Origin of the sequence: Streptomyces sp. NPDC012935 (assembly GCF_042900345.1) — a bacterium.
Lineage (GTDB): Bacteria > Actinomycetota > Actinomycetes > Streptomycetales > Streptomycetaceae > Streptomyces.
Genome location: NZ_JBIBBC010000011.1, coordinates 56,787 through 281,077, shown reverse-complemented (window position 1 = coordinate 281,077; position 224,291 = coordinate 56,787). Strand labels below are relative to the sequence as shown.

The following is a 224,291-nucleotide window of genomic DNA, read 5'->3' as shown; positions in this document are numbered from 1 at the left end:
GGCGTTGATTTTTGGCACGCTGTTGAGTTCTCAAGGAACGGACGCTTCCTTTGTACTCACCCTCTCGGGCTTTCCTCCGGGCGCTTCCCTTCGGTGTTTCCAAACTCTATCAGGGTTTTTCCGGCCCTCTGACCACCATCCTGCGAGCACGCAGAAGGCGACCCCGAGATAGGATCTGACAAGTTTGTTGCTGCCCGGCGAGGTTGCGTAGTCGCTTCGCTCAGCCCCAAGCAGGAGTACGACAGTACACGCGGTCACGGAGCGGGTGCAAATCGATTTGGGGTATGGTCTAGACCACTCCGGTCTGCCCACGCGGAACCGGCACTTCATGTGACATACGCTGCTGAAACAGTGCGCCGTCCCGCACAGGCGGCGACGGCCATATCGATCTCCACCCCTGGGAGGCTTCCCATGACCACCGTGACGTCCCCATTGGCAGGACGCGCCGTCGGACTGGCGTCCGTGCCGGATCCGGTCTTCTCCGGGGCCATGGTCGGCCCGGGCACCGCGATCGACCCGGTGCGTGAACCGTCCGAAGCTGTGTCCCCCGTGGACGGAGTCATCGTCTCCCTCCATCCGCACGCCTTTGTCGTCGTCGACGAGCAGGGCCACGGTGTCCTCACCCACCTCGGCATCGACACGGTGCAGCTCAACGGCGAGGGCTTCGAGTTGCTCGTGAACAAGGGCGACACCGTGACGCGCGGCCAGAGCATCGTCCGATGGAACCCCACGGCGGTCGAGGCAGCCGGCAAGTCTCCGGTCTGCCCGGTCGTGGCCCTTGAGGCGACGGCAGAGGCCCTCTCCGAACTGCGTGACAACGGCGATGTGAAGGCCGGCGACAGTCTCTTCGTCTGGAAGTGACGTCGGTGCCGTCGCCGGGCGGCACGTAGGGAAGACAACCAACGCGGCGGCCGGGCTCGCCGCACTATCGGAGACGGGTGAGATGGAGACAACGCTGCGAGGCGTCGGCGTGAGCCACGGTGTGGCGATCGGCGAGGTTCGGCACATGGGAACGGCGGTCCTAGAGCCGCCTGCCAAGCAGATTCCGGCCGAGGACGCGGAGCGCGAACAGGGGCGCGCCCGCCAGGCCGTTGAAGCTGTGGCAGCCGACTTGATGGCGCGCGGCAATCTGGCGGGCGGCGAGGCTCAAGCTGTGCTCGAGGCCCAGGCCATGATGGCGCAGGATCCTGAGCTGATGGCGGATGTGGACCGGCGTATCGCCGTGGGCAGCACGGCCGAGCGTGCCGTGTACGACGCCTTCGCTGCCTACCGCGAGCTGCTGGCCGGTGCCGGTGAGTACCTTGCCGGCCGGGTGGCCGACCTCGATGACGTGCGGAATCGTATCGTCGCTCGTTTGCTCGGAGTCCCGATGCCGGGTGTCCCGGACAGCGACGAGCCTTATGTCCTTGTCGCCCGCGACCTCGCGCCGGCCGACACGGCGCTGCTGGACCCGGCCCTGGTCCTCGGCTTTGTCACCGAGGAGGGCGGGCCTACCAGCCACAGCGCGATTCTGGCGAGGGCGCTCGGTGTGCCGGCCGTGGTCGCGCTGCCGGGTGCCGGTGAGCTCGCCGAGGGTACGGTCGTAGCTGTGGACGGCAGCACGGGCGACGTCTTCGTGGACCCGAGCGACGAGAAGAAGGCGGAGCTGGAGAGCGCTGCCGCCGCACGCAAGGCCGCCCTCGCCGCGTCGACCGGGCCGGGTGCCACGGCCGATGGCCACAAGGTGCCGCTGCTGGCCAACGTGGGCGGACCGTCCGATGTTCCGGCCGCTGTCGAAGCGGGTGCCGAGGGTGTCGGTCTGTTCCGGACCGAGTTCCTCTTCCTCGACGACAGCAAGAAGGCCCCGTCGCAGGAGAAGCAGGTTGAGGCCTACCGGCAGGTACTCGAGGCCTTCCCCGAGGGTCGCGTCGTCGTGCGTGTTCTGGACGCCGGTGCGGACAAGCCGCTCGACTTCCTGACGCCGTCCGATGAGCCGAACCCGGCGCTGGGTGTGCGAGGTCTGCGGACATTGCTGGACCACCCCGAGGTGCTGCGCACCCAGCTGACGGCCCTTGCGAAGGCGTCGGAGGGACTGCCGGTGTACCTCGAGGTCATGGCCCCGATGGTGGCGGACCGTACTGACGCGAAGGCCTTCGCGGACGCTTGCCGTGCGGCTGGGCTGCAGGCGAAGTTCGGCGCGATGGTGGAGATTCCGTCGGCCGCGCTGCGGGCGCGCTCGATTCTGCAGGAGGTCGAGTTCCTGTCGCTGGGGACGAACGACCTCGCTCAGTACACCTTCGCCGCGGACCGTCAGGTGGGTGCGGTGTCCCGTCTGCAGGATCCGTGGCAGCCCGCGCTGCTCGACCTGGTCGCGCTGTCCGCGGAGGCGGCGAAGGCCGAGGGCAAGAGCTGTGGCGTCTGTGGTGAGGCCGCTTCCGACCCGCTGCTGGCGTGTGTGCTGACCGGTCTGGGTGTGACCTCCCTGTCCATGGGCTCGGCGTCGATTCCTTATGTCCGGGCGACGCTTGCCAAGTACACACTGGCGCAGTGTGAGCGTGCCGCTGCGGCCGCGCGGGCCGCGGACAGCGCCGAGGAGGCACGCAACGCCGCTCAGGCGGTGCTGTCCGGCGAGTAGTCGGAGCAGGACGTCTGCGCGATGGCTGCAGGCCCGCTGTGATGGGGCGCTCCACCTGTTGGTGGGGCGCCCCATCCGCCTTCAGTGGTGGTGTGCCGGTGGCGCTTCCTCATTGCCGAGGTCCGGTGGCACGCAGTAGTCGACGCCGGATTCCGGGGAGATGAGGTCTCCGGATTCGATGTCGGTGCAGTAGGCGTCGAAGACCTCGCCGGCCGTCAGGGGTTCCAGGCCCTCTGCGCGCAGGCGCCATCCGTAGATGCGGTCGGACGTGCCGGGGGCGCTGGTCCGCATGACGAGTCCGCCGGGGCTCCGGGTGGCGAGACCGACGGCGAGGACCGTGGTGAACTCCAGGGCTTCGGCCTCGTCGAGGTGTGTGGCGCCCTCGGTGTCTTCGTCGGCGTGCAGGACGGAGACGAGTGCTTCCGGGGTCCCGGTGACACTGCAGACGAGGTGCCGGCTGCCCGGCTGGGCCGTGTCGAGGATGCGGACGAGGAGGCTCGACGCGCGCACGAAGGCCGCACGGCCGATGTCCTCGCCGCAGGTGGCACAGGCGCCGAGGCGTGCCAGGAGTGTGGACGCGTACTCCCACGTGGCTTGTCGGACGGCCTCGTCGACGAGGGCCGGGACGAGGTCTGCCAGGGGCTGGCCCTGGTAGGGGACTGTGGGTCCCGTGGTCGCGAGTTCGGCTGTGAAGTGTGTGCGGCTCGCCGCGGTGTCGGGGTCGAGGCCCGTCTCCGCACAGAACTCGGCGTATTCCTGCGGATCGAAGAGGGCGATCGTCGTATGACTGCCCTGGGCGGCCCGAGCCCTGAGGAGCGCCTCCATCTGTTGGAGATAGATCTTGTGGTCGTCGAAGGTGAAGCTGCGGTAATGCCGCATGGCACGGAAGTCGTGCTCGTCGGTGAGCAGGCCGATCGTGCCGGCGATTTCACGGCGCAGGACGCGTCGCATCGTCTGGTGGTCGGTGTGTGCCATGTTTCCCCCTGTGTGTGCACAGTCGATCAATGCTCACTCACAGTAACCGGCAGCACTGACAACGGCCTCGGCTCGCCGTGGCTTCGACAAGTCCGAGGCCGGGCGTCGGTCAGGCGCGCTTGCGGGCCAGTTCCTCGTAGAAGTGCAGGAGGTCGAGGTTGTCGATGGAGCCGGGATTGACGGCGCGCTCCAGGGGTGTGCCCTGGAGAAGGCGCTTGACCGGGACCTCGATGCGCTTGCCGGTGAGGGTGTGGGGCACGCCGGGGACTTCGATGACCTCGTCGGGGACGTGCCGTGGTGAGAGCTGTTCGCGGATCGTCTGCTTGATGCGGCTCAGGAGGGCTTCGTCGAGCACGGCTCCGGGGGCCAGGTGCACGAACAAGGGCATCCAGTAGCCACCGTCGGGCTGTTCGATGCCGATGACGAGGGATTCCTTGATCTCGGGGAGCCGCTCGACCGCTTCGTAGATGTCGGCCGATCCCATGCGGACGCCCTGGCGGTTGAGTGTGGAGTCGGAGCGGCCGTGGATGACGACGGAGCCTCGTGAGGTGAGAGTGATCCAGTCGCCGTGGCGCCATGCACCGGGATAGGTGTCGAAGTAACTGTCGTGGTAGCGCCTGCCGTCGGGGTCGTTCCAGAAGTAGATCGGCATGGACGGCATGGGGTTGGTGACCACGAGCTCGCCCACCTCGTCGATGAGGGGTTCGCCGCTCGGGTCCCAGGACTGGAGGTCGGTGCCGAGGCCCGGGGCCTGCAGTTCGCCGACGTACACAGGCAGGGTGGGGACGGCTCCCGCGAAGCAGGAGCACACGTCCGTACCGCCGCTGACGGAGGCGATCCAGAGGTCGTCGCGGACCTCGTCGTGCAGCCAGCGGAACCCGTCGGGAGGCAGTGGCGATCCCGTGGTGGCGACGCACTGGACCTTGCTCAGGTCGAAGTCGCGCGCGGGGTGCACGCCGGCCTTGCGGCATGCCATGACGTACGCGGCGGAGGTGCCGTAAAGGGTCGCTCCCGTGCGTTCGGCGACCCTCCATTGAGCGCCCGTGTCGGGGTAGCCCGGACTGCCGTCGTACAGGACGATCGTGGTGCCGGTGAGGAGGCCGGAGACGAGGAAGTTCCACATCATCCAGCCTGTCGACGTGTACCAGAAGAAACGGTCCTCTGGGCCCAGGTCGCAGTGCAGCCCGAGTTGCTTGAGGTGTTCGACGAGGATGCCGCCCTGGGACTGGACGATGGCCTTGGGGAGGCCGGTCGTGCCGGAGGAGTAGAGCACCCAGAGAGGGTGGTCGAAGGGCACCTGCTCGAAGATAGGTTCCTCGTCGGCGGCCGTGAGGGCCGACCATTCGAGCGCACCTTCGGGAGCCGGTGTGCCGAGAAGTGGAATGTGCACCACGGCGTGCAGCGTGGGCAGTTCACGGCGGAGCTCGGAGACGATGTCGCGGCGATCGTGCTCCTTACCGCCGTAGCGGTAGCCGTCGACGGTGAACAGGACGACCGGTTCGATCTGCTGGAAGCGGTCGAGGACGCTGCGGGCGCCGAAGTCGGGGGCGCAGGACGTCCAGACTCCGCCTACGGCGGCGGTGGCGAGGAGGGCGACGACGGCCTGCGGGATGTTCGGGAGGTAGCCGCTGACGCGGTCGCCGGGGCGCACGCCGAGGGCGCGCAGCTCGGTGGCGAGCGACCCGACCTGGCGGCGCAGCTCGGACCAGGTCACGGGGAGGGGCTCGTGGGATTCGTCGACGTACAGGAGTGCGGGTTCGTCGGCGCGGGTCTCAGCGGCGCGCAGGGCGTGCTCGGCGTAGTTCAAGGTGGCGCCGGGGAACCATTGGGCGCCGGGCATCGAGCGGTCGCCCAGCACGCGCTCGTACGGGGTGGAGAAGCGTACGTCAAACCACTCCGTGACGGCCTTCCAGAAGGTGTCCAGTTCGTCGACCGACCAGCGGTGCAGTGCCGCGTAGCCGCCCTCGGAGGGGGCGCCGTGGTGCTCGGCGGCCCAGGCCTGGAACTTGGTGACCTGAGCCCGGGCGATGCGCTGGGGATCTGGCTGCCAGAGCGGCTGAGGGTTCACGATCGACATGGAGCGACTCCCGGACTGTGCGCGTCGTGTGCGTCTTCCGCGCCCGGCTGGGTTGTGCGCGTGACGCGGCTGACAGGGACGATGCCATGTGATCGACTTCTACACCAGGGTGCGCCCCACACAGTCCGTGTCGTGAAGATGTGGTCCCGGCACGGGTGAACGGAAGTTGAACGGCACACGCGTGTGGGGCGGTCAGTGGCAGGCTGAGCAGCATGAACGGTCGTGACCTGGTGCGTTCGATGAAGGTGGTCGGTTCTGTGGGGGCGGCCCAGGGGTTGCGTACCGTGCGAGCGGCGTGGCGCAGGAGACGTACCGACGCCGCGGGGCTGCCGCCGCGGGGTGCGGAGCGTGCCCGGGTGCCTGGGCCCGTGCAGGAGGTGCGGCCCGGTCCAGGCGGTGGGGTCATCCGGTTCAGCCGGTCCGAGCTCCGCGTCACCGTCGCCGTGAACGGCGCCGTCTTCTGGGGCTGGGACGGGGCCTCTCCCGAGCCTTCGTACGCGCTCGCGGGTCGCTGTCCGGAACCGGATCCCCGGGCGGTGCTGGAGCCCGACAAGGAAGGTGGCTGGCGGGTCGTGGCCGAGCGGGTCACGGTGGTCATCTCGCGGCACGGCGCCGTGGAGGTGAAGACGCCCGGTGGCGTGAGACTGCGCCGTGATCTGCCGCCGCGCTGGTGGGAACCCGTCGACGGTGGGGCGGCACGGTGGATGCAAAGGTCGGAGGTGGCCGCGGACGCGCGGTTCTTCGGGCTCGGGGGGAGGGCGTCCGGGCCCCGGCTGAAGGACGGAACGTACCGGCTGTGGAACACCGACCCTGGCCATGCGTTCGGTCCTGGTGACGACCCGCTCTACATCACCATGCCCGTCCAGGTGGTCGTGGCCGACGCGGCCACGCACCTCGTGTTCCACGACACCTCGTGGGACGGCACGGTGACGTTGCGGGAGGGCGAGGAGGGCGCGGGATCCGGGCACGACCGGGCGGGGACGTGCGAAGTGCGGATGGATGGCGGTCCGCTGCGCTGCTGGGTCATGGTGGGCACCCCCGCGCGCGTGCTGCGCGCCTGGGCCGCGCTCACCGGAGCACCCGCCCTGCCGCCCGCGTGGGCACTGGGTCACCATCACGCACGATGGGGTTTCGGCAGCGAGCAGGAGGTCAGGCGGATCGTTACGGGCTACCAGGAGCATGGTCTGCCTCTGGACGCGGTTCATCTGGACATCGACCATTACGACGAGCACCAGGTGTTCACGGTCGATCAGGATGCCTTCCCCAAACTGCCGCAGCTCGCCGAGGACCTGCGCCGGGACGGTGTGCGCCTGGTTTCCATCGTCGACCCGGCGGTCAAGGCCGCGCCCGGCAATGCCGTCTACGACAGCGGGACGGCCGAGGACGCGTTCGTACGGGACGCCTCGGGTCATCTCGTGCGGGGAGTCGTCTGGCCCGGGGAAGCGGTCTTCCCGGACTTCACGCACGCGCGCGTGCGCAAGTGGTGGGGCGGGCTCTACGAGGAGCGCTTGGGACAGGGTTTCTCGGGCTTCTGGCATGACATGAACGAGCCGACCTCGTTCGCGGCCTTCGGGGAGTCGACCCTGCCGCGTTCGGCCCGGCACTCCCTGGAAGGGCGTGGCGGGGACCACAGGGAGGCCCACAACGTCTACGGCCTGTGCATGGCCAGGGCCGGCTACGAGGGCTTGCTCGAACTGGCGCCCCGGGAGCGGCCTTTCGTCTTCTCCCGTTCGGGGTGGGCCGGCATGCAGCGCTACGGCGGGACCTGGTCCGGGGACGTGGCCACAGGCTGGCCCGGGCTGCGGGCATCGCTGTCGCTGGTCATGGGTCTCGGGCTGTGCGGGGTGCCCTACTCGGGGCCGGACGTTGGCGGATTCGACGGGAGTCCGTCGCCGGAGCTGTATCTGCGGTGGTTCCAGTTGGCCGCGTATCTGCCGCTGTTCCGTACGCACGCGAGTCTGCGGGCGGGGCGCAGAGAGCCGTGGGAGTTCGGTCCCGAGGTACTGGCGCACGCGCGCGTGGCGCTCGTCGAGCGTCGCAGGCTGCTGCCGTACTTCTTGACGCTGGCGCATCTCGCCCGGCGTACGGGGGCTCCATACGTACGTCCGCTGTGGTGGTCGGCGCCCGAGGACCGCTCGCTGCGTGACTGCGAGGATGCGTTTCTGCTGGGCGACTGTCTGCTGGTGGCGCCGGTGCTGGGCCCGGGAGCGGACCGGCGTGCGGTGCAGCTGCCGCGAGGGCGCTGGTACGACACGGCAACGGAGCGGGCGTACGAGGGGCCGGGGCAGGTTCTCCTCGACGCGCCCATGTCCCGTCTCCCGGTGCTGGCGCGCTCGGGTGCCGTCGTCCCCGTGCGCGGGGACGACGGCGGGCTGGAACTGGAGGTGTGGGCGCCCGCCCCGGGGCGCACCGGGGGCGGGCTGGTCGTGCCGGACACGGGTGACGGCAGGGACGAACCGGAGATCGAGCGGTATGTCACGCGTTGGGAAGGCCGGAAACTGGTCGTCGAGCTGGAGCGCGAGGACGGCATGATCGCCTCGCCCCGTCCGGTGCGCATACGAGGGCTCGATGAGGGTTCGTCTCAGATGTAGCGGCCCTCGAAGAATGCCCTGACGGCCAGCGTGTGCAAGGGAAAGGCGAGCTCGTCCGGCCTGTGCAGGAGGTGCCATCCCTCGGTCTCGTTCGTGGCGGCCGAGGTCGGCAGGCGGTCGGCCGGCCGCTCCGGGAGGAGGCCGAACAGCAGCAGGTGGCCGTCGGGAGAGCTCATCGCGTCGACGAGACGTACCTCGCGGCCGACCGCATCGATGCCGGTCTCTTCCTTGAGCTCGCGGACGACGGCCTGCCGCCAGTCCTCGCGGTCGTCGATGTAACCGCCGGGCAGGGCGATGCCTCCGCGCGCGGGGGCGACGGTTCGGGTGATGACGACCAGGGCAGTGCCCTGCTTGTCGTACACGGGCTGGAGCGCGATCGCTACCGGCAGCGGATTGCGGTAGGCCACGGCACCGCACGCGGGGCAGGTGCGGGGCCAGCCGGAGACGCCCTCTCCGTAGGGCGCGCCGCAGCTTGAACAGTGGGAGTCCGCTGCGGAGTTGGGGGCGGAGTGCTGAGTTTCGGACACGCGGCGGACTGTATCCGATCAGCGGAGGGGCGTCCTCCGGGGGTCGCCTCTAGTGCCTGCTCAGGGATTTCCAGGACACGGGGAAGTCGAAATAGGTGTCCGGGTAGGCCTCGGGCTTGAACGTGAAGTGCCACCACTCCTCGGTAAGGTTCGCGAATCCCAGCGCTTCGAGGGTGCTCTTGAGGAGCAGCCGGTTGGTCCGCTGTTCGCCCTGGATGCGCGGGTCGAGGGTGTGGGACAGAGTGTCGAAACAGTCGAAGCCGGTGCCCATGTCGACGGAGTTGTCGGGGAAGCGCTCAGCCTTGGGTGCGTAGCAGGGTACGAGCGGCTCTCCTGGTACGTACGGCCTGGTGGGCCTCGCCGGCAGCCTGACGATCGTGAGGTCCATGGTCGAGCCGCGGCTGTGCCCGGACTTCTCGGCGATGTAGCCGTCCGCGAACAGACGGGTCTTGTCGACGTTCGGGTAGAACTCGTCCTTCATGGCCTCGTCGTCGAGGTCCTCGGCCCAGCGCACGAAGTAATCGACGGCGCGTTGCGGGCGGTAGCAGTCGTACACCTTGAGCGTGTAGCCCTGGCGCAACAGCCGCTTCTGGGCCTTGTGGAGGGCCTCGGCCGCGGGTCGGGTGAGGATGCACACGGGCTGTCGGTAGCCGTCGATACGCTCACCCACGAAGTTGTGCGGGGTGAAGTACCGCATCTCCTGAACGATGGTGGGGTCCACGGTTCTCAGCGCAACGAAGTCCCTCGGCGCTTTGGGGTCTGGCTTCGCCTGGGCAACTGTTGGGGCGGCGGTCACGGCGATGAGGGTGGCGAGCGTGGTGACCAGTCCGCGTACCGCGGTCGAGAGTCGCGTCATGTCTCCTGCATCTATCAAAGTGTGTTCCGCCTCGGAAGCGATCGCATGCATTCCACCCGGAAAGCCGGACACGAAAGCCGGACGGGAAGGCCAGCGTCGCCGGTGAGGCCGGTCTGCCCTGCCGCTTTTCCCCTGCCCGTGGCACACTTCTGACGTTCCGTCAGATCAGATGATCGGGAGGGGCTATGCCACGCACGCGCACACCGGTGGTCGCCGGGTGGTTCGCCGGTGACGAGACCGACTTCCGTCTCCTCGGCACCCGCTGCTCGGCCTGCACCTCGGTCTTCTTTCCGCGCGAGGACGCTCACTGCCGCAACCCCGACTGCCCGGGCGGGGACCTGGAGGAGATCCCGCTCTCACGGCGGGGACGTGTGTGGTCGTACACGGACAGCCGGTACCGGCCTCCGTCACCCTATGTGACCAACCCGGAACTTCCCTGGGCTCCCTACGCGTTGATCGCTGTGGAGCTCGAGCCCGAGCGCCTCGTGGTGCTGGGACAGGCGGTTCCCGGGGTCACCGTCGCCGATCTGACGGTGGGCATGGAGGTGGAGGTCGTCCCCGGCGTGCTGCATGAGGACGCAGAGACGACCTGGACGACGTGGCAGTGGCGGCCGACGGGGGTGACGGCATGACGGACGAGGTGGCGGTGCTGGGCGCGGGCATGCACCCGTGGGGCAAGTGGGGGCGCAGCTTCGTCGAGTACGGCGCGGTGGCGGCTCGCGCGGCGCTCGCCGATGCGGGTCTTGAGTGGCGGGACATCGGGTCGATCGTCGGCGCGGACACCGTGCGGGGCGGCTATCCGGGATATGTGGCGGGGGCGACGTTCGCGAAGGCGCTCGGCTGGCAGGGGGCCCGGGTCACGAGCGTGTACGCGGCGTGCGCGTCCGGGGCGCAGGCCATCAACACCGCGCGGGCGCAGATCCTTTCGGGGCTCGCAGACGTGGTGTTGGTGGTGGGCGCCGACGCGGCACCCAAGGGCTTCTTCCGGCCTGCGGGCGGCGATCGGCCCGACGATCCGGACTGGCTTCGCTTCCGCGTCCTCGGTGCGACCAATCCGACGTACTTCGGGCTGTACGCACGCCGGCGGATGGCCATGCACGGGGACACGCCGGAGGACTTCGCGCAGGTCAAGGTGAAGAACGCCGCAGTGGGTGCGCTCAATCCCTACGCCCGCTACCGCAAGCCGGTCACCGCCGAGGAGGTCGCCGCCTCCGCCGTGGTCGCCGATCCCCTGCGGCTGCTCGACATCTGCGCGACCTCGGACGGGGGGGCTTCACTCGTCCTGGCCGGCATGGAGTTCGCGCGTCGGCACGGGGCCGGGGATCCTGTGCGGATCCGGGCGGTGTCCACGGTGACACCGCGTTTCCCCAACACCGTCCTGGATCTGCCCGACATCGCGACCGACTCGGCGGTGGCAGCACGACCGGCGGCCGAGACGTTCCGGGAGTCGATCGCGCGCGCGGCCTATCAGGAAGCCGGCATCGGCCCCGAGGATCTCTCTTTCGCGGAGGTCTACGACCTGTCCACCGCGCTGGAGTTGCAGTGGTACGAGGATCTGGGACTGTGCGGAGAGGGAGATGCCGCGAAGCTGCTGCTGGAGGGCTCTACGGCACTGGGTGGACGCATACCGGTGAACGCGAGCGGCGGTCTGGCCTCCTTCGGAGAGGCGGTTCCGGCTCAGGCGATCGCCCAAGTATGCGAGCTCACCTGGCAGTTGAGAGGTGTCGCAGGCGACCGGCAGGTCAGCGGTGCACGTGTGGGCATCGCCGCCAACCAGGGACTGTTCGGGCACGGGTCGGCCGTGATCGCGGTGCGGTGAGTCTTGCGGGCTGTTCGTGAGGGTTCGACGGCCCTCACACACGCGATCGTGAGCGTGGCGTCACCGCCGTATCACCGTGGACGACGTGGCGTTTCTACACTGCGTGAGCAAGCCGGAATCCTGCGTGAACGTCTCATGAACTGGGCTCGGGCGTGCTTCGACGACGCCATCATGCTGCCGTGGACTCCTGGACGGATACTCTCCGCTTCGCCTTCCAACCGGTGGTCAATCTGACGACCGGCGGAGTCGCGGGGCTGGAGATTCTCGCCCGCCCGGAGACCGGCGACGTCCTGGCCGAGGCGCGCCGCGATCCCGAACTCGACGGTCGGCTGGCCGTGTTGGCGTTCCGTGCGGCAGCCCGCAAGGAGACGTTGCTGCCCCTGTACGTCAACGTGTTCGCCGGCACCCTCGCCGATCTCGGTGGACTCACCCCACTGCACGACGCCGTGCGGGCGGCGGGGCGGCTGCCGTGGGAGGTGACGATCGACATCGGTCCGCCGTACACGCACGTGCCGCAGCACGCGCTGCTGGAGGCGATCGGCGCGCTGCGGAACCAGGGTTTCCGGATCAGTGCGGACGGCGTCGGAGACGGAGACCTCCCGCTGCGCCTGCTCACGGACATGGCGCCGGATCTCATCAAGCTCGACGCGTCGCTTCTGGCGCGGCCCGCCGCGGTACGGGCAATGCGGACGCTGTGCGAGCAGCAGGGCGCACTCCTGTGCGCCGAGGGTGTGGAGACGGAGCTCCAGTGCGCGTCCGCGCGGTCGGCCGGTGCGCAACTGGCTCAGGGGGAGCTGTTCGCCCCGCCGGCTCGGCTGCCCGCGGCAGAGGTATACGTTCCGCCACGCTCCCCCGGACTGACGGTGACGCCACGGTCGGGACCGTCAGTAAGGGAGTTCGTACGGCCGGCCGCATTGCTACCCGCCACCGCTTCGGCGGGGCAGGTGCGGGCGCTGCTGACCGGGTCGCCGGACGTGTCCGGGGTGCTGCTGGTGGACCGCAGCGGTGTCCCGGTGCGATCGGTGCACCGTTCCCGCTTCCTGCTGTCGATGTCGGGCCGCTACGGCCATGCCTTGTACGCGGACCGGCCCGCGGCCAAGCTCGGTGATCCTCCACGCACGGTGGGTGTCGACGCCACCGCGTGGGAGGTGCTGGACGTGGTGGCGGACGGCGGCCGCAACCGTACGTCGGACGATGTGGCGGTGGTCGACCGGTACGGCCGCTGCGTGGGGGTTGTACGGCTCGCGGACCTAGTGCGCGCTCTCGCCGAGAACCGCGTCGAGGAGGCTGCCGGGCTCAATCCGCTGACCCGGCTGCCTGGTTCGGACTCGATCACCGGTGAGGTGGACCGGCGAATCGCGGACGGCCGGACGTTCGCGCTGAGCTGGCTGGATGTGGACCACTTCAAGCAGGTCAATGACGGCGCCGGGTTCGCGGCGGGCGACGAGCTGATCCGGTCCGTCGGACGGGTACTGCAGCACGCGGCCACGGACAGTACCCGGGTGGGCCACATCGGTGGGGACGACTTCCTGGTGCTGGCGGATCCGGAGGGGCTGGATCCGCTGGCCACGTCGGTGCTGGACGCGCCCTGGTCCGCGGGTGGACTTGCCATCACGCTGTCCCTGGCCACGGTCCTGTGCGAGCCCGGAAGTGTGACCGACCACCGGCAGGCGGCCGCCTGTCTGGCGCCGCTGAAGAAGGCCGCGAAGTCGCTGAGCGGGGCGAGCTGGGTGCTGGGCCGGGCAGGGCTCCCCGGGCACGAGATCCTGCGCGGGGTGGACGAGACGACGGCCCGGGCCGAGTGGGCGGTGGCGGAGCCGGGCAGAGGGTGAGACGCTTCTCCTACCAGGTCGGCGGAGGCCGAGGCGGCGTCCGTACGGCCTCAGCGCAAACATCATCATCGGCCCCCGTCGGGTCCGGCAGGAACTGGCCTCCCTGCCGACCTCTGCGGGGCCCCGGTGCCCGTCCCGCCCACGCGTGGCGTGCCGCGAGCCCGGTCGACGACGGTCCGTGACCGTGGGCACGCCCTGAACCGTTGACGTCCGCGACCTTGACGCCCCCTGGACGCCGGTGAACACTTCCCGGTGTCAGTCGACATCGCCGTACATTCTCGGCGTATCCACGCACTGCGCCGCGCGGTTGCGCCTGGACCAGAGCCCTTTCCCCCACGGGCGGGTCGGCTGCGACGGCACGCTCGTCACGGACGCCGGGCGGGGCGCGGGACCCTTCCCTGCCTTCGGCTGAAGTAGCCAAGGGAAACGCACCCTGCACGGAGGTTCGGGGTCGATCACCCCGGGCCACGGCCAAGGAGCCGCCATGACCAACGGAGACATATTCGTCGGCGAGATGATCGGTACGGCGATCCTGATCCTGTTCGGCGCCGGCGTCTGCGCCGCCGTCACCCTGAGATTCTCCAAGGCACGCGCCGCAGGCTGGGTGGTGATCGCGTTCGGCTGGGGCTTCGGTGTGCTGGCGGGCGCCTACACCGCCGCTCCGCTCTCCGGCGGCGTACTCAACCCGGCCGTCACCTTCGGTCTCGCCGTCGACACCGGCGTGTGGGACAAGGTGTGGGTCTATCTGCTCGGCCAGATCACCGGCGCCATGATCGGCGCAGTGCTGTGCTACCTCACGTACTTCGCCCAGTTCCAAGCCAACGTGCGGAAGACGGGCACCACGGAGGGCACGGCGGACGAACCGGTTCCGACCCTCGGCATCTTCTCCACGATCCCGGAGATCCGGAACCCGATCGCCAACCTGATCACCGAGATCCTCGCCACCATCGCCCTGGTGCTGCCCCTCCTGGCGCTGGTCGGCAACAACAGGCACGTCGAGGGCATCGGCATCGGACAGATCGCGGGCCAGGCCGACGGCATCTACGGCTCCGGCATCGCGATCCTGCTCGTCTCACTGCTGGTCGTCGGCATCGGCCTCTCGCTGGGTGGCCCGACCGGGTACGCCATCAACCCGGCACGTGACCTCGGACCGCGCATCATCCACACCTTCCTGCCGATCCCGAACAAGGGCACGTCCGACTGGGGCTACTCGTGGATCCCGGTGGTCGGTCCACTGGTCGGCGGCCTGCTCGGTGGCCTCATCTACAACGCAGCCTTCTGAATCAGCCCAAGGGGTAGCCATGACGGACAACGCCGAAAAGTACGTCGCCGCAATCGACCAGGGCACCACCTCAAGCCGCTGCATCGTCTTCAACCAGAACGGCGCCATCGTCGCCGTCGACCAGCGCGAGCACCGCCAGATCTTCCCCAAGCCCGGCTGGGTGGAGCACGACGCCACCGAGATCTGGTCCAAGGTGCAGGCGGTGGTCGCCGGCGCGATAGCCAAGGCCGGACTGCGTGCCGACCAGGTCAGCGCGCTCGGGATCACCAACCAGCGCGAGACGACGGTTCTGTGGGACCGCGCGACGGGCAAGCCGGTGCACAACGCGATCGTGTGGCAGGACACCCGTACGGCGGCGCTGTGCAACCAGCTCGGGGGCTCCGACGGCCAGGATCGATTCCGTGAGCAGACCGGACTGCCGCTGGCCAGCTACTTCTCGGGCCCCAAGGCGGCCTGGCTGCTGGACAACGTGCCCGGCCTCAGGGACCGCGCCGAGCGCGGCGAGATCGCCTTCGGCACGATCGACTCCTGGCTGATCTGGAACCTCACCGGCGGCACGGACGGCGGGCAGCACGTCACCGACGTGACGAACGCCGGACGCACCATGCTGATGAACCTGGAGACCCTCCAGTGGGACTCCTCCATCCTGTCCGCCATGAACGTCCCCGAGGCGGTCCTCCCGGAGATCAAGTCCTCCTCGGAGGTGTACGGAACCGCCGTCGGACAGCTGGCCGGGGTGCCGGTCGCCTCTGCCCTGGGCGACCAGCAGGCAGCCGTGTTCGGGCAGGCCTGCTACGACGTCGGCACTGCGAAGAACACCTACGGCACGGGCAGCTTCCTGCTGCTCAACACCGGCAACCGGCCGGTGCCGTCGAAGAGCGGGCTCCTGACGACGATGGGCTACAAGATCGGCAGCGAGGCTCCCGTGTACTGCCTGGAGGGGGCAATAGCCATAACGGGTGCGCTGGTCCAGTGGTTCCGCGACCAGCTCGGCATCATCAGCACCGCCGACGAGATCGAGCCACTCGCGGCAAGCGTCGAGGACAACGGCGGCGCGTACATCGTGCCCGCCTTCTCCGGCCTGTTCGCGCCGTACTGGCGTTCCGACGCGCGCGGGGTGGTCACCGGACTGACGCGGTACGTCACCAAGGCGCACCTCGCCCGCGCGGTGCTGGAGGCGACGAGCTGGCAGACGCGCGAGGTCGTGGACGCCATGTACCAGGACTCCGGCGTGCACATCACGACCCTGAAGGTCGACGGCGGCATGACGAAGAACAACCTGCTCATGCAGCACCAGGCGGACGTGCTCGACGTGCCGGTGATCCGGCCCAAGATCTCCGAGACGACCTGCCTGGGCGCCGCGTACGCGGCGGGCCTGGCCACCGGCGTGTGGAACGACCTGGACGAGCTCAAGGCGCACTGGGCGAAGGACGTCGAGTGGACGCCGTCCATGACCGCCCAGGAGCGGGACCGCGAGTACCACAGCTGGCGCAAGGCGGTGGAGAAGAGCTTCGGCTGGCTGGAGGACGGCGAGAGCTGACCGCGCTCCGAGGCGGTCCACACGTGCGTGCGCTCTGCGTGAGCCACGCACGCGTGCCATGAGCCACGGCTCGTACCCCGGTCGGCGGGGGTACGGGCCGTGCCCGTCCACCGGACTTCAGGTGGTCACGGTCTGCCGGCGGTCCGCCTGGTAGGCCATCGCATGCTGGACGACGCCGATGAGGGTCTCCTTGACGGACTCCCGGTCGCGGGCGTCGCACAGCAGCAGCGGTACGCCGTCGTCGAGGTCGAGGGCCTGCCGGATGTCCTCCGCCGGGTAACGGGCCGATCCCTCGAAGCAGTTGACGCCGACGAGGAAGGGTATGGAGCGCCTCTCGAAGTAGTCCACGGCCGCGAAGCAGTCCTCCAGGCGCCGGGTGTCGGCGAGCACGACAGCGCCCAGCGCACCCTCGGACAGCTCGTCCCACATGAACCAGAACCGCTCCTGGCCGGGCGTACCGAAGAGGTACAGCACCAGGTCCTCGCGCAGGGTGATGCGCCCGAAGTCCATGGCCACGGTCGTGGTGCGCTTGCCCTCGACACCGCTCGTGTCGTCGACCGGGCGTCCGGCCTCCGTGAGCAGTTCCTCGGTGCGCAGTGGCCTGATCTCGCTGACCGCGCCGACGAGGGTGGTCTTGCCCACGCCGAAGCCACCGGCCACCAGGATCTTGAGCGTGACGGGCTCGACCGGAGGCTTCCCGCGCTCAGAACGCCCGAAGATCATCGATCTCTTCTCCTGCTTGATGGGGGTCGCGCGACGGTGGGCCGTAGCCTCCGCCGCCAGGGGTTTCGATGACGAGTACGTCGCCGGCTCCGACGTCCGCCGAGTCGCTGGCGCCGAGTGCGGTGACCGTGCCGTCCGCGTGCTCGACGCGGTTGGCTCCCAGCGCTCCGGGGTCGCCGCCCGCCATGCCGTACGGCGGGACCCTGCGGTGCTGGGACAGTGTCGAGACGGTCATCGGCTCGTGGAAGCGGATGCGGCGCACGGCGCCGTCCCCGCCGCGCCACTGCCCGGCCCCGCCGCTGCCGTGCCGAACGGCGAACTCGTCGAGTTGTACCGGCAGTCGCCACTCCAGTACTTCGGGGTCGGTGAGCCGCGAGTTGGTCATATGGGTCTGGACGACGGGCGCGCCCGGGAACCCGTCGCCCGCTCCGGACCCGGAGGCCACGGTCTCGTAGTACTGATGCCGTTCGTTGCCGAAGGTGACGTTGTTCATGGTGCCGGAGCCCTCGGCCTGGACGCCGAGCGCGGCGTAGAGGGCGCCGGTGATGGCCTGGGAGGTCTCCACGTTGCCCGCGACGACCGCTGCCGGGGGTTCGGGGGCGAGCATGGAGCCGGGCGGCACGACGATGTCGAGGGGGCGCAGGCAGCCGTCGTTGAGCGGGATGTCGTCGGCGACGAGGGTGCGGAAGACGTACAGGACTGCCGCGTTGACGACCGAGAAGGGGGCGTTGAAGTTCGTGGCCAGCTGCGGGGACGTGCCGGTGAAGTCGACGGAGGCGCACCGGTTCTCGCGGTCCACGCGCACGCGTACCCGGATGATCGCGCCCGAGTCGGTCTCGTAGGCGTACTCACCGTCGTCCAGGGCGTCGATGACCCTGCGTACCGCTTCCTCCGCATTGTCCTGGACATGCTTCATGTACGCCTGGACGACGTCGAGACCGAAGTTCTCGATCATCCGGGCGACTTCCTCGACGCCCTTGCGGTTGGCGGCGATCTGGGCGCGCAGATCGGCGAGGTTGGTCTTGGGGTTGCGCGACGGGTAGGGCGCCTCGGTGAGCAGGCGGAGGGTCTCCTCCTCACGGAAGCGGCCCTTCTCGGCGAGCAGCCAGTTGTCGAAGAGGATTCCCTCCTCCTCGATGGTGCGGCTGTTCGCGGGCATGGAGCCGGGGGCGATGCCGCCGATCTCGGCGTGGTGACCGCGTGAGGCGACGTAGAAGAGGATCTCCTGCTCACCCTCCGTGCCCGTCGTGCTTCCCGTGTCGAAGACCGGGGTGATCACGGTGACGTCGGGCAGGTGAGTGCCGCCGTGGTACGGGTCGTTGACGGCGTAGCTGTCGCCGGGGCGCATCCGGGAGCCGCGGCGCCGGATGACCTCCTGAACGCTCGTGCCCATCGAGCCCAGGTGGACGGGGATGTGCGGGGCGTTGGCCACCAGGTTTCCGTCCGGGTCGAAGAGCGCGCAGGAGAAGTCCAGGCGCTCCTTGATGTTGACGGACTGAGCAGTGGATTCGAGGCGGGCGCCCATCTGTTCGGCGATGGACATGAACAGGTTGTTGAAGACCTCGAGGAGAACCGGGTCGGCTTGCGTGTCGAGATCGGAACTCTGCGTAATCGCCGTGCGTTCCATGACCAGATGCCCGTCGTCGGTCGTCGCGGCTTGCCAGCCGTCGTCGACGACGGTCGTCGCACTGGCCTCGGTGATGATCGCCGGGCCGGTGACGGTTTCGCCGGGAGGCAGGTGCTCTCGGCGGTGGAGGGGTACGTCGCGCCAGGTGCCGCCCGTGTGGAGGGGGACGGTTCCCGGGGTGGCCGGGCTGCCTTCAGGGGCGGCTGTGTGAGGGGCCAGAGCGGAGAGATCGGGGGGTTCGGTGATGCCAGTGGCTTCGACGGAGAGGGCTTCGACGACGACCGGACGGTCGAGCGTGAAGGAGTACGTGGCGCGATGACGTTCTTCGAAGGCGCCCCTCATCGTGTCGGGCTCGGTGAGCTCGACGGTGAGGGTGGTGTCGGTGCCGTCGTAGCGGAGTTGCGCACGGCGGGTGATGCGGACGCGGTCCTCGGCGATGTCCTCGGCGAGGAGTTCGGCGCGGGCGGCCGCTTCCAGGTCGTCAGCGGTCTTCAGGATCCCGGGCATCGAGGCGGCCCGCAGGGGTGCTTCGACGGACTGCTCTCGCATGGCCGTCGTGTCGGCGAGGCCGATGCCGAGCGCGGACAGGACGCCGGCCATGGGGGGTACGAGGACGGTACGGATGCCGAGCGAGTCGGCGACCATGCACGCGTGCTGGCCGCCCGCACCGCCGAAGGTGGTGAGGGCGTAGCGGGTGACGTCGTGGCCCTTCTGGACGGAGATCCGCTTCACGGCGTTGGCGATGTTGGCGACCGCGATCTGCAGGTAGCCCTCGGCGACCTGCTCGGGCGTTCGGTCGTCGCCGGTCTGCTCGCGGATCTCGTTCGCGAGGGCGATGAAGCGCTCACGGACGAGGGCGTCATCGAGGGGCTGGTCCCCGGCGGGTCCGAACACCTGGGGGAAGTGGGCGGGTTGGATGCGGCCGAGCATGACGTTGGCGTCGGTGACCGCGAGCGGCCCACCGCCCCGGTAGCAGGCAGGGCCCGGATCCGCCCCCGCCGAGTCCGGCCCTACGCGGTAGCGGGAGCCGTCGAAGTGCAGGACCGAGCCACCGCCGGCGGCGACGGTGTGGATGTCCAGCATGGGAGCGCGCAGCCTGACACCGGCGATCTGTGTGGTGAAGACACGTTCGTACTCACCCGCGAAATGCGAGACGTCGGTCGACGTACCGCCCATGTCGAAGCCGATGACGCGGTCGAAGCCGGCGAGCTGCGACATGCGGGCCATGCCGACGATGCCGCCGGCGGGGCCGGAGAGGATGGCGTCCTTGCCGCGGAACTGCCCGGCTTCGGCGAGGCCTCCGTTGGACTGCATGAACATCAGCCGCACGCCTTCGAGTTCGTCGGCGACGTGCTGGACGTAGCGGCGCAGGACGGGCGAGAGGTAGGCGTCGACGACGGCGGTGTCCCCGCGCGGGACGAGCTTCATCAGGGGGCTGACCTCGCTGGACAGCGAGATCTGCGGGAAGCCGATGCGGGCGGCGAGCTCTCCGACGGCCTGTTCGTGGCCGGGGTGGAGGTGGCTGTGCATACAGACCACGGCGACGGCGCGGATCCCGTCGTCGTACGCGTCCTTCAGGGGGCCGGCGAGGGCATCCAGGTCGGGAGGGTTCAGGACCGTGCCGTCGGCGGCGATGCGCTCGTCGACCTCGACGACCCGTTCGTACAGCAGCTCGGGCAGTTCGATGCGGCGGGCGAAGATGCGGGGGCGGTTCTGGTAGGCGATGCGCAGGGCGTCGCGGAAGCCGCTGGTGATGACGAGGAGCGTCCGCTCGCCCTTGCGCTCGAGGAGGGCGTTGGTGGCGACCGTGGTGCCCATGCGGACGGCCTCGATGGGGTCCTCGGAGCCGTCCAGCAGTTGGCTCACGCCCGCGACTGCCGCGTCGGAGTATCGCGCCGGATTCTCCGACAGCAGTTTGTGCGTCAGCAGACGGCCGTCCGGGCGCCGCGCGACGATGTCCGTGAAGGTGCCGCCTCGGTCGACCCAGAACTGCCAGCCTGTCACGTCACTACCCCGCTTCCGCGCCGCTCACAGCGCCCGCAGGCCGTTGATCACGTCGCGCAGAATACTCTCGTCCACCATCTCGGCAGGCGGTACCGGCCGGTTCACATGGACGAATTCCGAGTCCACGAGGTCTCCGACGAGCACCCGTACGACGCCGATGGGCAGATCGAGCTCGGCGGAGAGTTCGGCCACGGACTGCGGGGCGTCACGGCACAGTCCGACGATGTCCACATGTTCCGGGGACAGCGTCGAGTCCGCTTCCGGATCGTCCGCCTGCGGTTCCGCGACGACCACCGCAATCAGGTCGAGGCGGTGCTGGGCCGCACTGGTGGTGCGGCCGCGCGTCATGGCGTACGGACGGACGACCGGTCCGGCCTCGTCGTCGAACCAGTGACTTCTTCCCTGACCGTCAGCGCTCATGCCATCCCACTACCCGCCTGCGGGCAGATCGGTGCGCGGAGCGGTACCCAGATGCACGCCGACACGCTTGACGAGAAGGGTCATCTCGTACGCGACCAGACCGACGTCGGAGTCGGCGTCCGAGAGCACCGCGAGGCAGCTGCCGTCACCGGCGGCCGTCACGAACAGGAAGGCGTCATCGAGCTCGACGACGGTCTGCCGGACGTTGCCCGCCTCGAAGTGGCGTCCCACGCCCTTGGCAAGGCTGTGGAAGCCGGATGCGACGGCAGCCAGGTGCTCGCTGTCCTCGCGGGTCAGGTCCTTGGAAACTCCCGTCGGCAGGCCGTCGCCGGAGAGTACGAGGGCCTTGCGAATGCTGGCGACACGGTCCACGAGGTCGTCGAGGAGCCAGTTGAGCTCTCCGGACTGGTTGGTCGCGGTGTGGCCGGTCGTCTTCGGTGCGGTCATCGACCGTCCCCCTTAGTCGTTCGTTGTGGTGCTGTGCCGCTTTGGGCGTCGTCGCCGGCGGCGTTCTCCCGGCGGCCGCGCTGCCAGCCGCGCTGGAGGGAGGCCATTCGGCTGCGGACCTCGTCCGCGTCCCGCTCGGCGAGTTCCGGCTTCTCCTCGGTGCGCGGTGCCGGGCCCTGTTTGAGCTGCGGCGCCAGGCTGGCCTGGCGTACGCGCCGAGGCAGCGCTCCGGCGCCGGGGCCGGCTTCCTGCGGCGGGGTGGTCGGGTTCGGGACGGAGTCGGAGCCGCTCGAGGCGATCGCGGGACGCCGTGTGCGCCTCGGGAGAGCCGGGGGCTCCGGCGGCTCACCGTGGTCGTACCCGGCGGAGGCCGCTGCGTCGGTACGGTCGCCGATCCGGGCGTCCGTACGGTCGCCGATCAGGTCCGGCGCGCCGGCTCCCGCACCATGGGCTCCCGTTCCGCGGCGGCGGGACGGCAGCGGAGCGAGACCGTTCGGCTGCGGACGGCTCGGACCTTTCGGCGACTCGGCGTCCGTCTTCTCCCACCGGGAGCGCTGCTCGGTGACCGGGCGTCCGTGCGAACTGACCAGCTTGGGCGTCCCGCGGCGGGGCAGCGGGACGGGCGCGCTCGCGTCGTGGTCCGGGTCGGCGTCGTCCGGTCCGCCGTGGATACCGGAGACCGGGTGCTGGGTGCCCTGCGGGCCCGTCGCTTCGTCCTCCATGGGGGCGAGGGTACGACGCGGGCGGAAGAGGCCGCCGCGTTCGCCGTCCTCGTCGCCGAGCGCGTCCGGGAAGTCACTGAGGGCGTCGAGATCGACCGGGGCCTCCAGCTCGACCGGGCCGTCGAGAAGCGCGGCGGGCAGACCGGGCACTCGGGCCGGCACCTGGGAGAGCGCGGCCCGGCGCGACTCCTCCAGCTCGGTCTCCTTGGAGGGCGTGGGCCGGTCGAGACGGAACCCGATGCCGTTGGTGTCCGGGACGTCGTCGGTGAGCAGCGCGTCGGGGATGAACACCACGGCGGTGGTGCCGCCGTACGGCGACGGTTGCAGCGAGACCCGGACGTTCTGCCGCTGGGCGAGCCGGCTGACGACGAACAGGCCGAGCCGGTCGGTGTCGGACAGCTCGAACTCGGGTGTCTCGGCGAGTCGGAGGTTGGCGTCCAGCAGGACGTCGGCCGCCATGCCCAGGCCACGGTCGTGGATCTCCAGGGTGAAGCCGTTGGCGACCCGCTCGCCCAGGACCTGGACGGCGGTGTGCGGCGGAGAGAACACCGTGGCGTTTTCCAGGAGCTCGGCCACGAGGTGGGTGATGTCCGCGACGGCCGGGCCCGTGACGGCGACGCGGGGCAGACGGCGGACCTCGATGCGCTCGTAGTCCTCGACCTCGGCGACCGCGGCGCGCACGACGTCCATGAGCTGCACGGGCTTGCGCCACTGCCGGGAAGGGGCGGCGCCGGAGAGGATCACCAGGCCCTCGGCGTGCCGGCGCATACGGGTGGTCAGGTGGTCCAGGCGGAACAGGTCGGCGAGTTCGTCGGTGTCCTCGGTCCGGCGTTCCATGGTGTCGAGGAGGGTGAGCTGCTTGTGGAGGAGGACCTGGCTGCGGCGCGCGAGGTTGACGAAGACCTCGGAGACCCCGGCGCGCAGTTCGGCTTGCTTGACGGCTGCCTCGACCGCGGCGCGCTGCAGGGTGTTGAGGGCCTGTCCGACCTCGCCGATCTCGTTCTTGTCGTACTCCAGGCGCGGGACCTCGGTCTCCACGTCGACCTGCTCTCCGGCGGAGAGGCGGCGCATCACGCTGGGCAGTCGCACGCCGGACGCCTCGTGGGCATCCAGGCGCAGCTGCCGCAGGTCGCGGACGAGACTGCGGCCGATGCGCACGGAGAGGAAGAGGGAGAACAGCAGGGCGACCAGGCCGAGGACACCGGCGACGGCCGCCTTGATGATGACACCCATCGCGACGGGGCTGACGCGGTCCTGATACCGGGCACCCGCCTCGTCGTTCAGTTTGCTGAGCTCGTCGAGGACGCCGCCGGCAACGGTGTCCCAGCGCTTGGCGTCGACTCTGCTGGGTTTGCCCGGCTGGGAGGCGATGACGTCCTGCTCGGCGACTCGCAGCGGAGCGGTGGAGGCGTTCTTCCAGAAGCGCTCGTAGCGAGCACGCTCGGACGCAGGCAGGTCCGTCAGGCTGACCTCGTACATGAGGGTGCGCTGGGCGACGAGATCGGAGACGTCGCGTATCTCGTCGCGGGAGAGCTCGCCCACCACGAGGGCGGAACTGAGCAACGCGTCCTCGCGGGAGAGCAGTTCACGGGCGCGGGTGACGTTGAGGAGGGCGCGGGCCTGCTTGTCCATCGCCACGTTGTCGACGCCGTCGAGGGAGGCCAGGAGGGTGTAGCAGGGGTCCACGAGAAGGTTGTACTGGTGGAGGGCGTCGGCGCGGCTCACCGTTCCGTCCTCGACACTGCGACGCAGCGGGCTGATGCCGTCGAAGGCGTCCAGGACGGCGGTGAGGCGCTCGCTGTCGCCCTGGTCCAGTCCGTCGCGGACGTCGGGATCCTTGGCGTTCTCGCGGATCTCGGCGACGGCGGCGTCGGTGGCGTTGCGGGTGACCCGCAGTGCGGACAGCGCGTCCGAGGCCCGGCGGTCTGCGAGGTAGACCAGCGCCTGCCGGCGTTCCTGCTGCAGGACGCGGACAGCGTCCTCGGTGGAGTAGCCGATCTTCTCTACGAGGGACGACACCGTGAACAGCTGGGTCGCGCCTCGCCCCGTGAGTACCGTGGCGAAACCCCAGATCGCGGTGAGGGACACCAGCGGCACGAGAAGCAGCGCCACCATCTTCCGGCGGATCGACGTCCCGCGAAAGCGCATGGCCTCCCCCAGCTCAAACCCCCTATCGGTCAGGGGGCACACATGTGCGTCAACAATCGGCGCGAGCCTACTACCGACGCACAAGTAACTCGAAGAGAGATCCGGAATCTGAACTTCCGCACCGGTGACGAGACATGGGGAGTTGTCCGGCCATTGCGGGAGATTGCCTCCCGCAAACCTGCGGCGCCCCGGAGGGCGGATCCGGCCGGTCTGTCCGGCCAGTTGGCCGGAAATCTATCTTCGTTGGGAATCTTCAGGACGCTTCGATCGTCCTTCTCTACAGGAAATGGGGGCGGATTGGGCAACAGGAGCCGCATCCAGCCCCCGGGCGGCGTAAAACAGCGCAAGCCGGGCAACCGCTGGGGAGCTGAGTCTTCGGATGCGGGCGAGCGGTCTGCCGGCGGTGGGGAGTGACACGGTGACGGGCACGGTGGAGCGGCGCGTGGCGCATGAGGACAGTGATGCGGCGCGCCGGACAGCGCGACAGGGTCCCGAGGCGCTGGATCGCGACATTCCGGCATCCGGCGGCGGCACCGCCGAGAGCCCTGCCGCTCAGGAGCAGCCGCATTACCGGCCGTTGTGGATCGAGGAGTCCGCGCGGCGGCGCCGGATGCCCGATCCGGTGCGTACGGCCGCGGTGCGAGCGGTCCTGATCATCGCCTTGACGCTGATCCAGGCGATGGTGGCGTTCCTGTGCACACTGGCAGGATCATGGCTGGCGTTCCCGATGGTCATCAGCAGCGTGACCAGCACCGTGGTGGCCACGTGGGCCGCGCTCGACGTCTGGGTGACGCGCCAGGTGTGGAACCAGCGCAACGGCGTGGTGTCGGCCCCCAGCAGCACCGCCCGGTCCCTGCGGCGCGAGCGACGCAGGGCACGACGGCAGGCGCGTGCTGCGGAGCGGGCTCAGGAGCGCATACGCCGGCAGGGCGGGACAGGGCAGTTGTCGCACTCTTGAGGTAGCACACCGGCTTCCCGGCCCTGGCCGTGCGGCTAGGGGGTCGCAGGCGCCGCAGGACGCTTGAACATCCGTGTTGCCGTGATCTCGCTGCGCACCGCCTCCCCCGCCTGGGGCTGCTGCGGCAATCCCGGCCGGAGGTGTTCCTCCACGCTGATGTACTTCAGGCCCGCCCTGAGGTCGGCGTCGTTGCGCAGACGGATGACCAGCGGGAACTCCGCCAGGGCGGTCGTGTCGAACAGGCCGGTCGTGTAGAGGAGTTGGACTCCGAGGGCGTCCGAGACGGCTCGCTGCAGCTCCAGGAGATAGGTGGCGTTGGCGCGTCCGATCGGGTTGTCCAGGAACAACGTGCCGGCGTGGCGGTGCTTGTCCCGGCCCCGGTCGTTCGACCGCAGGGCGGCCATCGTGCAGTACAGGGCGATGGCCGCCGTGAGCAGCTGTCCGCCGGAGAACACGTCGCCCATCTGCCCCACGGGCACGCGCTCGGCTCGCAGTACGGCGTCCGGCTTGAGGATCTCCACTGCGACGCCCTTGGGCTGAAGCGCCGCGGCAACGCCGCGAAGGAGCAGGGACATGCCGTCTCGCCGCAGGTCCGAGTTCTTCTTCACCGCCGCGCGCGTGGCCTCGTCAATGACCTCACCGAGGCGTTCCGTGAGGGTGGCCTGGTCGGGCTCCTCGAAGCGGATGCGCAGGAACTCCTGTCCGGACCACTCGCCGAGGCCCTCGGGCAGGCGGGACAGCCGCTGGGCGGACCGCAGGGTCGTCAGTGCCGACTCGACCAGGCCGCGGAGGCGGTCCACGATGGAGTCCCGGTTCCGCTCCAGCTGGGCCAACTCGTCGGTGAGCACGCGGAGTCGGGGCGCGAAGGCGTCCGCCCACTTCTGCGCGTGTTCGGGCAGTGCGGAGGCGGGCAGCTCGCGGATCTGCTGGCGGGCGGGGGTGCGGACCTGTTCGTAGCGCGTGGAGTTGGCGTGGCGTACGAGCACGTCGCTCGCCTCGCGGACGGCGGCCTCGGCGGCGGAGAGGTCTGCGGCGCAGCCGCGCAGCGATCGGCGGGCCTCGGCGGCGGAGTGCCGGGCCTCCTCAGGGCTGCCGGGGTATGGCTCCGGCGCATCCTGCTCCTCGTCCGAGGTGTGCTCCCTGAGCAGGTCGCGCAGCATCGCGGCGATCTCGTCGAAGCCGCCGGCCGCGTCCTCGGCGGCTCGGTGGGCTTCGAGGAGTTCCGCGTGCGCCTCGCGGGCCTGTGTCAACGCTTCGGTGCGGGAGGCGAGTTCAGCGGTCGCCGTGCGCAGCAGTGCCTGCGCGTGCTCGGCGTCCCGCGGCTGGAGTTCCTCGGACAGGTCGGTGTGGGTCTCGCCGTCCTCGGGCGCGTGCCGTTCGGCCTCGCCGCGAAGCCGCCCGAGCTGCTCGCTCGCGCTGGACATCCGGGTCTCCAGGAGCTGGACGAGTTCCTCCGCGCGTGAGACGGCCGCCTGCCGGGAGGGTCCGTCGGAGCCGTCGGGCGACTGAAGGAGCTGTTCGGCCCGGGTGCGGACCTTGTTGCTCAGCCGGTCCAGTTCCGCGCGTGCGGCGCTCTCGTCGCTCTCCGCGCGGGCCTGCTCGGCGCGCAGGTCGGCGCCGACGCCGACCTTCTCGTACAGCTGGGAGGCGGCCCGGTATGCCTCTCGCAGCGCGGGCAGGGAGGCCCTCGCGGCTTCCGTGTCGGTGTCCGGCACGTCGTCGGGGGCGCCCGCGATCTCCGAGCGCTCGGCCCGCAGGGCACGCGCGGTGCGACGAGCGTCGTCGGCGGCGCGCTGGGCGGCGCGGCGGTCCTCGTCGGCGGCGCGGGCGCGCTCCAGGCAGGTCTGGGCGCGGGCCTCGGACTCGGTGGCCTCGTCGGCGAGTTCGCGCAGCTTGACCTGCCAGCCGGCCCGCTCGCGCAGCCGGAACGCCAGCCCGGCCAGGGCGTCGGCGGCTCGCCGCGCCTTCTGGGCGGCCTCCTGCCGCTCGTCGCGGACCTGCGCGGCCTCGGCGGCGGATTCGTCGGCCTCGGCCCGCACGGTCCGCGCCTCGGTCAGCTCCGCCTCGGACTCCTCGGCGAACCCGCGCGCGTCCCGGGATGCCTGCGCCAGCTCGACCAGCCGGCCGGCCGGGCAGCCGGTCCGCCACGAGGCGAGGCGCGCCGCCAGTTCCCGGTCCTTGCCGAGCCGCGCGGCGAGGGCGCGGATCTCCTCGTCCCGCTCGGTGGCCCTCGCGCGCAGCGCCTGCCTTTCCTCGTCGGCGGCGTGCTCATCGTGCATGGCGGGGTTCGGAGGCACGAGGAAGACGTCGGGAGAGGCGCCGCTCGGGGAATCCGGCGCCGGCGTCGGAGCGAGCAGGGCAGCTGCCGTGCCGACCGCCACGGCGGACCGGGGCAGCAGCGCGGCGTCGCTCAGCGCCTCGCGGGCACGCGCGTGCGTGTCGGGGTCGGTGATGATCACGCCGTCGACCAGTTCAGGGCGGGCGGCCAGCACACGCGCGTGGTCGGCCGGGTCGACCGCCTGCGCGAGGTAGCGCCAGCCCGGCAGCGCCGGGATGCCCTGCTCGCCGAGGAACTCCACGGTGGCCAGCACGTCCGGGCCGGGCGGCAGCAGCCCGCCGTCACCGAGCGCGCCCAGGATCCGGGAGTCGTCGGCGGCTGCCGTGCGCAGCTCGAAGAGCTGCCGCTCGGCGGTGGAGACGTTGTCGTCGAGCAGCTCGCGCAACTCGTCGGCGAACCGGTCCAGCTCCTCCGGCGTGAGGGCGCCTTCGTCGACCGAGCCCTGGGCGACGCCGCCGGCGGCGTCCTGCGCGGCCGTACTCCCGTCGCTGTCGTCACCCGCGCGAGGGGCGGGTACGGCCCCGGGGGCAAGAACAGCCCGGCGCTTCGCGCCCGACTCTCCGGTCAAGCCGATCAGTTCCGCGAGGCGCTCCTCCGCCGCCAGCCCCTCGGCGAGACGGCGTTCGGCGTCGTAGGCACGCTCCGCGGCGGCTGCCGCGTCGGCCGCGCGGGCCGCCGTCAGCTCGGCGCGGGACTCGGCCGAGGCCGCCTCGCGTGCGTGCTCAGCGGCACGATGGGAGGCTTCACGGGCGGTGTCCCAGGCCGCGACGGCCGCCTTCTCGGCGTCGCTCGCCGCAAGGGCCGCGCGAGCCGGGTCGGCGTCGGGCGCGCTGTCGTCGAGCCAGCCGGCGCGCACGGCCTCGGCGGTCTCCTGCTCGACCTCGGACAGCCGCTGGCGCAGATGCCCGACCTCGCTGCGGGCGCGCTGGGCCTCGGTGGCCGCGGCCGTGGAGTCCTGGTACGCGGACTCGCTGACCTCCTGGAGGGCGGCGGACCGCTCCTCCCCTTCGTTGGCGAGTGTCTCGGCGCTCTCCGCGGCCGCGTGCAGGGCCCGTACGAGCTCGACGGCGGCCTTGGCGCGGGCTGCCAGTGCGGGGGCCGCGTCGCGCTCGGCCTCCTGGATGGCTGCGGCCACGCGCGCGACGCGGTCGGCGGCGGCGCGGTGCCGCAGGACGGCCTCGGCGGCCTGCCAGGCCGAGTGCAGCGTGCGGGCGTCGGCTAGCTCGCGCTTTTGCGCCGCCGCCGACTTCTCGGCAGCCGCGAGTGCCAGCGAGGCGTGCCGGTAGGCCAGTTCGGCCGCGATCAGCGCGCTGCGGTCCCGGCCCGCCTCGGCGTGGGTGACGGCGGACGCGGTGGCGGTGACCCGCTGGGCGAGGTCGGCGGACCGCACCCGCTCCTGGACGCCCCGCGCGGACAGCCGCCGGGCCAGGGTCCGGGTGCGCCGCTCGGCACCGGCGTGGATGTCACGCGCGCGTGAGCGGGCCTCGGCGGCCTCGACGATCCGCCCGAGCAGGTCGACGGAACCGGCGGTGAAGTCCCGCTCGGCGATCAGCTCGGCGCGCCGCCCCAGTTTGTTGCCGAAGCCGCCGACCAGGTCGGCGAGGCCGTCGGTGTCACGCGTGTCCGTCACGGCCCGCAGCAGCAGGTCGGTGAAGTCGGAGTCCTTCTTGACCGCGAAGAGGCCGGCGGCCTCACCCTCGTCGGCGTTCATCTCCCGCTGGTAGCGGAAGAGTTCGGGGTCGAGGCCGAGGTCGCCGAGGTGCTCGATCCAGCGGTCGTGGATCTCCTCCCAGTGCACCTCGAGATGCGGATACGCCTTGCCCGCCTCCGTGATGGCGTCCCGGAAGCCCTTCATGGTGCGCCGCCGGCCCCGCGCGCCCGACTGGCCCTCGGCGGGCGGTCGTACGGCGGTGGACTCGGCGACGGGCAGGTTGTCCAGGCTCAGCCCGGGTCCCGGGCGGAAGGAGTACCAGGCCTCGGCGAACTTCCTCGGGTCGTTGGAGACCTGGCGCCCGCGCCACTCGCTCGCCTTGCCGACCACGACGCACTCACCGGTGAGCGTGTGCTGCCACTCCAGCGCGACGTGCCCGCAGTCGTCGGCGAGCAGGAACTTCCGCAGCACGCCGGAGCTGGCGCCGCCGAGGGTGTTGCGGTGGCCCGGCAGCATCACGGAGAAGATCAGCTTCAGGAGGACCGACTTGCCGCCGCCGTTCTCCAGGAAGAGCACACCCGCGGGAGCCGGCCGGCGCGGTGGCCCGACGGGCTCCTCCTCGAAGAACTCCGCCTGCGTGGGCGCGGGATCGGGCACGGGCTCGCCGACGCCGCGCAGGTCAAGCACGGTATCGGCGTAGCGCGCACCGGCCGGCCCGATGGAGTAGAGGCGGACCCGGGACAGCTCGTACATGGCGGACTCTCGTAAGTCTTCGTCAGATCGGGGGAGTTCGGGACTTGGGACGGATTCGAGGATTCAGGCGGGCGGTCGAAGGTGCAGGCCGGTTCGGGGATTCGGGCGGATTCGAAAGTGCGGGCCGGTTCGAAGGTTCAGGCGTTGGAGTGGAACGGCAGCCCGGCCTCGGCCACCAGCTCCAGGTCTTCCGTGTCCTCGGCGGCCAGCAGCGTCGGTGTGCCGTCGGTGACCGGGACCACGCCCAGCTCCAGCAGTTCGGCCATGGCGGCGCTGCCCGCCATGTCACGGACCTGGAGCTGGTAGCGGGCGGTCGTCCGGTAGGTGCCGCCGCTGTCGTCGCCCGTCCGCTGGAGGAATCCGGAGTCGGTGAGAAAAGCGGCCGCCTTGCCGACGATGCCGGTGGTCGAACCGGCGAGCCGGCGCGCGTCCTTGGTGGCGCCGGTCGCGCTGCGTCTCACCCAGATCCGCCAGGCTGCCTCCAGGCCGGGTGCGTCCGTGGCGGGGTCGGTGTTCTCCCCCTGCTCGTCCGCGCGCTCCTCCAGCCGGCGGCAGGCCTGCCGGACGAAGGCGTCGACGCCGTTGACCGTCACGCGCCCGATGTAGCCGTCGTCGGCCAGGTCCTCGGGCCGCGGGAACGCCATGGCGGCGATGGCGAGATGGGCCAGCCCGTGCAGAAAACGGTCGCTGCCGTCGGCCGACGTACGACGCGCGTAGTCGCCCATACGGACGGCGAACACGGAGTCCTCGGCGGCAGTGACGGCCATCCCTGCGCGCGGGGAGACCTCCAGCACCACGAGCCCGAGTCCGGCGGCCACGGCATCCGCGAGCCGTGCGAACGGCGGGTCCGCCCGGTAGCGCCGCAGCAGCTCCGTGTACTCCTGATCGCGCGCGGGCTGCAATTTCGGCTGCAGCCCGAAGGCGACCAGCCGGGCCGCGTCGGCGGCGTCTGCGGGGGTCACGGCGGCGGTCGCCGACGGGGTGGGGACCTCCGTGTCACTCCACTCGGCGTGCTCGCTCACGGTCGGGGCTCCTTGCTGCGTTCCTGCTCACTCATGCTGCTTCCGTCCTGTCCGCCGCCATCCCGGCCGCGTCCAACAGAGCCGTCCCCACGATGAGGTCGGCGCCGCCGAACTCGGGATCGTCCAGCTCCGTCCCGTCGTCCACGGCGAAGAGCAGCTTCTCCTCGCCCTGGCGATAGGCCGTACCGACCGGCGGACTGGCCGCGTGGACCGCCAACAGCGCCACCAAGTAGGGCAGCTCGGGATCCTGCCGACGCGCCTGGGCCAGCAGCCCCGACAGCCTGCGCGGAGCGTCGGCCGGCAGGTCCAGCAGTTCCATCGCCGCGGCCAGCTGCTCCTCGCTGAACCGGCTGTCGTCCGGTGTCGCGATGAGGTCGGGCTCGGGCATCTCGGCGCCCAGGTGCTCCCGCTCCACGGGCGGCGTCAGCAGTATGTCGACGAGATCACCGACCCGAACCGACACCGGCGTACGCAGCCCTGTCCCGCGCGCGAAGAACGCGTCCGTGACCTTGACGGACTGCTCCAGGGGCAACGGCAGGACAGGGGAGACGAGATGGCCGTACAGGTCGATCCCCGATGTCGTCATCGGCGTGGCGAAGGCCTGCCGGTCCTGCTCGGCACGGAACAGCGGCCCCGCCTCCAACAGGCGGGACTGCAGCTGGGTGTGCCGTCGGATGCAGTCCTTGACGATGTCGACGAGCTCGGCCGCACGGCGCTTGTGCTCCGGGTCCTCGGTCTCGTCGCGTGCCTTGCGGATGTTGGTCAGGATCGCGTTCTCATGGCGGTACCGGTCGGCGACATGGTCGAGGGCCTCGGCGATCATGTCCGGAACGGCGTTCAGCCAGTCGACCGCCCGGACGTTGCGCCGGGTCGCGTCCAGAGCCCTGCGGAGCGTCTCCGAGTACTGCACGGTCCGGTACCGGGCCTGCTCGGCGGCGAGCTGGGCGTCGGCGAGCCGGCCACGGTTGATCAGCACCTCGAGCTTGACCTCGGCGGCGATCTGCGCGCTGGTGACGTCGGTGTCGAGGGCGCCGACAAGGACGTTGACCGCCTCGTCGGTCGTACGGAGATACACCGTGCCGCCCGGGCCCGGCACCTCCTCGATCAGCTTGAAGTCGTAGTCACGGCGAACATAGCTGCCGTCCGGAGCGAACGTGCCGTAAACGGCACGAAAGCCGCGGTCCACACTGCCGACGTTGATCAGGTTCTCGAGGACCCAGCGGGCCACCCGCTCGTGCTCGGCTACGGGGCGCCGCGGGGCCTGGGCGGCGATGCGCGGGATGAGCCGGGCGACGATCTGGTCGTGGTCGGCACCCGTGTCGAAGTCCATGTTCAGTGTGACCAGGTCGATGGCGGCGAGAGCCACCTCCGCCATGCCGTACACCGAGTACTCCCCGGCGAGGTTGGCCTTGCGCGCATCGAGGTCGTGCAGCGGCGCCGTGCAGGCGAGCGCGCGCAGCCGCCGCGCCAGCCCTTCGTCGGCGGCCGGGCCCGGAGCAGGGCGCGGCCCCGCGCTGAGCTGGGACGGAACACGGTCCGTCGATGCGGATGAAGTCACGGTGCACAGACTAGGTCCTAGGTCTGACAACGACCCAAACGACGCCGATCGCCCCCGACGGCGGCCGGGCGAGGCGCTGCCGTTCTCGTCTACGGGCCGACCGTTCTCGTCTACGGGCCGACCGTGCTCGTCTGCGGGCCGGCGGGGGCGGGTCGCCGTCGGGGCGGCGCCGTACGCCGACCCGGCCCGCACCTCAGCCCCATGTCGAGAGGTCCCACCCCCTAAGCGAGGGCTTCGCCCTCCCCCACCCGCCGGCGATACACCTCCACCACTCGTTCCAGCGAGTCGTCGAGATAGACCGCGAGGATCTCCTCGGCCCCGCTCAGGTCCCCAGCCTCCAGCGCGCGGAGGATCTGCTGGTTGCGAGCGAGGTACGGCTCGTGCAGCCGGTGTGGATCGTCGACGACGTGGAACGCCAGCCTCAGCTCGGCGAAGACGCTGCGCATCAGTTCGTCGGTGCGTTCGCTGCCCGCGAGCGCCACCAGTTCGCGGTGGAAGTGGATGTTGGCCGTCCCCAGCCCTTTCCAGTCACCTTCGCGCACCGCGCGCTGCCCTTCGGCGACGGCTTCGGAGGGCCCCTCCAGGGGGTACGGCGGTTCGCCGAGGCCGCGTACGACGGCGCACTCGACGAGGCGTCGGGTGCGGTAGATGTCCTCGACGTCCTCCACCGTCAGGACCCGCACGAACACGCCGCGGTTCAGCTCGTGGACGAGGAGCCGTTCATGGGTGAGCAGCCGGAACGCCTCGCGCAGTGTGTTGCGGGACACACCGAGTGCTCCTCCGATGCTGTCCTCCGACAGCCGGGTGCCGGGCGCGAAGTAGCCATCGGCGATGCGGCTTCTGAGGATGTCCGAGACCCGCTCCGCCGTACTCGTACGGCCCAATAGGGCGCGGTCGTCGGCCAGTCCGGCCAGCTGCTCTGCCATGCCCGGAATTCAACCGCAGACCAGAGAACGAAACAACAGGGGTATTGAAGGATCGTTCAACGATCCTCTACCTTGCTGCTCACCGTTCAGCTCAGTTCGGCTCAGTTCGGCTCAGTTCCGCACCCCCGTCCCCTCTCTGCGAGGTGCCCATGAGCACGACCCCTCCACCGCAGGCCCTGAAAGACAGCCACGCCACCACCGATGAACGCGCCGCCGACGACGGCGCGTTCGGCTGGCTGCGCGCCCTCGGCCCGCGCGGCCGCCGCGCCTTCGCGGGCGCTTTCGGCGGCTATGCCCTGGATTCGTACGACTACTTCACGCTGCCGCTGAGCATGGTCGCGCTGGCCGCGTACTTCGGCCTGGACAGCGGCCAGACCGGCCTCTTCACCACCGTCACGCTCGTGGTCTCCGCGATAGGCGGCGCGCTCGCCGGAGTGCTGGCCGACCGCATCGGCCGGGTCAAGGCACTGATGATCACGGTCATCACATACGCGGTCTTCACCGTCGCCTGCGGTTTCGCCCCCAACTACGAGTGGCTGCTGGTCTTCCGCGCCCTCCAGGGCCTCGGCTTCGGCGGCGAATGGGCGGTCGGCGCGATCCTGGTCGCCGAGTACGCGAGCGCCAAGCACCGTGGCCGCACGCTCGGCGCGATCCAGAGCTCTTGGGCCGTCGGGTGGGCCCTGGCCGCGATCATGTACACCGTCGTCTTCTCGCTCGTGGACGACGACCTGGCCTGGCGCGTGATGTTCTGGACCGGCGCGCTGCCCGCGCTGCTCGTCATCTGGATGCGGCGCCGGGTGCACGACGCCCCCGAAGCAGTCGCCGTACGTGAACAGAGCACCCAGAAGGGTTCGTTCGCGGCCATTTTCAAGCCCGGGCTGCTGCGTACGACGATCTTCGCCGGACTGCTCTCCACCGGCGTCCAGGGCGGCTACTACACCCTCGCCACCTGGGTGCCGACCTACCTGAAGACCGAGCGCGACCTGTCGGTCGTCGGCACCGGCGGCTATCTGACGTTCCTCATCTCGGGCGCCTTCATCGGCTACCTGACCGGCGGTTACCTCACCGACCGGCTGGGCCGCCGGCGCAACATCTGGCTGTTCGCGCTGCTGTCGGCCGTCTGCATCCTGGCGTACGCGAACATCCCCGACGGCTCCAACACCCTGCTCCTGGTACTCGGCTTCCCGCTCGGGTTCTGCATGTCGGCGATCTTCAGCGGCTTCGGGTCCTACCTGAGCGAGCTGTACCCGACGGCGGTGCGCGGCACGGGACAGGGCTTCACGTACAACACCGGTCGCGCGGTGGGCGCCGTCTTCCCCACCACGGTCGGCTTCCTGGCCGACAGCTGGGGCGTCGGCGGCGCCCTGGTCTTCGGCGCGATCGGCTACGGCATCGCCGCACTGGCCCTGCTCGGGCTGCCGGAGACGCGTGGGAAGGAGCTGGCGTGAACCGCACGGACGACCGTCCGCTCGCCCTGGAAGAAGACCGTACGGCCGCCCTCACGACGGACCGTCCGCCCACACTCGCATCGGACCGCCCGCTCACCCTCGTCGACGAGCACGCACACGCGTGGAGCCCGCGAACGGCACGCGCCCGCTTCCGGGAGGGCCTCACGGGGCCCACGGCCGGGGTCGCCGCCGGGCACACCCAGGTCAACCTGATCTCGGTGCCCGCCGACTGGGCGTACGACATGCTGCTGTTCTGCCAGCGCAATCCCAAGCCGTGCCCGGTGTTGGACGTCACGGACGCCGGTTCGTGGACGACCGTCCTCGCCGACGGTGCCGACCTGCGCACCGATCTGCCGCGCTACCGGGTGTGGCGGAACGGCGAGTTGGTGGACGAACCGACGGACGTACGCGCGCACTGGCGCGACGACCTGGTGTCGTTCCTCATCGGCTGCAGTTTCACCTTCGAGTGGGCGCTGGCCGAGGCCGGCGTCCCGATCCGCCACATCGAGCAGGGGCGCAACGTCCCGATGTACGTGACCGGCCGCCAGTGCCGCCCGGCGGGGCGGCTGCACGGCCCGATGGTGGTGTCCATGCGCCCGGTGCCGCCGGAGCACGTGGCGGCGGCGCTGCGGGAGACCGGTCTCCTTCCGGCGGTACACGGCAGTCCCGTCCACTGCGGTGATCCGTCGGCGCTGGGCATCGCCGACCTCGGCCGCCCCGACTTCGGCGATCCGGTCGATGCCGGGCCGGACGACATCCCGTTGTTCTGGGCCTGCGGAGTGACCCCGCAGGCCGCCGTGATGGCCTCGCGCCCGCCGTTCGCCATCACCCACGCTCCGGGCCAGATGTTCCTGACCGACGCCCGCGACGAGCAGTACCGCATCGCCTGAGAAGTCACCCGACAGGAGAAACGACGGACCGATGACCTCCATCGACCTCAACGCCGACCTGGGCGAGGGCTTCGGCCGCTGGCAGCTCACCGACGACGAACGGCTGCTGTCGGTCGTCACCAGCGCCAACGTGGCCTGCGGCTTCCACGCCGGGGACGCGGCCACCATGCGGCGGGTGTGCGAGCAGGCGGCCGAGCGCGGGGTACGGATCGGCGCCCACGTCTCCTACCGGGATCTTGCGGGGTTCGGGCGGCGCGCGATGGACGTGCCGCCCGCCGAGCTGGCGGCCGAAGTGGCGTACCAGATCGGCGCGCTGGCGGTCTTCGCGCGGGCGGCGGGCACGCGCGTGTCGTACGTCAAGCCGCACGGCGCGCTCTACAACCGCGTCGTGCACGACGAGGAGCAGGCCGGCGCGGTCGTCGACGGTGTGCTCCTGGCGGACGCCTCGCTGCCCGTGCTCGGGCTGCCGGGCTCACGACTGCTGGAGTCGGCCGCCAAGGCGGGGCTCCCGGCCGTCGAGGAGGCGTTCGCGGACCGCGCGTACACGGAGCAGGGCACGCTCGTGCCGCGCGGCCAGGAAGGTGCCGTGGTCACCGACCCGGAGGCCGTCGTGGAGCGCTCGGTGGGCCTGGCCCGCGCGGGCGTGGTCAGCTCTGTCTCCGGAGTTCCTGTGGAGGTACGCGCGCGTTCCCTGTGCCTGCACGGGGACACGCCCGGGGCTGTCGAGCTGGCCCGGCGGGTGCGGGCACGGCTGGAGGAGTCGGGTGTGCGGGTGGAGGCCTTCGTATGAGGGCGCTGCCCGTCGGCGACGACGCCCTGCTCGTCGAGGTGGCCTCGGGCGAGGCGGCCCGGGCGCTGCACGCCGAGCTGCTGCGCCGCCGCGCGGAGGGCTCCCTGTCCGTCCGCGAGATCGTCCCCGCGGCCCGCACGGTCCTGCTCGACGGGCTCGCCGACCCGGCCCGCCTGGCCGGCGAACTGACCACCTCCGAAGTGCCGCCCGCTCCCCCACGCGCGCGGGAGATCGTCGAACTCCCGGTGCGCTACGACGGCCCGGACCTGGCCGACGTGGCCGCGCACTGGGGCGTCTCCCCGCCCGAGGTGGCCCGCATCCACGCGGACACCGAGTTCAGCGTCGCCTTCTGCGGATTCGCGCCCGGGTTCGGCTATCTGACCGGCCTGCCGCCGCGCTACGACGTCCCGCGGCGGGCCACCCCGCGCACGGCCGTCCCCGCCGGTGCGGTGGCGCTGGCGGGGCCGTACACGGGCGTGTACCCGCGCTCGTCGCCGGGCGGCTGGCAGCTGATCGGCACCACGGACACCGTGCTGTGGGACCACACGCGTGTGCCGGCCGCGCTGCTGTCGCCCGGCACGCGCGTGCGCTTCGTCGCGGTGGGGAGCTCATGACCGACCGCGCGCTGTCCGTCGTACGCTCCGGGGCGCTCACCACCGTGCAGGACCTCGGCCGGCCCGGTCACGCCCATCTGGGCGTGCCCCGCTCGGGTGCGCTGGACGGGCCCGCGGCGGCGCTGGTGAACCGCCTGGTCGGCAACGCCCCCGAGGCCGCCGTACTGGAGAGCACGCTCAACGGCTGTGCGCTGCGGCCCCGTTCGGAGGTGACCGTGGCGGTCGGCGGCGCGCCGTGCCGGGTCGCGGTGGACGGACGTCCGGTCGCCTGGGGTGCTGCGGTGCGTGTGCCCGCCGGTGCGCTCCTGGACGTCGGCGCGGCCGTTTCGGGCGTACGGACCTATGTGGCCGTCTCGGGCGGCATCGCCGTCGAGCCGGTCCTCGGCAGCCGCTCCACGGACCTGCTGTCCGGCCTCGGCCCACCGCCGCTCACGGACGGCACGGTGCTCCCCCTGGGCCGGCCGACGCAGCTGCACGCGCGTGTGGATGTCGCCCCGCAGCCGGCGCCCCCCGCCGAACTGGTCCTGCGAGTGACGCCGGGCCCGCGCGACGACTGGTTCACCCCGGCGGCCGTGCGTGCCTTCACCTCCCGCCCCTACCGCGTGTCCGCCGCGAGCAACCGCATCGGGCTGCGCACCGAGGGCCCCGCCCTGGAACGGGTGCTCACCCGCGAACTCCCCAGCGAGGGCGTGGTCCTGGGCGCGGTCCAGGTCCCGCCCGACGGCCGGCCGGTCGTGTTCCTGGCCGACCACCCGACGACGGGCGGCTACCCGGTGATCGCCGTCGTCCGCGCTGCCGACCTCCCGGCCGCCGCACAGGCGGTGCCGGGCACGCCGGTCCGCTTCGTGGCCGTACGTCGTCGCTGACGCCCGCCACCACCCGCCACGCACGCGTGCGCCCCACCCGCCTCAGGGTGCGGGACGCCGCTCCGGAGGCCGAGCACTGTCCCGGCAACCGCTACGCCGCTTCAGGGGCAGGCTGCGGCTCCTGGACCGTGCGCTGTCCGGGCACGGGCACCGACAGTCCCTCCGGCAGGGACAGCTGTTCGGGCACGGACCGACGGTCGGGGACCAACCGATGCTCGGCCACCGGCCGATGGTCGGGCCCGTCGGGGACCAACCGATGCTCGGCCACCGGCCGATGGTCGGGCACCAACCGATGGTCGGGCACCAACCGATGCTCCGGCGCTCTCGGACGCTCGGGCAACGCGACCGAGTCCGAAAGCGACCCGGGCCGGGCCGATGCCGCCGACTCGGACACCGACGGGTGCCCGGCCAACGCCATCCCGTCCGGCATCGACAGCACGGCCAGCGCCCTGGACACCGACTGTGCCGCGCGCAGGTCGAGCCGTTCGCTGGTGCCCTTCGCGCGGTGGCGCATCTCGACGGCGGCGAGGCGGACCAGCTGGGGCAGCAGGTCGTTGCACCGCCGGATCATCCAGGCGGTACCCGCGGTGGCCAGCCACAGCAGGCTCGCCGACTTGGTGGGCGGCGGGAACTCGGGCTCGGGCGAGGGCGCCGTCTGCGTCGCGAGGCCCCGCTGCGCGAGCATCGCGTGGAAGCGCAGGGCGATCTGCCGGTGCCCGCGCTCCCCGGGGTGCAGCCGGTCGGAGCTCCACATCGCGCGCTCCATGATCCAGGCGTCGTCGACCGCGTGCAGATGCAGCGCGCCGTACCGCTCGGACAACGTGTGGACCACCGTGTTGACGGCCCGCTGCCGACGAGCCAGCGGATTGCCCAGGACCCCCGGCAGTCCCAGCATCGTGCCCGGGTCGGGCAGGCACGCCGTGAGCACGGCCGTGCCCTGACGGGTGAAGGACGCGTAGACCTTGTCGAGGCGCTCGGCGATCTTCTCTATGTCGAAGGTGCTGCGCAGCGTGTCGTTGACGCCCACGAGGACGGACACGACGTCCGGCCGCAGGCCCAGCGCCGTCGGCAGCTGCTTCTCCAGCACGTCCCGCGTCTGTGCCCCGCTGACGGCGAGGTTGGTGAACTCGGCAGCCGGCTCGGACAGTCCGGCGGCGAGCAGCGCGGCCCAGCCGCGCCACCCGTTGCCCACGGGATCGCCCACGCCCTCGGTCAGCGAGTCCCCGAGAGCGACGTAGCGCAGCGGTCTCATGCCGCGCCCTCCGCACGGGCGAAGGGACGTACCGGCACCGCCGCTTCGTGCGCGGTGAGGAAGGCGTCCACCGCCGTGCCCCAGCCGAAGCACTCCGCACGCGCGCGTGCCGCCTCGCGGCGCTCGCGCTCTGGACGGTCGAGCAGCATCTCCACGGCGTCCGCGAAGGCGTCGCCGTTGTCCGCCGCGGTGGCTCCGGCGGAGCCGATCACCTCCGGCAGCGCGGAGGACGCGCTCGCCACGACGGGCGTGCCGCAGGCCATGGCCTCCAGCGCGGCGAGCCCGAACGTCTCGGCGGGCCCGGGGGCCAGGCAGACGTCGGCGGAGGCCTGCAGCGCGCCGAGCAGGCTGCGGTCGGCGACATGGCCGAGGAAGGTCACCGGAAGGTCGCGCTCCTGCGCCCGCTTCTCCAGGCCCGCCCGCAGGGGCCCGTTGCCGGCCACCACGAGTACCGCTCGCACGCCGCGCTGGCGCAGCGACTCCAGGGCGTCCAGCGCGGTGCCGGGGCGCTTCTCCACGGAGAGCCGGGAGCACATCACGAGCAGCTTCTCGTCCGCCCGCGCGTGGGTCTCGCGCAGCGCCGCGTCCCGCAGGGTGGGCCGCCGGTTCATCAGGTCGACGCCCAGCGGAGCCCGGACGACGTTGCGGGCGCCGATCCGCACGAACTCCCGCTCGGCGAACTCGGTGGTGCACACGACCTTCGAGTAGGTGTGGGCAGTACGGACGTTGAGGGCGTCGGCAGCCCTCCGGGACAGGTTCTCCGACAGGCCCCAGGTGCGCAGCACACCGTCGGCGGTCTCGTGGGAGACCATCACGGCGCGGACCCGCGCGCGGCGGGCCCACTTGCCGGTCCACCGCAGCGTCGTCCGGTCGGAGACCTCCAGGCGGTCGGGGGCGAGCTCCTCCAGGAGGGCCGCGACCCGACGCTTGTCGACGAGCACGCGGTAGCCGCCGGTGCCGGGCAGCATCGGGCCGGGCAGGGTGATCACGCGGCCCTGCTCGGTCTCGCAGTCGCTGTACTTCTCGCCCGGCACGATCAGGACGGGGTCGTGGCCCGCCAGCTTGAAGCCCTTGCCCAGTTCCCGCAGCGCAGTGCGCAGCCCTCCGGAGGCGGGGGCGACGAAGTTCGCCAGCCGGACGATGCGCAGGCCGGTGTTCGGCGAAGGGTCCACGGACGGGTTCGCCGAGGGGCTCACCGAGGGGTTCACCGAGGAATTCATACCGCCACCGCCGGCCTCCGCGCCTTGAGCACGGCCTCGTAGTGGGCGATGAGCTGGTCACCGATGGCCGCCCAGGTGCGGCCGTCGACCGTCGCGTGCCCGGCGGCCCCGTACGCGGCGCGCAACGCCGGGTCGGCGACCAGGGAGCGCACGGCGTCCCGTACGGCGTCGGCGTCGCGCGGCGGCACCAGCAGCCCGGTGCGGCCGTGGTCGACCAGGTCCAGCGGACCACCGGCGGCCGGAGCCACGACGGGCACACCGCTCGCCATGGCCTCCTGCACGGTCTGGCAGAAGGTCTCGAACGGTCCCGTGTGGGCGAAGATGTCGAACGAGGCGAAGATCCGGGCGAGGTCGTCCCCGCCGCGCCGGCCCAGGAAGACCGCGCCGGGCAGCGCCTCGGCGAGCGCGGGCTGGCTCGGCCCGTCGCCGACGATCACGACCTTCACGCCCGCCAGGCCGCACACGCCGGAGAGCAGTTCGATGTGCTTCTCCGGAGCGAGCCGCCCGACGTAGCCGACGATGACCTCGCCGTTCGGGGCGAGTTCCCGGCGCAGCTTCTCGTCGCGCAGCTCGGGGCGGAAGCGCGCGGTGTCCACGCCGCGTGCCCACAGCTTGAGCCGGGGCACCCCGTGGGCCTCCAGGTCGTTCATGGACGCGCTGGACGGGACGAGCGTGAGGTCGGCGGCGGAGTGGACGGACCTTATGCGCCGCCAGGCCGCTGCCTCGCCGGCGCCCATGTAGGTGCGGGCGTATCCGGCCAGGTCGGTCTGGTAGACGGCGACGGCGGGGATGCCGAGCCGGGCGGCGGCGGCCATGCCGCGGACGCCGAGGACGAAGGGGCTGGCCAGGTGCACGATGTCGGGCTGGTGCTGGATCAGCGCGGCGGCCAGGCGCCTGCTGGGGAGCGCAACCCTGACCTGGGGATAGCCGGGGAGCGGAAGGGAGGGGACGTGGACGACGGGGCAGGGCGCCAGGGCGGCGGCCGCCTTGTTCCCGGGAGCGGGAGCGGGTGTGACGACGAGGGGAGCGTGACCGCGGTCGACGAGGTGTCGGGCGGTCTGGAGCGCGCAGTGGGCCACGCCGTTCACATCGGGGGGAAAGGATTCGGTCACGATGACGACACGCATACCCGTGTTGTCGCCGTGCTGGACGTGGCCGCGTCAACGTGGATCTTTCCAAACAAGAAACGTCCCATGAGCGTTCCGCTCCGCGACCGAGCAAGTCAGGTTCCGGCCATGAACACCTGACCCGTCGGCCACCCCGAGTTCACCTTGCGGGCGGATCTCCGCGGACGTTCACAGTGCGCTCACATGTCCCGGCCGGTGATCAGCCTGCGGTCGGGTCGGGTCCGATCCGACTGCGTACGGCTGTCTGGACCTCGGCCTCCTCGGCCGGATCGGCGGCGAGCCGGCGCAGTCGCTCGACGACGCGCGTGTCACCGGTCTCGGCGTGCCGGGCGGCGATCTCGCGGGTGGTCTCCTCGCAGTCCCACAGGCACTCGACGGCGAATCCTGACGCGTAGGACGGGTCGGTGGCGGCGAGGGCGCGAGCGGTGCGGCCCCGTAGGTGGGAGGACGCCGTCTCGCGGTAGATGTGGCGCAGCACGGGGGCCGCGCAGGCGATCCCGAGCCGTCCGGTGCCGTCGACGAGCGTCCACAGGGTCGGCGCGTCGGGTCCTTCGCCCCGTACGGCCTCGCGCAGTGCCGCCAGGACCAGATCCTTGTCCTCGGCCCCGCCCCGGCAGGCGAGCATGCGTCCGGCGGCGGCGCCGAGCGGATCGGGCCGTCGGGCCCAGCCGCGCGCCCGGTCGATGGCGGCGACGCTGCGCATCCGTTCGAAGGCGTCGAGGGCCGCATCCACCACCGCCGAAGAGCCGGTGATCACGGCCGCCTCGATCAGGTCGAGGGCGACGGGATCGTTGGTGTCGGCCAGGTAGCGCAGGGCGGTGCTGCGGGCGCCGTCGGTGCCGTCCTTGGCAGCGGCGACGATTTCGGGCCGGTCCTCGGGGCCGGCGACGGCCATGAGGCACCGCGCGGCCGGCACATGGAGCGCGGCTCCGCGCTCGAGGCCCTGCTGGGCCCATTCGAAGACCGCCTGCACGCTCCACCCCGGGCGGGGCCCGGTAGGTCGCATCTGCCGTTGCCAGCGGTCGAAACAGCCGGCCTCGTGAGCGGCACGCACACGCGTGGCGATCGATTCGCGCTGATCCTCGGCCCACAGCCGCCACGGCCGTGGCTCAAAAGCATCGCGTACGACGGCGGCCAGCTCGGCCTCGCCCTCCGGATCGGCCGGGAACCGCGCCAGCACGGGCGCCGCGAGGGCACGCAACCCGGCGTCGTCGTCCCGGAGCGCGAGCTCGTCCAGGGCCCAGGCCCAGTTGGAGCCCGAGGCGGCGTACCTGCGCAGCAGCGCCAGGGCGTCCAGCCTGCCGTAGGAGGCAAGGTGGCCGAGGACAGCGAGGGCCAGCCCGGTGCGTGACTCCTCGGTGTCGAGGGCGTCCTCGACATCGAAGAGGTGCGCCTCGATCTCGTCCAGCTCACCGTTGAGGTCGAGGTAGAGACGGGCGTAGTACAGGGAGCGGTTCTCCACCTGCCAGTCGTGGCGGGGGTCCCGCAGCACACAGTGGTTCAGGGCCGCGAGCGCTTCGGCGCGCGGGGCGGTGAGCGCGTGCAGTGTGCCGTCGCCGCGGCCCCGCTGAAGCAGGCCGAGCAGCGTACCGCTGGGCGCTATGACCGGTTCGAACATGGGAAACAGCCTCACATCAAGCGTCGACGCAACCGGGGTTCTTGCTTCACCTGGCCGCGTGACAACACGTCGGGGCGCCCGCCGTTTCCTGCTTGCTGTAGACCATCTTCCTCTGCCTCTCGTCGGTGGCCCATGCGGACCGATCACGGCCCGCGCGGTGCGGCAACACCTGCCCAGCCATCGCGTCCGTGAATCACGACGTCATGATGACTCGGCACTTCCATCTGCCGCGACCGAAATTTCGGCGGCCCTGTACCGCCTCCCCCGTTTTCTGCGTTTTCGCTGGTCAGAACATTCGGATCAGTGTGCGCCGAACAGTTCGAGCAGTTCCGTCTTGGCGAACATCCGGGCCGTGTCGACGGCCGACGGCGTTCCGGAGGCGGGGTCGGCGCCGCCCTCGAGCAAGGCCTTGATCACTTCCGTCTCACCCTTGAAGACGGCACCTGCGAGCGGCGTCTGGCCTCGGTCGTTGACGTGGTCGGCCTCGGCACCCCGGGCGAGCAGGGCGCGCACCGCCTCGGCGTGACCGTGATAGGCGGCGAGCATCACGAGGGAGTCGCCGCGGTCATTGGTGAGGTTGGCGGGAACGCCCGCGTCGACGTACGCCACGAGCGCCTCGGTCTGCCCCTGCCGGGCCAGATCGAAGATCTTGGTCGCCAGCTCCACGACCTCGGGGTCGGGGGCATCAGTCATCGGCCGGACCGCCTCTCACTACGTACACGGGGACTGCTGGGAACTGCCGGGAGCACGGGTACGACCGCGAGCGGTGCTCGGCCGTACGAGTGATTCGCCAGGGTACTGGCTCGCGCCGCACATGACCTGCCGCGCTCGCGGCAAAGATCATCGCAGACACGGCCGAACCCGACACCCAAGCTCATCCGCCTCAGGACACTCCGCCGACAGAGGGAAATCTGGCGAATTTCACCCAGTTGCACCTTTTATAGTATGGATACATCCTGTGAGCCTGGAAGTACTCATGGTGACTGTCCCCACCGAACCAGGAGCACTCACATGATCCTCTCCATCTCAGGCGTCGTTCTGCTCGGCATCGTCGTCTTCATCTTCTTCCGCAAGGACGGGCTGAAGGCGTCGCACGCCCTGATCTCGGCCCTGTTCGGCTTCTATCTGGCAAGCACGGCCATCGCCCCGAGCATCAAGGCCGGCGGCGAGAGCCTGGCGAGCCTGCTGGGCGGCATCCAGTTCTGACGCCGCCCCACCCGCCCGTACGCACCTGTAGGAGACAGCAGTGGCCCGCCGCCCCCTCCCCCGCATCCTGAGCACAGGCAGCGCGCAGATCACCCGAAGCCGGGAGCTGGCCCGGGCGCAGTTCGCCCGTAGCCGGGAGCTGGCCCGGACGGCGGGCGACAGCGCCTCTGACGTCCTCCACCCACTGATCACGATCACCCGCGGTCTGCGCCGGCTGGCCTCGGCCGGGCGGCGCAAGTGGGCCGACACCCCCAAGGACAAACGCGGACCGCTGCTGTTCCTGGTGGCCTCGGTGATCCTGGTCGTGGCACTGGTTCCGTACGGGCCGCTGCTCGCCGTCATCAGCCTGATGGCGGCGGCAGCCTGGCAGGGCCGGGACCGCAAGCCCGCGACGCCCGAGGGACCCGACGAGTCCCAGACGGAGCGGCTGAGGGCGCTGTACGAGGCCCTGGTCCCGTACTTCTCGGCCGCCGAGGACCCGGCCCCGCTGTACACCCACGGCGGCGAGTGGGAGAAGGCCTTCCCGGAGTTCGAGTTCGACGGCACGGGCCGCGTCAGCAGCCTGCTGATCCGGTACCCGGCCTACTTCACCGACGGCGAGGCGGAGTCCCGCGCGCGGATCGAGCACCTGCTGACCGCGAAGTCCGGCCGCGGCCGGGAGTACCACTTCGCCTGGGACGAGGAGGGCAACGAGCTGACGGTCACCGTCCTGGCCGCGCTGCCCACCGACATCGCCGCACAACGCTTCGTCACGACCCCCGGCGAGACCGTCCTCGGCTTCACCGACCCCACCCACGTCCAGCGCACGCTCCCACTCGCCCACGGCGTGGAGCAGCGCGACGTACCGCCGGTCGTCTGGCGCACCGGCATCCGGTCCACCGAGCCCCATCTACTCGTCATGGGCCAGCCCGGCAGCGGCACCTCGACCCTGCTGCGCTCGATCGCCCTGCAGGCCCTGCAGTACGGCGACGTCGTCATCGTCGAGGGCGGCAGCACCGGCGAGTACGCCTGCCTGATCGGGCGCGACGGCGTCCTGGCGGTCGAGTGCGGGCTGTCCGGGGCGCTGGCGAGCGTGGAGTGGGCGGCGACGGAGACGGAGCGCCGCCTGATCGCCGTGAACCGCGCCCGTCAGGCGGGCAACCCGCCCCCGGACGACACCAAGCGCCCGCTGTGGATCCTCCTGGACCGCCCGACCGCGTTCACCCACCTCGCCGCGGCGGACCACCGCAAGGACCCGCAATCCCTGCTCCAGGTCCCGCTCAGGCACGGCCGCGCGGTGGGTGTCACGGTGGTCGTGGCCGAGCAGTGGGATGCCATGGACGCCCTGTCCGAGGCTGTACGACAGCACACACGCGCGCGTGTCGTGCTCGGCCCCGCGACGGCGGAGCAGCTCCGGACGACCCTGGGCGCTCCCCCGCACACCACCCCGGTCGCCGACGTCCCACCCGGCCGCGGCTACGCCCGCCTCGGCACGGGCCCCGTCCACCGCCTCCAGGTCCCGGCGACCCCGGACCCGTACGACGACGCGACGAGTGACGCCCACCGGCAGGCAGTACTGGACCTGCTGCCGGAGCGGACGACGCCGGTGGAGGCGGAGGCACTGCCGAAGCTGGACAAGCCGGAACAACAGCCGGAGCCGGTACCGGCGGAGGCAGTGGTGGCCGAGACTTCGTAGCGGCCGACGCAGCTGACGCGGGCAGAGGCGCAGCCGAGGGGCCACCCTCCGGGCACCCACCCGTCACGTCCGGGCACCCACCCGTCACGGTCTCCGCCGCCGAAGCGGACAGGGCCGCCGCCGGCCGGCCGCCCGCCGTGGCCTACGCAGGCCCCGTGCAGCCTGCGGGGAGTCCCGCCGGGGCGGCACGGGTGGGCGAAGGCGGCACCCCGTAACGCGGGCGAGCGCCCCATTCCCGACGTCACCCCTGACGCCACTCACGCCACTCACGCCACTCACGCCACTCACGCCACTCACGCCACTCACGCCACTCACGCCACTCACGCCACTCACGCCGCTCACGCCGCTCACGCCACGAACGGCCTCACCGCCTCGCCACCCCCCGAAGCCCCGCTCTCCACCAACCGCGCCGCCGCCCCCAACCGCACCGCGGCTTCCTCGGCCACCGCACCCCCCACGGTGAACGGCAACCGCACGTACCCCTCGAAGGCCCCGTCCACCCCGAACCGAGGCCCGGACGGCACCCGAACCCCCACCCGCTCCCCCACTTCCGCGAGCCGCGACCCCGACAGGCCCCCCGTCCGCACCCACAGCGTGAGCCCGCCCCGCGGCACTTCGAACTCCCACTCGGGCAGCTCCCGCCGCACGGCCGTGACGAGGGCGTCGCGGTTCTCCCGGGCCTGTGTGCGCCGCAGGTCCACCGCCTGCTCCCAACCTCCCGTGCCGAACAGCCAGTTCACGGCCAGCTGCTCCAGAACCGGCGTTCCCAGGTCGGCGTACGCGCGCGCGGCCACGAGGCTGCGGATCACATCCGGAGCCGCCCGCACCCAGCCGATCCGCATCCCCGCCCAGAAGGCCTTGCTGGCCGACCCGACAGTGACGACGGTCGACCCCGCGGGGTCGAAGGCGCACACGGGCCGCGGCATCTCGATGTCCGGATCGAGCCACAGCTCGCTCATCGTCTCGTCGGCGACCAGCACCGTCCCCGCCGACCGCGCCGCGTCCACCAGCCGCCTGCGCTGGTCGTCGTCGGCCAGCGCCCCGGTCGGGTTGTGGAAGTCGGCCACGACATAGGCGATCCGTGGCGCGGCGTCCCGCAGGACCTGCCGCCAGCGGTCCATGTCCCAGCCGGTGAGCCCCTCCGCCATGGCGACGGGCACCAGCCGGGCGCCCACCTCCCGCATCAGCTGGAGGATGTTGGCGTACGACGGCGACTCGACCGCGATCCGCTCACCGCGGCCGGCGAACAGATGACAGATCGCGTCGATGGCGCCCATCGCCCCGGTCGTCACCATGATCTGTTCGGGCATGGTCGGAATGCCACGCGCGGTGTACCGGTCGGCGATCGTCGAGCGCAGCGCGGGCAGCCCGGCCGGATAGTCGCCATGGGTGTGGGCGTACGGCGGCAGCTCCTCCAGGGCGCCCTGCACGGCACGGGTCAGCCACGGCTCGGGCGCGGGCAGCGCCGCACAGCCCAGGTCGATCATCGAGCCCAGCGCCTCGGGCGGCAGCGGCTCAAGGCCGCGCGCGGGCAGCGGGTTCCCGGCCGGTACGGCGGTCCAGCTGCCGGCCCCGCGCCGGGACTCCAGGAAGCCTTCGGCGCGCAGCGCCTCGTACGCCGCCGCCACCGTCGTACGGCTCACGGACAGCGCAAGAGCCAGCTCACGCTCGGCGGGCAGCCGCGCGGCGACCGGGACACGGCCCTCCAGGACGAGCAGCCGGATACCGTCGGCCAGCGCCCGATAGGCGGGCGGGCGCTTGCTGCCTGGCCCGGCGGGGCGGTCCTGCTGGGACGTCAGAAGCCGGGCGAGCTGCGCGGCACCCACCGCAGAAGTCCACTGCGCCATGATTCCAGTCCACCTTCCCCGAATTGGCCATGGAGGGCGACGCCTCCCAAGCCACAGGGTGTCACGCAGCAGGCCACTACCACCACAGGGGGGCACGTCTTGTCCACACAAGGGATCACAAAGCGGCATCTCGTACGGCGGCTGTCACAGCTCTACGTCGGGCTCGCGCTCTACGGCGCGAGCTCGGCGCTGCTCGTCGAGGCGGGCCTGGGCCTGGAGCCCTGGAACGTGCTGCACCAGGGCATCGCCGAGCGCACCGGTCTGACGATCGGCGTCGTCTCGATCATCGTGGGCGCGGCGGTGCTGCTCCTGTGGATCCCGCTGCGCCAGCGCCCGGGCCTCGGCACGGTCTCCAACGTCTTCGTGGTCGGCCTCGCCATGGACGGCACACTCGCCCTGCTGCCCGAGGCGCACTCCCTGGCCGTACGCGTCCCCCTCCTCCTGGCCGGCATCCTGCTCAACGGCGTGGCCACCGGCCTCTACATCGCCGCCCGCTTCGGACCGGGCCCCCGGGACGGCCTGATGACCGGCCTGCACCTGCGCACCGGCCGCTCGATCCGCCTGATGCGCACGGCCGTCGAGATCGTGGTCGTCGTGACCGGCTTCGCCCTGGGCGGCACCGTCGGCGCCGGCACCCTCCTGTACGCGGTGTCCATCGGCCCGCTCGCCCAGCTCTTCCTGCGCGTGTTCGCCGTCCCGCCGGCATCGGACGGCAGCACGGTCGTTGCCACCGGGCAACCCCGGCGCGCGATACTGCGTCCGTGAGCACCACGCGCGTACGCCACCCGTACCTCGACCACCCCGGCCCGATCCCCTTCGCCCATCGGGGCGGGGCCGCGGACGGCCTGGAGAACACCGTGCTGCAGTTCCGGCGCGCGGTCGACATGGGCTACCGGTACATCGAGACCGACGTCCACGCCACGCGCGACGGCAAGCTCGTCGCCTTCCACGACGCGACCCTGGACCGGGTGACGGACGGGGCCGGCCGGATCGCCGACCTGCCCTGGGGCGACGTACGGGACGCGCGCGTGGCGGGCAAGGAGCCGGTGCCGCTCTTCGAAGAGCTTCTGGAGACCTTCCCCGACGTCCGCTGGAACGTCGACCTCAAGGCGGAGCCGTCGCTCCACCCCTTCCTCGACCTGATCGAGCGCACAGGCGCCTGGGACCGGATCTGCGTCGGCTCCTTCTCCGAGGCACGCGTCATCCGCGCCCAGCGGCTGGCCGGTCCGCGCCTGGCGACGTCGTACGGCACGCGGGGCGTGCTCAATCTGCGGCTGCGCTCCTGGGGCGTGCCCGCGGCGCTGCGCCGCTCGGCGATCGCCGCCCAGGTGCCCGAGACGCAGTCCGGCATCCAGGTGGTGGACCACCGCTTCGTACGGGCCGCCCACGCGCGCGGGCTGCAGGTGCACGTGTGGACCATCAATGATCCCGATGCGATGCACCGGCTCCTGGACCTGGGAGTCGATGGCATCATGACCGATCACATCGACACATTGCGCAAGGTCATGGAGGACCGGGACGTCTGGGTCTGACCCCGTCCGGACTTCACCCGCGCGCGGGATCATCACGGAAAGAGTGAGGGCGCGGGTGGGCACCGACACCGTGCGGACGGAGGCGGCCGACGATGCCGCCGGGCGCCGGCGCGAACAGCGCGGCTGGTACTTCTACGACTGGGCGTGCTCGGTGTACTCCACGAGCGTGCTCACGGTGTTCCTGGGCCCCTATCTGACGTCGGTCGCCGAACAGGCGGCGGACTCGGACGGGTTCGTCCACCCCTTGGGCATCCCGGTGCGCGCGGGCTCCTTCTTCGCGTACTCGGTGTCCCTGTCGGTGATCGTGGCCGTCCTGGTGATGCCCCTGGTCGGCGCGGCAGCGGACCGCACCGGCCGCAAGAAGCCCCTCCTCGCGGCCGCCGCCTACCTGGGGGCCACGGCGACCGCGGCCATGTTCTTCCTGGACGGCGACCGCTATGTGCTCGGCGGCCTGCTCCTGATAGTCGCGAACGCGGCGCAGTCGGTCGCGATGATGCTCTACAACTCCTACCTCCCGCAGATCGCCCCGCCCGAGGAACGCGACGCGGTCTCCTCGCGGGGCTGGGCCTTCGGCTACGCGTCGGGCTCGCTGATGCTGGTCATGAACCTGGTCCTGTACCTGGCACACGACTCCTTCGGCGTCTCCGAGGGCATGGCCGTGCGGATCTGCCTCGCCTCCGCCGGTCTGTGGTGGGGCACGTTCGCGATCATCCCGCTGCGCCGCCTGCACGACCGCAGGGCCGCCGAGAACCCGGCGAAAGCGGGGGCCACGAACGCACAGCCGGCCGGGAAGCCGGCCACCCAGGGCTTCCGGCAATTGGCGGCGACCATCCGGGACATGCGCCGTCACCCGCTGACGCTCGCCTTCCTCCTCGCCTACCTCACCTACAACGACGGCATCCAGACGGTGATCTCCCAGGCGTCGATCTACGGCTCCGAGGAACTGGGCCTCGGACAGTCGACCCTGATCGGCGCCGTCCTGCTGGTCCAGGTGCTGGCGGTGGCGGGCGCGCTGGTGATGGGGCGGCTGGCCCGGATCTACGGGGCGAAGCGGACGATCCTCGGCTCGCTGGTCGCCTGGACGGTGACGCTGGCGGCCGGGTACTTCCTGCCGGCCGGGGCGCCGGTGTGGTTCTTCGTGCTGGCGGCCGGCATCGGGCTGGTCCTGGGCGGCAGCCAGGCCCTGTCCCGGTCCCTGTTCTCCCACCTCGTCCCGCCGGGCAAGGAGGCCGAATACTTCGCGGCGTACGAGATGAGTGACCGGGGCATGAGCTGGCTGGGCCCGCTGCTGTTCGGGGTCACCTACCAGCTGACCGGAAGTTACCGGGACGCGATCATCTCCCTGGTCGCCTTCTTCGTCATCGGGTTCGCCCTGCTCGCGAGGGTTCCGGTGCGCCGGGCGATCAGCGACGCGGGCAATCCGGTGCCGACCACGATTTAGCGTTCCGAGTCAAAGGGCGGTAGTGTACGCGTTTGGCCTGCCAGGCGTACCGTTACTGCGCGTCAAAGATGCCGAAACGCTGGGTTACATCTGCTAGCAGATGTGACAAACCGGGCGCCGGTGGGTACGACATTGGTCAGCAAGGCTGCGGCTACGACGGCGACGCATCACCCAGAACGGGACACGGGACGGGAATCTTTACCGCCGACCGGACGTTGACCGGATGACGACGACAGCGACACCTGTCCTGTGGGCGACAAGCCCGGGAGGCACGATTCATGAGTGAGCGAGCTCTTCGCGGCACGCGCCTCGTGGTGACCAGCTACGAGACGGACCGCGGCATCGACCTGGCCCCGCGCCAGGCCGTGGAGTACGCATGCGAGAAGGGGCACCGGTTCGAGATGCCCTTCTCGGTCGAGGCGGAGATCCCGCCGGAGTGGGAGTGCAAGGTCTGCGGGGCCCAGGCACTCCTCGTGGATGGCGACGGCCCTGAGGAGAAGAAGGCCAAGCCCGCGCGTACGCATTGGGACATGTTGATGGAGCGGCGTACCCGCGAGGAACTCGAAGAGGTCCTTGAGGAACGGCTCGCCGTTCTGCGTTCCGGGGCGATGAACATCGCGGTTCATCCCCGGGACAGCCGCAAGTCCGCGTAGCGGGACGCCGCAAACAACACACGCCGGAACCGCAGGTGCCGTACGTCAGCTCGACGTACGGCACCTGCGGTTTTCGTGCGTTGCTCCTCGACGAGGGTCATAAAACGGAAATCCGGGGGCTTCGCCCCCGGATCACATCGGTCCGCTGCTCGGCTCAGCTGCTCAGCGGCGGCCTCGGCCCCTGCGGGGCGTCCCCGGGCTCGTCCCTGATGACCTCACCCTGCACCACCTTGCCGTCGGGCCGGTGCATACGGGCCTGCTGGAAGGCATCGCCGAACGAACCCGGCCCCGCCTCACGCAGCTTCCGCTCGAAGGTCCGCTCCGCGTAGCCGCTCACGGCCTTCTGGACCGGCGGAATCAGCAGGATCAGGCCCAGCGCGTCCGAGATCAGGCCGGGCAGCATGATCAGCAGGCCGCCGAGCATCATCAGGCCGTTGCCACCGCCGCGCTCCGGGGTGCCGCCGCGCTGCAGCGCCTCGTTCAGGGCCTGGAAGGCGCGTCGCCCTGCCCGCTTGATGACCACCGAGCCGAGCACGAGTCCGGCGAGCAGCAGCAGGAACACCGTGAGCCCGCCCGCCACGTCCGCGACCACGGTCAACAGCCAGATCTCCAGCACCAGCCAGGCGGCGATGCCCAGCGGCAGGAAGGTGCGCAGCCGGGAGCGCCGTGGCCGGGCGGGATAGGTGGGGGTCGGAGCGCCAGTCGTCATGCGTCCAGTGTGCCTGGCCCCGGCTCAGAGCGGGATAAGAGGACGCCGACCGGCGGGACGAGAAGGCGACGGCCTCCGCCTGTGCGGTCGTGGTCCTACGGCGGCGGCCGCTACGACGGTCGCGACGGCGGCGATGACTTCGTGCGGTCCAGCAGCTTGCCCACGCGCTCCCGCGCGCCCCACGACGTGACCCGCCACAGCGCCTCGACGAGGATGTCGCGGCTCATCTTCGAGTCCCCGAGCTCCCGCTCGACGAAGGTGATCGGCACCTCGACGACATGGAAGCCGGCCTTGACCGCGCGGCGGGCGAGGTCGACCTGGAAGCAGTAGCCCTGGGAGGCGACGTCGTCGAGGCCGAGGCCCTCGAGGGTCTCTCGGCGGAAGGCGCGGTAGCCGCCCGTGATGTCGCGCAAGGGCAGGTCCAGGGCGACCCGGGAGTAGAGGCTGCCGCCGCGGGAGATGAACTCACGGGACTTGGGCCAGTTCACGACCCGGCCGCCGGGTACCCAGCGGGAGCCGAGGACGAGGTCGGCGCCCTTGAGGGCGGTCAGCAGACGGGGCAGTTCCTCGGGCTGGTGGGAGCCGTCGGCGTCCATCTCGACCAGGACGCCGTAGCCGTTCTCGATGCCCCAGCGGAAGCCCGCGAGGTATGCGGCGCCGAGGCCCTCCTTGCCCTTGCGGTGCAGAACCTGGACGTGGTCGTCCTCGGCGGCGAGTTCGTCCGCGAGCTTGCCGGTGCCGTCGGGGCTGTTGTCGTCGGCCACGAGCACGTGCGCCTCGGGGACCGCCTTGCGGACCCGGCCGACGATGCTCTTGATGTTCTCCGCCTCGTTGTAGGTCGGAATGATCACCAACGCCGTGCCGAGCGGCCCGAACCGCTTCCCCCGGTCCTGAGCCGCGAGGGTCCCGTCGCCGTCGTTCACTGCTGCCCCTTCACATCCGTACGCAGACGTCCACCATAGTGGGCGCGGCCTGCGCTGACGTGACAGCACGTTCGTATGGCGGTGTCGATTCCGCAAGAGCCGGGCAGGGCTGGGTTTTGCGCATCCGTACGCCGGTGCACGCCTCCTGCGGATGGGGGCCCGGCGCCCTTCGGGCCGACCTGGGACCCGCTGGCTGCGGGTCGACCGAAAGCCGTTGTCTACTGAGCGCCCGGGCCCCACCCGGGTCACACCTCCCCGACCGGCCGGAACGTTCCGTCGTCGCCGCGCGGGCACTGAGCCTGGCTCCCAGTGACGGTGCCCCGGTACGGCACACCGTCCCTGACCCAGCGGCGTTGCGACGGGTTCCCGGAAGTTCCGCGGTTCCCCGGTCGGGCGTCCGGTGGTGGACTCGGCCGAACCTACCGGCCCCGGGCCTCCGCCTGTCAACAGCCGTTTGAGCTGCGAAAATTCGCCCAACTCGCTGGTCAGCGCAGAGGATGCGCAGGTCGCGCGACGGGGCGGAGCGGGTCGATCCGGTTCGCGCCACCCCGGGAGATCACTCGCCCGGCCGTACGAAGACCGTTCGTCCGCCCACAACCGTGCTCAGGCAGGTCGGGAGTTCCCTGCCGGGGGTCAGGTCGGGCAGGCCGGGGGTGCCGGAGCGGGGGTCGGTGGACCAGCGCGCGACCCGGTCGTCCGGGGCCTGGACCACCAGTTCACCGGTGCGCCACACGGCGTAGTCGGCGGGGGCGCCGGGCACCAGGACGCCCGCGTCGTCGCGCCCGATCGCCCGCCAGCCGCCGCGTGTGTGCGCCGTGAACGCGGCGCGCACGGACACCTGGTGCTCGGGCGTGTGATGGAACGCGGCCGCGCGGACCGTGCCCCAGGGGCCGAGGGGCGTGACGGGACTGTCGGAGCCGAAGGCGAGGGGTACACCGGCGCGCAGCAGGGCCGCGAAGGGGTTCAGTGAACGGGCGCGTTCGACGCCCAGGCGCTGGGCGTACATGCCCTCCTCGCCGCCCCACAGCGCATCGAACGCGGGTTGCACCGAGGCGGTCAGGCCCAGCTCGGCGAAGGCCGCGATGGTGTCGGGGCTGAGCATCTCCGCGTGCTCGACGCGGTGGCGGGCGGCGCGGATGCGGGCGAGCCCGAGCTTCTCGGCGGCGGCTCGGACGCCCTCGACGACGGCGGTCACGGCGGCGTCGCCGATCGCGTGGAAGCCCGCCTGGAGGCCGGCCTCGGTGCAGGCCGCGACGTGGGCGGCGACGGCAGCCGCGTCCAGGTAGGCGGTGCCGGTGTGGCCGGCGTCGGCGTACGGCTGGTGCAGACAGGCGGTGTGGGAGCCGAGGGCGCCGTCGACGAACAGGTCACCGGCCGCCCCGATCGCCCCCAGTGCCCGGGCCTTGTCGACATCCTGCTCCGCCCAGTAGCCGACGACCCGAGGGCCGGCTTCCTCGGCTGCGAGCCGGAGCAGGCCGGTGAAGTCGTCCTCGGAGGAGATGTCCGGCCCGCCGCACTCGTGGACGGTGCCGATCCCGAGGGAGGTGGCGTGGGCGAGGGCGGCGCGCTGGGCCTCGATGCGCTGGGCGGGGGTGATGGCGGCCAGCGCGGTGGCGCGCACGGCGTGGTGGGCGCCGGCGACGAGCGGGGCGTCCGCCGCGCCGAGGTCGCCGGGCGTCATGTCCAGCAGGGCCGTGGTGACGACCGCCGAGTGGACGTCGATGCGGGAGAGATACAGGGGGCGGCCGCCGGTGGCCTCGTCGAGCTCGGCACGCGTCGGCGGACGCCCGCCGGGCCAGCGCGAGGCGTCCCAGCCGTGGCCGAGCAGGACGCGGTCCCTGGGCCGGGCGGCGGCGAAGTCCCGTACGAGGGCGAGGGCCGCCTCCAGGGAGGGCGCGTCGGACAGGTCGAGGCCGGTGAGGGCGAGACCCGTGGCGGTGGTGTGCACATGCGCGTCGGTGAACGCGGGCGTGACCAGAGCACCGTCCAGATCGACGACCTCGTCCACGCCGTCCGCGAAGGCATCGGCGGCCCCCTCGGAACCGACCCAGGCGACCTGTCCGCGCTCGACGACCATCGCGGTGGCGAAGGGGTCGGCGGGGCTGTGGACTTCTCCGCGGCGGAGAAGGACGGTCTTCGGTTCGGCGCTGCGCTCACTCATGGAGAACAGTCTCGCGCCTCACCGGGACCGCCCCGGACACCGGGCACTAGATCTTGGGCGGCCGGGCCTCATAGGGCGTGGACAGCACCACGGTTGTCCGGGTCGAGACCCCCGCCAGCGACCGTAGCCGGGCCAGCAGTTCCTCCAGCTCGTGCGGCGTGGCCACACGGACCTTCAGGATGTAGTTCTCGTCCCCGGCGACGCTGTGACAGGCCTCGATCTCGGGAACGCCGGCCAGCCGGTCCGCGATGTCGTCGGGGGCGCTGGGGTCGAACGGTTTCACCGAGATGAAGGCCGTCATGGGCAGCCCCACCGCCTCGGAGTCCACGACCGCGGCATAGCCGCGGATGACGCCGCGCTGCTCGAGCCGGCGCACCCGCTGGTGCACGGCAGACGTGGACAGGCCCGTGGCCTTGCCCAGGTCGGTGTAGCTCATCCGCCCGTCTTTGACGAGCAGCTGCACGATTTGTCGGTCCAGCTCCTCCATGGCGCAAGAACCTACAGTGCGGCTGATCTCCCCCGATACCTGAGCAGCCCAGGTCATGCCCGGTTTGTGATGTCTCCGAGAGGCTGCTGTGAGCCGACTGAGGGACAAACCGGCCGCCACGGGCACCTGCGAGCGGCATGTGACGAACGCCACAGGCCTCGAACAGGCTCCGTGATGTTCTCGTGATTACCGCCGAGACCGGACGGGAAGTGCTTGCTGTGGTCGAGGCCGCAGTGCCGTCACGGCCCAGCCCGAGGGGGAGAACCCAATGCAGAGTCTTAAGCGCCCTGGTCGTACCGCACCCAAGCGGCTCCAGCCGGTCGACGAACCCGCTCCGGAGGGCGTCGAACCCGACGCCTTCGACGACGAACTCGACGCGTACGACGCGTACGACACCTTCGAGATGTACCGGGTGATCTGCCCGGACTGCGCGCAGCCCATCGCCCTGCTGGCGGACGAGGAGGTTCTGCCGGAGCACGCGCTGTGCGCCTCTCCGTGGAATCCGTTCGGCCTCACGGTCTGCGCCGGTACGGGCCGCAGGGCCGCCGAGGCGCGCTCCGCGGACGAGACGGAGGAGCCCCACGAGCAGGACACCGCCCTGCTGTTGACGCTCCCTCAGGGACTGGACTGGCGGACCCAGCCCTTCTCGCACGTCGGCGGTCCCGGCTCGCGTCCCATCAGGGTCCGGGGCATGCGACGCCAGGCCGCCTGAGCGCACTCCGCCCCGCGCGGGGCGATGGCCGCATCGCTCAGTTCCAGTAGCTGCCCTGCACCATGGCTCGCAGGCTGCCGTGGTGCAGGATCAGTGTGTCCGGGTCCGCCGGGACGGCGACTTCGCCGAAGTAGGCCTGGCGGTAGGCGATCCGCAGCATGACGACTGCGTGCCGCAGGGCGGCGTACAGCGTGTGGAAGTCCATGTCTCGTGGCGTGTGACCGGTGAGGTCGGCGTAGCGGGCCTCTACCCGGTCGCGGCGCAGGAAGTCGGGCAGACCGCGCTGTCCGAAGGCGACCGTCAGGTCCTGGAAGAAGCGGTGCAGATAGACGGTCCAGCCGAGGTCGACCTCGCGCGGGGCCAGTGCGGCCATTTCCCAGTCGAGCACGGCGGCGGGCTCGAAACCGTCGTAGATGACGTTCCCGATGCGCGCGTCGCCCCAGTTGAGCACGGGTTCGCCCGGATCGCTCGGCCAGAGCTCCTCCAGGCGGTCGAACGCGTCCTCGATGAGCGGTGAGCGGGCGAGTCCGTCAACCACCCATTCGTAGTAGGCGCGTTGAGCCGTGACATGCCGCCGCAGTGCGTCACCCTCACCGGGGAAGGCGAGAAACTCCGCATCCTGCGCCGGGACTTGGTCGTGCAGTCGGGCCAGCAGCCCGATGGTGGCCCCTTCCAGCCGCTCGCGTTCCTCGTCGCTCGCGGCATGCAGCCAGTTGCCCTCGTAGGTGTACGGCATGACGTCCGGCGGGACGCGCCCCTCGACGCGCTCCATGACGAAGAAGGGCGCCCCCAGCGGGCCGGGGTCCTCCTCCAGCCACAGGGCCTCGGGCACGGGCAGATCCGTGTGCTCGGCCACGACGCGCAGGGTCCGGTACTGGCGCGGCATGTCGTACACCGGGAAGACGGTGTATGCCGCGGGGTCCGCCGCGAGCCGCAACGCGCAGGAGCGCACTGGTGTTTCGGGGTGCTCGATGTCGAAGAGCAGGGTCTCGCTGGACATGCCGTTGGACTCGGGGGCCGTGACACCGACCGCTTTGGCCCCCGGCAGTCGGGTGCCGAGCCACGCGGTGAGGCGGCGGGTGACCTCCTCCGGGTCGCGGGTGGTGGTGCGCGGGCGGGGCCGGGGTGCCGTGGCTGCCATGCTGCAAACCCCCTACGGTGCGACCGACTTGAAATCCGCGAACCCGCTCGGGTCGTGCCGTCCGAACGAGCCGTGCTCGAAGATGCCGTGGCCGACCCGGCCGTCCAGCCGGAAGCGTGCGGCGTGGTCGGTGACGCCGTACGCGGCCAACGGGTGGGCCTCGGTGAGGTCGTAGGTGCGCCGGTCGGTCCAGCCGCGGCCGCGCCACATGCCGTGCTGCCAGTCGTCCGCGGGCGGGTAGCCGGCGCCGATGGCGAGCGGGGAGGAGGCAAGGACCTCTACCTCGAGCTCCTGCGGCTTACGGATGTCGCCGAGGTGGATGAGGGCGCGTTCCGGGTGGCGGGTGCCCGAGCGGTAGCCGATCTCGGCCTGGGGCCAGCCCAGTTGGCGGTCGCGGTGGCCGGGGCGGACCAGCGTCGCCTCACTCAGCGAGCGATGCCCGTCGGCGTCCTCCTGAACGATCACCATCAGGAAGCGGTCCTCGAAGCGCACCGGGCACCAGATCCAGTGGAAGCCCTCCGTCGGGTGCTCCTCGGCGAACCGCCCGCCCTCCTCGCCGGGCATGGGGCGCACGCCCCAGCTGCGGTCGCGGGTGCCGGTCCACTCCGCGGGCGTGACGCGGAACTCCGCACCACCGGCGCGCACCACACCCTGCACGCCGCCCGCCTGCACGAAGCGGCGCCCTTCGAGGGTGAGCCGGTCGCCGCGGCGCTGGAGATGGTGCGGTTCCCAGAGGGCCGGGAAGTCGGCGGTCCAGGTGATGTCGTACGACAACTCGTCGTCGTCGCACGTCAGTCGCAGGCGTCGCAGCGGCTCCACGACCTCGATGCGCAGCGGTCCGACGGCGAGCCGCATGCGGTCCTCGCCCAGGGCGTCCGAGGCCCGCACCGCGTGCAGCGTGTCGCCCACCCGAAGGGTCGCGTACGCGTCGATCACCCCGGTGTTCGGGTACACCCCGAGGCCTAGGATCAGCAGGGCACGCCCCTCGTGGTCGAGGACGTGGAAGATGCAGCGGTCGTAGGCGTTGCGGTCGCTGGTCGCGACGTACCGCATGGACAGCGGCACCTGGTGCACCGGGTACTCGTCGAGCGGTACGGGGCGGTGGTCGTCGGCCATGGCTGACCTCCCTGGCGGCGGCTGGGCTGACGGTACGTCAGGCAGCCGCAGGTGGCCAGAGAGTGAGCCGGACGTCCGTGAACTCACGCCCGATTTCGACGGGCGGTGACTTGTCCGCCCACCTCCGCGTTGCCCTGGTATGCCCCCCACCTATTCGGCGACCGGACCGCAGCGCCGCATCTTCGTTCCGCGGCCCGCAGGAACGCTTGCGCCGGCGCCTCCGCAGCAGCCGGATCCGCCCATCTACCGCGAGCTGATGCGCACCTGGGCCGACCGTGGCCGCACCCTGCCCGGGCACCACGACCCGGAGTGGATCCGGCTCGCGGCGCCGCAGGTCAAGCGTGGTCAGTTCAGCGTCCCTCGGGACCTGCTAGGTGACGGGCGATGACCATCCGCTGAATCTGGTTGGTGCCCTCGACGATCTGCAGGACCTTGGCCTCGCGCATGTAACGCTCGGCCGGGAAGTCCGCGGTGTAGCCGTACCCGCCGAGGATCTGGACGGCGTCGGTGGTGACCTTCATCGCCGTGTCGGTGCAGTGCAGCTTGGCCATGGCCGCCTGCTTGGCGAACGGCCGGCCCGCGTCGCGCAGCCGCGCCGCGGCCAGGTAGAGCGCGCGGCCCGCCTCGATCTGCGTCGCCATGTCGGCGATCATGAATCGCAGACCCTGGAAGTCGGCGATCGGCTTGCCGAACTGCCGTCGATCCGTCGCGTACGCCACCGCCTCGTCCAGTGCGGCCTGGGCCACGCCGATCGCGCAGGCCGCGATGCCGAGCCGCCCCGAGTCCAGCGCGGACAGGGCGATCGCGAAGCCCTGGCCCTCGTCGCCGATGCGCCGCTCGTCGCCGACCCGGACCTCGTCGAAGTGGACCTGAGCCGTGGGCGAGCCCTTCATCCCCATCTTCTTCTCGGGCGCCGCCGCGCTCAGCCCCCGCGCGTCACCGGGCACGAGGAAGGCGGTGATCCCGCGCGGGCCGTCCTCGCCGGTGCGCGCCAGGACCGTGTAGAAGTCGGCGATGCCGCCGTGCGTGATCCAGGCCTTGGTACCGGTGATCACCCAGTCGTCGCCGTCGCGCACCGCCTTGGTGCGCAGCGAGGCCGCGTCCGATCCCGAGGACGGTTCCGAGAGGCAGTACGCGCCGAGCAGTCCGCCGCCGAGCATCGCGGGCAGGTGCTCGACCTGCTGCTGCTTGGTGCCGTAGGCGGCCAGGGAGTAGGAGGCCAGGGTGTGCACGCTGGCGCCGAGGCCGACGGTGAGGCGGGCCGCGGCGAGTTCCTCGAGGACCTGGAGGTAGACCTCGTAGGGCTGGTCGCCGCCGCCGTATTCGACGTCGTAGGGCAGGCCGAGCAGTCCCGATTCCGAGAGCAGGGTGAAGACCTCGCGCGGGAAGCGTCCGGCGTCCTCCTCCTCGGCCGCCTTCGGGGCGATCTCGCGCTGCGCGATGTCGCGGACGAGCGAGATCAGATCCCGGGCCTCGTCCGTGGGCAGTTGACGGTCCACCGGCTGCGGGGCGCGGTCGGGCATGTCGACGATCCTCCCTGTCGGGCACGTCGGCGAAGGTACGCCTTGGGTGTGGCGGCTCCGCCGGGTCTTACCGGTGCCGGTCCGATGCTCGCAATTTCCGGGTCTCGAAAGCTGCTGACCAGCGGCTGTGCGCTGTGAGTATGCCCGATCGGAGGCACCCCGTCACCAGTTAACGACCGCTCACTCAAAGAAGTATCCAGCAAGTTATCCACGGCACCGAAATTGGTCCGAACCATTGACGTACTGGTCTAGTCCTCCTACCTTGGCGGAGCGGTTCACATCATCGCGTTCATGCCAATCGGCCCAGCTCCCCTCTCCCCCACGGAGGAGACACCCGATGCACACTTCGCACCGCCCCCGCGTCCGGTTCCGGGCGCTCGTGTCCGCCGCGTGTGCGGCCGTCCTCGGCGCCGGGCTGCTGGCCGGCGCCGGCGCCGCCACGGCGGAACCCGCCCCCTCGTCGCCGAGACTGACCGCCGGCTCCAAGGTCGTCGGCTACTTCACCGAATGGGGCACCTACGACCGCAAGTACTACGTCAAGAACATCGAGACGTCCGGATCCGCGGCCAAGCTGACCCACATCAACTACGCGTTCGGCAATGTCACGGGCGGCAAGTGCGCGATCGGCGACAACTACGCCGCGACCGAACGCACCTACACCGCGGCCGAGTCCGTGGACGGCGTCGCCGACACCTGGGACCAGCCGCTGCGCGGCAACTTCAACCAGCTGCGCGAACTCAAGAAGAAGCACCCGGGTCTGAAGGTCCTGTGGTCCTTCGGCGGCTGGACCTGGTCGAACGGCTTCGGCGAGGCGGCCCGCAACCCCGCAGCGTTCGCACAGTCCTGCTACGACCTGGTCGAGAACTCCAAGTGGGCCGACGTCTTCGACGGCATCGACATCGACTGGGAGTACCCGAACGCCTGCGGCGCCACCTGTGACACCAGCGGCCGGGAGGCCTTCAAGAACCTGATGTCGGCGGTGCGCGCCAAGTTCGGCTCCGGCAACCTGGTCACCGCGGCGATCACGGCCGACGCGACGAGCGGCGGGAAGATCGACGCGGCGAACTACGCGGGCGCGGCTCAGTACGTCGACTGGTACAACCCGATGACGTACGACTTCTTCGGGGCCTGGGACGCGACCGGTCCCACGGCTCCGCACTCCCCGCTGAACTCCTACTCCGGCATCCCGAAGGCCGGCTTCCACACCTCGGCGACCATCGCCAAGCTCAAGGCCCTCGGCATCCCGTCGTCCAAGCTGCTGCTCGGCATCGGCTTCTACGGCCGCGGCTGGACGGGCGTCACCCAGTCGGCGCCCGGCGGCACGGCGACCGGGGCGGCCGCCGGCACCTACGAGGCGGGCATCGAGGACTACAAGGTCCTCAAGACCAAGTGCCCGGCGACCGGGACGGTGGGCGGCACCGCGTATGCCAAGTGCGGGAACAACTGGTGGAGTTACGACACCCCCGCGACCATCGCGACGAAGATGACGTACAAGAACCAGCAGGGGCTGGGCGGGACGTTCTTCTGGGAGCTGAGCGGGGACACGACGGGCGGTGAGCTGATCAAGGCGATCAAGTAGCCGGCCGCACGGGGGGCCAGGGGCGGAGGACCACGAGACCTCCGCCCCTTGTCGTGGTCCCGGCCGGGTCAGCCGTCCCGGCGGGCCGGGTCCGGGGCCGGGTAGGCGGGGTCCATCTCCTCGATGGCGCGCATGGCGCCACCCAGCGTCTTCACCAGCAGTTCGCGCATGGTGTCGCGGGGCAGTTCGGGGCGGTCGATCCAGTCGAGCGTGGCGCCCTCGACGCTGCACACCCAGGCGAGCAGGCCCATCCGGGCCAGCGGGGCGATGTCGGTGCGGCCGTACGCCCCCTCGGACAGGGTCGCCACGATCGCCTCGCGCACACCGTCCCGGATCGCGTGCACCTCGGTGTCGAAGCCGACGCCGCCGCTGACGATGGTGCGGTAGGCGGCCTGGTTGTGCTCGGCGTAGCGGAGGTAGCTGTCGATGGTGCGGTGGACACGGTCCACCGGCTGGAGTTCGATGCCGCCCGCGGCGAAGGTGACCAGGTCGGCGACGGAGTCCTGGATGATCGCCAGGTAATAGCCGCGCTTGGACTGGAAGTAGTAGTAGATGAGCCCCTTGGCGACATGGGCCTGGCGGGCGATGTCGTCCATGGAGAGGGCGTCGTACGACGTGTCGGCGAACAGCTTCCGCCCGATGACGATGAGTTCGGCACGGCGCGCCATCGAGCGCTCGGTGCCGCGGGCCCGGGGGCGGGCCGCGTCACGCTGCTGACTGATATTCAATTTCGACCCTGTTACTCAACGGGCGGCGGGACATCCGCAGTATGGCAGAGGCACACCAGCTGCTCGTTCGAGTCTGATCGACTTTGATGAAGCCGCTCTACAGCAGAGTCGGTAAATGTCCGGTCAAAGAGGATCGTGTGTGTCAAGTCACAACAGGCCGAGCTGGGTGACCAGCATCGCGACGACCACGACGAGGGTCCAGCCCATGACGTGCTCGAGGATCTTCGGGCCGTCTTCCTTGGGGCCGCCGGTACGGACGCGGGTGGCGGTGGCTGAGTGCGCGGTCATACGCCCACCCTGCCACCGCGAACCGCACATGCGGCAGAGAGGTTGCTCACAGCACAAACCCGCTCAGCGCACCCCCACCGCCGCGAGCGCCGCGCGCTGGCTGGGGGTCGGACGCGCCGGGAAGTAGAGGTAGCACACGCCGCCGGTGCCGGAGACGACCTTGCCGTCGGCGTTGTACCGCTTGGTACGCAGCCAGATGTTCTCCCACTCACGCCGCTTGTAGACGCGCCGCACCGCCTCGTTGCTCGGTGAGTTCGGGTCGTTGGCGATCACGTCGCCGTCGGCGGTGAAGCCGATGACGGTCATCAGATGCCCGGCCGTGCCGTACCCGGCCCCCGTCAGCTCCTCCTTGAGGAAGGACTGGGACGTTATGGCCGGGATGCCGGCCGCGATCAGCGTCTCCAGGTCGGTGAGCGAGCGGAGCCGGGTGACGACGCCCTGCATGTCCTTGAAGGTGGCCGCGTAGGCAGCGTTGAACGGCCAGTTCCCGCAGCCGTCGTACTGGTAGTCGAACGTGAACCGGGCCGCGTGGCAGACCTGCGGGTCGGCGAACGCCGGGTCGACCCAGGACAGCTGCTCCTGGGTGAGCCGGCCGCCCCAGTACTCGACGATCATCTGCGAGGAGGTGGGGCTGCACCAGGCCTCGCCGCCGTTGTCGTACTCGGGGTACTGGCCGACGTGGGTCTCCTGCGAGTAGCGCGGGACGGTCAGCTCCCGGGCGCGGCCGGGCGTGGCGGCCGGGACGGTGAAGCGGTCGGGGACGTCGGAGCCCATCGCGCCGACCCGCCAGACCTTCGGGGTGATCTTCGTGCCGGGCTTGCGGTAGAGGGTCAGCCGCAGCCGGTAGGAGGCCAGACGCAGCCCGGTGGCCGGGTCGTCGATGGCGAACGTGTCCGTCCAGACGCTGCTCTTGTCGTCGCTCTGGTCGTCGACCGAGGTCCGCCGGATGTCCTGGTCGCCGGCGGCCCAGCGACCCAGCACGTACCAGGGCGTGGCGGTGCCGTCCGAGTACGTCCCCTGCAGTTCGATTCCGAGCCAGCTGCCGTCGGGGGTGTGCGCGTTCCAGGAGGCGATCGCCTCGGTCGCGGGGACGGTGAGCCGGTGCACGGGGGACGTCCAGGTCGCGTACTCCCAGCGGGCGGTCCTGCCGGTGTGCGGGTCCGTGTAGTCGGTGGTGCCGGCGGCCTTGGCGATCACGATGCCGGGACGGGCGCCGGCGACGGCACGAGTGCCCTGGGCTGTGCCAGCGCTCCAGTCGGCGTACGAGGTCCAGAACCGGTTGTCGACGGTGCGGGCCGGGGCGGACGCCGGGTCCTTGGCCTCGGGACGGACGCCGGCCACCGCGGAGCCGGCGCTGCCGGTGACGGCTGCGGCGACCGCGGCGGCCAGAACGATTCTGCGGGACGGCTGTTCGGCTCTGCTCATGGGCGGAAGAACCCCCAGGTGTCCGAGTCGGGCGGATCCGGTGCACGTTTGTCCGCCAACTATGACCGCGGGTGCCTTCATCTGCCAGCACTTGGCGCCTGGCGCGCCCCACCAATATTGGTGTCGACCAGTGGCATGGCCCGAGGGCGGGTTCCTGCCCCCAAGGGCCCTGCGCGCGAGGCGGGATGGACGAGCGGTGGTCCCGGCGTACGCCACTGCGGCGGCGTACGCCGGGAAGGGGTGACGCATCGTCAGACGAGGTCCATTGCGGCGACCTCGTCGGGGCGGCCGTAGCTCACCGGGCCGTGGAAGCGGCGGCGGGCCGAGGCGAACCACCACACGGTGGCCACAGCCAGGACACCGGCCAGCGCGACCGGTGCGTAATTGAAGGTGTCGGCGGTGACCGGTGAGGCGTGCGGCAGCATGAACAGGACGCTGCTGAGCAGGATCCAGGTCACCGCGACCACCCCGACGGGCCGTCCCCAGCGGCCGAGGTGCCACGGCCCCGGCTGGAACTCGTCACCGAGGCGCAGCCGGAGCAGGATCGGGACGGCGTACGCGAGGAAGAGCCCGACGACGTTGACGCTGACGATCGCGGTGAACGCCGTGTGCGACCACCAGCCGGGCAGCACGAGCGCCAGCGAGCAGGCGACCGCGAGCCACACCGCCTTCACGGGGGTGCGGGTGCGCGGCGAGACCGAGTGCCACCAGCGGGAGCCGGGCATCGCGCCGTCCCGGGAGAAGGCGAAGATCTGCCGGGTGTTGCTGGTGAGATTGGCGAGGCCGCAGAAGAGCATCGCGCCGATCACGATCAACAGCAGCACCTTGGCGGTCCCCACTCCGAGCCCGTCGATCAGGATCTGCACGGGCGGTGCGTCCGCGCTCGCCACCCGGTCGTAGTCGCGAATGCTGTAGACCAATGCGAGCATCAGCAGCAGCCCCGCTATCGCGGAGTATGCGATCGCCCGCGTGATCCCCCGCGGCGCATTGACCGTCGCCCGGACGGTTTCCTCGGACATGTGGAAGCTGCCGTCGAAGCCGGTGAAGGTCCAGCTCGTGACCAGCAGACCGAGCATCCCGCCGTAAAGGCCGCTCGTGAAACCGGTGTTGTTCGCGAAATGCGTGACGAACGAAGCCGACTGATGATGATCGGGCATGACGATCAATGCACCCACGATGACGACGAGCCCGATCAGAAGCCACCACACCGAGATCCGGTTCAGTACGGCCACCAGATGCACGGTGTAGGTGTTGGCCAGCCCCTGCAGCACGATGATCAGCGCTGTGATCAGCACCGTCCGGTGGCCCGACGGCTCGTAGGCGGGCCACTGCAGGGCGATGAACGCCTGGACGAAAGTCGCGGCGGCGTAGCCGGTGGCGGCCGTGCCGCCGACCTGGCCCACGAAGTTCAGCCAGCCGGTGTACCAGGACCAGGCGCCCTTGTGCCGTTTGGCGAGCTTTCCGGCAGAGAAATAGAGCGCACCGCTCGTCGGATAGGCGGAGGCGACTTCCGCCATGGCTGCTCCCACGAAGAGCACCATGACGGAGACGCCGATCCAGCCGAAGACGAGAACGCTCGGACCGCCGGCGTTCAGACCGAATCCGAAACCCGAGAAGATTCCCGAGATTATGTTGATGATGGTGAAGGAGATGGCGAAATTGTCGAACGCCTGAAAGCGGCGGGTGAGTTTTCTCGGATAACCCATCGCATGCAGGGTCGCGTCGTCGTCGAGCGCGCTCGGATCGGCTCCCCCGCGCGCTCGGGCACGCGGGGCCGTCATCCGTTCTGACACGGGTCGGACCTTTCTCTTGGTGGGGGGTTTCGGTCCGTCAGGCGCCCGGCACCGGCAGGCCGCAGACGCGGCGCGCCCGGGACAGCTGCTCGGCCGGGTCGCCGAAGACGGACCAGGGCATGCGCGAGGCGTACGGCCCCATCGCCGTGAAGGCGGCGCGTGCCTCCTCCTCGTGCCGGGCCATGACCAGGGCATGCGCGAGGTAGGCCAGGTCGAGGACCGGGGTGAAGGAGTAGCCGGTCACCGTCGGCAGCCAGTTGTGGTGGATCGCCAGGGCGGTCGTGCGCCACTGCGGCTGCTCCCAGACCCGGTCGGCGAGCAGCTGGGTCGGGTCGTAGCACTCCACCAGGGCGACCAGCGGCAGCAGGCGCAGCGGCGAGTCGGCGGGCGCCCGCTGGCCGAGGAAGGCGGCGACGTCCCAGGCAGCGGTCACGGAGCCGCCGTACCGGGTGAAGAAGCAGGCCAGAAAGCGGTGGTGGGCCTCGCGGTGCCAGGGGTCGATGGAAAGGATGTGCGCGAACAGGCGCCACGGCCCGGGCGGGGCGGTGAGCAGCCCGCGCGGCGCCCGGTCGCGCAGCCGGTGCAGCCGGGCCATGGCCAGCTTGGCCACCCAGGGCGTGGGATCGGCGGGGTCCACGGACGCGGCCCGGTCGCAGGCGGCCAGCGCTATCCGCTCCAGCGCCTCGGTGCGCGGGTCACGCGCGTCGGCCGCGCGCAGCGCCCGCAGCACGGCCACCCGCGCCCACAGCAGCGCCGCCTCGGGTCCCGGTTCCTCGGCGAGCCAGCGCTCGACGAGATCGGAGTCGGCGGCCTCCGAGGCGAGCACGAGGGAGCGATGGGCCCGCAGGGCGAAGTCACCGCGAGTTTCGGCCAGGGCATCGCCGGCGCTCAGATATCGCCCGGCCCGGACATCGACGCATACGCTCGCGAGCACGCGGTCGTCGGCCGCCGGATGCCACACATACTGCCCTTCGAATAACCCCGCGGCCATCTGTCCCAGCCCATCCCCGTTACGGCGCCTCACAGTTGCACACCAGGCACCTTACTCAGCGTGCGGCTCAACCGGAACGCAGATTTCACTGTGGTGGCTTGAGTTTTTCGGCGGCATTGCGGACATCCGGCGGCTAGTTCAAAGCGACACCTTTTCTCATCCCGTCTCTGCATCCGCTTTCACCCACTACTAGAATGTTCCAGTGAAATATGCCCACCACCCCGTCTCACTTCAGGAAAAACGATTCACGACCTCGCCGCCCGGCTCCGCCGGCTCCCCCCGTCCTGCGGCCCGGTGCGCCTGATCGGCGTCGACGGCCACGCCGGCTCCGGAAAGTCCACGTTCGCCGGGCAGTTGGCCCGGGCACTGGGTGACGCCCCAGTGCTGCGCCTCGACGACATCGCGAGCCACGACGAGCTGTTCGCGTGGACCGAGCGGTTGCTGACCCAGGTCATCGAACCGCTCGCGCGGGGCGGGACCGCCCACTGCACGCCCTACGACTGGCGGGCCCGCCGTTTCGGACCGTCCCGCGCCCTGCCGCCCGCTCCGGTGATGCTCGTCGAGGGTGTCGGCGCCGGCCGCCGCGCCCTGCGCCCGTATCTCGCCCAGCTGCTCTGGATGGAAGTGCCGCGCGAGGAGTCCTGGGCGCGGGGCCGCGCGCGGGACGGGGAGGAGCAGCGGGAGTTCTGGGACGGGTGGGTCCGGGCGGAGCGAAAGCACTTCGCCGAGGACCCGTCCAGGCCCTTCGCCGACCTTCTGGTTCGGCAGTGCAGGAAGGGATATGAGGTGATTTCTGGGCCCGCCGGGACCAATGGACCGGACCACGCCATCACACAGGGTGACGACCCATCGGCATTGTGCTGAACTTGTGAAGAGCCCTCCGGGGCAAGTTCGCGGAGTGCCTCAACTCTGCTTGACCCGGGGGCCGTACAGGACTTACGTTCTCAATGTGCGGTCATTCGAGGCCGCCCGCAGACGCGAAGCCCCCGGTTGTTCCCCCGTGATCGGGGGCTTCGTTCTGCCCTCACCCCACTTTTCGGGCGCCGAGAGGCGCGATTCGCTCACCCTCGGTCACCGAGGGCGGGCCGCCCGATCTGCCCCCACCTCGGCAAACGGCCGGTGCGGCACCCTGGGGCGGGCGACACCCTCGCAGGTACGATGCCATCGGTGCGCCCTGTGGACGGCTGCTCTGCGCACCGTTGCAACTCCGGTCTGCGGCACGGCGGTTCGACCACGGCGGCCGGCGGACGAGCGGTCGGCCAACCGACGGGGGCACGGTTTGTGGGGGACGTGATGGACTTCGGCACGCGGGGCCCCGAGGCCCCGGCCGACCTCGCCTGGTTGCGAGGTGTGGACGCCTACACGATGGGGGCCTATCCGCAGGCGGAGGAGGAGTTCCGCACCGCGGTACGGATCGATCCCCAGATGGCCGACGGCTGGCTCGGCCTGCACGCGCTGCGCGTCGACACGACGACCGCGCTGCTGCGGATGTTCCGGCACCGGGACCGCTTCGGGGAACAGCGCGCCCGGCATCGGCGGACCATCAACTCCTGGTACTGGCTGGGCTGGTGGGTGCAGCCCGTGCTGGAAAGCCCGCGCGATCTGCTGCTGGCGCACGCCTCGCACTGGCTGGACGGCCGGCACGTCCCGGAGCTGGACCGGGCGCTGGCCGGGCTCCCGCCCGTGGACACCGATCACCAGGTGCGCTTCCTGCACGCCTGCCGCGCCTATCTGGTCAAGGACTGGGACCAGCTCGTCCGGCACACCGACCCCCTGCTCGACGACACGATGCTCGGTATCGAGGCGGGCCTGTTCGGCGGCATGGCGCGGGTCCGGCTGGAGATGTACGGGCAGGCCGAGCCGCTGCTGTCGGCCGCGCTGATGCGGTGCCGCAGCGAGCAGCCGCAGCGCAAGGAGCTGCGGTACTGGCTGGCCCGCGCGCACGAGGGCACGGGCCGGTCCGCCGCCGCCCTGCCGCTCTACCGTGCCGTGCACCGCGTCGACCCCGCCTTCATGGACACCTCGGCCCGGCTCGCGGCCATCGCCGAGGGCGACGGGTACGACGACGTGACCGACCTCGCAGCGATCACCCTCACCGGGATCGGGCAGGACCTGGGCGACGGACCCGACGGACTCGACCCGCTCTTCGGCGTCGAGGGACGGGACCTGAAGCTGTCGGACCCCGATCTGCCGCCGACCGGTCCGCTGCCGTCGGTGGTCGACCCGGCGGTGCGCGAGAAGACGGCCGTACCGGCACATCAGCTGCCCGCCGGCCCCACCGACCCCCAGTTACTCGAGGAGGCGCTCGCCGAGCTCGAGCGCATGGTCGGGCTGGAGCCCGTCAAGCGCCAGGTCAAAGCGCTGTCCGCCCAGTTGAACATGGCCCGGCTGCGCACCGGGCAGGGCCTGCCGGTGCAGCCGCCCAAAAGGCACTTCGTCTTCTCCGGCCCCTCCGGCACCGGCAAGACCACGGTCGCCCGCATTCTGGGCCGCGTCTTCTACGCCCTCGGGCTCCTCGGCGGCGACCATCTCGTGGAGGCCCAGCGCGCCGATCTGGTGGGTGAGTATCTGGGCCAGACCGCCGTGAAGGCCAACGAACTCATCGACTCCGCGCTCGGCGGCGTCCTCTTCGTGGACGAGGCCTACTCCCTTTCCAACTCCGGCTACGGCAAGGGCGACGCGTACGGCGACGAGGCCCTCCAGGTGCTGCTGAAGCGGGCCGAGGACAACCGGGACCACCTCGTGGTGATCCTCGCCGGCTATCCCGAGGGCATGGACCGGCTGCTGGCCGCGAACCCCGGTCTGTCCTCGCGCTTCACGTCCCGCGTCGACTTCCCCTCGTACCGTCCCCTCGAACTGACCTCGATCGGCGAGGTGCTCGCCGCGGAGAACGGGGACGTGTGGGACGAGGAGGCGCTGGACGAGCTGCGGTCCATCGCCGGGCATGTGGTCGATCAGGGGTGGATCGACGAGCTGGGCAACGGGCGGTTCCTGCGGACGCTGTACGAGAAGAGCTGTGCGTACCGCGATCTGCGGTTGTCGACCTATCCGGGGGCCTTGACGAGGGACGACCTGTCGACGCTGCGGCTGCCGGATCTGATGCAGGCATATGGAGAGGTGCTGTCGGGAAGGGGCCCGCAGGATCCGTCGGCCATGTGACGGATCCCGCGAGCCGGTGGCCGATCAGCCGGCCAGTACCTCTTCCGGCTCCCCGGTGTTCAGCCGTGGCGCAGTCACCCGCACCTCGGGCAGCTCCCGGTGTGCGGGGTCGCGGACCTCGCCGACCAGGAGTTCCAGTACGTCCTCCAGCGCGACGAGCCCCAGTACCCTGCCGGACGCGTCGGCCACCTGGGCGAGGTGGGTCGCGGCCCGGCGCATGACCGTGAGGGCGTCGTCCAGGGGCAGTTCGGAGCGCAGGGTCGTCATCGGGCGCCACACCTGCTGCGGCACCGCGCGCTGCGATTCCTCCAGGTCCAGTACGTCCTTCACGTGCAGGTAGCCCATGAAGGCGCCGTTCTCCGCCGCGACCGGGAAGCGGGAGTACCCGGTGCGGGCGGTGAGCGCGACGATCTGGCCGGGGGTGACCGACGGGCTGACGGTCACCAGGGACTCACGCTTGAGCAGGACGTCCGTCACCGGGCGGGAACCCAGCTCCAGGGCGTCCTCCAAACGTTCCTGCTCCTCGGGATCGAGCAGGCCCGCCTGGCCGGAGTCCTCGACGAGCCGGTTGAGCTGCTCGCTCGTGAAGACCGCCTCGACCTCGTCCTTCGGCTCGACGCGGAAGATCCGCAGGATGGCATGCGACACCGCGCCGAGGGCCACGGTGATCGGCTTGCAGAAGCGGGCGAACCAGACCAGGCCGGGGCTGAGCCACAGCGCGACCTTCTCCGGCGCCGCCATCGCCAGGTTCTTCGGCAGCATCTCGCCGATGACCAGGTGGCAGAAGACCACCGCGGCGAGCGCGATGACGTAGGTGAGCGGGTGGATCAGGCCGTGCGGCAGGTGGATCCACTCGAACACCGGCGTCAGCAGGTGCGCCACCGTCGGCTCGGCGACCGCGCCGAGCGTCAGGGAGCAGACGGTGATCCCGAACTGGGCCGCCGCCATCATCTGCGGCAGCCGCTCCAGGCCGTACAGCACCTGACGGGCCCGTGCCGTGCCCAGCGGTTCGATCTGGCTGCGGCGGACCGAGACGAGGGCGAACTCGGCGCCGACGAAGAATCCGTTGGCGAGCACGAGCAGCGCCGCGAAGAGGAGTTGGAGCACGCTCATCGGGCTACCTCCACCACGGCACCGGTCCGGACCAGCCGCACGCGCTCGGCGCGGTAGTGGCCGACCCTGCGCACGGACAGCCGCCAGCCCGGCAGTTCCGCCTTGTCGCCCACGGCCGGGATCCGGCCGAGCAGGTCGGCGACCAGTCCGGCGACGGTCTCGTACGGCCCCTCGGGCACGTCGAGGCCTATGCGCTGGAGGAGGTCGACGCGGCAGCTGCCGTCGGCGTCCCAGGCGGGGCGGCCGTCCTCGGGCGGGGCGGCGGCGAGCTCGGCCGGTTCGTTGAGCACGTCGTCGTGCTCGTCGCGGACCTCGCCGACGATCTCCTCGACGATGTCCTCCAGCGTGACCACCCCGGCCGTCCCGCCGTACTCGTCGACGACGACCGCGATGGGCTGCTCGCTGCGCAGCTGGGCGAGGAGGGGCTGGACCGGGAGGGTCTCGGGGACCAGCAGCGCCGGGCGGGCGATGCGGCCGACCGGGGTGCGCAGACGATCACTCGAACGGATCGCCAGCGCGTCCTTCAGATGGACCATCCCGACGATCTCGTCGATCTTCTCCCGGTAGACCGGGAAGCGCGACAGACCGGTGGCGCGGGTCAGGTTCACCACGTCCTCGGCGGTCGCCGACGACTGCAGTGCGCTGACCTTCACGCGCGGGGTCATGACGTGCTGCGCGGTGAGTTCGGCGAGCGACAGGGTCCGTACGAAGAGGTCGGCGGTGTCCTGTTCCAGGGCTCCGGCCTGGGCGGAGTGCCGGGCCAGGGAGACCAGCTCCCCGGGGGTGCGGGCGGACGCCAGTTCCTCGGCGGGCTCGATGCCGAGCGCGCGGACGAGACGGTTGGCGACGGAGTTCAGGCCCGCGATCACCGGGCGGAACAGAGTCGCGAAGGCGTGCTGCGGGCCGGCGACGAAGCGCGCGACCTGCATCGGCCGGGACACCGCCCAGTTCTTCGGCACGAGCTCGCCGATCACCATCTGCACGGCCGAGGCCAGCAGCATGCCGACGACCACGGCCACGCCGGACACCGCGCCCTCGGGGACGCCGATCGCGGTGAAGGGGCCGCCCAGCAGCTCCGCGAGCGCCGGTTCGGCGAGCATGCCGACGACCAGGGAGGTGATGGTGATGCCGAGCTGGGTGCCGGAGAGCTGGAAGGACAGTTCCCTGAGCGACTCGACGACCCGGTGGGCACGTCGGTCGCCTTCCGCGGCGGCCTTCTCGGCGTCCGTCGCCTCGACCGTGACCAGGCCGAACTCGGCGGCCACGAAGAAGCCGTTGGCGAGAATCAGGAGGAACGCGGCTGCGAGAAGCAGCAAGGGGATGCTCATGATGCCGCCGCCCCGGTATGTCGGGAGGGGGCGGCGCAGGTACTACAGGACGATCCGTCCATCGCTGGAGGGAATCACTCCTCGGGTAGCAGGGGGCCTCTGAAGGCCGGTTGGACCATCAAAGGCGGAGGCGTCACAAAAACGCCTCCGCCAACAGATTAATCAAGACATCGCGATTTACGGCAGGGTGAATGCCCCCGAGTCAGCCCCTTGGGGCCCCTCTCAGCCCTGATGCTCCTCGGGATCCCTGACGGAGCGGGCCTCGGCGAGCGCCCGCAGGGTGCGTGCGTCGGCGATGGCGCGCTGCTTGGCGATGCCAGGCTGGATGCCGAGCGCGGGCAGGCTGGTGCCGTCGCTGAGGTTGAGGAACACCCAGGGGTCGCCGGGGCGGAGGTTGACCTGAACGATCTCGGCCCACTCCAGACGGCGCCTGGTGGCGATGTTCACCACGGTGACGCCGGACTCGTCGGCGACGACCTTGACGCGCGCCAGCATGGCCAGCACGCCGAACATCAGGGCGCCGGTGAGGACGAAGCTGAGCCGCTCCCCCGGGCCGAGATTCTCCAGCAGCAGCGCGACCGCCGTGATGACGACGAAGATCGCGGTGCCGGCGGTGAGCAGGACGGCCCGGGTGCGACCCGGCCGGAACGTGACGGGCAGGGCGGGAAGTTCGACGGACATCGGTGTACGGCCCCTCGGCTCAGAGGCGGCAGGCGTGGATGGCCGTGGTCAGGATGGCCCGCGCCCCGATGTCGTACAGGTCGTCCATGATCCGCTGGGCCTCCTTGGCTGGGACCATCGCCCGGACGGCGACCCAGCCCTCGTTGTGCAGCGGCGACACGGTCGGCGACTCCAGCCCCGGCGTGAGGGCGACGGCCTTCTCCAACTGCTCGACGCGGCAGTCGTAGTCCATCATCACGTAAGTCCGCGCGACCAGGACGCCCTGCAGGCGGCGCAGGAACTGCTGCACCTTGGGCTCCTCGGCGTCCGCGCCGGTTCGGCGGATGACGACGGCCTCGGACTTCATGATGGGCTCGCCGAAGACCTCCAGGCCCGCGTTGCGCAGGGAGGTGCCGGTCTCGACGACATCGGCGATGACCTCGGCGACACCGAGCTCGATGGCCGTCTCGACAGCGCCGTCGAGGTGGACGACGGAGGCGTCGATGCCCTGCTCGGCCAGGTGACCGGCGACGATGCCCTCGTACGAGGTGGCGACCGTCTTGCCCTTGAGGTCCTCGACGCCGTCCGCAGTGCCCGGCTTGGCGGCGAAGCGGAAGGTGGAGCGGGCGAAACCGAGCGGCAGGATCTCCTCCGCGTCGGCGTCGGAGTCGATCAGCAGGTCGCGGCCGGTGATGCCGATGTCGAGCCTGCCGGAGGACACGTAGATCGCGATGTCGCGCGGGCGCAGGTAGAAGAACTCGACCTCGTTCACCGGGTCGACGATCCGCAGTTCCTTGGACTCGCGGCGCTGCTGGTAGCCGGCCTCATGCAGCATCTCCGCCGCAGGGCCGGACAGGGAACCCTTGTTGGGGACGGCGATGCGCAGCATGAGGTCGGCTTCCTTCGTTCGCTCTTACGGTGTGCGGGGGTGGCGGTGCTCAGAGGTGGGCGTAGACGTCGTCCAGGGAGATGCCGCGGGCGACCATCATCACCTGGACGTGGTACAGCAGCTGCGAGATCTCCTCGGCGGCCGCTTCCTTGCCCTCGTACTCGGCGGCCATCCAGACCTCGGCGGCCTCTTCGACGACCTTCTTGCCGATGGCATGGACGCCCTTGCCGACCAGCTCTGCGGTGCGGGAAGTGGCGGGGTCGCCGTGGGCGGCCTTGTGCTGGAGCTCGGTGAACAGCTCCTCGAACGTCTTATTGGACATGGTGACGCTCAGCCTATGCCACATGCGCCTTTCGTCAGTGCCAGGGTTCAGATACTGAGCGGAGGGTCGCAGCCGTCGCCACGGCCGCCGTCACCGCCTCGTGTCCCTTGTCCTCGTTGGAGCCCTCGATGCCCGCACGGTCCAGGGCCTGTTCCTCGGTGTCGCAGGTCAGCACGCCGAAGCCGACCGGGACGCCGGTCTCGACCGACACCTGCGTCAGGCCCTGGGTCACGCCCTGGCACACGTACTCGAAGTGGGGGGTGCCGCCGCGGATGACGACGCCGAGGGCGACGATCGCGTCGTAGCCGCGGCCCGCGAGGACCTTGGCGACCACCGGGAGCTCCCAGCTGCCGGGGACCCTGAGCAGGGTCGGCTCGTCGATGCCCAGGTCGTGCAGGGCGCGCAGGGCGCCATCCACCAGACCGTCCATCACCTTCTCGTGCCACTGCGCCGCGATGACCGCGACCCGCAGGTCGCCCACATTGCGTACGGACAGTTCGGGTGCGCCCTTGCCGCTCACGTTCTCAAGTCTCCTCGGTGTGCTCTTACTGGTTGGTGCAGGTGGTCAGGGGGGCCACGGGTGCCGGGTCCAGCCAGGGCAGGTCGTGTCCCATCCGGTCGCGCTTGGTGCGCAGGTACGTCAGGTTGTGCTCGCCCGCCTGTACGGGCATCGGCTCCCGCTCGGTGACCTTGAGGCCGTGGCCGAGGAGCGCGTCGGACTTGTCGGGGTTGTTGGTCAGCAGGCGCACGCTGCGCACGCCGAGGTCCGCCAGGATCTGCGCGCCGGCGCCGTAGTCGCGGGCGTCGGCGGGCAGGCCGAGTTCGAGGTTGGCGTCGAGGGTGTCGCGGCCGCGCTCCTGGAGTTCGTAGGCGCGCAGCTTGGACATCAGGCCGATGCCCCGGCCCTCGTGTCCGCGCAGGTAGACGACGACGCCCCGGCCCTCGGCCTGGATGCGCTCCAGGGCCGCCTCCAGCTGGGGGCCGCAGTCGCAGCGCAGGGAGTGGAAGACGTCGCCGGTGAGGCACTCGGAGTGGACGCGGACGACGACGTCCTCTCCGTCGCCGATCTCGCCGTGGACGAGGGCGACGTGCTCGACGCCGTCGACGGTGGAGCGGTAGCCGTACGCCGTGAAGGTGCCGTGGGCGGTGGGCAGGTGGACCTCGGCCTCACGGCGGACGGTGGACTCGGCCGGAGCCGGGCGGGCGGCGCGGGCCGGGCGCTGCGCGGCCGGGGTCGGCGCCTGCTCGGCCGGCTTGCGGAGTTCGGCGTCGCGGAGGTGGGCGATCAGGTCCTCGATGGAGATGATCGTCAGGCCGTGCTTGCGGGCGAACGGGATCAGCTCGGGCAGCCGCAGCATCTCGCCGTCCTCGCCGGCGATCTCGACGATGGCGCCGGCCGGGCGCAGCCCCGCGAGCCGGGCGAGGTCGACGGCGGCCTCGGTGTGGCCGTTGCGGACGAGGACGCCGCCGGGCCGGGCACGCAGCGGGAAGATGTGGCCGGGGCGGACGAGGTCCGACGGCTCCGCCTTGCCGCTCGCGAGCAGCTGCAGCGTGGTCGACCGGTCGGAGGCCGAGATGCCCGTGGTCACGCCGTGCGCGCCCGAGGCGTCCACGGAGACCGTGAACGCGGTCTTCATCGACTCGGTGTTGTCCTCGACCATCTGCGGCAGCCCCAGCCGGTCCAGCTCCTCGGGCTCCATGGGGGCGCAGATCAGGCCGCGGCACTCGCTCATCATGAAGGCGACGATCTCGGGGGTCGCGTGCTCGGCGGCGATGACGAGGTCGCCCTCGTTCTCCCGGTCCTCGTCGTCGACGACCACGACCGGGCGGCCGGCCGCGATGTCGGCGATGGCCTGCTCGACGGGGTCGAGCGTGAGGTCCTCGATGGCCTCGGTGCGGTACAGGGTCGGTGCCGTGGTCATGCCGGCGCTCCTTCCAGGACGGGCCGCGCGTCCTCGCGGGAGCGCAGCCACCAGTCGCGCATGCCCCACAGGACGAGTGCGCCGTAGATGACGTAGACGAAGCCGGAGAAGGCGTAGCCGTTGGCGAAGTTCAGGGGCACGCCGACCAGGTCGACGAGGAGCCAGGCGAACCAGAACTCGACCATGCCGCGGGCCTGCGCGTACATGGCGACGATGGTGCCGACGAAGATGTAGGCGTCGGGCCAGGGGTCCCAGGACAGGGTCGGGTACGCCTTGAAGAGCAGCGCCACCGCGACGGTGCCGGCGGCGGCCGCCGCGGCCATCGCCCCGCGCTCGCGCCAGGTGGCGAACCGTACGGCGATATGGCCGTCCGCGCCCTGCCCCTTGCCGCGCTGCCACTGCCACCAGCCGAACAGGGCGACGAGCATGACGACGGCCTGCTTGCCGGCGCTGCCGGTGAGGTGGCCGTAGAAGGCGCCGAAGAGGATCAGGCCGGCCAGGAACTGCACGGGCCAGGTCCAGATGGAGCGCCGCCAGCCGAGAGCGAGGGCGGCCAGGCCGAAGAGGTTGCCGACCATGTCCGACCAGAGGATGTGCTGGCCGAAGAGGGTGAAGGCCTCGGAGTTCAGCGAGTTCACTTGGCCGTCGCCCCTTCGGAGGACACCCGGTCGGAGGTGACCCGGTCGGAGGTGACCCGGTCGCCCAGCATCCGCTCGACGTACTTGGCGATGACGTCGACCTCGAGGTTGACCGGGTCACCGGGCTGCTTGAGGCCGAGCGTGGTCAGGTCGAGGGTGGTGGGGATGAGGCTGACGGTGAAGTAGTCGGGTCCGGCGTCGACGACGGTGAGGCTGATGCCGTCGACGGTGATGGAGCCCTTCTCGACGACGTACCGGGAGAGGTCGGCGGGGAGCGAGATCTTCACGATCTCCCAGTTCTCGGAGGGCTTGCGGTCCAGCACCTCGCCGGTGCCGTCGACGTGGCCCTGCACGATGTGGCCGCCGAGGCGGGACCCCACGGCGGTCGGGCGTTCGAGGTTGACGCGAGAGCCGACGGTGAGGACACCCAGGCTGGAGCGGTTGAGGGTCTCGGCCATGACGTCGGCGGTGAACTCGTCGCCCTCGTGGTCGACGACCGTGAGGCAGACGCCGTTCACGGCGATGGAGTCGCCGTGCTTCGCGCCTTCGGTGACGACGGGGCCACGCAGCCGGAAGCGACAGGCGTCGTCGAGGGTCTCGACGGCCGTGACCTGGCCCAGCTCTTCGACGATTCCGGTGAACACTTCCCGGGTCCTCCTGCCACATCGGGGCACGGACTCCGGGGCTGTCGATGACGACAGAAAGTACGAGCAAGGACACCGAGGGCGACGCCGGACAGGGCTCGCCTCAAGGACGAACCGGTACGGCGGCGCGCACGAATGCCCGCCCGCCGCGCACTGCCTCCCATCCGGACTTTAACCGTCGGTCCAGGAATTTCACCTGGTCAACCGGCCGCTGGAGGCGACCGGGTCGCGGACTGTAACCGCCGGTTCGGACTTTCACCGACCCCGGAGTGCGCTGCTACTGGTACAGAGCCAGTGTGCCACGCCTGATCGGGGTCCATACGGGCGAAGTCTGTGGGGTGGCTCACAGACCACTTGGCTGGACTTCTCCGCCCGGAGGCGGGGCCGGGATTCAGCCGCCCTCCCGCGAGCCGATCCCCAATTGGTCCATACCTATTGACTGACTGGTCTAGTCCTCTCTAGGGTCTGCCCAACTTCCGTGGGGAGGAACCGACTTGCTGTCCCTTTCACGCAACCGGACGAGACCCGCCCTGCTCGCCGTTCTCGGCACGGTCGCAGGCCTGGTTCTCGCCGGACTCCCGGCGACCGTCTCGCACGCCGCCGACAACGACTCCTGCCGCCCCGACGGCCTCTACCGGACGCCCGGCGTCGACGTCCCGTACTGCTCGGTCTACGACTCGGCCGGCCGGGAGAAGATGGGCGCCGACCACCAGCGTCGGGTGATCGGCTACTTCACCGGCTGGCGCACCGGCAGGGACGGCACACCCGCCTATCTCGCCTCCGACATCCCGTGGGACAAGGTCACCCACCTCAACTACGCCTTCGCGCACATCGACGGCAGAAACAAGATCTCCGTCGGCACGGACAGTGCGACCAACCCGGCGACGGGCATGACCTGGCCAGGTGTGAGCGGCGCGGACATGGACCCGGCCCTCCCCTACGAGGGCCACTTCAATCTGCTGAACAAATTCAAGAAGCAGCACCCGGACGTCAAGACGCTCATCTCGGTGGGCGGTTGGGCCGAGACCGGCGGCTATTTCGACGACAGCGGTACGCGCGTGAACTCGGGTGGCTTCTACTCGATGGCCACGAACGCCGACGGCTCGGTCAATCAAGCCGGTATCGACACGTTCGCGGATTCGGCGGTCGGGTTCATCAGGAAGTACGGGTTCAACGGCGTCGACATCGACTACGAATATCCGACATCGATGAAGGACGCGGGCCACCCGTTCGACCGGTCCCTCTCCAACGCCCGCCGGTCCGGTCTGGTCAAGGGCTATGCGGCGTTGATGAAGACGCTCCGCGAGAAGCTCGACCGCGCGGGCGCGGCGGACGGCAGGCACTATCTGCTCTCCGTCGCGGCGCCCTCCTCCGGATATCTGCTGCGCGGCATGGAGACGTTCCAGGTCCAGAAGTACCTGGACTACGTCAACATCATGTCGTACGACCTGCACGGCGCCTGGAACGAATACGTCGGCCCGAACGCCTCGCTCTTCGACGACGGAAAGGACGCCGAACTCGCGGCGGCCGGTGTGTATTCCACGTCCCAGTACGGCGGAATCGGCTATCTGAACACCGACTGGGCGTACCACTACTTCCGCGGTTCGATGCCTGCCGGCCGGATCAACATCGGACTCCCCTACTACACCAGGGGGTTCAAGAACGTCACGGGCGGCGCGGACGGCCTGTGGGGCAAGGCGCCCTCGACGAACTGCCCGGCGGGTTCCGGGCTGACCAAATGCGGGGACGGGGCCGTCGGGATCGACAACCTCTGGCACGACCTCGACACCGACGGCAAGGAATCACCGGCGGGTTCGAACCCGATGTGGCACGCCAAGAACCTGGAGAAGGGGGTCGTCGGGGACTACGTCACCAAGTACGGCTTCCCGGCCGGCACCCGGCTGACCGGCACGTACGCCCGTAAGTACGACTCCACACTGGTCGCGCCCTGGCTGTGGAACGCCGAGAAGAAGGTGTTCCTGTCCACCGAGGACGAGCAGTCGGTCAATGCCAAGGCCGACTACGTCGTCGATCAGGGCATCGGCGGCACGATGGTGTGGGAGCTGGCCGGGGACTACGGCTGGAACGCGGGCAAGGGCCAGTACGAGCCGGGGTCGACCCTGACCTCCGCGATGTACGAGAAGTTCAAGTCGGCCTCCCCGTACGGCGCGAAGCGGTCCACGGCCGGCCTTCCGGCCGAGGCGCTGGACATCGACGTCGACTTCGGGCAGTTCCCGCTCGGCGACTCCAACTACCCCATCAGCCCCAAGCTGAGGATCACCAACAACTCGACGGCGCCGCTGCCCGGCGGTACGGAGTTCCAGTTCGACTACGGCACCTCGGCGCCCGGGAACGCCAAGGACCAGTCGGGCTGGGGGACTTCGGTGATCCGCAGCGACCACACGGGGAGCAACGTCGGCGGGCTGAAGGGCGACCACCACCGGGTCTCGCTGAAGCTGCCGAGCTGGCAGACGCTGGCGCCCGGGGCGTCGGCGGAGGTGGACTTCGTGTACTACCTGCCCGTGTCGACGCCGTCGAACTGGACGGTGACGTTCGGCGGGAAGACGTACGCGCTGGCCGGGGACCTGGCGCGCGGGACGACCGTCGTGCAGCCGGGGCCGGGAACCCCGTCCCCCACTCCGACCTCTTCCACTGGAGAGTGCCCGGGCCAGGTCTGGAACGCCACGACCCCGTACGGCGGAGGCAGCACGGTGTCCCACGGGGGGCGCTCGTGGAAGGCCAAGTGGTGGACCAAGGGCGAGGAGCCCGGCACCACCGGTGACTGGGGTGTGTGGCAGGACCTCGGAGCCTGCTGAGCCCCGCGCAGACGACCCGGCGGCGGTGACGACGGCCCTTGCCCGCCGCCGGGTCTCCCAACAACTGCCGCCGGCGGCTCTGGCAAGGTGAAGGTCATGACGACCGCCACCGCCGACGAGTTCGAAACCCACCGCCCCCGGCTGTTCGGCCTGGCCTATCGCCTGCTGGGCTCCGCCGACGAGGCCGAGGACACCGTCCAGGACGCCTACCTGCGCTTCAGCGGTGCCGACCGTGACGTGATCGAGTATCCGGGGGCCTGGCTCGCCAAGGTCGTCACCAACCTCTGTCTCACCCGGCTGACGTCGGCGCGGGCCCGGCGCGAGCAGTACGTCGGGCCCTGGCTGCCGGAGCCCGTGGTCACCTCGGACGGCACGCTCGGGCCCCTGGAATCCGCCGAGCAGCGGGACGCCGTGTCCATGGCGATGCTGGTGCTGCTGGAGCGGCTCACCCCGACCGAGCGGGCCGTGTACGTGCTGCGGGAGGCGTTCGCGTACGGCCACCGGGAAATCGCCGAAGTGCTGGAGCTGACCGAGGCCAACTGCCGGCAGCTGTACCGGCGGGCGGTGCAGCGGGTGGGTGAGCAGCGGTCGCGCTTCGAGTCGACTCCCGAGCGGCAGGAGGAGCTGGTCAGATCCTTCCTCACGGCGGCCCGCGACGGCGACCTCGGCGGGCTGGAGAAGCTCCTCGCGGCCGACGTCGTCTGGTCCAGCGACGGCGGCGGCAAGGTCAGCGCGGCCCGGCGGCCGATCGAGGGCCGGGACAAGGTGTTCCGTTTCCTGGCGGGGGCGACGCGGACGTTCCTGGCCGGCCTGCACTTCACGGCGGTCGAGGTCAACGGCTCGACCGCGCTGGCCGCCTGGGAGGGCGACACGCTGCTCACGGTGGTGGCCTTCGAGCTGCGGGACGGGCTGATCGCGCACGCGTGGGCCATGGTGAACCCGGACAAGCTGGACTTCGTACGCCGTCAGCTGGCGCGGGCGTAGCAGGGTCGCCGCGGCGCGCGCGTCCGGCGCTGTCACATTTCGGATGGGGTACTCGGTCCCAGCTGACGAGGGGAGTTCCACCCGGGAACGCCCGGCGTCCGGAGGGACCAACAGCATGACCACGATCCTGGTGACCGGCGGTACCGGAACACTCGGCCGGCTCGTCAGCGAACGGCTGCGCGCGGACGGGCACGAGGTGCGGGTGCTCAGCAGGCACGCCCAGCCGTACGCCGTCGATCTTCGCAAGGGCGGCCCCGGCCTGGACGTGGCGTTGGAGGGCGTGGACACGGTCGTGCACTGCGCGAGCTCGCCGGGCGGGGGCGACGAGAAGGCGGCGGCGCATCTGATCGCGGCGGCACGCAGGGTCGGGGTGGGGCACCTGGTCTACATCTCGATCGTCGGGGTCGACCGGGTGCCGTACGGCTACTACAGGTCCAAGCTCGCAGTGGAGCAGTTGATCGAGGAGTCGGGACTCAACTGGACCGTGCTGCGCGCGACCCAGTTCCACGACCTGCTGGTGAGGGTGCTCGGCATGCTGTCCAAGCTGCCCGTCCTGTTGCTGCCGGCCCGCGTGAAGGACCAGCCCATCGAGGTGGCGGAGGTCGCGGACCGCCTCGCCGAACTGGCCCTCGCCGCCCCGGCCGGCCGGGTCGAGGACATGGGCGGCCCCGAGGTACGGACCTTCGACTCACTGGCCCGTGCGTATCTGCGGGCGACGGGCCGCAAGCGGGCGGTGGTGAGCCTGCCGCTACGGGGCAAGGGGTACGAGGGGTTCCGCTCGGGCGGCCATTTGGCGCCGGGGCATGCGGTGGGGAAGGGGACGTTCGAGGAGTATCTGGCGCGGCGGTTCGGGGGCGAGCGGGCACGCTGAGCGCGGCTCACCAGGGCTGGCGGGCGCCTGACCCGGGCTTCAGCGAGGTGGATTCGGTGCACCGGGAGGTGGATCCGGTGCACCGGGAGGTGGATTCGGCGCACCGGTACGTCGGGGCGACGCTGCCGGGGAGAGGCCTCGCGTCCGGCGGGAGCGAGCCCGGGGGGCGGGGGGCCTGATGGCCGTCTCGGAGGAGGCAGCGCGTGCTGAATCGGCGATCCGGAGAGGGCCGGCCCTGATCGGCGTTTGGAGGAGGCCGGGCCCATCGGCGATCCGGAGGAGACGGCCCGATCGGCGATCCGAAGGAGGCCAACGCAGATCGGCGCGGCCTCGGTGCTGCCCGGCCGTCGGCCTCGAGGGGCGGAGGTCGTCGGCGAGGGCTGGAGAGGCGACCGCCGCGGCCGAACCGCCAACCAGGTCAGCGGTTTGGCGGTGCGAACAGGTCCTCCTGGGCGGCCTCCCGCGCGGTGAGCAACACTCCGCGCAGGACCGCGCCGCCACCCAAGCTGCTGGGACGCACCACCCGCCGAACAGCCAACCAGGTCAGCGGTCCGGCGGTGCGAACAGGTCGTCCTGGGCGGCCTCCCGCGCGGTGAGCAACGCTCCGCGCAGGACCGCGCCGCCGCCCAGGCTGCTGGGGCGCACCACCGTGGCCAGGGGCGACATCCTCCGGACCCGCTCCTCCACCCGCCCGGCGAGCAGCTCTCCCCCGGCCTGCCCGACCTCCCCGCCGAGGACCACACAGCCGGGGTCGAGGATCGCGACGACGGAGGCCACGCCGAGGGCGAGGCGGTCGGCCAGAGCGTCGAGGAAGCGGTCGGAAGTGCCGGAAGCGTGCCCGCCGGCCGGTGCCACCGCTTCCCTCACCACCCCCGCCGCCGCAGGCTCGTGCACGGATATCCCCGCGGCGCCCACCCCGTACGCCCCCGCCAGCTCCACGATCGCCGCCGAGCCCGCCAGCGAGTGGAAACCGCCCTCGCAGTCCACCGCCGACGGTGGGCCCGGCGTCCCGGGCACCGGCAGGAATCCGATCTCGCCGGTACCGCCGGAGGCGCCGCGGCGCAGCGCGCCGTCGAGGACCACGGCCGCGCCGGTGCCGTGACCGAGCCACAGCAGAACGAAGGTGTCCCGGTCCCGGGCCACTCCGTCGCGCTGTTCCGCGAGGGCGGCGAGGTTGGTCTCGTTCTCGATGCTGACGCGCGCTTCGGGGAGCCGTTCCTGGAGGGCTGCCACCAAGCGGCGGTGCCATTCGGGCAGGCCGGTGGAGTCGCGCAGGTCACCGGTCGACGGGTCGATCAGACCCGGGGCGCCTATCCCCACCGTATGGAGCCGGTCCGCCCCCGCCTCCTTGGCGACCCGCTCCACCAGCGCCACCGCCTGCTCCACCGCGGGCCCGGTCCCCAAGTCGCCGCCGATCGGCACCGACGCCTCGGCCAGCACGGCACCGACCAGGTCGGAGACGACGACGGAGACGCCCTCGGTACGCACGTCCAGCGCCGCCAGGTGGGCGCGATCGGCGACGATGCCGTACAGCTTGGCGTTCGGCCCTCGCCGCTGCTCCCCGGCCTCGCCGACCACCGCGATCAGGCCCGCGTCGGTGAGGCGCTCGACGAGGTCGGCGACGGTCGGCCGGGACAGTCCGGTCAGCTGCTTCAACTGCCCTGCCGTCAACGGGCCGTCCTGCTGGAGCAGTCGTAGGGCGAGCCGGTCGTTGATGGCCCGGGCGGTGCTCGGGGATGCGGGCATGCCGGGATCCTTCCAGATCGGTGAGGTGCGCAGTGGGCGGCGGTGGACCGTGAATTCTCTATCTATCAGGCAGGGTTCCTGATAGTTTACGGCGTCGCACGGTATGAAGCGAGCACCGGGAGGGGCCGGACGATGAGCGAAGTGGTCTACGACCTGCGCGAGGTGAGGCGGGCCCGGTATGCCGTGGCGTCCGTCTTCGCCGTGCACGGCGCCGTCACCGGGTCGTTCGCGACACGCGTGCCATGGATCCAGGACCATGCCGGCGTCAGCGCGGGCCAGTTGGGGCTGGCGCTCGCCTTCCCCGCGCTCGGCGCCTCCGTCGCGATGCCGGTGGCGGGCAGCATCAGCCACCGCTTCGGGGCCCGCAATGCCCTGCGCGGACTGATCGCCCTGTGGACGCTCGCGCTCACCCTGCCCGCCCTCGCCCCCAATCTGCTGACCCTGTGCCTGGCCCTGTTCACCTTCGGCGCCACGGCGGGCATGGCGGACGTGGCGATGAACGCGCTCGGCGTCGAGGTCGAGAACCGCCTCGGGCGGTCGATCATGTCCGGGCTGCACGGCATGTGGAGCGCGGGCGCCCTGATCGGCTCGGCGGCCGGCACGCTCGCGGCCCACCTGGGCTCGGACGCCCGGCTGCACCACGCGCTCGCCGCGGCGACCCTCACGTTCCTCGGCATCCTCGCCTGCCGCTGGGTGCTCGACCTGCAGCCCGCCGAGGACGAGGAGCCGCCGCCGCGGTTCGCGCTGCCGCCCCGGTCGGCGCTGCTCATCGGCGCGGTCGGGTTCTGCGCGGTCTTCGCGGAGGGCGCGAGCCTGGACTGGTCGGCGGTCTATCTGCGGGACCAGTTGGGCACCTCGGCGGGTCTCGCCGCGGCCTGCACGACCGGCTTCACGCTCACCATGGCAGTCGCCCGGCTGGCCGGCGACAAGGTGGTGGACCGCTACGGCGCCGTGCGCACGGTCCGGTCCGGCGGCGTCCTCGCCACGCTCGGCGGCGTGCTCATCGTCGTGTCGGATGGTCCGGCCCTGGCGATGACCGGGTTCGCACTGCTGGGTCTGGGCATCGCGGTGGTCGTGCCCCTGTGCTTCGCGGCAGCGGGCCGCAGCGGCAGCAACCCGTCACTGGCCATCGCGGGCGTCGCGACGATCACGTACACCTCGGGTCTGGTCGCCCCCAGCGCGATCGGCGGGATCGCCCAGGCCACCAGCCTGATGGTGTCCTTCTGCCTGGTGACCGTGCTGTCCTCCGGGCTCGTCGTGTTCGCGCGCGTCCTGCGCGCGGGGGACCGTGACCGCCCGAAGATCACCCGCCCCGCGGCCGGCTCGGACGCGGCGGTTCCCGACCCGCGCCCCTGAACTCCCCGTTCAGGATGATCCGGGCCTGATCAGCCCCCGTCGGCGCCGCCCCTGACGTCCCTGACAATGGTCCGGTCACCCGCACGCACGACGAAAGCGAAACCGCACCATGGATCTCGGCGTCCGCTGGAAACTGCACGGCGACGGACGCACCCCGGCGCCCGGAGCGGTGGTCCGCCCCGACGAGCGGCTCTCCTGGCCCCGCACCTTCGGGCTCGGCGCCCAGCATGTGGTGGCCATGTTCGGCGCGTCCTTCGTGGCGCCGGTGCTGATGGGTCTCGACCCCAACCTGGCGATCATGATGTCCGGTGTGGCGACGGTCATCTTCCTGCTCGCCACCCGCGGCCGGGTGCCCAGCTATCTCGGCTGCTCCCTCTCCTTCGTCGGCGTCGCCGCGGTCATCCGGGCCGACGGCGGTTCGAGCGCGACCGTCACCGGAGCGGTCCTGGTCGTCGGTGCCGTGCTGTTCCTGATCGGTCTCGCCGTACAGCGCTTCGGTGCGCGGATCATCCACGCCACGATGCCGCCGATCGTCACGGGCGCCGTCGTGATGCTGATCGGCTTCAACCTCGCCCCGGTGACGGCCTCGACGTACTGGCCGCAGGACCAGTGGACGGCCCTGCTGGTGATGTTGTTCACCGGTCTGGCGGTGGTCTGCCTGCGCGGTTTCTGGTCCCGGATCGCGATCTTCCTGGGCCTGGTCTTCGGCTACGGCATCTCCTGGGCCTTCGACCGGATCTTCGGCAGGATCCACTCGGCCGACGCGAGCGGCAAGGTCACCGACCACTGGCGCCTCGACCTGTCCGGCGTCGCCAAGGCCGACTGGATCGGGCTGCCCGATCTGCACGGCCCGTCCTTCCAGTGGTCGGCGATCCTGGTGGCACTGCCCGTCGTCATCGCCCTGGTCGCCGAGAACGCCGGGCACGTCAAGGCGGTCGGCGAGATGACCGGCGACAACCTGGACGACAAGCTGGGCACCGCGATCTCCGCGGACGGCGCAGCCTCGGTGCTCTCCACCGCGGTGGGCGGCCCGCCCAACACCACGTACTCCGAGAACATCGGCGTGATGGCCGCGACCCGCGTCTACTCGACCGCCGCCTACTGGGCCGCCGCCGGCTTCGCGCTGCTCTTCGGCGTCTGCCCCAAGTTCGGCGCGGTGGTGGCCGCGATCCCGGGCGGCGTCCTCGGCGGCATCACCGTCATCCTGTACGGCATGATCGGCCTGCTGGGCGCGCAGATCTGGATCAACGCCAAGGTGGACCTGCGCAATCCGCTGAACCTGGTGCCGGCCGCCGCGGGCATCATCATCGGCGTCGGCAACGTCACCCTGGAGTTCACCGACACCTTCGAGCTGAGCGGCATCGCGCTGGGCACGCTGGTGGTCATCACCGGCTACCACGCGCTGCGGGCGTTCGCCCCGGCCCACCTCAGGACGCAGCACCCGCTGCTCGACGAGGGCACGTCCTCCTACGACGAGGAGAGCGACGCCGACGAGGGGTCTCAGCGCGCCAAGTCGTAGGCGTACGACGCCGTGAAGGTCCCCGGCCTGCCCTTGCAGCCGTCCGACTCCCCGGGCAGCTTCACCCACAGATAGGCGTCCATCCGCGCCTCGCCGGTGCTGAGCGTCGGCGCCCGGCCCAGCCTGCGGCCGGCGGGGTCGCACCACTCCCCGTCGGCCGGAGCTCCGGCGCCGTTGCGGCTGGTGTCGATGACGGCGCCCAGGCTCGCGGGGCCGTCGAGAGCGTCCAGGACCTGCCGGTCGTAGGCGATCTCGTCGGTCGTGGCGTGGAAGTTGGAGACGTTGCTGAAGATGCCGTCGGAGGACGCGGCCGAGGCGGCGCCGGCCTGCTTCAGCCATCCGGCCTGCTTGCCGGGCGGGTTCCAGCCGGAGTGCCCGGCGTCGTAGTAGACGCGCGCTCTGGGGTTCGCGGCCTTGAAGGCGCGGCCCGCCCGGGCCAACGAGGCGAAGCGGTCGGCGCGTTCACCGGCGGAGAGGCACTCGGACTGGGCCACTGAGTCCGGCTCCAGGATGACGATGACGTCACCGGAGCCCAGCCCCGCGGCGAACCTGTCGATCCAGGCGTCGTAGGCGTCGAGGCCGGGCGCGCCGCCTTCGGAGTAACCGCCGCAGTCACGGCCCGGGATGGCGTACGGCACGACCACCGGCACCCGCCCCAGCGCGGATGCGCCCGAAGTGACCGCGCGGACCCGGGCGGTGATGGTGTCAGGCGTGAAGTCGGCGAACCACACCGCGGCCGGCTGGGCGGCGATGCGAGAGGCGATGACGGCGTGGCGCGGGTCACCGGCGTTGTCGCGGACCCAGTCGAGGACCTGGGAGTCGGGGTGGCGGTAGAGGCGGGAGGACACCACGGCGGGCTGCTGCTTCCTCTCGGTCCTGGTGGGCGAGGGCGTGGGGCTCTTGGGTGCGGGCTTCTTCTTCGGTGTCGGTGAAGCGGACGCCGGCGAAGGGGACTTCGTGACCGACGGGGAGGCAGAGGGCACGAGCGGCAGGGACTCCAGGCTCGGCGAGCGGGTCACCTCGGGCGGCCCGGCCTGGTCGGAACGCCCTCTGTCGTCGAGCGCGGACATCATGCCGGTCACCGTGCCGACGGCGACCACGACCGAGGCCGCCACGACCATGGCATGGCGCCGGACCGCCCTCCTGCGCTCGGACCTGCGTGCGGCCAGTCGCTGGGCACGTAAGCCTGACACGGTCCTGCTCCCCCTCCGACACAGCGAGCGCGTTCCCCCGTTCTGGGGAAGCGCCGGGCCCGCCGACACTCCCGTCAGCCTAAAGCTGGGACTCTGCCCCCATGGCGCAATGCGAACAATTCACCACGCCCGTGGACGCGGTCATCTCCCGTATGCGCGCCCTCGAAGCGGCCCTGCCCGAACGAGACGGAGTCGCGATCTTCAACCGCGTCTACCTCGCCGTCACGGAGGCCGTCGACCGGCACATCGACGGCGGTCGTTTCACCGACGCCCGGGCCGCGATCACGCTGGACGTGCGGTTCGCGGAGCGGTATCTCGCGGCGGTGGACAGGGCCGAGCGGGAGGGGCGCCCGCCCGCCTGCTGGCGGCCGCTGTTCCAGATGCGCCGGCATCCCGGCGTACGACCGCTGCAGTTCGCGCTCGCGGGCATCAATGCGCACATCGGCCACGATCTGGCGCTCGCCGTGGTGGACGCCTGTCGTAGCCTCGGCTGCGAACCCGCCGAGCTGGAGGACGAGTTCGACCGGGTGGGTGATCTCCTCGTCTCGCTGGAGGAGCGCGTCCGCGAAGAGCTGATGCCGGGTCCCGACCTGCTCCAGATCGCCGACCCGCTGACTCATTTGCTCGGCTCCTGGAGCCTTGACCGGGCCCGGGACGCCACCTGGTCGGCGGCGCGGGCGCTGTGGGCGCTGCGCCGGCTCCCGGACGTCGCCGGGGAATTCACCGACCGGCTGGACGCGGCGGTGGGGTTCGCGGGACGCATGCTGCTCACACCACTGCCCGATTGACCGGCCCTCGAGTGGCAGTTCCCCGTGCTCGCAGTACGTTGGCCGGTGGGGGCCAAACGATCGCGAAGGAGCCTCAGTCATGGCCATCCGTCTCGGACTCGGTCTTCCCCAGCTCCGCCAGTACGACCTGGCCAAGGACGTGACGGATGTTGCCCGCACGGCCGAGCAGATGGGATACGACAGCCTGTGGGTCTACGAGCGGCTGCTGGTCCCCGAGTCCCCCACCCAGGGCCTGTACGGCATCCCGGGCCTGCCCTGGCCGGACTGGTACCGCGGGATGGCCCATCCGCTGGTCACGCTGACGCTGGCCGCGGCGGTCACCGACCGGGTCCGGCTGGGCACCGGCATCGTGGTCGCTCCGCTGCACGGACCGTTCCAGCTGGCCAAGGCCCTCGCCTCGCTGGACGCGGCGAGCGGTGGCCGGGTGGTCGCCGGTCTGGGCACGGGCTGGTCGACCGACGAGTTCGCCGCCGCGTCGGTGCGGCCGATCGAGGAGCGCGGCCGGGTGCTGGACGAGGTGATCGACGTCTGCCGGGCGGTGTGGGGCCCGGACCCGGTGTCCTACGAGGGCCGGATCACGAAGATCGACGCGGCCGTGGTGGGCCCCAAGCCCGTGCGGCCGATCCCGATCCTCGTGGCCGCGGGAGGCGGCAAGGCCCTGACGCGGGTGGTGGATCACGGCGACGGCTGGATCCCGGTCGCCATGGACGTGCAGGGGTATGCCGCAGCGTGGCAGCAGATCCAGGACATCGCCGCCGAACGTGGACGCACGCTGCCGATCGAGCGGGTGCCACGGGTGAACGCCACGTACTCGGCCAAGGCCTACGACGGTGAGGACCGCCAGCCCTTCCAGGGCAGCGCCGACCAGATCGTGACGGACCTCGCGGCCTACGCCGAGGTCGGCGTGGACGAGGTCCTCCTCGACCTGCAGACCACTCCGCGCGACGCCCAGGAACTCAAGGACGTCGCCGCGGAGGTGTACGAGAAGGCGCGGGCCGCCGGGATCTAGTCCTCCGGCAGCTCGACCGGCGCGATCTCGTCGTAGACATCGCCCGGGCCGGGGTTGGAGCCGTCGGTCGCACCGCCGAAGTGGTGCATCACGCCCCAGACCGCGTTCAGCGCGGTCTGGACGGCGCCCTCGGCCCAGCCGGCCGTCCAGGAGATGTCGTCGCCGGCGAGGAAGATGCCCCGCTTGTCCTCGGGCAGCCGGTCCTGCATGAAGTGCGTGAACAGGCGGCGCTGGTAGCGGTAGTGGCCCGGCAGGTTGGCCTTGAACGCGCCCATGAAGTAGGGCTCGTTCTCCCAGGAGACGGTCACCGGGTTGCCGATGATGTGCTTCCGGATGTCGACCTTCGGGTAGATCTCGCCGAGCGACTTCAGCATGACCTCCATCCGCTCGCTCGCGGACAGCGGCAGCCACTTCAGGCTGTCGTCACACCAGGTGTAGGAGAGGCAGATGACGGCGGGCTTGTCCGGACCGTCGTCGAGCAGGTAGGTCCCGCGCGTCATACGGTCCGTCAGCGTCATCGACATGACGTCCCGGCCCGTCTCCTCGTCCTTGTCCAGCCAGAACGGCCGGTCGACGGGCACGAAGAGCTTGCTGGACTCCATGTAGTGGGTGCGCTCGATCGCGGTCCAGTGGTCGATCGGGAAGAGCGAGTCGTCGCAGGCGATCTTCGACAGCAGCATCCAGGACTGCGCGGTGAAGATCGCCGCCTGGTACGTACGGATGTCGCCGTTCGCGTCCGTCACGGTGATGCGGTTGCCGGCCGTGCGGTGCAGCCGGGTCACGGCCGGGCGGGGCACGCCGTTGTCGTGGAGCGTGGCGAGCGAGGTTCCGTAGGGCCAGTGGACGATCTTCTCCGGCTCGCGCTCCCACATGCGCAGCGGCAGCTGCTGGGAGCCGCCGACGATGCCGCGGTGGTGGTCGTCGGCCTCGGTGTAGACGACCCGCAGGATCTCCAGGATGGAGTTCGGGAAGTCGGTGTCCCAGCCGCCGGTGCCGAAGCCGACCTGCCCGAAGATCTCGCGGTGCCGGAAGGACTTGAAGGCCTCGGAGTCGCAGAGGAAGCCGTAGAAGGTCTGGTTGTCGAGCTTCTCGACGAGCTGCGCCCAGATCTCGCGGATGCGCGGCACGTCCCGCTCGCGCATCGCGCGGTTCATGTCGGTGAAGTCGGCGCCCTCTTCGAGGCACTTGTTCCAGGCCTCGGCGACATCCCGGTAGACCTGCGGGAGGTCCTCGATCGTCTCGGCGTAGTGCGACTCGCCCTTGAGGTCGACGACGGTCGACGGAGTGGCCTCGGCGAGCGGGTTCGGGAAAGGGCTGGTCTTCAGGCCCACGAGGTCGATGTAGTGCTGGAGGGCCGTGGAGGACGGCGGGAACCGCATCGCGCCCATCTCCGCCGTGAGCCCCTCGGTGCCGGCGCCGTCGAAGCCGACGGTGCGCAGCCGGCCGCCGATCTCGTCGGCCTCGTACACGACCGGCTTGAGGCCCATCTTCATCAGCTCGTACGCGGCCACGATGCCGGACAGGCCGCCGCCGATGACCGCGACCTCGGTGCCGTGCTCGGTCGCGGGTATCTGGCCAAGCCCCGCCGGGTGGGCGAGGAAGTCGTCGTAGGCGTACGGGAAGTCCGGGCCGAACATGGTGATCGGCGGCTGCTGCTCGTCGGCGTGCTGGACGGCGTTGGGCACCGTGGACGTCATGGGGTACGGACTCCTTGCGACTGCGACTGCGAGGGGAAGCGGGGGAGGTTCAGACGAGCGACCCGTAGAGGCCGGGGCGGCGGTCGGTCAGATACGGGTTCGCCTCGCGCGAGGCGGCGAGGAAGGCGGGGTCGGTGTCGGCGAGGACGAGGTCCTCACCGCGGCCGGCGCGGACGCGGGCGACCCCGTCGGGGCCGGCGAGGGTGGAGAGGCCGACGAACTCGAACTCCCCTTCCCGGCCGACCCGGTTGACGTACGCGACGTACATCTGGTTCTCGAAGGCACGCACCGGGATCATCGACTCGGCGACGAACTGGAACGGGTGCATCTGAGCGGTCGGCACGACCAGCAGGTCGGTGCCGGCGAGGGCGTGGGCGCGGACGTTCTCCGGGAACTCGACGTCGTAGCAGATCAGGATGCCGACGCGGAGGCCGCCGATCTCGGCCTGGACGACCTGCTGGTCGCCCGGCGTGAAGTGGTCGCGCTCGAAGCAGCCGAAGAGGTGGGTCTTGCGGTAGTTGGCGAGCCGGGTGCCGTCGGCGGAGATCAGCTGGGCCGAGTTGAATACGGCGTCGCCGTCCCGCTCGGGGTAGCCGTAGACGATCGCCAGACCGTGCCGGGTCGCGATCTCCGCGATCGCGTCCGCGCAGTCGCCGTCGGCGGGCTCGGCCAGGTGTGCGATGTCGTCGCCGATCGCGTACCCGGTCAGGAACATCTCCGCCGTGACCAGCAGCCCGGCGCCCGCGGCGGCGGCGCGGCCCGCGGCCTCGTCGAGGACCTTGAGGTTCTCGACGGTCGAGCCGGGGCGGCCGGAGCTCTGGAGCAGGGCGGTGCGCATGCGTGGTCCTCACCGGGCGGAAGGGGGTTGGGGGGCCATGTAGGGGCCACGTAGACGGTACGGGCGGCCGACCGGGGCGGACAAGAAGGAGCCGTTGCGCGCCGGTGAGCGGTTTGTTGCGTGCTCCGGTGGGTCGGCGGAGATTCGTTGCGCGACCCCCGTCTTGGTCCCGGTCCTCCTGGCGGCTCAGGTCCCGCCGGTCTTCCCCGCCGGACGGCGGAGACGAGGTGCCGTCCCGGGCGCGATGTGCCGCGGGCGCCGCGCCGGGAGAGTGGGGACCGTCCACTCGACCTGGCTTGACCTGCGGAAAGGACCACGATGAACCGTCGTACGAAGATCGTTGTGCTCGGCTGCGCACTGCTGCTCAGCGCCGGAGCTGCCTCGGCCGCCACCGCCACCGCCTCCGCCACCGCCTCCGCCTCCGCCTCCGACGACGCGCCGCGGGTGCGCGAGGCCGCCGCGCTCACCGGCACGGCCAAGCTCTACCGCTCGGCCGGCGACGACATCACGTTCAGCTTCGACGCGCGTCTGGCGGCGAAGGACAACGCCGACCCGACCAAGGCCACCGGCACCTTCGAGTTCAGCCACTACCTGAACGGCGAGGGCGCCCGGGCCAAGGCGAAGGTCGACTGTCTGCTGACCGGCGGGAAGGTGGCCGTCGTCTCCGGGGTCATCACCTCCTCCGATCTGCCCGGCGCCGAGGGCAAGCGGGTCGGCGTCACCGTCCACGACGTCGGCCGCCACGACCGGCTCGGCTACAGCTGGGCCGCCACGGGCAACCCCGTCGAGACGAAGGAGCTGCCCAAATGCGTGAGCTCCGCCCCCTTCGAGAAGGTCAGGAAGGGGACGGGCGACTTCACGGTCGTGCCGTGGCGGCCCGACTTCTAGCCAGCGCCACCGCCGTCACCAGGTACGGAACCGCGAGCACCGCGAACACCGTGCTGTGCGCGGCGCCGGTGCCGAGCAGCGCGTACACGCCGAACGTGGCGACCGTGGCCAGCTCGGTGCCCAGACTCGCCACGGAGGTGAGGGTGGCCCGGCGGGACTCGTCGATACGGTGCTGGAGGCGGACGTCGGCGAGCACCTCCGCCAGCTGGAACCCGGCAAAGGCGAGGCTCACCAGGGCGATACCGGCCAATGAGCGGGCCGCGGCGCCGACGGCCAGGGCGAGCGCCGCGCCCGCGAGCAGCGCCGCGATCCCCCTCGTGCCGAGGCGTTCGGCTGGTCCGGCCAGGAGGCTGCCGACGGTGACGCCGGCCCAGATCAGCATGATCAGGTAGGGCACCGTCGCCTCGGCGAAGCCGATGTCCCGGACCAGCAGCGGGGTGTACTCGTCGAGCGCGCCCCATACCGCGGCCACGGCCGGGATCAGCAGCAGGGCACCACGCACCGAACGGTCCCTGTGGACTTCGGCGAGCCCGGTCCTCAGGGTCGTCGCCCAGCTGTCGCCCCCGGTCTTCGGCCGCACCCGGTGCTCCGGGAACCGGGTCGCGGTGAGGGCGGTCAGCACACAGGCCAGGAAGCTCGCGGCGCCCACGGCCGCGTAGCCGCCCCGGGCGAAGACGGGCCCCGCGAGGCCGATGGACGCGACGGTGCCCACCAGCCGCGCGGCCCGGGACCTGCCCATGACCCGCGCATAGCGGGCGGCGGCGCCCAGCCGGTCCAGCTCGTCGTACACCAGCGCCTCCAGCGCACCGGAGCCGAGCGCTCCGCCGGCGCCCCACAGCACGAAGCCGACCGCGAAGGCCCAGTACGACGGGACGGCCACCCACAGTCCGAAGCCGACGGCCGTGAGCAGCGGGCCGATCCACAGCAGCCGGCGCCGCGAGACGGCGTCGGCCCAGGCGCCGGAGGGGACCTCCAGCACCACGGCGGTGATCGACCACAGGGCGAACAGGGAGGAGATCTGCCAGAGCGACATGCCGGTGTCGGCGAACAGCAGCGCGTACACCGGGTAGAGCAGGACGAAGTCGTCGAGGAACGAGTAGCCGTACAGCGTGGCCGTGAGGCGGCGGACGCCGGTGGCGGGCACGCGTGCAGGTGAGAGTGTCATGAGGCCTTCCCGCAGGGACAGTTCGGACGCCGGGGGTACGGCGGCCGAGGTGGCCCTCGGGAGGCACGGCTGGTGGATCAATGTCGCCAGGTCATGACACCGATGGTAGGCGCCGCGGGCTCACTCGCCCAGGGAGAATGTGGTGATCACGGCCGCGTGGTCGGACGGCCACTCGTTGTGCTCGACGTCCGGCCAGGGGCGGGGGTGTCCGCTGACATAGGTCTCGGAGCCGAGCACGCGCAGACCACGGTGGAGGACGAAGTCGATCCGGTCCTGCGGCTCCGGACGCCCGCTGCCGTCCTCGTGCACGGCGTGGATCGGCGACCAGGTGTGGCCGGGGTGGGTGGTCGGGTCGGGGTGGGCCTCGCGGTAGGAGTCCCGCAGTCCGGCCTCCTCGGCCGCCTTGGTCACCGGCCATTCCACATCCGGCCGGTCCAGGTGGGAGGGGCTGTTGAAGTCGCCTACGAGGACGCAGGGCACGGCGGGGTCGGCCGTCTCGTCGATCCGGTGCAGGGTGTCCCGCATCTGCGCGAGCCGCACCTGCTCGTGGGCGATCAGCTCGGCCGCGTCAAGCCCGTCGAAGGCGGACTCGTACGGGCCGTAGGGCGTGTAGTCGAGGTGGGCGGTCCAGATGTCGGCCCGGCGGTCCCCGGCCTGGATGCGGACCCCGGCCGCCCCGTAGAAGCCGACGTCCGGGTCGCCGAAGCGGGCGGTGATCGGGTGGCGGCTGATGATGCCGAGGTTCTCGCCCGCCCGGTGGTGGTACCAGCCGAGGGCGTCGGCGAGTTCCTGGGCGGCGGTGCCGTACGTCTCCTGGAGCCCGACCACGTCCACGCCGGTCTCGGCGATGACCTTGAGCTGCTTGGCCAGGTGGTCGTGGACCTTGGTGCCGCCGTGCCAGAGGTTCCAGCTCATGACGCGCAGTTCGGCCGTCGGCAGGGCACGGGCCCTGTGGAGGGTGCGCAGGCGCTCGGGGGTGACCTCCTCCAGGCTGGCGAGGACGGTGCGTCCGGGCGCCGGCTCGATCGGGGCCAGTGAGGGCACCGCGAGCACCGTGCAGCCGGCCGCCTCGGCGGAGCTGACCCCGGTGCGGGTGTCCTCGACGGCGACGCAGGCCCTCGGGTCGACACCGAGGGCTCGGCAGGCGGCGAGGTACGGGTCGGGGGCGGGCTTGGTGCGGTCGGTGTCGTCGGCGGTGACGGAGACCGCGAAGCGGCTGGCGCCGAGGGCTTCGAGAACGGTGTCGGCGACGGCGCGGGGCGACGCCGTGACCAGGGCCGTGGGGACGCCGTCGCGGGCCAGGGCGTCGAGCAGGCCGAGCGCGCCGGGGCGGGGGACGATGCCTGCGCGGACGCGGTCGGCGAACTCGCGGTGCAGCGCGTCGGCGAGGCCGGCGGCCGGGGCGCCGGTGGCGGCGGCCAGCCAGTCGGCGGTGTGCTCGACGGCCCGGCCGAGCACCTGAGCCTCGTCTGCCTCGGTCAGGGCGCGCCCGGCGACGTGCTCCACCGCCTCCCACCACAGTCGCTCGGTGTCGACGAGCGTGCCGTCCATGTCGAACAGGACGGCCTGGAGCGGGAGTTGAGTCACGGTTGTCGTCTCTTTCGTGCGTGGGGGGTTCAGGGGGTCTTCGTTCGGGAGGCGGGCGATCAGCGGTTACGTTCTGCCACCAGCACCGGCCGCTCCGGCAGCGACACGCCGACCGCGGCGCCGGTGCCGAGCGCGGCGGTCTCGTGTGCGGGCAGGTCGGCCTTCACCTCGGTGCCGTCGGCGAGCCGTACGGTCAGCCGGGTGGTGGCGCCGAGGAAGGCCGTGGCGACCACGCGCGCGTCGGCCGCCTCGTCGGCACGCACCGTCACCGCTTCGGGCCGTACCAGCACGTCGACGTCGGACACCGAGGGCACGTCGCCGTCGACGGGCAGCCTGCGGCCCAGCACCTCGACGCCGTCCTCGACCAGACGGCCCGGAATGCGGCTCATCGTGCCGACGAACTCGGCGACGAAGGCGGTGGCGGGGCGGCCGTACAACTCGGCCGGGGCGGCGCACTGTTCGAGCCGTCCGGAGCGCATGACCGCGACCCGGTCGGCCATGGACAGGGCCTCCTCCTGGTCGTGGGTGACGAAGAGGGTGGTGATGCCGAGCTCCCGCTGGAGCCGTCGGATCTCCTCGCGCAGCGTCAGGCGCACCTTGGCGTCGAGCGCCGACAGCGGCTCGTCCAGCAGCAGGACGCGCGGGCGCAGGGCGAGGGCCCGGGCCAGGGCGATGCGCTGCTGCTGGCCGCCGGAGAGCTGGTGCGGGTAGCGCTCGCCCTTGTCGGCGAGGCCGACCAGTTCCAGCAACTCCGCGGCACGGGCCCGACGTTCGGCGGTGCGCACCTTGCGCATGCGCAGCCCGAACGCCACGTTGTCCAGGGCGTTCAGATGCGGGAAGAGGCTGTACGACTGGAAGACCATCCCGGCGTCACGACGATGCGCGGGGATGCCGGTGACGTCCTCGCCGTCCACCAGCACCTCGCCGGAGTCGGGATGCTCGAACCCGGCGAGCATGCGCAGCGCGGTGGTCTTGCCGCAGCCGGACGGGCCGAGCAGGGCGAGGAGTTCGCCCGGCCGGACGGTCAGGTCCAGTCCGTCGAGGGCGACGGTGGTGCCGAACTCCCGGCGCAGTCCGCGGAACTCGACGGTGGCGGCCTGTGCCGCTGCCTTTTCAGGCGCTGTCTCTTCAAGCACGGTCATGGTTCATCCCCGGGAGGTAGTACGGGTACGGCCGCCGAAGCCGGCGAGCACGAGGAGCAGCACCCAGGTCACGAGCAGGCTGAGCACGGACACGGCGACGGACAGCTGGGCCTGTGAGCCGCTGACGTTCACGATCCACACGGCGAAGGGCTGGAAGCCGAGCAGCTGGGCCACGGTGAACTCGCCGAGGACCAGGGCGAGGGTGAGGAAGGAGGCGTTGAGCAGGGCGCCGCGCAGGTTGGGCAGGACGGCCTGCACCAGCGCCTGCGGCCAGCTCGCCCCGCAGCTGCGGGCGGCCTCCACGAGGGTGGGCACGTCGATGGCGCGCAGCCCGGCGTCCAGGGCCCGGTACACGAACGGCAGCGCCATCACGACGTAGGCGAGGACGAGCACGAACGGGAACTCGGGGTTCTGGATCGCGACGAACGTCTGGAACAGCGGCGTCCGCGACAGGTGCTCGGGCCCCCATTTCAGCACCGTCCCGATCCCGGCGACGAACGCGATCGGGGGCACGACCAGCGGCAGCGAGCACACGATCTCGACGACCGGCCGCAGCCGGGGCGCGCCGAGCCGCAGCGCGACCATGGCGGGCACCATCAGCAGCAGGACGACGGCGATGGTGGCGAGGGCCAGCTCCAGGGAGAGCAGCAGGCTGGAGGTGAAGCCGTCGGTGGAGAAGATCCGGCCGTAGGCGTCGAAGGTGAGGCCCTGCCCGGGCACGTCGACCGTGAAGACCACCGACGCGGCGAGCGGCACCAGGAAGTACAGTCCGGCGAGGCCGAGCGCGCCCCACCGCCACAGGTTCAGGCGAGCCATCGCGCGCTCCGTCGTTGCAGGGGCAGATACACCGCCATGACCAGGCCGGCGACCAGGACCATGTCGAGGCTGAGGGCGAGCGCCACGTTCTCCTGGCCGACCAGGACGTTGCCGGAGAGGGCGTCGGCGATCTGGAGGGTGACCAGCGGGACGGAACTGCCCACCATCGCGGCGGCGGTGGCGTACGCGGCGAAGGCGCTGCCGAAGAGCAGGACGAACCCGCCGAGGAGCGTGGGCAGCAGCACGGGCAGGGCCACATGGCGCCAGTACTGCACGGCCGTGGCGCCGTTGTTCTGCGCTGCCTCGCGCCACTGGGAGCGCAGGCCGTCCAGGGCCGGAGTAATGGTGAGGACCATCAGCGGGATCAGGAAGTACAGGTAGACGAGGACCAGGCCCCAGAAGCTGTAGAGGTCCCAGCCCTTGTCCGTGAGACCCAGGTGGCGGGTCAGCACCCCGGCGTTGCCGAGCGTGGCGACGAAGGCGAACGCGAGTGGGACGCCGCCGAAGTTGGCGAGCACCCCGGACGCGGTGAGCACGGCCTCGCGCAGGGCGCGGAAGCGGGAGGTCACCACGGCCTGGGCGAGCGGCAGCCCGAGCAGGGCGCCGAGCGCGGCGGAGACGGCGGACAGCTTGACGCTGCCGAGCAGGGCCGTGAGGTAGGCACCCTGGAGCGAGGCGGTCAGGTTGTCGGCGCTGTACGAAGTCGCCCCCGTGGCCGGGTCCTTGACGGTGAAGGCGCCGTCCAGCATGGCCAGGGCGGGCAGCCCGAAGGCGAGCGCGGTGAAGACGAGCAGCGGGACGACGGCGAGCGAGCCGCCGAGGGCACGGCGCCGCCGCTTGCGCGTAGCAGCGGGCGCCGTGCCGACCCCGGTGAGGGTGGCCGTCATCCGGAGACGGCCTTCGCCCAGCCCTGGCCGAGGACCGTCTTGGCCTTGTTCTGCTGGGCCTCGGTCGGGAAGGAGGGCGTACCGGAGACCTCGGGCAGCTTGGCCGCTGCCGTCTTGTCGAGGGTGCCGGCCTTCTCCATGGCGGTCATCAGGGCCGGCCGGGCGTAGCCCTTCAGCCACAGGTTCTGGCCCTCGGTGCTGTAGAGGTACTCCTGCCACAGGCGGGCGGCCGCGGGGTGCGGGGCGTCCTTGTTGATCGCCTGGGAGTAGTACTGCGAGAACTGGCCGTCGCTCGGCACCGACACCTGCCAGTCGACGCCCTTGGACTTGAACTCCTCGGCGTACCCGGCGTTGAGGTAGTCCCAGTCGATACTGATGGGCGTCTCACCCTTCTCGACGGTGGCCGGGGTCGACTCGACGGGTGTGTAGTTGCCGTTCTTCTTCAGCTTGGCGAAGAAGTCGAGGCCGGGCTGGATGTCGTCGAAGGAGCCGCCGTTCGCGAGCGCCGCCGCGTACACGCCGCCGAAGGCCGAGCCGGACTTGGTGGGGTTGCCGTTGAGGGCGACCTGACCCTTGTACTGCGGCTTCAGCAGGTCGGCGAAGGTCTTCGGACACTCCTTGACGCGCTTCGCGTCGCAGCCGATGGAGATGTAGCCGCCGTAGTCGTTGAACCAGCGGGCCTGCGCGTCCTTCTGGCCCTCGGGGATGTCGGCGAAGGCCTCCACCTTGTACGGCGCGAGCAGCCCCTGCTGGGCGGCGCTGATCGCGAAGGAACTGCCGAGGTCAAGCACGTCGGGAGCGCGGTCCTGCCCCTTGCGCGAGGTGACGGCGTTGATCTCGTCCTGGCTGGAGCCGTCGGGGTTCTCCACCTCGACCTTGATGCCGTACTTCTTCTCGAAGCCGTCGATGAGGGCGCCGTAGTTGGCCCAGTCACGGGGCAGCGCGATGGCATGCAGCGTGCCCTCCTTCTTGGCCGCCTCGACCAGCTTGTCGATGCCGCCGAACTCCTCGGCGGAGGTGGCGGTGGCGGCGCTCTTGCCGTCGGCGGAGGTGGACGCGTTGTCGGGAGCGGCGCCGCAGGCGCTGAGGGCGAGCGCGGCGACGACGGCGAGGGCGCCGCTGCGGGCAGCCGTTCTCGGCAGGGAAACGGACACGGTTTCTCCAGGGGACGCGCGAGGGTGGAGGAGGCCCCACGGGGCCAACTTGTCTGAACAAGTTGGCCTTAGTACGCCCGGTCTCGATGTCCCAGGAGTGAACGCCGGTGAAACCCTGACCCCATGATTCGTGCACAGTCCCGGCCGGCACGGACCACTGCCGGATCTCGTTTACGCTGGTCACTCTGTGCACAGCAACCGACTCAGAGGGGAAGCATGACGGCGCGACACGAGGAGATCGCCGACGAGCTGCGCCGCGCGATCGACCGCGAGGAGTACACGGTCGGCAGCCTGCTGCCCGCCGAGACGGACCTCGCGGCCCGGTACGGCGTCTCCCGCGGCACGGTCCGGCAGGCCGTCGCCGCACTGACCGCCGAGGGACTCATCGGCTCACGGCAGGGCGCCCGTCGCGTGGTCCTGGCCAGCCGCCGCAGCCAGAGCTTCGCCGAACTGCGCAGCTTCGCCCAGTGGGCGCACGCGATGGGACGGGAGGCGACCGGTCACGTGGTCGTGCAGGAGTACCGGCCGGCGACCGAGGAGGACGCGGTACGCCTCCAACTACCCTCCGGTACCCCGGTGTTGCACGTCCTACGAGTACGCGGCCTGGACGGCGAACCGGTCCTGCTGGAGCGCACGGTCTACGCCGACTGGATCTCCCCGGCCGTCGAGGCCATAGAGCCCGACTGCCCCTCCGTCACCCAACGCCTCTACGACGACACCGGGTTGGTCTTCGCCTACGGCGAGCACGTCATCGACGCGGTGTCAGCGGGCGCCCAGGACGCCGAGTTGCTGGGCATCCGCCGCACGAGCCCCCTGCTCCGGGTGCGCCGCGTGACGACGACCCGCGAGGGCCGCCCGGTCGAATGGTCGGACGACCGCTACCGCTCGGACGCGGTGAGCTTCAGCGTGCACAACTCGATCGACAACAACGCGCTGGCGAGGAAGACGGCCGACTGACACCTCCGCCGCGCGGCTACACGGGTCCGCCTGACGGAGGAGGCCACAGCGCCGGTAAGCGGGCCAGACTGCCCGTATGGACGCCACCGACATTCCCGCCCTGCCATTCGTCGACGAGCACGCGACGGTGGTCGAGGCGGACACCGACACAGTCTGGCGCGAGCTGGGCACGCTGATGGACGGCGCGCGCGGGTTTCGGGTGGCCACTGCCGCCCCCGGCCACGAACTGGCCCTGGTCGGCCGCCACCCCTTCTCGTCGTACGCCCTGATCTTCCACCTGGACGAGGCAGACCAGGGACGGACACGACTGCGGGCCGAGACCAGGGCGACGTTCCCCGGCCCCGCGGGGGCCGTCTACAGACGGCTCGTCATAAGCACGGGCGGGCACGCGATGATCGTCCGGCGCATGCTGAGGAAGGTCCGGGACAACGCGGCTCAGGGGCGCGGGGAACTGCGCGACAAGCCCCCACCGCCCCGCAGCGAACAAACTACGTAGGCGACCCGGAGGAAAACCGCCGCAACAACGGCGACAGCACCAGCACCGACTTGGTCCGCTCCACGAACGGCTCCCCCGCGATCCGCTCGAGGACCCGCTCGAAGTGCCGCATGTCGGAGGCGAACACCTGCACGACCGCGTCCGCGTCACCGGTGACCGTGGACGCCGCCACGACCTCCTGGTACCGCTCCAGCCCCCGCCGGATGGTGTCCGGCGAGGTGTTGTGCCGGCAGTAGATCTCGACGAACCCCTCGGTCTCCCAGCCCAGCGCCGCCGGATCCACCCGTACGGTGAATCCGGTGATCGCTCCGGTGGCGCGCAGCCTGTCCACGCGCCGTTTCACGGCGGGCGCCGACAGGCCGACCAGGTGCCCGATGTCCGCGTAGGAGCGGCGGGCGTCCTCGGCGAGGGCGTGCACGATGCGTTCGTCGAGATCGTTCAGCACTGCGGGTGGTTCACTTCGCTTCAGGTGTCGCAAGACGGGAACGGCGATAGCCGTACACGAAGTAGAACACGAGACCGGCCGCCATCCAGAACCCGAAGACCACCCAGGTCACGGTGTCCAGGCTGAACATGTTGTATGCGCAGAACAGGAAGCCCAGCACCGGCAGCACCGGCCCGAACGGCACCCTGAACGTGCGCTCGAGCTCCGGGCGCCGGTAGCGCAGGATGATCACCGCGATGTTGACCAGCGCGAAGGCGAACAGCGTGCCGATGCTGGTGGCGTCGACAAGCTTGCCCAGCGGGATGAGAGCGGCGAGCGCCCCGCAGAAGAGGGACACGATGACGGTGTTGATGCGCGGGGCACCGGTCTTCTTGTGGACCTTGCCGAACGCCTTCGGCACCAGGCCGTCACGGGACATCGCGAACAGAACACGGGTCTGGCCGTAGAGCACCGTGAGCACGACGCTCGCGATGGAGATGACCGCGCCGAGCGCGAGCAGGGTGCCCCAGAAGGACTGGCCGCTGACGTCGTTCATGATCGCGGCGAGGGAGGCGCTGGAGCCCTCGAACTTCGTCCAGTGCCAGGCACCGACGGCGACACCCGCGACGAGCACGTACAGCGCGGTCACGATGATCAGCGACAGCATGATCGCCCGCGGCAGGTCCCGCTTGGGGTCCTTGGCCTCCTCACCGGCGGTGGAGGCGGCGTCGAAGCCGATGTACGAGAAGAAGAGCGTGGCACCCGCGGCGCTCACGCCGGCCATGCCGAGCGGCATGAAGTCCTCGTAGTTGCCGGACTTGAAGCCCATGAAGCCGACCGCGCAGAACAGCACCAGCGCGGCGATCTTGACGGCGACCATGATCGTGTTGGCGCGGGCGGACTCCCGCACGCCGCCCAGCAGGAACACCATCGCCAGCAGGACGACGATCAGCGCGGGCAGGTTGACGATCCCGCCCTCACCGGGCGCCGAGGACAGCACGGACGGGATGGTGACGCCTATCGTCCCGTCGAGCAGCTCGTTGAGGTACTCGCCCCAGCCGACGGCGACGGCAGCCACCGACACGCCGTACTCCAGCACCAGACACCAGCCGCAGACCCAGGCGACCAGCTCGCCCATCGTTGCGTACGCATACGAGTACGAGGAGCCCGCGACCGGGATGCTGCCCGCCAGTTCGGCGTACGACAGGGCCGAGAACAACGCCGTGAGACCGGCGATCACGAAGGCCAGGGTGACCGCGGGACCGGCCTCCGGGACGGCGTCGCCGAGGACGACGAAGATGCCGGTGCCCAGGGTGGCACCGATGCTGATCATGGTCAGCTGCCACATGCCGAGAGAGCGCCGCAGGGACCCTCCCTCACCCTGGCCACCCTCCGCGACCAGGTGTTCCACGGGCTTGCGACGCATGAGGCGCGCGCCGACGCCGAGGGACGCGGGGGCGGCGGTCTGGCTTGGGTTGTGCGGGGGTGCGCCTTGGTCGAGCACGCGCTGGCTCCTTATCGCTGCCGGTCAGGGCGGCAGGGACCGGCGGCACCCTTTGATCAGGGACCCACCGAGCGGGGTCCCTGCCACGCCACGTACGAGGCGACAGCCTACGAGGATCAGCGTTGCTGGTGAAATGCAGCAACCTTGCGTGTACCCGCATGATCATTGCGTGTCCGGGGGATGGACGGGTGTTCGTTGCAGGGGGGCTTAAAACCGTTGCGCGGGGGTCCTCCCGGAGTGCTTCAGAGGGCCTTGACCAGGAACACGCAGGGATCGGCCTGCTCATGCCTGACGCCGTCGGCGTCCAGGTACGCCCAGCGGTCCACGTACGCCACCGTGGGCAGGTATCCGAGCCGCTCGTACAGCGCCGCCGCGCGTGGGTTGTCGTCGCCGACGCCCAGCCCCATGACGACGACGCCGCGCTCCCGCGCGAGCCGCTCGGCGTGGTTCACCAGGGCGGTGCCGACGCCTTGGGAGCGCAGCGATGCCGGCCACACGGTCAGTCCGTTGATCTCCGGGCAGCCCGGCTGTGCCGCCCGCACCTCCGGCGCCGCGCACCCTGTCCAGCGCACCTCCGCGTGGCCCACGGGCCTGCCGTCCAGCCACGGGATCAGATACGTGCTCTCCCCCGCCTCCTGTCGCTGGAAGCGGGCCACATGGTGCCCGTCGGCGCTGCGCGACGGCATGAAGCGATCCAGCACCTCGATGTCCTCGGCCCTGCAAGCGGCAATGTCCATGCACCGACGCTAGAGCCCGGTATGCGAAACGGCCCCCGTTTATCCCGGCGAACGGGACAACGGGGGCCGCGGGCAAGGCAGTTGGCGTCAGCTCCAGCTGGCGTGCAGCGGCTTGCCCTCCGCGTAGCCGGCCGCGCTCTGGATGCCGACGACGGCCTTCTCGGCGAACTCCTCCAGGGAGCCGGCGCCGGCGTAGGTGCAGGACGACCGCACGCCCGCGATGATCGAGTCGATCAGGTCCTCCACGCCCGGCCGGGCCGGGTCGAGGAACATGCGCGAGGTGGAGATGCCCTCCTCGAACAGCGCCTTGCGGGCCCGGTCGTACGACGACTCCTCGGACGTACGGTTGGCCACGGCCCGGGCGGAGGCCATGCCGAACGACTCCTTGTAGAGGCGGCCGTTCGCGTCCTGGTGGAGGTCGCCCGGCGATTCGAACGTCCCCGCGAACCAGGACCCGACCATCACGTTGGACGCGCCGGCGGCCAGCGCCATGGCGACATCGCGCGGGTGCCGGACGCCACCGTCGGCCCAGACGTGCTTGCCGTACTTCTTCGCCTCGGCCGCACACTCCAGGACCGCGGAGAACTGCGGCCGGCCGACGCCGGTCATCATGCGGGTCGTGCACATGGCGCCAGGGCCGACACCGACCTTGATGATGTCCGCGCCGGCCTCGATCAGGTCCCGCACACCCTCGGCGGCCACGATGTTGCCGGCCACGATCGGCACCTGCGGGTCGAGCGCCCGCACGGTCCGGATCGCGGCGATCATCGACTCCTGGTGGCCGTGCGCCGTGTCGATGACGAGCGTGTCGACGCCCGCGTCGAGCAGCTGCTTGGCCTTGCCCGCCACGTCGCCGTTGATGCCGACGGCGGCCGCTATGCGCAGCTTGCCGTTCGCGTCCACGGCCGGCGAGTACAGCGTGGCACGCAGGGCGCCCTTGCGGGTGAGGATGCCGGCGAGGCGGCCGTCCGAGTCCACGGCAGGGGCGTAGCGCCGGTTGTGGTGGTCGAGCGTGTTGAAGGCCTCGCGCGGGTCGAGAGCCGCGTCCAGGAGCAGCAGGTCCCGCGACATGACCACTTCGAGCTGCGTGAAGCGGTCCACGCCGGACAGGTCGGAGTCGGTGACCACACCGATCGGCTTGAAGTCGTCGTCGACGACCACACCGGCGTTGTGAGCACGCTTGGGCAGCAGGGCCAGCGCGTCGGCGACGGTCTGGTGCGGGGCCAGCACGATCGGGGTGTCGAGGACGTGGTGGCGGCTCTTCACCCAGGAGATGACGTCCGTGATGACGTCGATCGGGATGTCCTGCGGGATGACCACCAGGCCGCCGCGCCGGGCCACCGTCTCGGCCATCCGTCGGCCGGCGATGGCGGTCATGTTGGCGACGACCAGCGGGATGGTGGTGCCCGTGCCGTCCGGGGAGCTGAGGTCCACGCCCTGCCGCGAGCCCACCGCGCTGCGGCTCGGGACCATGAAAACGTCGTCGTACGTCAGGTCGTACGCGGGCTGGATGTCATTGAGGAAACGCACGTGCTGCACATCCCAGTCGATCAGAGGTGGCCCCCGGACAGGTCAGCCAGGGGGAAGAGCACGTACTTCATTGTCCCATGCTGACCGGATTGCGATGCACGGTCACATCATCCAAGCAGGTCAGAGACCCTCTTGGAGGATCCTCCAAGAGCAAGCACGACCGTGAGCGCCTGCGTACGGTCCACCGCCTCGGAAAAGACGTCCTGCGCGATCTCCCACTCGTCGGGCCGCGCCTTCGCATACGCCCGCCAGTTCCGTACGACGACCAGCAGCCCCTGCTCCACGGCGCCCGCCGGCCAGACGGTGTGGTCGCAGAGGGAGTCGGCGAGCGCGTCCCAGTTGCGGCCGAACCAGTCGGGCAGGTCCAGGGCACGGGCGCAGCGGTCCATCAGGCCGGCCTTGTCCGTGATCCCGTCGAGGTCCAGCGGGACCACGAGCTCCGTCATCTCAGTACCGCCAAGGTCGTAGTGATCGTGGAATGAAGCAGATGAACGAGGGGGGCGACCACTGGGCCGCCCCCCTCCTGACACGACGTCAGTTCCCGTCAGGATCGGTCCTGTTGAGCGTCGACTTCGGCGTCGGACCGGCCGTCATCAGATAGTCCGCCGCCGACGTGTCCGTCACCAGGCTGGTGACGAGCCCGGAGCGCAGCACCGCGTCGATCGCGGGACCCTTGCGCTGCCCGCCGGCGATCGCGACGACCTCCGGGATACGGCGGAGCTGGTCGGCCTTGACCGTGATGCACCTCTCCCCCAGGTCCCGGCCGATCCGGCGCCCCTCGGCGTCGAAGAGGTGCGCGGACATCTCGGCGGCGACGCCGAGCGAGGCGTAATGGGCCCGCTCCTCGTCGCTGAGCATGTCGTGCACCGTGGAGATGCCCGGCTCCCAGGAGCCGATGGAGACGCAGGCGACCGTGACCTTGTCGAAGTACTCGAAGGCCCGGGCGATTCCGGTCTGATGCCGCAGCGCCGCCGCGGTGGCCGCGTCCGGCAGCAGCATCGGCGCGTAGATGGGGTGGGCGTCGCCGCCGGACACCTGGGCGGCGCGGCGCACCGCCTCGACCGAACCGCGCTCGGCGGTCCCGGCGTCGTACACGCCCGTCAACTGCACCACCGTGCACGGCGGCAGCCGGTCCAGGGCCGCGGCCATGTGGATGGTGGACCGGCCCCAGGCCAGGCCCAGCACATCACCTTCGTTCACCAGCTCGCCGAGCAGGTCGGCGGCCACCTCTCCCAGGTTCTCGGGGTCGGGCGACTCCTCGGCCTCGGCCGGGGACTCGACCACGACAGCATGCCGGAGGCCGTACCGGGCGCGCAGCGCGTCCGAGCGATCGGCGTCCAGCTCGGCCGGCACGCGGATCTCGATGCGCACCAGATCCCGTTCGAGAGCGGTCTCCAGGACCCGGGCCACCTTGAAGCGGCTGACGCCGAACTCCTCGGCGATCTGGATCTTGGATTTGCCCTCGAGGTAGAAGCGGCGGGCCATGGCCGCCGCCTGCACCAGCTCAGCGGGTCCCATCCGCATGGCTGACCGGCCCGCCGACATACCCGACACGGCGATCTCCTCACTGCTGTTCACACTCTGGATTCGCCGTTCATCCTTGCAGATCCGGCGCTCTTGATCCGCCCTGATGGGCGCCGTTCACGTTCCCTTGGCTCAGTGGTCGCATGCCCAGGCCGCGGACTTGGTCACCGCCTCCGCCTGCGCGCGCAGCCCACGGACCGCCGCGGCCGGGTCGTCGGCTCCGTACACCGCCGAGCCGGCGACGAAGACGTCCGCGCCCGCCTCCGCACACCGCTCGATCGTCGAGGCCGAGACACCGCCATCGACCTGGAGCCACAGGTCGAGGCCGTGCTTGCTGATCAACTCGCGGGTCCTGCGAATCTTCGGAAGCATGATGTCGAGAAACGCCTGACCACCGAAGCCCGGCTCGACCGTCATGATCAGCAGCATGTCGAGCTCGGGGAGCAGATCCTCGTACGGCTCGATGGGCGTCGCGGGCTTGAGCGCCATGGAGGCACGGGCGTTCTTGGCCCTGATCTCCCGGGCAAGCCGTACCGGAGCCGCGGCGGCCTCGACATGGAAGGTGACGGAGGAGGCCCCCGCTTCGACGTACTGGGGCGCCCACCGATCGGGGGCGTCGATCATCAGATGGCAGTCCAGCGGAGTGTCCGTCGCACGGGCCAGGGACTCTACGACCGGCACGCCGAGCGTGAGGTTCGGGACGAAATGGTTGTCCATGACGTCGACGTGGAGGAAGTCGGCTCCCTCGACCGCCTTCGCCTCGTCCGCGAGGCGGGCGAAGTCGGCGGACAGGATGCTGGGGTTGATCTGCGCGGCCATGACCCAAGACTGCCATGCCGGAGCACGAATGTTCGCGCCAGTACAGACCTAAGACGTTCATCGGATGTTGTGTCCGGTTCGCGCGTGCCATGCTGGGCGGCCGACCGGCTCCACGGAGGGCTGCGGGGGTGGCCATGACTCAGACCCAGGAAAAGGGGCAGTCCCCTTCGGGACAGCGGGGCGTCGCCCATCTGGTCTGTGGACGACGCGCCAAGTGGGTTGTGCTCGTTCTGTGGCTGGCGGTGCTGTTCCTGACGGCACCGTTCGCGCAGAAGCTGACCGACGCGCAGGACAACGACGCGGCATCCTGGCTGCCGGGGTCCGCCGAATCCACCCAAGTCCTGGAGATCTCCGAGGACTTCAGGCCGGAGCAGATCCCGGCGGTCGTCATCTACGCCCGCGACGGCGGCCTGACGGCACAGGACCGCGCGGCGATCACCGAGGACGTCTCGCAGCTCAAACAGCTCACCGATCACGGCATCCGCGGCGCCGAGACCCGGGGCCCGGTCTTCGACCGGGAGCTGGACCCGCGCGCGGCCCAGGTCCAGGTCCCGATCACGATGGACGAGAAGGGCTGGGAGCGCATCGCACCCGCCGTGGACTCCATCAAGGACATCGTCGGGGAGGGCGGCGGCGGGCTGACCGTGCACATCACGGGCCCGGGCGGCACCTCCGCGGACTTCTCCGAGGCCTTCGAGGGCATCGACTCCACGCTGCTGTTCTCGGCGATGGTGGTCGTCATCGTCATGCTCCTGCTCACCTACCGCAGTCCCACCCTGCTCCTGGTCCCCCTCATCGCCGTGATCGTCGCCCTGTTCACCGCGCAGGCCCTGATCTATCTCCTGGCCGAACACGCGGGCCTGACCGTCAACGGCCAGAGCGCGGGCATCCTCACGGTCCTGGTGTTCGGCGCGGGCACGGACTACGCACTCCTGCTGGTCGCCCGCTACCGGGAGGAACTGCGCCGTCACGAGGACCGTCACGAGGCGATGGCGCTTGCCCTGCACCGCGCAGGCCCGGCGGTGATCGCGTCCGGTGCGACCGTCGTGCTGAGCATGCTGGTGCTGCTGGCGGCGGAGATGAACTCCACGAGGGGCCTCGGCCCGGTGGCCGCGATCGGCGTGGCGGTGGCCCTGCTCGCGATGATGTCCCTGTTCCCCGCCCTGCTGGTCATCTTCGGCCGCTGGATCTTCTGGCCGGTGATCCCGCACCTGGGCACCGAGAACCCCGACAAGCGGGGCATGTGGGCCCGCATGGGCCGCCGCATCTCGCATCGCCCGCGCATGGTCTGGGGCGTCACGGCGATCGCCCTCGCGGTCTGCTCCCTCGGCCTGATCCAGCTGCGCGCCGAGGGGCTGAGCAACGCCGACGCGTTCACCGACAAGCCGGACTCGATCACCGGCCAGGAGATCTCGGCGCGCTACTTCCCGGCCGGCAGCGGCGACCCGCTGGTCATCGTCAGCAACCAGGCCCAGGCCGTGGAGGTCGGCCGCGCGGTGGCGGAGACGCAGGGCGTCGTCCCCACCTCACTGGGTCTGCCACCGGGCACAAAACCGTCGTTCGAGGGCAAGGTGCTCTTCGAGGCGACGATGACCGCCCCCGCCGACAGCGAGGCCGCGAAACAGACCGTCGAGCGGGTCCGCGACGCCGTCCACGCGGTGCCGGACGCCGACGCCCAGGTGGGCGGCGGTACGGCGGCCCTCCTGGACATGGACAAGGCGACGACGCACGACAACATCCTGATCATCCCGCTGGTCCTGCTGGTCGTGCTCCTGATCCTCTGTGCCCTGCTGCGCGCCCTGATCGCCCCGCTCCTGCTGATCGGCACGGTGATCCTGTCCTTCGCGGCGGCCCTGGGCATCAGCGCGCTCGCCTTCCGCCACATCTTCGACTACGCCGGGGAGTCGACCGACTTCCCGCTGTTCGTGTTCGTCTTCCTGGTGGCGCTCGGCATCGACTACAACATCTTCCTCACCACCCGCATCCGCGAGGAGGCAGCCCACCAGGGCACCCGCCAAGGCGTGGTCACCGGCCTCGCCGCCACAGGCGCCGTCATCACCTCGGCCGGCCTGGTCCTCGCCGGCACCTTCGCCGCCCTCGGCACCCTCCCCATGGTCGCCTTCGCCGAAATCGGCTTCGCAGTGGCCCTGGGCGTACTCCTGGACACCTTCATCGTCCGCTCGGTCCTGGTGACGTCCCTCTTCCTGGACGTGGGCCCCAAGGTGTGGTGGCCACATCCCCTGGCACGGGAGGACGGGGGAGCTCCGGCGGTACGGGAGCCGGAGGAGGGCGTGGCGGGGAGGGGTGGCTGAGCGGGCACGCGTGCGGCGCGCCTTCAACGCCGGCCCAGGCACTTCAGCCCGTCCGGCGTTTGAGGACGAGGCCGTTCAGGCCGAAGCGGGGGTCTGGGGGCGGCAGCCCCCAGGAGCCGGGGTCTGGGGGCGGCAGCCCCCAGGAACCGGGGTCGAAGGGGCGCCAGCCCCTGGAGGATGGGACGGGTAGGGGCGGCGGGGGCGAAATCACCCCACCCGGCGAATCAGCGCCAAGTACATCGCATCGGTCCCATGCAGATGAGGCCACAACTGCACATCCGGCCCCTCCCCCAACTCCGGCACCCCCGCCAGCAAGGGCCGCGCATCAACCAGTTCAGCCGCGGCAGCACCCTGCTTCAGCACGTCGTCCACGACAGCCCGAGTCTCAGCAAGATGCGGCGAACACGTGGCGTACCCGACGACACCCCCCACCCGCACAGAGTCCAACGCCGCCCGCAACAACCCCCGCTGCAGCGGCGCAAACCCCTCCAGATCCTCCACCCGTCGCCGCCACCGAGCCTCCGGCCGCCGACGCAACGCCCCCAGTCCCGTACACGGCACATCCACCAGCACCCGGTCAAAGCTCGCCGCCCGCCAGGCCGGCCGCGTCCCATCCGCGGCGATGACCTGATACGGCCCAGGATTCCCGGCCAGCGCCTTGGCCACCAGCCCGGCCCGGTGCGGCTGCTTCTCGGAGGCAAGCAACATGGCACCCCGCTCGGCGGCCAACGCCCCGAGCAGCGCCGCCTTGCCCCCAGGTCCGGCACACCCGTCGAGCCACTTCTGGTCGGGCCCGTCCAGCGGCGCGTTGGCGAGAGCAAGCGCGACCAGCTGAGACCCCTCGTCCTGCACCCCAGCCCGGCCTTCCCGCACGGCCTCGATGGCCCCCGGCTCCCCGCCCTCGGCCAGCCGCACCGCATAGGGCGACCAACGCCCTGGCACCGCGGCCTCCTCACCGAGCAGTTCCTCGGCCGTGGCCCGACCCGGCCGCGCGACGAGCGTCACCTCGGGCCGCTCGTTGTCGGCCTCCAGCAACCGCTCGATCCCGGCCCGCCCGCCACCGAGCGAGTCCCACAACGCCGAGACGACCCACCGCGGATGCGAGTGCACGACGGCGAGGTGCTCCTCGGGATCGTCGTCGTACGGCGGCGCGACCCGCTGGATCCACCCGTCGAGGTCGTCCTGCGCGACCTTGCGCAGCACGGCGTTCACGAACTTCGCGCGCCCGTCACCGAGGACGACCCGAGCGAGCTCGACGGACGCCGACACCGCGGCATGCGTGGGAATCCGCGTCCCCAGCAGCTGATGCACACCCAGGCTGAGCACATCGAGCACGGGCGGGTCGACCTCACGCAGCGGCCGGTCCACACACGCGGAGATCACGGCGTCGTACGTCCCCTGCCACCGCAGCGTCCCGTACACCAGCTCGGTCGCGAGCGCTGCGTCCCGCCCGTCGAAGTCGCCCTGCTCCCGCGCCTTCCGCAACAGCGGCGGCAGTACGAGGTTGGCGTACGCGTCCCGTTCGTCCACGGCGCGCAGTGCCTCGAAGGCGAGGACGCGGACGGGGTCTTTCTTGGGCCGTCGGTAGGGCTTGCCGGGTTTGCGGGGCCGACGGGAGGTGTCGCTCACGAAAAAGGTGCTCCGGATTGCTGGATGAGATGTACCGACCAGCCTACGTCGCACGCCTGGCCCGGCGTAGGGCCGGTCACTCCCCGACGCGCTCGCCGTCCCCGATCCGCACGCCCCGCGCCCAGTCCGCGGCCCGCATCGGCTTCTTGCCCTGAGCCTGCACCCACAGCAGCTCGACGGCGTACGACCCGGTCCCGACGTACACGTTGTTCTTGCCGACGGAGAGCGCACTGGGCGCGAGATCGTCCCGCCCGGGCACCGGCTGCACCTGGATGAGCTTGAGCCGCTCGCCGCGGAAGGTGGTCCAGGCACCCGGGGCAGGGGTGCACCCGCGCACGACACGGTCGACGCGCAGGGAGGGAGCGGCCCAGTCGATGTGGGCGTCCTCGACATTGACCTTGGGGGCGAGGGTGACCCCCTCGGACGGCTGCGGTACGGCCTTCAGCGTGCCGTCCTCGATGCCGTCCATGGTCGCCGCGAGCAGTCCGGAGCCCGCGAAGGCCAGCCGGGTCAGCAGGTCGCCGCTGGTGTCGGTGGTCCGGATCTCCTCGGTGACGGTGCCGTAGACGGGCCCGGAGTCGAGCCCTTCCTCGATGAGGAACGTGGAGGCCCCGGTGATCTCGTCGCCGGCCATGATGGAGTGCTGCACGGGCGCCGCTCCGCGCCATGCGGGCAGCAGCGAGAAGTGCAGGTTGACCCAGCCGTGGGCCGGGATGTCGAGGGCGACGCGTGGCAGCAGGGCGCCGTAGGCGACGACGGGGCAGCAGTCGGGGGCGATCTCCCGGAGCCGTTCCAGAAACTCGGGGTCGCGCGGCCTGGCGGGCTTGAGCACCTCGATGCCCGCCTCCTCGGCCCGCTCGGCCACCGGGCTCGCCACCATCCTGCGCCCCCGCCCGGCCTGCGCGTCGGGCCGCGTCACGACGGCGGCCACCTCGTGCCGCCCGGAGGCGATCAGAGCGTCCAGAGCGGGAACGGCGACCTCGGGGGTACCGGCGAAGACAAGCTTCATGGGTGGGCACGGGCCTCTCGGACGGGGTTGGTTGGGGCAGCACACAAGTCTATGTGCGGGCGCGAGGAGGGCTCACGTCGGCGGCACCACGCAGGAATTCGCCACGGCTCGGGAACGACGGGCAGAACCCGAGGCCAAAGGCCAGGACATCGAGGCGCGTACCCCCACCCAGGGGCGTAGGCATATGCCCATACGCCCCCACTGCGTGACCCGCGGAGCGCTCCCGCGTTGGTCAAGAAAGAGTTGACCACAACGGGCCGCACCCGCCGTCTCCGCGGCCCCTTCCTTTTCAACGCCGGTTCGAGAGGCTTGTTCATGGCCGACCACGCAACCCACGACGCCCAGGCTCGGGCCAGCCTGCACTTGCTGGTGCGGGACATCGAGCGGGTCCGCCGGCAGGTGGACGCACTGCGCACGCTCACCGCCCAACTGGGCAACGTCTACCGCCCGCGCCGCTCCGGCCCCGCCACGGGCTTCGTCGTCTACGGACGTGCCCCCGCCCCGACGGTCCGTCTCGCCCAGGAGCTGCGGGACAGTGTCGAAACCCTGGTCACGGCAGCCGTGGACTTCGACCGCTCACTCGGCTTCTCGTGGGACGCGGTGGGTTCCGCTCTCGGCGTCACCAAGCAGGCGGTGCACCGACGCTACGGCGCGCGCCGCGCCGCCACCCAGGCGGCGGCCGAGGCCGAGCGGACGACCGAGCCGGTGTCCAGCCGGACGGTCAATGTCACCACCGCTCTCCCCCCGGTGCCGACGGTACCCGCGGCGCGTTCCATGCCGACGCAGCCGACGGCTGGCAGCCCCGGCCTGCGCGACGAGGCCAGGCCCACGGCGTTCCCCGGCCCTCGCAACGGCTGACACCCAGGCTGCCCCCACCTCACTCTGCCCTCCCGATGCGCACCCGGGAGGGCAGAGGCATACCTGCCCGGCCCCTGCCACAGCCCTGAGAGCGCGGCACGGCAACGGATCAGCGGCATAGGCAGCACCAGGCAGCACCAGGCAGCACCAGGCAGCACCAGGCAGCACCAGGCAGCACCAGGCAGCACCAGGCAGCACCAGGCAGCACCAGCGTCACCCGATATCAGGCGGATCGATCCGAACCCGCACCGCGATCTCCCCGGCCCCACGCGCCATCCGCGCCGCCTGCGCGGCCTTCAGCGCGGACGCCAGCGCCGCCCCTCTTCCCGGTGGAACCCGGATGAGCGCCCGGTCCCAGTGCTCCCCGGGCGGCGGCCCTCCTACGCGCCGGGGGCGCCCCACCGCCGTCACGGGTACCGGCACGGGCCCCAACACCTCGGCCTCCGGCGGCAGTTCGACGGTACCGAGAAACTCGGCCACCGCCTCTCCCGGCCCGGCCACGGAAGCCATCCGGGACACCGGCGGAAAACCCAGCTCGGCCCGCTCGCCGAGTTCGCGCACCGCGTGCCCGACGGGGTCCCACCGCACCAGCGCCTGTACGGGCCGCAGCGTGGGCTCGGCGACCACGACCACGGTGCCCCCGGCGCCCTGCGGCCGCACCAGCGAAGCAGCGGCGATCCACCGCCGCAGCGCGTCCTCTCCCGCCCGCAGGTCAGGCCGGCCGAGCATGGCCCAGCCGTCCAGCAGGAGCGCCGCCGCATACCCGCCCTCGGCGACGGGCTCGGCCCCCGGTGTGCTCACGACCAGCGAGGGCGTGCCCGGCACGGTGTCAAGTACGTGCTCGCGGCCCGAGGTCCGCACCGGAACAGCGGGAAAGGCCCGCCCCAACTCCTCGGCGGTCCGCCGCGCCCCCACCACCTGAGCCCGCAGCCGGAACGCCCCGCACTCCGGACAGTGCCAGGCCCCTTCGTCACGCCCGCACCACCCGCACCGCAGCTCCGCCCCGGAGCCCTGCGCCTCCAGCGGCCCGGAACAGTGCCGACACCGAGCGGGAGCCCGGCAGTTGGCGCAGGCCATCCGCGGCACATACCCGCGTCGCGGCACCTGCACGAGGACCGGCCCCTGCCGCAGCCCCTCCCGCACCGCCTGCCAGGCGAGCGTGGGCAGCCGAGCGGCACGCGCGGCCTCGTCCCGCGCGAGATCCCCGTCCCCCACGGTCCGTACGAGCGGGGCCGCGCCCCGCACCTGCTCCCGGGTGGCGACCAACGGCCGGGCCCATCCGCTCTCCACGAGCTGGGCGGCTTCGACCGTGCAGCTCCAACTCCCCAGCAGGAAGCCGCACTTGTCCTGCGCGGCCCGCAGCAGCAGCACTTCACGCGCATGAGGCTGCGGGGCATGCTGTTCGCTGTGGCTGTCGTCGCCGTCGTCCCAGAGGGCGACCAGCCCAAGGTCCTGCACGGGCGCGAACATGGCGGCCCGCGTCCCCACGACGGCCCGGACACTTCCGCGCCGTACGGACAGCCACTCCCGATACCGCTTCTCGGGCCCGGCATCGGCGGTCAGCACCGCATGGCGCCCCTCCCCCATCAGGGAGGTCAGGGCAGCGTCGACCCGAGCAACGGCTCGCCCGTCCGGCACCACGACGAGCGCCCCGCGTCCGGAGGCGAGCGTCGCCGCGACGGCCCGGGCCAGCTCCTCGCTCCACTCGGGGCCCGGCAGAGCGTTCCACACGGCACGCGGCGAACCACCGGAGGCCAGGGCCTCCAGGAAGGCGGCCCCCCGCTCGTACCGGCCCCAGGACCCCACCTCGGGCCTGCCGGGCGCCGGGAGCGGCTCCGGTGAGGGCCGCTGCTCGGCCCGCGCACTGCGCGGCGGCACGGCCAGCTGCAGCACATCGGCGAGCCCTCCGGCATACCGGTCGGCCACGGCCCGCGCGAGCCCGAGCAACTCCTCGCTCAGCACCCGCTCAGGCGAAACGACCTGCGCGAGGGCCGCCAACGGCCCGGAGTAGTCCGACTCGGCAAGCCGCTCGACGAGGAAGCCGTCGATGAGACCCCCGCCCTCACGCCGCCCCTGCCGCACCCGATGCCGCCCGGCGCCGAACCGCACCCGCACCCGCACCCCTGGCTGCGCCTGGGCGTCCAGCTCCGCCGGCACGGCGTAGTCGAAGTACCGATCGAGATGAAGCACACCCTTGTCGACCAGCACCCGCGCCACAGGCAGCTCCTCGGCCACCGCCGCACCGCGCCAGGTCCGGGGCTTGGCCCGCGGGACCTTCGCCTTGCGCACGCTGTCCCGGATGAGCGCGAGCTGCTCGGGCGACGCCTCCTCGGCCCCGCCATCACCGGTCTCGTTCTCGCTGCTCACGCCTGCATTCCTACCAAACGCCACTGACAACCGCCGGAGCCCGAGTTCCCCTGCGGGCGCGGGTACACCGAGGCCCGGCGCCCCACCAGGGACGCCGGGCCTCGGACAAACCCGTGGAACCGGGCCTTACAGACCCACTGCCTTACGCAGCGCCTCCACCCGGTCCGTCCGCTCCCAGGTGAACTCCGGCAGCTCACGGCCGAAGTGGCCGTAGGCGGCGGTCTGGGCGTAGATCGGGCGGAGCAGGTCCAGGTCGCGGATGATCGCGGCCGGACGCAGGTCGAAGACCACGTCGATGGCCTTCTCGATCTTCTCGGTCTCGACCTTGGCCGTGCCGAAGGTCTCGACGAAGAGACCGACCGGCTCCGCCTTGCCGATCGCGTACGCCACCTGCACCTCGCAGCGCGAGGCGAGGCCGGCCGCGACCACGTTCTTGGCGACCCAGCGCATCGCGTACGCCGCCGAGCGGTCGACCTTGGACGGGTCCTTGCCGGAGAACGCACCGCCGCCGTGGCGGGCCATGCCGCCGTACGTGTCGATGATGATCTTCCGGCCGGTCAGACCGGCGTCACCCATCGGGCCGCCGATCTCGAAGCGGCCGGTCGGGTTGACCAGGAGGCGGTAGTTCTCGGTGTCGAGCTTGATGCCGTCGTCGAGCAGGGCCTTCAGCTCCGGCTCGACCACGAACTCCCGGATGTCGGGGGCCAGGAGCGAGTCCAGGTCGATGTCGCTCGCGTGCTGCGAGGAGACGACCACGGTGTCCAGGCGGACCGCCTTGTCGCCGTCGTACTCGATGGTGACCTGCGTCTTGCCGTCCGGGCGCAGGTAGGGGATCGTGCCGTTCTTGCGGACCTCGGAGAGGCGCTTGGACAGACGGTGCGCCAGGAAGATGGGCAGCGGCATCAGCGTGGGCGTCTCGTCCGTCGCGTAGCCGAACATCAGGCCCTGGTCGCCCGCGCCCTGGCGGTCCAGCTCGTCCTCGTCGCCCTCGACACGGGTCTCGTACGCCGTGTCGACGCCCTGCGCGATGTCCGGCGACTGCGAGCCGATCGAGACCGAGATGCCGCAGGAGGCGCCGTCGAAGCCCTTCTTCGAGGAGTCGTAGCCGATCTCGAGGACCTTGTTGCGGACCAGCGTCGCGATGTCCGCGTACGTCTTGGTCGTGACCTCTCCGGCCACGTGCACCAGGCCGGTCGTGATCATGGTTTCGACAGCGACCCGGGACGACGGGTCCTCGCGCAGAAGCGCGTCAAGAATGGTGTCGCTGATCTGGTCAGCGATCTTGTCGGGGTGGCCCTCGGTCACAGACTCCGAGGTGAACAGGCGACGGGACACAACGCTCCCTGGGGTTGCAGCGGCTGCTGGCTGATCATTGTTGGACGGGCCGGGGGCTGCGCCCGGCGTCGTCCGAGGACAGTTTATCTGTCGCGTTCGGTCACGGACCCCCTGTCTCGCCTCTCGGGAGGGCTGTGACCTGCGGCACGGGCATTCTGCCCAATGTCATGTGCCGTTGGCCAGGGGCGCCACACCCGAATCGAGCGCTGCTCGAGGGGAGTCGGCAGCGCATCAACCATGTGCGCCCAACCGGCGCGCCACCAGGTCCCACACGGTTTCGGCCAGGGCTTCCTTGGGTCCGTACGGCACGGGCGTCTCGCTGCCGTCGGCGCCCAGGACGACCGCCTCGTTCTCCTCGGAGCCGAAGGTCTTGCGCTCGCCCACCTCGTTCACCACGAGCAGGTCGCACCCCTTGCGCTCCAGCTTTTTCCGGCCGTTTGCCAGCACGTCGTCGGTCTCGGCGGCGAAGCCGACGATCACCTGGCCGGGGCGGGCGCGGTCGGTCGAGATGTCCGCGAGGATGTCCGGATTCCGCACCAGGACGATGGGGTCCGGCTCGTGATCGTCCTTCTTCTTGATCTTTCCGGTGGCGTAAGACGCAGGACGGAAGTCCGCGACCGCCGCCGCCATCACGACCGCGTCAGCTTCCGCGGACGCCTTGAGGACCGCTTCCCGCAGCTGTACGGCGGTGCCGACCTGGATGACGTCCACGCCCGCCGGGTCGGCCAGACCGGTGTTTGCGGCGATCAGCGTCACCCGGGCGCCCCGGGCGGCTGCGGTGCGGGCGAGGGCGTAGCCCTGCTTGCCGGAGGAGCGGTTGCCGAGGAAGCGGACCGGGTCGAGGGGCTCGCGGGTACCGCCGGCGCTGACGACGACGTGCCGTCCGGCGAGGTCGGCCTCGGTGACGCCCCGGGCGAGCACCCGGCGGCAGACCTCGAAGATCTCCGCGGGCTCGGGCAGCCGGCCCTTGCCGGTGTCGACGCCGGTGAGGCGGCCGACGGCCGGCTCGATGACGATCGCGCCGCGCCGGCGCAGCGTCGCGACGTTCTCCTGGGTGGCCGGGTGCTCCCACATCTCGGTGTGCATGGCGGGGGCGAAGACCACCGGGCAGCGGGCGGTGAGCAGGGTGTTGGTCAGCAGGTCGTCAGCGAGGCCGTGCGCGGCCTTCGCGAGCGTGTCGGCCGTGGCCGGGGCGACGACGACCAGATCGGCCTGCTGCCCGATGCGGACGTGCGGGACCTCGTGGACGTCGTCCCAGACCTCGGTCGAGACGGGCTTGCCGGAGAGGGCGGACCAGGTGGCGGCACCGACGAAGTGCAGCGCCGAGGCGGTGGGCACGACCCGGACGTCATGCCCGGACTCGGTGAGTCTGCGCAGCAGCTCGCAGGCCTTGTACGCGGCGATGCCGCCGCTGACCCCCAGAACGACCTTCGGCTTGTCCACCGTCTCTCCCCGGACCTCGGAAACGTACGACATCCATGACACACCACAGGCCCGGCAGACGCGCTGCCGGGCCTGTGGAAAAGCCTTCTGCAAGCTGCAGATATTACTTACTGCGCCGGGCCCTCGACGGCCTCGGACGTCAGCAGACCCGCGTTGATCTCGCGCAGGGCGATCGACAGCGGCTTCTCGTGGACGTGGGTGTCCACGAGCGGACCGACGTACTCGAGGAGGCCCTCGCCGAGCTGCGAGTAGTACGCGTTGATCTGGCGGGCCCGCTTGGCCGCGTAGATCACGAGGCTGTACTTCGAGTCGGTTGCCTCGAGGAGCTCGTCGATCGGCGGGTTGATGATGCCCTCGGGCGCGGAGATGGAAGAGGACACGCTCTACCTTCCGATGGATGGGAAAGAATCAGTCGATGTGATCACTCAGTACGAGCAGTCACGATCACACAACGTCCATCAAGGCTAGCAGCTCACGCGCCACGTCCTCGACGGAGGTGTTGACCAAGGTCACATCGAACTCGGGCTCGGCCGCCAGCTCGACCTTCGCCGCGTCCAGGCGGCGCGCGATCACCTCGGGCGGCTCGGTGCCACGTCCGGTGAGTCTGCGTACGAGCTCCTCCCAGGAAGGGGGAGCCAGGAACACCAGCTGGGCGTCGGCCATCGACTCACTGACCTGCCGGGCGCCCTGAAGGTCGATCTCCAGGAGAACGGGCTCACCCGCCTCCAGCCGCTCCAGCACTGCCGCACGCGGCGTGCCGTAGCGGTTGCCGGCGAACTCGGCCCACTCCAGCAGCTCGCCGTTGGCGATCAGCTTGTCCATCTCTTCGTCGGTGACGAAGAAGTAGTGGATTCCGTGCTGCTCGCCCGGGCGGGGCTTGCGGGTCGTCGCCGAAACCGAGAGCCAGACCTCGGGGTGTTCCTTGCGCATATGGGCGACGACCGTGCTCTTGCCGACCCCGGAGGGGCCGGAGAGCACGGTCAGCCGCGGACGTTCACTCATGCAGCGATTATTCCAGCAATCCCGGAGTGCCCGGGACTCCCGGTCCCAAGTGCCGGGATCAGGAGCCCGTGCTGCCGAACTCACGCTCCAGGGAAGCGATCTGGTTCGAGCCGAGACCACGCACGCGGCGGCTCTCGGAGATGCCGAGTCGCTCCATGATCTGCTTGGCGCGGACCTTGCCCACGCCGGGCAGGGACTCGAGCAGGGCGGAGACCTTCATCTTTCCGATGACGTCGTTCTCCTGGCCCTGCTTGATGACCTCGTGAAGGGAGGCGCCGGAGTGCTTGAGTCGATTCTTGACCTCGGCCCGCTCCCGGCGAGCCGCGGCGGCCTTTTCGAGCGCGGCTGCGCGCTGTTCAGGGGTAAGGGGCGGAAGAGCCACGCCTACGTCACCTCGGATGTTGAACTGTCGGATACGGACCGGTGAGGAACCTAGTCGCCCCACACCTGGGGAGGCACGAGCAACACGCTGCCCGTTCTCCCCCACTGCTTCAGGGAGCGTGGGAGGTGCTCCCACTCGTCGGAGACTAGCGGCCAAGTCCGCCAGAGTCAGCGAGAACAGCGGAAAAGTCCTGGTCAGCCTCCGCCAGGCCGGACATTTAGGACATAATGCCCTGGATTTGAGGATGTATTCAGACTCAAGTCGTCCCGAGCCACTCATCGGAGGACTCGGGCGAGCAGCTCGAACAGCCCTGACGGCGGTCAGACACCCGACACGGCGACCGTGACCTCTTCGGCGAAGCGTGACGCGGCGTCACGCAGCGCGACGACGTCGGGCCCGTGCCTCAGCACTCCCCGGCTGACGTTCGGGACCACATTGCGCGCCGCGGCCCCGAAGACCCGGGGAAGATCCGCCGGCGTGGCGCCCTGCGCACCGATGCCGGGCGCGAGGAGCGGACCGTTGATGTCGAGGTCGTACGACGAGAGGTCACCGAGCGTGGCGCCGACGACCGCCCCGAAGGAACCCATGGGCTCCTCCCCCGTGTTCTCGGCGGCCAGGTGCGCCAGCATCGTCGCGCCGACGTTGCGGCCGTCCGCGCGGACCGCGTGCTGGACCTCGCCGCCCTCCGGGTTCGAGGTCAGGGCGAGCACGAACAGGCCGGTGCCGCTCTCGCGGGCCAGCGCCACGGCCGGCGACAGCGAGCCGTAACCGAGGTAGGGCGAGACGGTCAGCGCGTCCGAGAACAGCGGGGAGTCCTTGCGCAGGAAGGACTCGGCGTACGCGGCCATGGTCGAGCCGATGTCGCCGCGCTTGGCGTCCATCAGCACCAGCGCTCCGGCGTCCCGGGCCTCCTCGACCGACTTCTCCAGGACGGCGACGCCACGCGACCCGAAGCGCTCGAAGAACGCGCTCTGCGGCTTGAGCACGGCGACCCGGTCGGCCATCGCCTCGACGACGGTACGACTGAACCGCTCCAGGCCGGCCACGTCGTCGTTCAGACCCCACTCGGCGAGCAGCGAGGCGTGCGGGTCGATGCCGACGCACAGGGGGCCACGCTCGTCCATGGCCCGGCGCAGGCGTGCGCCAAAGGGTTCCAGAGCACTCATGCGGTCTTCCTTGCCTTCCTGACGTCGGCGCCGACCGCGTCGGCGAGGGTGTCGTACGGGCTGGTGCGAAGGCGTGCGGCGAGGCCCTTGTGGATGGCGCGGCCCCAGAACGGTCCCTCGTAGATGAAGGCGCTGTATCCCTGGACCAGCGTGGCGCCCGCCAGGATCCGCTGCCAGGCGTCCTCGGCGTTCTCGATGCCCCCGACGCCCACGAGGGTGATCCGGTCGCCCACACGCGCGTACAGGCGTCGCAGCACCTCCAGGGAGCGCGCCTTCAGCGGGGCTCCCGAGAGACCGCCGGTCTCCTTGACCAGCGAGGGTTCGGATTTCAAACCGAGCCCGTCGCGCGCGATGGTGGTGTTCGTGGCGATGATCCCGTCCAGGCCGAGCTCGACGGCCAGGTCGGCGACCGCGTCGACATCCTCGTCGGCGAGGTCCGGCGCGATCTTGACGAGCAGCGGCACCCGGCGGCTGGTCACCGTACGGTCGGCGGCCTCGCGGACGGCGGTGAGGAGCGGGCGCAGGGACTCGGTGGCCTGGAGGTTGCGCAGACCGGGTGTGTTGGGCGAGGAGACATTGACCACCAGGTAGTCGGCGTACGCTGCCAGCCGCTCCGTCGACTTCACGTAGTCGCCGACGGCCTCCGCCTCCGGGACGACCTTGGTCTTGCCGATGTTGACGCCCACGACGGTCCTGAAGACGGGCGTACGGGAGGCCAGACGGGCCGCGACGGCCAGCGAGCCCTCGTTGTTGAAGCCCATGCGGTTGATCAGCGCCCGGTCCTTCACGAGGCGGAACAGCCGCTTCTTGGGGTTGCCCGGCTGCGCCTCCCCGGTGACCGTGCCGATCTCGACGTGGTCGAAGCCGAGCATCGACATCCCGTCGACGGCGACGGCGTTCTTGTCGAAGCCGGCGGCGAGCCCGAAGGGGCCGTGCATCCGCAGCCCGAAGGCCTCCGTGCGCAGTTCCTTGTGGCGGGGCGCGAGGGCGGCGGCGACGAACGTGCGCAGTACGGGGATGCGGACGGCGAGACGAATCCAGCGGAAGGCCAGGTAGTGGGCCTTCTCGGCGTCCATTCGTTTGAAGACGAGGTTGAAGAAGATCTTGTACATGGTGTCCTCATGAAGAGGGGGACACCGTTTCCGGTGTCCCCCTCGTCGGCTGCTAGTCGCGGGCCGCGGTCAGGTGTTCCGCGTGTTCCTGGAGCGAACGGACGCCCACGTCACCGTGGTTGAGGGCGTCGATGCCCTGGACGGCGGCGGCGAGCGCCTGCACCGTCGTCAGGCACGGAACCGACCGCGCCACGGCCGCCGTGCGGATGTCGTATCCGTCGAGGCGGCCGCCGGTGCCGTACGGCGTGTTGACGATGAGGTCGACCTCACCGTCGTGGATGAGCTGGACGATGGTCTTCTCGCCGTTCGGGCCGGTGCCCTCGGACTGCTTGCGCACGACCGTGGCGTTGATGCCGTTGCGCTTGAGGACCTCGGCGGTGCCGGACGTGGCCATCAGCTCGAAGCCGTGGGCGACCAGCTCACGCGCCGGGAAGATCATCGAGCGCTTGTCGCGGTTGGCGACCGAGATGAAGGCGCGGCCCTTCGTCGGCAGCGGACCGTACGCGCCCGCCTGCGACTTGGCGTACGCCGTGCCGAAGACGGAGTCGATGCCCATGACCTCGCCGGTGGAGCGCATCTCCGGGCCGAGGACGGTGTCGACGCCGCGGCCGTGGATGTCGCGGAAGCGCGACCACGGCATGACAGCCTCCTTCACGGAGATCGGCGCGTCGAGCGGCAGCTCACCGCCGTCACCGGTCGCCGGAAGCAGCCCCTCGGCCCGCAGTTCGGCGATGGTCGCGCCCAGCGAGATCCGGGCGGCGGCCTTCGCCAGCGGCACCGCGGTCGCCTTCGAGGTGAAGGGGACCGTACGGGACGCGCGCGGGTTGGCTTCGAGGACGTACAGGATGTCGCCGGCCATCGCGAACTGGATGTTGATCAGGCCGCGCACTCCGACGCCCTTGGCGATGGCCTCGGTGGAGGCCCGCAGGCGCTTGATGTCGAAACCGCCCAGCGTGATCGGCGGCAGTGCGCACGCCGAGTCGCCGGAGTGGATGCCGGCCTCCTCGATGTGCTCCATGACGCCGCCGAGGTAGAGCTCCTCGCCGTCGTAGAGCGCGTCGACGTCGATCTCGATCGCGTCGTCCAGGAACCGGTCGACGAGGACCGGCCGCGAGGGGCTGATCTCGGTCGACTCGGCGATGTAGGCCTCCAGCCGGGTCTCGTCGTAGACGATCTCCATGCCGCGCCCGCCGAGGACGTACGACGGCCGCACCAGGACCGGGTAGCCGATCTCGTCGGCGATGGCCTTGGCGCCGGCGAAGGTGGTGGCGGTGCCGTGCTTGGGGGCCGGGAGGCCCGCCTCCGCGAGGACGCGCCCGAAGGCGCCGCGGTCCTCGGCGGCGTGGATGGCCTCCGGGGACGTGCCGACGATCGGCACGCCGTTGTCCTTCAACGCCTGTGACAGCCCGAGCGGGGTCTGGCCACCGAGCTGCACGACGACACCCGCGACAGGGCCGGCCTGCTGCTCCGCGTGGACGATCTCCAGCACGTCCTCCAGCGTCAGAGGCTCGAAGTACAGCCGGTCGGAGGTGTCGTAGTCGGTGGAGACGGTCTCCGGGTTGCAGTTGACCATCACCGTCTCGTACCCGGCGTCGCTCAGTGCGAAGGAGGCGTGCACGCAGGAGTAGTCGAACTCGATGCCCTGGCCGATGCGGTTGGGACCGGAGCCCAGGATGATGACGGCCGGCTTCTCGCGGGAGGCGACCTCCGTCTCCTCGTCGTAGGAGGAGTAGAAGTACGGCGTCTGTGCGGCGAACTCGGCGGCGCAGGTGTCGACGGTCTTGTAGACCGGGCGGACGCCCAGCGCGTGCCGCACCTCACGCACGACGTCCTCGCGCAGTCCGCGGATCTCGGCGATCTGCACGTCGGAGAAGCCGTGCCGCTTGGCCTCGGCCAGCAGGTCCGGGGTCAGCTCCGGGGCCTCGGCGAGCTCGTCGGCGATCTCCTTGATGAGGAAGAGCTGGTCGACGAACCAGGGGTCGATCTTCGTGTACTCGAAGACCTCCTCGGGCGTGGCGCCGGCGCGGATGGCCTGCATGACGGCGTTGATACGGCCGTCGGTCGGGCGGACCGCCTCCTCGAGGAGCTGCGTCTTGTCGCCGGGCTCGCCGACGAACGTGAACTGGCTGCCCTTCTTCTCCAGGGAGCGCAGCGCCTTCTGGAAGGCCTCGGTGAAGTTGCGGCCGATGGCCATGGCCTCACCGACCGACTTCATGGTGGTGGTCAGCGTGGAGTCTGCCTGCGGGAACTTCTCGAAGGCGAAGCGCGGGGCCTTCACGACCACGTAGTCGAGGGTCGGCTCGAAGGAGGCCGGGGTCTCCTTCGTGATGTCGTTCGGGATCTCGTCGAGCGTGTAGCCGACGGCCAGCTTGGCCGCGATCTTGGCGATCGGGAAGCCGGTCGCCTTGGAGGCGAGGGCCGAGGAACGCGACACGCGCGGGTTCATCTCGATGACGATGACCCGGCCGTCCTCGGGGTTCACCGCGAACTGGATGTTGCAGCCGCCGGTGTCGACGCCGACCTCGCGGATCACGGCGATGCCGATGTCGCGCAGGGTCTGGTACTCGCGGTCGGTCAGCGTCATCGCGGGCGCGACGGTGATCGAGTCACCGGTGTGCACGCCCATCGGGTCGAAGTTCTCGATGGAGCAGACGACCACGACGTTGTCGTGCTTGTCGCGCATCAGCTCCAGCTCGTACTCCTTCCAGCCGAGGATGGACTCCTCCAGGAGCACCTCGGTGGTGGGAGACAGGGTCAGGCCCTGGCCGGCGATGCGGCGCAGCTCCTCCTCGTCGTGCGCGAAGCCGGAGCCGGCGCCGCCCATGGTGAAGGACGGGCGGACCACGACCGGGTAGCCGCCGAGCGTCTCGACGCCCGAGAGGACGTCGTCCATGGAATGGCAGATGACCGAGCGGGCGGACTCGCCGTGCCCGATCTTGCCGCGGACGGCCTCCACGACGTCCTTGAAGAGGTCGCGGTCCTCGCCCTTGTTGATGGCCTCGACATTGGCGCCGATCAGCTCGACGCCGTACTTCTCGAGCGTGCCCGCCTCGTGCAGCGAGATCGCCGTGTTGAGGGCCGTCTGGCCGCCCAGGGTGGGCAGCAGCGCATCCGGCCGCTCCTTGGCGATGATCTTCTCGACGAACTCGGGCGTGATCGGCTCGACGTACGTGGCGTCGGCGATCTCCGGGTCGGTCATGATCGTCGCCGGGTTGGAGTTCACGAGGATGACCCTGAGGCCCTCGGACTTCAGGACGCGGCACGCCTGGGTGCCGGAGTAGTCGAACTCGGCGGCCTGGCCGATGACGATCGGGCCGGAGCCGATGACCAGGACGGACTGGATATCGGTGCGCTTAGGCACGCTGGCCCTCCATCAGGGATACGAAGCGGTCGAACAGGTAGGCGGCGTCGTGCGGGCCGGCTGCCGCTTCGGGGTGGTACTGGACGCTGAAGGCCGGGCGGTCGAGGAGCTGGAGTCCCTCCACCACGTTGTCGTTGAGGCAGACGTGGGAGACCTCGGCGCGGCCGTAGGGGGTGTCGGAGACCTTTTCGGTCGGCGCGTCCACGGCGAAGCCGTGGTTGTGCGCGGTGACCTCGACCTTGCCGGTCGTACGGTCCTGCACCGGCTGGTTGATGCCGCGGTGGCCGTACTTCAGCTTGTAGGTGCCGAAGCCGAGCGCGCGGCCCAGGATCTGGTTGCCGAAGCAGATGCCGAACAGCGGAGTGCCGCGCTCCAGGACCGCCTGCATCACGGAGACCGGGTGGTCGGCGGTGGCCGGGTCGCCGGGGCCGTTGGAGAAGAACACTCCGTCGGGCTGGACGGCGAAGACGTCGTCGGCGGTCGCCGTAGCGGGCAGCACGTGCACCTCGATGCCGCGCTCGGCCATGCGGTGCGGGGTCATGCCCTTGATGCCGAGGTCGACGGCGGCGACGGTGAACTTCTTCTCACCGATCGCGGGGACGACGTACGCCTCCTTGGTGGCGACCTCGGCGGAGAGGTCGGCGCCCTTCATCTCGGGGGCCTGGCGCACCTCGGCGAGCATGGTGCCCTCGTCGGGCAGCGCGTTTCCGGAGAAGATGCCGACGCGCATGGCGCCGCGCTCGCGCAGGTGGCGGGTCAGCGCGCGGGTGTCGACGCCGGAGATCCCGACGACGCCCTGGTGGCGCAGTTCGTCGTCCAGCGAGCGCCGGGAGCGCCAGTTGGACGGCACGCGCGCGGGGTCGCGCACGACGTAGCCGGCCACCCAGATCTGCTTGCTCTCCGGGTCCTCGTCGTTGACGCCGGTGTTGCCGACGTGCGGTGCGGTCATCACGACCACCTGGCGGTGGTACGACGGGTCGGTGAGGGTCTCCTGGTAGCCGGTCATGCCGGTGGAGAACACGGCCTCGCCGAAGGTCACCCCCACGGCCCCGTAGGCACGGCCGCGGAAGATCCGGCCGTCCTCCAGGACGAGTACGGCGGGAGCCGCCTTGTGCCTGCGCGAGGCGGTCCCCTGGATGGAGGTCGTCATCGTTCGGCGCCTTCCGTGCTGTTGGTGTTGATCATGGAGTTAATGAGGTCGACCCACTCGTTGTGCTCCGCCGCGTGGTCCGAGCGGAAGCCGGAGTCGATCAGCCGTTCGCCGTGCGCCCAGGTCACGACGAGCAGTCCGCCCTCGGTCAGGACCTTGCCGGCGATGCCCTTGTCGAGCCGGGCCTCGCGCAGCTGCGCGACCGGAACGAAGAAGTCGGTCGCGCCGGGGCGTACGACGTCCAGTCCCGCCTCCGTGAGCGTGAGCTCGACCCGGCTGCGGGTGCCGAGGCCGTGCGCAACGATGCGGTCCAGCCACTGACCGGCGGTGGTCGAACCGTGGTAGCGGCCGCTCATGCTCAGTCTCGCCGGGCCGGGGTCGTCCGGCGCGCTGGGCAGCTCGGGCAGGTCGCCCTGGAGCGTGCCGCGCCACTTCCAGCCCTCGCGCATCAGCCAGTAGACGAGCGCGACGAAGAGGGCGAGTCCGACGACCCAGCCGATGCGGGCGGCCCAGTCGGTCACGTCGGCCGACTTCTGTTCGGCCGCGAGTCCGGTTCCGGCTGCGAGCAGTGTTGCAGGTGTCACGTGAGCTTCCCGTCGACGAGCGTGGCCTTGCCCCGGAGCCACGTGTGCGTCACACGGCCCGGCAGCTCACGCCCCTCGTACGGAGTGTTGCGGCTGCGCGAGGCGAAGCCCGCGGGGTCCACGGACCCACGGTATTCCGTGTCGACGAGCGTGAGGTTGGCGGGCTCACCAGCCGAGACGGGACGGCCGTGCCCCTTCGCCTGCCCGATCTGCGCGGGCTTGAAGGACATGCGCTCGGCGACCCCGGCCCAGGTGAGGAGTCCGGTGTCCACCATGGTCTCCTGCACCACTGACAACGCGGTCTCCAGGCCGACCATCCCCATGGCGGCCGCCGCCCACTCGCAGTCCTTGTCCTCGTGCGGGTGCGGGGCGTGGTCGGTGGCGACGATGTCGATCGTGCCGTCGGCGAGCGCCTCGCGCAGCGCCAGCACGTCACGCTCGGTGCGCAGCGGCGGGTTCACCTTGTAGACCGGGTTGTAGCTGCGGACCAGCTCATCGGTGAGGAGGAGGTGGTGCGGGGTGACCTCGGCCGTGACGTCGATACCGCGGGACTTGGCCCAGCGCACGATCTCGACGGACCCGGCGGTCGACAGGTGGCAGATGTGGACGCGGGAGCCGACGTGCTCGGCGAGCAGGACATCCCGGGCGATGATCGATTCTTCGGCCACCGCGGGCCAGCCGCCGAGCCCCAGCTCGGCGGAGACGACGCCCTCGTTCATCTGGGCGCCCTCGGTCAGCCGCGGCTCCTGCGCGTGCTGCGCGACGACGCCGCCGAAGGCCTTCACGTACTCCAGGGCCCGCCGCATGATCACGGCGTCGTCGACGCACTTGCCGTCGTCCGAGAAGACGGTGACACCGGCGGCCGACTCGTGCATGGCGCCCAGCTCGGCGAGCTTCCTGCCCTCCAGGCCGACGGTGACGGCGCCGATGGGCTGCACGTCGCAGTAGCCACCTTCCTGGCCGAGCCGGTAGACCTGCTCGACCACGCCGGCGGTGTCGGCGACCGGGAAGGTGTTGGCCATGGCGAAGACGGCCGTGAAACCGCCGGAGGCGGCCGCGCGCGTGCCGGTCAGCACGGTCTCGGAGTCCTCGCGTCCGGGCTCACGCAGGTGGGTGTGCAGGTCCACGAGACCCGGCAGCAGCACCTTGCCGGCGGCCTCCACGACCTCGGCGCCCTCGGCGCTCAGCCCTGCGCCCACCTCGGCGATGGTCCCGCCGTCGATCAGGACGTCCTGCAGCTCGCCGCCGAGCACCTTCGCACCACGGATCAGGATCTTGCTCATCTGTCTTACTTCTCCTCGGTACGGGTGTGGGTGGCGGCGGGCTCGTTTCCGCCGAGCAGCAGGTACAGAACGGCCATCCGGATGGAGACTCCGTTTGCGACCTGCTCGATGGCGGTGCAGCGCTCCGAATCGGCGACCTCGGCGGTGATCTCCATGCCGCGCACCATCGGGCCGGGGTGCATCACGATCGCGTGCTCGGGCATCCGCGCCATGCGGTCGCCGTCGAGGCCGTAGCGCCGGGAGTACTCGCGCTCGGTCGGGAAGAAGGCGGCGTTCATGCGCTCGCGCTGTACGCGCAGCATCATCACCGCGTCGGTCTTGGACAGCGTGCTGTCGAGGTCGTACGACACCTCGCAGGGCCAGGTCTCGACGCCGACCGGCACCAGGGTCGGCGGCGCGACGAGGGTGACCTCGGCGCCGAGGGTGTGCAGCAGGTCGACGTTCGAGCGGGCGACCCGGCTGTGCAGGACGTCGCCGACGAGCGTGATGCGCTTGCCGTCGAGATCCTGTCCGATCCCGGCGTCCCGGCCGACCAGTCGGCGGCGCATGGTGAAGGCGTCCAGCAGGGCCTGGGTGGGGTGCTGGTGGGTGCCGTCACCGGCGTTGATGACGGCGGCGTCGATCCAGCCGGAGTTGGCGAGACGGTAGGGCGCACCGGAAGCGCCGTGCCGGATGACGACGGCGTCGACGCCCATGGCCTCCAGGGTCTGGGCGGTGTCCTTCAGGGACTCGCCCTTGGACACGCTGGATCCCTTGGCGGTGAAGTTGATGACGTCCGCCGACAGCCGCTTCTCGGCGGCCTCGAAGGAGATACGCGTGCGCGTGGAGTCCTCGAAGAAGAGGTTCACGACGGTCCGGCCGCGCAGGGTCGGCAACTTCTTGATCGGCCGGTCGGCGACCCGGGCCATCTCCTCGGCGGTGTCGAGGATCAGGACGGCGTCGTCGCGGGTGAGGTCGGCGGCCGAGATGAGATGACGCTGCATCTGTCAGGCTCCGTAAGGCAGTTAAGTCAAGGATCCGGGGGTGTCCGGGGGATGTCCCCCAGGAGGCCCAGCGGGGCAGACGGGTGCGCGCGAGCGCGCACTGAGCGGGCGTACGACAGCGGCGTACGCCGTGGGCGCTACTGGGAGGTCTGCTTGGCACCGAGCAGCACGGTGTCGCGACCGTCCTCCTCGGCGAGCTGGACCTTGACCGTCTCCCGCAGCGACGTGGGCAGGTTCTTGCCGACGTAGTCGGCGCGGATGGGCAGTTCGCGGTGGCCTCGGTCGACGAGGACCGCGAGCTGCACCGCGCGCGGACGCCCGATGTCGTTCAGGGCGTCGAGGGCGGCGCGGATGGTGCGGCCGGAGAAGAGGACGTCGTCGACGAGGACGACCAGCCGGCCGTCGATGCCGTCACCGGGGATGTCCGTGCGGGCCAGCGCGCGCGGCGGGTGCATGCGCAGGTCGTCGCGGTACATCGTGATGTCGAGCGAACCGACCGGGATCTTCCGGTCGGTGATCTCCTCGAGCTTGGCGGCGAGCCGCTGGGCGAGGAAGACGCCTCGGGTCGGGATGCCGAGGAGCACCACGTCGTCGGCGCCCTTGGCGCGTTCGACGATCTCGTGGGCGATGCGGGTCAACACCCGCGCGATGTCAGGGCCTTCGAGAACGGGCCGGGCATCGGACGCTTGCGTGTCCTGTTGCCTGTCCATACGAAAGGGACCTCCTTCTCCGCCTCACGGGACGGACCTTAAAGGACGTCTGGTTTACGTCGTCCACCGTACCAGGCCGGTGAGGCGCCTCCTGTCACCCACTTGGCCCAATCGGTCACCGATAGCACGGAAGCGTCGGTGTGGACCATTCGGCTTGACGCGCCAGAGTAACGCTGCGTAACCTCACAGTGAGTTACCAACCGCGCGGCATGGAACCCAAGCCACGTCGCGTCGACCCAGTGCCGGGGAGCTATATGTCCAGCGAATACGCCAAACAGCTCGGGGCCAAGCTCCGGGCCATCCGCACCCAGCAGGGCCTTTCCCTTCACGGTGTCGAGGAGAAGTCCCAGGGACGCTGGAAGGCCGTCGTGGTCGGTTCGTACGAGCGCGGAGACCGCGCCGTGACCGTGCAGCGCCTCGCCGAGCTGGCGGATTTCTACGGCGTTCCAGTGCAGGAGCTGCTGCCGGGCACGACGCCGGGCGGCGCCGCCGAGCCGCCGCCGAAGCTGGTCCTGGACCTGGAGCGACTTGCCCACGTACCGGCCGAGAAGGCGGGCCCCCTGCAGCGATACGCGGCGACGATCCAGTCGCAGCGCGGTGACTACAACGGCAAGGTGCTCTCGATCCGCCAGGACGACCTGCGCACACTCGCCGTCATCTACGACCAGTCCCCCTCGGTCCTCACCGAGCAGCTGATCAGCTGGGGCGTGCTGGACGCGGACGCGCGTCGCGCTGTCTCCCACGCCGAGGAGAGCTGAGCGCTCACGCGTTGAGCCCCTTGAGAAGAAACGTGCCGCCGGGGTGGCCGGAACTTTGCGGTTCCGGCCGCCCCGGCGGCGTTCTGCGGGCCTGAAGGGGCCCAGTGGCACCGGGATGCCGGAGGGCCCGCAGCAAGGATGCTGCGGGCCCTCCGGCGTCTTCGGTCGAAACCCTTACGCTTCCTCTCGGCGCAGCGTGGGCTTCAGGTCCTTGAGCCGTCCGAGGAGGCCGTTGACGAACGAGGGCGAGTCGTCCGTGGAGAACTCCTTCGCCAGCGCCACCATCTCGTCCAGCACGACGGCGTCCGGGGTCTCGTCGACCCAGATCAGCTCGTACGCGCCGAGACGCAGGATGTTGCGGTCCACGACCGGCATCCGGTCCAGCGTCCAGCCGACCGCGTACTGAGCGATCAGATCGTCGATCCGCCGCGCGTGCTGCGCGTAGCCCTCGACCAGCTGCATCGTGTACTCGCTCACCGGCGGCTGCCGGGTGTCGTCCCGGGAGAGCCGGATCCAGTCCGCGAGGACCGTCAGGACTCCGGCGTCGCGCTGGTCACCCTCGAAGAGGATCTGGAAGGCGCGCTTGCGGGCCGTGTTGCGGGCAGCCAATTTAGCTGTTCACCCGGCCGAGGTAGTCGCTCGTGCGGGTGTCGACCTTGATCTTCTCACCGGTGGTGATGAAGAGCGGGACGTTGATCTGGTGGCCGGTCTCCAGCGTGGCGGGCTTGGTGCCGCCGGTGGAGCGGTCGCCCTGGACACCGGGCTCGGTCTCCTGGATCACGAGCTCGACGGCGGCGGGCAGCTCGACGAAGAGCACCTCGCCCTCGTGCTGCGCGACGGTGGCCGTGAAGCCCTCGATCAGGAAGTTGGCGGCGTCGCCGACGGCCTTGCGGTCGACCATGAGCTGGTCGTAGGTCTCCATGTCCATGAAGACGAAGTACTCGCCGTCCATGTAGGAGAACTGCATGTCGCGCTTGTCGACAGTGGCCGTCTCGACCTTGACGCCGGCGTTGAACGTCTTGTCGACGACCTTGCCGGAAAGCACGTTCTTGAGCTTGGTACGCACGAAGGCCGGGCCCTTGCCGGGCTTGACGTGCTGGAACTCGACGACGGACCAGAGCTGGCCGCCTTCGAGCTTGAGCACCAGGCCGTTCTTGAGGTCGTTCGTGGAAGCCACGGTTGCGGAATCTCCTGGACTGACGTGGACGACCCCGGGGCACGCCACTGCCTAGAGGGCGAGCAGCTCCTTGGTCGTGATGGTGAGTAGCTCGGGTCCGCCGTCCGCCTCGGGGCGAACGACGAGCGTGTCATCGATCCGGACGCCGCCCCGGCCCGGGAGGTGGACCCCCGGTTCGACGGTGACCGGCACGCAAGCGTCCAGTTTACCCATGGCCGCGGGAGCCAACTGCGGGTCCTCGTCGATTTCGAGTCCCACACCGTGTCCCGTCAGCGCCGGAAGGCCCTGCGCGTACCCCGCGGAGTCCAGCACCTGCCGGGCCGCGCGGTCCACATCACGATAGGCGGCGCCGGGCACCAGACTCTCCCGTCCGGCGCGCTGAGCGGCGAAGACGAGGTCGTACAGCTCGATCTGCCAGTCGGCTGGGGACGTACCGATGACGAAGGTACGGCCGATCTCGCAGCGGTATCCGCGATACGTCGCCCCGAGGCAGACGGAAAGGAAGTCGCCCTCCTCCACGCGGCGGTCGGTGGGCCGATGAGCGCGGCGGCCGGCGTTCGGGCCGGTGGCGACGGAGGTGGCGAACGCGGGGCCGTCTGCGCCGTGATCGACGAGGCGTCGTTCGAGTTCGAGGGCGAGGTGGCGTTCGGTGCGGCCGACGAGGATGGATTCGAGCAGTTCCCCGAGGGCCTGGTCGGCGATCTCCGCGCCGATCCGGAGGCAGGAGATCTCTTCCTCGTCCTTGACGACCCTGAGCTGTTCCACGGCTCCGCCGAGGTCGGTGAGGCGCAGGCGCGGGACGACCGAGCGGATGGCCCTGTGTCGGGCCACGGTGAGGTGGTGTTCCTCGACGGCGAGGCAGACTCCTCCCTGTGCCGCAGCGAGGTCGGCCGCGGCGACTGCGGGGTCGCCTCCGGCGCCGGGGAGGTTGTGGATCCGCAGTGCCTCGTCGGGGCGGCCCTCCGTGGGGCGGTCGTCGGGCGGGCCGGTGCACACGAGCAGGTCTTCGGTCTTGCCGAGGAGCAGCACGGAGCCCTGCGGGGCGGCGCCCGCGAGGTAGCGGACGTTGGCGGGGCGGGAGATCAGCGCGGTGGCGCTGCCGCTGGCCTGGCAGCGGTCCCTCAGCCTGGAGCGGCGGGTGGCGTACACCTCTGACATGACCCGAGCGTATGAGCTCCGCCGGTTTGGCGCCGGTTGGGGGCGTCTGAGTGGGCGGTGTCCGGAATGTACGGGTCCGGTGGGGTGCCGTTCGGGGGTGGGGGTGCGGGGTGAGGGTGTGTGCCGTCTGCGGGCCGGTGGGGGCTCGTCGCGCAGTTCCCCGCGCCCCTGGGGCGGCTGCGGTCGCGTTGGCTACCAGCTCGGCGGGGGTGCAGGGTGCGGTGTGGGCCGTCTGCAGGCCGGTGGGGGCCGGTCGCGCAGTTCCCCGCGCCCCTGGGGCGACTGCGGTCGCGTTGGCTACCAGCTCGGGGGGCTGGCGATCGAGCGGGCCAGTACGTCGTCCAGGATCTGGGCCGTCTGGGGGACGTCGAGTTGGGAGTTGTCGATGATCGGGAGGCCTGAGCCGTACCAGCCGGCCATGCGGCCGTGGATGCGGGCCACCTCCTCGTCGGTGAGGCGGCGGTTCCCGGTGCGTTCGGCGTTGCGCTCCAGGACGATCTCCAGGCCTGGGAGCAGGACGACCGGGAGGAGGCCGGGGCCGACGTGGCGCTTCCAGCCGCCGAGGCCGACCACCGGGCGGTCGGGGAAGACCGCGTCGTCGAGGATGCACGAGATGCCGTTGGCCAGGAAGTTCCGCGCGGCGAAGCCGCAGGTGCGGCGGGCCAGGCGGTACTGGGCCTCGGAGTTGTCGTTCCACCCGGACTGAGGGTCGGCGAAGCCCGAGCGGACCCATTCGCGGACGTCATCGAGGCTGATGTGGGCCGTGGGGACGCGGCGGTGGTCCGCCCAGTACTTGGCGACGCTCGTTTTGCCGGCGCCGGCCGGCCCGATGAGCAGTACGGCGAGCGTGGTGGTCGCCGGGTCCGGGGCCGCCGTGGCGGGCGGGGCGCTCGGCATGCCGACCGGGCCGCCGGGCGGGAGCGGTACGTGGCCCGTGGTCTCGGGCTGGGGCGGGACGTGGGTGTGCTGCGGCGGGGGCGGGGGCGGTCCGGAGGGGCTTCCAGGCGGTGTGAAGCCCGGCGCCGGGGGTGGCGGCGGCACTGGGGCGGAGCCCTGGTGCGGGGCGGAGCCCTGGTGCGGGGCGGAGCCCTGGTGCGGGGCGGAGCCCTGGTGCGGGGCGGAGCCCTGGTGCGGGGCGGAGCCCTGGTGCGTGCCCGGGTGATGCGGACCCGGGTGTTGTGCGGCCTGCGACCAGCCGTTCCCCGACTGGTGGGGCGGCGGCAGCGGAGAACCCACTGCGTGCTGCATCCGGTGCCACTCCGTCTCGTCTTCCATGGCCATTGGCGCTGGCAGCGGGCATGACCCGCTCGCTACCGAACGGTACCGCCCCCGGCCGTCCTTTGGTGAACGGCCGGGGGCGGTCCGAAGTGCCCATCGCCACAGGCGAATCGGACGGAAGCGCGCTTTTCGTGGACTTACTGGCCGACTTCGCCGTACGCGGCGAGCAGCACGGCGGGGTCCGGTCCCTCCAGGACGGTCGGCTTGGCCAGGCCGTCCAGCACGATGAAGCGCAGCAGGTTCCCGCGGGACTTCTTGTCGACCTTCATGTTCTCCAGCAGCTTGGGCCACTGGTCGTAGCGGTAGTGCAGCGGCAGGCCGACCGCTTCGAGGATCGTGCGGTGACGGTCGGCCGTCGCGTCGTCCAACCGCCCGGCGAGACGGCCGAGTTCGGCGGCGAAGTGCATACCGACGGAGACCGCGGCGCCGTGCCGCCACTTGTAGCGCTCGTTCTTCTCGATGGCGTGGCCGAGGGTGTGGCCGTAGTTGAGGATCTCGCGCAGTCCGGACTCCCTCAGGTCCGAGGAGACGACCTCGGCCTTGACCCGGATGGAGCGCTCGATCAGCTCGGCGGTGTGCGGGCCGGCCGGGGTGCGGGCGGCCTCGGGGTCGGACTCGATGAGCTCCAGGATCGCCGGGTCGGCGATGAAACCGGCCTTGATGATCTCGGCGAGCCCGGACACGTAGTCGTTGACCGGCAGGGACTCCAGCGCGGCCAGGTCGCACAGCACACCGGCCGGCGGGTGGAAGGCCCCCACGAGGTTCTTGCCCTCGGCGGTGTTGATACCGGTCTTGCCGCCGACGGCCGCGTCGACCATGGCGAGAACCGTGGTCGGTACGGCGATCCAGCGCACCCCGCGCAGCCAGCTCGCGGCCACGAAACCGGCGAGGTCGGTGGTCGCGCCGCCGCCGACGCCGACGATGACGTCGGAGCGGGTGAAGCCGGACTGGCCAAGCGCCTTCCAGCAGTAGGCGGCGACCTCGGCGGTCTTGGCCTCCTCCGCGTTCGGCACCTGGATGGCGACCGCGTCGTAGCCCTGCTCGACCAGGTCGGCCCGCAGCGCGTCGCCCGTCTCGGCCAGCGCCTCCGGGTGGATGACGGCGACCCGCTTGGCCTTCTCACCGATCAACCCGCCGAGCTCGCTCAGGAGTTGACGGCCCACCAGGACCTCGTACGGTTCGCTGCCCGCGGTGCCGCCGACCTGGATCCGCGTCACTGCCTCACTCATACGTCCTTCAACTCCAGTGCGTCCAGAGCGGCTTGGGTCACTTCTTCGGGAGTACGGCCGTCGGTGGCCACGACGGCCGTGGCCACACCCTCGTACAGATGGCGGCGGGCCTCCATCAGCTCTCGCCACTGTTTGCGCGGGTTGACCGCGAGCAGCGGGCGGGCGGCGTTGAGGCCGGTGCGCTTGACCGCCTCCTCGACGTCCATCGACAGGTACGCCACCCGCTGCCCGGCCAGCAGCGCACGCGTGTCCGCGTCGAGGATCGCGCCGCCGCCGAGGGCGAGGACGCCGTCGTGCTCGGCGAGCGCCCGGTGCACCGCCTGCTTCTCGATCGCCCGGAAGGCGGGCTCGCCCTCGTCGACGAAGATCTCGGCGATGGTCCGGCCCTGTTCGGCGACGATGTCGTCGTCGGTGTCCCGGTAACCCACGCCCAGCCGGTCGGCCAGCATCTGTCCGACGGTCGACTTGCCCACGCCCATCGGGCCGACGAGGACGACCACGGGTGCTGCGCTCACCGGATGGCCAGGTTGTCGAGGTACGAGGTCACGTTGCGGCGGGTCTCGGTCACCGAGTCGCCGCCGAACTTCTCCGCCACCGCGTCCGCGAGGACGAGCGCCACCATGGCCTCGGCGACGATGCCGGCGGCCGGAACCGCGGAGACGTCGGAGCGCTGGTGGTGGGCCTGCGTCGCCTCACCCGTGGTCACGTCCACGGTCTGCAGGGCGCGCGGCACCGTCGCGATCGGCTTCATCGCGGCGCGGACCCGCAGCAGCTCACCGGTGGTGAGGCCGCCCTCGGTGCCGCCGGAGCGGCCGGAGACGCGGCGGATGCCCTCGGGCGTGTTCACGATCTCGTCGTGCGCCTTGGAGCCGGGCACCCGCGCCAGTTCGAAGCCGTCACCGAGCTCGACGCCCTTGATCGCCTGGATGCCCATGAGCGCGCCGGCGAGACGGGCGTCCAGCTTGCGGTCCCAGTGCACGTGCGACCCGAGGCCCACGGGGACGCCGTAGGCGAGGATCTCGACCACGCCACCGAGGGTGTCGCCGTCCTTGTGGGCCTGGTCGACCTCCGCGACCATCGCCTTCGAGGTGTCCGCGTCGAGGCACCGCAGCGGGTCGGCGTCCAGCTTCTCGACGTCGGCCGGCGTCGGGTACACGCCCTGCGGGGCCTTCACCGAGCACAGCTCGACAACGTGGCTGACGATCTCGATGCCGGCCGTCTCCTTGAGGTACGACCGGGCGACCGCGCCCAGCGCCACCCGTGCCGCCGTCTCACGCGCGGAGGCGCGCTCCAGGATGGGCCGGGCCTCGTCGAAGCCGTACTTCTGCATGCCCGCGAGGTCGGCGTGGCCGGGGCGCGGGCGGGTCAGCGGCGCGTTGCGGGCGAGGCCGGCGAGGATCTCGGGGTCGATCGGGTCGGCCGACATCACCTGCTCCCACTTCGGCCACTCGGTGTTGCCCACCATGATCGCGACCGGGGAACCCAGCGTCAGACCGTGCCGGACGCCACCGATGAACGTGACCTCGTCACGCTCGAACTTCATGCGCGCACCGCGTCCATAGCCGAGCCGGCGCCGGGCCAGGTGGTCCGCCACCATCTCCGTGGTGATCGGCACGCCGGCGGGAAGGCCCTCCAGCGTCGCCACGAGTGCGGGACCGTGGGACTCCCCCGCGGTCAGCCAGCGCAACCTGCTCAACGGTGCTCCTCAGTGCTCGCGCCCTGGTACTGCCCTGCGTACGCGCGTCCTCGCGTACGTCGACGGCGTGACCAGGTGCGCGGCCCCGGCCCGCCACCTTCGATCCTCCCACGTCCGGTGCCGGTCCCCGGCCGCCGGTCCACCAGACGGACGGACGGCGGACGACGCCGGACAGGCGGGGATCAGGCGGGAGTGTTGTCCTGGGGCCGCTGAGGGGCGTACGCGCCGAGGAAATCGGCACCGCTCGGCTGCGGCGGCTCCTGCGTGTGCTGCTGCGTGTGCTGCTGCGGAGCGTACGGGCCCAGATAGTCGGCGCCCCGTCCCTGCCCGTGCTGAACCGCCACTTGAACGGCCTGTCCCTGGCGCCTGGCGCGCCGACGGTCGATCTTGCGCTTCAGGCTGAAGACCCACGACCCGACGACGAGCAACACGATCAGGACGAGCACCGGGATCTGCACCCAGTCCGGCATGAACTGCAGGACGATCTCGAATATCTCGCCCTTACCGGACGCCAGCGGCACACCAGTGAACACTTCTTGTACTCCCCCTCGAACCTCTCCGCCCCCTGCGGAACCCAGCGGATCCTAGCGGTTCGCGAGAGCGCGCTCCCCCGCTTTTCGCATGACCTCCAGGGGCGCCGGAGCTCGGCCCGTCATCTGCTCCACCTGGAGCACCGCCTGATGCACCAGCAGGTCGAGCCCGCTGACGACGGCGCCGCCGTACATCGACCAGCGGGCCGCGAGGGCGGTCGGCCAGGGGTCGTAGAGCACGTCGAACAGGGTGGCCGGGCGCTCGGGCACGGCGGCGGCGAAGGCGTCCGTCGCGCCGGCCGGGGTGGTCGCGATCACCAGCGGCGCGTGCAGCGCACGGTCCGCTTCGGCCCAGTCCGCCGTACGGATCTCGACGTCGAGCCGCTCGCCCCACTGCCGCATCTCGGCGGCACGGGCCTCGCTGCGTACGTACGCCACGACCTCGCCGGTGCAGACGCGCGCGAGTGCGGCCAGCGCGGAGGACGCCGTGGCGCCCGCGCCGAGGATGGCCGCCGAGTCGACCTGTTCGATGCCGTGCTCCCGGAGCGCGGCGACCATGCCCGGGATATCTGTGTTGTCGCCGACCCGGCGGCCGTCCTCGGTCATGACGACCGTGTTGACCGCCTCGACCGAGACCGCAGTCTCCGTGACCTCGTCGAGCAGGGGGATGACAGCCCGCTTGAGCGGCATGGTCAACGACAACCCGGCCCACTCCGGCCCCAGTTCCGCGACGAACCCTGGCAGCGCGGCCTCGTCGATCTCGAACCGGTCGTACGACCAGCCCGTCAGCCCCAGCTCCGCGTAGGCGGCCCGGTGCAGCACCGGGGAGAGGGAGTGGGCGATGGGCGAACCGAGCACGGCAGCCCGGCGGGCGTCAGTTGCCCCTGCTCTCATTGAACTTGTCCTTGAGCTTCAGGAAATCGTCGTGGGTCTTGGCGAATTCTGTCTTGTTCACGCCGTCGGTCGCCACGAAGTAGTACCAACCCTGGTTCGTCGGATTCAGGGTCCCCGTCAGCGCGCCCTCGCCCGGGTTGTCGATCGGACCGGGCGGTAGACCCTTCTGCGTGTACGTGTTGTACGGGTCCTTGTTGCTCTTGATCTCCGACTCGCTGATGTCGATGTTGCTCTGACCCTTCAGGTAATTGAAGGTCGAGTCGAACTGCAGGGCACCGTAGGTCTCGGGGTTCGCGAGATCGAGGCGGTTGTAGACCACCTCCGCCATCTTGCGGTAGTCGTCGTTGGTCTTGCCCTCGGCCTGGACGAGGCTGGCGACCGTGATGACCTGCAGCGGGTTGTCCAGCTTGAGGGCCTTGGCCTTGGCCTCCAGGTCGAGCGCCTCGTACTTGTCGGCGGCCTGGGACACCATCTCCTTGAGCACCGCCTCGGGCTTCATGCCCTTTGCTGCGGCATAGGTGCCCGGGTAGAGGAAGCCCTCCAGCGGATCCTTGATCTCGCTGTTGCTGTTCGCCCAGCTCGGCAGTCCGAGGGTCTTGTATTTCTCCTGGGCGACCTTCTTGGTGGTCCCGGACGACAATTCGAGCTGTTCGTCGAGCGCCTTGTAGACGCTCAAATTGCGCTCGCCCGGCCTGACCAGAACATTGTTCTGGCTTTCGGGACTGAGCATCATCTCGACGGCGCTCTCGGCGGACATCTGTTTCTTCAGCAGATAGGCGCCCGCCTGGATCTTGTCCCCGTCGGGATTCTCCTGCTGGGCGGCGACGAAGGCGTCGACGCTCTTCACGACGCCGGCCGCCTTCAGCTTCTGACCGATATCGGACCCGAACGCGCCCTTGGGGATCTCGACGGTCACCGTCTCGCTCGTGCCGTCACCCGCGAAGTCTGGCGCCTCGCCGAAACGATCCTGGTAAAACTGATAACCGAAATATCCGACTCCGGCCACACCTGCGCCGAAGACCAGCACGACCACCAGGCAGGCCATGCCGCTGCGGCGCTTCTTGGGCTTCCCGCCGCCCCGCCCGCCCCGGCGGTCACCACGCCCCCGGCCGCCGCCCGAGTCGTCGTCGGAGTCGTCATCCTCGTCGTCGCCACCCGCGAAGAAGGCGTGTTCGCCCTGGTCAGGGCCGGGATCCCAGTCGGTCTCCGGGGGCTCCGGTTCGGCCTGCCGCCGGCTCGGCCGCTCCGGCGGCGGGTACGCATCGGGCGTGCCGTAGTAGTCGCGCTGCTCGCCGCCGTACGCCGCGGTCTGCTGCCCGTAGGGGTCTGCCGGGTCGGGGTACTGGACCTGCGGGTGGGAACCGGTGGCCCAGCCGTTGTTGTCGTACGCCTGCTGCCCGTGACCCGCGTACTGCTGCTGGTCGTACTGCTGCGGGTACTGCTGTCCCTGCTGGGGGTACTGCTGTCCCTGCTGCTGTCCCTGCTGGGGGTGCTGCTGTCCCTGCTGCGGGTGCTGCTGGTACTGCTGCGCCTGGCCGTATGTGGCGTGCTGGCCGGTGCCCCAGTCGCCGTAGTGCTGCGGCTGCTGCGGTTGCGGCTGCTGCGGATAGTGCTGCGGCTGGCCGCCGTAGGCAGCCTGCTGGCCCGAGTGGGCCTGCTGCTGCCCTTCCCATCCGCCGTCCCCGTACAACGGGTCCTCCGGATGCCACGGTTCGGAGCCTTGGCCCCGGCCATACTCAGTCATCGATCCCCTAGAGCCGCGAGGCGGCGGTCACGCGGCTGCTGACGATCCGGCTCCCGTCCCGCCTCTCTTTGTGCGCCGGCTGTTCGAACACCGGTGCATCGCGCGGAACGTTACCGTATCGCGATCAGATAACCACTTCGACGCTCTCTCCCGGTGCTTTACCTGACACCCGTTCGGATTCGAGCGCCTGCTGCAGGATGATCACAGCGGCTGCCTGATCGATCACCGACCGGCCCTTCTTCGACTTCACGCCGGAGGCACGCAGTCCCTGACTGGCCGTCACTGTCGTCATCCGCTCATCCACGAGCCTGACCGGTACGGGCGCGATCATGCGTGCCAGTTCCTGGGTGAAGCCCCTGACCTTGACCGCGGCCGGACCCTCGCCCCCCTTGAGGGAGCGCGGGAGACCGACGACGACCTCGATCGGTTCGTACTCCTCGACGAGTTGCTTCAGACGCCGGTGAGCTGCCGGGATGTCCCGGCCCGGGACCGTCTCCACCGGGGTGGCGAGGATGCCGTCGGGGTCGCAGGAGGCGACTCCGATGCGGGCGTCCCCGACGTCGATGGCCAAGCGACGGCCGCGGCGCATGCCCCGGCCGTCACCACTCGGCTGTGTGTCGTCGCTCACTTGGCCGTTTCCGCCACGAGCCGCTCGACGGCATCGACGGCGTCGCCGATGGCGGCCGGGTTCTGGCCGCCGCCCTGGGCGACGTCCGGCTTGCCGCCGCCTCCGCCGCCGAGGGTCTTGGCAGCCGTACGGACCAGGTCGCCGGCCTTGAGGCCGCGCTCGCGGGCGGCCTCGTTGGTGGCGATGACGGTGAGCGGCTTGCCGTTGCTGACCGTGAACAGGGCGACCACGGCGGCACGTCCGCCCTGGATGCGGCCGCGCACGTCGAGGACCAGCTTGCGCAGGTCGTCGGCCGTGGTGCCGTCCGGGACCTGGCCGGTGACGACGGCGACGCCGCTGACGTCCTTGGCGGACCCGGCGAGACCGGCGGCGGCCTGGAGCACCTTCTCGGCGCGGAACTTCTCGATCTCCTTCTCGGCGTCCTTCAGCTTGCCGAGCATGGCGGAGACCTTCTCCGGGAGCTCCTCCGGGCGGCCCTTGATCAGCTCCTGGAGCTGGGCGACGACCGTGTGCTCACGGGCGAGGAAGTTGTAGGCGTCCACGCCGACGAGGGCCTCGATACGGCGCACACCGGAGCCGATGGACGACTCGCCGAGCAGCTTGACCAGGCCGAGCTGGGCGGTGTTGTGCACGTGCGTGCCGCCGCACAGCTCCTTGGAGAAGTCGCCGATGGTCACGACACGGACGCGCTCGCCGTACTTCTCGCCGAACTCGGCGATGGCGCCCTGCTTCTTGGCCTCGTCGATGCCCATGACCTCGGCGTGCACGTCGAGGTCGCGGGCGAGGACCTCGTTGATCTTCTGCTCGACGTCGGTCATCACGGCCGTCGGCACGGCGGACGGGGAACCGAAGTCGAAGCGGAAGCGACCCGGCTGGTTCTCGGAGCCGGCCTGGGCGGCCGTCGGGCCGAGGGCGTCACGCAGGGCCTGGTGGGTGAGGTGCGTGGCCGAGTGGGCGCGGGCGATGGCGCGGCGGCGCAGCGAGTCGATCGAGGCGTGGGCCTTGGCGCCGACCGTGACCTCGCCGACCTGGACGACGCCCTTGTGGACGTACACGCCGGGCACCGGCTTCTGGCAGTCGCGGATCTCGATGACGGCACCGGTGTCGACCTTGATGCGGCCGGTGTCGCCGATCTGGCCGCCGCCCTCGGCGTAGAACGGGGTGCGGTCGAGGACGATCTCGACCTCGTCGCCCTCACTGGCGGCCGGGGACGAGGCGCCGTCGACGAGGATGCCGACGATGGTGGACTCGCCCTCGGTGTCGCCGTAGCCGATGAAGTCGGTCGCGCCGACCTTGTCGGCGATCTCACGGTAGGCACCGGCGCCGGCGTGGCCGGTCTTCTTGGCCTGGGCGTCGGCCTTGGCGCGCTCCCGCTGCTCCTTCATCAGACGGCGGAAGCCGTCCTCGTCCACGGACAGCCCCTGCTCGGCGGCCATCTCCAGGGTGAGGTCGATCGGGAAGCCCCAGGTGTCGTGGAGCAGGAAGGCCTTGTCGCCGGGCAGGACCGTGGAGCCGGAGGCCTTGGTGTCGGTGACGGCGGTGTCGAGGATGTTGGTGCCGGCCTTCAGCGTCTTGAGGAAGGCGTTCTCCTCGGCGACGGCGACCTTCTCGATGCGCTCGCGGTCGGTGACCAGCTCGGGGTACTGCTGGCCCATCATCTCGATGACCGTGTCGATCAGGTCCTTGACTACCGGGCCGGTGGCGCCGAGCAGACGCATGTTGCGGATGGCGCGGCGCATGATGCGGCGCAGGACGTAGCCGCGGCCCTCGTTGCCGGGGGTCACGCCGTCGCCGATGAGCATCACGGACGTACGCATGTGGTCGGTGACCACGCGCAGGGAGACGTCCGAGCCGTGGGCGTCGCCGTAGGCCACACCCGTCAGCTCGGTGGCCTTCTTGATGACGGCCATGGAGGTGTCGATCTCGTACATGTTCTGCACGCCCTGCAGAATCATGGCGAGCCGCTCCAGGCCGAGGCCCGTGTCGATGTTCTTGCTCGGGAGGTCGCCGAGGATCTCGAAGTTGTCCTTGCCGATGCCCTCGCCGCGCTCGTACTGCATGAAGACGAGGTTCCAGATCTCCACGTACCGCTCGTCGTTGACGGCGGGACCACCCTCGACGCCGAACTCGGGGCCGCGGTCGTAGTTGATCTCGGAACAGGGGCCGCAGGGTCCGGGGACGCCCATCGACCAGTAGTTGTCCTTCATGCCGAGGCGCTGGATGCGCTCCTTCGGCACGCCGACGACGTCGTGCCAGATGCGCTCGGCCTCGTCGTCGTCCTTGTAGACGGTGATCCAGAGCTTCTCCGGCTCCAGGCCGTAACCACCCTTGTCCTGGGGGCTGGTGAGCAGCTCCCAGGCGTACTTGATGGCGCCTTCCTTGAAGTAGTCGCCGAAGGAGAAGTTGCCGCACATCTGGAAGAACGTGCCGTGCCGGGTGGTCTTGCCGACCTCTTCGATGTCCGGCGTGCGCACGCACTTCTGGACGCTGGTGGCGCGGGAGTACGGCGGCTTGACCTCACCCAGGAAGTAGGGCTTGAAGGGCACCATGCCGGCCGGGACGAGGAGCAGAGTCGGGTCGTCCGCGATGAGCGACGCCGAAGGGACGACGGTGTGCCCGCGCTCCTCGAAGAAGCTCAGCCAGCGGCGGCGAATCTCGGCCGACTCCATCAGTGGTCCTCGTTTCGGTTGTGCGAGTACGTCGTCCTGTCGACGTACTTCGGGTCATTGCGGTTCTCGATGGCGGCGTACCGCCGGGGCGCGGGGAGTTCTTGGTCGACGGGGGCGTTGATGCCCAGTGCGTCGCCCAGTTCCTCCTCCCGCTGTGCCATGTTGTCGCGGACGTCGAGGGCGAAGCCCACCGCGCGGTCCTTGAGCCGGTGACCTGCCTCGATCGCCTTGTTCGCCGCGGACGCGGCAAGGCTCTCGGGGGTCAGCTGCTTCAGCTTCCGGTTGACCTTGGTGGTGGCCCACACACCGGCGGCGACGCCCGTGCTGAACCAGAACGTACGGCGGAACATGCTGGGTCTCAGTCCCTCTTTCCGCGGAGGTTTCGCTTGTCCCGTCGCGAGGCCGGAATCGTACGGCCCACGATCACGGTGCGCCGGGGCGCCTTGGCGGGCGCGTCGTCCTTGCGGCCGCCGAGGGCCCGGCGGACGCCGTAGCCGAAGGCCGCGACCTTGACCAGGGGGCCGCCGAAGGTGGAGGCGACGGTGGTCGACAGTGCCGAGGCGTTCGACGTGACCTCCTGGACGTCGGTCGCGATCGCGTCGACCCGGTCGATCTGGGTCTGCGCGGAGCGCACCGCCGAGGAGGCCTCTGCCAGGAGCGGGACTGCCTGGTCGGTCACGTCCGCGACGAGCTTGGTGGTCGCCTTGAGCGTCTGGGCCAGCCTCACCAGTGCAACGGCGAGGAAGGAGACCAGGATCGCCCAGAAGACGGCCACCAGGATCCCGGCCACCTCTCCACCGGACACTGTGTGCACCCGCTCCCTGAAACGTGCCTCTACATCGGCCTACATCGAAAAAGTCGTGCACCGAGCCTATCGCGCCGGGGATGCCGCTCCACACCGGATTACCGCCCCGCGCGCGGCCGAGTCGCGAGAGGCGATTGTACGGACCGAACACGCTTCAGTACGCTCCGTATCCCATGCGGGATCAACAGCGCGCCCACTCCCCCGAGTCCGCCGGTCCGCCCCTGGACCTCAGCACGTTCCTGGGCCGTGCGGCCGAACTCGCCGGGCTGGCCGAGGCGCTCGCAACCGTGCGGCTGGTGACGGTGACGGGGCCGGGCGGTGTCGGCAAGTCGCGGCTGGCGGCGCGCGTGGCCTCGCGGTGCACGCCCCGCGACGGTGTGTGGCAGGTGGACCTGGCGTCGGTGCGCGACCCGGAGTTCCTCGACTACGCGGTCGTGGAGGCGCTGGGGCTGACGGACCACACGACGCGACTGCCCCACGAGACACTGCTGGCGCATCTCGCCGAGCGTCAACTCCTGCTGATCCTGGACGGGTTCGAGCACCTCGTGGACCCCTGTGCGGAGCTGGTGAGCGGGCTGCTGCGCCGGCTGCCGGGCCTGAGGGTGCTCGCCGTGGGGCGCAGACCGCTGGGCGTGACGGGGGAGCTGCTGTTCCCGCTGGCGCCGCTGAGCGAGGACGAGGCGGTGGAGCTGCTGGTGGACCGGGCGGCACAGCCCGAAGTGGTCGTACCGGACGACGCGGCCGTACGGGAGGTGTGCCGTCGTCTGGACGGGATCCCGCTGGCGATCGAGCTGGCCGCGGGCCGGCTGCGGATGCTGTCCCCGGGGCAGGTGCTGGAGCGGCTCGACGACCGGTTCCGGCTGCTGACCGGCGGCGGGCGGGACGGGTTGCCGCGCCATCGGACGCTGCGTACGGCGGTCGGCTGGAGCCATGAACTGTGCACGCCCGAGGAACGGTTGCTGTGGGCGCGGCTGTCGGTGTTCGCGGGCCGGTTCGACCTGGAGGCCGTCGAGTACGTGTGCGGCGGCCAGGGCCTGCACTCCGACGACGTCCTCGAGGTGCTCTCCCAACTGCTCGCGCAGTCCGTGGTCACGCGCGAGGAGACCCCGGCCGGCGTGCGCTACCGCATGCTGGACACTATCCGGGCCTACGGCGCCGACTGGCTGGCGGCGACCGGGGACGCGGCCCGGCTGCGGCGCCGGCATCGCGACTGGTATCTGGGGCTGACGACCTGGTGCGAGCTGGAGTGGTTCTCACCGCGACAGGACGAGGTGGCCGCGCGGGTCGAGGCGGAGCTGCCGAATCTGCGCCGCGCCCTGGACCACTGCCTGAGCGAGCCGGACGACGCGCATCTGGGTCAGTACCTCGCGGGCTCCCTGTGGTTCTACTGGGTCGGCTGCGGCCGGCTGTCTGAGGGACGGCACTGGCTGGAGCAGGCCGTGGCACTGGACTCCGGTCATGAGCAGTCCCGGCTGAAGGCCCTGTGGGTGCTCGGCTATGTGGCGATCCTGCAGGGCGACACGGTGCCCGCGCTGGGGGCGCTGGCTCAGTGCCGTGAGGAGGCGGAACGTGCCGCCGACCCCACGGCGGTGGCCTACGCCGAGCACCGCACGGGCTGTCTGGCCCTGCTCTCGGACGACATGGAGCGTGCCGAAACGCTGCTGCGCTCGGCCCTCGGCCGCTATCAGGCGATCGGCGAGCTCAACAGCAATGTGCTGATGGGCCAGGTGGAGCTGGCGATGACGCGGGCCTTCCAGGGCGATCTGCCGGACGCGGTACGGCTGTGCGAGGACGTCCGCCAGGTGTGCGAGGACCACGGTGAGCGCTGGGCGCGCTCCTACGCGCTGTACGTCCTGGCGTACGCCGCCTGGGCCGACGGTGACCTGCCCGGCGCCCGTGCGCTGCTGACGGACTGCCTCGGCAGCGCCCACTCCTTCCACGACCTGCTCGGCTCGGTGCTGGCGGTGGAGCTGCTGGCCCTGGTCACCGGCGCGGAGGGCGATCCCGTCGAGGCCGCGGTGCTGCAGGGCGCCGCGGCGCGGATGTGGCCGTCGGTGGGGCTGCCGCTCTTCGGCTCGGCGTGCTTCAACGCGCCGCACGAGCTGTGCGCGACGGCGGCTCGGGAACGGCTCGGCGACGAGCGGTACGAGGAGTGCGTACGGCAGGGGGCGGCGCTCGGCCGGGAGGAGGTCGTGCGCCGTGCACTGAGGCGGATGCCGGCGGACGCCGTTCCGTCGCCGCGAGGGCCGGTACGGCATGTCACGGCGACCGCGACCATGCGAAAGCCCGCCGCCTCCCCCACCCGAAAGGGCGGGGAGACGACGGGCTGAGGCGCAGAAGTCCTACGACCGCTGAAGGATCAACGGGCGTAGTACTCGACGACGAGCTGCTCGTCGCAGATCACCGGGATCTCCTTGCGGTTCGGCTCACGGTCCAGGCGGAACGCCAGGGCCTTGAGGTTCACCTGGAGGTAGCGCGGGGTCTCACCGTCGGGGGCGAAGCCACCCTCGCGGGAGATCGAGAAGAGGGTCTTCTCGCGGCTGCGCTCGCGGACCATCACGACGTCGTCGGGCTTGACGCGGAAGGACGGCTTGTCGACCTTCTGGCCGTTGACCTCGATGTGGCCGTGAACGACCATCTGACGGGCCTGGTAGATGGTGCGGGCGATGCCCGAACGCAGCACCAGGGCGTCGAGACGTCGCTCGAGCTCGATGATCAGGGCCTCACCGGTCTTGCCCTGAACCTTGGAGGCACGCTCGTAGGCGCGGACGAGCTGGCGCTCGGACACGTCGTACTGCGCACGCAGACGCTGCTTCTCCAGCAGACGGACCTTGTAGTCCGAGTTCTGCTTGCGGCCACGGCCGTGCTCACCCGGCGGGTAGGGACGGGCCTCGAAGTACTTGACGGCCTTCGGGGTCAGCGCGATGCCGAGGGCACGCGACTTCTTGACCTTGGGGCGGGACTGATTCGCCACTGCTTCTCATTTCCTTGTTCTCGGCTTGTCAGGGTTGAGGGAGGTCGCATCCGCAGCCGGGGAAACCCTTGGGGTCCGAGGACCCGCCGGGCAGCCGCTCCCCTGGTCTGGGCACATACGTGCAGCACGCGAGTGGCCCACCGACCGTTCTCGTCGTGCGACGAGTGGTGGTGGGCTGCCCGCGACACCGAATCGACGGTGCGCGACGCTCCTGGAGCCGGCCTTCCTAGGAGGACCGGGCTCCGGCTGACCGTCCCGTTCTGACTGCACGGGACACAGCACTTCTACGGATTCTACAGGGTGCTCAGGAGCGCTTCCGACCGAGGCGATTCCTGGTCCACTCCACCGCGTCCGCGTACCGCGCCTCGGCGCCGTGCCGGGTGGGGGTGTAGTACTCGCGGTCCTTGAGGGCGTCCGGTGCGTACTGCTGCTCGGCGATGCCTTCGGAGAGGTCGTGCGGATAGACGTACCCCTGCGCATGTCCGAGCTTGGCGGCGCCCTTGTAGTGCCCGTCGCGCAGGTGGGGCGGCACCGGGCCCGCCATGCCCTTGCGTACGTCGTCCATGGCGGCGCCGATCGCGGTGGTCGCGGCGTTGGACTTGGGTGCGAGGGCGAGGGCGATGGTGGCGTGGCTGAGAGTGAGGGCGGCCTCGGGGAAGCCGATCATGGCGACGGCCTGGGCGGCGGCGACCGCGATCGGCAGCGCGTTCGGGTCGGCCAGGCCGATGTCCTCGCTGGCGGAGATCATCAGGCGGCGGGCGATGAAGCGGGGGTCCTCGCCGGCCTCGATCATCCGGGCCAGGTAGTGCAGGGCGGCGTCGACGTCGGAGCCGCGGATGGACTTGATGAGGGCGCTGGCCACGTCGTAGTGCTGGTCGCCGTCGCGGTCGTACTTCACCGCCGCCCGGTCGACCGTCTCCTCCAGTGTCTGGAGGCCGATCTGCGGCTCGCCCTTGTCGAGCGCCGCCCCGGCTGCCGCCTCCAGGGCGGTCAGGGCGCGGCGGGCGTCGCCGCCGGCGATGCGCAGCAGGTGCTCCTCGGTGTCCTCGGGGAGCGCGACGGCGTCGCTCAGGCCCCGCTCGTCGCTCAGTGCCCGCCTCAGCAGGCCTCTGACGTCGTCGTCGGTGAGGGGCTCGAGGGTGAGCAGGAGGGAGCGGGACAGCAGGGGGGAGATGATCGAGAAGTACGGGTTCTCGGTGGTCGCCGCGATCAGGGTCACCCAGCGGTTCTCGACGGCCGGCAGGAGGGAGTCCTGCTGGGCCTTGCTGAAGCGGTGGATCTCGTCGAGGAAGAGGACGGTCTCCTTGCCGAAGCCCCCGGTGGCACGCCGTGCGCCCTCGATGACCGCGCGGACCTCCTTCACCCCGGCGGTGATGGCGGAGAGCTCGACGAAACGCTTGTTGGTGGCCTTGGAGACCACGTACGCCAGGGTCGTCTTGCCGGTGCCGGGCGGACCCCAGAGGATCACCGAGGACGGTCCGGCGGGCCCGCCGCCGGACTCGCCGACGAGTCTGCGCAGGGGCGAGCCCGGTTTCAGCAGGTGCTGCTGGCCCACGACCTCGTCCAGGGTGCGCGGGCGCATGCGCACCGCCAGGGGACTTCCGGCTGGGTCCTTCTCCTGGCGTTCTTCTGCAGCGGCGGTGAACAGGTCGGGCTCCACGTTGGAAACCCTAAATCACCGCACTGACATCGACGGCCGAGCGGGTCAGGCGGCCCAGAGCTGGCTGCCCCAGCGGGTCAGGATCAGCATGACGATGACACCGCAGTGCGTCACCGGGAGCACCCAGGTGAACTCGGCGAGGAAGTTCTTCAGCGGGCGCGGCGCGGGCAGGAAGCCGTTGCGGACGTTGAAGGAGGTCACGTACCAGAACATCGTGATCGTCGCGGCCCAGGCGAGCGAGCACCACAGGCACAGCGCGTTGATGTTGTACAGCGACTGGTACATCAGCCAGGTGCAGAAGACGACGCCGAAGAGCGTTCCGAAGTTGAAGGTCAGCCAGTACCAGCGCGGGAAGCGGGCGCGGGTGAGCAGGCTCATCCCGACGCAGATGACCATGCCGTAACAGACCAGCCCGAGCATGGGGTTGGGGAACCCGAAGGCAGCCGCCTGCTTGCTCTCCATGATGCTGCCGCAGGAGACGATCGGGTTCAGGCTGCAGCCGGGCGTGAAGGTCTTACCCTCGACCTTCGCCTCGAGGATCTTGAACTTGTCGATCGTGATGACCCACGCGGCAAGCAGGCCGGCCGCGCCGGTGACCACCAGCATCAGGGCGAACGCACGGCTGCTGCCCGCCGAACCGGGCGACGCCTCGGCCCGCTCGGACTCGGGCTCGGTGGAGACGTCCTTGACTGTCGTCTTGCTCATCACGCCGATTCCGTCACTTGAGACTTGGAGTTTCTCCGGACAGGGCACATTGTGCCGTACACGCACGCCTTCCCACCGTTCGCTGGGGATAAGGAAATACGCGCGACCGTCCCGAGGGGCACGGTTCAGGACACCGTCGGGACGCCTTCAGAGCGCCTTCAGAGCGGCTTCGGAACGGCTTCTGGACGGCAGAAGGGCGGGCACCGAAGCGGTGCCCGCCCTTTTCCGAACCTCTTGGAACTCAGCCCAGTCGGGCTTCCAGTTCGGCCACGATCTCGTTGACGCCGACGGCCGCCTGCTCACCGGACTCCATGTCCTTGAGCTGGACGACGCCCTCCGCGAGGTCACGCTCGCCGGCGACGATCGTGTAGCGGGCGCCGCTGCGGTTGGCGTTCTTCATGGCGCCCTTGAGGCCCTTGTTGCCGTACGAGAAGTCCGCCGCGACGCCGACCTTGCGCAGCTCGGTGACCTTGGCGAACAGCACCCGGCGGGCCTCCTCGCCGAGCGGTACCGCGAACACGCTGGTGGACGACGGGAGTTGGAGCTCCACGCCCTCCGCCTCCAGGGCGAGCACCGTGCGGTCGACGCCGAGCGCCCAGCCGACGGACGGCAGCGCGGGGCCGCCGATCATCTCGGACAGCCCGTCGTAGCGGCCGCCGCCGCCCACCGCGGACTGGGAGCCCAGACCGTCGTGGACGAACTCGAAGGTCGTACGCGTGTAGTAGTCCAGGCCGCGTACCAGCTTGGGGTCGTCCTCGAAGGCGACGCCGGCCGCCGTGAGCAGCTCGCGGACCTCCTCGTGGTACGCCTTGCAGGCGTCGCAGAGGTAGTCGCGCAGCAGCGGGGCGTCCCCGAGCTGCTTCTGGACCGACTCACGCTTGTCGTCCAGGACACGCAGCGGGTTGATCTCCGCCCGGCGCAGGGTGTCCTCGTCCAGGTCCAGGCCGCGCAGGAAGTCCTGGAGCGCGGCCCGGTAGACCGGACGGCACTCCTTGTCGCCCAGACTGTTGAGCAGAATGCGGAAGTTGCTCAGGCCCAGCGAGCGGTAGGCCTGGTCGGCCAGGATGATCAACTCGGCGTCCAGCGCCGGGTCCTCGGCCCCGATCGCCTCGGCGCCGACCTGGGAGAAGTGCCTGTAACGGCCCTTCTGGGGGCGCTCGTAGCGGTAGTAGGAGCCGGAGTACCAGAGCTTGACCGGGAGGTTGCCCGCCTTGTGCAGGTTGGCCTCCAGGGCCGCGCGCAGGACCGAGGCCGTGCCCTCGGGGCGCAGGGCGAGCTTGTCGCCGCCCTTGGTCTCGAAGGCGTACATCTCCTTGGTCACGATGTCGGTGGACTCGCCCACGCCGCGTGCGAACAGCTCGACGCTCTCGAAGCCGGGCGTCTCGATGTAGCCGTAGCCGGAGTTGCGCAGAGGAGCCGCGATCGCCTCACGGACGGCCAGGAACTTGGCGGAGTCCGGCGGGATCAGGTCGTACGTGCCCTTGGGTGCTTGAAACGTGCTCACGGAAGTCTCTCGTCACATTCCTCGTCGGGGAGCCTCTTGGGCTCCCAGGCCGGCGGCCACCTGCCGCAGATACGGGTTGGTGGCGCGCTCCTGGCCGATGGTCGTCTGGGGGCCGTGGCCGGACAGCACCACGGTCGAGTCGTCGAGCGGCAGGCACACGCGGGCCAGCGATTCGAGGATCTCGGCCATGTCACCGCCGGGCAGGTCGGTGCGTCCGATGGAGCCGGCGAACAGCAGGTCGCCCGAGAACAGGATCGGCGGGATGTCCGCCGCCTCGGGCAGGCCGAAGGTCACCGACCCCTTGGTATGGCCGGGCGCGTGCGCGACGGTGAGCTCCATCCCCGCCAGCGCCAGCTTCGCGCCGTCGGTCAGCTCCTTGACGTCGTCCGGCTCCCCGACGGTCAGTTCGCCCATCAGCTGCATGCCGATGGAGCGGCCGAGGGCCTTCTCGGGGTCGCTCATCATGTACCGGTCCTCGGGGTGGATCCAGGCCGGTACGTCGTGCGCACCGCACACGGGGACGACCGAGGCCACGTGGTCGAGGTGGCCGTGGGTGAGGACGACGGCGACGGGCTTGAGCCGATGCTTCTTCAGTGCTTCCTCGACTCCGGGGGCCGCTTCGTGGCCCGGGTCGATGATCACGCACTCCTCACCGGCGGCGGGGGCGACGAGATAACAGTTCGTCCCCCAGGCCCCGGCGGGGAACCCGGCAATGAGCACGATCGTCCTTCGTTTGTGTCGACACGGGTGGTTTGTCGGCGGGCTCCGCCTGACGTCAGAGCCTACCGGCGCTGCCGATTCCTCAGCGAACCCATATACGGTACGGGGCACACGCAGGCAGTCGGCTCACCGGACGCACGCGTACCGGTCGACACCCACGACGCATGAGGAGAGAACCCGGTGGTCAGCCAGGAACAGCGGCGGCGTCAGCTCGCCCGGGAGAAGTTCTTGCGGCAGCAGCAGCGGCGCACGTCCGCCCGGCGCAGGGCGCGGATGCGCAACTCGGTGATCGCGTCGGTGCTCGGAGTGGTCGTCATCGGCAGCCTCGCGCTGTACACGACCGGGGTACTCAAGGACGACGGCGCCAAGAAGGAGAACGCGGGCGCGGAGGTCAGCCCCAGTCCGACCAGCAAGGCCCCGGACCCGTGCGAGAAGCCCGCCGCGGGCAAGGTCAAGACGGCGACCTGGAAGAAGGAGCCGGAGCTGACCGTCGACAAGTCCGCGAAGTACTCGATGAAGCTCGCGACGACGTGCGGTGACATAGACATCGCCCTGAAGGCGTCGGCCGCGCCGCACACGGTGAACTCGTTCGCCTTCCTCGCCGGCAAGGGCTACTTCGACCACTCCAAGTGCCACCGGCTCACGGACAGCGGCATCTACGTACTGCAGTGCGGCGACCCGCAGGGCACCGGGATGGGCGGGCCGGGGTACACGATTCCGGACGAGAACCTCAAGGACGCGAGCCTCAAGGGCAACGTGTACCCGGCGGGCACGGTCGCGATGGCCAACCAGTACAACGCACAGACCAAGGAGGGGCGCAACACTGGAGGCAGCCAGTTCTTCCTCGTCTACCAGGACAGTCAGCTTCCGCCCGACTACACACCGTTCGGCACTGTGTCCGAGGCGGGCATGAAGGTCCTGAAGAAGATCGCGGACGCCGGAGCCCAGCCCGCCGACCCCACGACAGGGAACACTGCCCCCAACGCGACGGTCGTCATCAACAAGGCGACGGTCACGAAATCCTGACCGCCAACTGCGAAAGTTCGGTCGCGCGGGATGCGGACAGGCAACCCGCCGGTCGCCTATGTTGGCCGTGACGAAACTGTGGACGATGCCCGGGGGAACACAAGCCCCTAGCAGGCATCATGTGGAGGAGGCGCTGTGAGCAGCGACCCGTGGGGCCGCGTCGACGAGACGGGGACCGTGTACGTGCGTACGGCCGACGGCGAGCAGGTCGTCGGTTCCTGGCAGGCAGGCTCCCCCGAGGAGGCGCTGGCCTATTTCGAGCGCAAGTACGAGGGCCTGGTTGTCGAGATCGGCCTCCTCGAGAAGCGGGTAAAGACCACCGACCTGTCGGCGAAGGACGCGCAGACCGCGATCGACCACATCCGTGAGCAGGTCGACGCCCATCACGCGGTCGGCGATCTGGACGCCCTGAAGACCCGGCTGGACAAGCTGGTCGAGACGGTCGGCAAGCGCCGCGAGGAGCGCAAGCAGCAGCGGGCGAAGCAGTCGGACGAAGCGCGGCACGCCAAGGAGGCGCTGGTCGCCGAGGCCGAGGAGCTGGCGCAGTCCGACCAGTGGCGGGCCGCCGGTGAGCGGCTGCGGGCGCTGGTGGACACCTGGAAGGGTCTGCCGCGGCTCGACCGCAAGTCGGACGACGAGCTGTGGCACCGCTTCTCGCACGCCCGGTCGGCGTTCTCCAAGCGCCGCAAGGGGCACTTCGCACAGCTGGACGCGCAGCGCGAGGAGGCCCGCAAGACCAAGGAGCGGCTGGTCGGCGAGGCCGAGTCGCTGTCCGGGTCGACCGATTGGGGTCCGACGGCGGCGCGCTACCGCGAGCTGATGTCGGAGTGGAAGGCCGCGGGCCGCGCCCAGCGTGAGCACGAGGACGACCTGTGGAACCGCTTCCGCGGTGCCCAGGACATCTTCTTCGCCGCCCGCAGTTCGGTCTTCGCCGAGCGCGACGCCGAGCAGGCGGAGAACCTCAAGCTGAAGGAGGAGCTGGCCGAGGAGGCCGAGAAGCTCCTGCCGATCGGCGATCTGAAGGGCACACGTGCCGCTTTCCGCTCGATCAACGAGCGCTGGGAGGCCATCGGTCACGTGCCGCGCGACGCCCGCCCGAAGGTCGAGGGCCGGATGCACGCCGTCGAGCGGGCCATCCAGGACGCCGAGGAGAACGAGTGGCGCCGGACCAACCCGGAGGCACGCGCGCGTGCCGAGGGGCTGACCGGCCAGCTCCAGGCCGCCGTGGACAAGCTGCGGGGCCAGATCGACCAGGCCCGCGCTCAGGGCAACAACGCCAAGGCCGACAAGCTGGAGCGTGAGCTGGAGGGCCGCCAGGCGCTGCTGGACCAGGCCCTGAAGGGTCTTCAGGAGTTCGGCGGCTGACACCGGTCGACATGCGAGAGAAGGGGCTCCCCGCGGGGAGCCCCTTCTTCGTTCCGGTACGGCTGTTTACGACCGGCTGCGCGCCGACGTCACCCGGTACACGTCGTAGACGCCCTCGACGCCCCTGACCGCCTTCAGGACGTGCCCGAGGTGCTTCGGGTCGCCCATCTCGAAGGTGAAGCGGGAGGTGGCGACGCGGTCGCGGGAGGTCTGGACGGCCGCGGAGAGGATGTTGACGTGCTGGTCGGACAGGACGCGCGTGACGTCCGAGAGGAGCCGGGAGCGGTCCAGGGCCTCGACCTGGATGGCGACCAGGAAGACCGAGGACTGGGTGGGCGCCCACTCGACCTCGAGGATGCGCTCGGGCTCGCGGGACAGTGACTCCACGTTCACACAGTCGCTGCGGTGAACCGATACTCCGCTACCGCGCGTGACGAAGCCGATGATCGGGTCGCCGGGTACGGGCGTGCAGCAGCGGGCCAGCTTGACCCACACGTCCTCGACGCCCTTGACGATCACGCCCGGGTCGGCACTGGAGCGGCGCTTGCGGCTGCGACCGCGGGCCGGCGGGACCGACTCGTCGATCTCCTCCGTGGCGGCTTCCTCGCCACCGAGCGCCTGGACGAGCTTCTGCACGATGTTCTGTGCGGAGACGTGCCCTTCGCCGATCGCCGCGTAGAGCGCGGAGATGTCCGCGTAGCGCATCTCGTGGGCGAGCGTGACCAGCGAGTCGCCGGTGAGGATGCGTTGGATGGGCAGGTTCTGCTTGCGCATCGCGCGGACGATGGCGTCCTTGCCCTGCTCGATCGCCTCGTCGCGGCGCTCCTTGGAGAACCAGGCCCGGATCTTGTTGCGGGCGCGCGGCGACTTCACGAAGCCGAGCCAGTCGCGGGAGGGGCCCGCGCCGGGCGCCTTGGAGGTGAAGACCTCCACCAAGTCGCCGTTGTCCAGGGTGGATTCGAGCGGTACGAGCCTGCCGTTGACCCGCGCTCCTATGGTGCGGTGGCCGACCTCGGTGTGGACGGCGTACGCGAAGTCGACCGGGGTGGCGCCCGCGGGGAGCGCTATGACATCGCCCTTCGGGGTGAAGACGAAGACCTCGTTGCGGGACAGGTCGAAGCGCAGGGACTCCAGGAACTCGCCCGGGTCCTCGGTCTCCTTCTGCCAGTCCAGGAGCTGGCGCAGCCACGCCATGTCGTTGAGGTGGTCGTCCTTGCCCTTGCCGGACGACTTGGGCGCGTCGGAGCGCACCTTGGAGGCGCCGGCGACGGCTTCCTGCTTGTACTTCCAGTGCGCGGCGATGCCGTACTCGGCGCGGCGGTGCATGTCGAACGTACGGATCTGGAGTTCGACCGGCTTGCCGTTGGGGCCGATGACCGTCGTGTGCAACGACTGGTACATGTTGAACTTGGGCATCGCGATGTAGTCCTTGAACCGGCCGGGGACCGGGTTCCATCGCGCGTGCACGGTGCCGAGGGCCGCGTAGCAGTCGCGGACCGTGTCGACGAGTACACGAATCCCCACCAGGTCGTAGATCTCCGCGAAGTCACGGCCGCGGACGATCATCTTCTGGTAGACGCTGTAGTAGTGCTTCGGGCGGCCGGTGACGGTCGCCTTGATGCGGGCGGCGCGCAGGTCCTGCTGGACCTCGTCGGTCACTATGGCCAGATACTCGTCACGCTTCGGTGCCCGCTCGGCCACCAGCCGTACGATCTCGTCGTACATCTTGGGGTAGAGGATCGCGAAGGCGAGGTCCTCCAGCTCCCACTTGATGGTGTTCATGCCGAGGCGGTGAGCAAGCGGCGCGTAGATCTCGAGCGTCTCGCGCGCCTTCTTCTCCTGCTTCTCGCGCTTGAGGTAGCGCATGGTGCGCATGTTGTGCAGGCGGTCGGCGAGCTTGATGACCAGGACGCGGGGGTCCTTGGCCATCGCCACGACCATCTTGCGCACGGTCTCGGCCTGCGCGGCCTCGCCGAACTTGACCTTGTCGAGCTTGGTGACGCCGTCGACGAGCAGCGCCACGGAGTCGCCGAAGTCACGGCGGAGCTGGTCGAGGCCGTACTCGGTGTCCTCGACGGTGTCGTGCAGCAGGCCCGCCATCAGGGTGGCCGGATCCATACCCAGCTCGGCGAGGATGGTGGTGACGGCGAGGGGGTGCGTGATGTACGGGTCGCCGCTCTTGCGCTTCTGGCCGCGGTGCCAGCGCTCGGCGACCTGGTAGGCCTTCTCGATCTGGCGGAGCGTGGCGGTCTCGATCTTCGGGTCGTTGCTGCGCACTATGCGCAGCAACGGCTCCAGCACCGGGTTGTACGGGTTGGAGCGCTGGACGCCGAGACGGGCGAGGCGGGCACGGACGCGGTTGGAGGAGCCGGTGCGGGCGGGCTGGCCGGTGTTCGGGCGCACGGCCGGTGCGGGGCGCTCGGGCGGGGCGGGCTTGGGTCGCGTCTGCTCGGCCGGCTTGTCGACGGGCGCGGACTGGGCATGCTCGACCGCCCCACGCGCGTCGTTCTTCGCGTGTGGCGCGTTCGGCGCCGGCTTCGCCGCGGGCGCCGAGGCGGACTCGGGCTTGGCGGCGGTCAGGTGCTGGGCCTCGTCTGGCAAGAGGGCTCCTCGTGCGCGATCCGGGTCCCCCGGTCAGGCTCCGGAGACCCCATGGTAGCGATCCTGCGCCGCGGGATCGCCTGCAGCGGGATGTGAGGACCGTCTACAGGAGGAACGCAAGAGGCGGCCGACGGATTCCGCAGGGCCGGTCAGGCCGGTGTCCGGACGGTGGCGTGGGGGTTGCGCAGCCCTGTCACGGGGGTCGCGTACGCCTCTCACACACGACCCGCATGCATCGGGCAGCGGGGGTTTCACGCCATCCAGAAGAGGCAGGACCCGGGGGATGGCCGGGGGCAGGCGGCTGTCGTGCGGGGCCCGGCATACCGGATGCCGCGCCCCTGTCGTGCAGGTGCGCGGCATCCGGTGCTGCTGGTGGTGTTCCTCGGATCAGACCGTGAGCAGTGACTCCAGTGGGGCGCCTGCCAGAGTCGGTTCCAGACGGGCTCGGCCGCCGAGGAAGCCGAGTTCCATGAGGACGGCCAGGCCGGCCACCTCTGCGCCGGCCCGGCGGATCAGCTGGACCGAGGCCTCCGCGGTGCCGCCTGTCGCGAGGACGTCGTCGATGACGAGCACACGGTCGCCGGCAGCCAGGTCCTCGGCGTGGACCTCGATCTCCGCGGAGCCGTACTCCAGGTCGTACGCCTGGCTGAGGGTCGCCCCGGGGAGCTTGCCGGCCTTGCGTACGGGGATGAAGCCGACGCCCGCACGGACGGCGACCGGAGCTCCGAGGATGAACCCGCGGGCCTCCAGGCCGACGATCTTCGTGGCACCGGTGTTCCCGGCGATCTCGGCCAGCGCGTCGGTGAGCGCCGTGAACGCCGCCGGGTCCGCCAGGAGCGGGGTGATGTCCTTGAACATCACGCCCGGCTCCGGGTAGTCCGCCACGTCACGGATGCGGCTGAGCAGCAGCTCCTTGATGTCCGTCATCGCCGCTTCCCCGAGGGTCGGCCACGGCCCCGGTTGCGGGACGAGGGCTGGTTGCGCGGCCCGACCACTGCGGGGGTGGCGTCCTCGGGCTCGTCGTCCAGCAGCTCGTCGCCGACCGGGGCGTCCGTGGACTCGCCCTGCGCGGCGGACTGGGCACGCTTGGCGAGGACGCGCTTCTTCAGGGCCTTCATCTGCGGCTCGCGCTCCTTGAGGTCGGCGACGAGCGGCGTGGCGATGAAGATCGAGGAGTACGCACCGGCGGCGAGACCGACGAACAGCGACAGCGAGATGTCGTTGAGCATGCCGGCGCCGAGGAAACCGCCACCGATGAACAGCAGGCCCGCCACCGGCAGCAGCGCGACCACCGTGGTGTTGACGGAACGGACCAGGGTGCTGTTGATCGAGCGATTGGCGATGTCGCTGTAGGTCCAGCGGGTCTGTTTCGTGATGTCCTTCGTCTGCTCCTTGAGGCTGTCGAAGACGACGACCGTGTCGTAGAGCGAGTAACCGAGGATCGTCAGCAGACCGATCACCGTGCCCGGTGTGACCTCGAATCCGACGAGGGCGTAGATACCGACCGTGATCGTGATGTCGTGGATCAGCGCGACGAACGCCGCGAGTGCCATGCGCCACTCGAACGCGATCGCCAGATAGATCACCACAAGGACCAGGAAGATCCCGAGGCCCTGCCAGGCCTTGTTGGCGATCTGCTCACCCCAGCTGGGACCGACCAGCTCGCCGGTGACGTCGTCCTCGTCGACCCCGAGCTTCTCCGCCAGCTCCGCCGAGACCTTGTTGGCCTGCGTGGTGTCGATGCCCGCGACCTGGATGCGCAGCGTGGCCTTGTCGCCGTCGCCGAGCTTCTGGACGATCGCGTCGTGACCGGACGCCTCTTCCGCGTACTCCTGCGCCTGGGACACCGAGACGCTGGTCTTCGGGGTGTTGAAGACGGCCCCGCCCTGGAACTCGATGCCCATGTTCAGGCCGCGCACCGCCAGGCCGACGATGGCCGTGATGGTGATCAGGATCGAGAGGCCGTACCAGAGCTTGCGGTTGCCGACGAAGTCGTAGCCGACCTCGCCACGGTGCAGTCGGGCGCCGAGGTTGCCGAGCTTCGACATACTCACGCCTCCTTCGGGTCGACAGGGCCGGCGGGGCGGGCGGGACGGCGGTTACGGCGCAGCGGTGGCTGGGCACCCAGTCGCTTGGGGTCGAGACCGGACCAGCTGTGGCCGCTGGAGAAGAACTTGCTGCGGGCCATGAGCGTCAGCAGCGGCTTGGTGAACAGGAACACGACGACCACGTCGAGCAGAGTGGTCAGGCCGAGCGTGAACGCGAAGCCCTGGACCTTGCCGACGGTGACGATGAAGAGCACCGCGGCGGCGAGGAACGACACGAAGTCGGAGACCAGGATGGTGCGCCGGGCGCGGGGCCAGGCACGCTCGACGGCGGGCCGCAGCGAGCGGCCCTCGCGGATCTCGTCCCGGACGCGTTCGAAGTACACGATGAACGAGTCCGCCGTGATGCCGATGGCGACGATGGCACCGCAGACGGCCGGCAGGTTCAGCGCGAAGCCGATGGTCGGGCCGAGCAGCGCCATGATCGTGTAGGTCAGGGCCGCGGAGATCAGCAGCGAGAGGATCGCGATCAGCGACAGGCCGCGGTAGTAGACCAGCAGGTAGATGACGACCAGGGCGAGACCGATCGCACCGGCGATCAGACCGGCCTTCAGCTGCTCACCGCCGAGCGCGGCGGTCACCGTGGTGACGCTGTCCTCCTGGAAGGACAGCGGCAGGGCGCCGTACGACAGCATGTTGGCCAGGCTCTGCGCCGATTCCTGGTTGAAGTTGCCGGAGATCTCGGCGCTGCCGCCCGTCAGGGCTTCCTGGACGAACGGATCGGAGACGACCTCACCGTCCAGCACGATGGCGAACTGGTTCTGCGGGGACTGGTTCTTGGCCAGCTTGCCGGTGGTGGCGGCGAACTTCTTGCTGCCCTCACCTGTGAACTTCATGTTCACGGTCCAGCCGGCGCCGGTCGTGGTCTGGAAGGTGGCCTGGGCGCTCTTGACGTCCGTGCCGTCGACCTCGGCGGGGCCGAGGATGTACTTCTGCCACTGGCCCTGCGAGTTCTGACCGCAGGCGACGGTGGGGTCGGTGGGCTTGGCACCGTCACCGGCCTTGGCGCGGGCCGCCTTCTTCGAGCAGTCCAGGGCGGCGTACTGCGCTTCGAGCTTGCTGGTCGAGGAGTCGCCGGAGGGGGTGCTGCTCGCGGACGGGGAGCCGCTGGGGGCACTCGTGGACGGCGTCGGGTCGGCCTTCAGGGCGTCGGTGACCGCGCGGCCCTGCGTGGTGGAGCTCGCCGAGGGGCTGGTGGAGCCGGAGGGAGTGGCCGAGGAGGTCGCCTTGTCGGTGGAGTCACCCGACGCGCTGCTGGAGGCGCTCGGCGAGGGGGTGGGGGTCGCACCGCCGCCCGACACCTCGGTGGCGACGACCGGCCGGAAGTACAGCTTGGCGGTGGTGCCTACCTGGGCCCGGGCTTCCTTGGAGTTCGTGCCCTTGGGGATGTTGACGATGATGTTCTTGTCGCCCTGGGTCTGAACCTCGGACTCCGAGACACCAAGACCATTGACACGGCGCTCCATGATCTCGACCGCGGTGTCCATGTTGGTCTTGTTGATCGCGGATTCCTGACCTGGCTCGGCAACCGCGCGAAGCGTGATGCTCGTGCCGCCGGCCAGGTCGATACCGAGTCGCGGAGTGGTGTGCCCCGAGGCGAACATCCCTCCGGTGAGCGCCGCGATGGCGATCAGGATGAGGGCCAGCGAGCGCCCTGGCTTGCTCTGGGCGCTCGCGTTCCGGCCCTTCTTAGGTGCTGCCACCTTCTCGTACTCCCTCTCGGGCCGCCTCGCTCCGGATCAACGGGCGGGCGGCCATGACATGGTGTCGGGATCCCGTGCGAGCTCAGCATGCCCGAGGGCGCGCAGGCGTGGCCCGCGCGCCCCGGAGCATGGCTACTTCGCGTCGGTGTCGCCGTCGGTCTTCTTCGGCACGTCGTCCGTCTTCGCCTCGGCGGCAACGGCGTCGGACGGCTCCTCGACCTCGTCCTTCTCGTCCTTCTTACCAAGGTCGACGGGCTTCTCGTCGGAGGCGGCGGCAGCGGCGGGCTCGTCGGCCTCGGTGAGGGAGGAGGCGTCGTCGGGGACGACGTCGGACTTCAGGTCGTGCTCGATGCCGTGCACGATGCGGTTGTACTCGTCGTCGGAGAGGACGGCACCGATCGCGTTCTTGGCGAAGAGGAGCTCCACGCCCGGGCCGGCGTCAACGAGGACCGTGTCTTCGCTGACCTCCTTGACGGTGGCGTACATGCCACCGATGGTGCGGACACCGGATCCGGGCTGCATCTGGTTCCGCATGTCGGCGGCCTGCTGCTGCTTCTTCTTGGCCGACCGGGTCATCAGGAACATGGCCCCGATGAGCACGATGAACGGGAGGAGGGTCACGAGACTCACGGGTCGGAACTTCCTTCACACGACCGCGATGGTGAGCGGCCTGATGGTTGGGGGTATGTGTGCCGCCGACATAGGCGGCATCGGCGGAGTCTAAGCGAGTCTCCGCGCATGGAACAACGCTCAGCATGGCACTGGGGTTCCTGCTCCGGCCACTGTGCTCGCCGTGACCGGGCCGTCACGTCCCGAACAGGTCCTGTTGTCCGTTTCCCGCAGTGTGCGAGCCCGGCGGGGTGAGGCCGAGATGCGCCCACGCCGCCGGGGTGGCGACCCGGCCGCGCGGGGTACGGGCGAGCAGTCCCTCCCGCACGAGGAAGGGTTCGGCGACTTCCTCGACCGTCTCGCGCTCCTCCCCCACCGCGACGGCGAGCGTGGACAGGCCGACCGGGCCGCCGCCGAACAGCTTCAGCAGGGCCTCCAGGACGCCGCGGTCGAGCCGGTCCAGGCCGCGCTCGTCGACCTCGTAGACGGCGAGTGCGGCCGCGGCGATGTCCCTCGTGATGATCCCGTCGGCCTTGACCTGGGCGTAGTCGCGGACCCGGCGCAGCAGGCGGTTGGCGATACGGGGCGTGCCACGGGAGCGGCCGGCGATCTCGGCGGCGCCGTCGGCCTCGACCTCGAGGTCGAGGAGGTTCGCGGAGCGGTGGATGACGCGCTCCAGCTCGGCGGGCTCGTAGAACTCCATGTGCGCGGTGAAGCCGAAGCGGTCGCGCAGCGGGGGCGGCAGCAGGCCCGCGCGCGTGGTGGCGCCGACGAGGGTGAACGGGGGCAGTTCGAGCGGGATGGCGGTGGCGCCCGGCCCCTTGCCGACGATGACGTCGACGCGGAAGTCCTCCATCGCCATGTACAGCATCTCCTCGGCCGGCCGGGACATGCGGTGGATCTCGTCGAGGAAGAGGACCTCGCCCTCCTGGAGGGAGGAGAGGATCGCGGCGAGATCGCCGGCGTGCTGGATGGCGGGGCCGCTGGTGATGCGGATGGGGGCGCCCATCTCGGCCGCGATGATCATCGAGAGGGTCGTCTTGCCGAGACCGGGGGCACCGGAGAGCAGCACATGGTCGGCGGTGGCGCCACGCGCGCGTGCGGCACGCAGCACGAGGTCGAGCTGTTCGCGGACCTTCTCCTGGCCGATGAACTCGCCCAGGTCCTTCGGGCGCAGCGCGGCCTCGACGGCCTGGTCCTCACGGTCGGCGGACGCACCGACGAGCCGCTCGGGGGCGGGGGTGTCGGTGGTGTCGTCCCAGTTCATGGAGTGTGCCTCGCGGTCGCGGTCGCGGTCGGGTGGATCGTACGAGGATCAAGGCGTCCCCGGTGCGGCGCCTCGGCGGCCTTCCGGGGCGCGCTCGGTTCAGCGGGCTCTGTTCAGGGTCTGAAGCGCGGCCTTCAGCAGCTGCCCCACCTGGGGCGTGCCGTCGGCGGCCTCGGCCTGCGGAGCCACCGCGGCGACCGCCTCGTCGGCCTCGCGCGTCGCGTACCCGAGGCCGATCAGGGCGGCGTGCAGCTGGTCGCGCCAGCCCTGGGTGACCGGGGCGCCCACCGCAGGCGCGCCGATGGGCTCGCCCAGGCGGTCCTTCAGCTCCAGGAGCAGCTTCTGGGCGCCCTTCTTGCCGATGCCGGGGACGGCGGTGAGCGACTTCTCGTCCGCGGTCGCGACGGCTCGGCGCAGCGCGTCGGGCGAGTGCACCGCCAGCATGGCCTGGGCCAGGCGCGGGCCCACTCCGCTCGCGGTCTGGAGCAGCTCGAACGTCTGCCGTTCGTCGTCGTCCGCGAAGCCGTACAGCGTGAGGGAGTCCTCGCGGACCACCAGCGAGGTGTGCAGCTTCGCGGGCTTGCCCAGGCGCAGGGTGGACAGGGTGTTCGGCGTGCACTGGACGGCCATGCCGACTCCGCCCACCTCGACGACCGCGGCGTCCGGAGCGAGTGCGGCCACTTGGCCACTGACGAAGGCGATCATGCCGTACGGCCTTTCGGTGCTTTGGCTGTGTGCAGGGCGACGGCCTGCTGGAGTCGGTTCTGCGCGGGGGCACGCCAGATGTGGCAGATGGCGAGCGCGAGCGCGTCGGCGGCGTCGGCCGGCTTGGGCGGGGCGCTGAGCCGCAGCAGGCGGGTGACCATGGCACCGACCTGTGCCTTGTCGGCGCGGCCGCTGCCGGTGACGGCGGCCTTGACCTCGCTGGGGGTGTGCAGCGCGACGGGGATGCCGCGGCGGGCGGCACAGAGCATGGCGACGGCGCTGGCCTGGGCGGTGCCCATGACCGTCCGGACGTTGTGCTGGCTGAACACCCGCTCCACGGCGACGAATTCGGGCCGGTGCTCGTCCAGCCACTGCTCGATGCCCTGCTCGACGGCGACGAGGCGGTGTCCCAACTCGGCGTCCGCGGGGGTGCGTACGACGCCGACGCCGAGCATGGTGAGCGGGCGTCCGGCGACGCCCTCGACCACGCCGACTCCGCATCGGGTCAGCCCCGGGTCCACCCCCAGTACGCGCACCCGCGCACCCTCCCTTCGATCGCCTGTTTGTGCAGGCTATCGGGTGCCACCGACAACGCCGGTCAACAGCGCCCGGCAAAGCGACGGGCCGACGGGTGTGTCCCGTCGGCCCGTTGAGCCCGTGCAGCTCCCGGCAGCGTTACGCGTCGACCTTCTCCATGATCTCGTCGCTGACATCGAAGTTGGCGAAGACGTTCTGCACGTCGTCGCTGTCCTCGAGCGCGTCGATCAGCTTGAAGATCTTCTTGGCGCCGTCCTCGTCCAGCTCGACCTGGACGGAGGGCACGAAGCTGGAGTCGGCGGAGTCGTAGTCGATGCCGGCGTCCTGGAGGGCGGTGCGGACCGCGACCAGGTCGGTGGCCTCGCTGATGACCTCGAAGGATTCACCGAGGTCGTTGACCTCCTCGGCGCCGGCGTCCAGGACGGCGGTGAGGACGTCGTCCTCGGTCAGCTCGCCCTTGGGGACGATGACGACGCCCTTGCGGCTGAACATGTATGAAACGGACCCCGGGTCGGCCATGTTGCCGCCGTTGCGGGTCATGGCGACGCGGACGTCGGAGGCGGCGCGGTTGCGGTTGTCGGTGAGGCACTCGATGAGCACGGCGACGCCGTTCGGGCCGTAGCCCTCGTACATGATCGTCTCGTAGTCGGCGCCGCCGGCTTCGAGACCGCCGCCGCGCTTGACCGCGGAGTCGATGTTCTTGTTCGGGACCGACTGCTTCTTCGCCTTCTGGATGGCGTCGTAGAGCGTCGGGTTGCCCTCGATGTCAACGCCACCCATGCGGGCCGCGACCTCGATGTTCTTGATCAGCTTCGCGAAGAGCTTGCCGCGCTTGGCGTCGATCACGGCCTTCTTGTGCTTCGTCGTAGCCCATTTAGAGTGGCCGGACATCTGCCTGTCTCCTTCGCGTAACCCATCTATGAACGAACGGCAGAGATCCTACAAGGACTCGGCTGTCCGGTTCGCGCGCACCATGTCGACGAACAGGCCGTGCACGCGGTGGTCGCCGGTCAGTTCCGGGTGGAACGACGTGGCGAGCGCGTTGCCCTGGCGGACCGCGACGATGTGACCGTCGTGCTCGGCGAGGACTTCGGCCTCGGCGCCGACGGACTCGACCCAGGGGGCGCGGATGAACACGCCCTCCACAGGATCGCCCGGGACGCCCTGCACGTCGACCGCCGCCTCGAAGGACTCGTTCTGCCGTCCGAAGGCGTTGCGGCGCACGATCATGTCGATGCCGCCGATCGTCTCCTGGCCCGAACGCGGGTCGAGGATCTTGTCCGCGAGCATGATCATGCCGGCGCAGGTGCCGTAGACGGGCATGCCGTCCCGCACACGCGCGCGCAGGGGCTCCATCACGCCGAAGAGGACGGCCAGCTTGGAGATGGTCGTGGACTCGCCGCCGGGGATGACGAGGCCGTCCACCTCGGCGAGCTCTTCGGGGCGCCGCACCGGCCTGGCCACGGCGTCGGCCGCGGCCAGGGCGATGAGGTGCTCCCGTACGTCGCCCTGGAGGGCCAGGACGCCTATGACGGGGGTGTTGCTCATGGGATGTGGTGCCTTACCAGCCGCGGTTGGCGTAGCGCTCGGCCTCGGGGAGGGTGTCGCAGTTGATGCCGACCATGGCCTCGCCGAGGTTGCGGGACGCGTCCGCGATGATCTTCGGGTCGTCGAAGAAGGTGGTCGCCTTGACGATGGCGGCGGCGCGCTTGGCCGGGTCGCCGGACTTGAAGATGCCGGAGCCGACGAAGACGCCCTCGGCGCCGAGCTGGCGCATCAGCGCGGCGTCGGCCGGGGTGGCGACACCACCGGCGGAGAACAGCACCACCGGGAGCTTGCCGAGCTCGGAGACTTCCTTGACGAGCTCGTACGGGGCGCGCAGGTCCTTGGCGGCGGCGTACAGCTCGTTGTTGTCGAAGCCGCGCAGCTTGGCGATCTCGTTCTTGATCTGGCGCAGGTGGCGGACGGCCTCGACGACGTTGCCGGTGCCGGCCTCGCCCTTGGAGCGGATCATGGCCGCGCCCTCGGCGATGCGGCGCAGGGCCTCACCCAGGTTGGTGGCGCCACACACGAACGGGGTCGTGAAGGCGAACTTGTCGCTGTGGTTGACCTCGTCGGCCGGGGTGAGGACCTCGGACTCGTCGATGTAGTCGACGCCGAGGGACTGCAGGACCTGGGCCTCGACGAAGTGGCCGATGCGGGACTTGGCCATGACCGGGATGGAGACGGCATCGATGATGCCCTCGATCATGTCCGGGTCGGACATCCGGGCCACGCCGCCGTCCTTGCGGATGTCGGCGGGGACCCGCTCCAGGGCCATGACGGCGACGGCGCCCGCGTCCTCGGCGATCTTCGCCTGCTCCGGCGTGACGACGTCCATGATCACGCCGCCCTTGAGCTGCTCGGCCATGCCGCGCTTCACGCGTGCGGTGCCGGTCTCGGGGGCCTGGTTTTCGGAGATGGACACGGGTTGACCTCGCTGTGTGAAAGAGGGTTACTGCAAGCATCGAGGAAACGTGAGGTGTACGGGCCACTTCAAGGGCCAATGGTGAGGCGGTGGATCGTTTTGCCCGTCGGAGCGCGGCCCTGACCGTGCCCCATTAGTGTCCTTGCCATGGAACAGCGCATCAGCCTGGTCACGCTCGGCGTCCTTGATGTGGCGCGCTCCCGTGCCTTCTACGAGGCCCTGGGCTGGCGGGGCCAGGAGGTCGAGGAGACCGTCTTCTTCCAGGCCGGCGGGCTGGCCCTGGTGCTGTGGGGCCGCGACAAGCTGGCGCTGGACTGCGGGCTGACCGACCGCGCGGCGGGCACGCCAGGCGGCTTCGGCGGGATCGCCCTGGCCCACAACGTTCGCTCCGACGCCGAGGTCGACGAGCTGCTCGCGGTCGCGGAACGGGCGGGGGCGACCGTCACCAAGCCCGCGGCCACCAATGCCATCGGCTTCTACTCCGGCGCCTTCGTCGACCCCGACGGCCACGCCTGGGAGATCGCGCACAACCCCGGGTTCCCGCTCGCCGCCGACGGTTCCCTCACGCTCCCCGACTTCGGCGCGTCCTAGGCGGGCCGGTCCGCCAGGGCCGCCGGGGGCTCGTCGTCCATCTCGAACGCCAGCGGGAACGGGGCGTGGCCCGCCAGGCGGAACAGGCGGACCTTGCGGTGGCGCCGCAGCGCCCTGGCCGCCCGTACGGCGTCGTTGTGGAAGCGGCGGGCCATCGGTACCCGGCGGACCGCCTCCGTCAGCTCACGGGCCGCTTCCTCGCCCCCGGGCGCCTCCCGTACGGCCTCCACCTGCTGGGGCTCGGCGAACACGGCCCGCAGCGCCTGGGTCAGTTCGCTCTCGGCGACCTCCCGCTGCTCCTCCTCGGCCTGCCGGGCGGCATGTGCGGCCTCGTACAGAACGATCGACGCGGCCGGATCCAGCACCCCGGAGGTGGCCAGTTCCTGGGCCACCGAGGCGCGGCGCAGCAGCTGCGCGTCGAGTGCGGCGCGGGCCGCGTCGATCCTGGCGTGCAGCCGGTCCAGGCGACCTGCCGTCCAGCTCAGGTAGAGGCCGATCGCCACGAGGACTACGAGGATCCAGATCAGAGTTGCGGTCACGGGCGGCACACTAGCTCCGCGGGTTCAGCAGGGTGTCGTGCGGGGCGTCGGTGTTGGTGCGGGATGTCGGCGCGACCGTTGCCGGGGGCTGCCGCCCCCGGGCCCCCGCTTCGGCCCTGAAGGGCCTCGTCCTCAAACGCCGGACGGGCTGAAATGCCGGGTCCGGCGCCTGGAACAACTCGGAGCCCTCAGTCCCGCGCCAACCCCAGCCGAGCCCGCAGCCCGCCTGCGCCTCCGCTCCCGGTCCGCTCGTCCGCGGCCACCGCCGCCGCGCCCGCCGTCACCGTCTCGTACACCGACAGGATGTCCGCCCCGACGGTCGACCAGTCGAAGCGGCGTACGTGCACGCTCCCCCGCTTGCGCAGCTCGGCACGGCGGACCGGGTCCTCCAGGAGGCGTACCGCCGCCTCGGCCAGGTCGTCCGCGTCCTCGTTGGCGAAGAGTTCGCCCGCCGCGCCCTGGTCGAGGACCTGGGTGAAGGCATCCAGGTCCGAGGCCAGGACGGGAGCGCCGGCCGACAGCGCTTCGACCAGGATGATCCCGAAGCTCTCGCCGCCGGTGTTGGGAGCGACGTACAGGTCGACGCTGCGCAGGAAGCGGGCCTTGTCCTCGTCGCTGATCATGCCGAGGAACTCGACGCGGGGGCGGAGCTCGGCGGGCAGGGACTCCACCGCCTCCTCCTCGTCGCCGCGGCCCGCCACCAGGAGCCTGGTCTGCGGGCGGGCGGCGAGGATCTTCGGCAGGGCCCTCATCAGGACCGGCAGGCCCTTGCGGGGCTCGTCGATGCGGCCGATGAAGCCGATCGTGTCGCCCTGCCAGTCGGGGTTGGGCTCGGCCTTGGCGAAGAAGTCGACGTCGACGCCGTTGGGGATGACCACCGCGTCGCCGCCGAGGTGTTCTACCAGCGTGCGGCGGGCGTACTCGCTGACCGCGATCCGGGCACTGATCTTCTCCAGGGCCGCCTGGAGGATGGCGTACGCGGCGATCATCGCCCGCGAGCGCGGGTTGGACGTGTGGAAGGTGGCCACGATCGGGCCCTGGGCCGCCCAGCAGGCCAGCAGGCCGAGGGACGGCGATGTCGGCTCGTGGATGTGGATGACGTCGAAGGCGCCGTCGTGCAGCCAGCGGCGGACCCGGGCCGCCGAGAGGAAGCCGAAGTTCAGGCGGGCGACCGAGCCGTTGTACGGGACCGGCACGGCGCGGCCCGCCGAGACGACGTACGGCGGCAGCGGGGTGTCGTCGTCGGCCGGGGCCAGGACGGACACCTCGTGGCCGAGCCGGATGAAGTACTCGGCGACGTCGCGGATGTGGAACTGGACGCCACCCGGCACGTCCCAGGAGTACGGACAGACGATGCCGATCCTCACGGACGCTCTCCTGCCGGGCCGTCGGCCGGTCGTGGTTCCAGGTCGGCGAGCCACAGACGCTGCAGCATGTGCCAGTCCTCCGGATGTTCGGCGATCCCCGTGGCGAAGGCGTCGGCCAGCGCCTGTGTCATGACAGACGTCTTCTCGGCCCGGGTACCTGTCTCGGGTACCTCGATCGGGGGATGGACCCGCCCCTGCATGACCGGCGAGTCGTCGTACCAGAGCGTGACGGGAAGCAGCAGCGCCCCGGTCTGCTGGGCCAGCAGCGCCGGGCCGGCGGGCATCCGGGCCGTGTCGCCGAAGAAGTCGACCTCGACGCCGGACGCGGACAGGTCTCGGTCGGCGACCAGGCAGACCAGGCCGCCGTCGCGAAGCCTGCGGGCCAGCATGCCGAAGGCGGTGCCGCCGCTGTGCGGCAGGACCTCCATGCCGAGGCCCTCGCGGTAGGCGACGAAGCGGTCGTAGAGCGTCTCGGGCTTGAGGCGCTCGGCGACCGTCGTGAAGGGCGTTTCGAGGTTGGTGGTGACCCAGGCGCCGGCGAGGTCCCAGTTGGCCAGGTGCGGCAGCGCGAGTACCACGCCCTTGCCGGCGGCCAGGCCGTCGGTCAGGTAGTGGACGTCCTTGACGTCGAAGCCGCTCTTGACGCGTTCGGCGCTCCAGGCGGGCAGCCGGAAGGACTCCATCCAGTAGCGCAGGTACGACCGCATGCCCGCGCGCGAGAGCTCGGCGAGGCGCTCCGGGGTCGCGTCGGGCACCACGCGCGCGTAGTTGCTCTCCAGCCGCTGGACGCCCTTGCCCCGCTGCTTCCAGGCGAGGTCGGCGATGGTGCGGCCGAGCCGCACCGCCACCGGCTCGGGGAGCTTCTTGACGGTGCCCCAGCCGAGTCCGTACAGCGCGTCCGTGAGGCGGTCCTGGGCGCTCACTTGGCGGCCTCGCTCCCTTGGGACGCTCCCTGCGGCTTGTCCTGCGTGTCCGCGGCGGCCTCCGCCTCGGCGGACTCGCGACGGACGGTGACGACCCGCTGGATCAGCGTGACGAGGCTGCCGACGGCGACGATCCACAGGGCGACGGGCAGCAGGTACTGGATGCCCGGTACCCCGAACTTGTGCAGGCCGGCGAAGCCGGCCGCGACCAGCGAGATCACCAGGCGCTCGGCGCGCTCGACGAGGCCGTTGACGGCGACCGGCAGGCCGATCGACTCGCCGCGCGCCTTGGTGTACGACACCACCTGGCCGCTGGCCAGGCAGAAGATCGAGACGGCGCACAGGACGAGGTCGTCGCCCCCACCGGCGTACCAGAGGATGAAGCCGCCGAAGATCGCGCCGTCGGCGACCCGGTCGAGCGTGGAGTCCAGGAACGCGCCCCAGCGGCTGGAGCGGCCGAGCTGGCGGGCCATGTTGCCGTCGACGAGGTCGGAGAACACGAAGAGCGTGATCACGACCGTGCCCCAGAAGAACTCGCCCATGGGGTAGAAGACCAGCGCGCCCGCGACCACACCGGCGGTGCCGATGAGCGTGACCGTGTCCGGGCTGACGCCCCGCCGGATCAAAAACGCGGCGAACGGTGTGAGAACACGCGTGAAGAAAGCACGCGCGTACTTGTTCAGCATGGCCTTCCCGAGGGTCGGTGTGGCGCCGCGGCCCCTGCTGGCCGCCGGCTGGCCCATCGTAGCCACGCGCGCGTGCGAGCGACCGCCGGGCACTCGTACCCGGGTCCGGCGGGCAGGTCGACCCCCGGCGGATGGCGCGATCACGTCCGCCGTATGGACGCACCGTGACGGGAGTGGAAAGCTCGAAGGACCGCGGGCGTCACCGGAGCCGCATCGCACGCGGATCCGCATGTCCGCGCCCACAGTGACCTCACCGTGCACGGGAGGCAGGATCATGGGCGACAAGGCGAATGCACACCCCGGAGCCGCCGGCAGGGCTACAGCGGCCGACCACCCCGCGTCCGTACGGAATGTGGTACTGGTCGGCCACTCCGGATCGGGCAAGACCACCTTGGTGGAAGCTCTCGCACTCACAGCGGGGGCGGTGAACCGGGCGGGCCGCGTCGAGGACGGCGGCACCGTCTCGGACTACGACGAGATCGAGCACCGCCAGCAACGCTCGGTGCAGCTCTCCCTGGTGCCGGTCGAATGGGACGGCATCAAGGTCAACCTTCTGGACACCCCCGGATACGCCGACTTCGTCGGGGAGCTCAGGGCCGGTCTGCGAGCGGCGGACGCGGCCCTTTTCGTCGTCTCGGCCTCGGACGGCGTGGACGGCTCGACCCGCATGGTGTGGGAGGAATGCGCGGCGGTCGGCATGCCGCGCGCGATCGTCGTCACGCACCTGGAGTCCGCGCGGGCCGACTACGAGGAGATGACACGGATCTGCGCGGAGGCCTTCGGCGGGGAGGATCCCGACGCCGTGCTCCCGCTGTATCTGCCGCTGCACGGCCCGCAGGCCCCCGACGGGCACGCGCCCGTGACCGGACTGATCGGGCTGCTGTCGCAGCAGCTGTTCGACTACGCCTCCGGGGAGCGCAAGGAGTCCGAGCCCGGCGAGGACCAGCTGCCGCAGATCGAGGAGGCCCGCAACCGGCTGATCGAGGGGATCATCTCCGAGTCGGAGGACGAGACCCTGATGGACCGGTATCTCGGCGGCGAGCAGGTCGACGTCAAGACGCTGATCGAGGACCTGGAACGGGCCGTCGCACGCGGTGCCTTCCATCCCGTCCTGGCCGCTGCGCCCGCGACCGACGGCGCCCGGCAGGGGCTCGGCACGATCGAGGTGCTGGAGCTGATCACGCGCGGGTTCCCGACCCCACTGGAGCGGGAGGCGCCCGCGGTCACGACGGTCGACGGCAAACCGCGCGCGCTGAAGGTGTGCGACCCGGACGGGCCGCTGGTCGCGGAGGTCGTGAAGACCGCGTCCGACCCGTACGTCGGCCGGGTCTCGCTGGTGCGGGTCTTCTCCGGCACCCTGCGCCCCGACGTGACGGTGCACGTCTCCGGGCACGGCCTGGAGGACCGTGGTCACGAGGACCACGACGTCGACGAGCGGATCGGGGCCCTGTCGGCGCCGTTCGGCAAGCAGCAGCGCACGCTCAGCCACTGCATCGCCGGCGACCTCGCGTGCGTGGCGAAGCTGAGCCGCGCGGAGACCGGCGACACTCTGTCGGCCAAGGACGACCCGCTCCTGATGGAGCCCTGGCAGATGCCGGACCCGCTGCTGCCGCTCGCCATCCAGGCCCACAGCAAGGCGGACGAGGACAAGCTCTCGCAGGGCCTGTCCCGGCTGGTCGCCGAGGACCCGACCATGCGACTGGAACAGAACCAGGCCACCCACCAGGTGGTGCTGTGGTGTCTGGGCGAGGCGCACGCGGACGTCGCACTCGAACGGCTGCGCAGCCGGTACGGCGTCCAGGTCGACGTCGTACCGCACATGGTCTCCCTGCGGGAGACCTTCGCGGGCAAGTCGGCGGGCCGCGGCCGGCATGTGAAGCAGTCCGGCGGGCACGGCCAGTACGCGATCTGCGAGATCGAGGTGGAGCCCCTGCCGGGCGGTTCGGGCATCGAGTTCGTGGACAAGGTCGTCGGCGGCGCGGTGCCGCGGCAGTTCATCCCGTCGGTGGAGAAGGGCGTAAGGGCCCAGGCGGCCAAGGGAGTTGCGGCCGGCCATCCGCTCGTCGACGTCCGGATCACGCTGCTCGACGGCAAGGCGCACTCGGTGGACTCCTCCGACGCCGCGTTCCAGACGGCCGGCGCGCTCGCGCTGCGCGAGGCCGCGGCCGACGCGAAGATCCATCTGCTGGAGCCGGTGGCCGAGGTGTCCGTCCTGGTCGGTGACGACTACGTCGGCGCCGTGATGAGCGACCTGTCCGGGCGGCGCGGCCGTGTCCTCGGCACCGAGCAGACCAACGGCAGCCGCACGCTCATCAAGGCCGAGGTGCCCGAGATCGAGATCGGGCGCTACGCCGTCGATCTGCGCTCGCTGTCGCACGGCACCGCACGCTTCAACCGTGCGTACGCGCGGCACGAACCGATGCCGGCGCAGATCGCGGAAAGGATACGTGAAGAGGCGCGCGAAGCCTCGTAGTTGGCGCCCGGCGCCACCAAGTGGCCTGTGCGGAACACTCCCCTCCGCCTCGGCGGGCGGCTTCGGCCGTCCGCCGACGAATGTCAGTGGCGGAGGATACGCTGGTCATTGATCAACAGGTGTGCGAAGTACGGAAGTCGGGAAGGCCGCAGAAGCGACACTGCGGCGATCGGGGGCGGGAATGACCGTTGAGAGCGGTTACGCGGACATCTTCGGTCCGCAGGTGCCGCGCACGGCAGGTGAGGGCCAGACGGCGACGTTCGCGCTGGCCTCGGCGGCCTATCGGGACAATCCGTTCGAGGACATCAAGAAAGCCGACAACGAATGGCACAAGACGGACATCAAGGCGGGTCGCGGCTGGGCGAGGATCTTCCGACCCAACCTCGGTGAGGCCTTCTCACGGGCCGTGGTCGACCGGATGCTCGGCAGCGGCCGCAAGCCCCTGATCCAGTCCTTCGGCACCGAGCCGCAGGTCGTCGTCGAGCACTGTCTGGCCGCGAACAACATCCGCAAGGCGCGCGACCGGATGCTCACCGCCATCACCGTGATCTGCGGTGTGCTCTTCCTGCCCGGGCTCCTGGTGTGGCTGCTGGTCTTCACGCTGCGCACCACCATCGTCAAGCGGGACGAGAAGCGCGGCGGCGCCCTCGCCTCCGTGCTGCTCGTGGCGGTGGGCGCGCTCGCCGTGCTCTTCCTGCTGCGCGTGCCGTTCACCGGCTTCTGGGCCTTGTATGCGCGGGCCTCTGTCCTCATGCCCGTGGTCGGCTGGTTCTGGGCCAAGCAGGTCTGCGAGCGCACCGCGAGGGATCTGCGGGAGCGCTGGGACAGCCTGCTGGCCGGCAGCAGCGTCGGCGCCAAGGTGCCGGAGGCGGTGCCGACCAGCCCCACCGAGACCCAGGCCGAGCAGCTGCGCCAGTCCCTGGCCAAGCTGAGCGCCGAGCAGCAGTCCAACTCCGTGTTCTACGCCGGGCCCAAGGGGATACTCGGCATGGGCACACGCTGGGGCAGCTGGCAGCTGGCCGAGGACCTGGTGGCAGCGGACTCCACGCGGGAGATCCACCCGTTCCGCAGCTGGGACGTCATCCGCTCGATCCACGACCAGCTGCGCATGCTGGAGCGCGGTCCGCTGAACACCGGTGGTTTCCCCAAGCCTTCGATACGGCACTGGGTCGTCACGCCGATCGCGGAGGGCGCGAAGGCGGTGTCCCGCCCGGAGGGCACGGACGTCGAGGCGTTCCAGGTCAAGACGCACGCGATACAGGACATCTGCAACAAGCAGCAGTTCGGCAGCGGTGACCGGCACTACCTGGGCGTCCAGTGGACGCTCTGGGACGGGCAGTTGATCATCACCATGCTGATCACGGTGACCGTGCTGCACGAGACGTTGCGCATCGAGGTGACGGGTCATGCCCTCGGTCCGGTGAACGGGCTCTTCCAGGAGAAGCCCGAAGCGCCGACCAAGGAGGTCTCCAAGTCCTTCAAGCCATGGGAGACCCGCAAGGTCAAGCTTCCGCTGGTCAACCCCGACGAGGTGGTACGGCTGGCGGTGCGGGCCCCGATCTCCTGGTATCCGCCGCTGCTGAACTGGCTCGGCGGGACGATGGGGCTGCCGGAGCCGTTCGGACTGCGGCACGCGTGGGCGGACCAGCCGTGGCGGCACCGGTTCATGGCCGACGACGCCCTGCGCGCGGCCACGCCGGTGCTGCGGGTGGTGCATGCCGCGGCGATCAAGGTGCTGGCGGAGAACGGCGTGGACACCGAGAAGTTCGGTACGCGCTCGTCGTTCCTGAGCACGGCTGTGCAGGATCCGATGCCGCGGAAGGCGGACGTCTACGACGCGTAGGCCTCCGGCGGTCTTGCCGGGTGAGGTGGGGTGAGCCGGCTGAGGTGGGTCTGGGGGACCGGCCCTGGGGGCTGCGCCCCCAGACCCCCTTCGGCCTCGACGGCCTCGTCCTCAAACGCCGGACGGGCTGAATGCTCAAGCCCCGGACGACTGGTCAAGCCGTCGGCCAGGCCTCCGCCAGCATCTTCCGCGTGTCCGCCAGCAGCTGCGGCAGCACCCGCGTGTGGCCCACCACCGGCATGAAGTTCGTGTCGCCGCCCCAGCGCGGGACGATGTGCTGGTGGAGGTGGGCCGCGATGCCGGCGCCGGCGACCGAGCCCTGGTTCATGCCGATGTTGAAGCCGTGGGCGCCGGAAGCGGTACGCAGCGCAGTCATCGCCTGCTTGGTCAGGGCGGCCAGCTCGACCGTCTCCGGCTCGGTGAGGTCGGTGTAGTCGGCGACGTGCCGGTAGGGCACGACCATCAGGTGGCCGCCGTTGTACGGGTACAGGTTGAGGACCGCGTACACCTGCTCGCCACGCTTGACGACCAGCCCGTCCTCGTCGGATTTGGCCGGGATCGAGCAGAAGGGGCAGCCGTCGTCCGCGCCGGGACCGGTCGGCTTGTTCTCACCCTGGATGTAGGCCATCCGATGGGGCGTCCACAGGCGCTGGAATGCGTCCTGGATCCCCACTCCCCACTGCTGCTCCGGCTCACTCGTCATGCGTGCAGCATATGGCTTCGCCCGTTCGCGGCGTGTCGCCGGGGCGGCCGCAGGACGGTCACCGGCCAAGCTGGGCCGGTGGACGACGACAGCCCTTACGACCGCTGGGAGCAGCGCACCGAGATCCCGCTGTTCCTCGCATCGCTGCTGTTCCTGGCCGCCTACGCCGCCCGCGTCCTTGCTGTGAGCATGCCGTCCTTCTGGAAGGACGTGTGCGTGTACACGATGGTCGCGCTCTGGCTGCTCTTCGCGGTGGACTACGCCGTGCGCTGGCGGCTCGTCGGTGGGCGCTTCCTGCGCTTCGCCAGGACCCACTTCCTGCACACGGTCGTGGTCGTCCTGCCGCTGCTGCGGCCGCTGCGGATCGTGCCGCTCTACGACGTGATCCAGCGCCGGCAGGGGCAGCCCCGCCTCTCGCTGCACGCGCGCGTGATCGCCTACGCGAGCCTGGCCACCCTGCTGCTCGGCTTCGCCGGGGCTCTCGCGGTCTTCCAGGCAGAACGCGGGGCCCCCGGGGCCACCATGCGGACGTTCGGGGACGCCCTGTGGTGGGCCTCGGCGACCCTCACCACGGTCGGGTACGGCGACATCACCCCGGTGACCAGGCGTGGCCGATCGATCGCGATCGGAATGATGGCCGGCGGGCTGGCCCTGCTCGGAGCGGTGACGGGATCGTTCTCGTCCTGGCTGCTGCAGATCTTCTCCCGCGAGAGCGACACGAAGCCCCCGGGAAGCTGAACCTCCCGGGGGCCCTCGATCATGGCCGGATCAGACCGGATGAGACCGGATCAGATTTGCGTCCGCTCCTCGACCACCGTCGCGATCTTCGCGATGGCCTCGTCGAACGGGATGCCGTTCTCCTGCGAGCCGTCGCGGTAGCGGAAGGAGACGGCGTTGTTGGCCATGTCCTCGTCGCCCGCGATGACCATGAAGGGCACCTTCTGCTTCTGGGCGTTGCGGATCTTCTTCTGCATACGGTCCGAGGAGGAGTCGACCTCGACCCGCAGGCCCTTCTTCTTGGCCGCCGCGGCGAACTTCTCCAGGTAGTCGACGTGCCCGTCACCGATCGGGATGCCGAGGGCCTGGACCGGGGCCAGCCACGCCGGGAAGGCGCCCGCGTAGTGCTCGAGGAGCACCGCGAAGAACCGCTCGATCGAGCCGAACAGCGCGCGGTGGATCATGACCGGGCGCTGCTTCGCGCCGTCCGGACCGGTGTACTCCAGGTCGAAGCGCTCCGGCAGGTTGAAGTCGAGCTGGATGGTCGACATCTGCCAGGTGCGGCCGATCGCGTCCTTGGTCTGGACGGAGATCTTCGGCCCGTAGAAGGCGGCGCCGCCCGGGTCCGGGACCAGGGGCAGCCCCTGCTTCTCGGCGACCTGGCGCAGCGTCTCGGTCGCCTCCTCCCAGACCTCGTCCGAGCCGACGAACTTCTCCGGGTCCTTGGTGGACAGCTCCAGGTAGAAGTCGGTCAGGCCGTAGTCGCGCAGCAGGCCGAGGACGAAGGTGAGCGTCTTGTCGAGCTCCTCCGACATCTGCTCGCGCGTGCAGTAGATGTGCGCGTCGTCCTGCGTGAAGCCGCGCGCACGCGTGAGGCCGTGCACGACGCCGGACTTCTCGTACCGGTACACGGTCCCGAACTCGAAGAGGCGCAGCGGCAGTTCACGGTAGGAACGCCCGCGCGCGTCGAAGATCAGGTTGTGCATCGGGCAGTTCATGGGCTTGAGGTAGTAGTCCACGCCCTCGTCGAGCTGCATGGGCGGGTACATGCCCTCGGCGTACCAGTCCAGGTGGCCCGACGTCTCGAAGAGCTTCCCCTTCGTCGCGTGCGGCGTGTAGACGAACTCGTAGCCCTCCTCCTCGTGGCGGCGGCGCGAGTAGTCCTCCATCACGCGGCGGACGATGCCGCCCTTGGGGTGGAAGACCGCGAGGCCGGAGCCGATCTGCTCGGGGATCGAGAAGAGGTCGAGTTCGTTGCCCAGCTTGCGGTGGTCGCGCTTCTCGGCCTCGGCGAGGAAGTCGAGGTACGCCTTCAGCTCGTCCTTGGACGGCCAGGCGGTGCCGTAGATGCGCTGGAGCATCGGGTTCTTCTCGCTGCCGCGCCAGTAGGCGGCCGCGTTGCGCATCAGCTTGAACGCCGGGATCGCGCGGGTCGACGGCAGGTGGGGACCGCGGCAGAGGTCCTTCCAGCACAGGTCCCCGGTCTTGGCGTCCAGGTTGTCGTAGATCGTCAGCTCGCCGGCGCCGACCTCGACGTCCGCGCCGTCCTCGGACGAGGCGGAGCCCTTGAGGCCGATCAGCTCCAGCTTGTAGGGCTCGGCGGCGAGCTCCTCGCGGGCGGCCTCGTCGGTCACCACGCGGCGGGCGAATTTCTGCCCCCGCTTCTGGATCTCCTGCATCTTCTTCTCGATGGCCTTGAGATCCTCGGGGGTGAACGGCTTCTCGACGTCGAAGTCGTAGTAGAAGCCGTCCTTGACGGGCGGGCCGATGCCCAGCTTGGCCTCGGGGAAGAGCTCCTGCACGGCCTGCGCCATCACGTGCGCGGTGGAGTGGCGCAGGATGTTCAGACCGTCCTCGGAGGAGATCTCGACGCCCTCGACCTGCTCGCCGTCCAAGAGCACGTACGACAGGTCCCTGAGCTCGCCGCCCACGCGCGCGGCGATGATCGAGCGCTCGCCGGCGAAGAGGTCGGCGGCCGTAGTGCCCGTCGTCACCACGCGTTCTTCCCGCTCGGAATCGCGTTGGATGATCACACGGACGTCTGACACCGGTCTCTCCTGACTGAAGGTGGAGTGCGGCGCCATACCAGGAGCGCGCGCATTACGCGATCGTACCGACCTCGGAGGGCCGACCGCGAAACGGTCACCTTCAGTCCCGGGCGGGCATCCCTCAGTCCGCGGCGTCCTCCCCGCCGCAGGCCTCCTCGAAGAAGTCCAGGTCCTCCTGGAGGGACTTCATCAGCCGGTCCCGTTCGGCCTCGTCCACCTGTACCGGTACGACGCCGGAGGCCCCGGTGATCTTACGGAAGCCGCCGCGGCTCTCCAGGCGCCCGTGCACCCGCACCGGCAGCCCGACCAGGTGGGCGTGCCCGGCGATGCGGTACGACTCCTCGTCCAGGGTCAGCCGGACGTGCGGTATCTCGGCGCCGGCGATGACGCGCAGCCGTACGGTGCCCTCCCCGCGCGTTCCCGAGCGGCGCATCCGTACGACCGCGCCGGTGATCCTGACCGGCACGGAGGGTTCCTCGCGCAAGTAGCGGGCCCCGGCCTCACGCAGCACGGGCAGGTCGCCCGGCGAGAACTCCACCGGCTCGACTCCGCTCGCGCAGTCCTCGGGCACCCCTGCCGCGGGCGCCCACTCGACGGCGATGCGCGCCCCCTCCGTACCGCGGACGAGAGCGATCAGGGCCTCGGTGAGCTCGCGGCTGACGCCTGCCTCGACGGCGCCGTCGAAGGCGTCCATGCCGCCGGTGGCCCGCTGGTAGTCGATGGCTTCGCGGGCGGCGTACAGGGCCTGGTGGAGACGTACGGCGAGCGGGCGGCCCGCGCCAACGGGCACGAAGGCGGCGAGGTGGCCGCCGCCTGCCGCGGAGCCGACGAAGACGCTCTCCAGCAGCGCGGCGGCCGAGCGGCGGTGCCGGGCGCCGTAGTAGCCGGCACGCGCGCGTGTGGCGAGCGCCGCGGCGAGGAGCATCTGGCGGGCGGCGGTGCGCAGTTCCTCCTCGACGGTCCAGGGCGCGGCCCCGGCCGGCCCGCTCGGCGCGTCCCGCCACCAGCGGACCTCGTCACTGGGCACGGCGAGCCCGACCAGCACCTCGCGCGCGGAGGGCATGCCGCTGCGGGAGAGTGCGACGAGCGCCTCGCCGAGCAGGTCGTCGCTGTCGGGGAAGGCGCGGGACTCGGGGACGAGCAGGCTGGTGCCGTTGCCGCCCGGTCCCGGCGGGGTCCAGCGACCGTAGCGTCCCGCCGCTCCCCCGCGCCGCTGCCAGCCGTGCCGGTGCAGCAGGGCGCTGAGCACGGCGGGGTCCACCTCGCCGGGCTCGGGGGGACGGTCGAAGGACGCGTGGACCGGGTGCGGCCTGACCGGCCGTACCGGCTCCTCCAGGGGGCGGTGTGTCATGGTCTGCCTCCCGTACCGACCCGCGTCATGATCTCGCAGAGCGCCCGGTCGTCGAAGATGCGTGAGGTCGGTATTCGCACGGTGGTGCGACGCCGGCCGGTGATCGCGTGGCCAGCGAGGTTGACCCAGTAGCAGCAGTGCCGCAGGTCGAGCCGGTCGTGACTGGCACGCAGCCAGTCGTCCTGGGTGCGCGGAACGAGCATCACGACGAGGATCTTGTGCACCGAGACGGGGGTGCGGGCGAGCTTCGCCAGATGGTCGTTGTCGAGCGTGAAGGAGAAGAAACGGCCGGGCGGGCTCGGCGCTATCTGGTAAGTGGCCTTGAGCTGCACCTTTATGGTGACCTCGTCGTCGACCGTGTGGCCGGGCGCGCTGTGGCTGACGTGCCAGTCGATGCCGTTGTCCGGAAATGGCTGCGACAAGGAGCACCCGGCCGCCGCCGCGACGGCGTGCAGATACCCCACCTGCAGTGTCTCCATGCAGGCGGTGGTGGCGAGTGAACCGCGATGGGGGCCCGTACGTTCGGGCAGCAGCCCGCCCCGCTCGGGCTGCGCTATCGCCATGACCAACAGCCTTCCACGCAAAGTAGATCCCCGAACCGGGCCGCTGAACTGCAAAGACCCGCACTCCTGTTGTGTCCTTGCGGCGTACGCCGCAAACAGCCCGGGTATCACCAAACGGGCAGAAGACGGTACGTCAGCTGCCGTGGGTGAACGAGGGGTTGTGTAGGTATGGCGTGCTGGTATGAGGGCCCGCTGGCGGCATTCGACACAGAGACGACAGGCGTGGACGTCGAGACCGACCGGATCGTTTCGGCGGCCGTCGTCGTCCAGGACGCCCCGGGCACCCGGCCGCGGGTGACCCAGTGGCTGGTGAACCCGGGTGTCCCGGTGCCGGAAGCGGCAACGGCGGTACACGGACTGACGGAGGAGCATCTCCAGCGCAACGGCCGCTGGCCGGCGCCGGTGATGCAGGAGATAGCCGAGGAGTTGGCCGGTCAGGCCGCGACGGCCCGGCCGATCGTGGTGATGAACGCGCCTTTCGATCTGACGCTGCTGGACCGCGAGTTGCGCCGTCATCGCGCCTCCTCGCTGGACCACTGGTTCGAGACGACGCCCTTGCTGGTGCTCGACCCGCGCGTCCTGGACAAGCATCTGGACCGCTACCGCAAGGGCCGTCGCACCCTGACCGACCTGTGTGCGCACTACGGCGTCACACTGGACGGCGCGCACGACGCGGCGGCCGACGCACTGGCCTCACTGGAGGTCGTACGGGCGGTGGGGCGCCGCTTCGCCGCCCGCCTGGAGCGGCTGTCCCCCGCCGAGCTGCACACGCTGCAGGCGGTGTGGCACGCGGCACAGGCACGCGGGCTGCAGGCGTGGTTCGCCCGCAGCGGCAGCGAGGAGGCGGTGGATCCGGCGTGGCCACTGCGCCCGGATCTGCCGGCGGCAGCATAGGAGGTAAGGCACACAAAAAAGCCGGTCCGCTGTGGCGGACCGGCCTTTCCCGGTGGGCGATACTGGGTTCGAACCAGTGACCTCTTCGGTGTGAACGAAGCGCTCTCCCACTGAGCTAATCGCCCGGGAACGGACTGAACAATACAGGTCCCCGCGCGTTTCCATCAAACCGCTTGATGGCCGCGGGCCAAGTGGGCCACCAGGCCCCGCCGTCCGGAGCGCATCATCAGCCAGTGGTTGGCTCGGAAGAGGGGCCGACCGGGTACGGCGAGACGCCTCAGCAGCGGCTTGTGGACATCGACGACCTGGTCGTAGCGCGCGATGGTCCCGCTGCCGTCCGGAGCCACGGTGACGGTCCAGCACGCCCAGCCGTCGAGGTCGCCGGACATGGCGATCTCGAGCACCCCCGCCCCGCGGTCCCGCCGCACCTCGCGCGCGGTGAAGGTCATGTCGTACGGGAGGACGGAGCGGATCGTGATCACGCCGCTGGTGTCGTCGATCCGGTTCACCTCGCGCACCTGGGGCCACCAGCGAGGGTAGTCCTCGGCCTTTTCCAGCAGGTCGTAGACGACCTCGGGCGCTGCGGGCAGGGCCCACAGAGCGCGGAAGCGGTAGTGACTCCAGTCCATGGGCCGATTCTGCCCTCCGCCAGGGGATTCCCGCCGTATCTGAGTACGTACTGAGTATGCGCACTCATGCCCTGCGGCGTGACGCGGACCACACTCCTGCCATGACGCACTTTCCGCCCCCGGCCGAGGAGTTGCGGCTCCTCGACCTCGAGCTGCGCCAACTGGACGCCCACCGGGCCCAGTTGCTGCACCGCCGAGCCTGGCTGATCACCGCGCTGCAAGCGGCGGCGCCCCGGTCCGCTCCGGTGCCTCTCGCCCCGCCCCGCCCCGAGGCCTCGGCGCCCCGCGTGCAGAACGTCCTGCTGGTGCTGGGCGGTGTCCTGCTCACCATCGCCGCGATGGCGTTCACGCTGGTCAGCTGGGGTCACATGGGGATCGCCGGGCGGGCCTTGGTGCTCGGCGCGGTCACGGTGGCGGTGCTCGCCGCCCCGGTGCCGCTGCTGAAGCGCGGGCTGCGGTCGACGGCCGAGTCGGTGGCGGGCCTGGGGCTCGTCCTGACGGTGCTCGACGCCTACGCGTTGCACGCGGTCGGGTTGGCCGATGTGGACGCCACCGGCTACCTCGCGGCCGCCTCGGCTGTGCTGGCGGCCCTGTGGACGGCGTACGGCCGGCTGCCGCGCACCTCCGAGCTGCGTCTGCCCCTGCCCGCCGCTCTGCTCGCCGCCCAACTCCCGCTCACGCTGTGGGCGGTGGCGGCCGACGCGAGCCTGTTCGGGATCACTACCGCCGTGCTGGTGACGGCCGGGTTCGACGCGGGTGTGGCGCTCCGGGTGCCTGCCGGGTCCGTACGGATCACCGCTGTGATCGGTGCGTACGGCATGGGCGCGTGGGGCGTGTGGGCCGCCGGCTGGCTGTCCTGGACGGCCACCGGCCCGAGCGCCGCCGCCCGTGCGGCGGCGCTCCTCCTCTTGGCCGCGGGCATCGCGGTCGCTGCGGCGTGGCAGGAGGCCGCCGCGAAGCAGGCGCTCGGCCTCTCCGTCGCAGCCGGTCTCTTCACGGTCGCCGCGCTCGGCGGCACCGCCCGCCCCGTACTGCCGGAGGCTTGGACGGTTCCGGTGTATCTGGTGTGCGGGATCGCCCTGCTCGCGGCGATCCGGGCGGACCGACTGCCGCAGGCGCTGCGCGACGGGCTCACCCGCGCCTCCGCCGCCGTACAGGGACTCGCCCTCCTGTGGACGCTGCCGCTGGTGGCGATCGCGCTGGTGGGGCCGGTGGCCCAGGTGGATCAGGTGTGGTCCGGGGCGCCCGGCGATGTGCGGCAGGCGATGGCGGTCGACGCTCCGTGGCCGCCGCACACGGAGACGGTGCCGGTCGTCCTGGCCATGGTCGCCGCCGTACTGCTCCTCGCGGCACGCCACACCGCGTGGCGGACCCGGGCCCTGACCGGCGTGCTGGTCCTGGCATGGGCAACGGCGCTGGTCCTGCCCGCCGTGTTCGAAGTCCCTTATGACGTGGGCCTGGTGGCCCTGGCAATCACCACGGCCGGCGCCCTCGCGGCGGCCGCGTGGATACGACCGTCCGACCAGCCGGAGACGGCGCAGGAGCCGTCGGCGACCTCGCCGGAGGAACCCGCCACCACCGCCGTGGGAGAGCCCGCAACCGCCACAGCCACTTCCCTCGGCGTCCCCACCCCTCGCACGACCGCCACGGTCCTCGCCCTCCTCACCTCACTCCCCCTCGCCTTCCTCTCACTGACCACCGAGGCCGCGACCCTCACCGTGCTCGCCGCGCTGACCGCGCTCTTCGCGGCGGCCTCCTGGAAGGCGCACCTCGCTCCGGTCACGGCCCCGGCCGGGCTCGCGTACGCCGCCGGGCTGGCCTGTGCGGCGGGGGCCGCGGCCGGCTGGCAGGCGCAGTACGTCGCCCTGCTGGTCCTGGTGGTCCCGGTGGCGGCGGCTCTGCTCGCGGGACGGCTCGGTGACGCGCGGGCGGCGGTCCCGGTCGAGGTGACGGGCGCGCTCGCCGCGCTGCTCGCCGTCGTGCTGGCCGCGGCACCGGCCGACCTGCCGATGCTGGCCGTGGTGCTGGCGCTGTGCGGTGTGATCACGGCCGGTACGGCGGTCCGCCCGGAACGCCGGTCCGTGGCCTACGCCTCCGCCGCGCTGTTCGTACTGGCCACGTGGGTGCGTCTGGCGGCCTGGGACGTCGGGACGCCCGAGGCATACACGCTTCCGGTCACCGTCCCGGCCCTGCTGGTCGGCGCCCTGCGCAGGCGCCGCGATCCGCAGACCTCGTCCTGGACGGCGTACGGCCCGGGACTCGCCGCCACCCTCGTGCCGAGCCTCCTCGCGGCCTGGGGCGACCCGCAGTGGACACGCCCCCTGCTCCTCGGCCTGGCGGCCCTGGCGGTCACCCTGCTCGGCGCCCGCCACCACCTCCAGGCACCGCTCCTCCTCGGCGGCGCGGTGCTGGCTCTGGACGCCCTGCACGAACTCGCCCCCTACATCGCCCAGGTGACCGACGCACTCCCCCGCTGGGTACCGCCCGCCCTGGCCGGCCTCCTCCTGCTGGCCATCGGAGCGACGTACGAGCAACGCCTCAGGGACGCCCGGAAGATGCGGGACTTCGTGGGCAACATGCACTAGCCCACACAGGCGCGGGGAACTGCGAGACCAGCCACGACGGTCCCGCAGTTCCCCACAAACCTGTTACGGCATCCTGTCCCCCAGCAGTGCCAGGTTCTCAATGGCCGCCAGACCGTACAGCGCGGTGTCGTTCGTGGACACCCAGGCCGCCTCACTGCCCGGGACCAGCGCGTCGGGGCCGCTCAGCTTCTCCGTCCGCCACGGCGCCGACTCCTTGTAGCCGTCGGAGTTGTAGAACTTCTCCCACGCGCGCGCGGCGAGCTTGTCGTCGCCGGTCCGCACGGCGGCGTACGCGTCGAGGCGCGAGTGGCCCTGGAAGAGCAGCAGGGAGCCGAAGTTGGAGCCGTAGCGTGCCGCCTGCTCGGTCTTCGTCGCGTTGAAGTAGCGGCAGTAGTCGAAGTACGCCTCGTTGAACTTCGGCATGTCGACCAGGTCGATGAGCTCGGCGCACAGCTCGCCCAGACCGAACACCGCGGAGAGGTGGGAGACCCCGACGACGGGCTTGTCGGCGACGGCGAACCTGCCCGTGTCGAGGTCGTAGAGACCGCTGCCCTGCACGAAACCGTTGGGCTGCGCGGCGATGGTCTCCATCGTCGACAGCACCCGCGCCTTGGCCTTCTCCCACTTGGGGCCCTTGCGCTCCCACTCCGTCAGCCAGGCCGACACCAGCCCGCTCCAGTCGGTGCCGAACCCGATCGACAGGGCGTGCCGGTCCGGGGTGTACGGCTCGGTGCGGATCTTGCGGATCGGATCGAGCACGAGGAAGGTCTCGTCGGAGTCGACGTTGGCGTGCATGAGGTCGCCGACGCGTTCGTCCGCGGTGAGGAAGTAGTAGTAGCGGCGGTACGTGGTGTTGGCGATGCGCTGCTGCTTGGCGCTGTCGGCGTAGTGCTGCACGCCGTGCCGGGTGCCGAGGCCGGCCCATTCGCCGAGGTGGTAGACGTCCACCTCACCGGTGTGCCGGGTCATGGCCTCGGCGAACCGGAAGATGTCCGCGCGTCCGCTCCTCAGATACGCGAACCACAGCCACAGGTCGGGCGAGAGCTCGGAGTTGTCCCAGGCGTAGCCGCCGATGTCGTACCGCCACTGGTGTCTGACGGTGTCGTAGGTGTGCATGATGTCGCCGTAGTCCCAGAAGCCGTACCAACGGCGCATCTCCACCTGGTCCTTGTAGTAGGTGAAGAGGAAGTCGAGGTGGTCCTCGATCTTGGCCTTGGCGGGCGTGGAGCGGTCCGGCTCGGAGTAGAGGCCCGGCCCGAAGACCCCCGCCTTGATGAGCTGCGCGGGCGGGGCGGCGAGCTGCGGCAGTACCCGTACGGCCTCGACCTGTTGGGCCAGGGCTTGGGGTGAGGGTGTCGACTCGTTGGCCCAGAAGAGGAGTTCGGAGGTGCGGGCGATGCCGTAGGGGGTGCCGAACTCGGGCTCGTAGTCCTCGTAGGTGATGTTGAGGCCTTCGAGCTGCTCGGGGTAGGTGTCCTGGCCCATGCCGTCGTGATAGAAGCGCAGGTCCATGGGCTGCGCCTCGGGCGACCAGAGCCACATGGTGACCTCGGCCGCGTCGGTGTGGGCGTCACGGATGTCGAGCTGGGCGGGGAACTTCTCCCAGAAGTCCCGCAGCCCGAAGGAGAGTCCGCCGCTGACGCCACCGACGTATCCGAATCCGGAGGCACGCCTGCCGCCGCCGGCGCCGATCCAGCCGTAGCCCTTCTTCGTGCGCTTGCGCAGGGTGAAGCCGTCGGCGGAGAGCTGGGAGAGGGTGTAGTCGCCCCACTCCGGGATGTACTGCAGCCGGGTCGTGACGCGCTGGTCCCAGGTCGACGGGTCGGGCAGCTTCTCCCCCGCGAACTGCGCCGCCTGTACGGCCGCCCCCGGATCGCGTCGCAGCCCGGTGATGCCCTTGACGGCCTCGCGGAGCATGCCGGTGCCCTCGCCGCCGATGCGGATGTGGCGGTCGTACGACTCGTCCCGCATCGGGACGGTGAAGCGCACGCCGAGGCCGCGGATGAAGTCGCCGCTCGCCTTGCCCGGCTCCTGCGTGCCGTCGTAGGTGACGGTGTGCACCATGCGGAAGGAGTCGGCACCGGCGTAGAAGTAGAGGCGGATGGAGAACGGCAGCCAACTCCGGCTGCCCTTGCGGTGCTTGCCGTCGATGCGTACGACCGCGCGGACCGGACCCTCCTGCTCGACGGTGACCTCGGAGATGGCACCCTCGAAGCGCTCGGTCTTCACCGAGCCCTGGTCCTCGTCCTCGATCTCGGGCTGGCGGATCAGCACGAGCCGGCCGTTCCTGGCGATCTCGGTGGAGCCGCGGGTGACGGACTTGATCAGCGTGGCGCCGGACTTGCCGATCCTCGCCGTGATGACACCGGTGGAAACGTCGATGGTGCCGCCGCTCTTGCCGACGGTGACCTTCTTGGCGGGGGCGGTGGCCTCGCCGGGGCTCAACGTGAGCTTGCCGTTGCCCGAACCGACGGCGTGTGCCGTCCACTTGAGGGAACCGTCCGGCCAGTAGGCGATCGGCCACGACTGCACGGGCACGGCCTTGCCGTCCGCGTCCGTGAGCGCGAACGCCTGCCCCTCCTGGTACACGCCCTTCGGCCAGGGCACCCCGACGGTGGAGCCGGGGGCGGCACCCAGACCGCCCTCCTCCAGCCAGTCCAGGGTCACGGGATCGGCATCGGCGCCGGCGGCTCTGGGCGCGGCCTGCGCGTCCTTCGCCCCTAGCGCCCAGCTGAACTGCGCGGCGGCTCCGGCAACGGCGGCCGCCTTGAGGAGGGACCTGCGGGGGATGGGGGACATGGCCGTTCCTTCCGTGCGGGAAACATTTCCTTGCGACCGGGCAGGGGCATGACAGAGATGGGTGCGGCGCCGGGAGCGCCGACCGTGTGAGTGGCACCGTCGGTTCAGCGGTGCCGGTACCGCTCCTCCACGGCGACGGCCGCCGCCACGACGGCCCCCAGGACAGGGACCGCCAGCGGCGCGGCGAACCAGGCGGAGGCGGACACGACAGCCAGTCCGCCGATGATCAGGAAGGACCCGGCGGGGTCGAGCACGGTACGGCGCCCGGCGCCCGCGAGCAGCACCCACCAGCCGGCATCCGGCGTCCAGGCCGCTGCGGCCCGCAGCAGGGCCACGACAGCACCGATCAGCGCGAACACCCCGATGGCCCCTACGAGCGGCCCGCCCGGAATCCCGGCCCGCGCGGCCTGGACGTCGACCCAGACCGCGCCCGCTACGGCCCACCCGGCGATCCCGACGACCCACCCACGCCGCACGGCCACCCGGAAGTCGGCGACGAACTCCCGCAGGCCACCGCCCTCGTGGGCGATACGGCGATGCAGATGCCGGGCGCCGGCGGCAAGGGCGGCCGGACAGGTGAGCACTCCGAGCGAGGCGACCGCTACCCAGACACCGGTCAGCAGGCACTCGGCGAACACGGCGAACCGCTCGGCGAAGAGCGACTCCCCGCGAGACTCCCGACGAGCCGTACGAACGGTGCGAGCGGTACGAGCCGTACGAACCTTCACGCGTGCCTGGGCCATGTCCGGTTCACCTCAGCCCTTCAGTCCGGACGTCGCCATGCCGTCGATCAGATACCGCTGGAACGCCAGGAAGAAGGCCAGGACCGGCAGCAGGGCGACGAGCGACATGGCGATCATGCCGCCGTAGTTCGCGATGCCCTCCTGGTCGACGAACATCTTCAGGCCGAGGGAGACGGTGTACTTGTCGGGCTCGTTGAGGTAGATCAACGGGCCCATGAAGTCGTTCCAGGCGTTGATGAAGGTGAAGATCGCGCTGGTGATCAGGGCCGGCCGGCACAGCGGCAGCATGATCGACCAGTAGATCCGGAAGTGCCCGCACCCGTCGAGACGGGCCGCCTCGTCGAGCTCCTTGGGCAGGTTCCGCATGAACTGCACCATCAGGAAGACGAAGAACGCCTCCGTCGCCAGGTACTTCCCCAGCAGCAGCGGGGTGTAGGTGTTGATCATCTCCATGTTGCGGAACAGCACGTACTGCGGGATCAGCAGGACGTGGTACGGCAGCAGGAGGGTGCCGATCATCAGCGTGAACAGCAGATTCCGGCCCGCGAAACGGATCCTCGCGAAGGCGTACGCCGTCAGCGAGCAGGACACCACGATCCCGATCACCGACCCGACCGCGAGGAAGAGCGAGTTGAGGAAGAAGGTGGAGATCGAGATGTCGGCGATGCCGTCGGCGAGGCTCGTGTAGTTGGAGAGGCTCGGGTCGCCCGGGAAGAGGTCCAGGCTGCCGATGATGTCCTCGCTCTTCTTGAACGAGCCGCCGACGACCCAGATCACCGGGTAGAGGATCACCGCGAGGACGAGCAGGGACCCGATGTGCCAGGCGACGGAACCGGGCAGTCGGTGGCGAAGCGCCCCGCCCCGCGCGGAGGGTGCCGGCTTGATGTCGGTTGCGGGTGCGCTCATCGGGCGCCCTCCTCGTAGTGCACCCAGCGCTTCTGGGACCAGAACAGCACCGCCGTGACCAGGGCGACCGCGACGAGCAGCATCCAGGCCATGGCGGACGCGAGGCCCATCCTGCTGTTCTCGAAGCCCTGGACGTACAGATAGCAGGTGTAGACCATCGAGCCGTCGGCCGGACCGCAGGCATTGCCTCCGGCGCCGCCGCCGACGATGTACGCCGAGCTGAAGATCTGGAAGGAGTGGATGGTCTCCAGCAGGACGTTGAAGAACAGGACCGGGGAGATCATCGGCAGGGTGATGTTCCAGAACCGCCGCAGCTTGCCCGCCCCGTCGACCTCCGCCGCCTCGTACAGCTCGCGCGGAACCTGCTTGAGACCGGCGAGGAAGATGACCATGGGGGCGCCGAACTGCCAGACGGTGAGCGCCACCAGGCTGTAGATGATCAGGTCCGGATCGCCCGTCCAGCCGCCGACGTCGATCCCGAACATCTTCTGCGTACGGTCGACGATCGCGTCGTCGGAGAAGATCGCCTTCCAGACGATCGCGACGGAGACGCTCGCGCCGATCAGTGACGGGGCGTAGAAGGCGGCCCGGTAGACGGCCTGCCCGCGCCGCTTCTGGGCCAAGAGGAGCGCCACGCCGAGGGCCGCGAGCAGCTTGAGCGGCGTGCCCACGACGACGTACCAGAGCGTCACCTGCACCGAGTGGCGCCAGCGCGGGTCGCCGAACATCTCGGAGAAGTTGTCGAGGCCGATCCACTTGGGCGCGTCGAAGAGGTTGTAGTCGGTGAAGGCGAAGTAGAGCGAGGCGATCATCGGGCCTGCCGTGAGCAGCAGGAACCCGGCGATCCAGGGGGACATGAAGAGATAGCCGGCCAGGTTCTCCCGGCGGACCCGCCGCTTGAGGGCGGCGGGACGCCCGGGCTGCACCGGGCCGTGCCGCGGCTCGGAGCCCTTGGCCGGGCCCTCCACCGCAGGGGCGTGTGTCACGGCGGTTCCCATCAGCCGGCGAGAGCCGTCTTCGACTCGGCGAAGTACTGCTTGACGGCCTCGTCCACCGACCGCTTGCCCAGCGCGAGCTCCTCGGCGATGCGCAGGAACGCGGCCTCGCAGATGTCCGCACCGTTCGGGTGCGGGGTGATGGGCTCCAGGACGCCCGCCTCGACGAGGGAGATCTCGTAGGCGGCGATCCCCTTGTTGACCTCGTCCGTCGGCTGGAACGCGTCGAACTGTGCCTGGGTGGCGGGCACACCGCGGTCGTAGCCCATGATCTTGGCGACCTCGGGGTCGTGGACCATGAAGTCGATGAACTGGGCGACCTCCTTGGGATGCTCGGTGCGCCTGGAGGCGCTGAGCATCAGGGAGCCCAGGTACTGCCCGGTCTTCTTGCCGTCCGTGGTCGGGATGGGAGCGAGGCCGTACTCGCTCTTGCCCTCGGACGTGTAGCGGACCGTGAAGTTGTCCCAGGTGAACTCGCCGCCGGCGAGCTCGGCCGAGACGGCCGACTTGGGCTTGATCTGGGCGACCTTCTTGGCGTCGGCGTAGACGCCCTCCTGCACGCCCTTCTCGGCCTTGGTCCACCAGTCCGTCAGATCCGCCTCGGTGAAGCCGAGACCGTCCTCGGTGAAGAACGCCTTGCCGTTCTGGCGGAGGTAGAGGTCGTAGAGGTACATGACGCCGTACATGCCGCTGTCGCCGGCGCGCCCCGCCCTGTCGCGGATCTTCTTCATCGCCGCGTCGAAGTCGTCCCAGGTCCAGCCCTGTTCCGGCTTCACGCCCGCCTTGGTGTAGACGGGCTTGTCGATGACCAGGGCCATCGAGTTGGACCCGACAGGCACCCCGAGGAGCTTTCCGTCGATCTCGCCGAACTTCTCGAGTCCCGCGCGGAAGCCGTCCATCGACAGATGGCCGGCCTCGACCTGCTCATTGAGATCGAGCAGAACATTCTTCGCATCGTATTTGCGCAGGAAGCCGATGGCATTCTGGAACACGTCCGGCGGATTCCCCCCGGAGGCCTGGGTGTTGAACTTCTTCCAGAAGTCGGTGTACGGCTGAAAGTCCGTCTTGACCTTGATCTTCGGGTACTTCTTGTGGAACAGCTCAATGGTCTTGTTGATGCGCTCGGCGCGGTCCTCGGCACCCCACCACGCGTAACGGATCGTCACCGTCCCGTCGGCGGAGGCCCCTCCGTCCCCACCGCAGCCCGTCGTCGCGGCCAGCCCGAGTGTGGCCGCCGTGGCGCCGGCCGCCTTCAGGATCGTACGCCTCTCAACATTCCTGCTGGTTCTCACCGTCGAGCCTCCCCGCAGCGTCGCTTCCGCCTGCATGAATCGTTTCAAGTAAGCGCTTGCTGGCACAAGTTACGGAGGGCCTCGGGGTGCGTCAATGATTCGGACAGGAATTTCTTGGCGGCCTGTGGGGCGGGGTGCCGGCACATGGCGGCGAGTCGGCCGAGCCCGGTCGTGCGTCGGTGCAGGTCAGAGGCGCGAGATCGAGATCCCGAACAACAAGTCGGCCACCGTACGTCCGTCCCGGCCGGTCTAAGGCCGCATGGTCACGGGCGAGTTGACGAGATGTCGCCTACGCGGGGGACGCTCCTGCCGAGCCGCGCGCCGCGCATGCCGACAGCAAACGACGGCGGCCCGCCTGCACAGTCGCAGGCGGGCCGCCGGATCCGGGTGGGCGATACTGGGTTCGAACCAGTGACCTCTTCGGTGTGAACGAAGCGCTCTCCCACTGAGCTAATCGCCCGGACGCAGGAAGAACATTACCCCATGTCAGCGGCTGCGAGTGACCAACGCGAGCCCGCACCGGCCGACGTCCGCACCCCCGTCGCGGATCACTGGTCCTTGATCTTCCAGGGCATCACTATGCCGAACTTCCACAGGTAGATCCCGAGTAGCACACCCACGATCACCAAGCCGATCGTCGTCAGGATGATGTTGCGACGGCGCACCTTCGGATCGAGAGCCCGCTGGGCCGCCTCGGTGACCTTGCGCTTGGTCCAGCGCAGGACAAGCTGGGCCCATACGAACTCGGTCGCCCAGACCGCCATGCCCCCGAAGATGATCACCCAGCCCGGACCGGGCAGAGGCAGCAGGATGATGCCGGTGACGACTATCGCCAGGCCGATGACGAAGACGCCCACCTGCCAGCTGACATGCAGCGCTCTACGCGCCTTGACGAACTCCGGAGCTCGTGAGCCGAGCCCCTGCTCGCTGTCGCCCTTCACACCGTCCACTTCGGTCTCGTCGGTAGCCACGGCAACCTCGCCAGGCTCGTTACTCCCCGTATTCATACGGCCAAACCCTACCGGACGGAAACCAGTCACTGGAATGGTCGTACCTCGCGAACGGGTTCTCGGCCGGATGAGTTACGTAAACGCACGCAAAACACTCAGAGGGGTTTACAACGGCACCGTAGGTGGCATGTCGATTTCGCCGACGTGCGAATCCCCGAGCGCACACTGAGCGAAAGGCCCTGGCGCTTATGAACACCACGGTCAGCTGCGAGCTGCACCTGCGCCTCGTTGTGTCGAGCGAGTCATCCCTGCCTGTCCCCGCAGGCCTGCGGTACGACACGGCCGACCCCTACGCCGTGCACGCCACCTTCCACACCGGAGCCGAGGAGACCGTCGAGTGGGTGTTCGCCCGCGACCTCCTCGCGGAGGGCCTCCACCGGCCCACCGGAACCGGCGACGTCCGCGTCTGGCCGTCGCGCAGTCACGGTCAGGGCGTCGTCTGCATCGCCCTGAGCTCTCCGGAGGGCGAGGCTCTGCTCGAGGCCCCGGCACGGGCTCTGGAGTCCTTCCTGAAGCGAACGGATGCCGCGGTGCCCCCCGGTACGGAGCATCGGCATTTCGATCTCGATCAGGAGCTCTCACACATCCTGGCGGAAAGCTAGGCCGAGGCCCCCGCAAGCCGCCCGGCGCCGTCGACTCGGGGAGACGGCTCGGGCCAAGACAACCGCATACGGCACACGTCAGCGCCGTCTCCGCTCTGCGGGGGCGGCGCCGGCGCGCTCGGGGAGGGCGACCGTGTCGGTCACCGTGAGTACACACCGACGGTTTCCGTCCGGGCCGGTCCGGTCGGGAACCGTCGGCGCCGCTGCGGCGTTGTATTCGAAGCCACGTACGGTCGTGGCCGGTCTGTGGGCGCTGCGAGCCACTACCATCGGCCAGCATCGGCGGGCGCCCCGCCCGACCTCAGGCCAGGGAGCGAAACGTGCTGATCACCCATGACACCCGGTGTGCGCTCGATGCCGTGGTGGATCTGGTGAACACCGCACCGGAGGGCGACGAGACCCCGGACGCACTGCCGGACGTCGCGGCGCTCGCCGATTTCGTACGAAAGCACGAAATCAGTGATGTCGGTGTCCTCTCGGAGTTCGACCTGTCCGCGGTGCGCAAGGTGCGCGGCCGGTTCGCCGAGATCTTCGCGGAGCCCGACGCGCAGGCCGCTGCCGGCCTGATCAACGACCTGATCGCGGCAGCGGGAACCACCCCGCGGCTCACGGACCACGACGGCTACGACTGGCATGTGCACTACTTCGCCCCCGGCGCGTCCATCGCCGACCATCTCGCGGCCGACTGCGGCATGGCGCTGGCGTTCTTCGTGGTGGCGGGAGAGCAGGAGCGGCTGCGGCGCTGTGAGGCGCCGGACTGCCGACACGCCTTCGTGGACCTCTCCCGCAACCGTTCGCGGCGCTACTGCGACAGCCGCACCTGTGGAAACCGTCTGCATGTGGCCGCCTACCGGGCTCGCCGCAAGGAGGCAGCCGGCTGAGCGGGCCGGGATGCCGGTGTCTTCGCGGGCCCCGGCGGGTGGCGCCGGGGGCCGCGGGTACGGCTCAGAGCAGCAGCAGATCGTGCAGCGCAGCCATGAGGAGCAGACACCCGATCACCGCAAGGAAGATCATCAGCGGTGGCTGGGAAAGGGCGAAGAGGCACCCGCGGGGCTCGTCCTGAGGTGGCGCGGCCTCGCTTTGTGTCGTGTCCAGCATCTCGCGGTGATGATGACGTAGTTGTTCCTCGTCGCGCGATCAACACGCCCGGAATGAGCGGGAGTTCGCCGAATTCCGCGATGTCCGGTTCGAGTGATGATCACTTACGGCCGGACGGCGACCCACTGTGTCGTTTCAGTCCTGCGTGCGGGCGTCAGATGCCGTGCTTCTTGAGGATCGCCTCGATGTCGCTGAAGTCGTCCGAGGCCCCTGCCCTGGGTGCGGTCGCGGGCCGGGTCGGCTGACGGGAGCCCGTCCCCAGCGAGGGTGCCGAGGCCGCCGGGGCCACCGCCTCACGCTGTGCGCGGGCCTTGGCTTCCTTGCGGGTGCCGCCGCGGCGGCGCTCCACCGCACGGCTGCCCGCGAACAGCAGCCAGGCGACGCCGAGGACTGCGAAGCCCGCCCAGGCGGTCGGGCTGAACGCGGTGTCCGCGAGCCAGTCGACGACACCGGTCATCACCAGCCCGAGGGGCACCAGCGAGTACGCGGCGATGCGCGTGGCCGCGAGGAAACGCTTGCGGTACGCCGTGACCGCCGCGATACCCAGGCCGGCCGCGGCGACGGCGGAACAGACGGTCTCGGCAATCATCCGGTCCTCCAGGGCAGCCTGAATCGGTCAGGGCACTTCGTCCCTTCCATCCTGCACCGTGGCAACCCCGCGCGGCCATGCCTGGGCCCGACATCAGGGACATCTCCGGGTCATCTCCTCCGCAGGTCCCGGTCGCGGTAGTACGGCCGGGGTCGGAGTGCCGTCAGGGCAACCGTCCGGCGGAGAACCGGGTCGGATTGGGTCACCCGCGCCACTGCTGGGAAACTGGAGCCATGAGCGACTCCTCCCCCGACCGTCCCGCCGCCCCCGTCCTCGACGTCTGGTGCGAGGTGCAGTGCCCCGACTGCCGCAGCGCCCTGGACGATCTCCGTGCCCTGCGTGCCCGCTACGGCGACCGGCTGGAGCTGCGCCTCCGGCACTTCCCGCTGGAGAAGCACAAGCATGCCTTCGCCGGTGCGCAGGCGGCCGAGGAGGCTTTCGAGCAGGGGCAGGGGTGGCCGTACGTGGAGGCCGTGCTGGGCCGGGTCGAGGAGCTGGGCCGTAAGGGCGAACCCTTCCTGGTCGAGGTGGCCGGGGAACTCGGCCTGGACACGGAGGAGTTCGACACCGCGCTGGTCGACGGGCGGCACATCCTGATCGTCGACGCCGACCAGGCCGAGGGCAAGGCGATCGGCGTGACCGGCACGCCGACGTATGTGATCGGCGGCGAGCGCCTCGACGGCGGGAAGAGCCAGGAGGGGCTGCGCGAGCGCATCGAGGAGATCGCGGACCGGCTGCTGGCGGAGCAGAGCTCCTGACGTCCGCCGGGTCCACGGCCGCCGGGCCCTCGGCCGGGCGACGGCTAGAGCAGCGTCTTGTAGAGGGCGGACAGGGTCGTCTCGTAGCCGAGTGACTCGTAGAGCCGCTCGGCCGGGGTGTTGTCCGCGAAGACGTTGAGACCGATGACCCGGTGCCCCGCGGCGATCGCCTGGGCCTCGGCCAGGAGCATCAGCGTGCGTCCGTGTCCCTTGCCCCGGTGGGCCGGGGCCGTCTCCACGTCGTACACGTACGCGCCGCCGTCACGCGCCGCCACCCACAGGGTGCCCACCTGGGTTCCCTCGTGTTCGAGAACGCTGAGAAACACATCCGGCGTGCGCAGTCCCTCCGGCAGCAGTGCGGCGTGGTCCCGCTCGGACTTGGCCCGGGCCTCGGCCTCCGGGACCCCGCGCCCTGCCCAGCTGCGCATGTATCCCTCCTGGCTCTCGTCCAGCCAGGGCCCGTACTCGGCCTCCGTCATGGGTCGCGCCCGGCTGCCCCGGGGCAGCTCGGGCGGAGTGTCGCCGAGCGCCTTCTGCATGCCGCGATTGCGTACGACGTAGCCGAGCGCCGTGGCGAGGCGCAGCGCCGGTCCGGCGGTGCCGGGGACCGTCACCTCGATGCGCCGGCAGCCCCAGCCGCGCGCCACCTCCTCCGCGGCGAGGGCGGCCACCGTGCCCCGGCCGCGGCGCCGGTCGGGTTCCTCGATGCGCAGCTCCCCTATTCGGGCGACCGTGCCGCCGAAGACGGGATGCGTGCCGAGGTGAAGTGCGCCCACGGGGCGGCCGTTCACACACACCTGAAAGCGGCGCGAACGGGTCCCGTCCTCGTTGTGCTGAAGCGGCTCGGTCGGCCGCAGGGTCGTGGTCATCAGGGGTGTTCTACCCATCGCACCGGCCCACGGCAGCCCATTTTTCCGCGTGGCCCTCGCTCTACGGGTCCAGGTCGTCGCCCGACCGCTCCGCGAAGATCCGCATCGCCTTGGCGGTCACCGGCCCCGGTGCGTCCGGCAGTTCACGGTCGTCGACGCGGTGCACGGCCTGCACGTCCCGCAGGGTGGAGGTGAGGAAGACCTCGTCGGCCCGCTCGAGGACGTCCAGCGGCAGGTCCGTCTCCTTCGCGCCGGTCCACTCGATGGCCAGCAGGCGCGTGATGCCCGCGAGGCAGCCCGAGGCGACCGGCGGGGTGTGGATCTCGCCGTCCAGGACGACGAAGACATTCGACCCGGTGCCCTCGCAGAGCTGCCCGACCGTGTTGGCGAACAGGGCTTCGGAGGCGCCGTGTTGGTGGGCGCGGGCGAGGGCCACGACGTTCTCGGCGTACGAGGTCGTCTTCAGGCCGGTCAGCGCGCCGCGCTCGTTGCGGGTCCAGGGCACGGTGATGACGGCCGTGGAGTCGGGGCGCCGGGATGTCTCGCCGAGGGCGACGACGAGGGTCGGTCCGTGCTCGCCACGGTCGGAGCCGAGAGGTCCGTGGCCCCCGGTGTAGGTGATGCGCAGCCGGCCGAGCGGCATCCGGTTGGCTTCCAGGACGGCGGCGCAGGCGCGGCGCACCTCATCATGGTCGGGCTCGGGCAGACCCAGACCGCGCGCCGAGCGCGTCAGCCGGTCGAGGTGCCGGGTCAGCGCGAACGGACGGCCGTCCACCGCCTTCACCGTCTCGAAGATGCCGTCGCCCACGGTCAGCCCGTGGTCGAAGACGGAGACACGGGCGGACTCGATGTCCTGAAGCACGCCGTCCAGCCAGATCTTCACGATTGCAGTCCCTCTCCACTCACCTCGTACGCTCCCGACGCTACCGCGAGCAGCCGGGACGCCTTCAGCTCGGTCTCCCGCCACTCCCCCTCGGGGTCAGACCCCCAGGTGATCCCCGCGCCGGTGCCGAACCGCAGCACTCCTTCGGCCCGGTCGATCCAGAAGGTACGGATCCCGACGGCCAGCTCGCCGACGCCCCGGTCGGCGTCGACCCACCCGATGCCACCGCAGTACGGGCCCCGGGGCGCCGTCTCCAACGCGTCGATGATCCGCAGGGCGCTCGACTTGGGCGCACCGGTGACCGAGCCGGGCGGGAAGGCGGCGCCGAGCAGCTCGGGCCAGCCGGCGCCGGCGCCCAGTTCGCCGCGGACGGTGGACACCAGATGGACAAGCCCCGGGTGCTTCTCGACGGCGCACAGATCGGGCACGGTCACGGTCCCGGTGGCACACACGCGGCCGATGTCGTTGCGCACCAGGTCCACGATCATCACGTTCTCGGCGTAGTCCTTCTCCAGCAGGTCCGCCTCGGTCCGCCCGGTGCCCTTGATCGGCCCGGACTCGACAACACGCCCATGGCGGCGCACGAAGAGCTCCGGCGACGCGGTCGCTATCTCAACCCCGTGCCCCGGCAGCCGGATCGTTCCTGCGTACGGTGCCGGATTGCCGCGGGCCAGCAGGGCCGTCAGGTCGTCCACATCGGCGTCCGGCCGGATCGGCGCGCTCAGGACACGGCACAGATTCGCCTGATATACCTCGCCGGCCGCTATGTGCTCGCGGATGCGCCGTACGCCCGCCGTGTACGCGGCGCGGTCGAGCGACGACGTCCAGTCACCGGCAGTCGGCCCGAGCCACTTCCCCGGGACCGGGGCGGGCACGGGCTCCTCTCGTACGTCCCGGAAGCGGGCGCAGGTCAGAGCACCCTCGAAGTCGGCGCAGACGGCCCAGAAACCGCTGGAGTCCAGGGCAGCGGGGTCGTCGGTCACATCGAGGAGGCCGGTGGCCACGCGATCGCCGAAGCGGGCGAGGGGAGGGAGGTCGGGCACGCAGTCGAGTCTATGGCGGGTGACCTGCGGGTGACCTGGCCATGTCCCTTCGGGAGCCGTCGGCAGGTCCCTGAGCAGGTGCAGCGCAGCACGCTGCACAAACGCGTTTTTGTGCTGGCCCCGGAATCCGCTAGAGTTCAACTCGTCGCCGGGCCGCGGGAGCGGAACGAAACGACAAGCGGACGTAGCTCAGTTGGTAGAGCGCAACCTTGCCAAGGTTGAGGTCGCGAGTTCGAGCCTCGTCGTCCGCTCGAAGGAACAGGGGATCTTCCCGAACCCCTACACTCCTGGTGGAGTGGCCGAGAGGCGAGGCAACGGCCTGCAAAGCCGTCTACACGGGTTCAAATCCCGTCTCCACCTCCAAGGACGATTAGCTCAGCGGGAGAGCGCTTCCCTGACACGGAAGAGGTCACTGGTTCAATCCCAGTATCGTCCACTGGATCTTCGACAGATCATCGAAGGTCTGACCCGCGCGATTAGCTCAGCGGGAGAGCGCTTCCCTGACACGGAAGAGGTCACTGGTTCAATCCCAGTATCGCGCACGCAGCAAGTTCGTGATCTTCAGGCTTGTTTGGTCGATCACGGTCCCGAGGACGATTAGCTCAGCGGGAGAGCGCTTCCCTGACACGGAAGAGGTCACTGGTTCAATCCCAGTATCGTCCACACACCGAAGCCCCCGGTCGATGACCGGGGGCTTCTTCGTGCTGGTGCGGCTCAGCTGGAGAACAGCATGTGGCCGAAGCTCTTGTGACGCTTGTGGCCGTAGTGACCGCCGTGGCCGCCGTGGTGACCACCATGCGGGGCGCCCCAGGCCGGAGCCTGAGGGGCGGCGGGCGGGTAGGCCTGCGGGGCGGCCGGAGGCGGCGGGGCCGGCTGGGACCACTGGGACTCCAGGCGGGTCAGCGACTCCAGCTCGCCGTAGTCGAGAAAGATGCCGCGGCAACCGCTGCACTGCTCGATCTGGACGCCATTGCGGTTGTACGTGTGCATCGGGGCTCGGCACTTCGGACACTGCATGGTCGGCTCAACTCCTCGCCGGTCGATCCTGCTTCGCGTATCGCCAGAACAGACTCTGTCCGGCTGCGGTCGGTTGCACCCTACTTTGCGTAATCCCGGGTCAACTCAGGGGGGACGGACGCCATTCGGTCACAGGCGTCCACGAGGGACTGCTCGACCTCGTCCAGGGCGCGGCCCTCGGCCAGGGCCTTGGTGATCGCCCGTGCGGCGGTCTGCGCGGTGAGGGCGCGGGCCGGGACGTCCAGGGCGGGCCAGGGATCGCCGTCCGCGGGGACGGCCGGTCCGCCTGCGGTGCGGTACGCGGACAGGAATCGCTCCCACTCGTCGGGCGACAGCAGCCCGCAGGCGTACCAGGCGGCCGGCCGTCCGAGATCCCAGGCCGGCACGCCCACGCCGAGGTCGTCGACATCGATGAGCAGCCACGGGCCGTCCGGGGCCGGGTGACGGACGAGTTGGCCGAGGTGGAGGTCGCCGTGGCAGAGGGTGCCGGTGTCGGGCTGCGGGGCCTTCGCACGGGCCCAGGCCGGGAGGGTGTCCCAGGCGCGGAGGACGGCGGCGGTGCCGGTGGCGAGGGGGCTGCTCCCAGCTTTGCGGAGCCGGTCTACGGCGTGGGCGGCCTTGGCCGGGCCGCGCATCGGAGGCAGCGGAGCGGAGGCGTCGGTCGGGGCTCGGTGGAGGCGGGCGAGGAGGGTGGCTGCCGCCTCCCAGGGGGCCGCGTCGGGGTCGCCGGGGTCGACGGGAGTGCCGTACGGCCAGAAGGTGACCAGTCGGCCGTGCAGGTCGGCGGGTATGAGGCTGAGCGGGGCCAGGAGTATGTCGGGGAGGTTGGCGGCGGTGGTGAGGCGGGGGGTGAGTTCGGTGGGGGTGATGTCGGGGGCGTGGGCCTTGGCGACGGTGTCGGCGTGCCGGACCACGGTGGCGTCGGGGCGGTCGGCCAGTGTGACGGTTGCTCCGCAGGGACAGGGGTGGCGGCCTGTGTGTGCCGTGGCTTCGGCGTGTGCGTTGAGGGCGGGTAGGAGGGGGTTCGGCGTCACTGGGGTCCCTTGTGTGCGGGAGGGGAATGGGCAGAGGGTACGCGGTGACTGCGCCGCCTGGCCGGGGGGTGCTCGTCGGCCGGGGCCGGGTGTAGGGCGTGCCCCGGGATGTTCTCGCCCCCGCCGCCCCTACCCTTCCCGTCATTGAAGGGGCCCCGCCCCTTCGACCCGGTACCTGGGGGCTGCCGCCCCCAGACCCCCGCTTCGGCCTGAACGGCCTCGTCCTCAAACGCCGGACGGGCTGGAATGCCGGGACCGGCATCAAGAAGCTGAGCCACCTGCGGGTGGGTGGGGGCTCGGGATGGTGCGGCCTCGTCCTCACACACCGGACGGGCTGGAATGCCGGGACGGGCATCAAGAGGCGAAGACCCTCCGCCCATGGCCCGCGAGCGCTACGCAAGCCCGCGCTCGGCCCAGCGGGCCGGAGCAGGCAAAAGCAATGCCGGCGCAGCTCCCCAGCTGCGCCGGCATTTTTGCCGTCCGCCGCACCCCCGTCCCCACGGGGTTTCATGGGTGGATGTCCCCGCCCGGACCGCTCTTCCGGGCCTGGGGTCGCCGCTCAGCGCCCCAGCATCACGCCCACGGACGACGCCTGTGTGGCCACTGTCTCCCAGCCGTCGAAGACGACGAGGAGAAGGACCGCCAGGGGAAGGGCCATGAGCGTCGCCACCAGGGGGTGGCGGCGACCCTGCCGGCGCGGGCGCAGCAGCGTGTGCTGCTGCGTGCGGATCAGTGTCCGCGGTGCCGTCTGGGCCATGGTCCCTCTCCTGACCTGTGTCAGTTGTCGTTGGCAGCGGCGGGTGTCTGACCTCGGGGGACGAGTGCTGCACCCGCCGCTTGACCTCAAATCTAGGCGGCCGGGGCCCGCCGGGCGTCATGCCCTCGTACCGATTGGCGGGCCTCCCGGAGGATGAGCCATGACCTGGGGAGTACTCCCCTGGGTGGAGACGAGGTCCTAGGTCTCGGGGTCTTCCCCGAGGGGACGCCCGGTCTACACCGGTTTCTCCGAGCTGTCCTCGCGCGGCACGGGCTGCTCGACCAGCGCGAGGACCCGGTTCGCCATGAAGCGCGCCGTACGCACGACAGTCCCGCTTCGGGTGACTTCGCTCACTTCCACGACACCTCGACGCACCGCCGTCTCCACCCGGCGGCCCGCCCTGCTCGCCACCACCTCGTACGTGCGGGTCGTGTCCCCCGCATCGACGACTATCTCCACGCGATCACCCTTCACGGGCCCAATCCCCCTTCTGCGACGGGTGGTTGGGGGACATTGCGGGGCGAAGTCGCCCTGCTCACCAGCCCCCTGACCACCCTTCAAGTCTCCCACCCACCACTGACAATCCATCGGCCCGAGAGGGCGCGGCCTCTGCGCACGGCGGCCCGTGGAAACGTAAGCTGTGGCTCGTCAGACGGACCGGGCAGCGGGGATGAACATGGCGATGATGCGCCTGAGGCGCGAGGACCCGCGCGTCGTCGGCTCGTTCAGGCTTCACAGACGGCTCGGCGCGGGCGGAATGGGCGTCGTCTACCTGGGCTCCGACAAGAAGGGGCAGCGGGTCGCGCTCAAGGTGATCCGGCCCGACCTGGCGGAGGATCAGGAGTTCCGCTCGAGGTTCGCGCGTGAGGTGTCGGCGGCACGGCGGATTCGCGGTGGCTGTACGGCACGGCTCGTGGCGGCGGACCTCGAGGCGGATCGGCCGTGGTTCGCCACCCAGTACGTGCCCGGGCCCTCCCTGCACGACAAGGTCGCGGGCGAGGGAGCGCTCGGCGCGGCGGACGTCGCCGCCGTGGGAGCCGCCCTGTCCGAGGGCCTGGTCGCCGTGCACGAGGCCGGTGTCGTCCACCGGGATCTCAAGCCCTCCAACATCCTGCTGTCCCCCAAGGGCCCGCGGATCATCGACTTCGGCATCGCCTGGGCGACGGGGGCCTCGACCCTCACGCACGTCGGCACCGCGGTGGGCTCCCCCGGCTTCCTCGCCCCGGAACAGGTGCGCGGCGCCGCCGTCACCCCGGCCACGGACGTCTTCTCCCTCGGTGCCACGCTCGCCTACGCGTCCATGGGTGACTCACCCTTCGGACACGGCAGCTCCGAGGTGATGCTGTACCGCGTCGTCCACGAGGAGCCCCAGCTGCACGGCGTACCGGACGCGCTCGCACCCCTGGTGCGGGCCTGTCTCGCGAAGGCCCCGGAGGAGCGGCCCAGCACGCTGCAGTTGTCGCTGCGTCTCAAGGAGATCGCGGCCCGGGAGGCGCAGGGTCTCGCGGACGTACGACCGCCCGCGCCGCGTTCCGGAGAGGCGGACCGGCCGACCGGGCGGCTCGCCGACACCTACCCGCAACAGCAGCGTCTCCAGCGCCGCCCGCAGGGCACTCCCCCGCCGCGCGGCGCCGTCGCCCCGCGCGGCAACGGCGCCTCCCGGGGTCCCGGTCCCGCGCGCGACGGTGTTCCGTCAAGGGGCGGCAGCGCCTCGCCCGGCGGTACGGCCTCGTCCCGGCCCGGACCCCGGTCGATCCCCGCCTCGCGCAATTCCCCACGCTCGGGCGGCGGCGGCCGGACCGCGCCGCGCAACGGCGCAGGCCGCCCGGCGCCGCGGACAGGAACGGGTCGGCGGCCCGCCAACCCGCAGTTGCTGCGGCAGCGGCTGTTCGTATTCGTCGTGGTGACGTTGCTCGTGGCGCTCGGCATCGCGGCGGCGCAGGGCTGCCAGGGCCCGGACCGTGGGCTCGGCGGTGACGGGGACGTCGTACGGCCGCAGCAGGAGCAGGAGCAGGTGGAACCCGGCTACGCGCCGCTGGACGAGGACGAACTGATGTCCCAGCGGTACGAGTCGACGTTCGAGATCCGCGACTAGGGCCTGATCCTGCCGGACTGGCGCTGGGCGACAGTCCGAGCCGAAGGCACGACGGCGTCGGCCTCGCGGGGGCCGGCGGGTGGCGCGCACGGGGGCCGGCGGGTGGGCCTCACAGGGCCGGCAGGATCCGCTCGAAGAACTCCCGGTCGCCCTCGAAGACCGGGTCCAGGGACAGGAACTCCTCCGCCGTGACCCAGCGTGCCTCGGCGACCTCTCCCGGGTCGGGGACGACATCGCCGGTCTCGGCGTTCGCCGTCCACCAGTGGAGGCGGAAGCGGCCGTCGTCCGTCTCGGACTCCCAGACCTTGGCCATGGGTGCGACGGTGAGGCCGACCTCCTCGCGGACCTCCCGGACGACGGCCTCGCGCTGGGTCTCCCCCGGTTCGACCTTGCCGCTGAGGGGTTGCCAGTAGCCGGGGCGTGCGACGGCTGGGCCCCGGCGGATGGCGAGGATTCGGTCGGCTCGCAGGAGGACCGCGACGATCGCCTCCCGCTGGGCCGTCGCCATGCGGCCTAGATCTGCGGGCGGCCCGAGGCCACCGCGTAGAAGGCGACCGCGGCCGCCGCGCCGACGTTGAGTGAGTCGACACCGTGGGACATCGGGATGCGGACCCATTCGTCGGCGGCGACCAGGGCCTGGGTGGAGAGGCCGTCGCCCTCGGCGCCGAGCATCAGCGCGACCCGGTCCATGCGGTGCGGGGCGGCCTCGTCGAGGGTCTTGGCCTTCTCGTCGGGGGTGAGGGCGAGGAGGGTGAAGCCCGCCTCGCGGACCGTTTCGAGGCCCTTGGGCCAGGTGTCCAGACGGGCGTACGGCACCGAGAAGACCGCGCCCATGGAGACCTTGACGCTGCGGCGGTACAGGGGATCGGCGCTGTCCGGGGAGAGCAGGACCGCGTCCATGCCGAGGGCGGCAGCGGAGCGGAAGATGGCGCCGATGTTGGTGTGGTCGTTGACCGACTCCATGACCACCACACGGCGGGCGGACTGGAGGAGTTCGGTGGCCGTCGGGAGCGGTTTGCGCTGCATGGAGGCGAGCGCGCCGCGGTGCACGTGGTAGCCGGTGACCTGCTCGGCGAGGTCGGGGCTGACCGCGTACACCGGAGCCGGGAGTTCGTCGATGACGTCGCGCATGACGTCGACCCACTTGGCCGAGAGCAGCATCGACCGCATCTCGTAGCCTGCTTCCTTGGCCCGTCTGATGACCTTCTCGCCCTCGGCGATGAACAGGCCCTCGGCCGGCTCGCGCTTGCGGCGCAGTTCGACGTCGGTCAGGCCCGTGTAGTCGCTCAGGCGCGGGTCGGCGGGGTCATCGACAGTGATGAGATCGGCCACAGGGTGATACTGCCTTGTCCTGGGTGTGGTGCCAACGGTTCGGTACGGGTTGGGTTACCCGCGGTTACGCGGAAGGGTTCGGTCCACTCGGTCCCACGTGCACGACGTTGCCGATGACGATGACCGCCGGCGGCTTCACCTCGTGGGCGAGCACGGTCTCGGCGGCGGTCGCGAGGGTCGCGTCGACCCGGCGCTGGGCGGCCGTCGTGCCCTCCTGGACGAGGGCGACGGGCGTGTCCGGGGACTTGCCATGGGCGATCAGGGTCTCGGCGACCTTCCCGATCGTGGCGACGCCCATCAGGATCACCAGGGTGCCGGTCAGCTTGGCGACGGACGGCCAGTCGACCAGGGAGCGCTCGTCGTCGGGGGCGATGTGGCCGCTGACCACCGTGAACTCGTGGGCGACGCCCCGGTGGGTGACCGGGATGCCGGCGGCGCCCGGCACCGAGATCGAGCTGGAGATGCCGGGCACGACCGTGCACGGCACACCGGCCTCGGCCAGCGCCTGGACCTCCTCCATGCCACGGCCGTAGACGAAGGGGTCGCCACCCTTGAGGCGTACGACCGACTTACCCTGCTTGGCGTGCTCGATCAGCGCGTTGTTGATGGCCTCCTGGGCCATGAACCTGCCGTACGGCAGCTTCGCCGCGTCGATCACCTCGACGCTCGACGGCAGTTCCGCGAGCAGGTCGCGCGGGCCGAGGTGGTCGGTGATGACCACGTCGGCCTCGGCGAGCAGGCGGCGGCCGCGCACCGTGATCAGGTCGGGGTCGCCGGGGCCGCCGCCGACCAGGGCGACGCCGGCGGTGCGGGTGCGGTGGTGCGGGGCGACGAGGGTGCCGTCACGCAGGCCCTCGACGACCGCGTCGCGGATCGCGGCGGTGTGACGGGGGTCGCGACCGCGCGCGTCGCTGGTGAGGACCGCCACGGTGACGCCCTCGCTGGTCCCCGTGGCCGGGGTCCAGGCGGTGGCGGCGTCGGCGTCGTCGGAGCGGACGCACCAGACGCGGTGGCGCTCCGCTTCGGAGGAGGCTCGGGTGTTGGCTTCCTTGTCGCCGGTCGCGATGAGGGCGTACCACGCGTCCGACAGGTCGCCGTCGGCGTACGGCCGCCGCTGCCAGGTGATCTCCCCGGCGTCCGCCATCGCCTCCACGGACGGGGTCACCTCGGGGGACACGAGGAAGACGTCCGCGCCCGCCGCGATCAGTGCCGGGAGACGGCGCTGGGCGACCTGGCCGCCGCCGAGGACGACCACTTTGCGGCCGGAGAGGCGGAGGCCTACGGGGTAGGCGGGATTTTCGGCCATGAGGTGCGGCTCCTCGTCCTGGCAATGCGATGGGTGCTACGGCGCTGGAGCAGCCCTGACGTGCGGATTTTAGAGGTTGGTTCAGCGTACGGCCGGGGTGGGGTGCGCGCAGGAGCGCATCCCCCGCCCCGGTTCCGAGTCACTTCTCGGTGACACCCGCCGAGTCGAACGTCGCCACCTCGTGCATCGCCCTCGCCGTGCTCTGGACCAGCGGGAGGGCCAGCAGGGCGCCCGTGCCCTCGCCCAGGCGGAGGTCGAGGTCGACCAGGGGACGCAGGCCCAGCTTGTTGAGGGCGGCCACGTGACCGGGCTCCGCGCTGCGGTGGCCGGCGATGCAGGCCGCGAGGACCTCGGGGGCGATGGCGCGGGCGACCAGGGCGGCGGCGCCGGCGCTGACGCCGTCCAGGATCACCGGCGTGCGGAGGGAGGCGCCGCCCAGCAGGAGGCCGACCAGCGCGGCGTGTTCGAAGCCGCCGATCGCCGCCAGGACTCCGATGGGGTCGGCCGGGTCGGGCTGGTGGAGTTCGAGGGCGCGGCGGATGACCTCGGTCTTGCGGGCGAGGGTCTCGTCGTTGATGCCGGTGCCGCGGCCGGTGACCTCGGCCGGGTCGGCGCCGGTGAAGACGGAGATCAGGGCGGCCGAGGCGGTCGTGTTGGCGATGCCCATCTCGCCCGTCAGCAGCGCCTTGTTGCCGGCCGCCACCAGGTCGCGGGCCGTCTCGATGCCCACCTCGATGGCCTGCTTGGCCTCCTCGCGGGACATCGCGGTGCCCGTCGTCATGTCGGACGTGCCCGCGCGGACCTTGCGGGGCAGCAGGCCGGGGGTGGCCGGCAGATCCGCCGCCACGCCGACATCCACGACGCACACCTCCGCGCCCACCTGGCCCGCGAAGGCATTGCAGACCGCGCCGCCGCCGAGGAAGTTGGCGACCATCTGGGCCGTCACCTCCTGCGGCCAGGGGGTGACGCCCTGGGCGTGCACGCCGTGGTCGCCGGCGAAGATCGCGACGGCCGCGGGCTCCGGGATCGGCGGCGGGCACTGCCGGGACAGCCCGGACAGCTGCGCGGAGATGATCTCCAGCATGCCGAGCGCGCCGGCCGGCTTGGTCATGCGCTTCTGCCGCTCCCATGCCTCACCGAGCGCCTTGGCGTCCAGCGGGCGGATCTGGGCGACGGTCTCGGCCAGCAGGTCGTGCGGCTCCTCGCCGGGCAGGGCGCGACGGCCGTACGTCTCCTCGTGCACGACCCAGGACAGCGGGCGGCGCTTGGACCAGCCTGCCTGGAGCAGCTCGGGCTCGTCCGGGAACTCGTCGACGTACCCGACGCACAGGTAGGCGATGACCTCCAGGTGCTCGGGCAGGCCGAGGGCGCGGACCATCTCGCGCTCGTCGAAGAAGCTGACCCAGCCGACACCGAGGCCCTCGGCACGCGCGGCGAGCCAAAGGTTCTCGACCGCGAGCGCGGCGGAGTACGGCGCCATCTGCGGCTGGGTGTGCCGGCCGAGGGTGTGGCGGCCGCCGCGGGTCGGGTCGGCGGTGACGACGATGTTCACCGGGGTGTCGAGGATGGCCTCGATCTTCAGTTCCTTGAACTGCTTCGCCCGCCCCTTGGGGAGGGACTTGGCGTACGCCTCGCGCTGGCGCATCGCCAGTTCGTGCATGGTGCGCCGGGTGTCCGACGAGCGGATGACGACGAAGTCCCAGGGCTGCGAGTGCCCGACGGAGGGCGCGGTGTGGGCGGCCTCCAGGACGCGGAGCAGCACCTCGTGCGGGATGGGGTCGCTGCGGAAGCCGTTGCGGATGTCGCGCCGCTCGCGCATGACCTTGAGGACGGCCTCGCGTTCGGCGTCGTCGTAGGCGGGCGCGGCCGGGCCGGTGGACTGCGGTGCTTGTTCCACGGACGCCGTGCTCTCTTCTCCGGGGTCTTCCTGGTCGGAGGCCCTGGTGTCCAGGTCCTCCGCGAGTTGTACGAGTTCGGGGTCGCCGTCGCGCGGTGCCGGAACGGCGGCGACGGGAGCCGGTGCCTCCGCCACGGGGAGGACGATCGGCTGCGGCGGGGTCGGGGCGAGGTGCGGGGTGGTGGGCACCGATCCCTCGACCGGGACGAACTGCCCCAGCGGCTGGTCGGGCACGGGCTCCTGTGCGATACCGGCCGGGACGAAGGCCGGGGCGTCGTCCTCGCCGGACTCCGCGGGCTCCACGGCTGCCTGTGCCGGGTCCTCGGAGGCCTGCACGTGCTGGGCGGCCGGGGGCCGGAGCTGCGGCCCGGCGGGCTCGGCGACGAAAGGCTCGGGCGCCTCGGCCTGGGCGGGCTGTGCCGCGGCCGGGTGCGGGGCGGCATCGGCGGCGACCGCGGCGAGTGGCTGGGGGGCCACGGCGGGCTCGGCGGTGACGTCCGGGGCCTGCTGGGCCTCCGGGAACTGCGCCACGGGGGCGGCGACGGCAGCCGGGTCCGCCACGGGGGCCTCCGCGTCGACGGCGGGCGCGCTCGCGGCCACGGCCTGCGCTTCGTCCTCGACCTCGGCCTCGCCGTCGGCGTCGGGCAGAGCGGCGTGCTGTGAGGTCGGCTGCTGGTACGCCTGCTCGGCGTTCGCGAGTTCCGGGGCCGGTTCGGAGATCACGGCGGCGAAGGCGTCGTCGGTGGACGCGGTGACGATGTCCCCGGGCTGCCCGATCGGCGCGAGATTCTCGGCCTCCGAGGGCTCGGCTTGCTGCGCCGCGTCGAGCGCGGCCGGGGCCGGGACGGCGTCCGGCGTCAGCTGGGAATCAGCCAGCGCGGGGGCCGAGGGCGCTTGGGGTGCGTCGGGGAACTGGGCGGCTTCCGGGACCTGGGCGGCTTCCGGGACCTGGGCCGCCTCGTGTGCTGCGGGCTCGGCGACCTGCGCGGGGGCCTCGGGCGCGGGAGCGTCGAGAAGCGGGACGGGTTCCTGCGCGGGGGCGTCAGGGACCTGGACGGCTTCAGGGGCAGGGGCACCGGGGATCGGGGTGCCTTCAGGAGCCGGCGCTTCGGGAAGCTGCGCGCTGTCAGGGATCGTCTGCTCGGGAAGCGGCACGGCATCAGGGGCGGCGTGCTCAGGAAGCGGCACCCCATCAGAATCCACCTGCTCAGGAAGCGGCACGCCATCAGAAGCCGCCTGCCCAGGAAGCGGCACGGCATCAGCCGCAGGCATCTCGGAACCGTGCCCAGCGTCAGCAACAGGTGCCCCGGCAGCCTGCGCGGCCCCGACCTCGGCCGCGTCGGCAGCCGGGTCCTGCGGCGCCTGTCCGGCACTCGCGTCGGCCTCGCTCACCGGAACCTGCCCGGCAGTCGGATCGACCGCAACCGCAGGGGCTGCGGCCTCGGCCGCGTCGGCAGCCGGGTCCTGCGGCGCCCGTCCGGCACTCGCGTCGGCCTCGCTCACCGGAACCTGCCCGGCAGTCAGATCAACCGCAACCGCAGGGGCTGCGGCCTCGGCGGCACCGAAATCGGCCGCACTCACGGCAGCGTCACCGACGTCCGAACCCATGGCCGAAGCCTGGTCGGCCCCGGGAGCAGGAACCGCCGCGACCTCGTCGGCCCCAGGATCGTAGGCGGCAGCCGCCACCTCATCGGCTGCAGGAACGACGCCCTCTCGCGCGACCGAGCCCGGCTCGGCCACCGGCGCCTCACCGGCGTCCTGGCCATGCACCGCCCCGGCAGCCGACGCGACATCGTCACCCGACGGCTCCTGGGCGCCGTACGCACCCTCCTGCGGAGCAGGCGCACCGACCTCAGCCTCTTGAACGGGACCAGCCTCGGCACCGCCCTCCGCGGCCACCTGCTGTCCGGTCGGAACAACCGTTTCGGCAGCCGGTGCCGCGGTGGTCACCGGCACGACGGGCTGGCCGGGCGTGCCCCAGGCGGCCGCCGGCTGTGGGGCCGACGCCTCGCGGTGCTGCGGGACGTCCAGGTACTCGGGGCCGGGCTGGCGGGCGGGGACGCCAACGGCGCCTCGGTCGGCGAGGGAGCGGACCGGGCTGGCGGAGGCGTCGGGGATGGGTGGACCGAGGTGCAGGGGGCGGCGGGGAGTGATCGGCGGAATCGGCGCCGACGGGGACGGCAGACGGACGGCACTGAGGTCGACCGAACCGCTGTCGCGGCCGGACATCTCGTGCGCGTCCGGCTCGTGCAGGGCCTCGAGGACCGGCTCCGGCGCGGGCGGCGCGACCTCGGTGCCCCAGGCGCCCTGAGAGCCGGGCAGCAGCAGGTCTTCGTCCTCGGCGGGGGTCTCGGAGAGGTAGGTGTACGTACCGTGCGCCGCGTGGGCGCCCGGCTGCTCCACCATGCCTGCGCTCTCCGGCAGTCCCTCGCCCGGGACCTGGCCGGTGTCGGTCATGCGTACCCCTCGCCCATCGGTTAGTGCTTCCACGACCAGCTCACCGGGGACGGCGCACCGACCGCCCCCGTAGTGAAGAACGAGCGTGCGTGCCCAGCGGCACGAGCGACCCGCCCAAAAAGGCGACAAAGCCATTGAGTGGCATTGTCGTGGCCGTTCGACCGTCGCGACAGGTAGATCCGCGACAGGCCGCTGTGGACTGCGCCACGTTGCGCGTCCTCCGGTTTCGCCGTACCACACCCGCCCCAAATGGGGAGCGTTTTTCCGGACATTGACCGACGAAGTGCCGGGCGACCGAGTGCGGTACAACGATCGGCCAGCCTACCGCGCGCGGTACGACAACCGGATCACGGGGAGGCCCTGCGATTACCCTGTGCGGTCGTTCAGTGCCCGCCCGTCGCCCGCCGACCGCCACCCCTCAACGAGGCGCTTCGCGCCGCCCCAGATCTCCGGTGAGCAGGAACGCGACCGTACGCTCCCGCTCCGTCCAGGCACGCGTGTCCAGTTGCACGGACTGCAGGAGGGCGCACTCCACGTCGTAGCCGTGCTGGGTGAGGTCGCGGCCGACGAGTTCGGCTTCGTCGCGGGTGGCGGCGTGGGTGACGATGCGCTGCGGGCGCCGGTCGGCTACGGCGGACACGACGGCCGGTCCCCCGCCTCCGATGCGGACGACGTCCGGTTCGGGGAGGTTCTCCAGAACGTGCGGGGCCCTTCCGTGGACGATCTGGAGCTGGACCCCGAGGGCGCGTGCGTTGGCCTCGGTGCGCTCGCAGGCGCGCGGGTCGCGGTCGACGGCGATGACGGCGGCGCCGGCCCTCGCCGCCTCGGTGGCGAAGGCGCCGCTGCCGCAGCCGATGTCCCACACGAGGTCCCCGACGCGGGGGCCCAGCCGGACGAGTTGGGCCGAGCGCAGCGGCTCCAGCTCGCCTTCGCCCATGAGACCGCCGTAGGCCTCGGCGGGCAGCGTCCAGCCGCGCGGCGCGGCAGAGGGGTCACGGCCGGCGATCCACCCGCCGCCCTCCGCGGCGGCCACCTTGCCGCCGATGACGATCACGACGTTCGGGTCGCGCCAGGTGTGGTCGGCGGCCTTGTCGGAGGTGACGACGGTGACCTGTTCGCGGTCGGTGCCCAGTTCCTCGCAGATGACGAAGGTGCGGTGGACGCCTTCGAGAAGGAGGCCGAGTTCGGCGGGGCCCGCGCCGGGCGAGGTGAGGACCGCGACCTTGGTGTGGGCGCGGCACACATTGACCGCGCGGCGCAGGGTGCGGGGGTGTGCGACGACCACCTGTGCGTCGTCCCACGGCATACCGGCCCGGGCGAAGGCGGCGGCTACGGAGGAGACTGCGGGGACGACCTCGACCTCCAGGCCGAACTCGGGCGCGCGCAGGGTCCGTACGACTCCGAAGAAGCCGGGGTCACCGTCGGCGAGCACGACCGCGGTGCCGCGGTGGCCGGCGATCCGGCGGGCGGCAAGGGCGACGCTGCCGAGGCGGATGCGCTCTGCGGCGGGCGGCACCTCGGGGAGCGCCAGGTGGTGGGCGGCACCGGCCACGAGCGTGGCGGCACCGAGGGCGGAGCGTGCCGCGGCGGTCAGCGGCGAGCCGTCCCAGCCGATCACCGTGACCCGGTCGGCCATCGTCGTCTCTCTCCAGGGTTTGCGCAGGTCGTCGTCGGGCAGCCCGAGGGGCAGGCTCCGTGAGGGTACCTGGTCGCCACGCGGGCACCCTGGGCGCCCGTGGTTTCGCTACCCGTCAGTTCCAGTCACCGAACGAGGTGAAGCCGTCGGCCGACTGATCGCCGACGCCCTCCAGGTCCTCGGGCAGCAGGCTCCAGACGATGAGGTCCGTGCGGACGTCGATCCACTCGCCGCTGTCGGTCCTGGCGCGCGCTATCCGGGCGCCGCGCAGCACGCCCTCGCTGATACAGCCGATCTTCTGCGCGACCTGCTGGGACGCGGTGTTGTCGGCGGCGGTGCGCAGTTCCAGCCTTTCGAACTTCTGGTCGTGGAACAGCCACTGCGCGGTGGCCAGGGCCGCCTCGCAGGCGTAGCCCTCGCCGCGCGCCCAGGGCGCGACGACGTAGGAGATCTCGCTGGAGCGGACACGCCAGTCGGTGTTCTGCAGGTGGACGATGCCGACGAGACGCTGCGTGAGGAACTCGGTGACGGCGAAGACGATGCCGCGTCCCTCGGTGCGTTCTGCGGGGGCGAGTTCGGCGATCCAGGCGCGGGCGTCGGCCTCGGTGTAGGGCTGCGGCACGGAGGTCCAGGCGGTGACCAGTTCGTCGTTCATCATCTCGGCCAGCGACTGGATGTCGAGGTCTTCGAAGGGACGCAGCACCAACCGCTCCGTGCTGATGGAGATGTTGGGGAAGGTGCTAGTCATGCGCCACTCCGTAACCTTCGGAAACCTTCAGGGCCTGCTGAACTGCCCAGCATGCAGCATGAAAGCACTGAACTGCACCACGGGGTCCACCCCAGGTGATGGAGTGGACCCCGTGCGTGGCGATACGCCGTATACGCCCCGTCAGAAGGCGGCGACGACAGCGCCTTCGTACTTGTTCTCGATGAACTTCTTCACCTCGGGCGAGGTGAGCAGCTTCGCGAGCTTCTGCACACGCGGGTCGTCCTCGTTGCCCTTCTTCACCGCGAGGAAGTTTCCGTACGGGTTGTCCTTGGGCGACTCGGCGGCGATCGCGTCCTCGGCCGGGCTGAGGTCGGCCTCCAGCGCGTAGTTGCCGTTGATGACGGCGGCGTCGACGTCGCCGAGGGAGCGCGGCAGCTGGGCCGCCTCGAGCTCCTTGAAGTTCAGGTTCCTGGGGTTGGAGGCGACGTCCTTGGGGGTCGCGTCGTAGCCGACGCCGGCCTTCAGCTTGATGACGCCGTTGGCTTCCAGGAGCTTGAGCGCGCGGGCCTCGTTGGTGGTGTCGTTCGGCAGGGCGACCGTGGCGCCCTTCTTGAGGTCCGTGAGCTTCTTGACGCCCTGGGAGTACACGCCGAGCGGCTCCAGGTGCACGGTGGCGTTCGGCACGGCGGCGATGTCGGTGCCGTTCTTCTTGTTGAAGTCGTCCAGGTACGGCTGGTGCTGGAAGTAGTTGGCGTCGACCTCACCCTGCTGGACGGCCGTGTTCGGCGTCACGTAGTCGGTGAACTCCCGGACCTCGAGCTCGAGGCCCGCCTTCTTCGCGAGGTTGTCCTTGATGTAGGTGAGGATCTCGCCCTGCGGGGTCGGCGTCGCGGCGACCTTCAGCGGGGCGCTCGCGTCGGAGCCGGAGTCCTTGTCCGAGCCGCAGGCGGAGAGCCCGAGGGTGAGGGCTCCGGCGGCGAGGACAGCAGTGGTGATCTTGGCGGTGTTACGCACGAAAAGTGCCTTTCCTAGGGGTGGTGCGACCCCGACATGGGTGTTCGGGGAGTTCTGGGGTTGCGTCCGGGTCGGCTCAGACGGTCTTGGTCGTCGCCGTGGACGCCTTCAGCAGGCGCAGCTTCGGTCCCGGGCCCGAGCGTCCGGCTCGGCGGTGCAGGGAGCGGGCCGTGTAGTCGCCGGCGAACTGGATGAGGGAGATGACGACGGCGAGGACCGCGACGGTCAGCCACATCAGTTCGGTCTCGAAGCGCTGGTAGCCGTAGCGGATGGCGATGTCGCCGAGACCGCCGGCGCCGACCGTGCCGGCCATGGCCGAGTAGCCGATGAGGGCGACGATCGTGGTCGTGGTGCTGGCGATCAGCGAGGGCAGGGACTCGGGTACGAGGACCTTGCGGACGACGGTCCAGGTGTTGCCGCCCATCGACTGCACGGCCTCGACGAGTCCGCCGTCCACTTCGCGGACAGCCGTCTCAACGAGGCGGGCGAAGAAGGGGATCGCGCCGATCGCGAGCGGCACGATGGCGGCCTCGCGGCCGATGGTCGTGCCGGTGATCGAGCGCGTGAAGCCCATCAGCGCGACCATCAGGATGATGAACGGCATCGAGCGGGCGACGTTCACGATCTGCCCGATGACCTTGTTGGCGACGACGTTCTGCAGCAGACCGCCCTTGTCGGTGAGGACGAGCAGGATGCCGAGCGGGAGGCCGCCGACGACCGCGATGAGGGTGGACCAGCCGACCATGTAGAGGGTGTCCCAACACGCCTGCTCCAGCAGGGGCTGCATCTCGGACCAGGTCACTTGGCACCTTCCTTCACCAGCGCGGAGACGGGCTCGAGAGCGTCTTGGCCGACGACGTCGATCTGCAGGCCCTGTTCGCGCAGGAAGCCGATCGGCACGACGTTGTCCTCGTAGCGGCCGGGAAGTTCGATGCGCATCCGGCCGACCTGGAGACCGCCGACGGTGTCGATGGCGGCGCCGAGGATCGAGATGTCGATGTTGTAGGTGCGCGAGAGCTGCGAGATGACCGGCTGGGTGGCGGCCTCGCCCTGGAAGGTCACGTCGACGACGGTGCGGTCGTCGGCGGAGGCCTCGCCGCCCACCGGGAAGAGCGCGGAGGCCAGTTCGGAGCCGGGGGTCGCGAGCAGCTCGCTGACCGTGCCGGACTCCACGACGCGGCCGTTCTCCATGAGCGCGGCCGAGTCGCAGATCGACTTCACGACGTCCATCTCGTGGGTGATGAGCAGGACGGTCAGGCCCAGCTGCCGGTTCAGGTCGCGCAGCAGCTGGAGGATGGAGCGGGTGGTCTCCGGGTCGAGGGCGCTGGTGGCCTCGTCGGAGAGGAGCACCTTGGGGTCGCCGGCCAGGGCGCGGGCAATGCCGACGCGCTGCTTCTGGCCGCCGGAGAGCTGGGCGGGGTAGGCCTTGGCCTTGTCCGCGAGACCCACCAGGTCGAGCAGTTCGAGTGCCTTGCGGGAGCGGTCCTTGCCGGACGTGCCGAGGATCTCGAGCGGCAGCTCGACGTTGTCCTGGACCGTCCGCGAGGACAGCAGGTTGAAGTGCTGGAACACCATGCCGATACGGCTGCGCGCCCGGCGCAGCTCCCGGCCGGCCCGGGGCCCGCGTCCCGCCAGGGCCGTGAGGTCCTGACCGGCGACGGAGACCGTGCCGGCGGTGGGGCGCTCCAGCAGGTTGATGCAGCGGATGAGGGAGGACTTGCCGGCGCCGGACTGGCCGATGACGCCGTAGACCTCGCCTTCGCGGACGTGCAGGTCGACGCCGTCGAGGGCGGTGACCTCACGGCCGCGCGAGCGATAGACCTTGGTCAGGCCCGAGGTGGTGATCACTGGGTTTCCGTCACTGTCGAGTGCACGGCGCGTCGTGGGCACCGAACACGGGGCATTCGTGGTCGAAGGCGGCCGGAACGCAGCACGGTTTCCCGCGAACGCGGTGGAACCGGGGGCAGACGTGTGCGTGGGGCGCGGCTCAGTCACGTACGCGGGGCGTACGGGCGGACATGAGCGGGCTCTCGCTTCGGGGCGCGAGGCTCAGATGGTGCAGGGGCCCTCTAGAAGGCGCACATTCGACACATACAACGAGCACCGGGCGCAAGGGTCGCCTCGGTCGCAAGGGTGCGGCAGCTCGTCGTGGTCATGCGATCAGTAAACCAGACGTACGGTCCTTACCGACCGCCGCTGTCCGCATGCTGGACAGCGGCGGACAGCTCTCAGCCGCGTACGGAGATCTCGACTCCGGTGTCGGTGACCAGGGCGGAGAGGGCCGACAGGTCCTTCACCACGTAGTCGGCGTCGAGCTCGTGGGCCTGGTGGGTTGTGGTGAACGCCACGGTGGTCATTCCGGCGGCGCGACCGGCCGCCAGGCCGGCGGGGGCGTCCTCGAAGACGACGCAGTGCGCGGGGTCGACGCCCAGCTGCCGGGCGGCGAGGAGGTAGGGCTCGGGGTCGGGCTTGCCGCGCGTGATGTCGTCTGCGGCGATCAGCGTCTTGGGGAGGATGCCGACGGCGTCGAGGCGGGCCTCGGCGAGGCGCCGGGTCGCGGAGGTGACGACGGCCCAGCGGTCGGCGGGCAGCGAGTCGAGGAAGTCCTTGGTGCCGGGCAGCAGGTGCACGCCGCCGTTGGGCACGTCCTCCACCTCCAGCGCCTCGATCCGCGCGAGGGCCTCCGGCACGACGTCCGCGGGCAGCAGGTCGGCGGCTATCTCCACGGCAGGCCGGCCGTGCAGCTCGATCCGCCCGAACTCCTCGGCCGTGATCCCGTACTCACCGGCCCACCTGGTCCAGCAGCGGTCCACGGAATCGAGGGAGGAGACCAGGGTGCCGTCGTTGTCGAACAGGAGAGCGCGTGCGTGGATCGTCATGGTCCAGACCCTACGGGGCCGCCGGAGCTTGCCGGTCACGGCCTTCGTGGCCGACGGGGAGTTGCCGAGCAGGTACGCGACGGGGACGAGACCGACTGCCGGGGCCGGGCGCATCAGGCCTTTTGGCCCGTAATAGGCTCGCCACATGTTTGATGCCCTGACGCTGGTGACCGGGGTCGCCGCGCTGCTGCTCGCCGCGTGGTGCGGTTGGGCGGCGTACCGTGATCAGCCGACGAAGGACTGGCACTTCATCGGCATGGCCGTGGTGACGGCGCTGGCCCTGGTGCAGCTGGTGATCGGGATCGTGCTGCTGGCGCGGGGCGAGAAGCCGGAGCAGGGCACGACGATCTTCGTGGCCTATCTGCTGGGGTCCTTCGCGTGCATTCCGGCCGCCGGGTTCATGTCGCTGGCCGAGCGGAGCAAGTGGGGTTCGGTCACCGTAGCCGCGGGCGGCGTGGTGCTGGCCGTGCTCGAGGTGCGGCTCTATGACATCTGGGGAGGCTGAGGTGGCCGTGACGCAGGAGAAGCCCGGCAGGGCACGGCTGATCAGCGGGCCCGGGATCGTCCTGGTGTGGCTGTACGGCGTGATGGTCGTCGGCGCCGTGTCGCGATCGGCGTACCAGATCGCGACGGAGTTCGACCGGGCGCCGCTTGCGTATTCGCTGTCGGCGGTGGCGGGGCTCGTCTACGGATTCATCACGTACTCGCTGGTGCGGGGCGGCGAGACGGCCCGCAAGGCGGCGCAGGTGTGCTGCGCGGCCGAACTGTTGGGCGTGCTGGTCGTGGGCACGTGGACCCTCGTCGAGCCGTCGGCGTTCCCCGATGCGACCGTGTGGTCGGACTTCGGCATGGGGTACCTGTTCATCCCCGTGCTCTTGCCGCTGTCCGCGCTGTACTGGTTGCGCAGGCGTGCGCCTCACGGGGATGCCGCCTGAGGTTGTCAGGCGGCCACAGCTCCCCTTCAGGGCGTTGCGGTCACGCTGTTGTCGCGTATGTCCCGGCCGGCTTCTCCAGGACGACCATCGGAACGCCGTCGGCGCCCTTCGAGGTGCCCACCGTCTCGTAGCCCACCTTGCGGTACAGGCGCAGGTTGCCCTCACTGCGGTGGCCGGCCTCCAGGCGGAACCTCTTGGCGCCGCGCTGTTCGGTCAGGGCGGCTTCCGCCGCGCGCAGAAGGCGGGCGCCGATGCCGTGGCCCTGGAGGCGGGGGTGGACGCAGAGCTTGCCGATGGCCGCCGCGCCGTCCTCGGTGACGCTGCCGCGGACGGAGCCGACCACCTCCTCGCCGAGACGTGCCACGAAGACGCAGTCCGCGGCGACCTCCGCACGGACCGAGTCCAGTGTCTGGACGAGCGGGTCGATGCGGTAGTTGCCGTACAGCGCCGCCTCGCTCTGGAAGCACAGGTACTGCAGCCTGAAGATCTGCTCCGCGTCCTGCTCGGTCGCCGCCGAGATGGTCACGCTCATGCCCATGTGCGCACGCCTCCCGCTCACCTGATCGCCTGTCGTCCCTCACTCCTATCCCCGCGCTCCGCGGGCCGCAACCTCCGGCGTGAGCATTCGACGCAGACATCCCAGGCATCTGGAACGTTCCGGGCCGAGACTGCCCTGTGAGATACCCAACTCCCCCGCGATTTCCCGGTATGTCAGGTCGTTCGGAGAGAGCAGGGCCTCGACGAGGCTGGGGCAGCGACCGGGGAGGCGGCGCACCGCGTCGCGCAGGGCGCGGTGGCGGGCGGCCGCGAGGGCGAGGCGCTCGGGGTCGTGGCGGTCGGTGTCGGCGGCGGGTTCCTGCTCGTAGGGCCGCTCATGGCGTGTCGTACGGCGGCTTCGGCGGGCCTCGGCGCGGACCGCCCTGCGCAGCCAGCCCGGGGGGTCCACGGGCGGGCCGTCGGAGTCGAGGCGTTCCAGGAGGCGGAGCCAGACCGCCTGTTCCAGGTCGCCCGGCTCCGCTCCGGAGGCAGGCGCCTCGGCAAAGGCCTCCGCGCGAAGCAGCGGGCGCAGGGCGGCAACCAGGTCGTCCGTCATATGCAGCACGACGCGGCCGCCCGGGCTCTGGTTGCCCGGGCGGCCGACAGTCACCCCAACCGGGGCGTGGGTCTCAGCCGTTGACGAAGTCCTCGCGGGCCAGCAGGCCCGTGTCGGGGTTGTCGGTGAAGACGCCGTCGATGCCGGTGGCGAAGTACGTCCGGTAGGCGCCGAAGACGTCACCGTAGGCGTCCGCGTCGGTGCCCTTGCGGAAGCTCGTCGGCAGGAAGGGGTTCTCGTTGCGCATCGTGTAGGGGTGCAGGATCAGCCCGACCTTGTGCGCGTCGGCGACCAGCGTGGTGGGCTGGGTGAGGTTGCCGTTCGCATCCTTCGGGATGACCAGGTCCAGGGTGGGGCCGATGCCCTGGGCGTAGGAGGCGATCTCCCTGAGGCCGGCCGGCTTGATCAGGTCGGCGACCGTGCGCGGGTCACCGGTCTCGACGAAGTCCCAGGGGCGGGTCGTCGCGCCGGAGAGCAGGACGACCAGCGGGTTGTCGACGAGCTTGTTCAGCCGCTGGATGCTGGTCGGCTCGAAGGACTGCAGGATGACGGGTGAGTTCCGCCGGTCCTTGCCGTGCTTGTGGAGCACCTTGGCGACCCGCTCCTCCAGGGCGAGGCCCTGCTTGCGGAAGTAGGTGGGGTGCTTGAGCTCGGGGTAGATCCAGACCTGCTTGCCGCGCTTACGGCTCTGCTCGTCCTGCCAGCGCAGGACCTCTTCGAAGGTGGGGATCTCCCAGCGGCCGTTGTAGAGGGTGTTGTGCGGGCGGTTGGCCGGGATGCGCTCGGTGGCGCGCAGGGTCTTCAGCTCGGCCAGCGTGAAGTCCTCGGTGAACCAGCCGGTGGTGGCGACACCGTCGAGGGACTTGGTCTTCTTGCGGTCGGCGAACTCGGGATGGGCCGCGACGTCGGTCGTGCCGCCGATCTCCGGCTCGTGCCGGCAGACGAGGTGGCCGTCCTTGGTGGGCACCAGGTCGCCGGCCTCGATGATGTCGGCGCCCATGTCGAGGGCCAGCTGGTACGAGCCGAGGGTGTGCTCGGGCCGGTAGCCGCTGGCACCGCGGTGGCCGATGACCGTCGGCTTGGGCAGGCTCTTCAGGCCGCCGCCCGAGCCGCCGTGCCGGGCCTCGGCCGCTCTCGCCGTACCGGACAGCCCGAGGACCGCTCCGCCCGCGCCGAGCACAGCCGCGCCGAGAAGCATCCGCCGTCCGGTGACGCCCGTCTGCTCGTTCTCCTGGGTTCCCATGAGGGCCCTCCTGACCGTCCGCCCATTTCAGTGCGGGCCGATCGTAGGTGCGTGTCCATGACGGATGGGAGACCTGCGGCGGAACTCGCGGGTGATGCTGAATGTCGTACCGGAACGGTGAGGTGACGACCCGTCGGAATGCCTACGGCCGTCCGGGGAACGCGTCCACTAGGCCCTCGGGGCGATGTCCGTCACATCATGGCGAACGCGTTACGTGCTGTTCTCGGTGCGCCACCGCAGGTAAACGTGCGTCAACAGTGCGTAAGGCGTACGTGAAGTCGGCCCACCCGATGTGCGGGACCCGGGGAACCGCGAGTATCGTCCTCACCTGCACAGACTTATACCGAATCCTTGACACCGGAGGGCCCGTTGTCCCGCTTCGCGCTCATCAAGGCAGTGCTCGGACCGATCATGCGCCTGATGTTCCGCCCACAGGTGGAGGGCGCGGAGCACATCCCGGGCGACGGTCCGGTCATCCTGGCCGGCAATCACCTGACGTTCATCGACTCGATGATCCTGCCGCTGGTCTGCGACCGTCAGGTCCTGTTCATCGGCAAGGACGAGTACGTCACCGGCAAGGGTCTCAAGGGCCGGCTGATGGCCTGGTTCTTCACCGGCGTCGGCATGATCCCCGTCGACCGTGATGGCGGGCGCGGCGGCGTGGCCGCGCTGATGACCGGACGTCGCATCCTGGAGGAGGGCAAGGTCTTCGGGATCTACCCCGAGGGCACGCGCTCTCCCGACGGGCGCCTGTACCGGGGGCGCACCGGCATCGCACGCCTGACGCTGATGACCGGGGCGCCGGTCGTTCCCTTCGCGATGATCGGCACGGACAAGATCCAGCCGGGTGGGGCGGGAATGCCCCGGCCGCGCAAGGTCACGGTCCGCTTCGGCGAGGCGATGGAGTTCTCGCGGTACGAGGGGATGGACCGGGACCGGTACGTGCTGCGTGCCGTGACCGACTCCGTGATGGCCGAGGTCATGCGGCTGTCCGGGCAGGAGTACGTGGACATGTACGCGAGCAAGGCGAAGGAAGCGGCGTAGCTCCGCTGGTTTGGCGGGCGGGAGGTCGGGGCTGCGGGGTGTTCTCGGGTGCGGGTCCGATGTGGCTGGTCGCGCAGTTCCCCGCGCCCCTCAACGGACGTCGGCGCCGGCGCTTCCGCTGCTCGACGGCCCGCAGCTTGAGCAGGCCGCGGACTGACTTCCACCGCGGGTCCAATGTGGCTGGTCGCGCAGTTCCCCGCGCCCCTCAACGGACGTCGACGCCGACACTCCCGCGGCTCAACGGCCCGCAGCTTGAGCAGGCCGCGGACTGACTTCGACTGCGGGTCCGATGTGGCTGGTCGCGCGACCCGCGTGGCGGAGCCGTAGATCAGGCACTTCCCCGCGTCCTTCAGGGCGCGGGGAAGTGGGTCGCTCAAGGCATCAGGCGGCGTTGTCCAGCCGTTGGCCGCGCAGGAGGGACCACGCTGCCACCGCCGCGGCGAGCAGCACGGCCGCTCCGGCTCCCGCCGCGAGGGTGAGACCGTCGACGAAGGAACTCCGGGCGGCGTCCAGCATCACCTCGGACGTCTGCGCCGGCATCCCCGCCGCCGCCTCCACCGCACCGCCCAGTGACTCGTGCGCTTCCGTCGGAGTGCCCGCCGGGCCCGTGAAGTCCCGGTAGACGCCCGTCACGATCGAACCCAGCACCGCGATACCCAGAGCGGCACCCAACTCGTACGCCGTCTCCGACACCGCCGACGCCGCGCCAGCCTGCTCCTTGGGGACGCTGGAGAGGATCACGTCCGAGGTGACCGTGAAGGAGAAGCCCGCGCCGATGCCGACCACCAGCAGGGCGGCGCCCAGCAGGGGGTAGCCGGTCGAGCGGTCGATGACCGTGAGCGCGGCCAGGGCGAGGCCGATGGCCGCGAGGCCGCCGGAGACGACGGCCCGTACCGAGTAGCGGCGGGCCACGCGACCGGCGATGAGGCCGGCGACGACCGCGCCGATCGCGGCGGGCAGCTCGGCGAGGCCCGCCTCGAACGGGCCCCTGCCCTGCACGAGTTGCAGGAACTGGGAGAGGAAGAACACCAGGCCGGACAGGCCGAGGATGGTCAGCAGGTCGGCCAGCACCGCGCCGCTGAAGCCGCGGTGACGGAACAGCCGCATGTCCAGCAGCGGGGCCGGCAGCGTGAGCTGGCGGCGCACGAAGCCGTACAGCCCGGCCGCGCCCAGCAGGCCCGCGGCGAGCATGACCCAGGTGAAGCCGACCGCGGCCGCCTCCTTGACGGCGTAGACGACACCGATCATGCCGACGAGGGACAGGACGACGCTGATCATGTCCCAGGGGCCGGGGTTCGGGTTGCGCGACTCGGGCAGCAGCTTGATGCCGACGACGACGAGGACCGCCATCACGGGCAGGTTGATCAGGAAGACCGAGCCCCACCAGAAGTGTTCGAGCAGGAAGCCACCGACGATCGGGCCGACGGCCGTACCGGCGGAGGCGGTCGCGCCCCAGATGCCGATGGCGAGGCTGCGCTCGCGCGGGTCGTGGAAGAGGTTGCGGATCAGGGCGAGCGTGGCGGGCATCAGGGTGGCGCCGGCGACACCGAGCAGGGCCCGGGCGACGATCATCATCTCCGGGGTCGTCGCATAGGCGTTGAGCACGGACACCGCACCGAACGCCGTGGCGCCGACGAGCAGGATCCGCTTGCGGCCTATTCGGTCGCCGAGGCTGCCCATCGACACCAGCAGACCTGCGATGACGAAGGAGTAGACGTCGCCTATCCACAGCAGCTGGGTGCCGGAGGGCTTCAGGTCCTCGCTGATGTAGGGGGTCGCGAGGCCGAGGACGGTCGCGTCCACGGCCACCAGCAGCACGGCGAGGACGAGGACGGACAGCGCGAGCCAACGGCCCGGGCGCTTGGTCACCGCCTCGGTCGCGGTCGCCGACTGCAGGGTGCTGGTCATGATTCCTCTCTTCTGAGCGCGCCGCCGAGCAACAGCTCGACGATCATGTGGTGGAAGTCGTTGGCCGCGACCTTGCCGCTCTGTACGACCCAGGCGCCGGAGGCGAGCAGTCCGAACAGAGCCTCGGTGAGCCAGGTGGGCGTGAGGTCGATCCGGAACTCGCCGTTGTCCTGTCCGCGCCGGAACAGCGCGGCGATACGGCCGTCTATCCGCGACCAGCCCTCGTTCACCTCCTCGCCCTCGAACAGCTGGTTCTCGGTGTAGAGGAAGGCCAGAAGTCCGGCGGCGGGCTCGATGCCGCGCACGAGACGCCGTACGGCGTCACCCGCCGGCCCCTCGTCCAGCCGCGCCGCGTCCACCGCGGCCTCGCACTCCGCGATGCCGAGTGACTCCAGTGCCCGGACGAGCGCGTCCCGCCCGGCGAACTGCCGGTGCAGTGTGGCGCGGCTGATCCCGGCGGCCTTGGCGACCTCGTCCATGGTCGCGGTGGATTTGCGGGTCAGCAGTGCGGCGGCACTGCGCAGTACGTGGTCACGATCGACGGCCATGAGACAACCATAGCCCATGTGAGACATCATTGTCTCATTCAAGGCATGCGAAGCTCATGGGCGCCTGTGGGCAGGGGGTCTCAGTGCCAGGGCAGCTGCCCGCGCCGCTCCCAGTACGCGCCCGGCTCCTCCGCCAGCGCGGCCAGCTTCTCCAGCTGCCCCTCGTCGAGATCGACGACGGCGGCGTGCAGGTTGGACGCGAGCTGTACGGCCGTCGCGGCACCGGAGAGGACCACGCCGGCCCAGGGCCGGCGCAGGATCAGCGCGAGAGCGACGGCGTCACACCCGAGGGACGTCTCCTCTGCCACGGCCTTGAGCGCGTCGGGCGCATACGGGTCCGCGAGCCGCCCGTTGGCCATGCCCTCCTTGACGATCACCGTGAGCCCGGCGTCGTGGGCCTC

General features: G+C 70.7%; 195 protein-coding genes, 7 tRNA genes, 1 pseudogene and 1 riboswitch (1 of these 204 only partly in view). Of the genes and pseudogenes, 58 read left to right on the top strand and 145 right to left on the bottom strand.

Annotated elements, in window-relative coordinates:
* Positions 1-411: 411 nt before the first annotated feature.
* Together ACFY5C_RS26290 and ptsP are read left to right on the top strand one after the other, a co-directional pair.
* Entirely contained in the window at positions 412-861 is a 450-nt protein-coding gene (locus ACFY5C_RS26290) for a PTS glucose transporter subunit IIA (RefSeq protein WP_389448051.1), read from the top strand.
* An 82-nt stretch (positions 862-943) separates the two neighbouring features.
* A complete protein-coding gene (gene ptsP, locus ACFY5C_RS26285; RefSeq protein WP_389448049.1) occupies positions 944-2,614 on the top strand; it encodes a phosphoenolpyruvate--protein phosphotransferase in 1,671 nt (556 codons plus the stop codon).
* Positions 2,615-2,695: 81 nt separating this feature from the next.
* Here the strand turns inward: ptsP and ACFY5C_RS26280 are convergent, their stop codons facing one another.
* Entirely contained in the window at positions 2,696-3,589 is an 894-nt protein-coding gene (locus ACFY5C_RS26280) for a hypothetical protein (RefSeq protein WP_389448047.1), read from the bottom strand.
* A 109-nt stretch (positions 3,590-3,698) separates the two neighbouring features.
* The gene (locus tag ACFY5C_RS26275; RefSeq protein ID WP_389448045.1) at positions 3,699-5,666 is read right to left on the bottom strand and encodes an acetoacetate--CoA ligase; all 1,968 of its coding nucleotides are present in this window, start codon (positions 5,664-5,666) and stop codon (positions 3,699-3,701) included.
* A 212-nt stretch (positions 5,667-5,878) separates the two neighbouring features.
* Here ACFY5C_RS26275 and ACFY5C_RS26270 point away from each other — a divergent pair, with 212 nt between their 5' ends.
* Entirely contained in the window at positions 5,879-8,257 is a 2,379-nt protein-coding gene (locus ACFY5C_RS26270; RefSeq protein WP_389448044.1) for a TIM-barrel domain-containing protein, read from the top strand.
* Here the strand turns inward: ACFY5C_RS26270 and ACFY5C_RS26265 are convergent.
* A complete protein-coding gene (locus ACFY5C_RS26265; protein ID WP_389448042.1) occupies positions 8,248-8,784 on the bottom strand; it encodes an NUDIX domain-containing protein in 537 nt (178 codons plus the stop codon). The genes ACFY5C_RS26270 and ACFY5C_RS26265 overlap by 10 nt on opposite strands.
* Before the next feature lie 49 nt (positions 8,785-8,833).
* The gene (locus tag ACFY5C_RS26260; protein WP_389448040.1) at positions 8,834-9,640 is read right to left on the bottom strand and encodes a M15 family metallopeptidase; all 807 of its coding nucleotides are present in this window, start codon (positions 9,638-9,640) and stop codon (positions 8,834-8,836) included.
* A gap of 206 nt (positions 9,641-9,846) precedes the next feature.
* Here ACFY5C_RS26260 and ACFY5C_RS26255 point away from each other — a divergent pair, with 206 nt between their 5' ends.
* The 5 genes from ACFY5C_RS26255 (at position 9,847) to glpK (ending at position 16,113) form a co-directional block, all read left to right on the top strand.
* Entirely contained in the window at positions 9,847-10,272 is a 426-nt protein-coding gene (locus ACFY5C_RS26255; protein ID WP_389448073.1) for a Zn-ribbon domain-containing OB-fold protein, read from the top strand.
* Positions 10,269-11,459: a lipid-transfer protein gene (locus tag ACFY5C_RS26250; protein WP_389448038.1), complete on the top strand. Its 1,191-nt coding sequence runs from the start codon at positions 10,269-10,271 to the stop codon at positions 11,457-11,459. The genes ACFY5C_RS26255 and ACFY5C_RS26250 overlap by 4 nt, the downstream gene beginning before the upstream one ends.
* 179 nt (positions 11,460-11,638) lie before the next feature.
* The gene (locus tag ACFY5C_RS26245) at positions 11,639-13,291 is read left to right on the top strand and encodes an EAL domain-containing protein (RefSeq protein WP_389448036.1); all 1,653 of its coding nucleotides are present in this window, start codon (positions 11,639-11,641) and stop codon (positions 13,289-13,291) included.
* Between the two features lie 484 nt (positions 13,292-13,775).
* Positions 13,776-14,573, top strand: a complete 798-nt coding sequence (locus ACFY5C_RS26240) for an MIP/aquaporin family protein (protein ID WP_389448034.1) — start codon at positions 13,776-13,778, stop codon at positions 14,571-14,573.
* Between the two features lie 19 nt (positions 14,574-14,592).
* Complete coding sequence (gene glpK, locus ACFY5C_RS26235) at positions 14,593-16,113, top strand: glycerol kinase GlpK (RefSeq protein WP_389448032.1); 1,521 nt, start codon at positions 14,593-14,595, stop codon at positions 16,111-16,113.
* A gap of 117 nt (positions 16,114-16,230) precedes the next feature.
* Here glpK and ACFY5C_RS26230 read toward each other — a convergent pair whose 3' ends face one another.
* Genes ACFY5C_RS26230 through ACFY5C_RS26210 form a run of 5 tightly spaced genes read right to left on the bottom strand, consistent with a single transcriptional unit; the run spans position 16,231 to position 24,204 of the window.
* On the bottom strand, positions 16,231-16,836 hold the full coding sequence (locus tag ACFY5C_RS26230; RefSeq protein WP_389448030.1) for an ATP/GTP-binding protein: 606 nt from the start codon (positions 16,834-16,836) through the stop codon (positions 16,231-16,233).
* The gene (locus tag ACFY5C_RS26225) at positions 16,817-20,467 is read right to left on the bottom strand and encodes a hydantoinase B/oxoprolinase family protein (RefSeq protein WP_389448028.1); all 3,651 of its coding nucleotides are present in this window, start codon (positions 20,465-20,467) and stop codon (positions 16,817-16,819) included. Before ACFY5C_RS26225 ends, ACFY5C_RS26230 begins: the two co-directional genes overlap by 20 nt.
* 24 nt (positions 20,468-20,491) lie before the next feature.
* The gene (locus ACFY5C_RS26220) at positions 20,492-20,887 is read right to left on the bottom strand and encodes a DUF742 domain-containing protein (RefSeq protein WP_389448026.1); all 396 of its coding nucleotides are present in this window, start codon (positions 20,885-20,887) and stop codon (positions 20,492-20,494) included.
* Between the two features lie 9 nt (positions 20,888-20,896).
* Positions 20,897-21,334 carry a roadblock/LC7 domain-containing protein gene (locus tag ACFY5C_RS26215; protein ID WP_389448024.1) on the bottom strand — a complete coding sequence of 146 codons (438 nt, stop codon included), beginning with the start codon at positions 21,332-21,334 and terminating at the stop codon, positions 20,897-20,899.
* Positions 21,331-24,204, bottom strand: coding sequence for a nitrate- and nitrite sensing domain-containing protein (locus ACFY5C_RS26210; RefSeq protein ID WP_389448023.1), 2,874 nt, complete (start codon positions 24,202-24,204; stop codon positions 21,331-21,333). Before ACFY5C_RS26210 ends, ACFY5C_RS26215 begins: the two co-directional genes overlap by 4 nt.
* Positions 24,205-24,583: 379 nt before the next feature.
* Between ACFY5C_RS26210 and ACFY5C_RS26205 the strand changes: the two genes are divergently transcribed.
* The gene (locus tag ACFY5C_RS26205) at positions 24,584-25,162 is read left to right on the top strand and encodes a hypothetical protein (RefSeq protein WP_389448021.1); all 579 of its coding nucleotides are present in this window, start codon (positions 24,584-24,586) and stop codon (positions 25,160-25,162) included.
* A 35-nt stretch (positions 25,163-25,197) separates the two neighbouring features.
* Here the strand turns inward: ACFY5C_RS26205 and ACFY5C_RS26200 are convergent, their stop codons facing one another.
* From ACFY5C_RS26200 to ACFY5C_RS26185, 4 genes are all read right to left on the bottom strand, one after another.
* Entirely contained in the window at positions 25,198-29,904 is a 4,707-nt protein-coding gene (locus tag ACFY5C_RS26200; protein WP_389448019.1) for a hypothetical protein, read from the bottom strand.
* 137 nt (positions 29,905-30,041) lie between these two features.
* Positions 30,042-30,926, bottom strand: a complete 885-nt coding sequence (locus ACFY5C_RS26195) for a hypothetical protein (protein ID WP_389448017.1) — start codon at positions 30,924-30,926, stop codon at positions 30,042-30,044.
* Positions 30,927-30,957: 31 nt separating this feature from the next.
* Positions 30,958-32,484: a hypothetical protein gene (locus ACFY5C_RS26190; protein WP_389448015.1), complete on the bottom strand. Its 1,527-nt coding sequence runs from the start codon at positions 32,482-32,484 to the stop codon at positions 30,958-30,960.
* 221 nt (positions 32,485-32,705) lie between these two features.
* On the bottom strand, positions 32,706-33,410 hold the full coding sequence (locus tag ACFY5C_RS26185) for a GntR family transcriptional regulator (protein WP_389448013.1): 705 nt from the start codon (positions 33,408-33,410) through the stop codon (positions 32,706-32,708).
* A 149-nt stretch (positions 33,411-33,559) separates the two neighbouring features.
* Between ACFY5C_RS26185 and ACFY5C_RS26180 the strand changes: the two genes are divergently transcribed.
* The 5 genes from ACFY5C_RS26180 to ACFY5C_RS26160 are packed head-to-tail and all read left to right on the top strand — an operon-like array spanning position 33,560 to position 38,018.
* Complete coding sequence (locus ACFY5C_RS26180; RefSeq protein ID WP_389448011.1) at positions 33,560-34,858, top strand: MFS transporter; 1,299 nt, start codon at positions 33,560-33,562, stop codon at positions 34,856-34,858.
* A gap of 26 nt (positions 34,859-34,884) precedes the next feature.
* Positions 34,885-35,748, top strand: coding sequence for a putative hydro-lyase (locus tag ACFY5C_RS26175; RefSeq protein WP_389448072.1), 864 nt, complete (start codon positions 34,885-34,887; stop codon positions 35,746-35,748).
* Between the two features lie 31 nt (positions 35,749-35,779).
* Positions 35,780-36,538: a LamB/YcsF family protein gene (locus tag ACFY5C_RS26170; RefSeq protein ID WP_389448009.1), complete on the top strand. Its 759-nt coding sequence runs from the start codon at positions 35,780-35,782 to the stop codon at positions 36,536-36,538.
* Positions 36,535-37,152 (top strand): allophanate hydrolase subunit 1, encoded by a 618-nt coding sequence (locus tag ACFY5C_RS26165; protein ID WP_389448007.1) that lies wholly within the window; start codon positions 36,535-36,537, stop codon positions 37,150-37,152. The genes ACFY5C_RS26170 and ACFY5C_RS26165 overlap by 4 nt, the downstream gene beginning before the upstream one ends.
* Positions 37,149-38,018: a biotin-dependent carboxyltransferase family protein gene (locus tag ACFY5C_RS26160; RefSeq protein ID WP_389448005.1), complete on the top strand. Its 870-nt coding sequence runs from the start codon at positions 37,149-37,151 to the stop codon at positions 38,016-38,018. The genes ACFY5C_RS26165 and ACFY5C_RS26160 overlap by 4 nt, the downstream gene beginning before the upstream one ends.
* Positions 38,019-38,445: 427 nt before the next feature.
* Here the strand turns inward: ACFY5C_RS26160 and ACFY5C_RS26155 are convergent.
* From ACFY5C_RS26155 to ACFY5C_RS26135, 5 genes and pseudogenes are all read right to left on the bottom strand, one after another.
* Positions 38,446-39,270: pseudogene (locus ACFY5C_RS26155) on the bottom strand (SGNH/GDSL hydrolase family protein); the annotation flags it as partial.
* On the bottom strand, positions 39,267-40,490 hold the full coding sequence (locus tag ACFY5C_RS26150; RefSeq protein ID WP_389448004.1) for a glycosyltransferase: 1,224 nt from the start codon (positions 40,488-40,490) through the stop codon (positions 39,267-39,269). The gene ACFY5C_RS26150 and the pseudogene ACFY5C_RS26155, both read right to left, overlap by 4 nt.
* Entirely contained in the window at positions 40,487-41,617 is a 1,131-nt protein-coding gene (locus tag ACFY5C_RS26145) for a glycosyltransferase family 1 protein (RefSeq protein ID WP_328429061.1), read from the bottom strand. Before ACFY5C_RS26145 ends, ACFY5C_RS26150 begins: the two co-directional genes overlap by 4 nt.
* Before the next feature lie 199 nt (positions 41,618-41,816).
* A complete protein-coding gene (locus tag ACFY5C_RS26140; protein WP_389448002.1) occupies positions 41,817-43,235 on the bottom strand; it encodes a HEAT repeat domain-containing protein in 1,419 nt (472 codons plus the stop codon).
* A gap of 300 nt (positions 43,236-43,535) precedes the next feature.
* On the bottom strand, positions 43,536-43,928 hold the full coding sequence (locus tag ACFY5C_RS26135) for an ankyrin repeat domain-containing protein (RefSeq protein ID WP_328429059.1): 393 nt from the start codon (positions 43,926-43,928) through the stop codon (positions 43,536-43,538).
* 318 nt (positions 43,929-44,246) lie between these two features.
* Here ACFY5C_RS26135 and ACFY5C_RS26130 point away from each other — a divergent pair, with 318 nt between their 5' ends.
* A complete protein-coding gene (locus ACFY5C_RS26130) occupies positions 44,247-44,441 on the top strand; it encodes a hypothetical protein (RefSeq protein ID WP_004002760.1) in 195 nt (64 codons plus the stop codon).
* 40 nt (positions 44,442-44,481) lie between these two features.
* Positions 44,482-46,116, top strand: coding sequence for an ABC transporter ATP-binding protein (locus tag ACFY5C_RS26125; protein ID WP_389448000.1), 1,635 nt, complete (start codon positions 44,482-44,484; stop codon positions 46,114-46,116).
* 347 nt (positions 46,117-46,463) lie between these two features.
* On the opposite strand, the gene ACFY5C_RS26120 is transcribed toward ACFY5C_RS26125, so the two are convergent.
* The gene (locus tag ACFY5C_RS26120) at positions 46,464-47,963 is read right to left on the bottom strand and encodes a PLP-dependent aminotransferase family protein (protein WP_389447998.1); all 1,500 of its coding nucleotides are present in this window, start codon (positions 47,961-47,963) and stop codon (positions 46,464-46,466) included.
* A 99-nt stretch (positions 47,964-48,062) separates the two neighbouring features.
* Between ACFY5C_RS26120 and ACFY5C_RS26115 the strand changes: the two genes are divergently transcribed.
* The 4 genes from ACFY5C_RS26115 (at position 48,063) to ACFY5C_RS26100 (ending at position 51,589) form a co-directional block, all read left to right on the top strand.
* Positions 48,063-48,728: a YitT family protein gene (locus ACFY5C_RS26115; protein WP_389447996.1), complete on the top strand. Its 666-nt coding sequence runs from the start codon at positions 48,063-48,065 to the stop codon at positions 48,726-48,728.
* Complete coding sequence (locus ACFY5C_RS26110; RefSeq protein WP_389447994.1) at positions 48,725-49,495, top strand: glycerophosphodiester phosphodiesterase; 771 nt, start codon at positions 48,725-48,727, stop codon at positions 49,493-49,495. Before ACFY5C_RS26115 ends, ACFY5C_RS26110 begins: the two co-directional genes overlap by 4 nt.
* A gap of 55 nt (positions 49,496-49,550) precedes the next feature.
* Entirely contained in the window at positions 49,551-50,936 is a 1,386-nt protein-coding gene (locus ACFY5C_RS26105) for an MFS transporter (RefSeq protein WP_389447992.1), read from the top strand.
* 278 nt (positions 50,937-51,214) lie between these two features.
* A complete protein-coding gene (locus ACFY5C_RS26100; RefSeq protein WP_003977404.1) occupies positions 51,215-51,589 on the top strand; it encodes an RNA polymerase-binding protein RbpA in 375 nt (124 codons plus the stop codon).
* A 154-nt stretch (positions 51,590-51,743) separates the two neighbouring features.
* Here the strand turns inward: ACFY5C_RS26100 and fxsA are convergent, their stop codons facing one another.
* From fxsA to ACFY5C_RS26080, 4 genes are all read right to left on the bottom strand, one after another.
* Positions 51,744-52,298 carry an FxsA family membrane protein gene (gene fxsA / locus ACFY5C_RS26095; RefSeq protein WP_389447991.1) on the bottom strand — a complete coding sequence of 185 codons (555 nt, stop codon included), beginning with the start codon at positions 52,296-52,298 and terminating at the stop codon, positions 51,744-51,746.
* A 110-nt stretch (positions 52,299-52,408) separates the two neighbouring features.
* Positions 52,409-53,221 carry a polyprenol monophosphomannose synthase gene (locus tag ACFY5C_RS26090; protein ID WP_389447989.1) on the bottom strand — a complete coding sequence of 271 codons (813 nt, stop codon included), beginning with the start codon at positions 53,219-53,221 and terminating at the stop codon, positions 52,409-52,411.
* A gap of 556 nt (positions 53,222-53,777) precedes the next feature.
* A complete protein-coding gene (locus ACFY5C_RS26085; RefSeq protein WP_389447987.1) occupies positions 53,778-55,382 on the bottom strand; it encodes an amidohydrolase in 1,605 nt (534 codons plus the stop codon).
* A 46-nt stretch (positions 55,383-55,428) separates the two neighbouring features.
* Positions 55,429-55,869: an Lrp/AsnC family transcriptional regulator gene (locus ACFY5C_RS26080; protein ID WP_328429053.1), complete on the bottom strand. Its 441-nt coding sequence runs from the start codon at positions 55,867-55,869 to the stop codon at positions 55,429-55,431.
* 268 nt (positions 55,870-56,137) lie between these two features.
* Between ACFY5C_RS26080 and ACFY5C_RS26075 the strand changes: the two genes are divergently transcribed.
* A complete protein-coding gene (locus tag ACFY5C_RS26075) occupies positions 56,138-56,581 on the top strand; it encodes a hypothetical protein (RefSeq protein ID WP_389447985.1) in 444 nt (147 codons plus the stop codon).
* Positions 56,582-56,618: 37 nt separating this feature from the next.
* On the opposite strand, the gene ACFY5C_RS26070 is transcribed toward ACFY5C_RS26075, so the two are convergent.
* The 3 genes from ACFY5C_RS26070 to ACFY5C_RS26060 all read right to left on the bottom strand — a co-directional run bounded on the left by ACFY5C_RS26070 (position 56,619) and on the right by ACFY5C_RS26060 (position 60,361).
* Positions 56,619-57,722: a phosphotransferase family protein gene (locus ACFY5C_RS26070; protein WP_389447983.1), complete on the bottom strand. Its 1,104-nt coding sequence runs from the start codon at positions 57,720-57,722 to the stop codon at positions 56,619-56,621.
* 12 nt (positions 57,723-57,734) lie between these two features.
* Complete coding sequence (locus ACFY5C_RS26065) at positions 57,735-58,838, bottom strand: hypothetical protein (RefSeq protein ID WP_389447981.1); 1,104 nt, start codon at positions 58,836-58,838, stop codon at positions 57,735-57,737.
* Between the two features lie 350 nt (positions 58,839-59,188).
* A complete protein-coding gene (locus tag ACFY5C_RS26060) occupies positions 59,189-60,361 on the bottom strand; it encodes an acyl-CoA dehydrogenase family protein (protein WP_389447979.1) in 1,173 nt (390 codons plus the stop codon).
* A 337-nt stretch (positions 60,362-60,698) separates the two neighbouring features.
* On the opposite strand from ACFY5C_RS26060, the gene ACFY5C_RS26055 reads away from it, so the two are divergent.
* Positions 60,699-61,940 (top strand): glycoside hydrolase family 18 protein, encoded by a 1,242-nt coding sequence (locus ACFY5C_RS26055; protein ID WP_389447977.1) that lies wholly within the window; start codon positions 60,699-60,701, stop codon positions 61,938-61,940.
* A 68-nt stretch (positions 61,941-62,008) separates the two neighbouring features.
* Here the strand turns inward: ACFY5C_RS26055 and ACFY5C_RS26050 are convergent, their stop codons facing one another.
* The 5 genes from ACFY5C_RS26050 to ACFY5C_RS26030 form a co-directional block, all read right to left on the bottom strand.
* On the bottom strand, positions 62,009-62,668 hold the full coding sequence (locus tag ACFY5C_RS26050; protein ID WP_389447975.1) for a TetR/AcrR family transcriptional regulator: 660 nt from the start codon (positions 62,666-62,668) through the stop codon (positions 62,009-62,011).
* A 147-nt stretch (positions 62,669-62,815) separates the two neighbouring features.
* Complete coding sequence (locus ACFY5C_RS26045; protein ID WP_328429045.1) at positions 62,816-62,956, bottom strand: SCO1431 family membrane protein; 141 nt, start codon at positions 62,954-62,956, stop codon at positions 62,816-62,818.
* 63 nt (positions 62,957-63,019) lie between these two features.
* A complete protein-coding gene (locus ACFY5C_RS26040) occupies positions 63,020-64,381 on the bottom strand; it encodes a peptidase C39 family protein (RefSeq protein ID WP_389447973.1) in 1,362 nt (453 codons plus the stop codon).
* A 251-nt stretch (positions 64,382-64,632) separates the two neighbouring features.
* Positions 64,633-66,174, bottom strand: coding sequence for an amino acid permease (locus ACFY5C_RS26035; protein WP_389447971.1), 1,542 nt, complete (start codon positions 66,172-66,174; stop codon positions 64,633-64,635).
* Positions 66,175-66,211: 37 nt separating this feature from the next.
* A complete protein-coding gene (locus tag ACFY5C_RS26030; protein ID WP_389447969.1) occupies positions 66,212-67,165 on the bottom strand; it encodes a hypothetical protein in 954 nt (317 codons plus the stop codon).
* 243 nt (positions 67,166-67,408) lie between these two features.
* Between ACFY5C_RS26030 and ACFY5C_RS26025 the strand changes: the two genes are divergently transcribed.
* Both ACFY5C_RS26025 and ACFY5C_RS26020 read left to right on the top strand, forming a co-directional pair.
* The gene (locus ACFY5C_RS26025; RefSeq protein ID WP_389448070.1) at positions 67,409-68,029 is read left to right on the top strand and encodes a uridine kinase; all 621 of its coding nucleotides are present in this window, start codon (positions 67,409-67,411) and stop codon (positions 68,027-68,029) included.
* 429 nt (positions 68,030-68,458) lie between these two features.
* A complete protein-coding gene (locus tag ACFY5C_RS26020) occupies positions 68,459-70,324 on the top strand; it encodes an AAA family ATPase (protein ID WP_389447967.1) in 1,866 nt (621 codons plus the stop codon).
* A 24-nt stretch (positions 70,325-70,348) separates the two neighbouring features.
* Here the strand turns inward: ACFY5C_RS26020 and ACFY5C_RS26015 are convergent, their stop codons facing one another.
* The 9 genes from ACFY5C_RS26015 to ACFY5C_RS25975 form a co-directional block, all read right to left on the bottom strand.
* Positions 70,349-71,437 (bottom strand): hemolysin family protein, encoded by a 1,089-nt coding sequence (locus ACFY5C_RS26015; protein WP_389447965.1) that lies wholly within the window; start codon positions 71,435-71,437, stop codon positions 70,349-70,351.
* Positions 71,434-72,765, bottom strand: coding sequence for a hemolysin family protein (locus ACFY5C_RS26010; RefSeq protein ID WP_389447963.1), 1,332 nt, complete (start codon positions 72,763-72,765; stop codon positions 71,434-71,436). The genes ACFY5C_RS26015 and ACFY5C_RS26010 overlap by 4 nt, the downstream gene beginning before the upstream one ends.
* 222 nt (positions 72,766-72,987) lie before the next feature.
* Positions 72,988-73,446 carry a PH domain-containing protein gene (locus ACFY5C_RS26005; protein ID WP_389447961.1) on the bottom strand — a complete coding sequence of 153 codons (459 nt, stop codon included), beginning with the start codon at positions 73,444-73,446 and terminating at the stop codon, positions 72,988-72,990.
* 19 nt (positions 73,447-73,465) lie between these two features.
* Positions 73,466-74,314: an ATP phosphoribosyltransferase gene (gene hisG / locus ACFY5C_RS26000; protein WP_389447959.1), complete on the bottom strand. Its 849-nt coding sequence runs from the start codon at positions 74,312-74,314 to the stop codon at positions 73,466-73,468.
* A gap of 49 nt (positions 74,315-74,363) precedes the next feature.
* Positions 74,364-74,636, bottom strand: a complete 273-nt coding sequence (locus ACFY5C_RS25995) for a phosphoribosyl-ATP diphosphatase (protein WP_030946750.1) — start codon at positions 74,634-74,636, stop codon at positions 74,364-74,366.
* Between the two features lie 34 nt (positions 74,637-74,670).
* A complete protein-coding gene (gene ribH, locus ACFY5C_RS25990; RefSeq protein ID WP_030946752.1) occupies positions 74,671-75,156 on the bottom strand; it encodes a 6,7-dimethyl-8-ribityllumazine synthase in 486 nt (161 codons plus the stop codon).
* Positions 75,157-75,181: 25 nt separating this feature from the next.
* Positions 75,182-76,558, bottom strand: a complete 1,377-nt coding sequence (locus ACFY5C_RS25985) for a bifunctional 3,4-dihydroxy-2-butanone-4-phosphate synthase/GTP cyclohydrolase II (protein WP_389447958.1) — start codon at positions 76,556-76,558, stop codon at positions 75,182-75,184.
* Positions 76,555-77,196: a nicotinamide riboside transporter PnuC gene (locus tag ACFY5C_RS25980; RefSeq protein WP_389447956.1), complete on the bottom strand. Its 642-nt coding sequence runs from the start codon at positions 77,194-77,196 to the stop codon at positions 76,555-76,557. The genes ACFY5C_RS25985 and ACFY5C_RS25980 overlap by 4 nt, the downstream gene beginning before the upstream one ends.
* Positions 77,193-77,840, bottom strand: coding sequence for a riboflavin synthase (locus ACFY5C_RS25975; RefSeq protein ID WP_389447954.1), 648 nt, complete (start codon positions 77,838-77,840; stop codon positions 77,193-77,195). The genes ACFY5C_RS25980 and ACFY5C_RS25975 overlap by 4 nt, the downstream gene beginning before the upstream one ends.
* Positions 77,841-77,986: 146 nt before the next feature.
* Positions 77,987-78,117, bottom strand: a riboswitch (FMN riboswitch).
* 217 nt (positions 78,118-78,334) lie between these two features.
* Here ACFY5C_RS25975 and ACFY5C_RS25970 point away from each other — a divergent pair.
* The 3 genes from ACFY5C_RS25970 (at position 78,335) to ACFY5C_RS25960 (ending at position 82,511) form a co-directional block, all read left to right on the top strand.
* On the top strand, positions 78,335-80,656 hold the full coding sequence (locus ACFY5C_RS25970) for a chitinase C-terminal domain-containing protein (protein WP_389447952.1): 2,322 nt from the start codon (positions 78,335-78,337) through the stop codon (positions 80,654-80,656).
* A 96-nt stretch (positions 80,657-80,752) separates the two neighbouring features.
* Positions 80,753-81,640: an RNA polymerase sigma-70 factor gene (locus ACFY5C_RS25965; protein WP_389447950.1), complete on the top strand. Its 888-nt coding sequence runs from the start codon at positions 80,753-80,755 to the stop codon at positions 81,638-81,640.
* A 115-nt stretch (positions 81,641-81,755) separates the two neighbouring features.
* Positions 81,756-82,511: an SDR family oxidoreductase gene (locus tag ACFY5C_RS25960; RefSeq protein ID WP_389447948.1), complete on the top strand. Its 756-nt coding sequence runs from the start codon at positions 81,756-81,758 to the stop codon at positions 82,509-82,511.
* A gap of 543 nt (positions 82,512-83,054) precedes the next feature.
* On the opposite strand, the gene ACFY5C_RS25955 is transcribed toward ACFY5C_RS25960, so the two are convergent.
* Positions 83,055-84,257, bottom strand: a complete 1,203-nt coding sequence (locus tag ACFY5C_RS25955; RefSeq protein WP_389447946.1) for an ROK family transcriptional regulator — start codon at positions 84,255-84,257, stop codon at positions 83,055-83,057.
* A gap of 132 nt (positions 84,258-84,389) precedes the next feature.
* Between ACFY5C_RS25955 and ACFY5C_RS25950 the strand changes: the two genes are divergently transcribed.
* The gene (locus ACFY5C_RS25950) at positions 84,390-85,613 is read left to right on the top strand and encodes an MFS transporter (RefSeq protein ID WP_389447944.1); all 1,224 of its coding nucleotides are present in this window, start codon (positions 84,390-84,392) and stop codon (positions 85,611-85,613) included.
* A gap of 109 nt (positions 85,614-85,722) precedes the next feature.
* Positions 85,723-87,132, top strand: a complete 1,410-nt coding sequence (locus ACFY5C_RS25945) for a uracil-xanthine permease family protein (protein WP_389447942.1) — start codon at positions 85,723-85,725, stop codon at positions 87,130-87,132.
* Here ACFY5C_RS25945 and ACFY5C_RS25940 read toward each other — a convergent pair.
* On the bottom strand, positions 87,114-88,253 hold the full coding sequence (locus tag ACFY5C_RS25940) for a glycoside hydrolase family 6 protein (protein WP_389448068.1): 1,140 nt from the start codon (positions 88,251-88,253) through the stop codon (positions 87,114-87,116). The genes ACFY5C_RS25945 and ACFY5C_RS25940 overlap by 19 nt on opposite strands.
* A gap of 173 nt (positions 88,254-88,426) precedes the next feature.
* Between ACFY5C_RS25940 and ACFY5C_RS25935 the strand changes: the two genes are divergently transcribed.
* Both ACFY5C_RS25935 and ACFY5C_RS25930 read left to right on the top strand, forming a co-directional pair.
* Positions 88,427-89,113, top strand: a complete 687-nt coding sequence (locus ACFY5C_RS25935; RefSeq protein ID WP_389447940.1) for a DUF5995 family protein — start codon at positions 88,427-88,429, stop codon at positions 89,111-89,113.
* A gap of 79 nt (positions 89,114-89,192) precedes the next feature.
* The gene (locus ACFY5C_RS25930; RefSeq protein WP_389447938.1) at positions 89,193-90,122 is read left to right on the top strand and encodes an LLM class F420-dependent oxidoreductase; all 930 of its coding nucleotides are present in this window, start codon (positions 89,193-89,195) and stop codon (positions 90,120-90,122) included.
* Here the strand turns inward: ACFY5C_RS25930 and ACFY5C_RS25925 are convergent.
* A complete protein-coding gene (locus tag ACFY5C_RS25925; protein WP_389447936.1) occupies positions 90,119-91,819 on the bottom strand; it encodes a flavin monoamine oxidase family protein in 1,701 nt (566 codons plus the stop codon). The two genes, ACFY5C_RS25930 and ACFY5C_RS25925, sit on opposite strands and share 4 nt — an antisense overlap.
* 49 nt (positions 91,820-91,868) lie before the next feature.
* A complete protein-coding gene (locus ACFY5C_RS25920; protein ID WP_389447934.1) occupies positions 91,869-92,657 on the bottom strand; it encodes a carbon-nitrogen hydrolase family protein in 789 nt (262 codons plus the stop codon).
* A 318-nt stretch (positions 92,658-92,975) separates the two neighbouring features.
* Between ACFY5C_RS25920 and ACFY5C_RS25915 the strand changes: the two genes are divergently transcribed.
* Positions 92,976-93,545: a Repetin gene (locus ACFY5C_RS25915; protein ID WP_389447932.1), complete on the top strand. Its 570-nt coding sequence runs from the start codon at positions 92,976-92,978 to the stop codon at positions 93,543-93,545.
* Here ACFY5C_RS25915 and ACFY5C_RS25910 read toward each other — a convergent pair.
* The 6 genes from ACFY5C_RS25910 to ACFY5C_RS25885 all read right to left on the bottom strand — a co-directional run bounded on the left by ACFY5C_RS25910 (position 93,514) and on the right by ACFY5C_RS25885 (position 100,296).
* A complete protein-coding gene (locus ACFY5C_RS25910; RefSeq protein WP_389447930.1) occupies positions 93,514-94,710 on the bottom strand; it encodes an MFS transporter in 1,197 nt (398 codons plus the stop codon). The genes ACFY5C_RS25915 and ACFY5C_RS25910 overlap by 32 nt on opposite strands.
* Positions 94,711-94,830: 120 nt before the next feature.
* A complete protein-coding gene (locus ACFY5C_RS25905) occupies positions 94,831-96,297 on the bottom strand; it encodes an HAD-IA family hydrolase (RefSeq protein WP_389447928.1) in 1,467 nt (488 codons plus the stop codon).
* A gap of 59 nt (positions 96,298-96,356) precedes the next feature.
* Positions 96,357-97,439 carry an ABC transporter ATP-binding protein gene (locus tag ACFY5C_RS25900; RefSeq protein ID WP_389447926.1) on the bottom strand — a complete coding sequence of 361 codons (1,083 nt, stop codon included), beginning with the start codon at positions 97,437-97,439 and terminating at the stop codon, positions 96,357-96,359.
* Between the two features lie 3 nt (positions 97,440-97,442).
* Entirely contained in the window at positions 97,443-98,255 is an 813-nt protein-coding gene (locus ACFY5C_RS25895; RefSeq protein WP_389447924.1) for an ABC transporter permease, read from the bottom strand.
* Positions 98,243-99,142, bottom strand: coding sequence for an ABC transporter permease (locus ACFY5C_RS25890; protein WP_389447922.1), 900 nt, complete (start codon positions 99,140-99,142; stop codon positions 98,243-98,245). Before ACFY5C_RS25890 ends, ACFY5C_RS25895 begins: the two co-directional genes overlap by 13 nt.
* Complete coding sequence (locus tag ACFY5C_RS25885) at positions 99,139-100,296, bottom strand: ABC transporter substrate-binding protein (protein WP_389447921.1); 1,158 nt, start codon at positions 100,294-100,296, stop codon at positions 99,139-99,141. Before ACFY5C_RS25885 ends, ACFY5C_RS25890 begins: the two co-directional genes overlap by 4 nt.
* Positions 100,297-100,512: 216 nt before the next feature.
* On the opposite strand from ACFY5C_RS25885, the gene ACFY5C_RS25880 reads away from it, so the two are divergent.
* Both ACFY5C_RS25880 and ACFY5C_RS25875 read left to right on the top strand, forming a co-directional pair.
* Entirely contained in the window at positions 100,513-101,253 is a 741-nt protein-coding gene (locus ACFY5C_RS25880) for a GntR family transcriptional regulator (RefSeq protein WP_389447919.1), read from the top strand.
* Between the two features lie 76 nt (positions 101,254-101,329).
* Positions 101,330-101,749: a hypothetical protein gene (locus ACFY5C_RS25875; protein ID WP_389447917.1), complete on the top strand. Its 420-nt coding sequence runs from the start codon at positions 101,330-101,332 to the stop codon at positions 101,747-101,749.
* Here the strand turns inward: ACFY5C_RS25875 and ACFY5C_RS25870 are convergent.
* The 7 genes from ACFY5C_RS25870 to rpe form a co-directional block, all read right to left on the bottom strand.
* Positions 101,742-102,194 (bottom strand): Lrp/AsnC family transcriptional regulator, encoded by a 453-nt coding sequence (locus ACFY5C_RS25870; protein ID WP_389447916.1) that lies wholly within the window; start codon positions 102,192-102,194, stop codon positions 101,742-101,744. The genes ACFY5C_RS25875 and ACFY5C_RS25870 overlap by 8 nt on opposite strands.
* A 10-nt stretch (positions 102,195-102,204) precedes the next feature.
* The gene (locus tag ACFY5C_RS25865; RefSeq protein ID WP_389447914.1) at positions 102,205-103,677 is read right to left on the bottom strand and encodes an amino acid permease; all 1,473 of its coding nucleotides are present in this window, start codon (positions 103,675-103,677) and stop codon (positions 102,205-102,207) included.
* A gap of 242 nt (positions 103,678-103,919) precedes the next feature.
* The gene (locus ACFY5C_RS25860) at positions 103,920-104,414 is read right to left on the bottom strand and encodes a GNAT family N-acetyltransferase (RefSeq protein WP_389447913.1); all 495 of its coding nucleotides are present in this window, start codon (positions 104,412-104,414) and stop codon (positions 103,920-103,922) included.
* Positions 104,415-104,501: 87 nt separating this feature from the next.
* Positions 104,502-105,944, bottom strand: a complete 1,443-nt coding sequence (locus ACFY5C_RS25855; RefSeq protein ID WP_389447911.1) for a GuaB1 family IMP dehydrogenase-related protein — start codon at positions 105,942-105,944, stop codon at positions 104,502-104,504.
* Between the two features lie 107 nt (positions 105,945-106,051).
* The gene (locus ACFY5C_RS25850) at positions 106,052-106,390 is read right to left on the bottom strand and encodes a barstar family protein (protein WP_389447909.1); all 339 of its coding nucleotides are present in this window, start codon (positions 106,388-106,390) and stop codon (positions 106,052-106,054) included.
* 88 nt (positions 106,391-106,478) lie between these two features.
* A complete protein-coding gene (locus tag ACFY5C_RS25845; protein ID WP_389447907.1) occupies positions 106,479-107,522 on the bottom strand; it encodes a sugar-binding transcriptional regulator in 1,044 nt (347 codons plus the stop codon).
* A 78-nt stretch (positions 107,523-107,600) separates the two neighbouring features.
* Complete coding sequence (gene rpe / locus ACFY5C_RS25840) at positions 107,601-108,287, bottom strand: ribulose-phosphate 3-epimerase (RefSeq protein ID WP_389447905.1); 687 nt, start codon at positions 108,285-108,287, stop codon at positions 107,601-107,603.
* 134 nt (positions 108,288-108,421) lie between these two features.
* Between rpe and ACFY5C_RS25835 the strand changes: the two genes are divergently transcribed.
* Positions 108,422-110,599, top strand: coding sequence for an MMPL family transporter (locus ACFY5C_RS25835; RefSeq protein ID WP_389447903.1), 2,178 nt, complete (start codon positions 108,422-108,424; stop codon positions 110,597-110,599).
* A gap of 207 nt (positions 110,600-110,806) precedes the next feature.
* Here the strand turns inward: ACFY5C_RS25835 and ACFY5C_RS25830 are convergent, their stop codons facing one another.
* Together ACFY5C_RS25830 and fmt are read right to left on the bottom strand one after the other, a co-directional pair.
* Positions 110,807-112,228 carry an RsmB/NOP family class I SAM-dependent RNA methyltransferase gene (locus ACFY5C_RS25830; RefSeq protein ID WP_389447901.1) on the bottom strand — a complete coding sequence of 474 codons (1,422 nt, stop codon included), beginning with the start codon at positions 112,226-112,228 and terminating at the stop codon, positions 110,807-110,809.
* A 76-nt stretch (positions 112,229-112,304) separates the two neighbouring features.
* Entirely contained in the window at positions 112,305-113,237 is a 933-nt protein-coding gene (gene fmt, locus ACFY5C_RS25825; protein WP_389447899.1) for a methionyl-tRNA formyltransferase, read from the bottom strand.
* 315 nt (positions 113,238-113,552) lie between these two features.
* Between fmt and ACFY5C_RS25820 the strand changes: the two genes are divergently transcribed.
* Positions 113,553-114,095, top strand: coding sequence for a hypothetical protein (locus tag ACFY5C_RS25820; RefSeq protein ID WP_389447897.1), 543 nt, complete (start codon positions 113,553-113,555; stop codon positions 114,093-114,095).
* A 213-nt stretch (positions 114,096-114,308) separates the two neighbouring features.
* Here the strand turns inward: ACFY5C_RS25820 and ACFY5C_RS25815 are convergent, their stop codons facing one another.
* From ACFY5C_RS25815 to pyrR, 14 genes are all read right to left on the bottom strand, one after another.
* Positions 114,309-116,462 carry a primosomal protein N' gene (locus ACFY5C_RS25815; protein ID WP_389447895.1) on the bottom strand — a complete coding sequence of 718 codons (2,154 nt, stop codon included), beginning with the start codon at positions 116,460-116,462 and terminating at the stop codon, positions 114,309-114,311.
* A 126-nt stretch (positions 116,463-116,588) separates the two neighbouring features.
* Positions 116,589-117,797 (bottom strand): methionine adenosyltransferase, encoded by a 1,209-nt coding sequence (gene metK / locus ACFY5C_RS25810; protein WP_389447893.1) that lies wholly within the window; start codon positions 117,795-117,797, stop codon positions 116,589-116,591.
* 231 nt (positions 117,798-118,028) lie between these two features.
* Positions 118,029-119,240, bottom strand: coding sequence for a bifunctional phosphopantothenoylcysteine decarboxylase/phosphopantothenate--cysteine ligase CoaBC (gene coaBC, locus ACFY5C_RS25805; RefSeq protein ID WP_389448066.1), 1,212 nt, complete (start codon positions 119,238-119,240; stop codon positions 118,029-118,031).
* A gap of 107 nt (positions 119,241-119,347) precedes the next feature.
* Complete coding sequence (gene rpoZ, locus ACFY5C_RS25800) at positions 119,348-119,620, bottom strand: DNA-directed RNA polymerase subunit omega (RefSeq protein ID WP_003988945.1); 273 nt, start codon at positions 119,618-119,620, stop codon at positions 119,348-119,350.
* 64 nt (positions 119,621-119,684) lie between these two features.
* Positions 119,685-120,242 carry a guanylate kinase gene (gene gmk, locus ACFY5C_RS25795; protein ID WP_389447891.1) on the bottom strand — a complete coding sequence of 186 codons (558 nt, stop codon included), beginning with the start codon at positions 120,240-120,242 and terminating at the stop codon, positions 119,685-119,687.
* A gap of 58 nt (positions 120,243-120,300) precedes the next feature.
* Positions 120,301-120,624 (bottom strand): integration host factor, encoded by a 324-nt coding sequence (locus ACFY5C_RS25790; protein WP_003977346.1) that lies wholly within the window; start codon positions 120,622-120,624, stop codon positions 120,301-120,303.
* A gap of 320 nt (positions 120,625-120,944) precedes the next feature.
* Positions 120,945-121,790, bottom strand: a complete 846-nt coding sequence (gene pyrF / locus ACFY5C_RS25785; protein ID WP_389447889.1) for an orotidine-5'-phosphate decarboxylase — start codon at positions 121,788-121,790, stop codon at positions 120,945-120,947.
* Positions 121,787-122,902 carry a quinone-dependent dihydroorotate dehydrogenase gene (locus ACFY5C_RS25780; protein WP_389447887.1) on the bottom strand — a complete coding sequence of 372 codons (1,116 nt, stop codon included), beginning with the start codon at positions 122,900-122,902 and terminating at the stop codon, positions 121,787-121,789. Before ACFY5C_RS25780 ends, pyrF begins: the two co-directional genes overlap by 4 nt.
* 52 nt (positions 122,903-122,954) lie before the next feature.
* On the bottom strand, positions 122,955-126,263 hold the full coding sequence (gene carB, locus ACFY5C_RS25775; protein WP_389447885.1) for a carbamoyl-phosphate synthase large subunit: 3,309 nt from the start codon (positions 126,261-126,263) through the stop codon (positions 122,955-122,957).
* Complete coding sequence (gene carA, locus ACFY5C_RS25770) at positions 126,256-127,413, bottom strand: glutamine-hydrolyzing carbamoyl-phosphate synthase small subunit (RefSeq protein ID WP_389447883.1); 1,158 nt, start codon at positions 127,411-127,413, stop codon at positions 126,256-126,258. Before carA ends, carB begins: the two co-directional genes overlap by 8 nt.
* Positions 127,410-127,997 (bottom strand): hypothetical protein, encoded by a 588-nt coding sequence (locus ACFY5C_RS25765; RefSeq protein WP_389447881.1) that lies wholly within the window; start codon positions 127,995-127,997, stop codon positions 127,410-127,412. Before ACFY5C_RS25765 ends, carA begins: the two co-directional genes overlap by 4 nt.
* Positions 127,994-129,280, bottom strand: coding sequence for a dihydroorotase (locus ACFY5C_RS25760; RefSeq protein WP_389447879.1), 1,287 nt, complete (start codon positions 129,278-129,280; stop codon positions 127,994-127,996). The genes ACFY5C_RS25765 and ACFY5C_RS25760 overlap by 4 nt, the downstream gene beginning before the upstream one ends.
* Positions 129,281-129,285: 5 nt before the next feature.
* Positions 129,286-130,263 carry an aspartate carbamoyltransferase catalytic subunit gene (locus ACFY5C_RS25755; RefSeq protein WP_389447877.1) on the bottom strand — a complete coding sequence of 326 codons (978 nt, stop codon included), beginning with the start codon at positions 130,261-130,263 and terminating at the stop codon, positions 129,286-129,288.
* A gap of 137 nt (positions 130,264-130,400) precedes the next feature.
* Complete coding sequence (gene pyrR, locus ACFY5C_RS25750) at positions 130,401-130,973, bottom strand: bifunctional pyr operon transcriptional regulator/uracil phosphoribosyltransferase PyrR (RefSeq protein ID WP_328882898.1); 573 nt, start codon at positions 130,971-130,973, stop codon at positions 130,401-130,403.
* A gap of 254 nt (positions 130,974-131,227) precedes the next feature.
* Here pyrR and bldD point away from each other — a divergent pair, with 254 nt between their 5' ends.
* Positions 131,228-131,731 carry a transcriptional regulator BldD gene (gene bldD, locus ACFY5C_RS25745; protein ID WP_004002691.1) on the top strand — a complete coding sequence of 168 codons (504 nt, stop codon included), beginning with the start codon at positions 131,228-131,230 and terminating at the stop codon, positions 131,729-131,731.
* Between the two features lie 174 nt (positions 131,732-131,905).
* On the opposite strand, the gene nusB is transcribed toward bldD, so the two are convergent.
* The 14 genes from nusB to ACFY5C_RS25675 all read right to left on the bottom strand — a co-directional run bounded on the left by nusB (position 131,906) and on the right by ACFY5C_RS25675 (position 145,548).
* Complete coding sequence (gene nusB, locus ACFY5C_RS25740; protein ID WP_328882897.1) at positions 131,906-132,340, bottom strand: transcription antitermination factor NusB; 435 nt, start codon at positions 132,338-132,340, stop codon at positions 131,906-131,908.
* Position 132,341: 1 nt separating this feature from the next.
* Positions 132,342-132,908 carry an elongation factor P gene (efp, locus tag ACFY5C_RS25735; protein WP_328428997.1) on the bottom strand — a complete coding sequence of 189 codons (567 nt, stop codon included), beginning with the start codon at positions 132,906-132,908 and terminating at the stop codon, positions 132,342-132,344.
* A 51-nt stretch (positions 132,909-132,959) separates the two neighbouring features.
* Positions 132,960-134,066 carry an aminopeptidase P family protein gene (locus tag ACFY5C_RS25730; protein ID WP_389447875.1) on the bottom strand — a complete coding sequence of 369 codons (1,107 nt, stop codon included), beginning with the start codon at positions 134,064-134,066 and terminating at the stop codon, positions 132,960-132,962.
* A gap of 297 nt (positions 134,067-134,363) precedes the next feature.
* Positions 134,364-135,314, bottom strand: coding sequence for an AAA family ATPase (locus tag ACFY5C_RS25725; RefSeq protein ID WP_389447873.1), 951 nt, complete (start codon positions 135,312-135,314; stop codon positions 134,364-134,366).
* A 167-nt stretch (positions 135,315-135,481) separates the two neighbouring features.
* On the bottom strand, positions 135,482-136,573 hold the full coding sequence (gene aroB, locus ACFY5C_RS25720) for a 3-dehydroquinate synthase (protein ID WP_389447871.1): 1,092 nt from the start codon (positions 136,571-136,573) through the stop codon (positions 135,482-135,484).
* Positions 136,570-137,052, bottom strand: a complete 483-nt coding sequence (locus ACFY5C_RS25715) for a shikimate kinase (RefSeq protein WP_328884544.1) — start codon at positions 137,050-137,052, stop codon at positions 136,570-136,572. The genes aroB and ACFY5C_RS25715 overlap by 4 nt, the downstream gene beginning before the upstream one ends.
* A 32-nt stretch (positions 137,053-137,084) precedes the next feature.
* Positions 137,085-138,269 (bottom strand): chorismate synthase, encoded by a 1,185-nt coding sequence (aroC, locus tag ACFY5C_RS25710; protein WP_389447870.1) that lies wholly within the window; start codon positions 138,267-138,269, stop codon positions 137,085-137,087.
* 182 nt (positions 138,270-138,451) lie between these two features.
* On the bottom strand, positions 138,452-138,802 hold the full coding sequence (locus ACFY5C_RS25705) for a hypothetical protein (protein ID WP_389447868.1): 351 nt from the start codon (positions 138,800-138,802) through the stop codon (positions 138,452-138,454).
* 51 nt (positions 138,803-138,853) lie between these two features.
* Positions 138,854-139,693: a shikimate dehydrogenase gene (locus ACFY5C_RS25700; RefSeq protein WP_389447866.1), complete on the bottom strand. Its 840-nt coding sequence runs from the start codon at positions 139,691-139,693 to the stop codon at positions 138,854-138,856.
* A complete protein-coding gene (mltG, locus tag ACFY5C_RS25695) occupies positions 139,674-141,437 on the bottom strand; it encodes an endolytic transglycosylase MltG (RefSeq protein ID WP_389447864.1) in 1,764 nt (587 codons plus the stop codon). The genes ACFY5C_RS25700 and mltG overlap by 20 nt, the downstream gene beginning before the upstream one ends.
* A gap of 124 nt (positions 141,438-141,561) precedes the next feature.
* Positions 141,562-142,026, bottom strand: a complete 465-nt coding sequence (gene ruvX, locus ACFY5C_RS25690; RefSeq protein WP_093909088.1) for a Holliday junction resolvase RuvX — start codon at positions 142,024-142,026, stop codon at positions 141,562-141,564.
* A gap of 35 nt (positions 142,027-142,061) precedes the next feature.
* Positions 142,062-144,734 (bottom strand): alanine--tRNA ligase, encoded by a 2,673-nt coding sequence (gene alaS, locus ACFY5C_RS25685; RefSeq protein WP_389447862.1) that lies wholly within the window; start codon positions 144,732-144,734, stop codon positions 142,062-142,064.
* Positions 144,734-145,084 (bottom strand): hypothetical protein, encoded by a 351-nt coding sequence (locus ACFY5C_RS25680; protein WP_389447860.1) that lies wholly within the window; start codon positions 145,082-145,084, stop codon positions 144,734-144,736. The genes alaS and ACFY5C_RS25680 overlap by 1 nt, the downstream gene beginning before the upstream one ends.
* A gap of 8 nt (positions 145,085-145,092) precedes the next feature.
* Positions 145,093-145,548 (bottom strand): DUF948 domain-containing protein, encoded by a 456-nt coding sequence (locus ACFY5C_RS25675; protein ID WP_389447859.1) that lies wholly within the window; start codon positions 145,546-145,548, stop codon positions 145,093-145,095.
* Between the two features lie 164 nt (positions 145,549-145,712).
* On the opposite strand from ACFY5C_RS25675, the gene ACFY5C_RS25670 reads away from it, so the two are divergent.
* Positions 145,713-147,869 (top strand): ATP-binding protein, encoded by a 2,157-nt coding sequence (locus tag ACFY5C_RS25670; RefSeq protein ID WP_389447857.1) that lies wholly within the window; start codon positions 145,713-145,715, stop codon positions 147,867-147,869.
* A 29-nt stretch (positions 147,870-147,898) separates the two neighbouring features.
* Here the strand turns inward: ACFY5C_RS25670 and rpsD are convergent, their stop codons facing one another.
* The 5 genes from rpsD to ACFY5C_RS25645 all read right to left on the bottom strand — a co-directional run bounded on the left by rpsD (position 147,899) and on the right by ACFY5C_RS25645 (position 153,102).
* Positions 147,899-148,513 (bottom strand): 30S ribosomal protein S4, encoded by a 615-nt coding sequence (rpsD, locus tag ACFY5C_RS25665; RefSeq protein WP_147997166.1) that lies wholly within the window; start codon positions 148,511-148,513, stop codon positions 147,899-147,901.
* A gap of 304 nt (positions 148,514-148,817) precedes the next feature.
* Positions 148,818-150,173 carry a replication-associated recombination protein A gene (locus ACFY5C_RS25660; RefSeq protein WP_389447855.1) on the bottom strand — a complete coding sequence of 452 codons (1,356 nt, stop codon included), beginning with the start codon at positions 150,171-150,173 and terminating at the stop codon, positions 148,818-148,820.
* Positions 150,174-150,218: 45 nt separating this feature from the next.
* The gene (locus ACFY5C_RS25655; protein ID WP_389447853.1) at positions 150,219-150,878 is read right to left on the bottom strand and encodes a vitamin K epoxide reductase family protein; all 660 of its coding nucleotides are present in this window, start codon (positions 150,876-150,878) and stop codon (positions 150,219-150,221) included.
* Between the two features lie 241 nt (positions 150,879-151,119).
* Positions 151,120-152,382: a histidine--tRNA ligase gene (hisS, locus tag ACFY5C_RS25650; protein ID WP_389447851.1), complete on the bottom strand. Its 1,263-nt coding sequence runs from the start codon at positions 152,380-152,382 to the stop codon at positions 151,120-151,122.
* Between the two features lie 12 nt (positions 152,383-152,394).
* Complete coding sequence (locus ACFY5C_RS25645; RefSeq protein ID WP_389447849.1) at positions 152,395-153,102, bottom strand: MBL fold metallo-hydrolase; 708 nt, start codon at positions 153,100-153,102, stop codon at positions 152,395-152,397.
* A 180-nt stretch (positions 153,103-153,282) separates the two neighbouring features.
* Between ACFY5C_RS25645 and ACFY5C_RS25640 the strand changes: the two genes are divergently transcribed.
* Together ACFY5C_RS25640 and ACFY5C_RS25635 are read left to right on the top strand one after the other, a co-directional pair.
* Entirely contained in the window at positions 153,283-154,128 is an 846-nt protein-coding gene (locus ACFY5C_RS25640; RefSeq protein ID WP_389447848.1) for a peptidylprolyl isomerase, read from the top strand.
* A gap of 135 nt (positions 154,129-154,263) precedes the next feature.
* Positions 154,264-155,493, top strand: a complete 1,230-nt coding sequence (locus ACFY5C_RS25635; RefSeq protein ID WP_389447846.1) for a DUF349 domain-containing protein — start codon at positions 154,264-154,266, stop codon at positions 155,491-155,493.
* A 66-nt stretch (positions 155,494-155,559) separates the two neighbouring features.
* On the opposite strand, the gene relA is transcribed toward ACFY5C_RS25635, so the two are convergent.
* From relA to pdxS, 11 genes are all read right to left on the bottom strand, one after another.
* Complete coding sequence (gene relA / locus ACFY5C_RS25630; RefSeq protein ID WP_389447844.1) at positions 155,560-158,094, bottom strand: GTP pyrophosphokinase; 2,535 nt, start codon at positions 158,092-158,094, stop codon at positions 155,560-155,562.
* A 387-nt stretch (positions 158,095-158,481) separates the two neighbouring features.
* Positions 158,482-159,021: an adenine phosphoribosyltransferase gene (locus tag ACFY5C_RS25625; protein ID WP_389447842.1), complete on the bottom strand. Its 540-nt coding sequence runs from the start codon at positions 159,019-159,021 to the stop codon at positions 158,482-158,484.
* Positions 159,018-160,142: a protein translocase subunit SecF gene (gene secF, locus ACFY5C_RS25620; RefSeq protein ID WP_389448064.1), complete on the bottom strand. Its 1,125-nt coding sequence runs from the start codon at positions 160,140-160,142 to the stop codon at positions 159,018-159,020. The genes ACFY5C_RS25625 and secF overlap by 4 nt, the downstream gene beginning before the upstream one ends.
* Positions 160,143-160,144: 2 nt before the next feature.
* Complete coding sequence (gene secD, locus ACFY5C_RS25615; protein WP_389447840.1) at positions 160,145-161,902, bottom strand: protein translocase subunit SecD; 1,758 nt, start codon at positions 161,900-161,902, stop codon at positions 160,145-160,147.
* 132 nt (positions 161,903-162,034) lie between these two features.
* The gene (yajC, locus tag ACFY5C_RS25610; RefSeq protein ID WP_389447838.1) at positions 162,035-162,532 is read right to left on the bottom strand and encodes a preprotein translocase subunit YajC; all 498 of its coding nucleotides are present in this window, start codon (positions 162,530-162,532) and stop codon (positions 162,035-162,037) included.
* 175 nt (positions 162,533-162,707) lie between these two features.
* The gene (ruvB, locus tag ACFY5C_RS25605; RefSeq protein WP_389447836.1) at positions 162,708-163,778 is read right to left on the bottom strand and encodes a Holliday junction branch migration DNA helicase RuvB; all 1,071 of its coding nucleotides are present in this window, start codon (positions 163,776-163,778) and stop codon (positions 162,708-162,710) included.
* Positions 163,779-163,877: 99 nt separating this feature from the next.
* Positions 163,878-164,483, bottom strand: coding sequence for a Holliday junction branch migration protein RuvA (gene ruvA, locus ACFY5C_RS25600; protein WP_389447834.1), 606 nt, complete (start codon positions 164,481-164,483; stop codon positions 163,878-163,880).
* A complete protein-coding gene (gene ruvC / locus ACFY5C_RS25595; RefSeq protein WP_389447832.1) occupies positions 164,480-165,019 on the bottom strand; it encodes a crossover junction endodeoxyribonuclease RuvC in 540 nt (179 codons plus the stop codon). Before ruvC ends, ruvA begins: the two co-directional genes overlap by 4 nt.
* Positions 165,020-165,158: 139 nt before the next feature.
* A complete protein-coding gene (locus tag ACFY5C_RS25590) occupies positions 165,159-165,911 on the bottom strand; it encodes a YebC/PmpR family DNA-binding transcriptional regulator (protein ID WP_389447831.1) in 753 nt (250 codons plus the stop codon).
* Between the two features lie 48 nt (positions 165,912-165,959).
* A complete protein-coding gene (gene pdxT, locus ACFY5C_RS25585; RefSeq protein ID WP_389447829.1) occupies positions 165,960-166,568 on the bottom strand; it encodes a pyridoxal 5'-phosphate synthase glutaminase subunit PdxT in 609 nt (202 codons plus the stop codon).
* A gap of 13 nt (positions 166,569-166,581) precedes the next feature.
* Positions 166,582-167,430: a pyridoxal 5'-phosphate synthase lyase subunit PdxS gene (pdxS, locus tag ACFY5C_RS25580; protein WP_389448062.1), complete on the bottom strand. Its 849-nt coding sequence runs from the start codon at positions 167,428-167,430 to the stop codon at positions 166,582-166,584.
* Between the two features lie 204 nt (positions 167,431-167,634).
* Between pdxS and ACFY5C_RS25575 the strand changes: the two genes are divergently transcribed.
* A complete protein-coding gene (locus ACFY5C_RS25575; RefSeq protein ID WP_389447827.1) occupies positions 167,635-168,078 on the top strand; it encodes a VOC family protein in 444 nt (147 codons plus the stop codon).
* On the opposite strand, the gene ACFY5C_RS25570 is transcribed toward ACFY5C_RS25575, so the two are convergent.
* The 4 genes from ACFY5C_RS25570 to pgsA form a co-directional block, all read right to left on the bottom strand.
* Positions 168,075-168,617 (bottom strand): hypothetical protein, encoded by a 543-nt coding sequence (locus ACFY5C_RS25570; protein ID WP_389447825.1) that lies wholly within the window; start codon positions 168,615-168,617, stop codon positions 168,075-168,077. The two genes, ACFY5C_RS25575 and ACFY5C_RS25570, sit on opposite strands and share 4 nt — an antisense overlap.
* A 188-nt stretch (positions 168,618-168,805) precedes the next feature.
* Positions 168,806-169,984: a glycosyltransferase family 4 protein gene (locus tag ACFY5C_RS25565; protein WP_389447823.1), complete on the bottom strand. Its 1,179-nt coding sequence runs from the start codon at positions 169,982-169,984 to the stop codon at positions 168,806-168,808.
* Complete coding sequence (locus ACFY5C_RS25560; protein ID WP_389447821.1) at positions 169,981-170,907, bottom strand: phosphatidylinositol mannoside acyltransferase; 927 nt, start codon at positions 170,905-170,907, stop codon at positions 169,981-169,983. Before ACFY5C_RS25560 ends, ACFY5C_RS25565 begins: the two co-directional genes overlap by 4 nt.
* Positions 170,904-171,650: a phosphatidylinositol phosphate synthase gene (gene pgsA, locus ACFY5C_RS25555; protein WP_389448060.1), complete on the bottom strand. Its 747-nt coding sequence runs from the start codon at positions 171,648-171,650 to the stop codon at positions 170,904-170,906. Before pgsA ends, ACFY5C_RS25560 begins: the two co-directional genes overlap by 4 nt.
* A gap of 217 nt (positions 171,651-171,867) precedes the next feature.
* Here pgsA and ACFY5C_RS25550 point away from each other — a divergent pair, with 217 nt between their 5' ends.
* Positions 171,868-174,066: an elongation factor G-like protein EF-G2 gene (locus ACFY5C_RS25550; RefSeq protein WP_389447819.1), complete on the top strand. Its 2,199-nt coding sequence runs from the start codon at positions 171,868-171,870 to the stop codon at positions 174,064-174,066.
* A gap of 181 nt (positions 174,067-174,247) precedes the next feature.
* Positions 174,248-175,909 (top strand): hypothetical protein, encoded by a 1,662-nt coding sequence (locus ACFY5C_RS25545; RefSeq protein ID WP_389447817.1) that lies wholly within the window; start codon positions 174,248-174,250, stop codon positions 175,907-175,909.
* Between the two features lie 154 nt (positions 175,910-176,063).
* Here the strand turns inward: ACFY5C_RS25545 and ACFY5C_RS25540 are convergent, their stop codons facing one another.
* Positions 176,064-176,612 carry an HIT family protein gene (locus ACFY5C_RS25540; protein WP_389447815.1) on the bottom strand — a complete coding sequence of 183 codons (549 nt, stop codon included), beginning with the start codon at positions 176,610-176,612 and terminating at the stop codon, positions 176,064-176,066.
* 78 nt (positions 176,613-176,690) lie between these two features.
* Here ACFY5C_RS25540 and ACFY5C_RS25535 point away from each other — a divergent pair, with 78 nt between their 5' ends.
* Positions 176,691-177,350 carry a potassium channel family protein gene (locus ACFY5C_RS25535; protein WP_389447813.1) on the top strand — a complete coding sequence of 220 codons (660 nt, stop codon included), beginning with the start codon at positions 176,691-176,693 and terminating at the stop codon, positions 177,348-177,350.
* A gap of 50 nt (positions 177,351-177,400) precedes the next feature.
* Here the strand turns inward: ACFY5C_RS25535 and thrS are convergent, their stop codons facing one another.
* From thrS to ACFY5C_RS25520, 3 genes are all read right to left on the bottom strand, one after another.
* The gene (gene thrS, locus ACFY5C_RS25530; protein ID WP_389447811.1) at positions 177,401-179,377 is read right to left on the bottom strand and encodes a threonine--tRNA ligase; all 1,977 of its coding nucleotides are present in this window, start codon (positions 179,375-179,377) and stop codon (positions 177,401-177,403) included.
* 121 nt (positions 179,378-179,498) lie between these two features.
* Positions 179,499-180,728, bottom strand: a complete 1,230-nt coding sequence (locus tag ACFY5C_RS25525; protein ID WP_389447809.1) for a hypothetical protein — start codon at positions 180,726-180,728, stop codon at positions 179,499-179,501.
* Complete coding sequence (locus ACFY5C_RS25520) at positions 180,725-181,291, bottom strand: DUF4365 domain-containing protein (RefSeq protein WP_389447807.1); 567 nt, start codon at positions 181,289-181,291, stop codon at positions 180,725-180,727. The genes ACFY5C_RS25525 and ACFY5C_RS25520 overlap by 4 nt, the downstream gene beginning before the upstream one ends.
* Before the next feature lie 168 nt (positions 181,292-181,459).
* On the opposite strand from ACFY5C_RS25520, the gene ACFY5C_RS25515 reads away from it, so the two are divergent.
* Positions 181,460-182,185 carry a 3'-5' exonuclease gene (locus ACFY5C_RS25515; RefSeq protein ID WP_389447805.1) on the top strand — a complete coding sequence of 242 codons (726 nt, stop codon included), beginning with the start codon at positions 181,460-181,462 and terminating at the stop codon, positions 182,183-182,185.
* Between the two features lie 53 nt (positions 182,186-182,238).
* On the opposite strand, the gene ACFY5C_RS25510 is transcribed toward ACFY5C_RS25515, so the two are convergent.
* Together ACFY5C_RS25510 and ACFY5C_RS25505 are read right to left on the bottom strand one after the other, a co-directional pair.
* Positions 182,239-182,310 (bottom strand) — tRNA-Val (locus tag ACFY5C_RS25510).
* A 39-nt stretch (positions 182,311-182,349) separates the two neighbouring features.
* Entirely contained in the window at positions 182,350-182,814 is a 465-nt protein-coding gene (locus ACFY5C_RS25505) for an SRPBCC family protein (RefSeq protein WP_389447804.1), read from the bottom strand.
* 101 nt (positions 182,815-182,915) lie between these two features.
* On the opposite strand from ACFY5C_RS25505, the gene ACFY5C_RS25500 reads away from it, so the two are divergent.
* Positions 182,916-185,399 (top strand): SCO7613 C-terminal domain-containing membrane protein, encoded by a 2,484-nt coding sequence (locus tag ACFY5C_RS25500; protein ID WP_389447803.1) that lies wholly within the window; start codon positions 182,916-182,918, stop codon positions 185,397-185,399.
* A gap of 63 nt (positions 185,400-185,462) precedes the next feature.
* Here the strand turns inward: ACFY5C_RS25500 and ACFY5C_RS25495 are convergent, their stop codons facing one another.
* From ACFY5C_RS25495 to ACFY5C_RS25465, 7 genes are all read right to left on the bottom strand, one after another.
* Complete coding sequence (locus ACFY5C_RS25495) at positions 185,463-188,198, bottom strand: Tat pathway signal sequence domain protein (RefSeq protein ID WP_389447802.1); 2,736 nt, start codon at positions 188,196-188,198, stop codon at positions 185,463-185,465.
* A gap of 104 nt (positions 188,199-188,302) precedes the next feature.
* Positions 188,303-188,941, bottom strand: a complete 639-nt coding sequence (locus ACFY5C_RS25490) for a hypothetical protein (RefSeq protein ID WP_389447801.1) — start codon at positions 188,939-188,941, stop codon at positions 188,303-188,305.
* Between the two features lie 12 nt (positions 188,942-188,953).
* Positions 188,954-189,847 carry a carbohydrate ABC transporter permease gene (locus tag ACFY5C_RS25485; protein WP_389447800.1) on the bottom strand — a complete coding sequence of 298 codons (894 nt, stop codon included), beginning with the start codon at positions 189,845-189,847 and terminating at the stop codon, positions 188,954-188,956.
* The gene (locus ACFY5C_RS25480) at positions 189,844-190,845 is read right to left on the bottom strand and encodes a carbohydrate ABC transporter permease (RefSeq protein ID WP_389447799.1); all 1,002 of its coding nucleotides are present in this window, start codon (positions 190,843-190,845) and stop codon (positions 189,844-189,846) included. The genes ACFY5C_RS25485 and ACFY5C_RS25480 overlap by 4 nt, the downstream gene beginning before the upstream one ends.
* Positions 190,845-192,170, bottom strand: coding sequence for an ABC transporter substrate-binding protein (locus tag ACFY5C_RS25475; RefSeq protein WP_389447798.1), 1,326 nt, complete (start codon positions 192,168-192,170; stop codon positions 190,845-190,847). The genes ACFY5C_RS25480 and ACFY5C_RS25475 overlap by 1 nt, the downstream gene beginning before the upstream one ends.
* A gap of 352 nt (positions 192,171-192,522) precedes the next feature.
* Positions 192,523-192,594: transfer RNA gene (locus ACFY5C_RS25470), tRNA-Val, on the bottom strand.
* An 88-nt stretch (positions 192,595-192,682) separates the two neighbouring features.
* A complete protein-coding gene (locus ACFY5C_RS25465; RefSeq protein WP_389447797.1) occupies positions 192,683-193,141 on the bottom strand; it encodes a TIGR02611 family protein in 459 nt (152 codons plus the stop codon).
* 191 nt (positions 193,142-193,332) lie between these two features.
* On the opposite strand from ACFY5C_RS25465, the gene ACFY5C_RS25460 reads away from it, so the two are divergent.
* Together ACFY5C_RS25460 and ACFY5C_RS25455 are read left to right on the top strand one after the other, a co-directional pair.
* Entirely contained in the window at positions 193,333-193,746 is a 414-nt protein-coding gene (locus tag ACFY5C_RS25460; RefSeq protein WP_004002642.1) for an SsgA family sporulation/cell division regulator, read from the top strand.
* Positions 193,747-194,066: 320 nt separating this feature from the next.
* The gene (locus ACFY5C_RS25455; RefSeq protein WP_389447796.1) at positions 194,067-194,627 is read left to right on the top strand and encodes a CGNR zinc finger domain-containing protein; all 561 of its coding nucleotides are present in this window, start codon (positions 194,067-194,069) and stop codon (positions 194,625-194,627) included.
* A gap of 64 nt (positions 194,628-194,691) precedes the next feature.
* Here the strand turns inward: ACFY5C_RS25455 and ACFY5C_RS25450 are convergent, their stop codons facing one another.
* Positions 194,692-194,844 (bottom strand): hypothetical protein, encoded by a 153-nt coding sequence (locus ACFY5C_RS25450; protein ID WP_004002639.1) that lies wholly within the window; start codon positions 194,842-194,844, stop codon positions 194,692-194,694.
* 154 nt (positions 194,845-194,998) lie between these two features.
* Entirely contained in the window at positions 194,999-195,433 is a 435-nt protein-coding gene (locus tag ACFY5C_RS25445) for a hypothetical protein (protein ID WP_389447794.1), read from the bottom strand.
* Positions 195,434-195,666: 233 nt separating this feature from the next.
* On the opposite strand from ACFY5C_RS25445, the gene ACFY5C_RS25440 reads away from it, so the two are divergent.
* Complete coding sequence (locus ACFY5C_RS25440) at positions 195,667-196,191, top strand: DsbA family protein (protein ID WP_389447793.1); 525 nt, start codon at positions 195,667-195,669, stop codon at positions 196,189-196,191.
* 44 nt (positions 196,192-196,235) lie between these two features.
* Here ACFY5C_RS25440 and ACFY5C_RS25435 read toward each other — a convergent pair whose 3' ends face one another.
* From ACFY5C_RS25435 to ACFY5C_RS25425, 3 genes are all read right to left on the bottom strand, one after another.
* On the bottom strand, positions 196,236-197,060 hold the full coding sequence (locus tag ACFY5C_RS25435) for a GNAT family N-acetyltransferase (RefSeq protein WP_389447791.1): 825 nt from the start codon (positions 197,058-197,060) through the stop codon (positions 196,236-196,238).
* A 61-nt stretch (positions 197,061-197,121) separates the two neighbouring features.
* Entirely contained in the window at positions 197,122-197,943 is an 822-nt protein-coding gene (locus ACFY5C_RS25430; RefSeq protein ID WP_389447789.1) for an aminotransferase class IV, read from the bottom strand.
* Positions 197,940-198,986 carry a chorismate-binding protein gene (locus ACFY5C_RS25425; protein ID WP_389447787.1) on the bottom strand — a complete coding sequence of 349 codons (1,047 nt, stop codon included), beginning with the start codon at positions 198,984-198,986 and terminating at the stop codon, positions 197,940-197,942. Before ACFY5C_RS25425 ends, ACFY5C_RS25430 begins: the two co-directional genes overlap by 4 nt.
* A gap of 178 nt (positions 198,987-199,164) precedes the next feature.
* On the opposite strand from ACFY5C_RS25425, the gene ACFY5C_RS25420 reads away from it, so the two are divergent.
* The 5 genes from ACFY5C_RS25420 (at position 199,165) to ACFY5C_RS25400 (ending at position 199,649) form a co-directional block, all read left to right on the top strand.
* Positions 199,165-199,237, top strand: a tRNA-Gly gene (locus ACFY5C_RS25420).
* A 38-nt stretch (positions 199,238-199,275) separates the two neighbouring features.
* Positions 199,276-199,349, top strand: a tRNA-Cys gene (locus ACFY5C_RS25415).
* Between the two features lies 1 nt (position 199,350).
* Positions 199,351-199,422: transfer RNA gene (locus ACFY5C_RS25410), tRNA-Val, on the top strand.
* 34 nt (positions 199,423-199,456) lie between these two features.
* Positions 199,457-199,528, top strand: a tRNA-Val gene (locus ACFY5C_RS25405).
* A gap of 49 nt (positions 199,529-199,577) precedes the next feature.
* Positions 199,578-199,649, top strand: a tRNA-Val gene (locus tag ACFY5C_RS25400).
* Between the two features lie 51 nt (positions 199,650-199,700).
* Here ACFY5C_RS25400 and ACFY5C_RS25395 read toward each other — a convergent pair.
* The 4 genes from ACFY5C_RS25395 to ACFY5C_RS25380 all read right to left on the bottom strand — a co-directional run bounded on the left by ACFY5C_RS25395 (position 199,701) and on the right by ACFY5C_RS25380 (position 202,268).
* Complete coding sequence (locus tag ACFY5C_RS25395; protein ID WP_389447785.1) at positions 199,701-200,003, bottom strand: zf-TFIIB domain-containing protein; 303 nt, start codon at positions 200,001-200,003, stop codon at positions 199,701-199,703.
* An 80-nt stretch (positions 200,004-200,083) separates the two neighbouring features.
* On the bottom strand, positions 200,084-201,037 hold the full coding sequence (locus tag ACFY5C_RS25390) for a phosphotransferase (protein WP_389447783.1): 954 nt from the start codon (positions 201,035-201,037) through the stop codon (positions 200,084-200,086).
* A gap of 559 nt (positions 201,038-201,596) precedes the next feature.
* Entirely contained in the window at positions 201,597-201,794 is a 198-nt protein-coding gene (locus tag ACFY5C_RS25385; protein ID WP_328428942.1) for a hypothetical protein, read from the bottom strand.
* Positions 201,795-202,028: 234 nt separating this feature from the next.
* A complete protein-coding gene (locus ACFY5C_RS25380; protein WP_328428941.1) occupies positions 202,029-202,268 on the bottom strand; it encodes a hypothetical protein in 240 nt (79 codons plus the stop codon).
* Between the two features lie 196 nt (positions 202,269-202,464).
* Between ACFY5C_RS25380 and ACFY5C_RS25375 the strand changes: the two genes are divergently transcribed.
* Complete coding sequence (locus ACFY5C_RS25375) at positions 202,465-203,889, top strand: protein kinase (protein ID WP_389448058.1); 1,425 nt, start codon at positions 202,465-202,467, stop codon at positions 203,887-203,889.
* A 109-nt stretch (positions 203,890-203,998) separates the two neighbouring features.
* Here ACFY5C_RS25375 and ACFY5C_RS25370 read toward each other — a convergent pair whose 3' ends face one another.
* The 10 genes from ACFY5C_RS25370 to ACFY5C_RS25325 form a co-directional block, all read right to left on the bottom strand.
* Positions 203,999-204,397 (bottom strand): NUDIX domain-containing protein, encoded by a 399-nt coding sequence (locus ACFY5C_RS25370; protein WP_389447781.1) that lies wholly within the window; start codon positions 204,395-204,397, stop codon positions 203,999-204,001.
* A 5-nt stretch (positions 204,398-204,402) separates the two neighbouring features.
* Positions 204,403-205,221, bottom strand: a complete 819-nt coding sequence (locus tag ACFY5C_RS25365; RefSeq protein ID WP_383607808.1) for a TrmH family RNA methyltransferase — start codon at positions 205,219-205,221, stop codon at positions 204,403-204,405.
* 64 nt (positions 205,222-205,285) lie between these two features.
* Positions 205,286-206,527, bottom strand: coding sequence for a uroporphyrinogen-III C-methyltransferase (gene cobA, locus ACFY5C_RS25360; protein ID WP_389447779.1), 1,242 nt, complete (start codon positions 206,525-206,527; stop codon positions 205,286-205,288).
* Positions 206,528-206,666: 139 nt separating this feature from the next.
* Entirely contained in the window at positions 206,667-210,881 is a 4,215-nt protein-coding gene (cobT, locus tag ACFY5C_RS25355) for a nicotinate-nucleotide--dimethylbenzimidazole phosphoribosyltransferase (protein WP_389447777.1), read from the bottom strand.
* A 418-nt stretch (positions 210,882-211,299) separates the two neighbouring features.
* Positions 211,300-212,517: a precorrin-6y C5,15-methyltransferase (decarboxylating) subunit CbiE gene (gene cbiE / locus ACFY5C_RS25350; RefSeq protein WP_389447775.1), complete on the bottom strand. Its 1,218-nt coding sequence runs from the start codon at positions 212,515-212,517 to the stop codon at positions 211,300-211,302.
* 115 nt (positions 212,518-212,632) lie between these two features.
* A complete protein-coding gene (locus ACFY5C_RS25345) occupies positions 212,633-213,265 on the bottom strand; it encodes a GNAT family N-acetyltransferase (protein WP_389447774.1) in 633 nt (210 codons plus the stop codon).
* A 141-nt stretch (positions 213,266-213,406) separates the two neighbouring features.
* Entirely contained in the window at positions 213,407-214,240 is an 834-nt protein-coding gene (locus ACFY5C_RS25340) for a MetQ/NlpA family ABC transporter substrate-binding protein (RefSeq protein WP_389447772.1), read from the bottom strand.
* A 76-nt stretch (positions 214,241-214,316) separates the two neighbouring features.
* Positions 214,317-215,042 carry a methionine ABC transporter permease gene (locus tag ACFY5C_RS25335; protein WP_389447770.1) on the bottom strand — a complete coding sequence of 242 codons (726 nt, stop codon included), beginning with the start codon at positions 215,040-215,042 and terminating at the stop codon, positions 214,317-214,319.
* Positions 215,039-216,088: a methionine ABC transporter ATP-binding protein gene (locus ACFY5C_RS25330; protein ID WP_389447768.1), complete on the bottom strand. Its 1,050-nt coding sequence runs from the start codon at positions 216,086-216,088 to the stop codon at positions 215,039-215,041. Before ACFY5C_RS25330 ends, ACFY5C_RS25335 begins: the two co-directional genes overlap by 4 nt.
* Before the next feature lie 380 nt (positions 216,089-216,468).
* Entirely contained in the window at positions 216,469-217,119 is a 651-nt protein-coding gene (locus tag ACFY5C_RS25325; protein WP_389447766.1) for an HAD-IA family hydrolase, read from the bottom strand.
* Positions 217,120-217,264: 145 nt separating this feature from the next.
* Between ACFY5C_RS25325 and ACFY5C_RS25320 the strand changes: the two genes are divergently transcribed.
* Complete coding sequence (locus tag ACFY5C_RS25320; protein ID WP_389447764.1) at positions 217,265-217,624, top strand: hypothetical protein; 360 nt, start codon at positions 217,265-217,267, stop codon at positions 217,622-217,624.
* A complete protein-coding gene (locus ACFY5C_RS25315) occupies positions 217,605-218,054 on the top strand; it encodes a hypothetical protein (RefSeq protein ID WP_389447762.1) in 450 nt (149 codons plus the stop codon). Before ACFY5C_RS25320 ends, ACFY5C_RS25315 begins: the two co-directional genes overlap by 20 nt.
* Before the next feature lie 40 nt (positions 218,055-218,094).
* Here ACFY5C_RS25315 and ACFY5C_RS25310 read toward each other — a convergent pair whose 3' ends face one another.
* From ACFY5C_RS25310 to ACFY5C_RS25300, 3 genes are all read right to left on the bottom strand, one after another.
* Positions 218,095-218,592: a GNAT family N-acetyltransferase gene (locus ACFY5C_RS25310; protein WP_389447760.1), complete on the bottom strand. Its 498-nt coding sequence runs from the start codon at positions 218,590-218,592 to the stop codon at positions 218,095-218,097.
* Between the two features lie 45 nt (positions 218,593-218,637).
* Positions 218,638-219,147 (bottom strand): sigma-70 family RNA polymerase sigma factor, encoded by a 510-nt coding sequence (locus ACFY5C_RS25305; RefSeq protein WP_389447758.1) that lies wholly within the window; start codon positions 219,145-219,147, stop codon positions 218,638-218,640.
* 73 nt (positions 219,148-219,220) lie between these two features.
* Complete coding sequence (locus ACFY5C_RS25300) at positions 219,221-220,390, bottom strand: glycerophosphodiester phosphodiesterase (RefSeq protein WP_389447756.1); 1,170 nt, start codon at positions 220,388-220,390, stop codon at positions 219,221-219,223.
* Between the two features lie 369 nt (positions 220,391-220,759).
* Between ACFY5C_RS25300 and ACFY5C_RS25295 the strand changes: the two genes are divergently transcribed.
* Positions 220,760-221,434 (top strand): 1-acyl-sn-glycerol-3-phosphate acyltransferase, encoded by a 675-nt coding sequence (locus tag ACFY5C_RS25295; RefSeq protein ID WP_274237642.1) that lies wholly within the window; start codon positions 220,760-220,762, stop codon positions 221,432-221,434.
* Positions 221,435-221,815: 381 nt separating this feature from the next.
* Here the strand turns inward: ACFY5C_RS25295 and ACFY5C_RS25290 are convergent, their stop codons facing one another.
* The 3 genes from ACFY5C_RS25290 to ACFY5C_RS25280 form a co-directional block, all read right to left on the bottom strand.
* Positions 221,816-223,342 (bottom strand): MFS transporter, encoded by a 1,527-nt coding sequence (locus tag ACFY5C_RS25290; protein WP_389447754.1) that lies wholly within the window; start codon positions 223,340-223,342, stop codon positions 221,816-221,818.
* Complete coding sequence (locus ACFY5C_RS25285) at positions 223,339-223,890, bottom strand: TetR/AcrR family transcriptional regulator (RefSeq protein ID WP_389447752.1); 552 nt, start codon at positions 223,888-223,890, stop codon at positions 223,339-223,341. The genes ACFY5C_RS25290 and ACFY5C_RS25285 overlap by 4 nt, the downstream gene beginning before the upstream one ends.
* Before the next feature lie 80 nt (positions 223,891-223,970).
* Positions 223,971-224,291, bottom strand: partial view of an aldo/keto reductase gene (locus ACFY5C_RS25280; protein WP_389447750.1) — the 3' end only. 651 nt of this gene lie beyond the right edge of the window; 321 of the gene's 972 nt are visible here — the last part of the coding sequence; the start codon falls outside the window, past its right edge; the stop codon is at positions 223,971-223,973.

Coding starts and splice junctions, on each gene's coding strand:
- ACFY5C_RS26290 (WP_389448051.1), top strand. CDS start 412: ATGACCACCGTGACGTCCCCATTGGCAGGACGCGCCGTCGGACTGGCG.
- ptsP (WP_389448049.1), top strand. CDS start 944: ATGGAGACAACGCTGCGAGGCGTCGGCGTGAGCCACGGTGTGGCGATC.
- ACFY5C_RS26280 (WP_389448047.1), bottom strand. CDS start 3,589: ATGGCACACACCGACCACCAGACGATGCGACGCGTCCTGCGCCGTGAA.
- ACFY5C_RS26275 (WP_389448045.1), bottom strand. CDS start 5,666: ATGTCGATCGTGAACCCTCAGCCGCTCTGGCAGCCAGATCCCCAGCGC.
- ACFY5C_RS26270 (WP_389448044.1), top strand. CDS start 5,879: ATGAACGGTCGTGACCTGGTGCGTTCGATGAAGGTGGTCGGTTCTGTG.
- ACFY5C_RS26260 (WP_389448040.1), bottom strand. CDS start 9,640: ATGACGCGACTCTCGACCGCGGTACGCGGACTGGTCACCACGCTCGCC.
- ACFY5C_RS26250 (WP_389448038.1), top strand. CDS start 10,269: ATGACGGACGAGGTGGCGGTGCTGGGCGCGGGCATGCACCCGTGGGGC.
- ACFY5C_RS26240 (WP_389448034.1), top strand. CDS start 13,776: ATGACCAACGGAGACATATTCGTCGGCGAGATGATCGGTACGGCGATC.
- glpK (WP_389448032.1), top strand. CDS start 14,593: ATGACGGACAACGCCGAAAAGTACGTCGCCGCAATCGACCAGGGCACC.
- ACFY5C_RS26230 (WP_389448030.1), bottom strand. CDS start 16,836: ATGATCTTCGGGCGTTCTGAGCGCGGGAAGCCTCCGGTCGAGCCCGTC.
- ACFY5C_RS26220 (WP_389448026.1), bottom strand. CDS start 20,887: ATGAGCGCTGACGGTCAGGGAAGAAGTCACTGGTTCGACGACGAGGCC.
- ACFY5C_RS26215 (WP_389448024.1), bottom strand. CDS start 21,334: ATGACCGCACCGAAGACGACCGGCCACACCGCGACCAACCAGTCCGGA.
- ACFY5C_RS26210 (WP_389448023.1), bottom strand. CDS start 24,204: ATGCGCTTTCGCGGGACGTCGATCCGCCGGAAGATGGTGGCGCTGCTT.
- ACFY5C_RS26205 (WP_389448021.1), top strand. CDS start 24,584: ATGCGGGCGAGCGGTCTGCCGGCGGTGGGGAGTGACACGGTGACGGGC.
- ACFY5C_RS26200 (WP_389448019.1), bottom strand. CDS start 29,904: ATGTACGAGCTGTCCCGGGTCCGCCTCTACTCCATCGGGCCGGCCGGT.
- ACFY5C_RS26185 (WP_389448013.1), bottom strand. CDS start 33,410: ATGGCAGAGCAGCTGGCCGGACTGGCCGACGACCGCGCCCTATTGGGC.
- ACFY5C_RS26180 (WP_389448011.1), top strand. CDS start 33,560: ATGAGCACGACCCCTCCACCGCAGGCCCTGAAAGACAGCCACGCCACC.
- ACFY5C_RS26170 (WP_389448009.1), top strand. CDS start 35,780: ATGACCTCCATCGACCTCAACGCCGACCTGGGCGAGGGCTTCGGCCGC.
- ACFY5C_RS26165 (WP_389448007.1), top strand. CDS start 36,535: ATGAGGGCGCTGCCCGTCGGCGACGACGCCCTGCTCGTCGAGGTGGCC.
- ACFY5C_RS26160 (WP_389448005.1), top strand. CDS start 37,149: ATGACCGACCGCGCGCTGTCCGTCGTACGCTCCGGGGCGCTCACCACC.
- ACFY5C_RS26150 (WP_389448004.1), bottom strand. CDS start 40,490: ATGAATTCCTCGGTGAACCCCTCGGTGAGCCCCTCGGCGAACCCGTCC.
- ACFY5C_RS26145 (WP_328429061.1), bottom strand. CDS start 41,617: ATGCGTGTCGTCATCGTGACCGAATCCTTTCCCCCCGATGTGAACGGC.
- ACFY5C_RS26140 (WP_389448002.1), bottom strand. CDS start 43,235: ATGTTCGAACCGGTCATAGCGCCCAGCGGTACGCTGCTCGGCCTGCTT.
- ACFY5C_RS26135 (WP_328429059.1), bottom strand. CDS start 43,928: ATGACTGATGCCCCCGACCCCGAGGTCGTGGAGCTGGCGACCAAGATC.
- ACFY5C_RS26130 (WP_004002760.1), top strand. CDS start 44,247: ATGATCCTCTCCATCTCAGGCGTCGTTCTGCTCGGCATCGTCGTCTTC.
- ACFY5C_RS26120 (WP_389447998.1), bottom strand. CDS start 47,963: ATGGCGCAGTGGACTTCTGCGGTGGGTGCCGCGCAGCTCGCCCGGCTT.
- ACFY5C_RS26100 (WP_003977404.1), top strand. CDS start 51,215: ATGAGTGAGCGAGCTCTTCGCGGCACGCGCCTCGTGGTGACCAGCTAC.
- fxsA (WP_389447991.1), bottom strand. CDS start 52,298: ATGACGACTGGCGCTCCGACCCCCACCTATCCCGCCCGGCCACGGCGC.
- ACFY5C_RS26085 (WP_389447987.1), bottom strand. CDS start 55,382: ATGAGTGAGCGCAGCGCCGAACCGAAGACCGTCCTTCTCCGCCGCGGA.
- ACFY5C_RS26080 (WP_328429053.1), bottom strand. CDS start 55,869: ATGGAGGAGCTGGACCGACAAATCGTGCAGCTGCTCGTCAAAGACGGG.
- ACFY5C_RS26075 (WP_389447985.1), top strand. CDS start 56,138: ATGCAGAGTCTTAAGCGCCCTGGTCGTACCGCACCCAAGCGGCTCCAG.
- ACFY5C_RS26070 (WP_389447983.1), bottom strand. CDS start 57,722: ATGGCAGCCACGGCACCCCGGCCCCGCCCGCGCACCACCACCCGCGAC.
- ACFY5C_RS26065 (WP_389447981.1), bottom strand. CDS start 58,838: ATGGCCGACGACCACCGCCCCGTACCGCTCGACGAGTACCCGGTGCAC.
- ACFY5C_RS26060 (WP_389447979.1), bottom strand. CDS start 60,361: ATGCCCGACCGCGCCCCGCAGCCGGTGGACCGTCAACTGCCCACGGAC.
- ACFY5C_RS26055 (WP_389447977.1), top strand. CDS start 60,699: ATGCACACTTCGCACCGCCCCCGCGTCCGGTTCCGGGCGCTCGTGTCC.
- ACFY5C_RS26045 (WP_328429045.1), bottom strand. CDS start 62,956: ATGACCGCGCACTCAGCCACCGCCACCCGCGTCCGTACCGGCGGCCCC.
- ACFY5C_RS26040 (WP_389447973.1), bottom strand. CDS start 64,381: ATGAGCAGAGCCGAACAGCCGTCCCGCAGAATCGTTCTGGCCGCCGCG.
- ACFY5C_RS26030 (WP_389447969.1), bottom strand. CDS start 67,165: ATGGCCGCGGGGTTATTCGAAGGGCAGTATGTGTGGCATCCGGCGGCC.
- ACFY5C_RS26020 (WP_389447967.1), top strand. CDS start 68,459: ATGGACTTCGGCACGCGGGGCCCCGAGGCCCCGGCCGACCTCGCCTGG.
- ACFY5C_RS26015 (WP_389447965.1), bottom strand. CDS start 71,437: ATGAGCGTGCTCCAACTCCTCTTCGCGGCGCTGCTCGTGCTCGCCAAC.
- ACFY5C_RS26010 (WP_389447963.1), bottom strand. CDS start 72,765: ATGAGCATCCCCTTGCTGCTTCTCGCAGCCGCGTTCCTCCTGATTCTC.
- ACFY5C_RS26005 (WP_389447961.1), bottom strand. CDS start 73,446: ATGTCCGTCGAACTTCCCGCCCTGCCCGTCACGTTCCGGCCGGGTCGC.
- hisG (WP_389447959.1), bottom strand. CDS start 74,314: ATGCTGCGCATCGCCGTCCCCAACAAGGGTTCCCTGTCCGGCCCTGCG.
- ACFY5C_RS25995 (WP_030946750.1), bottom strand. CDS start 74,636: ATGTCCAATAAGACGTTCGAGGAGCTGTTCACCGAGCTCCAGCACAAG.
- ACFY5C_RS25985 (WP_389447958.1), bottom strand. CDS start 76,558: ATGACCACGGCACCGACCCTGTACCGCACCGAGGCCATCGAGGACCTC.
- ACFY5C_RS25965 (WP_389447950.1), top strand. CDS start 80,753: ATGACGACCGCCACCGCCGACGAGTTCGAAACCCACCGCCCCCGGCTG.
- ACFY5C_RS25960 (WP_389447948.1), top strand. CDS start 81,756: ATGACCACGATCCTGGTGACCGGCGGTACCGGAACACTCGGCCGGCTC.
- ACFY5C_RS25955 (WP_389447946.1), bottom strand. CDS start 84,257: ATGCCCGCATCCCCGAGCACCGCCCGGGCCATCAACGACCGGCTCGCC.
- ACFY5C_RS25950 (WP_389447944.1), top strand. CDS start 84,390: ATGAGCGAAGTGGTCTACGACCTGCGCGAGGTGAGGCGGGCCCGGTAT.
- ACFY5C_RS25945 (WP_389447942.1), top strand. CDS start 85,723: ATGGATCTCGGCGTCCGCTGGAAACTGCACGGCGACGGACGCACCCCG.
- ACFY5C_RS25940 (WP_389448068.1), bottom strand. CDS start 88,253: ATGGTCGTGGCGGCCTCGGTCGTGGTCGCCGTCGGCACGGTGACCGGC.
- ACFY5C_RS25935 (WP_389447940.1), top strand. CDS start 88,427: ATGGCGCAATGCGAACAATTCACCACGCCCGTGGACGCGGTCATCTCC.
- ACFY5C_RS25930 (WP_389447938.1), top strand. CDS start 89,193: ATGGCCATCCGTCTCGGACTCGGTCTTCCCCAGCTCCGCCAGTACGAC.
- ACFY5C_RS25925 (WP_389447936.1), bottom strand. CDS start 91,819: ATGACGTCCACGGTGCCCAACGCCGTCCAGCACGCCGACGAGCAGCAG.
- ACFY5C_RS25920 (WP_389447934.1), bottom strand. CDS start 92,657: ATGCGCACCGCCCTGCTCCAGAGCTCCGGCCGCCCCGGCTCGACCGTC.
- ACFY5C_RS25915 (WP_389447932.1), top strand. CDS start 92,976: ATGAACCGTCGTACGAAGATCGTTGTGCTCGGCTGCGCACTGCTGCTC.
- ACFY5C_RS25910 (WP_389447930.1), bottom strand. CDS start 94,710: ATGACACTCTCACCTGCACGCGTGCCCGCCACCGGCGTCCGCCGCCTC.
- ACFY5C_RS25900 (WP_389447926.1), bottom strand. CDS start 97,439: ATGACCGTGCTTGAAGAGACAGCGCCTGAAAAGGCAGCGGCACAGGCC.
- ACFY5C_RS25895 (WP_389447924.1), bottom strand. CDS start 98,255: ATGGCTCGCCTGAACCTGTGGCGGTGGGGCGCGCTCGGCCTCGCCGGA.
- ACFY5C_RS25890 (WP_389447922.1), bottom strand. CDS start 99,142: ATGACGGCCACCCTCACCGGGGTCGGCACGGCGCCCGCTGCTACGCGC.
- ACFY5C_RS25880 (WP_389447919.1), top strand. CDS start 100,513: ATGACGGCGCGACACGAGGAGATCGCCGACGAGCTGCGCCGCGCGATC.
- ACFY5C_RS25875 (WP_389447917.1), top strand. CDS start 101,330: ATGGACGCCACCGACATTCCCGCCCTGCCATTCGTCGACGAGCACGCG.
- ACFY5C_RS25860 (WP_389447913.1), bottom strand. CDS start 104,414: ATGGACATTGCCGCTTGCAGGGCCGAGGACATCGAGGTGCTGGATCGC.
- ACFY5C_RS25850 (WP_389447909.1), bottom strand. CDS start 106,390: ATGACGGAGCTCGTGGTCCCGCTGGACCTCGACGGGATCACGGACAAG.
- rpe (WP_389447905.1), bottom strand. CDS start 108,287: ATGGCCGCGCAGATCAACCCCAGCATCCTGTCCGCCGACTTCGCCCGC.
- ACFY5C_RS25835 (WP_389447903.1), top strand. CDS start 108,422: ATGACTCAGACCCAGGAAAAGGGGCAGTCCCCTTCGGGACAGCGGGGC.
- fmt (WP_389447899.1), bottom strand. CDS start 113,237: ATGAAGCTTGTCTTCGCCGGTACCCCCGAGGTCGCCGTTCCCGCTCTG.
- ACFY5C_RS25820 (WP_389447897.1), top strand. CDS start 113,553: ATGGCCGACCACGCAACCCACGACGCCCAGGCTCGGGCCAGCCTGCAC.
- gmk (WP_389447891.1), bottom strand. CDS start 120,242: ATGAGTGAACGTCCGCGGCTGACCGTGCTCTCCGGCCCCTCCGGGGTC.
- pyrF (WP_389447889.1), bottom strand. CDS start 121,790: ATGAGTGCTCTGGAACCCTTTGGCGCACGCCTGCGCCGGGCCATGGAC.
- ACFY5C_RS25780 (WP_389447887.1), bottom strand. CDS start 122,902: ATGTACAAGATCTTCTTCAACCTCGTCTTCAAACGAATGGACGCCGAG.
- carA (WP_389447883.1), bottom strand. CDS start 127,413: ATGACGACCTCCATCCAGGGGACCGCCTCGCGCAGGCACAAGGCGGCT.
- ACFY5C_RS25760 (WP_389447879.1), bottom strand. CDS start 129,280: ATGAGCAAGATCCTGATCCGTGGTGCGAAGGTGCTCGGCGGCGAGCTG.
- ACFY5C_RS25755 (WP_389447877.1), bottom strand. CDS start 130,263: ATGCAGCGTCATCTCATCTCGGCCGCCGACCTCACCCGCGACGACGCC.
- pyrR (WP_328882898.1), bottom strand. CDS start 130,973: ATGGACAGGCAACAGGACACGCAAGCGTCCGATGCCCGGCCCGTTCTC.
- bldD (WP_004002691.1), top strand. CDS start 131,228: ATGTCCAGCGAATACGCCAAACAGCTCGGGGCCAAGCTCCGGGCCATC.
- ACFY5C_RS25730 (WP_389447875.1), bottom strand. CDS start 134,066: ATGTCAGAGGTGTACGCCACCCGCCGCTCCAGGCTGAGGGACCGCTGC.
- ACFY5C_RS25725 (WP_389447873.1), bottom strand. CDS start 135,314: ATGCAGCACGCAGTGGGTTCTCCGCTGCCGCCGCCCCACCAGTCGGGG.
- aroB (WP_389447871.1), bottom strand. CDS start 136,573: ATGAGTGAGGCAGTGACGCGGATCCAGGTCGGCGGCACCGCGGGCAGC.
- ACFY5C_RS25715 (WP_328884544.1), bottom strand. CDS start 137,052: ATGGGCGTGGGCAAGTCGACCGTCGGACAGATGCTGGCCGACCGGCTG.
- ACFY5C_RS25700 (WP_389447866.1), bottom strand. CDS start 139,693: ATGAGAGCAGGGGCAACTGACGCCCGCCGGGCTGCCGTGCTCGGTTCG.
- mltG (WP_389447864.1), bottom strand. CDS start 141,437: ATGACTGAGTATGGCCGGGGCCAAGGCTCCGAACCGTGGCATCCGGAG.
- ruvX (WP_093909088.1), bottom strand. CDS start 142,026: ATGCGCCGCGGCCGTCGCTTGGCCATCGACGTCGGGGACGCCCGCATC.
- alaS (WP_389447862.1), bottom strand. CDS start 144,734: ATGGAGTCGGCCGAGATTCGCCGCCGCTGGCTGAGCTTCTTCGAGGAG.
- ACFY5C_RS25680 (WP_389447860.1), bottom strand. CDS start 145,084: ATGTTCCGCCGTACGTTCTGGTTCAGCACGGGCGTCGCCGCCGGTGTG.
- ACFY5C_RS25670 (WP_389447857.1), top strand. CDS start 145,713: ATGCGGGATCAACAGCGCGCCCACTCCCCCGAGTCCGCCGGTCCGCCC.
- ACFY5C_RS25655 (WP_389447853.1), bottom strand. CDS start 150,878: ATGAGCAAGACGACAGTCAAGGACGTCTCCACCGAGCCCGAGTCCGAG.
- ACFY5C_RS25625 (WP_389447842.1), bottom strand. CDS start 159,021: ATGACGGACATCAAGGAGCTGCTGCTCAGCCGCATCCGTGACGTGGCG.
- secF (WP_389448064.1), bottom strand. CDS start 160,142: ATGTCGAAGCTCGGCAACCTCGGCGCCCGACTGCACCGTGGCGAGGTC.
- ruvB (WP_389447836.1), bottom strand. CDS start 163,778: ATGAACTGGGACGACACCACCGACACCCCCGCCCCCGAGCGGCTCGTC.
- ruvA (WP_389447834.1), bottom strand. CDS start 164,483: ATGATCGCCTTCGTCAGTGGCCAAGTGGCCGCACTCGCTCCGGACGCC.
- ACFY5C_RS25590 (WP_389447831.1), bottom strand. CDS start 165,911: ATGTCCGGCCACTCTAAATGGGCTACGACGAAGCACAAGAAGGCCGTG.
- pdxT (WP_389447829.1), bottom strand. CDS start 166,568: ATGAGCAACACCCCCGTCATAGGCGTCCTGGCCCTCCAGGGCGACGTA.
- pdxS (WP_389448062.1), bottom strand. CDS start 167,430: ATGGCCGAGCAGCTCAAGGGCGGCGTGATCATGGACGTCGTCACGCCG.
- ACFY5C_RS25575 (WP_389447827.1), top strand. CDS start 167,635: ATGGAACAGCGCATCAGCCTGGTCACGCTCGGCGTCCTTGATGTGGCG.
- pgsA (WP_389448060.1), bottom strand. CDS start 171,650: ATGGGCCAGCCGGCGGCCAGCAGGGGCCGCGGCGCCACACCGACCCTC.
- ACFY5C_RS25550 (WP_389447819.1), top strand. CDS start 171,868: ATGGGCGACAAGGCGAATGCACACCCCGGAGCCGCCGGCAGGGCTACA.
- ACFY5C_RS25545 (WP_389447817.1), top strand. CDS start 174,248: ATGACCGTTGAGAGCGGTTACGCGGACATCTTCGGTCCGCAGGTGCCG.
- ACFY5C_RS25540 (WP_389447815.1), bottom strand. CDS start 176,612: ATGACGAGTGAGCCGGAGCAGCAGTGGGGAGTGGGGATCCAGGACGCA.
- ACFY5C_RS25525 (WP_389447809.1), bottom strand. CDS start 180,728: ATGACACACCGCCCCCTGGAGGAGCCGGTACGGCCGGTCAGGCCGCAC.
- ACFY5C_RS25520 (WP_389447807.1), bottom strand. CDS start 181,291: ATGGCGATAGCGCAGCCCGAGCGGGGCGGGCTGCTGCCCGAACGTACG.
- ACFY5C_RS25515 (WP_389447805.1), top strand. CDS start 181,460: ATGGCGTGCTGGTATGAGGGCCCGCTGGCGGCATTCGACACAGAGACG.
- ACFY5C_RS25505 (WP_389447804.1), bottom strand. CDS start 182,814: ATGGACTGGAGTCACTACCGCTTCCGCGCTCTGTGGGCCCTGCCCGCA.
- ACFY5C_RS25500 (WP_389447803.1), top strand. CDS start 182,916: ATGACGCACTTTCCGCCCCCGGCCGAGGAGTTGCGGCTCCTCGACCTC.
- ACFY5C_RS25495 (WP_389447802.1), bottom strand. CDS start 188,198: ATGTCCCCCATCCCCCGCAGGTCCCTCCTCAAGGCGGCCGCCGTTGCC.
- ACFY5C_RS25490 (WP_389447801.1), bottom strand. CDS start 188,941: ATGGCCCAGGCACGCGTGAAGGTTCGTACGGCTCGTACCGCTCGCACC.
- ACFY5C_RS25485 (WP_389447800.1), bottom strand. CDS start 189,847: ATGAGCGCACCCGCAACCGACATCAAGCCGGCACCCTCCGCGCGGGGC.
- ACFY5C_RS25480 (WP_389447799.1), bottom strand. CDS start 190,845: ATGGGAACCGCCGTGACACACGCCCCTGCGGTGGAGGGCCCGGCCAAG.
- ACFY5C_RS25475 (WP_389447798.1), bottom strand. CDS start 192,170: ATGCAGGCGGAAGCGACGCTGCGGGGAGGCTCGACGGTGAGAACCAGC.
- ACFY5C_RS25465 (WP_389447797.1), bottom strand. CDS start 193,141: ATGAATACGGGGAGTAACGAGCCTGGCGAGGTTGCCGTGGCTACCGAC.
- ACFY5C_RS25460 (WP_004002642.1), top strand. CDS start 193,333: ATGAACACCACGGTCAGCTGCGAGCTGCACCTGCGCCTCGTTGTGTCG.
- ACFY5C_RS25450 (WP_004002639.1), bottom strand. CDS start 194,844: ATGCTGGACACGACACAAAGCGAGGCCGCGCCACCTCAGGACGAGCCC.
- ACFY5C_RS25445 (WP_389447794.1), bottom strand. CDS start 195,433: ATGATTGCCGAGACCGTCTGTTCCGCCGTCGCCGCGGCCGGCCTGGGT.
- ACFY5C_RS25440 (WP_389447793.1), top strand. CDS start 195,667: ATGAGCGACTCCTCCCCCGACCGTCCCGCCGCCCCCGTCCTCGACGTC.
- ACFY5C_RS25435 (WP_389447791.1), bottom strand. CDS start 197,060: ATGACCACGACCCTGCGGCCGACCGAGCCGCTTCAGCACAACGAGGAC.
- ACFY5C_RS25395 (WP_389447785.1), bottom strand. CDS start 200,003: ATGCAGTGTCCGAAGTGCCGAGCCCCGATGCACACGTACAACCGCAAT.
- ACFY5C_RS25385 (WP_328428942.1), bottom strand. CDS start 201,794: ATGGCCCAGACGGCACCGCGGACACTGATCCGCACGCAGCAGCACACG.
- ACFY5C_RS25375 (WP_389448058.1), top strand. CDS start 202,465: ATGAACATGGCGATGATGCGCCTGAGGCGCGAGGACCCGCGCGTCGTC.
- ACFY5C_RS25370 (WP_389447781.1), bottom strand. CDS start 204,397: ATGGCGACGGCCCAGCGGGAGGCGATCGTCGCGGTCCTCCTGCGAGCC.
- cobA (WP_389447779.1), bottom strand. CDS start 206,527: ATGGCCGAAAATCCCGCCTACCCCGTAGGCCTCCGCCTCTCCGGCCGC.
- cobT (WP_389447777.1), bottom strand. CDS start 210,881: ATGACCGACACCGGCCAGGTCCCGGGCGAGGGACTGCCGGAGAGCGCA.
- cbiE (WP_389447775.1), bottom strand. CDS start 212,517: ATGGCCGACCGGGTCACGGTGATCGGCTGGGACGGCTCGCCGCTGACC.
- ACFY5C_RS25345 (WP_389447774.1), bottom strand. CDS start 213,265: ATGACTAGCACCTTCCCCAACATCTCCATCAGCACGGAGCGGTTGGTG.
- ACFY5C_RS25325 (WP_389447766.1), bottom strand. CDS start 217,119: ATGACGATCCACGCACGCGCTCTCCTGTTCGACAACGACGGCACCCTG.
- ACFY5C_RS25320 (WP_389447764.1), top strand. CDS start 217,265: ATGTTTGATGCCCTGACGCTGGTGACCGGGGTCGCCGCGCTGCTGCTC.
- ACFY5C_RS25315 (WP_389447762.1), top strand. CDS start 217,605: ATGACATCTGGGGAGGCTGAGGTGGCCGTGACGCAGGAGAAGCCCGGC.
- ACFY5C_RS25310 (WP_389447760.1), bottom strand. CDS start 218,592: ATGGGCATGAGCGTGACCATCTCGGCGGCGACCGAGCAGGACGCGGAG.
- ACFY5C_RS25305 (WP_389447758.1), bottom strand. CDS start 219,147: ATGACGGACGACCTGGTTGCCGCCCTGCGCCCGCTGCTTCGCGCGGAG.
- ACFY5C_RS25300 (WP_389447756.1), bottom strand. CDS start 220,390: ATGGGAACCCAGGAGAACGAGCAGACGGGCGTCACCGGACGGCGGATG.
- ACFY5C_RS25290 (WP_389447754.1), bottom strand. CDS start 223,342: ATGACCAGCACCCTGCAGTCGGCGACCGCGACCGAGGCGGTGACCAAG.
- ACFY5C_RS25285 (WP_389447752.1), bottom strand. CDS start 223,890: ATGGCCGTCGATCGTGACCACGTACTGCGCAGTGCCGCCGCACTGCTG.